Origin of the sequence: Streptomyces sp. XM4193 (genome assembly GCF_023072595.1) — a bacterium.
GTDB lineage: Bacteria > Actinomycetota > Actinomycetes > Streptomycetales > Streptomycetaceae > Streptomyces.
The window spans coordinates 56,844-283,587 of the sequence record NZ_JALLGK010000008.1 but is presented as its reverse complement, the minus strand read 5'-3'; the positions used below and the strand labels follow the sequence as shown (position 1 = coordinate 283,587).

Here is a 226,744-nt window from a genome sequence, read left to right as displayed (position 1 = left end):
GGCCTGCCACAGAGCATCGTACGACCAGATCGAATTCCTTGTTCCGGCCTGTGGAAAACCCTCCTGGACGGACGGGCCGGGTGCCTGTGGACAACCGGATGTCGCTCCGTCGCCGCAAGGGTGCAGAGCCGGTGCGGAGGCAGACTCCGGTGCGTGAGGTTCTGCTCCGGAGCGCCGACGGCGGCGCATTTGTGTCATGACTCGGTCGCTGTCCACAGGTGGTTGTTGTTCCGCTCGGGACGTCTGCCGGAGACTCGCGGCAGGCGGTACGGCCCGTACGGCTCGGTGTTCACGCATCGGCTCCGGGCCTCGACGGCCGCCCCGGAGCCGCCCGACGACCACGGCCGGCCGGGACCACACGCGTACGACAAGGAGTCCGCTTTGCCCGCACCGAGGACGCAGTCTCTGCACCAGACCTCCCAGCCGCTCACCGCACTCACCCCGCTCGCCCCGCGGCGGTCCGCCGGCCGCAGCCTGATCCGGGCGGGAGCGGCTCTTGCCGCGGCGGGCGCACTCGTCGCGGTCGGCGCCACGGCCCACGCGGCCCAGCTGCCCGGTGTCGACGGCGGAGCGGCCGCTCCCACCTTCCTGGAGGCCGACGAGCTGCCGCCCGCCTCGACCGGCTGGACCGCGGGCGAGGTCGGTGCGGGCACCGGCGATCCGCGCTTCTGCCTGCCCGAGGAGCTGCCTCAGGACGGCTCGCACCACCGCGAGTTCCGCACCGAACTGGAGACCTCGGCCCACCAGTTGGTCCTGCGCGCCGAGGACGCCGAGGCCGCGGAGGAGCTCGCCGACCGGCTGAACGCGGCCGTCGAGAAGTGCGCCTCCGGCTTCGAGCAGGAGAACCCGGACGCCACCGCCGAGTACAAGGACTTCGGGGCCGTCCCGGTCCGGGGAGGCGGCTGGGTGCACGGTGTGACCACGGACGTGCCGAACTCCGCCAAGGACGTCCACCTCATCGGCGTCGGGCTCAACGGCGACCGGGTCACGGTCGTCGGCTGGGGCGAGTACGGTTCCTTCGACGACGCACCGTCGAAGGCGTTCCACAGCACGCTGGAGACGGCCATGGTCAACCTCGACTGACGCGCGCGGGCCCGTACGGCCCCGGCCCGCGGTCCGTCGCGGACCATCGGCCGGGGCTCCGCCGCCCGTCGACGGCGGCCCGACCGTTCCGACAACGGCGTCCGACAGCGGCGCTCGTTCCCGGCGGCGGTCACAGCGCCGGACCCCGGTGATTCCGGTGGTCGGGGCGGGTACGGGGCGGATGCAGCCACCTCGCGAACGGGCCGTCGCCGGACGCGTCGTATGCTCGCGGCCATGTCAGCAGACCAGCCCGGCCGTGGTTCCGCGCGCGCCCAGCAGCCGCCCTCGCGGGAGCGCGACGACGCCTGTCCCGGCGTGTTGCGACTGCACACCGCTGCCGACGGCGAGCTGGCCAGGATCAGGATCGTCGGCGGGCGGCTGGACGCCGGTCAGGCGGAGGTGCTGGCCATGGTCGCGGAGGCGATGGGTGACGGCCGCCTCGATCTGACCTCTCGTGGCAATGTCCAGCTTCGCGGTCTCGGCCTCAGTGCGGGGCGGGAGTTGGGGCGCTGGCTGGAGTCCTGTGGGCTGATGCCCTCGCGGCGCCACGAGCGGGTCCGGAACGTGGTGGCCTCCCCGTTCGCGGGGCTGGACGGCGCGGGGGCGGGTTCGCTCGACGACGCCCTTGTCGAGCTCGATGAACTGCTGTGCAACAGCGAAGAAGCGGTGTCGCTCTCGGGGCGCTTCCTCATCGCGCTGGACGACGGCCGCGGCGATGTGGCCAGCCTCGACCCTGATGTGTGCCTCCTCCCGGCCGGAGGCGGGCAGGAGGAGGCGGACGAAGCGGTGTTGAGCTTCGGCGCCGAGGCGACCGTACGACTGCGGCGGGCGGACGGTCCGCGTGCGGCGCTGTGCGCAGTCGAGATGTTCGTCGCCGCCGCCCGCGCTTCCCGACCGGCCGGCGCGTGGCGCGTGCGCGAGCTGCCTCCTCGACTCACTCCCGATTCGGACGGGTTGAGTGCGGCGCTCGCCGAGCTGGGCATCGTCTCGACGCCCGTTCCGCCGTCGCAGGCCGCCCTGCCGTCTCAGGCCGTTCCGCCCTTCCTGACACCGCCGCCCGGCTTCCTTCTCCACCCCGACGGCGGCCGTTCGCTGCACGTCCTCGCCCCGCTGGGCAGGCTCTCCGTGGCCCAGTGGCGACTGCTGGCCCGCAGCGCCTCGGCTGCGTCCTCCGGCGGGCGGCTGCGCATCACACCCTGGCGCGGTGTCGTACTGCCGGGCGTCGAGGATCCGCGCACAGCAGAGGAGTTGAAGCAGGCGGGCCTCGTCACGGAACCCGGCTCCCCGTGGCACGGCGTGACCGCCTGTACCGGACGCCCCGGCTGTGCCTCCTCCCTCGCCGACGTACGCGCGGACGCCGCCGCGGTGCTCGCCACGTACACCGCCGCACCCGACCCGGACGGTCCCGCGCCGGCCGGCAGAGACGCCGCCCCCGCGCCGGCTGACAAGCCGGACGGTTCCGTTCCGGCCGGCAGAGACGCCGCCCCCCGCCCCGTACACGCGCCTGCTCCCGTCGATGTCCCCGGCGCCACGGCGCTGCCGGTGCACTGGTCCGGTTGTGCGCGCAGATGCGGCCACCCGGCGGGGAGTTGGGTCGACGTCCTGGCCGAGGAGTCGGGCGGGTACCGGATCGCGGTGCGCGGCAGCGACGATCCGCCCCCGGCCGCTCCGGCAGCCCTGGGCGCCCCGGCCGCCCCGGGCGCCGTCGAGACCGAGGAGCTCGCCCTGCACCTCGCGGAAGCCCGCGCCCCCGCACGCGTTCCCGCCCGCACCACCGCCCCTGTCGGCGCCCCGCCGACTCCGCACGGCCACGGGGCGCCCGAGCCGATACCCGCCCCGCAGCCCGTACGCACCACGTCAGGCACGAAATGAGCGACTCCACAGTGTTCGAGTACGAGAAGGACGGCGCGGCGATCTACCGCGAGTCCTTCGCCACCATCCGTGCCGAGGCGGATCTCGCCGGGCTTCCCGCCGATGTGGCGCAGGTCGCGGTGCGGATGATCCACGCCTGCGGCATGACCGACCTGGTGCGGGACCTCGTCCACACGCCGCGAGTCGTCGCCGACGCGCGTGCCGCGCTCCGCGCCGGTGCGCCGATCTTCTGCGATGTCGCGATGATCGCCAGCGGTGTCACCCGCAAGCGGCTGCCGGCCGACAACGAGGTGGTCTGCACGCTGGCCGACCCCCGGGTGCCCGAACTCGCCGCACGGCACGCGACCACCCGCAGCGCCGCGGCCCTCGACCTGTGGGGCGACCGCCTGGCCGGTTCGGTCGTCGCCGTCGGCAACGCGCCGACCGCGCTCTTCCGCCTGCTGGAGCTGATCGACGCAGGTCGACTGCCGCGTCCGGCGGCGGTGATCGGCGTCCCGGTCGGCTTCGTCGGAGCCGCCGAGTCCAAGGACGCCCTCGCCGAGTACTCCGGCGCCCAGGGGCCGCTGGAACACCTGGTGGTACGTGGACGACGCGGCGGCAGCGCCATCGCCGTCGCCGCCCTGAACGCGATCGCGAGCGAGACGGAATGACCGACATGAACGCCTCCCGCACCCCTGCCCCGTCGAACTCGCCGACCCCCGACGCCGCCACAGCCGCCCCCGACGCCGCAGCACCCGCCCTCGCTGCCGCATCCGCCGCGGCCCCCAACTCCGCCACCGCCCCCGGCTCCGCCACCGCACCCGCCACCGCACCCGACCCGCGTGCGGTCGACGGGTCGGGCCGCGGCCGGCTGTACGGCGTCGGGCTCGGTCCCGGCGATCCCTCGCTGATGACCCTGCGCGCGGTGGAGGTCATCGCCGCGGCGGACGTCGTCGCGTACCACAGTGCCCGGCACGGGCGTTCGATCGCGCGTTCCATCGCGGCCCGGCACCTCACCGAGAACCACATCGAGGAGCCGCTGGTCTACCCGGTCACCACCGGCACCACCGATCACCCGGGCGGCTACCGGGGCGCGATGGAGGAGTTCTACGCCGAGTCCGCCGCCCGGCTCGCGGCGCATCTGGACGCGGGCCGCACGGTGGCGGTGCTGGCCGAGGGCGACCCGCTCTTCTACGGCTCCTACATGCACATGCACAAGCGCCTGGCGGACCGCTATCCGACCGAGGTGATCCCGGGGGTCACCTCCGTCAGCGCCGCGGCCGCGCGGCTCGGTACGCCGCTCGCGGAGGGCGAGGAGGTCCTCACGATCCTCCCCGGCACCCTCCCGGAGGAGGAGCTGGCCGCGCGCCTGGCCGCCACCGACGCCGCGGTGGTGATGAAGCTCGGCCGCACCTTCCCCGCGGTGCGCAGGGCGTTCGACGCCGCCGGGCGGCTGCCGGAGGCGCGGTACGTCGAGCGGGCGACGATGGCGGGCGAGCGCACCGGGCCGCTGGTGGAGGCGGACGAGTCGACGGTTCCGTACTTCTCCGTCGCCGTGCTGCCCTCGCGCGTCTCCAACCCGCCGCCCGCGCCGTCGCACGGGGAGGTGGTGGTCGTCGGCCTGGGGCCGGCCGGGCCGAACTGGCTCACGCCGCAGGCGCGCGGCGAGCTCGCCGCAGCACAGGAACTGGTCGGCTACACCACCTATCTGGACCGCACACCGCGCCGCCCCGGCCAGGGACGGCACGCCTCCGACAACAAGGTGGAGGCCGAACGCGCCGAGTACGCCCTGGAGTTGGCACGTCGCGGCCGACGTGTCGCGGTGGTCTCCTCGGGCGATCCGGGGGTCTTCGCGATGGCCACCGCCGTGCTGGAGGCCGCCTCGGCGGAGCCGTACACCGATGTACCGGTGCGGGTCGTGCCCGGGGTCACCGCCGCGCACGCCGCCGCCTCCAGAGTCGGCGCACCGCTCGGCCACGACTACGCGACGATCTCGCTCTCCGACCGCCTCAAGCCCTGGGAGGTCATCGCCGAACGGCTGCGTGCCGCCGCCGGGGCGGACCTGGCGCTGGCGCTGTACAACCCCGGTTCGCGCAGCCGCACCTGGCAGGTGGCCAAGGCGCGTGAGCTGCTGCTGGAGCACCGTGCCCCCGACACCCCGGTGGTGCTCGCCCGCGATGTGGGCGGGCCCGGGGAGCGCGTACGGACCGTACCGCTGGCCGAACTCGACCCGCAGGACGTCGACATGCGCACGATCCTGCTCGTCGGCAGCTCGCGCACCCGGGCCGTACGGCGCGGCGACCGGGACGCCCCCGCCGTCTGGACCCCGCGCAACTACCCGGCCTGACCGGCCCGTTCACGCCCGCGGCCGGGCCGGGCCGGCCCGGCTCGGGAGCTTCGAACCGGTTCGAAGCTCCCGGCTCGGGGGGCGGTTCGGGCTCACCGCACGAACCCGTCACCCGTACGCCGACGCTGTGCGTTCTCGCGCTGCGGGAAGCATCGCCGTACGCGTCGTGGGCGCGTGAACCGCGGCGTCCCGCGGGCTGCTTCGGCCGACCCGGCGTCAAGGCTCAAGGTCCCTCGACGGCACGCGAACGCCCCTGTAGGCGCCGCCACGGCCGGTGAGCCGGAGCCGTCCACAGACGACGAACCCCGACACCGTCCACCTGCGCCGCCGGGCAGCGGTCGACCCCATGCCGCGCGCCGCCGCCACTGAACTCCCCGCCCGGCGAACGGACTTCGGCCTCCGAGGCTGTGCGCCGCCCGCCACGCACCACCCACACGCCGCCCATCGCGCACCAACCGCCCACCGCGCACCAACCGCACACCGCACCAACCGCCCACCGCCCTCGCGGTGTTCACCGGGAGAGGAGCAGCCGCAGCGCTTCCTGGACGTCGGAGGCGGCTGGTACGCCGTCGGGGCTCGGCGGCCGGCTCAACAGCACGACGGGGATGCCGCGTTCGCGTGCGGCGAGGAGTTTGGGGGCGGTGGCGGAGCCGCCGCTGTTCTTGGTGACGAGCACGTCGATGTGGTGGTCGGCGAGCAGGGCCCTTTCGCCCTCCAGGGTGAACGGGCCTCGGGAGAGCCGGAGTTGGTGGTGCGGTGGGCAGTCGGCCGGGTCGGGGGCGTCGACGGAGCGGATGAGGTACCAGAGCAGGGGTGCGCGGTCGCGGAAGGGGCGCAGTTCGCCGCGTCCGGTGGTGAGGAAGGCCCGGCGGCCCAGCTCCGGCAGCAGAGCGGCGGCTTCGTCGAGCGACCCGACCTCGTGCCAGCGGTCGCCGGGCTCCGGGCGCCAGGGCGGGCGGCGTACGGCGAGCAGCGGGACGCCGGTGTCCGCGGCGGCCCGCGCCGCGTTGCGGCTCATCGTGGCGGCGAAGGGGTGGGTGGCGTCGACGAGGGCGTCCACCCGGTGGGCCCGGAGCCAGGCCGCCAGGCCGGCCGCTCCGCCGAAACCGCCGATCCGTACGCCGCCGTTCGGCAGCCGGGGGCGGGCCACCCGTCCGGCGAGCGAACTGGTGACTTTCAACTCCGGTCGCTGTGCGAGGAGTTCGGCGGCGAGATGACGGGCGTCGGCGGTGCCGCCCAGAATCAGCACATGCTTCACAGCGCCGCGCAGCCTTCCGCGGGGCGGTCGCGGTCCGGCGAGTAGAGGTGGCTGTCGGGGAACGACTCGGCGGCGAGCGTCCGTCCGACGATGATGACCGCGGTGCGCAACAGCCCTGCCTCCTGCGTGAGTTCGGCGATGTCGGCCAGGGTTCCGCGCAGTACGACCTCGTCGGGACGGCTCGCCATGGCGACGACCGCGGCGGGGCACCGGGGTCCGTAGTGCGGCAGCAGCTCCTCGACGACCGCCTCCACGTGCCGGGTGGCCAGATGGAGCACGAGCAGTGCGCCGCTGCGCCCCAGGGTGGCGAGGTCCTCGCCCGGCGGCATGGCGGTGGCGCGCCGGGCGATACGCGTCAGGATCACGGTCTGCCCGACCTCCGGAACGGTCAGCTCCCGCTTCAGCGCCGCGGCCGCGGCGGCGAACGCCGGTACGCCGGGGACCACTTCGTAGGGCACGCCGGCCTCGTCCAGTCTCCGCATCTGCTCGGCGACCGCGCTGAAGACCGAAGGGTCGCCGGAGTGCAGCCGGGCGACGTCGTGTCCGGCCTCGTGGGCGGCGGTCAACTCCTGTGTGATGCGGTCCAGATCGAGGTTGGCGGTGTCCACCAGCCGCGCGTCGTCCGGGCATTCGGCCAGCAGCTCCCTCGGCACCAGACTGCCGGCGTACAGGCAGACCCGGCATGAGGCGAGTGTGCGGGCGCCGCGCACGGTGATGAGGTCGGCGGCGCCGGGGCCCGCCCCGATGAAGTACACGGTCATGGTCGGTCTTCCACTTCCTCTGCTGCCGTTGCGTCGTGCTCGTCGGTCCCGCCGCTCTCGCCGCTCACACCGCGCCCGGTCAACGGGCCCGGCGCGCCCCGCACTTCGCCCTCCACCGCCGCACCGCGCCGCGCGCCCGGTCCGGCCTCCGGCCCGGTGCCGGGGCCGTCGTCGGGGTCGTCGTCGCCCCTGACCGCGGCCCACTGGGTGACGGGCATCGCCTGCCGCCAGCCCGTGAAGCCGCCGACCGGCCGGGCGTGGCTGACCGCGAGGCGGATCAGTTCGCCGCCGTGTCGTGCGTACCACCGGGCCAGCAGCGCCTCGGACTCCAGGGTGACCGCGTTGGCGACCAGTCGGCCGCCGGGCGGCAGCGCCCGCCAGCAGGTCTCCAGCAGGCCGGGTGTGGTCACTCCGCCGCCGACGAACACCGCGTCCGGAGTGGGGAGTTGGTCGAGTGCCTCGGGCGCCCGGCCGGTGAGCACGTGCAGTTCGGGGACGCCGAGCCGGTGCGCGTTGCGCACGATGCGCTCGCAGCGGGTGGCGTCGCGCTCGACCGTGTGCGCGGTGCAGCTGGGGTGGGTGCGCAGCCACTCGATCGCGATCGATCCGGAGCCGCCGCCGACGTCCCACAGCCGCTCGCCCGGAGCGGGAGCGAGTGCGGTGAGGGTGGCGGCGCGGACATGGCGTTTGGTGAGCTGGCCGTCGCTCTCGTACGCCTCGTCCGGCAGCCCCGGCACCGCGCCCAGCCGCAGCGCGCCCTCGGCCCGTGCGCAGTGGACGGCGACGAGGTTGAGACGGTCGCCGGGCTCGGCGTCCCACCGGTCGGCGGTGCCTCGGAGCAGGCGTTCGCGGGCGCCGCCGAGCTGTTCGAGCACCCACATGCTGCTCGGTCCGAACCCGCGCTCGCGCAGCAGCCGGGCCAGGCGTGCGGGGGTCTGCGCGTCGGAGCTGAGGACGAGCAGCCGGCGCCCGTCGTGGAGCCGGGCCGCGACGCGTTCCAGCGGGCGGCCGACGACCGAGACCACGTCGGTCTCCTGCGAGGGCCAGCCGAGCCGGGCGCAGGCGTAGGACATCGAGGACGGATGCGGCAGCACGCGCAGCCGCTCGTAGCCCAGCTCCTCGCCCAGAGTGCGGCCGATGCCGTAGAACATCGGGTCGCCGCTGGCCAGCACCGCCACCCGTCGCCCCGCCAGCGCCGCCATCCTCGGCACCACGGCCCTGCGCAGCGGCGAGGGCCAGGCCTCCAGCGTGGCCGAACACTCCCGCGGCGGCACCAGCGCGAGCTGGCGGGCGCCGCCGAGGATGACGTCGGCGGCGCGCAGCGCGTCACGGGAGGCTTCGGAGAGCCCTTCCCAGCCGTCGGCGCCGATGCCGACGACTGTCACCGGGTGGGGATTCTCGCTGCTCAATGCCGGTACCTCGACGTTCTGGGACTGGTGCCACTGTAGGCGGGCGGCTGCCTCGATTCTCCATCGGACCGCGATACCGCGCAGGTCACGGGTCCGGACGCTGCTCGTGCACGTGTCGTCCGGTGTCCGCCCAGCCGACCGGACGCCGGTGCGTGCCCGAGCGCCGGTCGAACCCCTAGGCTCGACCTCCGTGGACCAACTCAACCGTGTCACCGAGCTGTTGGACGAGACGCTGGGGCAGGAACTGCGGGGCGTCCATCTGCACGGCTCCGCCACCACCTCCGGCCTCCGACCCGCCAGCGATCTGGACGTGCTCGCCGTCGTCGGCACCTCCCTCTCGCCGGGTCAACGGCGCACGCTCACCGCGGAGTTGCTGCGGCTGTCCGGGATCTCGGAGCGGCTGCGGCCGGTCGAGCTCCTGGTGCTCGCGGCCCCCGACCTCACCCCCTGGAGCCACCCGCCCACCGCCGACTACCTCTACGGCGAGTGGTTGCGCGCCGAGTACGAGGCCGGCGTCGTGCCCGCCCGGGAGCCGATGCCCGACCTTGCGCTCCTGATCACCATGGCCCGCGCCGACGGCCGTACGCTCCTCGGGGCGCCGCCCGCCGAACTGCTGCCGCGGGTCCCGCACGCCGACGTGGTCCGCGCGAGCGTCGCCGGCGTCCCGGCCCTGCTCGCGGAGGTCGAGGACGACACCCGCAACGTCCTGCTCACGCTCGCCCGGGTGTGGGCGACCGTCGACACCGGCGGCATCCTCGCCAAGGACGCGGCCGCCGACTGGGCGCTGCCCCGGCTGCCCGCCGAGCTGCGTCCCGCGCTGGCCCACGCACGCGACCTCTACCGCTCCACCACCTACGCCGACGAGCGCTGGACGCCCGAACTGCGCGCACTCGTACGGCCGTTGGCGGACCACCTGGCATCCCGCACCGACACCGCGACCGGCTGACCGGGCCGTACGCGCGCACCTGCCGGCCCGCGCACGGTGCGGGAGTCGCGCGCGCCGGGCCCGCGCACGCACCGGGCCCGCGCACGTGTCGTACGAGGGCCGGGCCCGCGCACGGTGCGGGGTGCGTGCGTGGTGCACAGGTGTGTACGGGAGTCGCGCGCCCCGGCCGGCTCGCGGCCCGTCGCCGGTCAGGCGGTTCGCGGCAGGGTGAGCCACTCCTCCCAGGAGATGTCCCGGCCGAGGAAGCGGGGTCGCTCGAAGGGCCACTGTTCGGCGATCCACCGCGGCACCAGTGCGTCCAGCGCCTGCTCCTGCGCGCTGCCGACGAGCTCGTCCACCACCCACCAGGCGATCTCGGCGTCGGCACCGGTGCGCTCGGGCGGGTCGATGTACACGCAGCCGTGGAGCGCCGACTCGTGCGCGTCCAACAGCGCGTAGTTGAACGACTGGTGGGCGGCGATCTCCCGCTCGTGGCGCAGCAGGTCCACGCGGTCGTCCTCGAGGCTCAGCGACTCGGCCGGCCAGCCCCAGGCGGGACCGAAGATCTCCCAGAGCCGCTCGCGGGAGCCCATCACTGCGGGGTGGTCGATCGCGGTGTCCGCCTCGCGGATCGGCCGCAGATGCAGATCGGTCCCGGGAACGGGCACATGGACGGGGTGGACGAAGTCCGCGGGCAGCCAGCTCATGGCCGTCGAGGCTACTCCGCTCGGCCCCCGGAACCCGCCCGCCGCACCCCGACCGCCCGCCGCACCCCGCCCACCCGGCTCCGCACCCCGCCCGCCCGGCGCACCCCGACCGCCCGGCTCCGCAGCTGGTCGTGGCCGGTTCGGACGCGCGCTACAGCGGGGGTTCGAGGTCGGCCCAGGGGCTCGCGTCCTCCAGCGTCGTGGCCAGCGCGAGCAGGGTCGTCTCGCTGCCCCAGGGGCCGACGAACTGGACACCCAGGGGCAGCCCCTCCGCGGTGCGGTGCAGCGGTACGGACATCGCCGGGCGTCCGGTGATGTTGGCGAGCTGCGTGTACGGGGTGGCGGCCAGGTTCTCGACGATCACGTCCCGCCAGAGCTTCGTGCGGGCCAGCTTGCCCGCGAGCCCCAGCGCCAGCAGCGCCCTGCTGCCCGTCTGCATCCAGGAGGGGGTGTCCAACTCGCCGACCCGCACCGGCGGGCGGGCCAGCGAGGGGGTGAGCAGCAGGTCGTAGCGCTGGTGGAAGTCGGCGAGCGCCCGGGTGTGGGTGTTCCAGCGCTGGTGGCTGCCGAAGGAGTGGTGCGCGCGGGTGGCCCGGCCCGCGGCGGCGAGCAGCCGGGTGTCCAGCTCGAAGGCGCTGCTCTTCGCGCCGGTCTCCCGTCGGCGGTGGTCGAGGGTGAAGGCGACCTGGCCGTACCACATGTCCAGGAAGTCCTCGGCGAGTTGGCGTCCGTCGACGCCGGTCTCGGCCTCCTCCACCTCGTGCCCCAGCCCGCTGAGCAAGCGCGCCGCCGACTCGACCGCCGCGACTGCCTCGGGGTGCACCTCGGTGCCGATCGGCGACTGCGTGCTGAAGCCGATCCGCAGCCGCCCCGGTGCACGCAACGCACCCTGGGCGTACGGCAGTTCGGGGCGTGCGGCTTCGAACGGTCCGCCCGGGTCCGGCAGTTCGGTCAGCACGTCGAGCATGCGCGCCGAGTCCCGTACGGTTCGCGAGATCACGCCGTCGGTCGCGGCGCCGTGCAGGTACTCGGCCTGGAGCGGTCCGCAGGGGACCAGGCCGCGCCCCGGCTTGAGCGCGAACAGTCCGCAGCACGCCGCGGGTATCCGCAGCGAGCCGCCGCCGTCGTTTCCGCCGGCCACCGGCACGATCCCGGCCGCGACCGCCGCCGCCGACCCGCCCGAGGACCCGCCCGAAGTGCGCGCGGTGTCCCAGGGGTTGCGGGTGGGCCCGTACGCGCGGGGCTCGGTGACGCCCTTGATGCCGAACTCCGGGGTGTTGGTCTTGCCGAACACCACCAGGCCGGAGGAGAGCCAGCGCCGCACCGGCTCGCTGCTGCGCCCGGCCGGCGGGCCGTCCCGCAGGGCGGCGCAACCGCTGCCGGTCGGCTCGCCCTCGTAGTCCTGCAACAGGTCCTTGATCAGGAAGGGCACCCCGGCGAACGGCCCGTTCAGCTCTGTCCCCGCTCGGGCGCGGGCGGTCTCGTACATCGGGCGCACCACCGCGTTGACCCGGCCGTTGACGGCCTCGGTGCGGGCGATGGCGGTCTCCAGCAGCTCGCCGGCTGCGACCTCGCCGCCGGCCACCAGCTCGGCGAGGCCGGTCGCATCGTGACGGCGGTACTCGGCGTACTCCACGGGGTTCTCCTCGGACCGGAACGGAACAGCCGCACCCCGCCCCGGCCGACGGCGGCGTACGGCGCGCGCGTACGAGCCGCGACGCGTACGAACACGTCGCGTACGAACACGTCGCGTACAGCGCGCACGAACGGCGGGCGCGGGCGGACCGCGGCGCGCACCGGCCCGTGCCGGACGTGCGTACGGGGGTGCGGGCGGGTTACCGGAGCGTACGTGCGGTTCGGCGCGTGTGTCAGCCCCGCGGCCGTGCGGACGCGGTCCGACGATCGGGCCGTTCGCCACCCGATACCGGACGGCGGATGTCAGGTATCTGCGCTTCCCTAGCCGTATGGAGAGAACGAACTGGGCGGGCTTCGCCGCTGCCGAGCGCGACTTCGCAGCCGCCGTGGAGCGGCGGTTCACCGCGTACACCCACCATGTGCTGGCCACCCTGCGACGCGACGGGTCGCCCCGGCTCACCGGCATCGAGGCGACTTTTCGGGACGGCGAGCTGTGGCTCGGGATGATGCCGGGTTCGCGCAAGGCGCTGGACCTGCGGCGGGACGGCCGGTGCTCCCTGATGGCCAACCCGGGCCCGGACACCGCAGCGATGCTCGCCGACGGTGACGCACGGATCGCCGGCCGGGCGGTGGAGACGACCGACGAGGCGGCCGTGCGGCGCTACCTCCGGGGCCAGGAGCCCGCTCCCGAGGTCTTCCACCTGTTCCGCGTGGAGCCGACCGAGGTGGTCACCACCGGGGTGGACGGCGACCGGCTGGTGCTGCGCAGCTGGACGCCGGCCCGGGGACTGGTCACGATCCGCCGCGGCAACGGCGAGGAACCCGTCGAGGTCGAGCACTGACCGCGCCTGCGACCCACGGGCCCGCCGCGGCCCGTCGGGCCGAGCGCTGACCGGGCCTGCGGACTGGCGCCCCGCGGCCCCGGCCGCGGGGCGTCGGGCCGAAACGGGGTCGGGGGCGGTGGCCGCCGGCCCGTAGGGGGTGCCCGGGGGGCGCATCAACCGATCGGTTGATGGCCGTGCGAGCGCGTTGGGCGATGTGGCGCAGCCTGGCTCCGAACGAGGATTTCGGTCATGTCCATCATCGAAGTCAGCGGTCTGAGCAAGGCGTACGGGCCCAAACGTGCCGTCCAGGACGTCTCCTTCGAGGTGCGCGAGGGGGAGATCTTCGGCGTGCTCGGCCCCAACGGAGCCGGCAAGACGACCACCGTCGAGTGCGTCATCGGGCTGCGCACTCCCGACACCGGGCGCATCCGTGTCGCGGGATTCGATCCCGTCACTCAACGCCCCGCGCTCACCCGGGTGTTGGGCGCTCAGCTCCAGGAGGGGGAGCTGCCGCCGAAGATCACCGTGCGGGAGGTGCTGGAGCTCTACACCGCCTTCTACCCCGGCCCCGCGCCCTGGCGTCCGCTGGCCGAACGGCTGGGCCTGGACAAGAAGTTGGACGGACGGTTCCAGAAGCTCTCCGGCGGCCAGAAGCAGCGGCTGCTGATCGCGCTCGCGCTGATCGGCAATCCGCGCGTGGTGGTGCTGGACGAGCTGACCACCGGGCTCGACCCGCGGGCCCGCCGCGAGACCTGGCAGCTCATCGAGGAACTGCGCGACGCCGGCGTCACCGTCCTGCTGGTCACCCACTTCATGGCCGAGGCCCAGCGGCTCTGCGACCGGCTGGCGGTCATCGACGCCGGCCGGGTGGTCGCACTGGACACCCCCGAAGGACTGGTCGGCCGGGCGTCCGCGACGGCCGAGATCAGCTTTCTGCCCTCCGCGCCGCTGGAGGTCGCCGAGCTCGAAGCACTGCCCGAAGTCGCCTCCGTACAGCGGAAGTCGAACGGCAGGCTGATCGTCGGTGGCACCGACGAGACCGTCAACGCGGTCATCGGCCTGCTGGTCGGACGCGGTCTGCGGGCCCACCAACTCCGGGTCACCGAAGCGACGTTGGACGACGCGTATCTCGATCTGACCGGCGGGACCGCCGAGTTCGGGCCGCATGCGGGGGAGACCACCGGCGCGCAGCAGACCGGGCGGGACGCGCTCGCACCACGACCGGCGGTCGCCGGCACGCACGAGAAGAGGTCCTGAGATGCCCACTGCCGTGACCACCGAGAACGTTGGCGTCGCGCCCTCCGCGGTGCCGCGCACCAGATCGCTGCTCGCCGTGCTGCGCGCCGAAGGGCGACTCTTCCTGCGCGAACCGGGCTCGGCCTTCTGGGTCCTGCTCTTCCCGGCCGCGCTGCTCACGATCATCGGGCTGATCCCCTCGATGCGGGAGGTGTCCGAGGATCTCGGCGGCCGCCGCGTCGTCGACATCTATCTGCCCGTCGTGATCCTGCTGGCGATGATCACCGCCGGAGTGCAGGTGATGGCGCCGCTGCTCGCCGGCTACCGCGAACGGGGAGTGCTGCGGCGGATGTCCACCACCCCGGTGAGTCCGGGAGTGCTGCTCGCCGCGCAGATGGTGATCAACGGCGTCGCGATGCTCGTCGCCGCGGTGCTCGCGACAGTTGTCGGCGGCGTCGGTTTCGACGTGCCCATGCCGCAGAATCCGGTCGGCCACGTCCTCGTCCTGCTGCTCTCGCTGGCCTGCTCGCTCTCGCTCGGCGCCGCCCTCTCGGCGCTGGCGCGCACCACACGTGCCGCGACCACGCTCGGTTTGCTGGTCTACTTCCCGGCGATGTTCACGGTGGGCGTGTGGCTGCCGGTGCAGGCGATGCCCGACATCTTCCAGAGCATCGTCGAGTTCACGCCGTTCGGTGCCGCGTCCCAGGCATTCGACCAGGCGTCCCTCGGCGACTGGCCGAGTACGGGTCATCTGCTGGTGATCACGGTGTGGACCGTGCTCACCACCGCGGTCGCGGTCCGTTTCTTCCGCTGGGAGTGACGGGCCCGCACAACGACGGACGGCAGGACGACGGGCCGGCAGCAACGCGGAACGAGGACCGACGGACACGGCGGAACGGAAACGGCGGAGGTGCGGAGCGTGCGGCGTGGCCAGGTGGCGACGGACGGCCGGGCGAACGGGGTGGCTCGGCGCGAGTGGCGGGCTGCCGCGTCCTCCGGCGAGACTCCTCCCATGCCGGACACGATCCCCGCGGACTCCCCGACCGGCCCCGGGGAGTCCGTCGTCGCCCTCGACGGACAGCTCGCCCTGCGCCACCAGGTCACCGCCGAGATCAACTGGAACCGCTTCCTGCGCTGGGGCCCGCCGGGCCTGCTGGCGCTCGGCACGCTGATGTCGCTGGTCACCGTCGAACTGCTCGAGACGACCGGCGAACGGGTACTCGCCGGCGCGCTGCTCGCGCTGGCCGTGGTGCTCCAGGTGGTCTGGGACCGCCGGTGGCAGCGCCACCGGCGCGAAGCGGGGGCGCAGGGGGACCGGGAGGACGGCTGTCCACGGGGGTACAGCCGTCCTCCCGGACAACCGTCGGTGCCGCACGGCTCGGCGGCGTACTACGTGGTGCGGTCGGCGCTCGCGTTCGTGCTGACCTGGCTGAATCCGTTCTGGGCGCTCTTCGCCGTCAGCGGCTACTTCGACGCCACCCCACTGCTCGCCCGCGCCCGTGCACAGAAGCTCGGCCTGCTCGCCACGGCGGTCACGCTGGCCGGCTCGCAGTCCAGCGGCCTGCCGCCGCGCGACCTCCAGCACTGGGTCGTCTTTCTCGGCCTCTTCGCGCTGAACGGGCTGCTGGTGCTCGTCTTCTGGGGCATCGCGATGCGCGAGGGCGAACGCGACGAGTCCCGGGTCGCCGCCATCGCCGAGCTGGAACGTGCCAACGCCCGTCTCGCCCGGGCACTGCGCGAGAACGCCAATCTGCACGCCCAACTCCTCCTCCAGGCAAGGGAGGCGGGTGTCGCCGACGAACGCGGTCGGCTCGCCGCGGAGATCCACGACACCCTCGCCCAGGGGCTGACCGGCATCATCACCCAGCTCCAGGCGACCGCGGACGCACCCGACCCCGCCACCGCGGAGACCCACCGGCTGCGTGCCCTCGCGCTGGCCCGCGACAGCCTCGGCGAGGCCCGACGCTCCGTCCACGGGCTCGGCCCGGCTGCTCTGGAGCATGCTGAACTGCCCTGCGCGGTACGGGAGTTGGTGGACGAGTGGGCACGCGGCCAGGCGGTGCCGGCGGAGTTCACCGTGACCGGTGAGGTCGAGCCGCTGCACGAGGAGGTCGCCGCGACCCTGCTGCGCATCGCCCAGGAGGCGCTGGCCAACATCGCACGTCATGCCCGTGCCCGCCGGGTCGGCGTCACCCTGTCCTACATGGACGACGAGGTCACCCTCGATGTGCGCGACGACGGCTGCGGCTTCGACCCGTCCCGCCCACACCACGCGTCCGGGGAGTCCGGGGAGTCCGGGGTGTCCGACGCGACCCCGGGCCGCTCCGTTCCGGATGGCGATCCGTCGCGTTCTCTGCCGGCAGCGGCCCAACGCCCGCACACCCGCAGTGGGTTCGGGCTGGGCGGGATGGCGGCGCGTGCCGAGCGAGTGGCCGGGACGTTCGAGATCGAGTCCGAACCGGGACAGGGTACGGCCCTGTCCGTCCGAGTACCGTTGGTGCGCCATGTCTGAGCAGATCCCGCCCGCGTCCGACCCCGTGCCGGACCCGGCGCACACGGCACCGGTCCCGCCCCCGACCGGCGACGCGGCCGGGCACACGTCCGGCGACGCGGCCGGGTCGGGCCGTCCGGCCGACGTGACCGGCGACACGGCCGGGTCGGATCGTCCGGTGACGCTGCTGATCGTCGACGACCATCCGGTCGTGCGGGACGGACTGCGCGGAATGTTCGCGGCCGATCCCGACTTCAGCGTCCTCGGTGAGGCCGCCGACGGAATCGCGGCCGTGGAGCTGGCCGCCGCCCTCGATCCGGACGTCGTGTTGATGGACCTGCGGATGCCCGGCGGCAGCGGCATCGACGCCATCACCGAGCTGGTGCGCCGCGGGCTGCGCTGCCGGGTGCTGGTGCTGACCACCTACGACACGGACTCCGACACCCTGCCCGCGATCGAGGCCGGCGCCACCGGCTACCTCCTCAAGGACGCCCCGCGCGACGAACTGTTCGCCGCGGTCCGGGCCGCGTTCAAGGGCCGTACGGTGCTCTCGCCCGCCGTCGCCTCCCGGCTGATCTCCCGCGTACGCGCGCCCCGCACCGCTACGGACGCACAACCGCCGCTGAGCGAACGCGAGTTGGAGGTGCTGCGGCTGGTGGCGAAGGGAAGCTCGAACCGCGACTCCGCGCGGACGCTGTTCATCAGCGAGGCGACGGTGAAGACCCATCTCACCCACATCTACACCAAGTTGGGCGTCAGCGACCGGGCCGCCGCGGTCGCCGTCGCCTACGACCGCGGCATCCTCGGCTGACCCGTCCGCTCCGGCCCGCCCCCGGGCCCCGGCCCGCTCCCGGACGCCTCGTGCACCCGGGCCGGCCGCCGCTATCCCGCGTCGGAGGGACGGAACGCGACCATCCACCCGTTCGCGTAGACGTCCGGCACCTCTTGGCTCGGCCAGCCGCGCGCCACCCGAGGGGGCGTGTCGCCCCGGTACACCACCACGTCGGGCACCCGCGGGCTGCGGGACTCCAGCACCTGGCAACCGGCCGTGTGCGCGAGCGGGATCGCCCGGGTGGTCGCCTTGAGGGTGCAGGGCGGGCGCACGTCGTTGGCCCGGAGCACCTCCGCGACGCGCACCCAGTCGCCCCGGGCGCCGATCTGGACGTTCGCATGGGTGCGCGCCAGCGGCAGTTGCACCGCGAGATGCGCCACCAGTACGAGTGCCAGCCCCACCAGCGGCCACCGGGTCCTCGCACCTCGCGCGGCGTCCCAGGCGGCGAGCATGCCCACGGCGGCGGGGATCAGCAGCAGCGCGTAGGTCGGCAGCAGGAAGCGCGGTGCGGCGTAGTCGAGCAGGAAGAAGTACGGGGCGGCGGAGGCCAGTGCGACCGCGACGGCCATCCAGTACGGGCCCCGCGCCTGCCCCGCGCGCCGGAGCGCGAGCATGCCCAGCACCGTGAACACCGGGAGCAGCAACCAGAGTTCGAGGGCGGTGGCGTCGAGCGAGTCGTTGCCGCACGGGCGGCACAGCAGCGGGCCGTCGAGCGCGGTGGCGTGCTCGATCAGCGACACCACGGGCCGCATTCCGCCCTGTACGTCGCTGGCGTCCGAGAGCCGCTCGAAGACGCCGCCGAAGCGCACATACGCCTCCACCACCCAGGGCAGCGCGCCGATCGCCACCCCGGCGACCGTCCCCAGCACGGCGGAACGCCGCCGCCACGCCGGCACCAGCACCGCGCCGACCAGCAGCGGACCGGCGATCCACACCGCGTCGTTGGGGCGCATCACAGTGGCGAGCGCCAGACCCACCGCGATGCCCGTGGCGGACGGGCGGCGGCCCAGGAAGTAGCCGACTGCGGCCAGCGAGCCCATCGCGGTGTAGTGGTTGGGCATGGCGGAACCGGTGTAGAAGAGCGAGATCCACAACGTTCCGTAGGCAGCGGCCGCCAGCGGCACGGCCCGTTGCCGTCGCACCACCCGCAACCACGGCCGGAAGCCCAGATAGAGCGCGGCCGAGGCCAGCAGCGTCAACCAGATCCGCAGCAGCAGCACCGAGTCCGTCCACATCGCGACGGGTGCCAGCAGCATCGGCACTCCGCGCGTGCGCGGTGAACTGAACGGCGTCGCCGGGTCGAAGTGCGGGAAACGGCTCGCGTAGACCAGTTCGTCCCAGCCGAGCGGCAGCGTCAACGGCACCAGGAACGCGGCGAGCACGGCGACCGCGGCCGAGACCGCCAGCAGCGCACGGTGCGCGCGCGGCTGTGGCCTGCGCGGACCGGCGGCGGTGTACCGGCGCGCACCGAGCCGCGGCGCCGCGGGGGCGTGCGCGTGCGTCGGCGCTGCGTGCGGGGCGTGTACGGGTGCGGCGTGGGCGGGGGCAGCGCTTTCGATCGGGAGCGGGTCGTCGAGCGCGGCCGTGGCACCCGTCGTCGACCGATCGCCGTACGGGCCAACCGCGTTGTCCGCGGACCCGCCGACCGATGCGTGGGCCGTTGCGTCGGCGGACGCATCGGCGGACGCATCGGCGGACGCGGCCGGGGAGATGTCCGTGGGCACGCCGGCGGACGCGTCCGCGGCCGACGGGCCGGCCGCGGACTCGCCCGCGGTCGGTGGACCCGCGGCCGAACCGGGTGCGGCGGGAGCCCCCGTCTGCTGCTGTCCGCGGGCGGCGGCGGTCGACGGATTCGGCGCGGCGCTCACGCGGAGACCTCCGAGGTGCGGGGCATGGCGGAATGACCAATCGGGTATTCGAGACAAGTCATGCCAAATACTCACACCGAGCCGGAGGCGCAGCCGGGTTGGCGCGGCCCGCGCGCCCGCGCTCATCGGCCGGTACCGCCCGTCCGGGCGTCCGTCGACCGTCTCGGACCCGAACGGCCCGCGCGCGTCACGGTCCGCCCGCCTCCGTGCGCTCCTGCGCGCCACGGAGCGCGCGGGCGAGCGCGCACCGCGACGGAGCCCGCAACCCGTACCGCCTCACCCCGGAGGCGTACGCCGGTGGTTCACCCCGCCGCCGGGCTGCCCGCCCGACCGTCGCGAGGGCTGCCCGCTCCCGTCGTCGCGGGACGCCCCGCCCGGCCGTTGCGCACCCGGTCGTCGCTCACCCGGCCACTGCCCGCCAGACCGTTGCGCGCCAGACCGTCGCGCGCCCGGGCTGTCGCGCGCCCGGGCTGTCGCGCGCCCGGGCTGTCGCGCGCCCGGCCTGTCGCAGCCGGCTGTCAGTCGGCGTCGAAGGTGGCCTCGCCGCCCAGATACGTGGCGCGTACGCCGATGTCGCCGATCGCCGCGGTCGGCACCGCGCACGGGTCGTCCTCCAGCACCACCCAGTCCGCGCACATTCCCGGCGCCAGCGAGCCCACGCGGTCCTCCCAGCCGCACAGATACGCCCCGGTGCGGGTGTGTGCGCGGAGCGCCGCCGGCACGCTCATCGCCTCGGCCGGACCGATCACCAGGCCGCTCGAAGCGGCGCGTTCCACCATCGCCTGCACCGCCCGCAGCGGCGCGCCCTCGGTCACAGGTCGGTCGGAGCTCGCGGCCACCACCACGCCGTGGTCGAGGAACCCCTGGCCCCGGTACAGCCACGGTGCGCGTTCCTCGCCCATCAGCGCGGCGTAGTCGTCGCCGAAGTGCCAGAGGAAGCCGGGTTGCACCACCGCCGCAACCTCCAACTCCGCGAACCGGGCGAGCTGTTCGGGCCGCACGAGCCCCGCGTGCTCGATCCGGTGCCGCTGCCGTGCCCCGGCCGTCGGCCGCTTCCGTCGGGCCGCTGCCAGCCCGTCCAGCGCCACGTCCACCGCGCGGTCGCCGATCGCGTGGATCGCCAACTGCCAGCCCGCGCAGTGGCCCCGGACGATCGTCTCCACCAACTCCGCCTCGTCGGCGAAGAGTTCACCGCTGTGGTCCAGCCCGACGTACGGGCGGGTCAGTGCGGCCGTGCGCGGCATCATCCCGCCGTCGGTGAAGATCTTCAGCGCGCCCAGCCCCAGCCGGTCGCCGCCGAAGCCCGTCGTCAGTCCCAGGTCGATCCCCGCGTCCGGCCCGTCCTCCCGGTGCCCGCCCACCCCGTGCAGCGCGGCCGCCGCCACCATCAGCTGCATCCGAAGCGGCAACTCTCCGCGTTCCAGCAGCAGTTGGTAGGCCGCTGCCTCGATCGGGCTGTGCGTCACCAGCCCGCCGCCGATACCGGCCTCCGCCGCCGTCGTCACTCCCTGGGACGCGCATTCGAGCGCGGCCTCGCGCACCGCACCGGCCAACTCGTCCGTCGAGTAAGGCATTCGCAGCTTGCGCACCGCGGCGGCCCCCGCCTCCACCAGCACGCCCTCCCGGTGCGGCACACCGTCCGGGAGCATCCGCAGCACCGCCGAGCTGACCACGCACGAGTGCCCCGAATCGTGTGTGAGGATCACCGGCCGCCCCTGCGCCACGGTGTCCAACTCGGCGGCCGTCACATGTCGTCCCAGTGGGCGCTGGTCGTAGCCGGCCACGTCGACCCAGCCGCCGGGCGGGCTCTCCCGCACCGCCCGCGCCACCCCCGCCAGTACCCCGTCGACCGATTCGCACGGAGCCACACTCGCCGTACGTGCCTTCAGTCCAGTCCACGCCAGATGGACGTGCGGGTCGACGAAACCCGGCAGCACCGTCGCCCCGCCCACGTCCACCACCCGGCGCGCGGGCAGCCCCGCGATCGCCTCGTCGAGGCCCGCCACCCGGCCCTGCCACACACCCAACTCACGCGCGAGGGGCCGATGTTCGTCCATCGTGCGGATCCGCGCGTTCACCAGCTTCAGGTCCAGCACGAAACCCGACTTCGACCTCGCCATACGACTCTCCTCGCCCGTGAACCGTCCCCGAGGCCCTACCCAGCCGCTCCCCGATCACCTCGCACCCGCCCGGGTGCCTTCGGCCGCGCGCCCGGTGGCGGGCCGGCGCCCGCGTCCTCGTGCGGCGATGACTTCTCGGCGTGCCGGCCGTCTGCCTCTTCGCACCACAGGCCCGTCATCGGAGGTAGGTCATGCCCCTGTTCGTCACTGTCGGTTACGGCGATCGCGCCGGGTACGAGCGCACCGACGAGAGCGTGCGGGACCGTGCGCACGCGCATGACGAGAGCCTGCGGGCGGGCGGCGCCGTGATGGGCGTCGCGGAGGCTCCCGTACAGGTCCGCAACCCCGAAGGAGCCGGTGTGAGCACCGCGAACGGGCCGTATCTGCGGTCCGAACTCCCCGTCGCGGGCTTCGCGTTGATCGAGGCGGCCGATCTGGAGGAGGCGGTGCGGCTCGTCTCCGGCACGCCGTGCGCGGTGGCTCACGGCGTGGTCGAGGTGTGGCCCCTGCGGAGCTGAGCACCTCGACCCCCGTACCGAGCCCCGACCATCGCGACCCTGCCCGCGAGACCCCGAGCCCCGAGCCCCGAGCCCCGAGCCCCGAGCCCCGAGCCCGTGACACCACCGGCCCCCGCCGATCGGACCGGGGCGAGGGCCGGGGCAGGGCCGGCGCCAGGGCCGGAGTCGGGGTGCGGGGTCAGGAGCCGATGCCCCAGTCGGTCACCAGCTGTCCGGTGGAGCAGATCCGGTCGAGGAAGTACGTGCCCGCCGTGCCGCAGTTCTCGGCGGGCCTGACCGGGGTGCCGTGGCCCATCCCGGCGACGCGGTAGTCGCGTACGACGGTGGCGCCGGAGGCGTCGGTGTAGTCGTTCCGCACGGTGTCGCCGGGGAGTTCGGCGGTGGCGTCCGGTTCCTGGTCGGTGGCGTGGGCGTTGGTCCACTGCTTGACCGACTCGGACGCGTTGGCCGCGGCGACGGTGTAGTCGGCGCTTCCGTGCCAGATCGAGACGGTCGGGTAGCGGCCGTCGTGTCCCGGGTGGGCGGCGCGCACGAGGTCGCCCCACTGCTCGGGTGTCTTGGTCGCGCCGGGGTTCATGCAGGTGAACGCCGTCGGCATGGAGGTCGCGCAGCCGTACGGGATGCCGGCGACGATGCCGCCGCCCGCGAAGCGGTCGGGGTGCGCGGCGAGCAGCGAGGCGGTCATGGCACCGCCCGCGGAGAGCCCGGTGACATGGACGCGGGTGGCGTCGCCGCCGTACGCCTCCAGGGTGTGGTCGACCATCCGCAGGATCGACGCCGTCTCGCCGCTGTCGCGCGAAGTGTCGCCCGGTTCGAACCAGTTGAAGCAGCGGGTGGCGTTGTTGGCGGACTGCTGCTGGGGTGCGACGACGGCGAACTTGTGGGTGTCGGCGGCCTGTTGCCAACCCGCGCCGTCGAAGTAGTCGGCGGCGCCCTGGCCGCAGCCGTGCAGCACGACCACGACCGGGCTCCCGGCGGGCAGCCCGTCGGGGGCGTAGCGGTACATGGACAGTGCGCCGGGATTGCTGCCGAAGTCGGCGACGGGTTCCAGCTGCGCGGCGCGCGGCTGCAACTGCCGCGATTCGGAAGGAAGTTGGCCGGAGTGTCCGGGTTGGCCGGGCTGCCCGGGTTGGGCGAGTACGACGGTCGGCGCCGCGGCGGCTGCCAGCGCGGCGACGAGGGTGGTCAGCAGGCGCAGGGATGTGTGCATGGCCGGTCTCCTCTGCGGTTCTCGGCGGAAGGGGGTGGTGGCACCGTAGGGCCGGCGGAGGCCGCGGCGAATGTGGCGGCAGCCCATCCGCGGGGTGCCCACGCTGTGCGGGACCGACATTGTCGGCGCCGGACGGTGGGCGGACGCTGCCAGTTGTCAGCCAACGTCTGCCTGCTGAGGAGCGGCCCGCCATGCGCAGAACCCTCGTACCCACCGTCGCGGCAGTCGCGTTGGCGTCGGCGCTGGCCGTGTCCTGTGCGAGTCCCGGCGACAGCGCCGCGGCGGACTCCGAGGAGGTGAAGGTCGCGCTGGTCACCTCCACCAGCGGCCCGCTCGCCAGCTACGGCAAGCAGTACCTCCAGGGCTTCGAGGCCGGACTCGACCACGCCACCGGCGGGACGGGCGAGGTCGACGGCCGGAGGATCACCGTGCTGAAGGACGACGACGGCGGCGATCCGGCCAAGGGCGTCAGCCTGGCGAAGAAGCGCATCGGCCAGGACGTGCGGATCATCGCCGGTTCGGTCGTCTCGGGCGTGGGCACGCAGATCGCGCCGGTCGCCGAGCAGAACAGGACGCTCTTCCTCTCCGGCCCCGCCGCGACCGACGAGCTGACCGGCGTCAACAAGTACACCTTCCGCACCGGCCGGCAGACCCACCAGGACGTGGTGACGGCCAAGGCCATCCTGGACGCGGAAGCCGACGGGAAGAGCGGGAGCGGCGGGAAGGGCGGCGGAACGAAGCAGAAGGTCGTCGTCCTCGCACAGGACAACGCCTTCGGTCAGGCGAACGTCGCCGCGGTGCGGCAGGTCCTCGGTGCGGACGGCGGTGCGCGGGTCACCCCCGTACTGGCCTCGCCGAGCGCCACCGACCTCACTCCGACCGCGTCCCGGGTGAAGTCCGCCGAGCCCGACATGGTCTTCGTCGCCTGGGCGGGCGACACCGCTCAGTCGATGTGGAACACCCTCGACCAGCAAGGGGTGTTGGACTCCTCGACGGTCGTCACCGGACTCGACATCAGGGCCAGCTACCCGGTCTTCGGCAAGGCCCGCGAGAAGCTGACGCTGCTCGCCCACTACGTGCCCGGCGCGACCGAGAACGACGAGGCCGAGGCGATGCGCGCCTACTTCGAGAAGAAGAAGTGGCAGGAGGACCTGTTCTCGCCGGACGGGTTCAACGCGGCGCAGATGGTCGTGCAGGCGGTGCGCGAGGGCGGTGAGGACCTGGACACCGACGCGATGGTGGAGGCGCTGGAGGGGTTCCGCTTCGCCGGGGTCAAGGGAGAGAACACCGTGCGGGCCTCGGACCACGCGCTGCTCCAGCCCATGTTCCAGGCCGAGTTCGACGGCAGCGGCAAGCCGGCCGTCGTCACCGCCTTCGAGCCGAAGCAGGTCGCTCCGGCCGCCCGGAAGATCGGCTGAGCGGCGATGACGGACACCACAGCCGCCCCGCCGGTGCTCAGACTCGACCGGCTCAGCTGGTCGGTCGGCGCCGTGCACATCGTGCAGGAGATCGAACTCTCCCTGGAAGAAGGCGAGTTCCTGGCGCTCATCGGTCCGAACGGGGCCGGGAAGACCTCACTGTTCAACCTCATCTCCGGCGTCACCCGCCCCACCGCAGGCCGGGTGGAGCTGGACGGTGCGGCGGTCCACACGCTGCCGCCGCACCGCCGCGCCCGCCGGGGCATCGGCCGCACCTTCCAGTCCTCCTCGGTCTTCCCGACGATGACGGTCGCCGAGCACGTCGAACTCGCCGCGCGCGCCGCCGGGGTACGACGCGTCACCGCCGCCGACACGGCGCGGGTGCTGGAGCGCGTACGGCTGGGCCACCGTGCCGCGGCCGAGGCGGCCGGCCTCTCGCACGGCGACAAGCGCAAGCTCGAACTCGCCATGCTCCTCGCCCCCACGGTGGCCGGCGACGGGCCGCGGCTGATGCTGCTGGACGAGCCGATGGCCGGGGTCGCCAGCGAGGAGACCGCCGAACTCACCGACGTCATGAGGGCGTTGCACCGGGAGGAAGGCCGCACCGTGCTGATGGTCGAGCACCACATGGACATCGTTCTGGGCCTCGCGGACCGCGTCGCCGTCATGCACCACGGCACGCTGCTCGCTGTCGGCACACCCGCCGCGGTGATGGCCGACCGCGCCGTGCAGGAGGCGTACGTGGGGGAGGAGCTGTGAGCCCCCGCGACCGTACGGGCCCCCGCGACCGTACGGGCCCCCGTGCGGGTACGGACTCCCGCGACCGTACGGGCCCCCGTGCGGGTACGGGCCCCCGCGACCGTACGGACTCCGCGTCCGGTGCGGTGCTCTCCGTGCGGGACCTGCACGTGGAGATCGGCGGCTCCCACATCCTCCAGGGCGTCACCTTCGACACCGACCCCGGCGGCGTCACCGCGCTGCTCGGCCGCAACGGCGTCGGCAAGACGACGACCGTGCGCGCCGTGCTCGGGCTGCTGCCCGAAGGCGGTCGGATCACCGGCGGCACCGTGACCCTCGACGGCGTCGACGTCACCGCCGAGCCCACCCACCGCACCGTGCGGCGCGGTATCGGCTACGCGCCCGAGGACCGGGGAGTCTTCACCCGGCTCACCGTCGCCGAGAACCTCGCCCTGGCCAAACGCCCGGGCGGCGCCCTCCACTACGAGCTGATCCACGACCTCTTTCCCGAACTCCTGGCCCGTCGCGGGCAGTTGGCGGGGACGCTCTCGGGCGGTCAGCAGCAGATGGTCGCCATCGCCCGAACACTGCTGAACGACAACCGACTTGTGGTCGCCGACGAGCCGACCAAGGGCCTCGCACCGCGCGTCGTCACCGAGGTCGCCGAGGTGCTGGAGCGCGCCGCCGCGCGCGTACCGCTGCTGCTCGTCGAACAGAACCTCGCCGTCGTGCGTCGGCTGGCCACCCGGGCGGCCGTGCTGGACGCGGGCCGGGTGGTCCACAGCGGCGACGCGGCCTCGCTGCTCGCCGACCGCGAGCTGACCACCGGACTCCTCGGCGTCGGCAGCCGGGCGGCGAGCGGCGACGTGACGAAGAACAGCCGGGCGGCGAACAGCACCCCCGCGAGCGGCGACCCGGCGAACAGCCGAGCGGCCGGCGGACGGGACCGCGCGCCGCACGACGACGACGTTCCGGGAGGGGCCCACTGATGGACACGCTCGTACTCCTCACGCTCACCGGTCTGGGCCTCGGTGCGCTCTACTTCCTCATCGCCTCCGGACTCGCCCTGATCTTCGGGCTGATGGACGTCCTCAACTTCGCCCACGGTGCGTTCCTCACCGTCTCGGCCTACGCCGCCTGGCAGGTGCTGGACTCCGTCGGCGGGATGCCCGGGCTGCTGCTCGCACTGCTTGTCGGCACCTCAACGGGCCTGCTGCTGGCGGTGGTTGTGGAGTTCGTGCTGATCCGCCGGCTGTACGGCCGGCCGCGCGACCAGATTCTGGTCACCGTCGGCCTCTCACTGGCCGTTCCCGCGCTGGTGCAGAGCCTCTGGAGCGCCGACGCCCGCAGCTTCCCGGTGCCGGACGCGCTCGACGGCACCGTCGCCCTCGCAGGCGCGCAAGTCCCGGTCAACCGGCTGGTGTTGATCGCCGCCGCCGTCCTCGTGCTGGTCGGGGTGCAGCTCTTCCTCACCCGCACCCGGTACGGGCTGATCGTCCGGGCCGGCGTGGAGGACCGCGCCATGGTCACCGCGCTGGGCGTCGACGTGACCCGCGCCTTCACTCTGGTGTTCGCGCTCGGTGGCGCGCTCGCGGGGCTGGCGGGCGTGCTGGGCGGGCTCTACTTCGGTTCCGTCTCGCCGCACCAGGGCACCTCGCTGCTGATCTTCGCCTTCGTCGTGGTCATCATCGGCGGACTGCACTCCATGCCCGGCGTCGCACTCTCCGCGCTCACTGTCGGGCTCACCCAGCAGTACGCCAACTACTACGTCGGCGGATACGGGGATCTCGCGGTCATCGTCCTGCTGGCGCTGGTGGTGCTCGCACGTCCCACCGGCAGCGGCACCAGCCCTGTCGACCGCATCCGCCGCCGGCTCGAATCGCTCCGTGCGGCACCTGCCGAATCCGTCCGGCCCACGGGAGGCACGCCGTGACCCTCACCCACCTCCCCGCGCCGGACGCGACCCCGGCGCCCCGGACGCCCGACTCCCCACGTTCCGCGGCGCGTTGGCGCCCGTACGCGGTGCCCGCGGTGGTCCTGGTCGTGCTGGCGCTGCTGCCGTACTCCGCCCTGGAGATCCCGGTCCTCTTCGACGGCCGGCTCAACTCGCCCGGCTCGCTCCAACTCATCGCGCTCTGCCTGGTGTTCGCCGGACTGGCACTCGGCTACGACCTGATGTTCGGCCGTACCGGGCTGCTCTCCTTCGGGCACGCCCTCTACATCGCCGGCGGCGCGTACGGCACCCAGCTCGCCATGACCGAGCTCGGCCTCGGGCTGCTGCCCGCCGCGCTGCTCACCCTGGTGCTCGGCACCCTCGCCGCCGTGGTCCTCGGCGCGATCTCCCTCCGTACGCTGGCGCTCGGCGGAATCGGCTTCGCCATGGTCACGCTCGCCTTCGCGCAGGCGGGCGCCATCTGGATCGAGCGCAACCCCGGCGGCCTCACCGGCGGCGAGGAGGGCCTGCCGCTGCACACCGCCGGAGTGCCGGAGGCGTTCGTCGGCGTCGCCAACACCGTCAACGTCTACTGGCTGGCGCTGGCCTACCTCGCCCTGGTCGCCGCCGTCGTGTGGAGCGCGACCGCGAGCCCGGTCGGCAGGGTGTGGCAGGCACTGCGCGACAACGAGCAGCGCATCGCCGTGCTGGGCCGCGACCCCTTCCGCCACAAGCTCGGCGCGTTCGTCCTGGCCTCCGCGCTCGCGCTGCTCGGCGGCATCGTGCACCTGCTGGTCACCGCGGGCGCGACCCCGCACTCCAGCACACCCGAGTTCACGCTGACACTGCTGGTCATGGTGGTGCTCGGCGGAGCCGGCACCCGCTGGGGCCCGATCGTCGGCGGAGTGCTCTTCACCTACCTCGACCAGCGTCTGGCGAGCTGGGGCATCGGCAGCGAGCCCATGCTGATCCTGGGCACGCTCTTCATCCTCGCGGTATACGTGGCACCCGGCGGACTCACCTCGATCCGCCTCCACCGCACCCGACGGTCCGCCGCACGGGCCGACAGCCGGAGTCAGGAGCACCGATGACGCAACGACCCACGGAGATCCGCGTCCCGGTCGCAGGCGGTGAACTCGCCTGCCACCACTGGCAGTTGTCCGGGAGCGAGGGGATTCCGGTCATCGCCCTGCACGGCATCACCGCCAACGGCCGCGCCTGGGACGCCTTCGCCCACTCCGGACGTGCGGGCTCCGAGGCGAGTCTCTCGCCGGCAGGACCCGTCGCCGACCTCTTCGCGCCCGATCTGCGCGGGCGCGCCGACAGCGCGCAGCTGCCCGGGCCGTACGGGCTCTCCGCCCATGTGGACGACGTGCTGGCGCTGCTCGACCACCTCGACCGGCCGCGGGCCGTGCTCGTCGGCCACTCCATGGGCGCCTTCGTCGCCGCGCTCGCCGCCGCCCGCCACCCCGACCGCTTCCCCCGCGTCGTGCTCGTGGACGGCGGCGTGGGCTTTCCGCCGCCGCCCGGCGCGGACATCGACGCCCAGCTCGACGCGGTGCTCGGCCCCGCGGTCCGCCGTCTGACCATGACCTTTCCCGACCCGGAAAGCTACCGCGACTTCTTCCGCGCCCATCCCGCCCTCGCGGAGCACTGGGGCCCGGACATCGCCGCCTACGTCGACCACGACCTGGTGGCCGACGGCGGTGCCTTCCGCAGCAGCTGCGTCCCCGACGCGGTGCGCGCCGACGGCGCCGATGTCCTGTGCCACGACGAAACCCTCGCCGCCGCACGTCAACCGCAGGTGGACGGCGTGCTGTTGTGGGCCGAACGCGGGCTGCTCGACGACGACCGGGCGCTCTACGAGGCCGACCGCCTCGCCGGGGCCGGCCTCGACAACGCCCGGCTGCCGCAGCGCCGCATCGACGACACCAACCACTACACCGTCCTCTTCGCCCCGCACGCCCTCGCCCACCTCGTCACCGCCACCCACCACGCCCTGGACCTGCTGCGCGACTGACCGGACCCGCGCCTCTCCGCCCCGCTGGGTCCTGCGCCCTGCGGTCGCGATCCGGTGATCCGCCGAAAGCCGCCGTCTCCGCAGCGATGAGTTCTTCTCCCGCGGCAGGTCTGAAGCACCGGGACGTCACCCTCCGGGACGTCACATCCGGAGTCGGCCGCCGAGGTCGGGCTCCGCCGACAGCAGGGAGAACGGGCCATGGGCAGGATCGCGGTGCACGAGTTCGTCAGTCTCGACGGCAGCTTCGAGGACCCGAGCTTCACGGCGGCGTACGGGTTCACCGACGGCATGGCGCAGGCACTCGGCGCGCTGACCGGTGGCAGCGATGCCATCCTGCTGGGACGGCGCACGTACGAGATGTTCGCGCCCGCCTGGTCGACGCGCACCGCGGCGGACGACCCGAGGGCGCCGTTCTTCAACGACACTCCGAAGCACGTCGTCTCCGCCACCCGCACCGCGGCCGACGAGTGGCAGAACTCCTCGGTGCTCGGCCCCTACGACGCCGACGCCGTCCGTGCGCTCAAGGCGCGCAGTACGGGCATCTACGTCAGTGAGCCCCTTCCAACCTGACGGGTGGTCGAGCTGCGGGCCCGGCGGCGGACATGAAGAAAGCTCCTGGTAGACGGGTTCACGACCAAGATCACCGCATCCGCCAGGAGCTCGTGTGCTTGTCTACCCGTCTGCCATCGATCTGTCCAGCCGTACCCTGCGTTGTCTCTCCGGTCTGCTGGCAGGTCACCGACGCCGGATCGGTTCTCGTTGGCGCCGCCTGAGCTGCGGCCGACAGGCTCTACTCGTACTCGCTCACCTACGCTGCGGCGACACCTACAACCGCCTCGCCGCCGGCTTCCAGGTCGGAATCGCGACGGTCTACCGCTACATACGCGAGGCCGTCGACCTCCTGGCCACCCTTGCCCCGACACTGGAGCAGGCCATGCACACCATCCGCAGGAAGGTGTACGTGATCCTCGACGGCACACTTCTGCCGATCGACCGTGTTGCGGCCGACCGCCCGTACTACTCGGGAAAGAAGAAGCATCATGGGATGAACGTGCAGGTCCTCGCCGACCTGGCCGGACGACTGCTCTGGGTCTCGGACGCCCTGCCCGGCGCCGTCCACGATCTGACCGCGGCCCGCACCCACGGCATCCCCGCCGACGGCATCAAGTGCTGGGCGGACAAGGCATACCAGGGCGCCGGACCCGCCGTCCGCGTCCCGATCCGGGGCAAGCACCTGCGCGGCTGGCGCCGCCGCCACAACCGCGATCACGCAAAGATCCGAAGCCTCGGCGAACGCGCCATCGCCACCCTCAAGTGCTGGCGAGTACTCCGCAAACTGCGCTGCAGCACCACGAGGATCACTACCGTCGTCCGCGCCATCGTCACTCTCGAACTCACCAGCTGATCAAGATGGAGAGGGCTCAATGTGCGGAAGAGTTCGGCGCCGTTAACGAGCGCGGGACGGTGGTCGAAGCGACACCGATCCCATTTGTGCCCGCGTCGTGTCCAGCTATTTGCGAGCCGGGCGCGGGCTGGATTCGGCCGGGCTCGCGGCTCAACCCGGACTCCCCTCCGGCGTGCTCAGCTGTGCTCAGCGAGGAGCAGTACCGCCCGGGGACTTTGCGCCCAGGAGCGTGAGCAGCCCGGGAAATCTCTTGTCGATGTCCGCGCGTCGTAGTCGGACGCCCTTGCGGTTGCCGTAGTCGATCTCGTCAATGAGACCTGCCTCGCGCAGGACCCGGAAGTGGTGGGTCTGGGTCTGCTTCGAGATCGGAAGATCGAACGAGTTGCAGCCCCGCTCGCTGTCGCTGCGGTCGGCGGCCAACTCCGTCATCACCGAACGACGGTGCTCGTCTGCGAGGGCGCGAAACACCGTCCCCAGATCGAGCGCATCGGCCTCCGGGCCGACCAGGTTCCTCCCGGCCACGCGGCACCTCCTTCAGGTACGACTTGAATCGTACCTGAAGAATGTGCTCCACTGAGGTACGAACTCTTTCGTACCTTGGTTCCGGTTGCGCTGCCCGTCCCGCCGCGCTCTGAGAGCCGGCCCCGGCACTCGCCGGGGAGCTGGTCATCCTCGACACTCCGAGAGGTCATCGTCATGAAGAAGCCCGAGGTGCTGATAGTCGGTGCCGGAATCGCAGGGCCCGCGCTCGCATACTGGCTCTCCCGGAACGGCTACCGGCCAACGGTCGTCGAACATGCCCGGCAGCTGCGCTCCGGTGGCAGCGCGGTCGTCGTGAAGGGGCCCGCGACCCCGGTCGCCGACCGCATGGGCATCCTCCCGCAGCTGCGCGGGCTCGCCACCCGCAATCGGTCACTGACCCTGCTCGACCCCGGCGGCAGGCGGATCCTGCATCTCCCGCTCACCTCGGACAAGGCTCCGACGGTCGAGGTGACCCGAGCCGACCTGTCCGAGGTGCTCCACCGGTCGGCTCAGACCGAGGCCGAGTTCTTGTTCGACGACACGGTCACCGCTCTCGACCAGGACGAAGGCGGGGTGGACGTCACCTTCCGGCGGTCCGCGCCACGGCGCTTCGACTTGGTAGTCGGTGCCGACGGGATGCACTCCACCGTACGGCGCCTGGTATTCGGACCCGAGCGGCAGTTCGCGAGCGACCTGGGCCTGTACGGCGCGACCGTGCCGCTGAAACCCGACGCCGTCGAGGACCCGAGTGAGATGACGATGCTGACTGTGCCGAACCGGATGCTGGTCGTCCATCCCTCGCGGACCACTCCGCTTGCGATCTTCACCTTCCGGGCCGCACGGCTGGCGCCCCACGACCGCAAGAACATTGCCCTTCACAAGCAGACCGTGGCCGACGCCTACGCCGGCGTGGGGTGGCGGGCACCGGAACTCGTGTCGGCGTTTCTCGACCACCCGGCCCCGTTCTTCGACCCCCTGACCACCCTCCGGATGCCCTCGTGGTCCCGCGGACGGGTCGTCCTGCTCGGGGACGCGGCGGCGGCGACAGCCCTGCTGGGTGACGGGTCCAGCATGGCGATGGCGGGCGCGTACGCCCTCGCGGAAGAGCTCGCCGCCCAACCCGGTGACCACGCCCGCGCCTTCGCCGCCTACGAGTCCCGTCTCCGCCGCGAGGTAGGCCCACGGCAGCGACGCGTCGGTCCGCTCTCCAGGCTCATGGTGCCCCGCACCCGGCCGGGCCTCGCAGCGCGCAATACGGTGGGCCGCGCGGTCAGCCGCACGCACCGGAGCGCCACTCGCGAAGCCGCGAACCGGTAGACCGAGCCCGCACCGACCGCTCACCGGCCGATGCGCAGCTCCCCTGTAGCTCCCAACCGGGTCGGCGCCGCCATGCGAGCAAGCCATGGCCGCCCTGAAGGGCTGGCGCCCCCGGCGGAGACTCCGCTGTAGCACCAACCGAGTCACCGCCATCGTGAAGACGATCCCCGCCCTTCGTCACGCCTCAACCTGAGGTTGGAAAAGGCTCAGTGGCAGCGGCACCCTGGTCCGCGCACTGCTCGCGGACGGACTCGTGGACGAACTGCACCTGCTGGTCTACCCCGTCGTCCTCGGCACCGGCGCCAGGCTCTTCCCGGAGGGCGCGCCGCGCGTCCCGCTGACCCTCCTCGACCAGGAACGGTTCGACAACGGCGTGCTCCACCTCACCTACGGTCAGGTCTGACTGCCCGGACCGCACCGGCGGGTGCACGAAGCCAACCGGCGGGTGGAGCGAACCCAACCGACGGGTGCTCGCCGCCGACCGGCGCGGGGAAGTTCCGAACCGGCCGCCGCGAGTGCCCCGTTCGAGCCTCTGGGAAACCAGGGCGCCCCGGTTGCGGCGGCATATACGAAAGTTGACGGGTGGCGGAAACATTTCCGGGCATGCCGGTGAAAGTCACAGCTCAGGCCGCCTGTGCGCGGCATAGACCAGTGGCGCTGTTTTAACGGTTCTTTACACGGCGCCGGGCGCATGGCTCACTTGTGGCGTGCTCATGGCGGGAAGGGCCTGACGGGAGGTGTTCCGGCAGGTCGGCCCCGGCGTGCGCCGAGAACCGGCCTCGTCCGCCAACCCCTCGGACGTGGCCACCGGCTTGCCCGGACCGCCTTCGCGCCCCGGGTGTCCAGGTGCGGGAACGCATCCGCGGTGAGCCGGATCGACAGAGCCACCGCCGCCCGTCCGCACCCGTACCGCCCGCACGGCCGGGGCCGGCGCGTCCACAGAACGCACCGTCGAAGGGACCTCTCCATGCTTGCCGGAACCAGGAACCGCTGGGCCGTCAGATCGTTCATCATCCTTCTCGCGGCCATGCTGAGCTTCGGCGTGCCGCAGATCGTCGCCCCCTCCGAGGCGCAGGCGTACGGCTGGTCGCGCACGCTGAAGGAAGGGTCGAGCGGTGCGGACGTCCGCGAGCTCCAGATCAGGGTCGCCGGATGGGCCGCGGACAGCGCCTCGCGCACCCACGTCGCCGTCGACGGCCAGTTCGGACCCGGCACCAAGGCGGCGGTGACCCGCTTCCAGCGCGCCTACGGCCTCTCCGCCGACGGCGTCGCAGGACCGAACACGCACAAGGCCCTCAACGCTCTTGAGGCTTCCGACGGTTCGACCAAGAACTTCAACTTCTCGGAGTTCTACTCCAAGGACGGCTCGCAGTTCAACGGAGGAAAGGTCGGCGCCTCCACGGTCAAGGAGAACGTGCGCCGGATGATGTACAAGCTGGAGGCCATCCGCAAGAAGGCCGGTGACCGCGCCATCACCGTCAACAGCGGATTCCGCAGCATCAAGCACAACTCCAACGTCGGCGGTGCCTCCAACAGCCAGCACATGTACGGAATCGCGGCGGACATCGTCGTCAGCGGCCGTACGGTGAGCCAGACGATCTCCTACGCGCAGACCTCCGGATTCTCCGGAATCATTCGCTACAGCACCTTCACCCACGTGGACAACCGAGCCGAGTACTCCTACGGTTCGAGCGGCTACTACTGGGCCGTCTGATCCCGGTCGCGTTCCGGGTTCGGACGGGTTCTGAACCCGTCCGCGTTCCGAATTCGGAGGCGCGCCACATTCTTTGAGCTCTCTGCCCGGGCGGCGAAGGAACACCTCGCCGACCCGGGCAGAAGTGCGTCACGGGGTGGTGGGACGCGGGGTCAGGGCGGTCCGAGCGAGGCCAGATGAGCCCGAACGCGCGCGCACAACGCCCGCACCCGGACGTCGAGTTCGTCCCCCTCGTGCTCGGGCTCCTGCTCGGGCTCGTGCTCGGTCTCTTCGGTCCCGGTGTTACCGGATGGGGGCGCTCCGCGCGCGGTTTCCGCTACCGCCCGCACGGCTCGGGAAGGATCGGACGAGGCTTCGCCGCCGTGGGGCGCAGGGTGCGGCTCCGAGGTGCTCACGAGTCGACATCTCCCAGGTGGACGCGGGCGGCGTGGCGCCCGAGGAGGACAACGCAGTCCGTCTCCAGTGAACGGTCGCCGACGGCACGGGCGTGCTCTGCCGCCTGTGCGAGGCGCCTGCATGCCCCGCAGCCGTCGACGGTCGGCAGGGCGCTCATGATGCGGCGCCCCGGCGGATCACGGTCGCCAACTCCACCGCCGTGCGGGGATGCACCGCGCCGAGGGCGACAAGTCGGCCGGGCCCCTCGTCGGGTGTGTCCCAGACGTGTGGATCCAGCCGAAGCCCGGGCAGGCAGATTCCCGCGTCGGCAAGCGCGCTCGCCAAAAGGTGGGCGGCTTCCGTCGCGTCGGGGGCTGCTCCGGCAGCAATCATTTTTTACCTTCCCGCAGTTGATGACCTATTGCATTCCGTAGTGGAGTGGTTACAGCATTGCGTTTGCGGGGGCGCCGGGAAAGGTCAGAGCTGTGCCCGGCCCATTCCGGGCACAGGGGGAGTGGTGCGCAGAAAATGGAAGTGAATCCGATCGACGAGAATGACGGTGACACGCCAAGGGCGATACTGGCGCGCCGACTTCGGACAGCCCGAGCGCGCGCGAACCTGACAGTGAGGGCGCTCGCCGAGGAAATCGACTATCCGTACGGCTATCTCTCCCGGGTCGAGAACGGCAGGCAGTTGCCCTCCGACGCACTCGCGGAGGCACTCGACGGACGTTTCGGTACGGACGGGCTGTTCGGCGAACTCCTCGCGATGAGCCGCAACCACCTCATCGCGGACTACAGCCGCGCCGTGGTGGAGAGGGAACCTGAGGCGCACCGTATTCAGGTCTTCACCAGCAGCATCGTTCCGGGCCTGCTTCAGACGAAGGCGCACGCCGACGCGCTGTTCCTGGCCAGCGTGCCGGGTATCACGCGGGAGGAGGTGGCGGAACGAGTCGTCGTGCGTCTCCATCGTCAGCAGATCTTCGCCCGCGAGTCGCCGCCGTACTACTGGGCAGTGATGGACGAGGTTGCGCTGCGTCGTCAGGTGGGAGGGCGGGAATGCATGAGGGAGCAGTTGCGTCACCTCGTGCAGGAGAGTCGCAGACCCCGAACCACCTTGCAGGTGGTGCCGTTCGAGCAGGGCGCTCACTCGATGTTGGGAGGCAGTCTGACATTGCACACCCTGGGAAACGGCGAGACGATTGCCGTGATCGAGAGCTTCGCGACCGGCACGCCCGTTGAAGAGCCGAGTCGAGTGCTCCTTCTGCAACAGCGTTACGACATGGCACGGTCCAAAGCGCTCTGCGAGACCGAATCCCTGGCACTGATCCAGCGATACCTGAAGGAGTACGAGGATGAGGAAGAGCCCTGATCTGCCCGATACCGAGTGGCGCAAGTCGTCGTACAGCGGGTCGGAGAACGGCGATTGCGTTGAGGTGGCCCAAGGCTCGTCCGCTGTGTCGGTGCGCGATTCGAAGAACCCCCGGGGCGGTGCCGTCGTGTTTTGCGCTACCCCGTGGGCGGCCTTTCTCGAAGGTCTGAAGGTGGACGACCTCGCTGCCTGACCTGGCGAGCAGAACGTACCGATGCAAGGGGAGTCTGTGCCCGGGGTTGTTCGGGCGCAGACTCCCGCCGAGTCGAACGGCGTTCAACGGTGGGGCGAGGAGGGGGATTTGGTGACGGGAGCGCCTGAATGCCCGGCGTGCGCAAGGTCGTTGACGGTGCTGTCGGTGGTCCGTACGCGTCAGTCCTGGGGCGGCGGCGAGCCTCGGCCGAGGCCGGAGCTGTGGTGGAGTTGCGCGCACTGCCGATGGGTGGGCTACCAGCGCAACCGGGGCGAGTCGCTGAACGCGATGCGACGGCTGGAAGGCGCCGAGGGCGACTGCCCGTTCTGCGGCTGGGACCAGTGCTGTGTGGTCAGCGAGCCCTGGTGGTCGGCGAACACGGGGGTGATGGGCGGCCGGCCGGGCTGGCTCTCCTGGGAGGTCTGCCTGGAGTGCGGCACCGGTAACCAGCGCCGCGCCGACTCCCGCCCGCAGTAGGCGGCCCCGAAACGTACCCGGCCCCGGAACGTAGGCGGCCCGGAACGTGGGCAGCCCGGGTCCGCGGGCCGGAACGCGGGCGGCCCGGCGGGGTGCCGGGCGCAGCCACCCGGTGCGCCGGTACGGTGCGGTCCCTACGACGGTCGTACTCGGCCGGACGTCGTATTCGGCCGGACCCGGAGGGAGCGCCATGAACGCAACACCAGTCGACGATCTCGCGACGGTCCTGGGGGCTGTCGGCGATGTGCTCACGCAGGTGCGGGAGGACCAGTGGCACGCGCCGACTCCCAGTCGGGAGTGGGACGTTCGCGAAGTCGTCAACCACATGGTGCTGGGCGATCTGCGCACCGCCGAGGTGCTCTGCGGCGGTCCGGGACTCGCCGTCGGCGCCTTCGACCCGACGGAGGAGGACGCCCTCGGCGACGAGGAGGTGGCGTCGTACCGCAGCGCCGGTGTGAAGCTGCTCGCCGCGCTGCGGCAGCCGGGTGTGCTGGAGCAGAGCTTCGAGCTGCCGATCGGCACCGTACCGGGCTTCGTGATCGTCCATGTGCGGACCGTGGAGGCGTTGGTGCACGGCTGGGACGTGGCGCGTGCGATCGGTCGGCGGCTGGAGGTGCCGGAGCAACTGGCCGAGGCCGAGCTGCTGTTCAGCAGTGAGGCGATGGCGGGCGCGGCGCGCGAGTCGATGCCGTTCGCCTCGCCCGAGCCGGTCGCCGACGACGCCCCGGCGCTGGACCGCCTCGCGGCCTTCCTCGGCAGGCCGGTCGCCCCGGAGGGCCTGTCGTCTCTCTGAGCCGGCGGGCGCCTCCGGTGCCGCCCGCTCTCCGGGACCGCAGGTCTTCCTGCGGGCGGCCCCGTTCTCCGAGGCGGGGCGGCGGAGGCCGCTGCCGGTTCAGCGGGGGCGGGTGGGGTGGTCCAGGTCGCCGAGCCACCGGATCAGGGTCTCGTTGACCTCTTCCGGACGCTCCTGCTGGATCCAGTGGCCGCAGCCGTCGAGCAGACGGGACGCGGGGTGCAGGCCGGGCAGCGTGTGCGCGTGGGCCTCGATCGCCGGCCCCATCCAGGTGGTCGAGGAGTCCAGTGAGCCGCCGAGGAAGAGCGAGGGCTGGGACAGGACCGCGCCGTTGAGGTCGGCGAGGTCTTCCCAGTCGCGGTCCATGTTGCGGTAGCGGGCGAGCGCGCCGCCGAAGCCGGTGCGTTCGAACTCGCCCGCGTAGTAGTCGAGTTCGGCCTCGGTCAGCCAGCTCGGCAGCCGGTCGTGCGGGAGGCGTTCGCGGATGGTGCCGCCCTCGCGGACGAAGAGCGGGTGCGGGCCGTCCGGCGGCGGCATGGTCTCGGCGGACAGGGCCGCGTAGATCCCGGCGAGCCAGCCGCGCACATCGGGCTCGATCTCGGACTCGGCGCGGCCGGGCTGCTGGAAGTAGGAGACGTAGAACTCGTCGCTGCCGGGGCCGCCGTCCTCGCGCATCCTGGCGAAGACGTCGCCGGGGCGCGGTCCGCCGGGCGGCGAGTAGGGAACGCTGAGCAGCCCCACGGCGCGGAAGACCTCCGGGTGCAGCAGCGCGGAGTGCGCCGCGATCGGCGAACCCCAGTCGTGGCCGACCACCACGGCGCTCTCCTCGCCGAGTGCCCGCACGACGGCGACGTTGTCCTCCGCCAGCGACCGCAGTCCGTACGCGGCGATGTCCGTCGGCCGGGAGGAACGCCCGTAGCCCCGTACGTCGACGGCCGCGGCGCGGTAGCCGGCGGCGGCGAGTGCGGGCAGCTGACGGCGCCAGGAGTACCAGGACTCCGGGAAGCCGTGCAGCAGCAACACCAGTGGCCCGGCGCCGAGTTCGGCGACATGGGCGCGGCCTGCGGGGGTGGGCACCATCCGGTGGGTGACGTCCGAGGGCTGTACGGCGGCGGTCGGGGGCATCGCGGTTCCTCCGGTTCGGGGCGGTTTCTGCGTCGTCCGGATCTGCGTCGTCCGGTCGAATCCGGGCCTGTCGGGGCCGGCCGGGTCGTTCCGGGGCGATCGGGTCGCGCGGCGGGCGGTGGTGGGCGGGTCCGGGTCAGTCGCCGGGCAGGATGCGGACGTGACCGGCCGGAAGCTTCGGCCACCAGTGGAACCAGCGGCGGTAGACCAGGGGTTCGCGGTCGGCGAGGAAGTCGCGCAGGCGGCGCGACTCGGCGGCAAGGCCCTCCCAGTCGGCGTCGCTCAACGGGTGGAAGGCGGTCACCTCGACGCCCTGCTCGGTGGGGCGCCAGACGCCTGCCGCCCTGCCGTCGACGAGGACCGTGGGCAACTGGTCGCCGTTGACGCGGGTGATCACCCTCCGGTACTCGTCCGGTACGAAGCGGCTGCGGTCGGCGTGGGCCAGCAGCACGTTGTCCCACATGCCCAACAGCCTTGGTGGAGCAGGCAGTTCGCCGTCCGGGAGTTCGCCGTCCGGTACGTCGAAGAGTTCTTCGCCGCCGGGGCCCCGACGGGTCGTCAGCGCGTCTTCGAGCCCGGTGAGCACGCGGCGCACCTGCCGCCGCGGGACCGTCAGGAACTGTGCGGCGTCCGCCACCGACGCGGGGCCGAAGGCCCGGAGATAGCGCAACAGCAGTGTGCCGAGTGCCTCGTCGCCCGCTGCCCCGTCGTACGGATCGGGGCGTGCTGTGGCGGCGACGTAGGAGACGCTGCCCGCCGTGCGGAAGTACCAGGGCTCGGCGGAGTCGGTGGTGCGCAGCAGCGGAGCGACCAGCCGGGCTGCCCAAAGCGCGCCGCGCACGGCCTCGTTCGCCCGCTCGGCGTCGGCGGTGTCCGACGTGTCCGCCCTTCCGCCGGCCCCCGCGGTTCCGTCCGCAGTGCCGGAGAGAGGGCCGGCGGGGGTGTTGGCCGGGGTGTCGGTGAGGGTTTCGGCGAAGTGGGTCGAGAGCCAGGTCTGCAGTTCGGCGACGGTGCGCGGCCGGGCGAGGTGGTCGAGCAACTGCGGCAGGAGCGCGTCGAGTTGTTCGGTCGTGACGCCGGAGGACCGGAAGCGTTCATGCCTGAGCCGAGCCCGCAGGGTGCCCTGCATCGCCTGGAGGAACACCGGGTGGTCCGCGTGGTGCACGACGTGCAGCGTCATCCGCATCAGGGTCGCCCGCACCAGCGTGCCGCTCGCGAACAGTTTGTCCACGGCGGCCGGTTGGAGATCGGCGAGCCGGTTCCACAGCGCGAGGTACACGGACGCGGGCGCCTGGCCTTGGAGGCCGGCCAACTGTGCCACGGCGTCCTCGGGTGCCGACTCGACGCGTTCCAGCAGGAGTTGGCGGGCGAGCGTGGCCCGGTTGAGTTCGGCGGCGGTGAGCGCGCCGCCTTCCGTGGTGTTCGCCATTCCGGCCCTCTCCTGGTGGTGACCGTCCGCAGTGCCGGCCGTTCGCCACCCGAGCCAACCACAACCGGACGTCCCCGTGCGGGGCTTGCGCCTCGGACGCGGCCGTACACCCGCAAGCCGTGCGCGAGCCGTGCGCAAGACACCCGCAAGCCGTGCGTGCCCGCGGGTGCTCGGCTGCGTCCGTACGTCCGTGCGCAAGCCGTGCGCGAGGCACCCGGCCCGGGAGGCTCAGGCCGTGATGCGGGCGACGGTGCCGATCTCCTGCGCGGTCCACAGCGCGCCGTCCGCGCCCACCGCGATGCCGTGCGGCTCGCTGGAGGGCGTCGGGAGCGCGTACGGGGTGGTGCCGCCGTTGGCGCGGAAGTGGGTGACGCGGTTGGCGCCCCACTCGGTGAACCAGCATTCGCCGGGCGCGGTCGAGACGATCGCGTGGGGTTTGGCGGCGTCGTCGATCAGCGGAAACTCCTCGACCCGTCCGTCGGTCGCGATCCGTGCGACCTGACTGGCCGTCAACTCGACGCACCACAGCGCCTCGCCGTCGCAGGCGATGCCGACCGGACCGGCGTCGGCGGTCGGCAGCGGGTGGAGCGCCACCTCACCGGTGTCGGGGGCGAGTCGGCCGACCGCGTTCGCCCTGTTGAGGGTGAACCACAGGGCTCCGTCCGGGCCTTCGCAGATCATCGCGGGGAACCCGCCCGCGACGGGCAGCGCGTACTCGGTGACGGTGCCGTCCGCGGGATCGAGCCGGCCGACGCGGTCGGCGTTGGTCATCGTGAACCAGAGGCCGCCGTCGGCGGCGGAGGTGATGCCGTACGGGCCGCAGTCCGGGGTCGGAAGCGGGTGTGAGACGGCCTCGCCGTCGGTGGTGATCCGGCCGATGCGGTGATCGCCGGCCCTGGTGAACCACAGTGCGCCGTCCGGCCCCGGGGTGATGACCATGGGCAGGCAGTCGGGGGCGCCGTCCAGCGCGTGGACAGTGGTTCGCGGCGGACCCTCCCCGTCGGTCGAGAACCGGGCGATTCTCCCGGCGTGCACGAGTGTGATCCACAGTGCGCCGTCGGGCCCCGCGGTGAGCCCGTAGGGGCCGGCACCCGGGTCGGTCACGGGGAACTCCTCGACGGTGCGGGCGTCGGAGCTGTACACGGTGGGAACCTCCAGTCGCCGAGGAGGTGGTCTGCCTCGTCGGTCTCGTGCACGTGACCATGCCCAGCCGCCGACCGGATCGCAACAGGGTTTGCGCGGAGCGAAACACCGGTCGGAACGGACGCGGATGTGGCCGACGCCCGCCGTCACGCCCCTGGGCCCGCCGTCGCAGGCCCGGGGCTTCGTCCGTCGGCTCCGCCCGCGGTGCGCGGGCGTCGGGGTGTGTAGGTCGGCGCGGGCGCGTCGGCGGCCGGAGGCGGATCGGCCCGTGCGGTCCGACACCGCGGCGCGTGATCCCTGGTGCGGGTGCGGGTGCGGGTGCGGGTGCGGTGCGCGGGCGTCGGGGCGCGTAAGTCAGGCGCGGGCGCGTCGGGGCGCGGTGGTGCCGGCGGCCAGGTGCCGGCACCACCGCGCCCTGTGTCGTACGTACGCGCCGGCCCGTGCGTTCAGTCGTCGGCCTGCGACTCGCGTCGGCCCCGAACGTCGGACGGCCCGCCGGTCGCGTCGTCCGACTCGGGGTCGGTGCGACGGCGCGGGCGGGCCGTTCGGCGGGCAGCCCGGGCGGTGAACCCGGACTGCGAGGGTTTCAGGCGTTGTGTCGCTTCTGAGTCTTTCGACTGCGACGCAGTGAGATCAGCAGGAAGTAGCCGACCCAGACGGCAACGAGGACGCCGAACAAGGCGTTGGAAACCCAGTCTTCAGCCATAAACGGACAAACACCCACCAGGGCCGGGGACATGTGCGACGACCCTGGGGTCGCGGTTGGCCGACTCTACCCACGCCCCGGCTCCGCTCTCGACCGTGGCGGGCGCAGCGTTATCGCCTCGTCACCTGGTGTGGACCCGCTGCGACGGGCGGGCACCCCAACGTCACTCCGCGACGGCGCTTTGGTGCGCTTCGAGGGTTCTGGGCGAACATGTGCAGTTGTCGGAAATGAGCGGAATGTTGGTCTCGTTGTGCTGTCGCGACGCCCCGTTCGGTGCCGCGACCTGCGCGACTGTCCGAAACTCGTCCCCGCCGCGGGTCGGTGCGGCCCGTCCGGGCTCCGCCGGTTCCGTCGCGCACCCGCAATCGGCTTCGCTCCGCCGGGAGTTGGGCGGGGGTCGGTCGAGCGGTGGTCGCTTCCGCCTTCCCTGTGCAACTCGCGCACGCACCTTGACCCTCCGCGATCACCGCCTTAGGTTCAGACCAATCCCCCCGCTTCTCGCAGCCGGGCGTGCCGTAGCCCGGCGGAACGGAGTCTCATGCGCTCCAGCCTCCCCCCACGCCGTCCCGACGCCGTCGCGGACGCAGGGTCCACCGCCGCCCGGCCGCACCGCCGCTCGCGACGCCTCGGTGCGCTGCTCGGTGCCGCCGCGCTGCTGGCGGCCGGCACCTCGGCAGGGCTCGCTGCCGCAGCCGGTGCGGACACTCCCGCGACCGGCAAGCCCGCCGGGCCCGCCCCCGCCGCGGCGGAGGAGGGCACCGCGTTCGCCGAGCACGGCCGCCTGGAGGTCTGCGGCACCAAGCTCTGCGGCGAGGACGGCCAGCCCGTCCAACTGCGCGGCATGAGCACGCACGGCACGCAGTGGTACTCCCAGTGCGTCACCGACGGTTCGCTCGACGCGCTGGCCGACGACTGGGGCGCCGACGTCCTGCGCGTTTCCACCTACGTCCAGGAGGGCGGCTACGAGACCGACCCCGAGGGCTTCACCGACCTGGCCAGCCGCATCATCGACCAGGCCACCGAGCGCGGCATGTACGTGGTCGTCGACTGGCACCAGCTGACCCCGGGCGACCCGAACCACAACACCGAGCGCGCCAAGAAGTTCTTCACCGACATCACCGCGCGCCACGGCGACCAGAACAACCTGATCTACGAGATCGCCAACGAGCCCAACGGCGTCGGCTGGTCGGGCATCCGCTCCTACGCCGAAGAGGTCATCCCGACGGTCCGCGCCGGCGACCCGGACGGCGTCGTGCTGGTCGGCACCCGGGCCTGGTCCTCGCTCGGCCTGTCCGAGGGAGCGGACGAGCAGGAGATCATCAACGATCCGGTCAACGCCGAGAACATCATGTACACCTTCCACTTCTACGCCGCCTCCCACGGCGACTCCTACCTCTCCGCGCTCGACCGCGCCTCCGACCAACTCCCCATCTTCGTGACGGAGTTCGGCACCCAGGACCACGCCGGTGAGGACGCCAACGACTTCGACATGTCCCAGCGCTACCTCGACCTGATGCAGCAGAAGAACATCAGCTGGATCAACTGGAACTTCTCCGACGACCACCGCTCGGGCGCCGTCTTCAAGGAGGGCACCTGCAACGCGGGCGGCCCGTGGGCCGGTCCCGAGGTTCTGAAGGAAGCGGGCGTCTGGATCCGCGACCGGATGAGCTGACCCGGCGGCACCCCGCAGTCGGGACCGTACGGGTACGGGTCGTGCGAGCCCGTACCGGTCCGGCCGTTCGTGCCTGTGCGAGCCGGCCGGCCGGGCCTCTCAGGTCCCGATCAGCGGTGGTGTGTCCGGCGGCCCGTTCGCCAGCAGTTCGGCGAGACGGTCCGGCAGATCGCGGGGGACGAGCAGCGCGTGGACGGCGCGCAGCTCGTCCCCCGTCCACCAGCGGTGCTCGTGGATGCTCAGCCGCTCCTGCGCGCTGAAGCCCCCGGTGTCGATCTCGCAGCGCTCCGTACGCGCCAGGAAGTGCCGTTCGACGAACCGGTGCGGTACGCCGTTCCAGGGCAACACCGGTTCTCTGCGCCAGAGTTCGGGCCCGAGCTCCACATCCGTCAGCCCGGTCTCCTCGCGCAGCTCGCGGAGCGCCGCCTCCTCGTAGCTCTCGCCCGGCTCCACCCCGCCGCCCGGCGGGAACCAGAGCACCTTCCCGGAGCCCTCGGAGACGCTCCGGAAGAGGAGCACCCGGTCCCGGTCGTCCAGCAGCACCACCCGCGCGGTGGGACGCTCCACCGGCTCCGGGGCCGGCTCGGGCCGCTCGCCGCCGTGCCGGGCTGCGGCACCCGGGTCCGTCGGCTCCGGGTCCGTCGGGTCCGTTGCCGCATCCGGGTCCGGTCGGTCCGCGTCGGTTCTGCTCGCGGGCGGGCCGGACGGTGTCGTCGAACCGTCCTGTGCACGAGGTGCGTTCATCGGGCCACCCTAGAGAACACCGCGGGCGCCTCAGTCAGGTCCGGCTCAGCCTGACCGGTCCACCCCGCCCGCTCACGGCTGCCGTTCGCCGTCCGGCGGAGGCGGCCCGGACGTCATGACGTCGAAGACCTCGCCGTCGGCGTCCCGGGCGGTGACGGTGTAGCTGTCGACGCCTTCCCCCAGGCCGGTGTCCACGTGGTAGACGCCCCAACCGGGCCTGCCGGGCAGGGAGTAGAGCTCCGCCGGGAACTCCTCGCCGCCGATGTCCACCGTGATGGTCAGCGGTCCTTCGTGGCGCCAGGCGCCCCACATTCGGCCGGTGGAGCCCGCCGACGAGCCGCTCATGCTGTCGGGGCGGATGTTGTCGCCGATCGCGGGGCTGCGGCGCGCGTCGAGTCGCCCGGCGAACTCCTCCTCGTCGATCTGCCCCGGCTCCAGCAGGTAGTTCTGGGCGCCGGTGGAGAGCAGCGCGAGGCGTCCGCCGCCGGGCACCGGGTACGCCTCGTCGGGCTGAACCACCGTTGGCGCGACGGGAGTCGGAGGCTTCGCGTCACCGCTGTCGGGACGGTCGGTGTCGGCGCCCCGCTCGTCCCGACCGCTGTCGTCACCGTCACCGTCGTCGGCGGTGGAGGTGGCGGACGGCGGCGGCGCCGGTTCGGAGGTGAGCAGCCGCGGGCCCGCGGTGAGGGCCATGGCGATCGTGGCGACGGCGAACACGGCACCGCACGCCGCTGCCCGGCGCCGTGCCCGCCGCGACCTTCCGCGCCGCAGGACCGCCTCCACCGGAGGAGTTCCCGCACGTACGCCGTCCGCCTCACTGCGCAACGCCGCACCGAGCGCGTCGAGTTCGGACCTGTCGGCCCGGTCTTCCTCTTCCATGACGTGCTCCTCCGCTCCGTCCCGTCGCCCCCGCGCGGTGCCGTGCCCGTGCGCGTCCCGCCGCCTTTGGGTGTCCCGTCGTCCCCGCGCGTCGCCGGGTCCCCGCGCGTCGCCGGGGCCGTGCGCGCCATCGTGCTTCCGCGCCGTCACGGCTGTCCCGCCGCCGTCATGGCCGGCAGCTCCCGCCGCAGTCGGGCGAGCGCCTTGGCGGTCTGGCTCCGCACGGTGCCGACGTGTGTGCCCAGCAGCGCCGCCACCTCGCTCTCACTGCGGTCCTCCAGATAGCGCAGCACCACCGTTGCCCGCTGGCGCGGCGGCAGTTGCCGCAGAGCCGCCAACACCACGCCGCGCTCGGCGAGTTGATCGGTGGTGTCCGGGCCCGCGGTGTCCGGCAGGAAGTGGGTGAGCCATTCGCGCAGCCGGATCCGGCGCAGCCTGTCGATGTTCGTGTTGATCATGATGCGCCAGACATAGGCGTCCGGGTCCTGGGACTCCCGCACCCGCGACCACCGGGTGTACGCCTTGACCAGCGCCGTCTGCACCAGGTCCTCCGCGTCCTGGTGGTGCCCGGTGAGCAGGTACGCGGTGCGCACCATTCGCGGCCAGCGGCTGGTGACGAACGACCGGAAGTCGTCCTCCGTGTCTGTCTTCACCCTTGCGCAACTCCACACCTCGGACGTCCGGTCCGTACGTTCGGCACTTCGCGGGCGCTGCCGGGCGCCCGTGCGGCGGGGAGTCGGGCACGCCCCTGTTCCGTGCCCGACTCCCCTGATCCGACTGCTACTTCACGCCACCCCTGGGCGAGTAGGAGTGCCGGGAGAACACTTTGCCGTCCGCGTCCTTGGCGACCACCTCGAAGCTCTTCAGGCCCTCGATGCCGGAGGTGTCCAGGTGGAAGGTGCCCCAGCCGGGGTTGCCGGGCAGCTGCACGAGCTGTGCCGTGTAGCCGATTCCCTCCTCGATGTACACCGTGATCTCCATCGGTGCCTCGGCCAACCGCCAGGCGCCCGCGATGAGTTGGACCTCGCCCTGCTCGCTGCCGACGTGCAGGCTGGTGCTGTCGGGGCGGATGTCGTCGCCGATCTGCTGCTTCGCTCTCTCGACGCTCTCCTCGAACTGCCCGGGAGAGGAGAGGACATAGTTCTGCCGGCCCTCCGGGAGCAGTCCGAGCTGCCAGTCGTCGGCGATGTCCAGCGCCTCGTACGGCTCCAGCTCGATCACCTCCAGTCCGCCGCGCACCGAGGCCGCTCCGTCGACCTGTGTACCGCCGGCCTCGGTTCCGGCGCGTTCGGTCGAGTGGCCGTGGGGGTGGGCGGCGCCGGCGGGGGTGGCGGCGGCGGGGGCGGCGGCGCCGAAGAGCAGTGCGGCGACGGCCGCCGCGGCTGCCGCTCCTCGGACGGCGCGCCGACGGGTGTGGACGGGACGGTGCTCGGTCATCTGCGGACTCCCTGAAGAGGGTGGTGGCCATTGGGTCACCCTTCAGACGTCGCCAACTCCCGCTGTCTATGCCCGCGTTCGCAAAATTCTCCCGCCGGAACCGTTCAGCGGGGTCCGAAGTCCGGTCGTGCACCGGGAGGTTCGCCGGATCACGGCTCGATGTCGGCCGGTCGGCCGCTCTGGCGGGCGGGATGAGGGCGGCTGTACGGTATGGCTTGTTACGTCTGTCCGTGGACAGACAAAAACGGAGGGCGGTGTTCCGCCGTCCGCGTCACACAACTCCATGCGTACATGGCCAGGGGAAGCCGGTGGGAATCCGGCGCTGACCTGCAACCGTGAGCAGCGCAACACCGCTGCGAGTCGGGCTACCTGCCGTGCGACGTGCACTGCTTCCCACTGTCAGGTCTACAGCGTGGAGTCCGGCCCTCCCGGCCGCTACGGACCCCTGCCGCTCCGCCCCGTGCTCTCGCCACGGGACGCGCGCCGGGGTCTTCCGGTGCGACAGGGGGATTCGGCACTCGGTGTGGACCCCGAGTGTCCCGAAGGGGCCCCGATGACCACTGTCAGACCCAGGGCCGCGGTGGCCGCTGTCGCCGCCGCGGCGACCTCGCTGCTGCTCGCCGGATCGGTTCTCACCGCCCCCGCCGCGGCGGCCGGCCCCGCCGAACACACGGACGCCGCGGTCGCGGCGGCACGCTGGCAGGCCGGTGAACTGGTCGACGGCGGGATCCCGGGACTCGGCGCGGGCCCGGACTGGGGCCTGACCATCGACACCCTGATCGCGCTGGAGGCGACCGGCGCCGACCGGGCGGCAGCCGAGCGCGTCACCGAGCAACTCAAGCTGCACGTGCGGGACTACAACAGCAACGACGCCTGGGGCGAGCCCGGTCAGCGCATCGCCGGCGCGACCGCCAAGCTGCTCTACGCGGCCGTCGTCACCGAGTCCGACCCGAGCGCGTTCGGCGAGTACGACCTCCGGCAGGAGACGCTGGACCTGATCGCCGGCCCCGAGGCCGGCCCGGAGCACGGACGGGTCAAGGACCGGGTCGACCCGCCGTCCACCGACAACAGCAACACCTTCGCCCAGGCGCTCGCCGTCCTCGGCCTCGCCCGCAGCGGCGAAGTCCCGCAGAGCACCGTCGACTTCCTCGTCGACCAGCAGTGCTCGGCCGGCGGGTTCCGGCTCTACCCCTACGCCTTCGGCGGCTCCGAGGTCACCGGCGACTGCGACAGCCAGGGCGCGGAGGCCGTGCTCGACCCGGACTCCACCGGCATCGCCGTCCAGGCACTGCTGGCAGCCGCGGACGAGGGCGCGGACGGCGCCGACGCCGCAGCCCGCCAGGGGGTGCGCTGGCTGCTCGAACAGCAGCGCGCGGACGGCTCGTTCGGCGGATCGGGGCCCACGACCGGCTCCAACACCAACAGCACCGGGCTGGCCGGGCAGGCGCTCGCCGCCGGCGGCGAGCAGGACGCCGCGGACCGTGCCGCCGACTGGGTGCTGGAACACCAACTCGCCGCCGACACCGCGGGCAAGGCGGCCGACGACATCGGGGCCGTCGCCTACAACACCGAGTCCCTGGAGTCGGCCCGGACGGACGGGATCGCCGAGTTCCAGCGCGACCAGTGGCGACGTGCCACCCCGCAGGCGCTGCTGGTCACCACGGGCCTCTCGCTCGCCGAGATCGGCACCACCGACCCGGACCCCGGCCCCGGCAACAGCGGCGGCGGCAACGGCGGTACGAGCGGCGGCGGTACGGACAGCGGCGGCGCGGACGGTGGTTCCGAGGGCGGCAGCACCGCGGGCGGCGGCGACACGGCCGCGGGCGGAGCCTCCGCCGGCCCCGGCGGCGACGACGGTACGGGCGGTACGGGCGGCGTCGCCCCGGACGCCGACTCCGGTGCGGTGAACGGCAGTTCGGGCACCAACGCCGGCACCAACACCGTCGGCGGCCACGACCCGGCGGCGAACCCGACGGACGGGAACGGCGCCCTCGCGAAGTCGGGCACCGGCACGCTCCCGTACGCGGCAGCCGCGGTGGTGCTCCTCCTCCTGGGAACGGTGCTCCACCGCGTCACCCGGCAGACCAGGTCCACCGCGAAGGGCGGCCGCGCATGAACCTCCACTCCTCCTCTCCCGACCGCAGGCCGGGCGTCCGCGCCCGCCGCGGGTGGCGCCACGGGCTCCGGTCGCTGCTGCCGGCCTTCGCGCTGGTCGTCGGATCGGCCGGCTTCGGACTGGTCAGCGCGCCCGCCGCGGTGGCGGTCGACCCTGACCGGGGCAGTGCGGGCTTCTGCCCCGACAGCGACGGAGTCACCGTCGTGATCGACTTCCAGGAGCTCGGCGGCACCACGATCGTGCGGTGCGCACCCGGTGACCAGGCGACCGGCCTCACCGCGCTGAAGAACGCCGGCATCCAGATCACCGGCACCAACCGCTGGGGCGAATCGTTCATCTGCCGCATCGAGGGCAAGCCGGGCCCGGACAGCGAGCCGTGCATCGACACCCCGCCCGCCAGCGCCTACTGGTCGTACTGGCACTCGCCGAACGCGGGCAACTGGACCTACAGCCAGTGGGGCGTCACCAACCGCAAGCCGCCGCCCGGCAGCTTCGAGGGCTGGTCCTTCTCCAAGGACAAGACGGCCGACACCAACCCGCCGCCCGGCGTCTCCCCGACCCGTCCGGCCGGCAACGGCTCCGGCGGCTCCGGCGGTTCCGGCGGTTCGGGCGGCAACTCCGCCGGCGGCTCCGGTGGTTCGGGCAGCACCGGCGGCGCGGGGACCGGCGGTACGTCCGGCGGCGGCGACAACGGGTCCCCGTCCGACGGCGGGAAGGCGAACTCCGACGACGGCACCACCGGCACCGCCGGCGCCGCGGAGAAGGACAAGGACGGCAAGGACGACGGCGCCGACAAGGACACCGACGAGGACCGGGACGCCGGGAAGAGCGGCCCGGGCGACGAGCCCACGGCCTCCGACACCCCGCTGGGCGGGGCCGACAAGCAGCCGACCGAAGACGCCGCCTGGACCGGCGAGGGGGACGACGGGCTGCAACCCACCGCTGCCGAGCGGGAGTTGCCCATGGGAACCGCGGCCGGTCTGGGCGCGGTCGCGCTGCTGGCGACCGCCGCCGGCTTCGGCGCCTGGCGCAGGCGCAGGGCTAGCGCGGACACCGGCACACCGGCGTGAGCCGGGCTCCGCACGGCGCGGACCCGCGCCCCGGCCGGGACCGCGCTGTCCGGCCCCGCCTCCTGGGCCCACAGCTGCCGCGCGCCGTGCACCCCGGTGCCTGGTGGCTGTGGGCGCTCGGCCTGGCCACCGCGGCCAGCCGCACCACCAACCCGGTGCTGCTGGCGATGATCCTCGCGGTCGCCGGCTTTGTCGTCGTCCAGCGCCGCACGGACGCACCGTGGGCGCTGGCGTTCCGGATGTACCTGATGCTCGGCGCGTTCATCGTGGTCATGCGGGTGGGCTTCCGGATCGTCTTCGGCGGCGGCCAGGGCGACACCGTGCTCTTCACCCTGCCGCAGATCCCGCTGCCCGAATGGGCGGCGGGGATACGGCTGTTCGGGCCGGTCGCCGCCGAGCAGCTGCTCGGCGGCTTCTACGACGGGCTGCGCCTGGCCACCATGGTCATCTGCATCGGCGCCGCCAACGCGCTGGCCAACCCCAAGCGGATGCTCAAGGCGCTGCCCGGCGCGCTGTACGAGGTCGGCACCTCGGTCGTGGTGGCGCTGACGGTCGCGCCCCAGCTCATCGAGAGCGTCGCCCGGGTGCGTCGGGCCCGACGGCTGCGCGGCGGGCGGCAGAAGGGCATGCGGGCGCTGCGCGGCATCGTCATCCCGGTGCTGGAGGACGCACTGAACCGTTCGCTGGCACTGGCCGCCGCGATGGCCTCGCACGGGTACGGGCGCACCGGACGAGTGCCCGCCCGCACCCGGCTGCTGACGGGCTTCCTGGTGCTGGTCGGACTGCTGGGCGTGTGCGCCGGGCTGTACGGGGTGATGGACTCCTCCACCCCGGTCTACATGGGCGGGCCGCTCCTGGTCGCCGGGCTCGCGGTCGCCGTCGTCGGCTTTCTGCTCGGCGGTCGCCGGGTGCGTCGCAGCCGTTACCGGCCGGACGGCTGGCGAGCGGGTGAACTCCTGGTGGTGGGCGCGGGGTTGGGGACGGGTGCGTTGATGTACCTGACCACCCGCGTCGACCCGGCGAACCTCTATCCCTCGCTGTCCCCGCTCAGCTGGCCCGAGGTCTCCCTGCTGCCGGCCGTCGCCGTCCTGCTCGGCGTCCTCCCGGCCTGGCTCGCACCGCCGCCCCCGCCCACACACCCCACCGGGCCGCCGGCAACCGAAGTCGGACGGTCGACGGCCGGCGCCGGTGCGAACACCGCGCATCGGTACGGGAGTTCACCTCCGCGAGCCGCCGCGGACGGGCCCGCCGACGAGGCCGCGCCCACGAAGGAGAACGTGCAGTGATCCGCTTCGAAGAAGTCACGCTCGTCTATCCGGACGCCGAGCGGCCGACTCTGGAATCGGTCGAACTCGACATACCCGAAGGGGAGTTGTGCCTGATCGCCGGGCCCACCGGGGTCGGCAAGTCCACGCTGCTCGGTGCGGTCAACGGGCTCGTGCCCCGCTTCACCGGCGGTCACCTCCGCGGCCGGGTCAGCGTCGCCGGGCAGAGCACACAGGACGAGCCGCCCCAGGAGTTCGCGCATCTGGTCGGAGTCGTCGGACAGGACCCGCTCGCCGGCTTCGTCACCGACACGGTCGAGGAGGAACTCGCCTACGGAATGGAGCAGTTGGGCGTCAGCGCGGAGGTGATGCGCAAACGTGTCGAGGAGACCCTGGACCTGCTCGGCATCGCTGAACTGCGGCACCGGGCGCTGCGTACGCTCTCCGGCGGGCAGCAGCAGCGGGTGGCCATCGGTTCGGTGCTCACCGCCCACCCCGCCGTACTGGTCCTCGACGAGCCGACTTCCGCGCTCGACCCCACGGCGGCCGAGGACGTGCTGGCCGCGATCATCCGCCTCGTCCACGACCTCGGTACCACGGTGCTCGTGGCCGAGCACCGGATGGAGCGGGTCATGCAGTACGCCGACCGACTGCTGTACCTGCCCGGCGACGGCCGGGTGCTCGACGGCGAACCCGCCTCCCTGATGGCGGAGTTGGGCGGCGGCGTGCACCGCGACATCGCCCCGCCCGTGGTGCGCCTGGGGCGCCTGGCCGGGTGGCAGCCGCTGCCGCTGTCGGTCCGCGACGCCCGCCGGTCGGCCGCCGAGCTGCGTCAGCGACTCGCCGCCCCGCCCGCCGGCCCACCCGCCGCCCTGCCCGCCGGCCCGTCCGCCGCGGGGCGGGGGCGGTCCGCGAGGCCCGAACACAGCGCCGCGGCAACGGTGTTGGAGGCAGCCGCGGTGGTCGTCTCCTACGGTCCCGTCATCGCCGTGCGGGAGGTGGACCTGCGCCTTCAGCCCGGTGAGGTGGTCGCGCTGATGGGCCGGAACGGCTCCGGCAAGTCCTCCCTGCTCTGGGCGCTCCAGGGCTCCGGCCCCCGGCGGTCGGGCAGCGTACGGGTGGCCGGCGAGGACCCGGCCGAGGTCTCCGCCGCCCGGGCGCGCGAACTGGTCGGCCTCGTGCCGCAGACCGCCGCCGACCTGCTCTATCTGGAGAGCGTCGACGCCGAGTGCGCACAGGGCGACCTGGAGTCCGGTGCGCCCGGCGGCAGTTGCCGGGAGCTGCTGGACTCCCTGGCCCCGGGGATTCCCGGCGAACGTCATCCGCGCGACCTCTCCGAGGGGCAGCGGCTCGCGCTCGTCCTCGCGGTGCAGCTCGTCGCCGCCCCCGGAGTCGTACTGCTCGACGAGCCGACCAGAGGGCTCGACTACCGGGCCAAGCAGCGCTTCACCGAGGTAGTGCGCGGCCTGGCCGCCGAGGGGCGGGCGGTGGTGGTCGCCACCCACGACGTGGAGTTCGTGGCAGGGGCGGCCGACCGGGTGGTGGTGATGGCCGAGGGCGAAGTCGTCGCGGACGGCCCGACCGCCGAAGTCGTCGTCTCCTCACCGGCGTTCGCGCCTCAGGTGGCGAAGGTCCTGAGCCCGGGGGAGTGGCTCACGGTCGAACAGGTCGCCCGGGCGCTGAACACCTCGGAGGTGCCCGCGTGAAAGACCGTCCGGGCGAGCGCCCGTCCGCCGTACGCCCGTCCGTCGAGCGCCCGTCTCCCGAGCGCCTGTCCGCCGAGCGCCCGTCCGGTGCGCTGGCCGAAGCGTCGCGGCGTCGCGGCGAGGGCACCGCACCACCCCGGGCGCGGGCGCCGGAACCCGGCCCGCGCTTCCCTCGCGGCCACCGGGTCTCCGCCATCAGGATCAGCCTCCGCACCGCCGCGGTGCTGACGCTCGCGAGCGTCGCCGGCCTGGCCATGTTCTTCTGGCCGCTCTTCGCGCCCCCGCAGCCGGAGGCGATGGCGCACTCGGCCGACGCGCCGCTGATCTTCATCGTCGCCATGCCGGTGATCCTCGCCGTCGTGCTCGCCGAGCTGTCCTCGGGCGGCATCGACACCAAGGCGCTGGCACTGCTGGGCGTCCTGTGCGCGATCAACGCCGGACTGAGGCCGCTCGGCGCGGGAACCGCGGGCATCGAGACCGTGTTCTTTCTGCTCGTGCTCGCCGGACGGGTCTTCGGGCCCGGATTCGGCTTCGCGCTCGGCTCGTTGTCGCTCTTCGCCTCGGCACTGCTGACCGCGGGCGTCGGCCCCTGGCTGCCGTTCCAGATGATCGCCTCCGCCTGGATCGGACTCGGCGCCGGGCTGCTGCCGCGCCGGGTGACCGGACGCGCAGAGATCGCGATGCTCGCCGCGTACGGGGTGGTGGCCGCGTACCTCTTCGGCTTCATCATGAACATGTGGTTCTGGCCGTTCACGGCCGGAATCGACACCCAGCTGTCCTTCGACCCGGACGCCTCGGTGCCGCAGAACCTCCACACCTTTCTGATCTTCACCCTCGCCACCTCCACCTTCGGGTGGGACACCGGGCGGGCGCTGACGAACCTCGCGGCCATCCTGCTCGTCGGCCCGGCCGTGCTCGCCGCGCTGCGCCGCGCCGCCCGCCGGGCCGCCTTCGACGCGCCGGTCAGCTTCGGTCCCGCCGTCGCACCGACGGCAGCACCGGGGTTCGCCGGCACTCCCGCAGCAGCCGCGGCGCCAACTCCCGCAACACCCGGGCCCGTTCGCCGGATCGGACACCTCCGCCGGCTCGGACGCCTCCGGCTCCGGGCACCGTCCGAAGCCCCTCGGCCCGCCACCGAACAGCGTGCCCCCGCCGAACTGCACACCCGCACCGAACTGCACACCCCCGCCGAACAGCCACCGCGGGAGCAGCCGGCGTCCGCCGATCGGGCCGACCCGTCGCCGCTTCCGCCGCTCGCATCCGAGAAGGAGACCGGCTGATGACGCAGCCATCGACCACCGCCCCGCGCCGTCCGTGCGCCCGACTCACCGCCCGGGCCACGGCGTTGGTGCTCGTCGGCGCATTCGTGCTCGGCGGCACGGGCTCGGCAACCGCCCACGCCGCAACGGCCGCCCACGCCGCAACGGCCGCCCGAGCCGGGCTCTCCGTACCCGCCGGAACGGCCGCACCTGCCGGGTCCGTCGGCGTTCCGGCGGCGGCGCGGTTGGAGTCACCGGCCACCGCGGCGGCCACCTGGGCGGCCTCCCGACTCACCGACGGCAGCCACGCCTCCGGCGATCACGGGCTCACCGCCGACCTGGTGCTCGCGTTCGCGTCCACGTCCACCGGCGGGCGCACGGTCGCCGCCGCCGGGGACTGGCTGGAGGAGGGCGCCGAGGAGTACATCAGCCGCGGGGTGAGCGGCGACGTGAACGCGGGCGCGACGGCGAAACTCGCACTGGTGGCGGGGGTCGACCGCGCGAACCGCGACGCGGAGGACTTCGGCGGCGTCGATCTCCTCGCCACGCTCCGCGCCCGGCTCCAGGACGACGGCCGGTTCACCGACGACACCGTCTCGGGGGACAGGTCCAACCAGTTCACCCAGTCTCTGGCGGTGCTGGCCCTGGTCCGCGCCGGCGAGGCACCCGTACGGGCCGTCGACTTCCTGGCCGACACCCGCTGCGCGGACGGCGGTTACCCGCTCTCGCTCGGCTCCGACCCCGACCGGTGCACCGCGGACGTCGACAGCACCGGCATGGCCGTCCAGGCATTGCTCGCCGCCGGGCGCACCGCCGACGCGACCCCTGCCCTGGATTGGCTGGAGTCCCGCCAGCACGACAGCGGCGGCTTCGACTACGCCGGTACGGGCGCGACGGCCGCCAACTCCAACAGCACCGCCCTCGCCGTCCAGGCGCTCTCCGCCGGCGGCCGAACCGCCGCCGCGGACATCGGAGTCGGCTGGCTGCACGGCGTACAGCTCGGCTGCGACGCACCCGAGGACGAACGCGGTGCGGTCGGCTACCTCGAACCCGTCGTCGACGGTGCCGCGCTGCGCGCCACCGCACAGGTCGTGCCCGCCCTCGCGGGCAGAGCGCTCGGCGACATCGACAACGCGGACACCGTGCCCGAACTCGCCGAGATCACCTGCCTGCCCGCCGCTGCCGCCCCCTCCGTGCCGACGGCGCCCCGCAACGGTCCCACGGACCGCTGAGCGGGCTCGGCGACGGGCGGCCGGACAATCGCCGCGGGCCGGCGGCAACCGCGTCGGCGGACCGGTGGCCCGTCGAAGGGCGACGCCGGGTCCGGGGTGAGGGCGGAGGTCAGCCCGGTTTGGCGACGGTGAGCAGGACGACCGAGTCCTCCAGCGCCTCCAGACCGTGCCGTTCGCGCGGGACGACCAGCAGGTCGCGTGCGACCCCGTCCCAGGCGGCCGACTCGCCGCGCAGCCGTACGCGACCCCGCAGCACCAGCAGCGTCGCCTCGCCCGGACTCTCGTGCTCGGTCAGTTCGCGGCCCTCCAGCAGGGCGATCAGCGTCTGCCGCAGTACGTGCTCGTGGCCGCCGTAGACCGTCTTCGCGCTGCGCCCGGAGGCGGCCCCGCCCGCGTCCGCGAGCAGTTCCCTGCCCTGTGCCTCCAGCGAGAACTTCTCCATCCCCCGAGTGTGCGAGCGCCCGGCCCGCGGCGCGAGTCGGAGCCGTACCCCGCGCCGGGCCGGCCGCCCGACGCCGGCCACGGCCCGACCCGCGGCGCCGGTTGTCAGTGGGGCGTGGCAGAGTCGGCGACATGCTGGAGATCACGGTGGAAACCGAGCGCGGGGAGCGGCTGGAGCACGTCTCCGCCGAGGAGTTGGGCCGGCTGGTCCGGCGGATCGGCGCGCGTGCGGACCGGTTTCTGGTGCTCGGCCGCACACCGGAGCAGGCCGGGGTGTTCGCCCAGCTCTGGCACGAGTCCGGAGGCGCATACACGCTGGAGCACCGCGAGGGCACGGCCGACCGCCACTTCCGTACCTCGGTGGACCGCCCGGAGCCGGTGGTCGCCGCCCTGGAGGGCTGGGCGCGCCGCTCACCGGGATGGGACACCGGCCTGGAGTGGACGCCCCTCGAAGCGGACGCCACCGAGGCCCGCAGACCCGAGAGCCCCGACGCGGTTCCCGCATCCCCCGACGATCCCGCAGCGCTCGACGACCCCGATGAACCGGACGACCCCGACGATCTCGACGCGCTCGCCGCTTTCGACGATCTCGACGCCGAGGAGCGCGAGGAGTTGGAGGAGCGCATCCGTGAGGCGCTGGTGGCGGGCTACACAGACCTCGACGACCTGCTGGACCTCGTAGAGGAGCATCTGGAGGAGGAGCTCGACGACTCGCTGCCGGACGGCGCGGCGCAAGCGCTGGTCGAGCGCAGATGGCGGGAGCGGCTCGCCGAGCAGGCCGGTTGGCGGGGCGAGACGGACCCCGAGCGGCTCACGCGTGCCTTCGTCGCCCTGGAGGCTGCGGGCATCACCGCCCGGGAGCACTTCACCTGCTGCCGCACCTGCGGGAACGCCGAGATAGGCGCCGAACGCGCCCCAGGCAGCCGTGGGTTCGTCTACTTCCACACCCAGTCCACCGAGCGCGCGGCGGGCGGTGGCGGGCTGACGCTCCACTACGGCGGCTTCGACGGCTCGGAGAGCACCACCGTCGCCGTCGGCCGGGAGATCGTCGCCGCGGCGGAGTCGGTCGGCCTCACCAGCGACTGGGACGGCAGCCCGGACCGGGCCATCCTGCTCTCGCCCCTGGAGTGGCGTCGTCGACTGGAGGCGTGAGCCCGAGGCGGGAGCGGCCCGGCTGCCCCTCCCCGTCCCGAGCGAGCCCTGTGACCCGTTCTACAGCGGGCGACGCCTCGGGTGCGGAATAGGGATGCCGCACCCGGTGGTTGGCCCGGTGTAGTCGCGCGCCCGGGGAGTGCCTGTGCCGCGCGCCAGGGCGCACCAGCGGAAAGGAAGGCCAGATGGCCGGCACCGACGACAGGAACAGCAGCGATGCCCCTCGCGGAGCCGAGGAGCGCGGAGCGGGCGGGGAGCCCGTCACGGGCGGGCCCGCCCAGGGCGAGGACCGGGTGCGGGGCACCGCACACGGCAGCGCTCCGGTGCCGCTCTCCGTGCTGGACCTGGCCACGGTGGGCGCCGGCAGCACCGCGGGCGAGGCGCTGCGCACCTCGGTCGACCTCGCCAGGCTCGCCGAGCGGCGCGGCTTCACCCGCTACTGGGTCGCCGAGCACCACTCGATGCCGGGTATCGCGAGCAGTTCACCCGCCGTGATCCTGGGGCACCTCGCCGCGCACACCACCAGGATCCGTCTGGGGTCCGGCGGGGTCATGCTGCCCAACCACGCGCCGCTGGTGATCGCCGAGCAGTTCGGGACCCTGGAGGCGTACGCGCCGGGCCGGATCGACCTCGGGCTCGGGCGGGCACCGGGCACCGACGGAGCGACCGCCGCCGCGCTGCGCCGTACCGATCGGCTGCGCGAGGGCGCGGAGGACTTCCCGCAGCAGCTCGCGGAGTTGACGCGCTTCCTCGACGACGACTTCCCCTCCGGCCACCGCTACCACCGCATCCACGCCGTTCCGGGGCCGGTGCAGGGCACCTCGCCCGGTGGGGTGCAGTCCTCCGACCGGCCGCAGATCTGGCTGCTGGGGTCCAGCGGCTTCAGTGCGCAGCTCGCCGGTTCGCTGGGGCTGCCGTTCTCCTTCGCGCACCACTTCTCCGCGCAGAACACCGTCCCGGCGCTCGATCTCTACCGCGAGTCCTTCCGGCCGTCGGCGATCCTCGACCGGCCGTACGCGAAGATCGGTGTCGCGACCCTCGCGGCCGAGGACGAGCGGGAGGCCAGGCGCCAGGTGATGACCGGCATGCTCTCCATGATCCGGCTCCGCCGGGGCAACCCGGGTCTGGTGCCGACCCCCGAGGAGGCCGAGTCCCACCCCTACACCGATGGTGAACTCGCATACGCCGAAGCCTGGTTGGGCAATGTCGTGCACGGCACGCCGGACCGCGTCCGGGAGGGGCTGGACGAGCTGGTCAAGCGCACCGGCGCCGACGAGCTGATGCTCACGGTCAACGCCCACAGCGCCTATGCCCGGCTGCGTTCCTACGACTTGATCGCCGACGCCTACGGCCTGCCCAGGCTCCCCACCGCCCCCTGACCGGAGCGGCGCCGGAGCGGCGCCGGGGCCGAGGACGGTCCGGGGCCGTTCGGGGCGGGCCGTGGCTACGCTGACGGCGTGACGGGGGAGAGCGGCGAGCGGGAGACCGAGCGGGCGGTCTGGCGGGCGGCGGTGGCGCTGCTGCCCGAGGCCGAGGTGGCGGCGGTCGAGGAGTGGGCAGACATCGGCGAGCAGGAGGCGGCCATCGAGGCCGCGATCCGCGGGCTGTGCGCGCACGGCGTGGCGATCGGCGGGGAGCTGCGGGCCGGCCTGTCGGTGGTCGCCGAACTCTGGGGCTGCCGACAGGCGTTGGCGGACCGGCTCGACCGGTGCGCGGGGGCGGCCGACGACGTTTCGACTCTTCGGGTGTTGCCGCCGAGTGCGGTCGAACCGCTGCCGATCGAGGAGAGCGTCGTACAACGGGCTGCTGCGGGCGGGGAGTTGGCGCCGGAGGCGGGTACGGCCGTGGTGCCGTGGATCGTGTGCGAGGAACGCGGCTGGGCGCTCGACCGGTTGCACGTCCGCGAGCCGTGGGGCGAGCTCTCCTTCCACGCCACCGGGTACCTGCTCCGCCGGCCCGCGGAGCCCGAACAGGCGCTGTTCCGCGGCCCGTTGGACGCCTGGAACGCGCTGCTCGCGCTGCGACAACGTTGAGCCGCCCGCCCGTCTGCCCCGCTAACCACCTGCCTGCCTGCCTGGCCACCTGCCCGCTCGCCCCGTGACTCCTGATGCGCCGCCCCGTGACTCCTGATGCGCTCGTACGCGCCCGCCCGCGGACGGGCGGTCCGTTCACCGCTTCCGGGCAGACCCGCCGCCACCTCCGCCGCCGTCCGGGCCGTCCCGGTCGTCGGTCCCCTCGGTCCCGCCCGCCCCGCTGTCGTGTCCGCCGCCGTGCCGGTCTTCGTCGTGGCGGAAGGGCGGTTCCGGTTCGGCGCGTGCGGCACGGCGGATGTGGTCGGCGAGGGCGTCGACCGTGGCCGAGACGGACGTCGAGGCCCCCGTCGCGGTGTCCGCGTCGGCGGGCGGCGCGGAGATCCCGCGCGCGAGCAGATGGGTGCGACGTGCCCACGGCTCGCGCAACTCGCAGATGTCCAGGGGCAGATCGGACCCGACGGTGCGTCGTGGCACGACGGCCAGGCCCACCTCCGCCAGTACGAGTGAGACCACCGCGCCCAGCCCCGCGACCGTGGTGCGGTAGCGGGGCGCCACCGCGTGCGGCTCCAGATGGGCCTCGATCCAGCGGCGCAGTGACGAATCGGGGTTGAGGCCCACCAGGGGATGCTCGGCGACCTCGTCGTGGGTGAGCGCCGAGCGCCCGGCCAGAGGCCCGCCGCGGCGGCCGATGACCACCAGCGAGTCGTCCCCCAGGACCTCCAGAGAAGCAGCGCCCTCCCGCACCTCGTCGTCCAGCACGATCCCGAGGTCGACCCCGCCCTCGGCGAGGCGGCGCATCGTGTGCGGCGTACGGCTCTCCGAGGCGGTGACATCCACGTCCGGATGCTCCCGGAGGAAGGAGGCCAGTGCCCGGGGGACGAGCCGGTGCATCGCCGAACCCCCGGCCAGCAGGGTCAGCGGAGCCGTCGACGGCCGTACGTAGCCGGCCACCGCGCTCTCCAACTCCGCCGTGCGATCCAGCACTTCGCGTGCGTAGCGGGCCAGGGTCGAACCGGCGGGTGTGGGACGTACGCCCCGCCTGCCGCGCACCAGCAGCTCGACCCCGGCGTGCCGCTCCAGCGCGCGCATCCGGGCGCTGGCCGACGGCAGGCTCAACCGCATCCGCCGCGCGCCCGCGGTGATGGAGCCCTCGGTGACGGTGTGCAGGAACAGCCGCAGATCGTCCAGGTCGTACCGCATCGGTCAGCCTCTCCCCGGTCCGCGCCGCCGGCGCTCTCCCGGCCGCCGTCCTCGGGGCCGTACCCGGCGCTGTCGCCGACCCTCGTGGCCGGTCAGCCTCTGCTCCAGCCTAAGGCTGAGTTCGGGGATTGCGCATTGTGCGGCTCCGCTCCCCAGAGCGATCCTCGGAGAGTGGATGTCACGGTTGCGGTCCTGCTCGCGGGCCTTCTTTCCGGTGCGCTGAACGCGGTTGGCGGCGGCGGCACCTTTGTCGCGCTGCCCGCGCTGGTCGCCTTCGGGGTGCCGCCGGTGGAGGCGAACATCGTCTCGCGGATCGCCCTGACGCCGGGAGCCTGTGCCTCCGCCTTTGTCAGCCGCCGCGAAGCCGGGCTTGGCACGGCGGTCTCGACCCGGTCCCTGACCGTCACGAGTGTGCTCGGCGGGGCGGTCGGTGCGCTGTTGCTGCTGACCCTCCCCTCGGCGTCCTTCGACGCGGCCGTGCCGTGGCTGCTGGCGTTCGCCACACTGCTGCTCGCGCTCGGCAACCGGTTGCCCCGGATGCTCCGCGCGCTCGTCGGTCGGCCCGTCCGCATGAACCAACCCGCCCTGCTCGCGGCGCAGTTCGTCCTCGGTGTCTACGGCGGATACTTCGGCGGAGCCGTAGGCATCCTGATGCTGTCGCTGTGGAGCGTGGGGCTGGGGATCGACGCAGCCACCAGCAATCCGGCACGCATCGTGCAGCTCGCTGCGATGTACCTGAGCGCGTCGGCGCTCTTCCTGCTCGCCTTCGGTGTCCGGGGCAGTCCGACGCTGCTGCTCGCACTGCTGGTGGGCGCCGTCGTCGGCGGATACGGGGGCGCGCACCTCGCCCGCCGCCTCTCGGCCGTGTTCCTGCGCCGCACCGTGCTGCTGATCGCCGCGACCACCACCGTCCTGTACTTCCTCGGCCGCTGACCCGCTGACCCGCTGACCCGCTGACCCGCTGACCCGCTGACCCGCTGACCCGCTGACCCGCGCCGCCGGGTTCCGTCGGCCGACACGGCCCGACGGGTCCGTCCGAGTCCGCTCGGCGAACCGGGCGGCGGCCACCATCGCGAAGGAGAAGGCACATGGAAACCACTCCGCCGACCACTGCCCGAGCGCTGCTCTCCTTCGCCCTGCGTGCCTGGATGCTGGTCGCGCTCTTCTGGCTCGCGGGCGCCGAACTTCCCGCCGTGTGCTGCTCGTTCGCCGCCCTCTGGCTCACTCTCTCCGCCTTCCGCGAACCGCGCGCCTGACCGGCGAACCCACGTGCGGCACGCCGTGCGCACCGGCCCTGTGAAGGTGCGTGCCGGCGGCCTTCGGCGCCGCGAAAAGCAGTCGCGGCTTGCCCGGGCGGTCGCTAGCCTCCGCCGGGCGGCTGCGAGGGCGTGGCCGCGGGAGGAGCGGACCGTGAAGACGAAGGATGTACGACCCGAGCGACTGCGTCTGATGCTCGACCAGTTCGACCGGGCCAGGGAGATGGCCGAGCTGCGGCTCACCGGACTCGGCGACGACGAGTACCTGTGGGAGCCGGCGCCCGACTGCTGGTCCGTCCGTCCGCGTGGCCTGGCACGCACCCCGTGTGCGTTCGGCCCGGGCGAGTGGCTGCTGGACCGGGAGGTGCCGGACATACCGGGGAGCGAGTACCAGGAGGTCGCCCGGCAGGCCGAGAGCGGGATGAGCGTCGAGAAGATCGCGCAGGACTGGAGCGTGAGCGTCGAACGCGTCCGCGAGGTACTGCGCCACACCGGTCCGGTGGAACCCGATGTCGCGCCGTTGACCACCATCGCCTGGCGGTTGGGGCATCTGCACGTGCAGTTCGAGGGCAGCTGGGAGTGGACCTTCGGCGAGCGGCGCCGCGACCCCAGGCTGATGGTGGACTTCACCCCCGACGCCTTTCTGGCCGTCACGCGCTTCTGGGCGTCCGTCGATCGCTGGCGGGCCGCGGCCGAGAACGTCACCGACGAGCAGTTGGACACCGTCGGCTTCTCCCGCTATCCGTACTCCTCCGACGCCGACGAGCGCTATGTCGATGCCCTGTGGGGCGTCAACCTCGAACTCATCCACCACATGGCCGAGATCGCACTTCTCCGCGACCTCTGGCGCACCCGCCGGTAGCCCCGGCCCGTCGCCCCACCCCGGCCCGTCGCCCCACCCCCGCGCGTCCGACGCACTGCGCGTCGGACGCACCGTGCGTCGGACGCACCGCGCGGAGAGAGCACGGGAGTGCGGAGACGTACGGCCGGTGCGTACGTCGGCGGCTCCGTGCCGTCCGGGGTCCGTGCAGTCCGGGGGTCCGTGCCGTCCGCCTGTGCCTCGCGGGTCGTCAGCTCTCGCCCCACTGCTGCCGCAGACCGGGGGTGTCCAGGTCCTCCTGCACGACATCGGCGGCGAACAGGGTGGCGGCGAAGTCCGGTGGGTTCTCCGGGGGATGCTCGGTGGCGTCGATGATCCGTGTGCTGCGCTCGTAGGGGCGGCCGACGACGCCGCGCACTTCGATGACGACCTCCGCCCACACCCCGCGCCCGTCCTCGCGCAGCTCGAAGCTGCGCAGCGTGCCGAGGTCACCGGCGCGCAGTGCGAACCGGATCTGACCCTGCGCGACCTTCTGGAAAACGGCCAGATAGTAGGCGTACCGCTCGGTCAGCGACATGCAGTTTCCTCCGCGCTCTTCCCCGTTGACGCCCTCGCACCGATGGGCCCGGAGACGGCGAGGATGCGACGGATTGAACCCGGCACATCGGACGGTGTCCAGAGGGCCTGCGCCCGGCAATGGCACCGCGTGCCGCGTCACCTGCACCGATCATGCATCGGATTCGCAGCTTGCCTCGGACAGCCCGACGACCCGTACGGCCCCAGTGCCGCCGGAGCCGCCGAAACGCAGCCGGTGATACGGCCGACCGGGCGCCCGTCAAACACTCCAGGGCCCAACAAGCCCTGGAAACAGGGTAGTTGACCCTAGACCGGGAGCCCGCGACGGCTCCGCTCCGCGGTGTAGAAGCGGTGGTGGACCTCTTCCGGGTCGGGGTCGGGGGTGAGCAGCTCCAGGTCCTCCGTCGAGGATCCCGGCACGGATATGCCGAGCGCCGCGAGCTCCGAGGCCAGGCTGAGGTAGGTCTCGTCGTCGTCATAGGCGATCTCGTCGAGGCACGCCTCGACGAAGCTCCGCCCGGCAAGCGTGCGGTACGAACCCTCCGAGTCGACCATGACGATCGGCGTGGGCGCTCCCGGCGACTGGTCGGGGTGGTGCCAGTAGCCGATGCAACCGCTGTTGTCGTCGACGGCGACGACGCTGACGTACGGGGCCATCTGCTCGAACGCGGCGCAGTTGGCCATGATGTCGGCGTTGGCGCGGTCCTGCTCGGTCAGATAGCTGACGTCCGTCAGCGGGTGCTGCGCGTCCGGCTCCAGGAGCGTGATGCCGTACTCCTCCAGCGGATGCCGCCCGCTCTGCTGCCGCGCCGTGCCGAGGGCCCGCAGATCGCTCGGCACCTCCCGACCGCCCAGCCGCTCGCGGGCGAATCGCTGCCACCACTCCTCGGTCACGACCACTCCTCCACGGCGCCCCCGGCGGCGGAACATCCGCCGCCACTCGTTGTTGCTCCAGGCTAGGACCCGGCACTGACAGCCGGCCGCGCTCCGGCCCGCCGCCTCGGCGCGCTCGGTCCCCGGGGTGGGAACGGCGGGCCGGCTGGGAGAGGATCGGCGGCATGGCAGACGGTGAAGCGATGGACGCGGGACGACGGTTGAGGATCGCCGTGCTCGGCGCCGGCAGCGTGGGGTGCCAACTCGGCGGCCGGCTCGCGCCGCACGCCGAGGTGACGCTGATCGGACGGGCCGCCGCGATGGCCGTGCTCGACGAGCGGGGGCTGCGGCTGACCGGTGGCGGGCAGCCGGAGACACTGGTGGAGCCGGGCGGCGTACGCACCGCGACCGGCCCCGAGGCGGTCGCGGGCGCCGACTTCGTCCTGGTGACGGTGAAGTCGGCCGGCACGGAGGCGGTGGCGCGCGAGCTGGCGCCGCATCTGGACGACGGCACGGTCGTCGTCAGCTTCCAGAACGGGCTGCGGAACGCGGAGACGCTGCGGTCGGTTCTGGGTGCCGAGCGGACGGTCGTGGCGGGGATGGTCCCGTACAACATCGTGCAGACCGAGCCCGGCACGTACCACCAGGGCTCGGGCGGGGAGTTGTTGCTCGACGCCGGGCCCGACGCGGCGCCGCTGGCGGCGCTGCTGCGCCGGGCCGGGCTGCCGGCGCAGCAGCACCCCGACATGCGCGGGGTGCAGTACGCCAAGCTGCTGATGAACCTCAACAACGCGCTCAACGCGCTCTCCGGCCTGCCGCTGCGCGAGCAGCTCGGACAGCGGGACCACCGCCGCTGCCTGGCCGTCCTCCAGCGAGAGGCCCTGGCCGCCTACCGGGCCGCCGGCATCCGCCCGGCCCGACTCGGGCTCGTCGCACCGCGGTTGACGCCCACCCTGCTCGGGCTGCCGGACGGAGTGTTCCGGCGGGTCGCCGCCTCCGCGCTCGCCATCGACGAGCAGGCCCGCAGCTCCATGTGGGAGGACCTCCAGCGCGGCCGGACGACCGAGATCGACAGCCTTCAGGGAGAGATCGTCACGCTCGCGGCCCGCCACGGGCAGCGAGCCACCGCCAATGAACGCCTCATCGCCCTGGTCCGCGAGGCCGAGAGCGGCGACGGCCGCACCCGAACGGGGGCCGAACTGCTCGCCGAACTCACGCGCTGAGCAGTCGGTTTGAGCGGTCGGTTCGGGCGGTCGGTTCGGGCGGTCGGTTCGGGCAGGCGGGCCGGGCCCGTGCAGCCGTCGGGCCGGGTACGGCGGTGCCGCGGTCCGGGGCGCGGAGCCGCCGGTTCGAGCGCCGGACGTGGAGCACCGAGGGTGCCGTGGCGGGCGTCAACTGCGGTGTGCGGGCGCCTCGTTCACCGGAGGTGCTGCGCCAGCAGTGAGCGGAAGCTGCGCGGCGGACGGCCGGTGAGCCGCTGGACGGTGTCGGTCACCCGGTCCTCGGCTCCCGCCGCGATGGCCTGATCCAGACGGGCGAGCACCTCGGCGTACTCCCTCGGCATCGTGGCCGCGAGCCGTTCGGCCAGCTGCGCCTCGGACAGTCTCCGGTGGGTCACCCGCGAGCCGGTCGACTCCGTGAACAGCGCCGCGAGATCGTCGTGGCTGAGCGCTTCGGGCCCGGTGATGACGAACTCGTCGGCCGGGCCGACCTCTGTGCACAGGGTGTGGACGGCGACCGCGGCGATGTCGTCCGCGTCGACGAACCCCACCCGGCCGTCGCCGGTCGCCGTGCGGATGACGCCCTCCTCGCGGATGCTCACCGCGTGCGGGTGCGGCGGGTGGAGGAAGTTCTGCATGAACCACGACGGCCGCAGCGCCGCCCACTCCTCGAAGAACTCCGGCAGGGCCAGGTGGATCCGGCCCAGCGCGGGGCCGCCCGAGGCGATCGCCGAGGAGCTGAGGAGCACCGCGCGACGTACCCCGCTCGCGCGCGCCCGGTGCAGGAACGGCCGGACGACGGCGGCCGGTTCGGGGTCGCCGGTGGGGGCGACGAGGTAGATCCGGTCGACGCCGTCGAGGGCGGCCGGGTGGGTGTCGGGGTCGTACCAGTCGAAGGCCGCGCTCTCGGCGCCCGCGACAGTCGTCCCCCGGCGGGTGGCGGCGCGCACCGGCGCTCCCGCCGCCACCAGCCCTGCGACCACGCGCGAACCGGTGGTGCCCGAGGCGCCGGTGACCAGCACGGTGCCGGTGCCGGACGGGTCGGCGGCGGTCGCGGACGGGCCGGTCGCGAACGGCTCGGTCGCGGACGGCTCGGTCGCGTACGGGCCGGTGGCGGACGGGTCGGCCCGGTGCGGTGCGGAGGGGTCGGGAGTGGACGGTGTGGGCATGTGCGGGCCCTTCTCGTAGAATCCGGACTGTAGGTCCGCTTTGAAGATACGGACCGATGGTCCGCTTTGCAAGAGGGGGAGCCCGTGCCCGAGCCCAGGTCCCGCAGGGACGCCGTGCGCAACCGGGAGGCCGTGTTCGCCGCCGCCGACGCCCTGTTCGCGGAGGGCGGCCGCCCCGAGGACGTCACCATGGCCGGTATCGCGGCGGCGGCGGGCGTCGGCAAGGGGACTCTCTTCCGCGCCTTCGGCGATCGGGCGGGACTGCTCAGGGCGCTCTACGGGGCGCGACTCGAGCCGCTCCGGGAGGCCGTCGAGGCCGGCCCGCCGCCGCTCGGCCCCGGAACGCCGCCCCGCGAGCGGGTTCGCGCCCTGCTGGACGCGGCGCTCTGCTTCAAGGTCGACAATCGCCATCTCGCCCTGGCGCTGGAGGAGTCCGGCGGGGTGAGCCCGTATGCGGCGGACCACTACCGGAGTTGGCACGGCCTGCTGAGGTCCGTGCTCGAACAGCTCCCGGGGTGGGCCGGGAGCGGCCACGCCTCGTTCACCGCGCACGCCCTGCTCGCCGCGGTCCGGGCCGACCTCGTCGAGTTCCTGGTCGGCGAGGACGGCGCAACGCGCGAGGAGCTCCGCGCCCAACTGGACGCCCACGTCTCCCGGTTGCTGGACGGAGCAGCGGACGCCGGGCCCGTGCGCGGTTGAACGACGCGTCGCCGTTCCGCCGTTCTTGCGGCGGCCGGCCCCGGCGGTCGCGACGGCGGACGCCGCGTCCGATCGGCTGTGCGTCACGGTCACCGGCCAACTCCCGGCCGTCCGCGTGGAGTTGGCGCGACAGTCGGACAAGGGGCCGCGGAGCCCGGCCGGTTGGGCGAACAGCGGCCGGATCGCACTCCCGCCCCGGGCTTGCTCTTCGGGTCAATCTAGAAAATACTTCTAGATCGGGGATGGGGAGGTGCTCGGTGCCGGCCTCGGCGTTGCGTGGGGGGCGTCGAGGCCGCAGGCGCACGTGACTCCGGCCGGGGAGACCGGAGCACGGCGAGGTCGAGGTGCGAGGCCCGGGGCGCGGGGGCGCCCGGGCGGGCGGTGGGGGCCGCCGAGCGCCGCGGACCTCGGGCCGGCCGAACACGCCGCCCCGGCCCGCGCCTCGGGGGGACAGGTGCGGGCCGGGGCGCAGCTTTGACGCCGTCCGTCATGGACACCATCCCGCCGGCCTCGGGCCGACCCGACGCTGCTGGAGCGACGCAACCCGCCCCGTCCCGACGCGCCTGCGCTGTCTGCCGAGGCTCCCGCACCGCCCGCGTCGCACAGGGCCAACGCCGACACACGCCCAACGCCCGCGCTCGACGCTGACACCCGGCCCGCACCCGCTCGGCGCCGACGTCCCCCACGACGCGTCGTGCGGCTGTCCACGGCCCGTTCGGGGGTGGACAGCCGCACGGCGTACGTCAGTTGGAGCGCAGGACGGTCGGCAGCCGGTCCAGTGCGGTGGGCAGCTCGGCGGCGGGCAGGCCGCCGCCCTGGGCGACCTCCGGGCTGCCGCCGCCGCGTCCGGAGAGCAGCGCCTTGACGAGGGTGGCGGCCGAGGTGCCGGCGTCCTTGGCGGCGCGGTTGACCGCGACGACGATGACGCCCTTGCCCTCCGCCTCCGCGCCGATCGCGGCGACCGCGGGGGTACGGGCGTCGAGCCGGTCGCGCACCGCGAGGGCGAGTTCGCGGGCGGTGCCGCCGTCGCCCTCCAGGGTACCGGTGACGACGAGGGTGCCGTCGATGTCCCTTGCCGCACCGGCCAGTTCGGCCGCCCGGCCGACGGCCTCCTTGCGGCGCAGCTCCGCCGACTGCCGGTCGGCGGCCTTCAGCCGGTCCAGCAGCGCGGCGACACGGTCGGGCAACTGGTCCTTGGGGGCCTGGAGCTGCTCGGCGATACGGGCGACCAGATCGCGTTCGCGGGCGAGGTAGCCGAAGCCCTCGACGCCGACCGCCGCCTCCACACGGCGCATTCCGGCGCCGACCGAGGATTCACCGGTGAGCGCGACGACGCCGACCTGGGAGGAGTGCTCGACGTGGGTGCCGCCGCACAGCTCGCGCGACCAGGGGCCGCCGATCTCCACGACACGCACCTTCTCGCCGTAGGTCTCGCCGAAGAGGGCGAGCGCGCCGATCTCCTTGGCCTCGGCCAGGGTCATCCAGCTCGCCGAGACCGGCAGGTCGTGGCGGAGCGCGCGGTTGGCGGCCTCCTCGACCTCGGAGCGCACCGTGGTGCCGAGCGCGCCGCGCCAGGGGAAGTCCAGCCGCAGATAGCCCGGCCGGTTGTAGGAGCCGGCCTGGAGGGCGGCCGGGCCGAGGATCTGCCGGAGCGCGGCGTGCAGCACATGGGTGCCGGAGTGCGCCTGCCGGGCGCCGAGCCGCCATTCGGCGTCGACGGCCGCCCGTACGGTGTCGCCGTTGGCCAGCTCGCCCGCGGTGACCCGGACCTGGTGCACCACCAGTCCGGGCAACGGCCGCTGCACGTCGAGGACTTCGGCCTCGGCGGAGCTGCCGGTCAGCCGTCCCGCGTCGCTCTCCTGGCCGCCGGACTCGGCGTAGAAGGGGGTGCGGTCCAGGACGACGGTGACGATGTCGCCGGTCGCCGCGACCGGCAGCGGGCCGGCCGGGCCCAGCAGGGCCAGGACCCGGGACTCGGTCTCCAGGGTCGTCCACGCCTGCCAGTCGGTGGGCCCGTTGGCGTCCAGCACCGAGCGCAGTTCGGTGGTGTCGGCGGAGCCGGTCTTGCGGGCGCGGGCGTCGGCGCGGGCGCGCTCGCGCTGCTCGTTCATCAGCGTGGTGAAGCCCTCGCGGTCGACGTCCACGCCCTGCTCGGCGGCCATCTCCAGGGTGAGGTCGATGGGGAAGCCGTAGGTGTCGTGCAGTTGGAAGACCTTGGCGCCGGGCAGGGTCCGCACGCCCTCGGCGCGGGCCTCGGCGACGGCGGTGTCCAGAACGACCGTGCCCTGCTTGAGGGTCGTGCGGAACGCGTCCTCCTCGCCGTACGCCTGCTGGGAGATCCGGTCGAAGTCGGCGACCAGCTCCGGGTAGCTGGGCGACATGCAGTCCCGGGCCACCGTCAGCAGCTCGGGCAGCGCCGGGTCCTGGTGGCCGAGCAGCCGCACGGCCCGCACCGCCCGGCGCAGGATGCGGCGCAGCACGTAGCCGCGGCCCTCGTTGCCGGGAGCGGTGCCGTCGGCCAGCAGCATCAGCGCGGTGCGGACGTGGTCGGCGACGACGCGCAGCCGTACGTCGTCCTCCTGGGCGGCGCCGTAGCGGGTGCCGGTGAGCTCGGCGGCGCGGTCCAGGATCGGGCGCGTCTCGTCGATCTCGTAGAGGTTGTCGACGCCCTGGAGGAGGGTGGCCATCCGCTCCAGGCCCATGCCGGTGTCGATGTTGCGGCGCGGCAGTTCGCCGAGGATCGGGTAGCCCGACTTGCCGGGGCCGTCGCCGCGCTCGTACTGCATGAAGACCAGGTTCCAGAACTCCATGTACCGGTCCTCGTCCACCTCCGGGCCGCCCGCGCGGCCGAGGGCGGGGCCCCGGTCGTAGTACAGCTCGGAGCAGGGGCCGCACGGTCCGGGCACGCCCATGGACCAGAAGTTGTCCTCGTCGCCGCGGGCCACGATGCGGTCGTTCGGCAGACCGGCCACGCGGCGCCAGATCTCGCGGCTCTCGTCGTCCGTGTGGTGGACGGTGACCCAGATGCGGTCCGGGTCGAGGCCGTAGCCGCTCTCGGCGGTGGACAGCTCCCAGGCGTAGGCGATCGCCTCTTCCTTGAAGTAGTCCCCGAAGGAGAAGTTGCCGTTCATCTGGAAGAAGGAGCCGTGCCGGGTGGTGACGCCGACCTCCTCGATGTCCAGCGTCCGCACGCACTTCTGCACGCTCGTCGCCCGGTTCCACGGCGCGACGTCCTCGCCGGTGAGGTACGGCTTGAACGGCACCATCCCCGCGTTGACGAAGAGCAGCGTCGGGTCGGGGGTCGGCAGCGGGGCGCTGGGCACGACGGTGTGCCCGCGCTCGGCGAAGTAGTCGAGGTAGCGGCTGCGGATGTCGGCGGTGCGCACGGAAGTCTCCGATGGATGCGGGGAGTTGGCGGGCGGTACGTCTGTGGTCGGCGGTCAGCCGGCGGCCGGGAGCGGCAGCGGGGTCAGGGCCGCGTACTCGAGGGGTGCGGACGGGTCGACCGCGAGGTCCAGCGGCGCGGGCTGCGCGCCGGAGCGCACCAGCAGATCGCCGACGGCGGCGATCATCGCGCCGTTGTCCGTGCAGAGCCCCAGCGGCGGGACGCGCAGCTCGATGCCGGCGCTCGCGCAGCGCGCCTGCGCCAGCGAACGCACCCGGGAGTTGGCCGCCACGCCGCCGACGACCACCAGGGTCCGTACGTCGTGCTCGCGGCAGGCGGCCACCGCCTTGCGGGTCAGCACATCGGCCACGGCCTCCTGGAGCGAGGCGGCGCCGTCGGCCACCGGGAGCTCCAGACCGGCGGCCCGGTGCTTCTCCGCCCAGCGGGCCGCGGCGGTCTTCAGCCCGGAGAAGGAGAACGCGAAACGGTTCTCCCGGTCGCGCGGCGCGGTCAGCGGGCGCGGGAACGCCACCGCCTTCGGGTCGCCCGACTGCGCGGCCCGGTCGATGGCCGGCCCGCCCGGGTAGGACAGCCCGAAGACGCGGGCCACCTTGTCGAAGCACTCACCCGCGGCGTCGTCCATGGTGTCCCCGAGGTGCAGGATCGGATCGCGCACCAGATCGCGCACCAGCAGCAGCGAGGTGTGGCCGCCGGAGACGATCAGCACCATGCACGGCTCGGGCAGCGGACCGTGCTCCAGGGTGTCGGCGGCGACGTGCCCGGCGAGGTGGTGCACGCCGTACAGCGGGACGTCGAGCGCGTAGGCGTAACCCTTCGCGGCGGCGACTCCCACCTGGAGCGCCCCGGCGAGACCGGGCCCGGAGGTGACGGCGACGGCGCCGATGTCGCCGAAGGACAGGCCCGCCTCGGCGAGCGCCTTGTCGACCACGGACTGCATGGAGTGCACATGCGCGCGGGCGGCGATCTCCGGTACGACGCCGCCGAACCGCGCGTGCTCGGCCATGCTGGACGCGACCGCGTGGCCCAGCAGCTTCCCGTCGCGCACGAGGCCGGCGCCGGTCTCGTCGCAGGACGACTCGATGCCGAGTACGACGGGTGAGCCGCGCATGGGGGCCTCCAGGTGTTGCGTCTGCTTGGGCTTCGAGTGTAGAGGCGTGCACGCACCCGCGGCGGGGCGTGCCTCCGAGGCGGCCCGCCCGGGGACCGGAGTGCGGGTGCGGGCGCGGGTGCGCGCGGGGCCGGGGCGTGGGCGTCGGTTCGGGCGCGGGCGCGGGGCGGACGGGCGCGGGGTCAGGGCGCCGCGGGGGCCGCGGCGTCGTGCCCGGTGTCCGTACGGCCGACCGCTGCCGCGTATCCGGCGACCGAGCGGCCGTACTCGGGCAGATGGTGGGCGAGCGCGCCGAGTGCGAGCGCGGCTGCCTCCCGTTCCCGGCCGAGGTCGATCAGGGTCAGGGCGAGGAAGGCGTCGAGGGCGTCGTCGAGCCGGTCGGGGTGCGAGCGCCGCTCCGCGGTGAGCAGGTCCAGAGCGGGCGCGGGGCGGCCGAGCGACCGCAGCGTGCTCGCGAGTTGGATCACCGCCTGACGGCGACGGTCCTCGGCCGGGCCGGCGGCGAGCGCGCGTTCGTAGAGCGCGACGGCGTCCTCGCCGCGGTCGGTCGCGTCCAGGGCGGAGGCGCGCTCGAAGAGGGCCACCGGGTGGCCGTCGGGCAGCTCGGCCGTCAACGCGTCGACCGCCGCGCGGAATTCGGCGGGGGAGTGGTCGTCGAAGCTCTCCCAGAGGGCGGCGCACCGGCGTTCCCACTCCGGTGTGGTGGCGGGGCTCATACCGGCAGTCTGGCGGGAGCCGACGCCGGTGCGCACCTGCTTTTCGGGCCCGCTGCGGGCGCCTGATCCGAGCGCTCGCCCCCGTCTGCCGTCTGCCGTCCGGTGCCGTCGTCAGCGGGACAGGGCGTCGAGTTCGTCGCCCATCAGGGCCAGGAAGCGAGCGACAGTGCGCAGTTCGTCGTCGCTGAGCCCGCGCATGGCGGCTTCGGTGCTGCGGGCGAGCGGGCGGAAGGAGGAGCGGGCGAGTTCGCGCCCCCGGCCCGCGTAGTGGATGTGGACGACCCGCCGGTCGCGGGCGTCGCGGACGCGCTGGATGTGGCCCGCCTTCTCCAGCCGGTCCAGGCAGGCGGTGACGGCGCCGGAGGTCAGTTGGAGACGTTCGCGCAGTCGACCGGGGGTCACGGCGGTGCCGGGGTCGGCGTCCAGGATCTCGATCAGCGCCTGCACATCGGTGAGATGGAGGCCGTGTTCGTGGGCGAAGTGCTGGGCGAGGCGGTTGAACTCGGCGTTCATCCGGCGCAGCAGGACGGCGTACGTCTGGAGGTCGGGGGCGGGGCCGCCGTCACCTTTCCAGGGGTCCGCGGGCTCTTCGTGTTGTTCCGGCACGGCCCCACGATATATAAACTCAATGATTGAGATGTTCAATTCTTGAGTGACTGGCTCGTACAGTGGCCGGCCGACGTCTGGGGAGCACATGCAGTCCCGCACCACCCGCCGCCTGAGGTGGCTTCTTCCCTGCGTCCTGCTGGTCGTCTGGCTCGCGGTGGGCGGCGGGCTCGGCCCGTTCGCCGGCAAGCTCGGCGAGGTCTCCACCAACGACCAGTCGAACTTCCTGCCGCAGAGCGCCGAGTCCACCAGGGTCCTCCAGGAACAGCGCGAACTGCGGCAACCGGGCAGCGACGACGCCACACCGGCGATCGTGGTCTGGGTCGCGGACGACGACGGCGAGATCACCGACGGCCAACGCGCCGCCGCCGCACGGGCGTTGAGCGGTCTCGGCGAGGCGCGGTGGAGCGCCGGGCCCGCCTCGCCGCCGATCGTCTCCGAGGACGGCTCCGCCCTCCAGGCCGTGGTGCAGGTGCGCGCCGACCTCCCGGAGAGCGAGGAGGAGACGCAGCCGGAACCGGTGGAACTGATCGAGCAGGCGGCGCAGAAGGTGCCGGGGACCGAGGTGTACGTGGCCGGCCCGGCCGCCACGGCCGCGGACCTCTCGGAGGCGTTCGCCGGGATCGACGGACTGCTGCTGTCGGTCGCGCTCGGTGTGGTGCTGCTGATCCTGCTGCTGGTCTACCGCAGCGTGCTGCTCCCGTTCGTGGTGATCATGGGATCGGTCTTCGCGCTGGCGCTGGCCTGTGCGGTGGTCTACCTGCTGGCCGACCGGGACGTGCTGCGGGTCGACGGACAGGTGCAGGGCATCCTGTTCATCCTGGTCATCGGAGCGGCGACGGACTACGCGCTGCTGCTGACCGCCCGTTTCCGGGAGGAGCTGGCGGCGCCGGACACGGACCGGTTCGGCGCGATGCGCGCGGCGCTGCGGCGCTCGGCCGGCGCGATCACCGCCTCGGCCGCGACCGTCGCGCTCGGCCTGCTGGCGCTGCTGCTCAGCGACCTCACCAACAACCGCGCGCTCGGACCGGTCGGTGCCATCGGCATCGTCTGCTCGGTGCTGAGCGTGCTGACCTTCCTGCCCGCCGCGCTCGTACTGCTCGGCCGGGCCGCCTACTGGCCCGCCCGCCCCCGCCCCGCCGGGGAGCCGTACGCCGCCTCCGCTCCTGCCGCGGGCACGGGCGAGGGTGCTGGTGCGGGCGCCGAAGCAGGTACGGGCGAGGGTGCTGGTGCTGAAGCAGGTGCGGGCGCCGGCGCTGAAGCGGGTGCGGCGAGCGGTGGTGCGCATGTGGCGCGCGACCGCAGCGGACGACTGTGGGGACGGGTGGCGGCGCTGGTCGACCGCTCGCCGCGCAGGGTGTGGGTGCTCTCGCTCGCCGGTCTGCTGGCCGCCGCCGCGTTCTCGCCCATGCTCAACTCCCAGGGCGTACCGCTGAAGGAGCTCTTCGTCGGAGAGGCGAAGTCGGTCACGGCGCAGGAGCGGCTGAGCGAGCACTTCCCCGGCGGCGCCGGGAACCCGGCGGTGATCATCGCCGACGCCGAACACGCGCAGAACGCGGTACGGGCCGCCGACGGCGTCGAGGGCGTCGCCTCCGTGCGCCCGGCGGGCGACCGCGGGCCGCAGGGCGCGGACCGCGTGCGGATCGACGCCACCCTCGCGGACGCCGCCGACAGCGACGCCGCCCGCGAGACCGTGCAGCGGCTCCGCGACACCTTCGACGAACAGGCCCCCGAGGCGAACGCGCTGGTCGGCGGATACACCGCGCAGCAGTACGACACCCAGCAGACCGCCGCCGCCGACCGCGCGCTGATCGCCCCGGTGGTGCTGCTGATCATCCTGGTCATCCTGATCGGGCTGCTCCGCTCGCTGCTGATGCCGCTGCTGCTGGTCGCCACGGTGGCGCTGAACTTCCTCGCCACCATCGGTGTCGCCGCGCTGGTCTTCGACAACCTGCTCGGCTTCTCCGGAACCGACGCCTCGGTGCCGCTCTACGGGTTCGTCTTCCTGGTCGCGCTCGGCGTGGACTACAACATCTTCCTGATGACCCGCGTCCGGGAGGAGACGCTGCGGCACGGCACCCGCCTCGGCGTACTGCGCGGGCTGACCGCCACCGGCGGTGTGATCACCTCCGCGGGCGTGGTGCTGGCGGCGACGTTCGCGGCGCTCGGGGTGATCCCGCTGGCGTTCCTGGTGCAGATCGCGTTCATCGTCGCCTTCGGTGTGCTGCTGGACACCCTGGTCGTACGGTCGCTGCTGGTGCCCGCGCTGGTACGGGAGTTGGGCCCGCGCGCCTGGTGGCCCGGCCGCCCGGACCCGGCCGCCCCGGCAGCCGACGCGCCCGGCGCGCGGGACGGTGCACGCCCCGGCGCGTGAGGCCGGCGGGGGCGGCGGCATCATGCCGGGCGCCGCCCCCGGCAGGCGTACGCACCCGAGGTCGGGAGGCCCGCCCCGCCGCCGGTTTCAGCGTGCCACCGGGTACGGGATGAAGGTGGTGCGGTGTTCGTCGATCTCCAGGCGGCGGCCGAGCGGTGGGACGGCTCGCTGGGGGCAGCCGAGGCGTTCGCAGACGGTGCAGCCCATGCCGATCGGCATGGCCGCGTCCCGGTCCTCGAGGTCCAGGCCCTTGCTGTAGATCAGTCGATGGGCGTGGCGCAGTTCGCAGCCGAGGCCGATGGCGAAGGTCTTGCCCGGTTCGCCCCAGCCGCCGCGGTACCGGGTGACGGTGCGCGCGGTCCACAAGTAGCGCTGTCCGTCGGGCATTTCGGCCACCTGGACGTTGACCCGGTCGGGGGCGGCGAACGCCTCGTAGACGTTCCACAGCGGGCAGGTGCCGCCGGTGCGCGAGAAGTGGAAGCCGGTGGCGCTCTGCCGTTTGGACATGTTGCCGGCCCGGTCGACGCGGATGAAGGAGAACGGGACGCCACGGGCGCGCGGGCGCTGGAGGGTGCTGAGCCGGTGGCAGACCGTCTCGTAGCCGATGGCGAAGTAGTCGCTCAACTGCTCGATGTCGTACCGCATTTCCTCCGCCGCCCGGTGGAACGCGCCGTAGGGCAGCACCACCGCCGCCGCGAAGTAGTTGGCGACTCCGATGCGGATGAGGGACCACCCCGGGCTGCCCTCCTCGGCGTCCTCGGAGGCGTGGCGGCTGAACTCCTCGCCGAACTCCAGGAGTCCGAGCTGGGTGGCCATCCGGAACTTCTGCTGGCCGGGCTTGAGCCGCGGCGAGAGGTGGAGCACGCGGGCCTCGGCGTCGTAGCGGTGCAGCTGCTCGTTCTCGTCGTGCAGCACGCGTACGCCGTGCCGGTCGGCGAGGTGGGTGGAGAGCGCGTTGCGCACATCGCGGCGCCGCACGCCGACGCGGGTGGCCAACTCCTCGGCGGCGACGTCGAGTTCGTGCAGGTAGTTCTGCCGGCGGTAGAAGAACTCGCGGACCTCCTCGTGCGGGGTGCGGGCCGCGTCGACACCGGCGAGGGTGCCGTCGCGGTCGTCGCCGGCGAGCCTGCCGACCTGCTCGGTCAGGGCCTGGTTGCGGCGGGTGAGGTCGAGCAGCACCTCGGCGGCGGCGGGCAGCCGGGAGGCGAGGTCGGCGAGGTCGGCGGGGGAGACCCTGCCGCCGGTGACCTCGTCGGCGAGTGACTCGCGAAGGTCGGCGACCAGTCGCGTGGTGTCCCGTTCGGAGAAGAATCCGGGGTCGACACCGAATGCCTCTGTGAGCCTCATCAGCACCGGAACGGTCAGTGGTCTGGTGTCGTGTTCCATCTGGTTCAGGTAGCTGGGGGAGATACCCAGCGTCCTCGCCAGAGCGGCCTGGTTGAGTTTGCGCTCTTCGCGGAGTCGTCGCAGTCGAGCGCCCGCCCAGGTCTTCGCCATCGGTCTCCCACCTCCCCTTCGTGGAGCTGCGCCGCAGCTCAGAGACTTGCTTTGATCGATCATCGGGTATCTGCAAGGAGGGTTCGAAACCCTCTCGATGCTGTGGCCAGCTTGTTTGCTCAATCTTCGCAGAGTTGGCAAACGGCTCTGGATACTTCACAGAAATTTACCCCCTGGAAACCCTCGACAGGGGCTGGCACTCAGTGCCACATTCGTACTTGCGGCCGACCGGAGCACACGCACCGGCCCGGCATTAGCGGGGACCGACCCCGCCCTGACGTCGGCAATCCCGGACCTCAGGGTCGGTGCTACTGCACCGGTTGATCGTGTACCGGAAGTACGGCTTCCGGTCGGCCGCGAAGCAGCACGAGCACCAGGAAGTACCAGCAGCACAGCAGGACGCTGGGGCCGCCCCGCGCAGGGGCGGTTGCCGAACAATCATGGGAGCGGGCATGACTGCAGGACAGAGCGAAGCGGCCAAGGCGCTGGCAGAGCGCTGGGCGACCGAGGAGCGTTGGAACGGCATCGAGCGCAGCTACAGCGCCGAAGAGGTCGTTCGGCTCTCCGGCAGCGTCCGCGAGGAGCACACCCTGGCCCGCCGCGGTGCCGAGCGTCTGTGGCGTCAGCTGCACGAGCGCGACTACGTCCACGCCCTGGGCGCCCTGACCGGCGGCCAGGCCGTGCAGCAGGTGCGGGCCGGCCTCCAGGCCATCTACCTCTCCGGCTGGCAGGTCGCCGCCGACGCCAACCAGGCCGGCGCCACCTACCCCGACCAGAGCCTCTACCCGGTGAACTCCGTTCCCCAGGTGGTCCGTCGGATCAACAACGCGCTGCTGCGCGCCGACCAGATCGCGGTCGCCGAGGGCGGCACGGACACCACCGACTGGCTCGCCCCGATCGTCGCCGACGCCGAGGCCGGCTTCGGTGGCCCGCTGAACGCCTTCGAGCTCACCAAGGCCATGATCGCCTCCGGTGCGGCCGGCATCCACTACGAGGACCAGCTCGCCTCGGAGAAGAAGTGCGGCCACCTCGGTGGCAAGGTGCTCGTCCCGACCGGTCAGCACATCCGCACCCTGAACGCGGCCCGTCTGGCCGCCGACATCGCGGACGTCCCGACCCTGGTCATCGCCCGTACCGACGCCCTGGCCGCGAACCTGCTGACCAGCGACGTGGACGAGCGCGACCAGGAGTTCGTGACCGGCGAGCGCACCGCCGAGGGCTTCTACCGCGTCCGGCCCGGCATGGGCCCGGTCATCGCCCGCGGTCTGGCCTACGCCCCGTACTCCGACCTCATCTGGGTCGAGACCGGTACGCCGGACCTGGAGCAGGCCCGTGAGTTCGCCGAGGCGATCCACGCCCAGTACCCGGGCAAGATGCTCGCGTACAACTGCTCGCCCTCCTTCAACTGGAAGGCGTCGCTGGACGACGACCAGATCGCCAAGTTCCAGCGCGAGCTGGGCGCGATGGGCTACCGCTTCCAGTTCATCACGCTGGCCGGTTTCCACTCGCTGAACTACGGCATGTTCGACCTGGCCCGCGGCTACGCCGACGAGGGCATGACCGCCTACGTCGACCTCCAGGAGCGCGAGTTCGCCGCGCAGAAGGACGGCTTCACCGCCGTCAAGCACCAGCGCGAGGTCGGCACCGGCTACTTCGACGGGATCAGCACCGCGCTGAACCCGCAGGGCGAGACCCTGGCCCTCAAGGGCTCCACCGAGGAAGAGCAGTTCCACTAAGCCTCATCGGCTGCTGCTCCGCCTCACCGAAGGCGGCGGGGTGGGCCCGGCGGCGCGCGCTGTGTGGTGTGGCGCGCGCTCGGGGCCCCCTCGCGCTCCTCGGCCGGCCCCCGGTTCCGTCCTTCCTCCGGGGGCCGGCCGACAACCCGGACAGGTGCCGCCGCGCCTTTCGCAATTCGCGCGCGTCCGCCGCGGCGGCACCGAAGTCGCCGGCGGGCCGCGGGAGTCGGCGCTCCCCGCGAGCGTCCACCCCGCGGCCCGCCACGACACCGGACAGCACCACCGCACGACCTGTACCACCGCGCCACCGCACCATCTGCGACACCGCACCATCTGCGACACCGCACCACCCCGCTCCCGATACCCCGGGAGAAACGGAACCCGCCGACTCAGGGCGAGTACCGACCCGTTCGGGCGGGTCTCCACCGTCACGGAGACCCACCGAAGGCAGTCCCTCCCCGCAACCCCCGGAGGACTGGAAAGCCGCCAACGAAGAGGGCGAGCCACACGTTCCAGCCAGACCGGCGATCGCGGACCCACCACCCGTCGAGGGGGTGGTCCACGAGCAACCAAAGGAGTGACCACCCATGGCCAGTACCGCACTGATGGACCGGACCCGAGAGATCTCCGTGGTCGGTGAGCCGGGCGACCGGTTCGACGAAATCCTCACCCCGGGCGCTCTGGACTTCATCTTCCGCCTGGACGCCGCCTTCGCGCAGCGCCGCGTCGAGCTGCTGGCCGAACGCCGCCGCCGCGCCGAGGAGTTGACCGGCGGCGCTGCCCTCGGCTTCCGTCCGGAGACTGCCGAGATCCGTGAGGCCCCGGACTGGCGGGTCGCTCCGATCGCGCCGGGTCTGGAGGACCGCCGGGTGGAGATCACCGGGCCGCCGACCCGCCGTATGGCGGTCAACGCGCTCAACTCCGGGGCCCGCGTCTGGCTCGCGGACTTCGAGGACGCCACCTCGCCGACCTGGCAGAACGTCATCGACGGTCAGCTCAACCTGCTGGACGCCATCGAGCGGCGCATCGACTTCACCGCCGACAACGGCAAGCGGTACGAGCTGTCGCGGAACCCGGCGACCATCGTCGTCCGCCCGCGCGGCTGGCACCTGAGCGAGAAGCACCTCACCATCGACGGCCGTCCGGTCTCCGCCTCGCTGGTCGACTTCGGGCTGTACTTCTACCACTGCGCCCAGCGCCAGATCGACCGCGGCAGCGGCCCGTACTTCTACCTGCCGAAGCTGGAGAACCACCTCGAAGCCCGCCTGTGGAACGACGTGTTCATCGTCGCCCAGGACCTGCTCGGCATCCCGCGGGGCACGGTCCGCGCCACCGTGCTGATCGAGACGATCACCGCCGCCTTCGAGATGGAGGAGATCCTCTACGAGCTGCGCGAGCACGCCGCCGGTCTGAACGCCGGTCGCTGGGACTACCTCTTCAGCCTCATCAAGAACTTCGCCCACCGCCCGGCGTACGTGCTGCCCGACCGCGCCAAGGTCACCATGACCTCGCCGATGATGCGCGCCTACACCGAACTGTTGGTGCGCACCTGCCACAAGCGCGGAGCGCACGCCATCGGCGGGATGGCCGCGCAGGTGCCCAGCCACGACCCGGACGCCAACGAGGCCGCGTTCGCCAAGGTCAGGCTGGACAAGGAGCGCGAGGCCGAGGACGGCTTCGACGGTTCCTGGGTCGCCCACCCCGGTCTGGTCCCGGTCTGCCGCAAGGTCTTCGACGAGGTCCTCGGCAACCGTCCCAACCAGCTGGACCGGATGCGCTCGGACGTGCACGTCTCCGCCGAGGAACTGGTCGCCGTCCACCGCAACGCCGGCCCGCCCAGCGAGGAGGGCGTGCGCACCAACATCGCCGTCGCGCTGCGGTACTTCGACGCCTGGCTGCGCGGCAGCGGCGCCGTCGCGCTGTACGGGCTGATGGAGGACGCGGCGACCGCCGAGATCGCGCGCTGCCAGATCTGGCAGTGGCTGCGGCACGGACTGGTCGGCGAGGAGATCGTGCGCAAGCACCTGCACGAGGAGGTGCTCGCCCTCGGCAAGGAGGACCCGCGTTCGCTCGGTGCGGAGGCGGCGGCGATCTTCGAGCGCACCGCCCTCGGTGAGCAGCTGCCGGCGTTCTTCACCACCGACGCCTACGCCCGCCACCTGGTGCGCAGGTCGAACCTGGTGACCGTCTGAGCGACAGATGTCCGCCGCCCCCTGCGCACACCGCGTGTGCGGCGCGGGAGCGCAGTGGGGCGGCGGGACCACGAGAACCGCGGCCGGTGGCCCGCCCACCGGCCCGGCCCGGGCTGAGGGGCCTGGAGGAGAAGGCGCGGTGTGCGACGAACAGCGGTCGCGCACCGCGCCTTCTGTGTGTCGTGTGTCGTGTGTCGCCCCGCGGGACCGCCGCGAACGGAGCGCGGCGAACGGCCCGCCGCGACACGGGAGTTGGTCGGCCCGGGCGGAAGGAACCCGTCGGGCCGACCGGTCTGCCCGGTCAGTCGCTGAGGTTCACCGGACGGTAGGGCTTGTACTCGCTGCCCGCGTCGAGTCCGTACTTCAGCGTGCGGTGGTCGGTGCCGTGGCCGCCGCGCTGCTCGAAGGCGGTGTACGCGCTCTTGGAGCCGTCCGTCCACCCCTCGAAGATCACGACGTGCCGGGTGGTGTTGGAGCCGTCGGCGTCGATCAGCAGATCGCCGGGCTTGAGGTTGGCGAGCTTGATCGGGGTGGTGAGATCGCGGTTGCCCGCCAGCTCCACCGTGTTCGGGCCCGACTTCCACAGGCCGAGCGTCATCGAGACGTAGCCGGAGCAGTCCTGGCGGTACCCGTCCTTCCAGACGGACGTCTGGCTGTAGGGCACCTGGGCCCCGTTGTTGGCCGTGAGCCAGACCTTCGCGCGGCGCAGCATCTCGGCCCGGGTGACCGGCGCGGCCTGCGTCGAGACCTCGTCCGCGCTCTGGGTGACGGCCGGTGGGGCGGTCGTCGAGGCGAAGGACGGAGCGACCGTGAGACCGGTCAGGGCCACACCACCGGCGACGGCGGCGACCAGGGAGATGCGGGCCTTGCGATTCATTCGGGAGAGCAGCGACATGGCGCCTCCAAGAAGTGGGGGGGACGAGTGCCTGTCCGACGGGGGCGGCCGTTCGCACCGGCGGCGCGGTGCCGACTCCCGTACTCCCGCTCATGGTTGCCCAGGCTCCGATGGCTGGCCGATGCCTCGAACCGAACCTTCACCGGGCCGACATCTCGCGTCCCCACCTCCCTCGGACGCTCTCATTCCGCGCACGGGGCGGGCGCATGCGGGCCGCCCCGCGGCGTCCGCCCGTCAATCCGCCCGTCAATCCGCCCGCACCGCAGGGGTGTCGGGGCGGCGGGATCAGGCGGCGGACGCCTTCGCCGGCGCCGACTCGCCCTCCTCGTCGAGCCCTTCGGCGCTCGCCGTCGCCAACTCGTCCAGTGAGAGGCCGAGCACCTGCACGACGGCGGCGATGGTGAAGAACGCCGGGGTGGGGGCGCGTCCGGTCTCGATCTTCCGCAGCGTCTCGGCGGAGACGCCGGCCGCGGCGGCGACCTCCACCATGCTGCGCTCGCCGCGCGCCTCGCGGAGCAGCGCGCCGAACTGCTCGCCGCGTGCGCGCTCCCAGGGGGTCAAGGGGGTTCGTACCATGCACGTGATACTAATACCGGTATAAGTATTGGTTCAAGGTGGGCGACAGGAGATGTGCGCGATGGTCGAGTTGAAGAACGCCGAAGCTCTGGAAGCGATGCGTGAGGCGGGTCGGGTGGTGGCCCACGCGCTCGACGCGGCCCGGGAGGCGGCGGCGGTCGGGGTCGCGCTGCGCGAGCTGGACGAGGTCGCCCGCGCGGTGATCGACGCGGCCGGCGCCACCTCGCCCTTCCTGGGGTACCGGCCCTCCTTCGCGGCCACGCCCTTCCCCGCGGTGCTCTGCGCCTCGGTCAACGACGCGGTGGTGCACGGCATCCCCGGCGACTACCGGCTGCGCGACGGCGATCTGCTGAGCCTGGACTGCGGGGCCACCCTGGACGGTTGGACCGGCGACGCGGCGATCAGCTGCATCGTCGGCACTCCGCGGCCCGGTGACCGGGAGCTCATCGACACCGCGCAGCGGGCCCTGGACGCGGCCATCGCCGCCGCCGTCCCCGGCAATCGCATCGGGGACATCTCGCACGCCATCGACACCGTCGCCAGGGAGGCCCGCTGCGGCATGCCGGCCGACTTCGGCGGCCACGGCATCGGGCGGCAGATGCACGAGGACCCGCCCGTGCCCGGTCGCGGACGCCCCGGACGCGGCTACCCGCTGCGGCCCGGACTCACGATCGCCATCGAGCCGATGATGATGGCCGGCGGTCGCGACTCCTACTACGAGGACACCGACGGCTGGACGCTGCGCACCACCGACGGCAGCCGCGCCGCGCACATCGAGCACACCGTGGCGGTCACCGAGGACGGACCGCGCATTCTCACCCTGCCCTGAGGTCGGCCGGCGCCTCTGGTGCGTTCGCACCAGCGGGTCGCAGATGCCATGTGGGTAGCCCCAAAAGCATTGTGGATGCGTTGATAATCGCTCTATCGTGCGGCGTATGCAGACCTACACCATCGGCCAGGCGGCGCGGTTGCTCGGCGTCAGCCCGGACACCGCTCGACGCTGGGCGGACGCGGAGCGGGTGCGCACCCACCGCGACGAGTCCGGGCGACGGCTGATCGACGGACGGGACCTGGCGGCGTTCTCCGTGGAGCTGGCCCAGCAGCTCCCCGGACAGGCCGAGGAGGGCGAGGAGCCGCACACCTCCGTGCGGAACTCCTTCTCCGGCATCGTCACCGCCGTCAAACTCGGCGACATCGCCGCCCAGGTGGAGATCCAGGCGGGCCCGCACCGCCTGGTCTCGCTCCTCACCCGCGAAGCCGTGGAGGAGCTCGGTCTGGAGGTCGGCATGCGGGCCACCGCCCGGGTGAAGTCCACCAGCGTGCACGTCGACCGCACCTGAGCACCCGCCGTTCCCGCGCGTGCCGTTCCGGGCCGTCAGCCGCGCGCACCGCCGACGGCCCGTCGGCTCCGGGCCGTCGGGTCGGGCTCGTCTGCTCAGGGCCCGTCGGTCGAAGTGCCGTACGTCGTCCGGCAGTCGGGCCGCGGCCGTGCCCGCGCGCACCCCGAGTCACCAGTTCCGCAGCAGCGTCGCCGTCCCGGCGCGGCCCCTACGCCGAGGAGACCTCGACATGATCCGTACCGTTGCATCCCTCCGACGCACCGGCGTCGCCGCACTGCTGGCCGCCGCGCTGATCGTCCCGCTCGCCGCCTGCGGCGGTGACGGCGGTGACGGCACCGACCGGGGCGACGGCGGTGACGGCGGGAAGGACGTCGAGCTGACCGTGCTCGCCGCCGCCTCGCTCCAGGACGTCTTCCGGACCGCGGGCAAGCGCTACGAGAAGGAGAATCCCGGCACCCGTCTGAAGTTCTCCTTCGCCGGCTCGCAGGAGCTGGCCGCGCAGGTCAACCAGGGCGCCCCGGCCGACGTACTGGTCACCGCCGACACCAAGACCATGGACGATCTGGACGGCGAGACCGGCAAGCCCACCGTCATCGCCGCGAACCGGCTGGTCATCGCCGTCGGCAAGGGCAACCCGGAGAAGGTCGGCGGGCTGTCGGACCTGGACGACAGCGAACTGAAGGTCGTGCTCGCCGCCCCCGAGGTGCCCGTCGGCCGCTACTCCCGCGAGGTGCTGAAGCGGCAGGGCGTCGAGGTGCGTCCGGTCTCGCAGGAGGCGAACGTGCGCGCGGTGCTCAGCAAGGTCGCGCTCGGCGAGGCCGACGCCGGCATCGTCTACGCCACCGACGCCGCGACCGCCACCGACCGCACCGAGGCCGTCGAGATCCCGGACCGCCAGAACGCCGTTGCCTCCTACCCCGCCGCCACGCTGAACGGCACCCGCGACAAGGACGCATCCGACGCGTTCGTGAAATGGCTCGTTTCGCCCGACGCACGGAAGATCCTGACCGATGCGGGCTTCCAGAAGCCGTGACGACCGAGCGCTGACGCCCGGCGGAGGGCGCCGCCCGGGTGGTTCGTCGGCAGCGACCTCCGGACGCTGACCGCCGGACGGTGACCTCCGGACGGTGGCTGCCGTGACGGCCGAGCGGTGGGGGAGGTGCTCTCACCGCGCCGCCACCGTGCCACCGCACCGCGCCGCCGCTCCGGGCGGGCCGCTCCGCGGGAGCCGGCCGTCGGTTGGCGGCGCAACGCACCAGCAGCGAGGGCAGACGATGAGCAGCAGACCCGCGGGCACCCGTACGACAGGCCGACGCCTCGCCGACTCCCTTGCGGCGACGGCCCGTTGGCGCCCGCGCCGCACCCGCCCGGACCGTACGGGAGGCGGGGCGCCCGCGGGTCGTACGCCTGCGGGTCGTACGGGAGGCGGGGCGCCGCCGGTGGCCCTGATGGTGCCGGCGCTGCTGGCGGTCGGCTTTCTGCTGCTGCCGCTCGTCGGGATTCTGGCGCGCACCTCCTGGCGGGAACTCCCGGGTCACCTCACCTCGCCGGCGGCGACCGAGGCGCTCCGGCTCTCGCTCGTGGTCTCGCTCTGGTCGCTGGCCCTCGCACTGGTGCTGGGCACACCGCTGGCCTGGCTGCTGGCCCGGGTGCCTTTCCCCGGCAAGGCGGTGGTGCGTTCGCTGGTGCTGCTGCCCATGGTGCTGCCGCCGACGGTCGGGGGCGTGGCGCTGCTGCTCGCCTTCGGGCGGCGAGGGCTGCTGGGTCCGTGGCTGGAGGACACGTTCGGGGTGACTCTCCCCTTCCACACGGCGGGGGCGGTGCTGGCGGCGACCTTCGTGGCGATGCCGTTCCTGGTGATCAGCCTGGAGGGCACCCTCGCCGGCCTCCGCCCCAGTTACGAGGAGACCGCCGCCTCGCTCGGCGCCTCGCCCCTGCGGGTCTTCTGCACGGTGACGCTGCCGATGGTCGCACCCGGACTGGCCGCCGGGGCGGCGCTGACCTGGGCGCGGGCGCTCGGCGAGTTCGGCGCGACGATCACCTTCGCGGGCAATCTGCCGGGCGAGACGCAGACCCTTCCGCTCCAGGTCTATCTGCTGCTCCAGGACTCGCCGGAAGCGGCGACGAGCGTCTCCCTGCTGCTGCTCGCGATCGCGATGGCCACCCTGGTCGCCCTGCGCGGGCGCTGGACGGGCGGCGCGGCGAGCGGCCCGGGGCACGGTGCGCGGGACGGTACGGCGGGGGGTACGACCGGCGGTTCGGCGGAGGACGAGCCGCGCGGCACGGCGGAGGACGGGCCCGACGGCGGGGCGCGTCCGTCCGCGGCGCAGCCCGCCGCGCCGATGCCCGTTGCGCCGACTCCCGCCGCGCAGTTGCGTCAACTCTCGAACCTGAGCGCGGAGTTGACCGGATACACCCGCTTCGTGCTGACCGCGGAACCCGGTACCACCCTGGCCGTCGTCGGCCCCAACGGCGCGGGGAAGACGACCCTGCTGCGCGCCCTGCTCGGTCTCACCCCGCGTGCCCACGCCGTCCTCAGGCTCGGCGACCGGGACGTCACCGACCTGCCGCCGCACCGGCGCGACGTCGCGTGGGTGCCGCAGGACGGCGCGCTCTTCCCGCATCTGAGCGCTCTGGCCAACACCGCGTACGGGCTGCGCGCGCACGGCCACTCCCGGTCCGCCGCCCGCGCGGAGGCGCAGAGCTGGCTCGACCGGCTCGGCGTCGGCCACCTCGCACACCGCAGACCGGCCGGGCTCTCCGGCGGCCAGGCCGGACGGGTCGCGCTGGCGCGGGCGCTGGCGTCCAGGCCGCGGCTGCTGCTGCTCGACGAACCTCTCGCCGCGCTCGACCAGACCACCCGTGCCCATGTGCGGAACACCCTGCGCTCCCATCTCGCCGACTTCGGCGGTGTGTGCCTGATCGTCACCCACGATCCGGTGGAAGCGGTGACGCTGGCCGGACGCGTGCTCGTGCTGGAGGACGGACGGGCGGTGCAGGACGCCCCGCCGTCGGAGGTGACCCGCCACCCGCGTTCGCCGTGGGTGGCGCGGATGCTCGGGCGCAACGCCTGGCCGGGCACCGCCACCCGCGACGGGCTCCAACTGCCCGCAGCGTCTGGCGGGTTCACGATCGTCGCGGCGGAGCCGCTGCCCCGACCGGGTGTCGACGCGCTCGCCGTGGTGGCCCCGGAGGCGGTGGCACTGCACCGCGACCGCCCGGACGGCAGTCCGCGCAACGTCTGGCGCGGCCGGGTCCGCGAACTCACCGGTGTGGGCAGCCGGTTGAGGGTTCTCCTCGTGCTGGAGCCGACACACGGCCCGGAGTGGGACGCCGCCGAGGACGCCGGGAACGTCGGTGCGGGTACGGGCGCGGTCGAGTTGGTCGCCGAGGTCACTCCGGCCGCTGCCGCGGACCTCGGGCTGGCCGACGGCGTGCTGGTCTGGGCCTCGGTGAAGGCGACCGAGGTGACCCTCGTGAGGCTCTGACGGACTGCTGAACGGTCCCTGCACAGACGGGAGTTCATGCAGTCGGCACCCGAACGGGGCGTACGTAGCGCTGACTTGGTACCTCCGGCTCACGAACTGCGGTCCGCGGCAGCGGAGTCGGGACCATTCGCACGGGGCACGGGCCCTCGTCGCGCCCGGCCGGCGGGCCGAGCGCGCGTCCGGCCGGCGGGACGAAGGCGGTGGGAGCCTCGGTGCCGGCCGCCCGGGCACGAAGGTGGAAGTCGGCCCGGTCGGTGCCCCGGGACAGTTGGATTCCCGCGTCATGCGGGCGGCGTCGTCGGCGTCGGCGGCGGCGTCGGCGCGGGTGTCGAAGACGGTCGATCGTCGGTGGGCGGGGGACGAACAGGTACAACGGGAGGGCGCCGGACTCCGCACCCGAAGTGCAGCCCCGTCCCCGAACCCGTGCAACGCCACCACCAACCCGGCGGCACCGTCCCGGCGTCACGAACCCGGCAGTGCCGCCCTCCAGCGCCGTCAACTCAGCAGCACCGCCCCCGAGATGAAGGAGACGACCCGTGGGAAGTCCCGCGTTCGACCCCCGCACACTGCTCGCCGAAAGCCGCCTCGGCGTTCTGGCCACCATCAAGGCGGACGGCCGTCCGCAGTTGTCGCCCGTGATGCCGTACTACGACCCCGCCGCGAACACGCTGTACGTCTCCCTGACCGACGGGCGGGCGAAGACGGCGAACCTGCGCCGCGACCCCCGTGTGACCCTGGAGGTCACGGCCCCGGACGGCCGGTCGTGGGCGACCGCCGAGGGCGTCGCCACGCTCACCGGCCCGGGCGAGGCCCCGGACGGCCCGGAGGTCGAGGCGCTCGTCGAGTACTACCGGCGTGCCTCCGGCGAGCATCCGGACTGGGCGGAGTACCGGGCGGCGATGGTCGCCGAGCGCCGCGTACTGATGTCGGCGACCGTCGACCACGTATACGGCCGGCGCATCAACTGACTTACGAGACCGGGCTGTTGACGGCCCGCGGCGGGGTTGCGAACGCCCCGCCGCGGACCGTCCGCGACCGTCCGCGTATCGACCGACCAACGGGTCGGCGGCCCAAGGGACGGATCAGTGGACGGCCTTGAGTCCGACCACACCGCCGATGATCAGCGTGAGGAAGAGCACCTTCGCCGCGGAGATCGACTCCTGCCCGGTCGCCATCGCGTAGACGACCGTCAGCACCGCGCCGATGCCCACCCACACCGCGTACGAGGTGCCCACCGGCAGATCGCGCATCGCGTACGCGAGTCCGCCCATGCTCGCGGTCAGCGCGGTGAAGAAGAGGACCGAGGGGCCGAGCCTGCTCAGCCCCTCCGACCTGCCGAGGGCGGTCGCCCACACGGCTTCCAGAACGCCCGAGACAACCAGAACGAGCCACGACATCACAGCCTCCAACGGGCCGTCTTGTCGCACACCGGGTACGGCGCCCCTCGTCCGGAAGCCACCGTCGCGGGGCTCCCCACCACGCTCTCACACACCCGTCGGGCACGGACACGTACCCGACGGGTGGTGCGTGCGCGGCGGGATCAGGCGGCGTACTTGCCGGTGGAACGGGCCGTCGACCGGAAGCTGAAGTGGTACTGGGTGCCGGTCGCGACGTTGGAGGCCAGCACGGTCCACTCGCCGGCCTTGGCGAGCTTGCGGCCGCGGCAGCCGCCCTTGTAGAGGCAGACGGCGACGTAGCGGTTGGTGTTGGGCTTGATCTGGATGTCGTTGCAGGCGCTGGTGGTCTTGTACCAGCCACTCATCGGGTGGAAGGGGCTGTTGTTGGCGTCCTTGAAGTACCCCTTCGCGTTCCCGAGGCAGCTCGCCGCGCTCACCCCGTCCGCCTTCGGCGCGGACGTCTGCGCCGCACCGGCTCCCGGCGCGAGCGCCAGCCCGCCCCCCAGTACGGCCAGTGCGGCGACGACCGCGAACTGCCTGCGCATGCTCATGCTCATGAGATCCCCTTCGGGTGAACCCGTGGGACGGCCACTCCCCGGGCCGTCCGTCTGCCGACCATCCTGCGGTGGACGGCCGCGATCCCGCGCACTTCCCGCCGAATCTGGGACGGATCGGGACCGCGGCCCTTCCGACCTGCGGAGACGCGTACGGCAGGGGTGCGCTTCTGGGACGGCGGCGGACGTCGCGCCGACAGCGGACCGGCGTGTTCGGGCGGGGGGTGGCCACCAGCGTGACGGGGCGACCGTCAGCCGCGGTTGTAGACCTGCCCGTCGGGGAAGCCGGTCCAGCGGTTGAGGTCGCTGCCGTTGTGCACATAGGACTCGCTTGCCCTGTCCGTGCAGTTGGTGGCCGCCTGGTCGCCCTTCTCGATCACCTTGAGCGGTCCGACGACCAGCCGTTTGCCGCCTTCGCTCATCTGCGTGAGGTTTCCGGCGCGCACGCATCGGCGGTCGCCGGTGTTGTCGGTCGTGATCACGGCGCGCTGGCCCTTGGACGCGGGCAGGATCTCGATGATGTGGGGATACGGACCGAAGTGCGTGAACCGTGTCCAGGTGCCGACGAAGCTCGCCGGTACGCCACCGCCGGGATTCGACGGCTTGTCCGCCCCTCCGCCCGCACCGCCACCGTTGCCCGAGCCCGCCGAGCCACCGGATCCACCGCCTCCGCCGGCGGCCGAACTCCCGTCGCCCGTACCGCCGTTGCCGGCGTCGGGGCTGTCGCCGTCCCTGCCGTCGGATCCGTCCTTGCCGTCCTTCGCGTCCTTGTCCTTCGCGTCGTCCTTGTCGTCGTCCTTGTCCTTGTCGCCCTTGTCCTTGTCCTTGTCGTCCTCGGATTCCTCGGCGCCGCCGTTCTTCCCGGAGTCGGAGGGGTCCGAGGGGTCGGAGGGGGCGGCGGCCCGGCCGTCCCGTCCGGTGTCGCCGTCCCGGAAGTGACCGAAGTACGCGGCGGTGCCTCCGACGGCGAGAACGAGGGCGACAGCGGTGGCGATCAGCGCCCCGCGTCGTCGTGAGGAGCCTCGGGGCTCGTCCGGCCCGTCCGTCGCCCCGGCTCCCGCGCCGCCACCGCCACTGCTTCCGTCGCCCTCACCGCCGCTTCCGACGGGTCTGCCTCCGGCTTTCACCCCATCGGGCTGCCCGTCCTCGTCCTCGGTGTTCACGCTTCCGCTGCCGGGGCTGGTCCGGGGCGGTGCCGACTCTCTCCTCCCGGGCGCGGATGGGTGCGTCGATCGCCAGCAACTCCGTGGCGCGCCGCGCGAGTTGGCCGACCAGTTCGGGCGGCAGCCACAACTGGCCGTCCTCGCCCCACTCCTGTTCCGCGCACTGGGCCAACAGGGCGGCGACCGTGGGACGTTGGTCGGGGTCCTTGGCGGTGCAACGGGTGATCAGGTCGCGCAACGCCTCGTCGTCGACGCCGTCCAGATCCGGCGGTTGCTCGACGATGCGGTACATGACGGCGTGCTGGTTGGTGGCGCCCCTGCCGAAGGGCAGTGTGGCGGTACCGGCGTACGCGAGGACGCAGCCGAGGACGAAGACGTCGGCGGGCGGCCCGACGGATTCGCCCAGGACCTGCTCGGGGGCCATGAAGCCCGGTGAACCGATGACCATGCCGGTGCTGGTGAGCATGGATTCCGCCGAGGGCTGGACGGCGCGGGCGATGCCGAAGTCGATGACGCGGGGGCCCTCGACGGTCAGCATCACGTTGGACGGCTTGAGGTCGCGGTGGACGATCCCGGCGTCGTGGATGCCGCGAAGCGCCTTGAGGAGTCCTTCGGCGAGCGCGTGGACGGATTCGGTGGGTAGGGCGCCGTGTTCGCGGATCACCGTTTCGAGCGAGGGCCCCGGAACGTAGGTGGTGGCGATCCAGGGCAGGTCGGCGTCGGCGTCGGAACCGAGCACGGCGGCGGTGTGTTCGCCGCCGACCCGCTGCGCCGCGCGGATCTCGCGGCGGAAGCGGTCGCGGAACTCCCCGACGGCCGTGTGCTCCTCGTGCACGACCTTGACCGCCGCCAACCGCCCGTCGTCGGAACGGGCCAGGTAGACGCGTCCCATGCCGCCGGCGCCGATGCGTCCGAGCAGGGTGTACGGGCCGACGGTGTTCGGATCGTGTGCCGCCAGCGCCTGCACACCCCGGTTCGCACGAGCCATCGACATACCGCTGATCCCCTGTTTCCTCGTCGTGCGCCCGGTCACGGCGCCGGTCGTGAGGTGCCTCAGAATAGGTGTGGCGGCCGACGGTCCCGTAGATGTCCTGTACGGGGCCTGCAACAGTTCGACAGATGGAACTCCCTTGCGACAGACACGAGTTGACTCCGACGGACGGCCGAATCTGATCGCCGTACCGCCCGGCCGGGTCTCGCTCGCCGACCGGCGGACGCAGCGCACCTGGAGCGTGGACCTGGCCCCGTACGCGCTCGCGGTCCACCCCCTCACCCAGGACGACTACGCACGGCTCACCGGCGAACGTCCGAGCGCCTCGACCGGCGACCGGCTGCCGGTCGAGAGTGTCTCCTGGTGGGACGCGGTGCGCTGCTGCAACGCCCTGTCGGAGGAGCAACGGCTCACCCCCGCCTACCGGTTGGACCCGGAGGCCGAGCACGCCGACTGGGACGCGGACGCCGACGGATACCGGCTGCCCACCGAAGCCGAGTGGGAGCACGCCTGCCGTGCCGGCACGGACGCCGCCCGCTACGGCGAACTGGACGAGATCGCCTGGTACCGCGGCAACTCCGACGAACGCCCGCACGAAGTCGGCGGTCGGCGGCCCAACGCCTTCGGTCTCCACGACATGCTCGGCAACGTCTGGGAGTGGTGCTGGGACCTCTACGACCCGGAGGTCTACGGCACCTACCGCGTGCTGCGCGGCGGCGGCTGGTTCGACGAGCACTGGAGCTGCCGCGCCTCGGTGCGCCGACGCAGCCACCCGACGCTCCGGCTGGAGGACGTCGGCTTCCGCCCGGCCCGCAACCTGCCCGTCTGACCCGCCCCGCCCGCGCGTACGCCCGCCCCGCACCGCGGGCCCCACCCCGCCCGCACGCGTACGCCTGCCCACCCCCGGCACCGCCCGCCGCCCGGTGCGCGTGCCCGGGTGGTTCCGTCGCCGCGCGGGTCGTCCGCGGCGTGGTTACCGTGGACGAGCGCCCGCCGGGCGGCCGGGTGGACGGCGGAAGCCCGGTCCGCGGGCGGCACACGGGCGTCCGCGGCAGGCAGACGCTGTACAGGCGTACGGCGGCGGTGTGTCGCGAAACCGACGTTTCGCCGACAGAGCGGTACGGGCAGGCAGACCTCTGTGCCGTACGTCGACGCGTACGCCGTACGTCGACCGCGTGCCGCACGCCTGACCGCCCCCCGCTGCGAGGAGCCGGACATGGACGCCGCGTTGTCAGGAACAGCAGGGCCCACCGGTGCGGACACGGTGCTGTCCGAACCCGAGGCCGAGCAGTACATCAACGGAATCTGCTTCAAGACCGGCCCGCCGACCCGGGTGGGCGTCGAGCTGGAGTGGCTCGTGCGCGACCGTGGGGACCCGTCGTCGACGGTGGCCTCCGAACGCGTCGATCCGGTGCTGGCACCGCTGTACGCCGCGGACGGGCTCCCCGGCGGCAGCAGACTCACCAGGGAGCCCGGCGGGCAGCTGGAGCTGAGCAGCGCACCCGGCGAGTCGCTGGGCGACTGCCTGAACCGCACCGCCGCCGACCTCGAACTGCTCCGCGCGGCCCTGGCCCGAGGCGGAGCCGTCCTGCACGGCCGGGGCCTCGACCCGTACCGCACCCCGCCGAGGGTGCTGGACAGCCCCCGCTACCGCGCCATGGAGGCGCACTTCGACCGCGGCGGCCCGTGGGGGCGGGTGATGATGCGGGCCACCGCCGCCCTCCAGATCAGTCTGGACGCGGGCGACGACTCCGAGGGTCCGACCGGCTACCGGCAGCGCTGGCTGCTCGCCCACCGTCTCGGCCCGGTACTGGTCGCCGCCTTCGCCAACTCGCCGGTGTGGCGCGGCCGTCCGACCGGGTGGGCATCGACGCGGCAGAGCATCTGGGCGCGGATGGACCCACCCCGCACCCGCCCCGCGCACCACCTCCCGACCGACCGGGCCCCCGCCGACCGTTCCCCGTCCGGCCGTTCCCCCGCGGGCCACGTTCCCCGCTCCTCCGCCTGTCCGCGCGAACAGTGGACCCGCTACGCGCTGGACGCCTCCCTGCTCTGCCTGCTCGGTCGGCCGGAGGACGGCGGCGGCGCGGACTGGGCGGCGCCGCCGCGACTCACCTTCCGCGACTGGCTGCGCGGACGGGGCGGGATCAGGCCGCCCACCCGCGCGGACCTCGACTACCACCTCGGCACCCTCTTCCCGCCGGTGCGGCCGCGCGGGTGGATGGAGCTGCGGATGATCGACGCCCAGTACGGCGACGGCTGGATCGCCGCGGCCGCGGTCACGGCCACCCTGCTGGACGACCCGTACGCGGCCGGTGCCGCCCACCGCGCGCTGGAGGGGCTCGACTCCTCCGACCTGTGGCTGCGTGCCGCCCGGCTCGGCCCCGCCGACCCGGAGTTGGGGCCTGCCGTACGCGCCTGCGTCGCCGCCGCCGAGCTGGCGCTGGCCCGCAGCGAGCCCGGCGGTACGGCGCACCGGGCGGTGGCCGAGTTCGCCGAGCGCTACTCCGAGCGCGGCCGATGCCCTGCCGACGACTGCCTGGACCGGCTGACGGGAGCCCGCCGATGACGACCCACGACGCACCGGACACCCCCGCCGCGGCCCCCGAAACAGCCGCCCCCTCCGCAGGCCGCACGACCACGGACCGCACCGCCGCGTCCCGCGTCGCGGGCCCGGGGGCCGTTCCCGCCGAGACCGCGCCGCCGGTGGGGGACGCCGAGCGCACCCGTTCCGCCGTACGGTCGGCGCTCGTCCGCGCCCGCGACCGCACCCGGCAGCTCACCGACTGCTTGGACGACGAGCAACTCATCGCGCAGCACTCGCCGTTGATGTCTCCGCTGGTATGGGACCTCGCGCACATCGGCAACCAGGAGGAGATCTGGCTCGTCCGTGCGGCCGGCGACCGGCCCGCGCTGCGCCCCGAACTCGACGCGGTCTACGACGCGTTCCGCACCCCTCGGGCGGACCGTCCCGCACTGGAGATGCTCTCACCGGACGAGGCCCGTGCCTTCTTGGACGAGGTGCGACGGCTCTCGTTCGAGATCCTGGCGGACCTTCCGCTCGACGACGAGGACACGCTGTCCGCGCACGGCTTTCTGCACGCGATGGTCGCCCAGCACGAGCAGCAGCACGACGAGACCATGCTCGCCACCCATCAACTGCGGCGCGGCGAACCGGTGTTGCACGCCCCGCCTCCTCCGGACGAGGGCAGCGACGAGCCGCTGCCGCCCGAAGTCCTCGTCCCCGGTGGGCCGTTCACCATGGGCACCGACACCGACCCCTGGGCGCTGGACAACGAACGCCCGGCGCACCTCGTCGAGTTGGGGCCCTACTGGCTGGACACCGCACCGGTGACCTGCGGTGCGTACCAGGAGTTCGTCGACGCGGGCGGCTACGACGATCCGCGCTGGTGGCAGCCGGAGGGCTGGGCGTACGTGCACCGGGCCGGGCTGCGGGGCCCGCTCTTCTGGCGCGTCGAGGAGGGACGCACGCTGCGCCGCAGCTTCGGCCGGCTGGAGCCGGTGGAGCCGGCCGAGCCCGTGCTCCACGTCTGCTGGTACGAGGCGGACGCGTACGCCCGATGGGCCGGCCGCAGGCTGCCGACGGAGGCGGAGTGGGAGAAGGCCGCTCGCCACGACCCCGCCGCGGGCCGTTCGCGCCGCCACCCCTGGGGCGACGAACCGCCGCAGGTGCGGCACGCCAACCTCGGCCAGCGACATCTGCGTCCCGCCCCGGCGGGCGCCTATCCGGCGGGCGCGGCGCCCACCGGAGCACGGCAGCTGCTCGGCGACATGTGGGAGTGGACCTCCTCGGACTTCACCGCCTACCCGGGCTTCAGGGCCCACCCCTACGCCGAGTACTCCGAGGTCTTCTTCCCCGCCGCCGACCCCGTCCCGGGCGGCAGCGGCGGCGTCGGCCGCTACAAGGTGCTGCGCGGCGGCTCCTTCGGTACGGACGAGGTGGCCTGCCGCGCCACCTTCCGCAACTGGGACCTGCCGATCCGCCGCCAGATCTTCGCCGGCTTCCGCACCGCACGCGACGCCGAGCCCGCCCCCCGCCGCGACCCCGACCCCCGCCACGACCCCGAGTCCCGCCGCGACCCCGAGTCCCGTTTCCGTCCCGACCCCCGTTTCCGTCCCGAGTCCCGCGGCGACAGCGCGGCCGACGAGCGGACCGTGAGCTGATGTGCCGTCATCTCGCGTATCTGGGACGCGAGTTGACGCCGGCCGAGCTGATCCACTCCCCGAACGGCCTGTACGAACAGTCCTGGGCGCCGCGGCAGCAGAGGTACGGCACGGTGAACGCCGACGGTTTCGGCCTCGGCTGGTACCCGCCCGCGCCCCCGCCCGGAGCGCCCGCGTCCACCTGGACCGACGCCGCGCCGGACGGGCGCCCGCCTGCCGCCCCGCCGCCCGCCCGCTACCGCCGTGCGGTACCGATCTGGGCCGACCAGAACCTCCCGGACCTGGCCCGCGCGGTGCGTTCGGGCTGTGTACTGGCCGCGGTGCGGGACGCCACGCCCGGCACCAGCCAGGACGAGTCCGCCGCCGCCCCGTACCGGTGCGGGCCCTGGCTCTTCAGCCACAACGGCGCGGTGCCGCGCTGGGAGCAGCTGCCGGACGAGCTCCGACTCCCGCTCTCCGCCGAGGAGTTGCTCGGATTGGAGGCGCGGTGCGACAGCGCGCTGCTCTGGCTGCTGATCCACCGCCGACTGCGGGCGGGGGAGCCGGCCGCCGAGGTGCTGGCCGAGCTGGTGCCCCGTATCGCCGCGCTGCGGCCCGGGGTACGTCTCAACGTCCTGCTCACCGACGGCGTGCGGCTCACGGCCGTGCGCCACGGCGACACCCTCTGGTGCCGTTCCGACGAGGACGGGGTGGTGCTCGCCTCGGAACCGGACGCGAGCTCGGGCTGGCGGGAGGTGCCCGACCACACGCTGGTCTCGGTCGCCCCCGACGAGCCGGTGGAGTTCCGCCCCCTCGCCCCCGCCGCCGTGCCGCCCGCCCAGGTGGCTGCCACCGAGAGGACCGCCACGCCATGACCGCCTCGAACGCCGCGCAGCCGCGCTTCTCGCTCAGCCACCGACTTCCCCCGGGCCACCTCGCGGACGCGCTCCGTGCGGACGCGCTCAAGGGCCTGACCGCCGTCCCGAAGACGCTGCCGCCCAAGTGGTTCTACGACGCGCGGGGCAGCGAGCTCTTCGAGCGGATCACCGAGCTGCCGGAGTACTACCCGACCAGGGCCGAACAGCGCCTGCTCCAGCGGTGCGCCGTAGAGATCGCCCAACTGGCCCCGCACACAGCCACGTTGGTGGAGCTGGGCTCGGGTTCCTCGCGCAAGACGCGGCTGCTGCTGGACGCGCTGCCGGCGCACGGCGCACTTGAGAGGTACGCGCCGATGGACGTCAGTCCGGACGCGCTGGCCGAGGCCGGGCGGGCGCTGTGCCGGGACTACCCCTCACTGGAGGTCTCCGCCGTCGTCACCGACTACGAGGCCGATCTGACGCCGCCGGGCAGCGGCCCGTACCTGGTCGCCTTCCTCGGCGGCACCCTGGGCAACCTCGACACCGCCGAACGCCGCGTCTTCTGCGCCTCGTTGCGCCGGCTGCTGACCCCCGGACGCGACGCCCTCCTGCTCGGCGTCGACCTCGTCAAGGACCCGGACGTTCTGGTGCGGGCCTACGACGACAGCCGGGGTGTGACGGCCGAGTTCAACAAGAACGTGCTGCACGTCCTCAACCGGGAGCTCGGCGCGGACTTCGCCCCGGACGCCTTCGACCACCGTGCGCGGTGGAACGCGGAGCGGTCCCGGGTGGAGATGTGGCTGCGTTCGCGCGTCGCGCAGCGGGTCGTGCTGACCGATCCGCCGCTGCGTGCGGAGTTCGAGCGCGGCGAGGAGATGCGCACCGAGATCTCGGTGAAGTTCAGCCGGGAGGGGCTGACCGGCGAACTGGCCGCGGCCGGCTTCGAGGTGCGGCAGTGGTGGCAGGGCGACGGCTTCGGTCTGCTGCTCGCCGAGCCGTTCTGACAACCCCTGTCGGAAGCCCGCCCCGCCCGACCGCCAGACCGTCAGACCGCCGACCGCCAGACCGTCAGACCGCCAACCGTCCCCACCGGCGGCCCGCAGCCGGCTCCGACCGTCCGCCGTCACCTGTCCGAGGGACGCGCGCGCCCGATCCGCCCGCCCGATCCGCCCGCCCTGTCCGCCCGTTCCGAGCACCCGCCCCGAGCGTGCTGAGGACGGGTCGGACGGTCCCGGACGGCCCTGCGGTCGAACGGGTTCGCCACCTGACCGGCCGACGGTCCGCACCCCCGTCGGCGGGTCGCTCGAATGGCCGACCCCAAAGGGACATATATCTCATATCCGACCACGCTTGACTTATCGAGGTACACGCGGGACGGGGAGCCGGGCGTACGGGTCGCAAGCCGATCCGACGCCCCGCTCGTAGGAGGTGCCACATGCCGCAGGTGCAGGTCCATGTCTCAATCCCGCTGCCGATCGACGAGGTCTTCTACTTCCTCGCCGACGGCAGGAATCTGCCACGCTGGCACAGCGGCGTGACGGAGATCAGCCCCGACGGGCCCGAGGAGCCGGACGAGTCCGCGCTGGCCGAACGCCGTGCGTACAAGTACCGCTTTCCCGGTCGCCACCGCAGCTTCCGGTTGGAGTGCTGCGCCTACGAACACAACGTCAGCGTCGGCTACCTGGGCCAGCGGATGTGGACGCCGCTGGGCAGTCAGATGCCGCGCTTCGACTTCCGGGTCTGGCCGCAGGGGTCGGGGTGCCGGGTGGGTGTGCAGGTCACCTCGTGGCTGGCCGGCGGGATGGTGATGCTGTGGCCGGTCGTCTCGCTGGGGTGGCGTCGCGATCTGCCCGAGGACGTGCAGCGGCTGTACCAGGTGCTCACCGGCACCGAGGAGGGTGCGGACATCGGTTTCGAGACAGGGCCCGTCGCCGTGGCGGCGCGGCCACGACGACGGGCTGTTCGGAGCCTCCGGGCGCCCGCGATGCACGGTTGAGCTGCGTGTGCGTCGCTGTGGCCCCCGGAGGCACTGTCCTCCGAACCTGTCCGAGGCGGACTACTCCGAGCCGCTGACCCGCACGTAGTCGACCACCAGCTCCTGCGGGAGCGGCGTCGAGTCGTCGGGGTCACCCGGCCACAGGCCACCGACGGCGAGGTTCAGGATCATGAAGAACCCCTGGTTGTACACCCACTCCTTGCCGTTCAGATCGGCCGGGGTGCGGGTCTGGAAGACGTTCCCGTCGACCGACCACTCGATCTTGTCGGGCGCCCAGTCGATGGCGAAGGTGTGGAAGTCGTCGGCGAACTGCTGGCCGTCGGGCAGGGTGTAGCTGGAACCGATGCCCTCGCCGCCCGAGTAGCCGGGCCCGTGCAGGGTGCCGTGGACGGTGGACGGCTCGAATCCGACGTTCTCCATGATGTCGATCTCGCCGCAGTACGGCCAGTCGATCTCGCTGAAGCGGTCGCCGAGCATCCAGAACGCCGGCCACATGCCCTGGCCGCGCGGGACCTTGATGCGCGCCTCGACCTTGCCGTACTGGGCGGAGAACTTGCCCGAGGTGTTCAGGCGGGCCGAGGTGTAGTCACAAGTGCCGTACCAGCACTGGTAGTTGCCCGGGTTCTCCTTGCGCGCGGTGATGACGAGGTTGCCGTTGCCGTCGAGCGCGGCGTTGTCGGTGCCGCCGGTGTAGTACTGGCGCTCCTGGTTGTGGACGTTGTCGCCGGTCTCCAGCTGCCACTTGGAGCCGTCCACCGCCGAGCCGGCGGCGCCGTCGAACTGGTCCTCGAAGAGCACCTCCATCGGCTTGGCGTCGGCCTTCGGCTCGGTCTCGCCCGCGGCCGGGCCCGCGGAGCCGAGCAGCGACCAGCACAGCGCGGCGGCGATGCCGCCGGTGACCAGCGCCGTGGAGCGCTTCCTTCGTTTGCGTGGGGTGAGCGAAACGGGCATGTCGGTGACCTCGTGTGTGGTGGGGGGAACGCGGGGGAGAGCCGTCTCGCGTACGGCTCGCGCGATCCATGAAGGTACGGACCTTTGCCGGCCCTGTGAGTTAACTGCTTTGAGGAGAGCACGTCAATAACCTGCGCACGGGCTTGTTCGGGGCGGGATTTCGGCTCCGTCGGCCGCCGTCGACTCCAAGGCTTGAACGCGGGCGACGCAAAGGCCGGTTGACCTGCGCACGCGGAACGCCCGCCTCCGCTCGGCGGCGGTGACGGGCGTTCCGCGGGTCCGGCTCGACCGGTCGGTTCAGAGAGCCATGGCGTCCAGGTTCAACGGCTTGACCCTGCCCTCGATCAGCGCGGCGAGACCGTTGACGGCCGCGGTCGACGGGTCCTCGGCGATGCGCACCGGCATGTGCGTCGCCTGGCGCAGCCGCTCGTCGAGCCCCGGCAGCAGCGCGCTGCCGCCGGCCAGCATCACACCGCGGTCGGCGAGGTCGGCCACGAGGTCGGGCGGGCAGCGGTGCAGCACGCTGCGGATCGCGTCCACTAGCGAGGTCAGCGGAGTGGCCATCACCTCGCGCACCTCGGCCGGGTCGATCTGCACCTTCCGTCCGAGGCCCGTCGCCACGTCCCTTCCGTGCACGACCGTTCCCAGCGGCGAGTTCAGGCCACCGGTCGCCACGTCGAGCCGCAGCGCACGGACCGACTGACTGGGCAGCACCAGCTCGTGGTGGTTCCGCAGATGCTGGATGATCGCCTGCTCGATGGTCTCCCCGCCGACCGGCACCTTCGCGGCGGCGACGATCGAACCCATCGACAGCACCGCCACCTGGGTGGCCGCCGCGCCGCACAGCACGATCAGGGTCGCCTCCGGCTCCTCCACCGGGAGCCCGCACCCGATGCCCGCCGCGATGAGCGTGTCCACCAGCAGCACGCGTCTGGCACCCACCCCGGTCAGCGTCTCGATCGCGGCGCGCTGGGCCAGCGGGTCGGCCTCGTGCGGTACGCAGACCGCGGTGCGCAGCCGGGGGTTGAGCCGCCAGGACCGCACGGTCTTCTCGCCGACCATCGCCCGCAGCATGCGCTGCGCCATCACGATGTCCACGACCGTGCCGTGGCTGATCGGGCGCACGACCCGGATGTGCGCGGGGGTGCGGCCGGACATCCGCTCGGCCGGCGTACCGACGGCGATCAGCGCGCCGGACATCACGTTCACGGCGACGATGGACGGCTCGTCCACGACGAGCCCCGCACCCTTGAGGTGGATCCTCGTCCTGGACGCGCCGAGGTCGACAGCGACGGTGCAGCGGCGCAGTTGGTCTGGGCTGAGATACACGGCGGTCTCCCCGCGGACGACGTCGATCGGTAGGTCTCATCGTCCGGCGGCCCCGCCCCGCCTGCCCGCTCAGCTGGGCCGGACGGGGGGCCCGCGGACGCCGGTCGGCGTGGCGCGGAGCAGGGGCGGGACGGGGGGCGGGGAGGGAGAGCGGGACGGGTCGGTGCGGGGCGGGACGAGGTGCGGCGGGTCAGCGCTCCAGGGCGGGTGCGGGTACCGGCGGTGCTCCCGCGAACTGGGTCGCGTACAGCTCCCCGTACCGGCCGTCCAGCGCCAACAGCTCCTCGTGGGTGCCGCGTTCGACGATCCGACCCTGCTCCAGGACCAGGATCTGGTGCGCCTCGCGCACGGTGGACAGCCGGTGTGCGATGACCACCGCCGTGCGTCCCTCCAGCGCCTCGGTCAGCGCCTCCTGCACCGCGGCCTCGGAGGTCGAGTCCAGATGTGCGGTCGCCTCGTCGAGGATCACCACGCGCGGCTGTGCCAGCAGCAGCCGGGCGATGGTCAGACGCTGGCGCTCGCCGCCCGACAGCCGGTAGCCGCGTTCGCCGACGACCGTGTCCAGACCGTCCGGCAGTGAGGCGATCAGCCCGTCCAGCCGTGCGCGGCGCAGCGCGTCCCACAGCGCCCGGTCGTCCTCCTCGGGTGCGGCGAGCAGCAGGTTCGCCCGGATCGTGTCGTGGAAGAGGTGGCCGTCCTGCGTCACCACTCCGACGGTGCGGCGCATCGACTCCGCGGTCAGCTCGCGCACATCGCGCCCGCCGACCCGTACGGCGCCGCTGTCCGTGTCGTAGAGGCGGGCCGCGAGTTGGGCGATGGTCGACTTCCCCGCGCCCGAGGAACCGACCAGCGCCACCAACTCACCCGGTTCCGCGCGGAAGTCGATGTCGAAGAGCACCTGCTCGCCGCCCCTGCTGTCCAGCGTCGCGACCTCCTCCAGGGAGGCGAGCGAGACCTGGTCCGCGGACGGGTAGGCGAAGCCGACCGCGTCGAACTCGACCGAGACCGGGCCCTCCCGCACCGGCTCGGCGTGCTCGTGCTCCTCGATCAGCGGCTTGAGGTCCAGCACCTCGAAGACCCGCTGGAAGCTGACGAAGGCGCTCATCACCTCCACCCGTGCGCCGGCCAGTTCGGTCAGCGGGGCGTACAGCCTGGTCAGCAGCATCGCCAGCGAGACCACCGTGCCCGCGGCGAGCGTGCCGTTCAGGGCGAACCAGCCGCCGAGCCCGTACACCAGCGCCAGCGCCAGGGCGGACATCAGCGTCAGCGCGGTCACGAAGTACATCTGGAGCATCGCGCGGCGCACCCCGATGTCCCGTACCCGTCCGGCGCGCGCGGCGAACTCGCGGGACTCCTCGCGGGGGCGGCCGAAGAGCTTCACCAGGGTGGCGCCGGGGGCGCTGAAGCGCTCGGTCATCTGGGTGCTCATGGTCGAGTTGTGATCGGCGGCCTCGCGGCTGAGCTGTGCCAGGCGGGCGCCCATGCGTCGTGCCGGCACCACGAAGGCGGGCAGCAGCACCAGCGACAACAGGGTGATCTGCCACGAGAGTTGAAGCATCACGACCAGGGTCAGCAGCACCGTGACGATGTTGCCGACCACACCGGAGAGGGTGTCGCTGAAGGCGCGCTGCGCGCCGATCACGTCGTTGTTCAGCCGGCTCACCAGAGCCCCGGTGCGGGTCCGGGTGAAGAAGGCGATCGGCATGCGCTGCACATGGTCGTAGACGGCCGTCCGCAGATCGAGGATCAGCCCCTCGCCGATGCGCGCCGACAGCCACCGCGTCAGCAGCCCGAACCCCGCCTCGGCCACCGCGATCAGCGCGATCAGCGAGGCGACGAGCACCACCACCCGCTGCTCCTCGGAGCCGGTGATCGCGTTGACGACGCGTCCGGCCAGCAGCGGGGTGGCGACCGCGAGCATCGCGGTGATCGTGCTGAAGACCAGGAAGAGCCCGATCTGCCGTCGATGCGGCGCGGCGAACCGCCCGATGCGCCGCAACGCGGCGCGGGAGAACGGGCGTTGGTCCTCCAGCGCGTGGTTCGCGTTGTAGAGCGAGCTCCACGCGGACATCTCCATCGACATGACTGCCACCTTCGGTCGTCGTTGATGCCACGACGATAGAAGTTGAAGGAAGCTTTAAGTCAAGCCGTTTTCGGGTCGGTGCTGCGTGCGGGCCGGTGCGGGTGTGCGGGGCGGTGCGGGCGTGGTGCGGTGCCGTGGGCCGGTGCGGGCGGGTGCCGGGTGCCGGGTGCCGGGTGCCGGGTACGGGGTGCGGCCCGGGCGCCCGCCCGCGGGGCTCAGCGGTCGGCGTACACCACCCAGGTCTGGCCGGTGGCGAACGGCATCCGGCTGCCGTCGGCCAGCCGGTACACCGTGCCGGACTGCGGCGTCGCCCGCTTCCAGCGCGTCTCGTACGCCCGGCCGTTGCGCAGCACCGTGGCGGTGCCCTCGCCGACGGTCTCGATGTACGGGGTGATCGCGCCGGTGGAGTCGCCGAAGTCCGAATCGCGCATCGTCACCCGCTGGATCACCACCGTCCGTCCGCCCAGCCGTGCACCCGAGGCGCTCATCGCCGGTTCACCGTCGAAGGAGGCGAGCCAGCGCCGCTGCTTCGAGGACCACTCGAAGGAGGTCTTCGCCGCGTCGTAGCTGACGCTCGCCTGCCGGGCCGGTCGTCCGCCCGCGGGAGCCGGACCGAAGCGCAGTCCGATGTCCCGGCTCAGACTCGCCCGCGGCGCGAGGGCCAGCACCTTCTCGGACTCCATGAACAGGTTGTGCGGCGAGGGACGGTCCTGGTCGCGGAAGTAGGCGTCCCGGTTCTTCTCCTGCGGTACGGGGTACAGCGGCGCCCGCTCGATGTGCGGCTGCAGCTTCTTCTGCACGCCGGAGTACGCCAGCGCGGGCCGTCCGAACTGCCGCAGCAGCTCCAGATCCGACTCCCGGGCGCTGCGCACCGGCCCGGCCACCGGGGCCTGCTCGCTCGCGTAGACGGCCATCAGCCGGCTCATCCCGGCCTCGACCTTCTCCACGTAGACCATGTCGGCCCGTTCCAGGCCGACATGGGGCCGGGCGCGGGCGGAGTTGTCGACCTTGAGCGCGAGCACCGGCGCCGGAAGGGCGGACTCGCCGGTGTAGGGGGAGGGGGACCGCAGCGCGGCCGTGTCGGCCGACCCGTCCGCCGAGGAGCTTCCGGCGAGGGCGAGCGAGCCGACGAGGGCCAGTGCGAGCGCGAGCACCGCGGAGCGCGGGCGGGGACGCGGGGAGGTCGCGGCGCCGGCCCTCGCGGTGCGTGCCGTGGGCGCGGGAGAGCGGTGCCGGTTGCCGAACCCGGTGGGAGGAGCTGCCATGCCGGTTGCCTTCCGAGACGGTACGCGGGCGCGTACGGGGCTACCGAGGCAGACGTACCGCGCGGGGCCGCCCGTGTTGCACCGGCACCGCCGTCCGCGCCGTGGGCGTCACCCGATCCGGGCGGTGCGCGTCGGACACCGGTCGGGCGGCGCGACAAGCGCCGCCGGACCCGCCCGCGACGGAGCGGACGGTCCGGGCGCGTGCGGTTTCGGGCGCGTGCGGTCCCGGGAGTCGGCAGGTTCTAGCCCCGCCGCGGGCAGCCCTGTTGCACTCCAGCAGAGGTCAAGAAGCCGTGTCTCTTTGAGGCCGAGACTGCCTGAGTAGAGTTGCAATGTAAGCCGCAGGCGTCACGCATCAAGCTCGTCCGACACGATTCTCACGTGCGACGGCAACAGGTCGGCGCCTACAAGAGTCAATCCGTGTTGGATTCGGATAGCTCGCAGCGACTTCGATTTGGCCAACGGGCTGACATCCACTTGGGAGTACGCACTGTCGAGGACGACAGTGCGTAGACGACGAAGGCCAGCGATCCAGTCCAACGTGTCGCCGCGCTCAGGACTTAGCCGCAAGTGCGTCAGCAATTTAGCATCGCCTGCTCTATTAAAATCGTCCATCGAAAAGGTACCGGCGGCCTGAACGTGCGATCTGCCACCTAGTTGCCCCAGTGCGTGCAATTCTTCTGCGTTAGATACGGGAAAATACAGATCGTCTCCGTTCAAGTGGGAGATGACCGCTTCTGCATACCGCCTGGTGTCGAAGCGACTCCAGGCGTGAACTAGTTCGGTCTTTACGCGCATGTCGAAGAGGTGGCGGTACTGAGAAAGCACAGAAATTGCGGCGTCAGTCCCGATACGAACTGCGCAGACAACGGTATAAAACGCTTCATCATCAGAAAGACCCTGAGGGCCTGGCAGCAGTTCCAGAACAAACGGCCCGACCTCAGACAGCGCGCGTGCCTGTTCTCTCGACCGAGGAGGGATCAGTGCCGCAGCTCGCTGCTGCACTGCACTTCGAATCGCCGGGTCCAATTCTGTAGCGTGTTCGAGGCAGGCTGCGGCCAGCAAATGTAGCCGCTGGGCGTCTCCCGCGCGTTGATCGCCGAAATCGATCAGAGTTTCTAGAAAATCTGCTCGCTCTTTAGGGCGCGCATGGGCCACCGACATACGAATAACGTCTTCCCACTGATCCAGGTGGGCGTTCTTGGCGAGAAGGCCGAAGTCGATTCCTTCTACGGCTGCACGGGCTCCTAGATAATCCTGGAAGGAGCGGTGCACGAAATCCACAGTCTCCGTACTGGGCTCTCGAATCACACCGCTCCGAACCAGCAGGTGGCGATAGACACGCTCCGCGTTTGCTTGATCTGCGACCTGCGGCATTCCTGGCAAGGCCAGAGCAACCAACTCGACAGCGTTGACTCGACTCATCTCTGAACGACCATTTCGGATCATCCAGTAGGCAAGTTTCTGCAACAACTGGATTTGATGCGCCTCGCCGATGCGAATCACTCCAGGTTTCTGAATTCCACGTTCCCGATCACGTCGAGACAACAGCATGGAAAGTGCTGCATCGTACAATTCCTTGCGTCCGTCTGGAAGATATCCTCGTCGGTCACGGTGGAGAGCGCAGATCAGGCCGCACATGAGCGGGTTCGTGGCAAGCCTGCCCAGGTCCTGCTTGCCCCATACCGCCTTCAGCAATGACCGAGTATAGGTGTCGCTGGCGCCAGCGGCCTCGTGCCATCGATTAATAAAGGAAGCCACGTCATCGCGACTCATCGGAACCAAATCGAGCTCAGTGAATCCATCAGCGGAGAGCCACTCCCCTCGCACCGCCGACGGACGGGATGTAACTAGCCATCGATTGTTTGGAAAAGCTGCAATGAGGTCCTGCAGCCAATCACGTGCTCCGTTGCGTTCGTCCTCGGGAACCTCGTCGATACCATCGACCAGTAGCAACCCACGCTCACTAGAGAGCACCCTGTCAGCCCAACCTGTCGGCTCGCTACCAGAAAGAGGGCAGCGGATCGCCGAGAGAAATTCAGCCGGAGTTGGTAGCCCTTTACCTTCTCGAGTCAAGGTGCGCAGCGGGAGAACGAAGGGAACTAAGCCGTGCAGGTAGAGAGAGCTCTCTTGCATTTTCTTCTTTGCCGCCGACACTGCAAGCCATTGAACCAACGTCGTCTTTCCCGATCCCGCCACTCCTCGAAGGAGGACCCGATCGTTCGACGCGAGCGCCTGCTCTGCCGGAAGATGGAGAGGAACGGCGCTTGTCGAGTCGGCAGTCGCATTCAGGCTCAGATATGCAACGTCGAGCGGCCAGCGGTCAGGCGAGTCGCTAAGATCCAAGCCGAAAATAGTTAATTCTCGATACTTCTTAGCAACATATCGCGTATAACGCTGCTCGAAAGGCGCGTCGGCTGGCGAAGGTGTACGTGCAATCAACTGGTCAATTTTACGAGTGAGTTCATCCAACTGCTGACTCTGCTCAACCAGTGTGCGAGCGATGAATGTGGATCGCTGAGTAAAGAAGTGCAAGATATGGAGACAGCAAGTCTCCAGGATGCTGGCGTGCAGCAGGACCGCATCGGCCGACAATCCATTCGTAGCAGCGTCACTCTTTCCTTTCAGGTGAGCCGCGAGACTACGATACCCCAGGCGAACGATCTGCACATCATCCATGTCCAGATCTCCCACTCGGCGCAGTGAGTGGCTAACAGCATTCACGACAGCACGAAATTCGTATTCGTGTAATCGATCGTGCGCACCCATGGAACTCACAGCCCGCCCCACAAGCTCCTCAGCCAACTTGCGCAGGTCCTTATCGGTAAGCGTGCGTTTCTCTCCCTTGAAGGAGACGAGATGTTCCATACGCACAGGCTTGTCGACCAGTCCGGCACCCCGCCCTCCAGGAAGAAAGAGCTTTTTAATCAAGGGCATGACAGCGCTCGATGCAATGCGGGCACCAATATTTGCGGGTTCCACCGAGCGTTGTCCTCACCGTGGGTAGCTTCATCTGCCTACCCGGTTAGCATAGGCGTCGGCTCCTACCTCAAGGTGAGTTTCCCGGCCATCGCGCTCTCACATCTCAACCTCTCTCGCCAGGGTGTCACCTCTCCTGGAGTCGGTGGGCAGACAGTCCCCAGGTCAGCGACCGGGGAGGCTGTGGGCGGTCTAGGTCGTGTCTTCAATTGATCTTGGGTGGTGGATCATGGTCGGGTGATACGTCGCCATGAACTGTCCGATGCTGAGGGGGAGTTCGTCCGGCCGCTGCTGCCCGCCTCGTTGCGGGGCCGCAAGCGCCTGGACGACCGCACCGTACTCAACGGGATCGTGTGGAAGTTCCGTACCGGGACCGCTTGGCGGGATGTGCCCGAGCGATACGGCCCGTGGGCCACGCTGCACACCCGCTTCCGCCGGTGGGCCCTGGACGGCACCTTCGAGCGGATGCTCCGGGCCGCCCAGGCGCAGGCGGACGCCGCCGGGGACATCGACTGGCTCGTGTCGGTCGACTCCACCGTCGTCCGCGCCCACCAGCACGCCGCCGGGGCCCGAAAAGGGGGCTCCGCAAGCCCGCCCTCGGACGTTCCCGGGACGGACTGACCAGCAAGATCCATCTGGCCTGCGATGCCCTGGGGCGTCCGCTCGCCTTCACCGTCTCCGGCGGGAACCCCAACGACTGCACCCCGTTCACCGCCGTGATGGAGGCGATCCGTGTGCCCCGGCTCGGGGCGGGACGGCCACGGGTCCGACCCGCTCACGTGCTGGGCGACAAGGGCTACAGCTCCAGGGCCATCCGGGCCTGGCTCAGACAGCGGGGCATCGGTCACACCACCCCGGAGCGGGCCGACCAGATCCGCAACCGGTTCCGGCGCGGCAGCCTCGGCGGACGCCCGCCAGCCTTCGACAGGCAGCTCTACAAGCAGCGCAACGTGGTCGAACCTGCTTCAACCGCTTGAAGCAGTGGCGCGGTATCGCCACCCGCTACGACAAGACCGCCGAGTCCTACCAAGCAGCCGTCACCCTCGCCTCGCTCCTGATGTGGGCGCGACATTTGAAGACAACTTCTAACGGCCCAGGAGTTCGCGGGCGAGCTGCTCCGCCCGGGAGCGGGCCGTCGCGCCGAGGCCGACGCGGGTACGGCGGTCCAGCAGGTCGGACACGTCCAGCGCGCCCTCGCGGCGCACCGCGTACCGCAGCTCCGCGCCGATCGTCTCCACGTCGTCCGCGACCGGCCGCAGCAGCTCCGGCTCGCCCTCGGCCTCCGCCAGTACGTCGACGGCCTCCACGCCGTACCGGCCCACCAGCCGCGGGGGCGCGGCGACCCGTGCGAGCGTCGGTCGGTCGGCCGCTCCGACCAGCGGCAGTCGGCGGGTGCGACAGGGCCCGGCCGCGAGGGGGCGGCCCGCCCGCTCCGCCCGGGCGAGGGCCGCGTCCAGGGCGTCCTCGGCCATCCGCCGGTAGGTGGTCAGCTTGCCGCCCACCACGGACACCAGCCCGTCCCGGCCGGTGATCACGGCGTGCTTGCGCGAGACATCGGCGGTACGGCCCGAACCGCTGTCCAGCAGGGGGCGCAGCCCCGCGAAGGTGCCCAGCAGGTCCTCGCGGCCGAGCGGTTGGTGCAGGGCGGTGTTGAGGGTGGCCAGCAGGAAGTCGATCTCGCCGTCGGTGGCGTGCGGTACGTCCGGGATCTCGCCGGGCGCCTCCTCGTCGGTGAGCCCGACGTACACCCGGCGCTCGGGCGCGGGCAGCGCGAAGACGAAGCGGTTCGTCTCGCCCGGCACCGGGACCGTGAGTCCGGCGGTCAGCGGGCCGAACACCTCCTGGGAGAAGACCAGATGGGCGCCCCGGCTCGGCCGCAGTCCGATCTCGGGGGCGACCTTTCCGGCCCAGACACCGGCCGCGTTGATCACCGTGCGCGCGTTCAACTGCGCAGTCCCGCCGGTGAGTTCGTCGCGCAGCACCGCGCCGCCGCCGGTGACGTCGGTGGCGGCGCAGCGGGTCAGCACCCGGGCGCCGTACGCTGCCGCGGTACGTGCGAGGGCGACCACCAGCCGTACGTCGTCGGAGAGTTGGCCGTCCCAGAACGCCAGCCCGCCGCGCAGACCCGACCGCGCGACCCCGGGGGCGTACTCCAGCACCCGCTCGGCCGGCAGCCGTCGCGAGCGCGGCAGGCTGGTGGCGGAGGTGCGGGCGGCGATCCGCAGCGCGTCACCGGCGAGGAAGCCGGCCCGCACCAGCGCCGCGTTCGGCCGGCTGACACCGGGCAGCAGCGGCATCACCTGCGGAAGCGCGCGGACCAGGTGCGGGGCGGTGTGCTCGATCAGCACACCGCGCTCGACCGCGCTCTCGTGGGCGATTCCCACGCTGCCGGAGGCCAGATAGCGCAGCCCGCCGTGCACCAGCTTGGAGCTCCAGCGGCTGGTGCCGAAGGCGAGGTCGTGCTTCTCGGCGAGGACGACCGACAGTCCGCGCGAGGCGGCGTCCAGAGCGATGCCGGCACCCGTCACGCCGCCTCCGACGACCAGCAGGTCGACCGGTTCGGTGGTGGGCAGTTCGGACCATTCCCGGCTGCGGCGCGCGGAGTTGAGGTCGGCGGAGTGCGGACGGGCGGTGGTCACGACTCGTTGCTCCCTTGCGTCGGGGCGGCGGGCGGGACTGCGGGCGGGGTCTCGGTCGGGGGTCCGGTGAGAGTTGTGGCCGGGTCGGTGGTGCCGGCGGTGGTGGGCGGGGTCGCGGGGGAGAGGTAGCGGTCCAGCATCAGCGTCAACTCGGCGTCGAGCCGGTCCAGTTCGGCTCCGGTGCCGTCCGGGGCGTCGACCAGCGCGGGAGCGGTGAGAGTGAAGGACCAGGTGGCCAGGAGTACCGAGCGGGCGAGCAGTCCCGGGTCGCCGGTGCGCACCGAACCGTCGTCCATCCCGGCCCTCAGCCCGCCCTCCAGGAGCTCCAGCTGCTCGTTGGTGCTGGTTCCGCGGCGGCGCAGGAGGTACGGGAGGAGGAAGTCCGGATCCAGGTCGACGATCTTGCGCAGGATCGGGTGCGTCCTGATCCGCCGTGCCATCTCGACGACGGTGGCGACCAGGAGGCTCCTGGCGCCGTTCGCGGGCTCCGGCGGCTGTGCCTCGACCCGGGTCGTGACGTCCTGGCTCAGCGCGGCCCACTCGCGGGTGATCAGTGCGCCGACCACCTCGCGCACGCCGCCCCAGCGGCGGTACAGCGTGGCCCGCGAGACGCCCGCGTACCGGGCGATGTCGGCCATGGTCATCCGCTGCATGCCGATCGCGAGCAGCAGCTCGTACGCCGCGTCGAGGATCTGCTCCTCGGGGATGGCGTTGGCCGGCTTGGGGTGGGTGGGCGAAGTGTCCGCCCCGTTGCTTCGCTGCGACATCACATGTAGAAGTGTATCAGCGACGTTCCCGGGTGCCGGGCCTCCGGCCCCCGGCCGCGGGGTTGGCGCAGGTGCCCCGGGGCCGCGTCCGTGAAGCCGCGGAGCACCCGTTCCACCCGTACGTCCGTTCCACCCGTACGTCCGTACCGCCATCGCACCGAGCAGGCCGCGTGCCCGCCGAGCAGGAAACCAGGGACCGCCAGATGACTGAGTCAGACCTCCCCGTCGTGGACTTCCACCCGTACCGCTGGGGCGACCCGGCACACCCCGCGGAGCTGTCCGACGCGGTGCACGAGGCGCTGGCCGCCTTCGGCGTGCAGGCGCCCGCACGCGAGCCGGTCGAACCGGCCGACGCGCGGCTGCCGGAGATCGTGCTCACCGACGGCGCGCGGGCCGCGCTGGAGGTGGCCGTAGGTGCCCAGTACGTGCGGTACGACGGTGAGGCGCGGGTCGGCCACACCCGCGGCTGGTCCACCCCCGACCTGCTGCGGCTGCGTTCCGGCGACGCCTCCGACGCCCCGGACGCGGTCGCGCTGCCCGGCAGCCACGAGGAGGTCGTCGCTCTGCTCGCCGCGTGCGCCGAGCACCACGTCGCCGTCGTCCCGTACTCCGGCGGCACCTCCGTTGTCGGCGGGCTCGCCCCCGCGCGCGACGGCTTCCACGGCGTACTCGCCCTGGACATGGGCCGGTTGGACGCGGTGGTGGCCGTCGACGAGATCTCCCGCACCGCCACGTTCCAGGCGGGCATGCGCGGCGTGACGGCCGAAAAGGCCCTGCGTGAACGGAATCTGACGCTGGGTCACTTCCCGCAGTCCTACGAGGGCGCGAGCATCGGCGGCTACGCGGCGGCCCGTTCGGCCGGCCAGTCCTCCGCCGGCTACGGACGCTTCGACGAGATGGTGGTCGGCCTCACGCTGGCCACCCCGCGCGGAACCGTCGAGCTGGGCACCGCCCCCAAGTCCGCCGCCGGACCCGACCTCCGGCAGCTGGTGCTCGGCTCCGAGGGGGCGCTCGGCGTCATCACCTCGGTGACGGTGCGGGTGCGTCCCGCGCCCGCGGTCCGCGTCTTCGAGACCTGGCGGTTTGAGACCTTCGAGGCCGGCGCCGAGGCGCTGCGCCGACTCGTCCAGGACGGCCCGGTGCCCACCGTGCTGCGCCTGTCCGACGAGGCGGAGACCTCCATCAACCTCGCCGACCCCTCCGCGCTCAACGGCGGTGGTCCCGGCGGCTGCCTGGCCGTCACCGGGTACGAGGGCGCGGCGGCGGAGGTCGAGTCCCGCCGAGCCGGCGCCACCGCCGTGCTGCGCGCCGCGGGCGGCGTGCCGGAGGGCACCGAGGGCGGCGAGGCGTGGCGCACCGGACGTTTCCGTGCTCCCTACTACCGCGACCCGCTGCTGGAGGCCGGGGTCCTGATCGAGACGCTGGAGACCGTCACCTTCTGGTCGAACCTGCACGCGCTGCGCGCCGCCGTCACCCAGGCGCTGACCACGGCGCTCACCGACCAGGGCACTCCGCCGCTGGTGCTCTGCCACATCTCGCACGTCTACGAGACGGGCGCCTCGCTCTACTTCACCGTCGCCTGCGCCCAGGCGGAGGACCCGGTCGGGCAGTGGCGCACCGCCAAGACCGCCGCCAACGACGCGATCCGCGCGTCCGGCGCGGCGATCACCCACCACCACGGCGTGGGCACCGACCACCGGGACAGCTACCGCCAGGAGATCGGCCCGCTGGCGGTGGAGACGCTGCGCGCGGCCAAGCAGGCGCTGGACCCGACCGGCATCCTCAACCCCGGTGTGCTGATCGCCCCGGAGCACCCGGAGGCCGGCGCATGAGCCCGGCCGACACCGGCCCCGACGGTCCGGGCAGTGGTACGCGCGCGGGCAGCGGTACGGGCCCGGGAGCGGGCAGCGGTGCGGGCGCGGACGGAGCCGCCGGTGCCGCGCGCACGTTCACCGCGCTCGTCAACCCGATCTCCGGCGGCGGCACCGCCTGGCAGTACTGGCAGCCCGTCGCCGGGCGTCTGAGCGCCGCCGGTGCCACCGTCCACTCGGTGCGCACCACCGGCCGCGAGGACGCGGTGGAGCGTGCCGAACGGGCCGCGGCGCAGGGGCACATCGTCGTCGCGGTCGGCGGGGACGGCCTGGTGCGCGACGCGGCCGAGGGCGTGGTCGCCTCGGGCGGCGTGCTGGCCATCGCCCCGGCCGGACGCGGAAACGACCTGGCCAAGGCGCTCGGGGTGCCCCGGGAGGCGGCGGCGCTCGCCGAGCTGCTGCTGCGCAGCGCGCCCACGGCGCTGGACGTGGCCGAGGTCAACGGCGTGATCGCGCCCGGCAACGTCTACGTCGGCATCGACTCGATGGCCACCCGCATCATCAACGACAACCGCTGGATGCCGGGGCTGCTGCTCTATCGGCTCGCTCCGGTGCGCGCCATCATGAAGTGGCGTGCGGTGCGCTACGAGCTGGTGGTCGACGGCGAGACCCGTCGCCTCACCGGGCACACCGTGATCGTCGCCAACTCCGGTGCGTACGGCCACGGTCTGCGGATCGTCCCCTCCGCCGTGCCGGACGACGGGGAACTGGACCTGCTGACGGTCGGCGACGGCCCCCGGCGCCAGGTGGTTCGGTTCATGAACAAGGTCAAGGACGGCACCCACGTCGACCGGCCCGAGGTGACCGTGGAGCGGGTGCGGACCGTCACCATCGACGCCGACCGCCCGGTCCCGGTCTGTGTGGACGGGGACGAGGTCACCACCCTTCCGGCCGAGGTCACCATCCGTCCCGGAGCGCTCAACTGCCTGGTGCCCGAGGGGAGTTGACGGCGAGCCGGCGCAGACACGGCGGCGGTGGGAGCAGCCCCGCCGCCGTACCTGTGGCCAGCACCCGTACGGGATCGGGGGCCCACCGGCGTGTGCCGGGTACGGAGCGGGCCGGAGTATGGCAGGGCACCACACGCCGGGTGCCGGCGTCGGTCCGCCGGCGTCCCGGTCTCCGACGTCGTCCCGGACCCCGACCACGGGAGGCCCGCCATGCCGCAGCCCCGCTCGACCGACCACCGGCCCGGACCGAGCCCCGGGCAGAGTCCCGGGCAGACGCCGCGCGTCCACCGGACGCGCGGCGGGCTCCGGGGTGTTCTCGCGGCCCCGAACAGCCTTGGTGCGTACGGCGGTTGGGGCCCGGACCCGGACGGACGGGGCGGGGCGCGGCGCGCGCCGGCCGGTCCCGTACCGGCGTCGATCCGCGCCTCAAGTGCCCTGTGGCTGCTGGCTGTTGCCGCCGGTGTCTTCGAAACGCTGCTGGGCGCCGGTCAGTTGGCGGCGGACGCGGACTCGTCCGGCGTCGAGCTGGCGCTCGGTCTGCTCGTTCGCGGCGCGGTCTACGGTGCGGTGGTGTGGCTCGTCCTGCGGCTGCGCGCGGGCAGCAACCGGGCGCGGCTGCTGCTGGCGTTCGGGCTCGGCGTCTTCGGCACGCTCTCCCTGGTGGCCGGGCCGCTGGGACACCTTCTGGACGGCGGCGGTGTCGGCGACGCGCTGGCCTCGGCCGGAGCCGTCGACCTGCTCTTCGGGGCGAGCCGCACGCTGCATCTGCTCGCGGTGCTGGCAGCCGTCCCGCTGATGTTCCGCCCTGCCGCCAACTCCTGGATAAGCGCACGCAGTTGACCGCACGACCCCCGCTGCACGCCGTGCGCAGCCGGTGCACGCCGCCCGCAGACCGCCGCGCGCACGGTCGCGCGAGCCGGGCCCGGGGCGGTGTCCTGTGCGCAGCCACCGGGCGCGGCGGCTGCGCACAGGACACGCACGGGACACCGGGGCGGGGTCAGCGCTCCTCGTAGACCACCCAGGTCTGGCCCGGGTCGAACGGCATCGGCTCGCCGTTCGGCAGGGTGTACGTGGTGCCGTCCTTCTCGTTGTCGCGCTTCCAGGTCGTCTCGAACGCCTCGCCGTCGCGCAGCACCGTGGCCTCGCCCTCGCCGACGGTCTCGATGAACGGTGTCGTGTTGGTCGGGTCCTGGAAGTCGGACGGCGGCATGTCCACCTTCTGGACCACCACCGTCTTGCCGCCGAGCTGCTCGCCGTCGGTGCTCATGGCCGGCTCGCCGTCGAAGGAGGCGAGCCAGCGCTCCTCCTCCGCCGACCACTTGACGCCGATCTCGGCGGTCCCGTAGTTGACCGTGCGCTCCTCGGTCGGTGCGCCGCCCTCGGGCTTGTCGCCGAAGCGCAGTCCGATGTCCGCGCTCAGGCTCGCCTCGCCGGCCTCGTCCAGGATGGCCTGCGGGTCGACGTAGAGGTTGTGCGGCGCCGGGCGGTCGTCGGCACGGCGGAAGGCGCTGGGGAAGTTGTCGTTGGAGAGGTTGAAGATCGGCGACTTGTCGAGGATCTCGTCGACGCCCTTCTGCGCGCCGGAGTAGGCCAGGGCCGGGCGGTCGAAGGTCTGGAGCTGCTCCGCGTTGTACTCGCGGGCGCTGCGCACCGGTCCGATGGTGTCGGGGAGCTGGCTGGAGTAGATGCCGATCAGCCGGCTCATCCCGCCTTCGACCTTCTCCACGTACACCATGTCCGCGTCCTCGACGTTGGTGTGCGGGCGGGCGCCCGAGGCGTTGTCGATCTTCACCGCGAGCACGGGGGCGGGCTCGGCCGGCAGGCCGGTGAACGGGGAGGTCTGCTCGGCGGGCGTGGTGGTGTCCTCGCCCGCGTAGGAGGTGGCGGCGGTGCCGGCGAGCAGTGCGCCGGTGGCGGCCAGGGCCAGGACCAGCCGCCTGCGGGAGACGCGGCCGCCGGTCCGGCGGGGCTCGGCGGAGGTGGGGGGAGTGGTGCGCGACATGGCAAGCCTTCCGGTGTGGGGATGCGGGCGGCAGAGGGACACCCCACAGCGGTTCGCGGCAATCGTCAAGACCATCGCACCGCTTGGTCGGTAGCTGCACTGACCAGCGACAACGGGTCGGCCGGTTGGGCGGGGCGGGCCGATTGGGGAGGTTCGGGTCGTCATCGCGTCCACCCGGCCCAATTCCTTCCATGTACGGCATGTCCGCTGCGAAAGGGAGGAACATTGGCCCCGCGCTCAGCCCTCACGCGCCCACGGGCCGTCAAAACGGAGGTACGGATGCGTCGTTCGTTCGCCCGAAGCTGTTCGTCGGTCGCGGTGGCGGCCCTGGTCGCCACGGTCGCCGCCGCGGCGCCCCCGCCGCCCGGACCGCCCCCGGAGCCGGCCGTCACGCCGGGGCAGACCGCGACACCCGTACCGCCGAAGGAGTCCGTCGCGACGGGCCACGGCGGCGCCGTCGCCAGCGTCGACCGGGACGCCTCCGCCGCCGGTCTCGAAGTGCTGCGCCGGGGCGGCAACGCGACCGACGCGGCCGTCGCGACCGCCGCCGCCCTCGGGGTCACCGAGCCGTACTCCTCCGGGATCGGCGGCGGTGGCTACTTCGTCCACTACGACGCCCGGTCCGGTCAGGTGCGGACGGTCGACGGCCGGGAGACCGCGCCGCTGGCCGCCGACCGCGAGCTGTTCCTGGAGGACGGCGAGCCGCTGCCGTTCGACGAGGCCGTCAACAGCGGACTGAGCGTCGGCACCCCCGGTACGCCCGCCACCTGGGACGCGGCGCTGCGCGCCTGGGGCAGCAGGCCGCTGGCCGAACTGCTCGCCCCCGCCGAGAAACTCGCCCGCGAGGGCTTCACCGTCGACGACAACTTCCGGGAGCAGACCGCCTCCAACGAGGAACGGTTCGCCGACTTCCCCGACACCGCGGACCTCTTCCTGCCGGACGGCGAACTCCCCGTCGTCGGCAGCACCCTGAAGAACCCCGACCTCGCGGACACCTACCGGCGCATGGCGGCCAAGGGCGTACGGGACTTCTACCGCGGCCCGGTGGCCCGGGACATCGTGCGCACCGTGAACGCGCCGCGCGTGGACCCCGACGCCGAGCGGACCGTACGGCCGGGCGAGCTGTCGCTGCGCGACCTGCGGCGGTACGCGACCAAACAGCAGCGCGCCAGCCACACCCGCTACCGCGGTCTGGACGTCCACTCGATGGCGCCCTCCTCCTCCGGCGGCACCACGGTCGGCGAGGCGCTCAACATCCTGGAGTCGACCGGCGAGCTGTCGGACCTGGACGAGACGACCCACCGCCACCGCTCGATCGAGGCGTCCCGGATCGCCTTCGCCGACCGCGGCCGATGGGTGGGCGACCCGGCCCAGGAGCGGGTGCCCACCCGCCAGTTGCTCTCCCAGCGCTTCGCCGACTCCCGCGCCTGTCTCGTCGACGACGACGCCGCGCTGACCAGCCCGCTGGCGCCCGGCAACCCGTACGCTCCCCAGGACTGCGACCGCGGTACGGGCACGCCGGTGCCCTCCGGGCGCGAGGGCGTCAGCACGACGCATCTGACCACCTCGGACCGGTGGGGCAACGTGGTCGCCTACACCCTGACCATCGAGTCCACCGGCGGCAGTGCGATGACCGTCCCCGGACGCGGCTTTCTGCTCAACAACGAGCTGACGGACTTCAACTTCGAGCCGGTCAACCCCGAGGTGCACGACCCCAACCTCCCCGGCTCCGGCAAACGTCCGCGGTCCTCCATGGCGCCGACGATCGTGCTGGAGCGGGGCAGCCCGGTGCTCGCCGTCGGCAGCCCGGGCGGCGCGACCATCATCACCACCGTGCTCCAGCTGCTGACCGGGGTCCTCGACCGCGGCCAGTCGCTCCCCGAGGCGATCGACGCCCCGCGTGCGAGCCAGCGGGACACCCCGCGCACCGACCTCGAACCGGAGCTGTGGGAGAGCCCGGTGCGCGTCGAACTGGAGGCGCTGGGACACGAGTTCAGCCGCAGCGCCTCGATCGGCCGGGCCACCGGCATCCAGCGGCTGCCCGGCGGCAAGTGGCTGGCGGCGGCGGAGAAGACACGCGGCGGCGGCGGTTCGGCGATGGTGGTCCACCCCGACCGCCGCTGACCGCGACCGGCCGCTGACCCCGACCGGCCGCCGACAGCGACCGGCCGCCGACAGCGTCCGGGCCGGGCGGGGCAGGAGCGTACGACGGCGTCCTGCCCCGCCCGTAAACGCGGCCGACCGGATCCGGCCACCGCCGGCGGCGCGGCGGCACCGCCGACCCCGGGCTCCGCGCCGGCGGGGCGGCTACCAGCTCGACTTGCGCACGCCGGGCAGCTTGCCGGCGTGCGCAAGCTCGCGCATCGTGATGCGCGAGAGCCCGAACGCCCGCAGATGCCCGCGTGGACGGCCGTCCACGCTGTCCCGGTTGCGCACCCGGGCCGCACAGGCGTCGCGCGGCTGGCGGCGCAACTCCCGCTGGGCAGCGGCCCTTTCGCCCTCCCCGGACGCCGGGTCGCGGATGATCCGCTTCAGCTCGGACCTGCGGGCGGCGTACCGCTCGACGACGGCTTTGCGCTGCTCGTTCTTCGCGATCTTGCTGCGCTTGGCCATCAGACCCTCCCGCCGCGTGCGCGGATTCGGGCGACCGCCCGCTCGATGCCGATGGTGTCGACCGTCCTGATGCCCTTGGTGCTGAGCGTCAGCCGCACGTGCCGGCCCTCGGAGGGCAGCCAGTAGCGCTTGCGCTGGATGTTGGGGTCGAAGCGGCGTGAGCTGCGCCGGTGCGAGTGCGAGATCTGTTTGCCGAACGTCGGTGCGCGGCCGGTGAGTTGGCAGTGGGCGGACATCGGGCCACCTCTCTTCCTTAATGAAAACGATTGTCGTTTGTGTATAGTACCCCCATGCCACGCAACGACCTCCGTCCGGTCATCCGCCTGCGGTCCACCGCGGGAACCGGCTACACGTACGTGACCCGCAAGAACCGCCGCACCAGTCCCGATCGGCTGGAGCTGCGCAAATACGACCCGGTGGCCCGCCGGCACGTCCTCTTCCGCGAGCAGCGCTGAGCAGCCGCCCGGCCGCACCCCGCCGCGGGGCCGCCTCACCCCATGGCCGCCTCACCCTGTGGCCGCATCGGCCAGAGACCGCATCGACCCGAGACCGCACCCCCGCCGCGCGCGAAGCACGCGGCCGGGGGCCGAGACCAGGAATGAGTCCGCTTGTGAAACCCGACATCCACCCGCCGTACCGGCACGTCGTCTTCCGGGACCGGTCCGCCGGCTTCGCGATCCTCACGCGTTCGACGGCCACCAGCGAGCGCACCGTCGAGTGGGAGGACGGCCGCACCTACCCCGTCATCGACGTGGAGGTCTCCTCGGCGAGCCACCCCTTCTACACCGGGCGGGCCAAGGTCATGGACACCGCCGGACGCGTCGAGCGCTTCCAGCGCCGCTACGCCCGCCGCGAGGGCGGCCGATGACGCCGCCGGACCCGACCGCGCACGGCCGGCGGCCCGGCCCCTCCGACCGCGGCGGAGCGCTGCCGGTCGTCGTGGTCGGAGGGCTGCACCGGGACGCCCGCAGCGCCGCCGTGGAGCGGCTGCTCACCGCGGTGCCCGGCAGCGTCGCGCTGCACCACGACCTCTCGGACGCCACCGCGGGCTCGGTGCGCCGCACCGTCCGCGAGCGGGGCGGGCTGCTGGACACCGGTCACGTCCCGCTCTCCAACGACTGTGCCTGCTGCGCGCTCCGCGAGGACCTGGTGCCCGAGCTGCTTCGGCTCGCCGGGGTCGGGGTCTGCCGGCTGGCGATCGTCGAGCTGTGGGACTCGGTCGAGCCCAAGGCGATGGCCGAGGTCGTCGCCGCGCACGCCGGAGACGAACTGCGCCTGGCGGGAGTCGTCGTGGCCGTGGACCCGGCCCTGGTGCTCCCCACTCTCGCCAACGGCGACGATCTCGCCGAGGCCGGGCTCGCCGCCGCACCCTCCGACCAGCGCACCGTCGCCGACACCTTCGCCAGGCAGCTGGAGTACCCGAACGTGCTGGCGCTCGTCGAGGGCGAGGAGGTGCCGGACGAGACCGACCGGGCGCTGCTCGCCCAACTCCACCCCACCGCGCGTCGACTGCCGGTGGCCCACCCCGACTTCCCCTCCGCCGCCACCGCGGGCTTCGGTGTCGCCGAAGCCGCCGAACGGCAGCACCCCGCCTGCGCGTTGCTGCCCCAGGACGGATCCGCCGACGGGGTCGGCACCCTGGTCTGGCGCAGTCGCCGCCCCTTCCACCCGGGACGGTTGTACGCGGCGCTGGAGGAGCTGTGCTGCGCCGCCGCCCGCAGCCGTGGCCGGTTCTGGCTCGCCGACCGTCCCGACACCCTGTTGCACTGGGACTGCGCCGGCGGCGCGCTGTGCGTCGAGAGCGTCGGCCCCTGGCTCGCCTCGCTTCCGGACGCCGCCTGGGATCTGGCCCCGCCGGTGCGTCGTGCCGCCGCGGCCCTGGACTGGGACCCCGAACACGGCGACCGCGTACAGCATCTGGTCTTCGTCTCGCCGGACCTGGACCGGGAGAACCTCGCGGCGCTGCTGGAGTCCTGTCTGCTCACCGAAGCCGAGTACGCGGCCGGCCGGGTCGGCTGGAAGCAGCTGTCGACCGCTTTCGACGACCTGCTCGACCAGGCCGCATAGCCCCCGTCCGCGCCCCCACCCGCGCTCGCACCCGCGCTCGCACCCGCGCTCGCACCCGCGCTCGCACCCGCGCTCGCACCCGCACTCGCGTCCGGAACGCCCCACCGTCCCCGCCTGCCGGTGCATCCGCCCGCCCGTCCGTCCCGTACCGCCCGTCCCGTCCCGTACAGCCCGTCCCGTCCCGTACAGATCGAGGAACGCCCGTGCCCACGCGCTCCGTTGCCCGCCGCCCCGCCAAGTCGCGTCCCAACCCCCTGGACGCGGCCGGCATCACGTACATCGACTACAAGGACACCGATCTGCTGCGGAGGTTCGTCTCCGATCGGGGGAAGATCCGTGCCCGCCGCGTGACCGGGGTGACGCGGCGCCAGCAGCGACAGCTGGCGCGGGCGATCAAGAACGCTCGCGAGATGGCGCTGCTGCCGTACGTGTCCCGCTGAACCCACCCTGCCCGTGCGCGATTTGCGCACCTGCCGCCCCGCGGCGCCACGCCCGGACGAGACCCGTCCGCAGTGCGCGGCGCCGCGGGGTGAACCTGTTGGCCGCCTCGCGCGTCTAAGCAAGTGTCAGTAGTGGGCGGGGTGCTGATGGTTACCCGGAGTTCGTCATCGGACGACACAGGGGTTGGTTCGGCTTCCATGCCTCTGACCGGGGGTGATGGCGTCACGACAGGCTGTCGTGCACGTGCATTGGCAAATGCATTGGCACGTGAACGCAGCTATCATCCCCGGAAGTTGGGTCCTGAACTACCTGGGAGTGTCCGATGCACCACGCACACAACGGCATGGCGTCCAAGGATCTCCACGGGGTCGTGTGGCAGAAGAGTCGGCACAGCAACTCCCAGGGCACCTGTGTGGAGTTCGCCAAGCTGCCTGGAGGGGACGTCGCCATGCGCAACTCCCGTTTCCCCGACGGCCCCGCGCTCGTCTACACGCCGGCGGAGGTCGAGGCGCTGCTGCTGGGCGTCAAGGACGGGGAGTTCGACCATCTGATCGTCGACTGAGCCCGTACGGGCGGGCGTCGGCGCCCGTTGGGCGGTGTGCACGGATCGCCGTCGCGCCGAGCGCCCGCGACCCGCCTCCGGCTCAACGCCTGCACCCGGCTCGACGCCCGTGTCCGGCCCAACGCCCGTGTCCCGCAGGCCCGGTCGGGCAGGCGCGTCGGGCTCGTCATCCACGCGTCGCGCCCGCGCGGCACGTACATCCTGTCCGTCACGCGCGCGCGAACCGCCCTGCGCGCAGGCCGCACCGGCCGCAGGGCGCGCGGGGGGTGAGGTGTGGCGCCGGCCCCCGCGGCTCAGCCCCCGTTCCGTGCGCCACACCTGCTGTGCGGTCCGCCGCCTCAGGCGGACATCCCGGAGCTTCCCGCTCCGGGCAGTCGGAAGAGCGCCCACACGACCTTGCCCGAGGGGTTGCCCTCGACCGTCTCCCAGCCCCAGCTGTCGCTGAACGCCTCGACCAGGAAGAGGCCGCGGCCCGACTCCGCGTCGTCGTCGGCGTAGTCGGCGAGCCGCTCGGTCCCGTACGCGCTGCCGTCCTCGGTGATCGGCGCGTGCAGGCTCGGGTCGCGGACCGCGCACACCAACCGCGAGGCCCAGCGCATGAGATGCAGTCGCACCAGGGGCTCGTCGGACGGGGCGGAACGGGTGCGGCACCTGCTGGGAACCGCGTGCCGCAGCGCGTTGGTCACCAGCTCGGAGGCGACGAGGGTGACGTCGTCGCAGTACCGCGGGAGCTGCCAGCTCGCCAGTGTCGTCTGGGCGAACTCCCGCGCGGTGCCGACCGCTTCGTAGTGCGAGGACAGGATGCAGGTGGCGGAACCGGAGAGCGGGTCGTGGCTGGATGACGAATGCCCTCGCCATAAGGGCTCGAGCACGGTCTGTCCTTTGGTCGCCATGACGTTGGTCCCCCTGGCTGGACGGCGGCGCAGATCCTCGCGGATCCGATGACGGCGCACTCCCGATCGCTCGGGAGCCCAATTGGTCGCGCACACGGTGCACTTGGGCTGACTCCATGGTTGCCAATGCAGTCGGCGGATGCAAGGGCAGATGCACGTGCACGCGTAACTTTCGATCGTGTGTAATCGTGCGGGCACTCAACGAAGCGCAAAGATGGCAGACTGCAAGCTGAATCTGGGCGGGCGTCTTATCTGTATAGGAGCAAATCCGGTGACAGGTGGAGTGATCGGATCAACTGGGGCAAGTGGAGTGAACGCCCCGAGCGGGACAGGCGGTTCGATGGTCCGCCGCATCCTGCTCGGCTCCCAGTTGCGCCGTCTCAGGGAGGCGCGGGGGGTGACCCGGGAGGCGGCGGGCTACGCGATCCGCGCCTCCGAATCCAAGATCAGCCGGATGGAGCTGGGACGGGTGAGTTTCAAGGCGCGGGACGTGGCGGACCTGCTCACGCTCTACGGGGTGGTGGAGGACGTGGAGCGCGAGCCCCTGCTCAACCTCGCGCGCGAGTCCAGCATCGCCGGCTGGTGGCACAGCTACAGCGACGTACTGCCCTCCTGGTTCCAGACGTACGTGGGCCTGGAGGGCGCCGCCTGCGCCATCGACACCTATGAAGTCCAGTTCGTGCACGGCCTGTTGCAGACCGAGGCCTACGCCCACGCCGTCGTCTCCAGCGGCCACCGCGAGCAGGTGGCCGAGAGCGAGGTCGAGCGCCGGGTGGCGCTGCGGATGGCCCGCCAGAAGCTCCTCCACCAGGAGAACCCGGCCCAGCTGCGCTGTGTGCTGGACGAGGCCACCCTGCGCAGACCCTTCGGCAGCCACGCCATCCTGGACGCCCAGCTCGCCCACCTCGCGGAGCTGTCCGAGCTGCCCAACATCACGCTTCAGATCACCTCCTTCGAGCTCGGCGGACACCCCGCGGAGAGCGGCGCGTTCACCGTCCTGAGCTTCCCCGAGCCGGAGATCCCCGACGTCGTCTACCTGGAGCAGCTCACCGGCTCGCTCTACCTCGACAAGCCCGACGAGGTCGGTCAGTACGCGGGCGTCATGCGTCGCCTCACCGACAACTGCCTCTCGCCGGAGGAAACCCGCGTCTACCTCCACAAGCTGCGTCAACTCACCTGACCCGTGGCTACGATGACGCACCATCGACTGCTGACCACGTGACTCTTCGAAGGACCGGCATGCCCTACTTCACGGATCTGGCCTCGCAGTACATAGACGGCGAATGGCGTCAGGGGAGCGGCTCCTGGGACATCATCGACTTCAACCCGTACAACGGTGACAAGCTCTGCTCGATCACCGTCGCCACCGTCGAGGAGATCGACGAGGCGTACCGGGCGGCCGAACGCCGGCAGGCCGTCTGGGCCGAGACCAGTCCGTACACCCGCAGGCTCGTCTTCGAGCGTGCGCTGCGCGTCATCGAGGACCGCGAGCAGGAGATCGCCGACGCGATCGTCGCCGAGCTCGGCGGAACCCGGCTGAAGGCGGACTTCGAGCTGCAGTTGGCCAAGGAGTTCCTGCGGCAGGCGGTGCACCTGGCGCTGAGCCCCGAGGGCCGCATCATGCCCTCGCCCGTGGACGGCAAGGAGAACCGCGTCTACCGCGAGCCCGTCGGTGTCATCGGCGTCATCTCGCCCTTCAACTTCCCCTTCCTGCTCTCCCTCAAGACCGTCGCCCCCGCGCTCGCCCTGGGCAACGCCGTGGTCCTCAAGCCGCACCAGAACACCCCGATCTGCGGCGGCACGCTGGTCGCCAGGGTCCTGGAGGAGGCCGGACTGCCGGGCGGCCTGCTGAACGTGATCGTGACCGACATCGCCGAGGTCGGGGACGCCTTCATCGCGCACCCGGTGCCCAAGGTCATCTCCTTCACCGGCTCCGACCGGGTCGGCCGGCACGTCGCGACGGTCGCCGCGAGCCACTTCAAGCAGACCGTGCTCGAACTCGGCGGCAACAGCGCCCTGGTCGTGCTGGACGACGCGGACGTCGACTACGCGGTCGACGCGGCGGTCTTCAGCCGGTACGTCCACCAGGGCCAGGTCTGCATGGCCGCGAACCGCATCGTCGTGGACCGTTCGCTGGCCGAGGAGTTCACCGAGAAGTTCGTCGCCAAGGTGCGCGGTCTCAAGGTCGGCGACCCCGGCGACCCGGACACCCTGATCGGTCCGCTGATCAACTCCGGCCAGGCCGAGCGGGTCGCCGCGGCCGTGCAGCAGGGCGTCGACGAAGGCGCGACCGCGCTGCTTCGCGGCGAGTCCGACGGCAACCTCGTCTGGCCGAGCGTGCTCACCGACATCCCCGAGGACTCCGCGCTGCGCCGCGAGGAGATATTCGGGCCGGTGGCGCTGATCATCGCGGTCGACGGCGAGGAGGACGCCCTGCGGGTGACCAACGACACGCCCTACGGACTCGGCGGCGCCGTCCACACCGCGAGCGTCGAGCGCGGCGTCGCGTTCGCCCGCCGGGTGCGCAGCGGGATGATGCACGTCAACGACTCGACCGTGGCGGACGAGCCGATCGTCCCGTTCGGCGGGGAGAAGCACTCCGGCCTCGGCCGCCTCAACGGCGACCAGTTCGTGGAGGCGTTCACCACGACCAAGTGGATCGCGATCCAGCACGGCCGCAGCGGCTTCCCGTTCTGACGCCGCCGCGCTGCCCCGGCCCCCGCGCGGCGTTCGCCCGGCGCACCGCCCGCTGCGGGTGCTGAGCCCCGCCCGCGACGGAGCGGTTTCCCGACCCCGGACCCTTGCGGACAGAAGTCGACCGCAAGGGTCCGTAGCGTGCTGATCAGTGGTGAGGGCCGGACCGGCCCCCGACGCCTGTCGCCACGACGCCCACGCGAAAGGTCGATCCCATGAGCGCCATCCCCACCAAGCCAGAGGCCCGCGGAGACGAAGCCGGCGCGCTGCTCGGCTACCTCGACGCACAGCGGCAGTCGGTCCGACGATCCGTCCACGGACTCACCGACGAGCAGGCCCGCAGCACGCCGAGCGCGAGCGCACTCTCCCTCGCCGGCATCCTCAAGCACGTCAGCCAGGGCGAGGCGGACTGGCTGCGGCTGATGAGCGGCAAGGAGACCGTCGACTACAGCGACCCGGAGGTCCTCGCCCAGCAGGAGAAGTCCTTCACCGCCGAGGGCGAGGAGGAGAGCCTGGAGGCGCTCCTGGCCGCGTACGAGGAGATCGCGGCCGAGACGGAGCGCACCGTCCGCGAACTCCCGTCCCTGGACGAGACGTTCGAGGTGCCGCCGGCGCCCTGGGACGCGGGCGGCACCCGCAGTTGGCGCTGGGCGCTGCTGCACCTGATCGAGGAGGTCGCACGGCACAGCGGCCACGCCGACCTCGTGCGGGAGACCCTGGACGGCCGGACCGCAGTGGACCTCATGATCGCCAACGGCGACTTCACCCTCCCCGAGGAGTGGCGCTGAGCGGTCGGCGGCGCTGAGCGGTCCGACCGGCGCGCGCCTGCCGCACCGAGGTGTGCGGCAGGTGTCCCGGCACCCCGGTGATCGTCCCGACTAGGGTGTGTGCCTGTCGCCGTTGCGCCTCGCGGCGAGCCGCACAAGTTGCAGGGAGTGGCCCGGGAATGTCCGCGATCCGTCTGCTGGTGCTCGGCGCCGTGCGCCAACACGGCCGGGCACACGGCTACATGGTCCGCAACGACCTGGAGTTCTGGGGCGCCCACGAGTGGTCGAACGCAAAGCCCGGATCGATCTACCACGCGCTCAAACAGCTGGCCAAACAGGAGCTGTTGACCGCCCACACCACCTCGCCGAGCCCCGACGGCGGACCGCCCCGCACCGAGTACGAGCTGACCGGGGCCGGCGAGGAGGAGTTCCTGCGGCTGCTGCGGCACGCGCTCACCGCGATCGACGAGAAGCCGGACGTGCTCACCTCGGCCGTCGGCTTCATCGTCGACCTGCCGCGCGCCGAGGCGATCGAGCTGTTGCGCGCCCGGGTGGCCGCACTGCGCGCCTGGCGCGCGGAGGTCGACGCACACTGGAGCCCCGGCGGGCCGACCGCCCCGGAGATGGGCCACATCGGCGAGATCATGGACCTGTGGGTGCACACCTCCGACAGCGCCGCCGCATGGACCGAAGGGCTCATCGCCCGACTCGAGGAAGGCAGATACGTGATGGCCGGTGAGGGAGAGCGCGAGGCGGACGTCCTGCCCGAGGGCACGGCGAACCCGTACGCCGACGGGCACAGCCACCGCATCGAGGTGACCGCCGAACCGGCCGGCGCGGGCAGGGTGCGGGTGACGTGGCGCGGGGCCGAGATCGCCGACAGCGCACGGCCGCTGCTGCTCACCGAGACCGGCTACCCGGACCGCTACTACCTGCCGCCCGAGGACGTACGCACCGCGGAGCTGGTGGAGACCGAGCGGCGCACCCACTGCCCGTTCAAGGGCGACGCCCGCTACTGGGCGCCGCGCGAGACGCCGGGCGACGAGATCGCCTGGAGCTACCCCAGTCCCAAACCGCTGGTGGCGGCGGTCCGCGACCACCTCTGCTTCTGCGAAGGCGACGACGTACGGATCGAGATCCTCCCGAACTGAGCCGTCCCGCACGGCACTTCGAACCCGTCCGGGGCGGCACGCTCTCGGGTCCGGACCCGGGTCCGGACCCGAGCGGCCGCGCACCGGCCGTGCGGTGCGCGGCGCTCACACCTGCGCGTAGCCGCCGTCGGCGAAGAACTCGGCGCCGTTGACGTAGCTCGCCGCATCCGAGGCGAGGAACACGGTCACCGCGGCGATCTCCTCCGGCTCGGCGAGCCGGCCCAGCGGGACGTCGCCCTCGGCCTGTTTCAGCACCTCGGCCGGGAGCAGCTCCAACAGGCCCGGAGTGCGGGTGCCGCCCGGCGACACCACGTTGACGCGGAAGCCGTGCGCACGCGAACTCAGGGCCCAACCGCGGGCGAGGCTGCGCACCGCGGCCTTCGACGCCGCGTAGACCTCCAGTCCCGCATCGGGCCGCGTCGCGGCGGTCGAGCCCGTGAGGACCACCGACGCACCGGCGTTCAGGTGCGGCAGCGCCTGCTGGAACGTGAAGATCGTGCCCTTGACGTTGGTGGCGAACAGGGAGTCGACCAGCTCCTCCGTCACCTCGCCCAGCGGTGCCGCGGTGCCGATGCCGGCGTTGGCGACCAGCACGTCGATACGGCCGGCCCGCTCGCGCACCGTCCGATAGAGCGCGTCGAGCTCCGAGGGCACCGCGACGTCGCACACCAACCCGGTGACTCCGTCGCCGAGTTCGGCGACCGCGGTCTCCAGCGCCGCCTCGCGGCGGCCGGTGATGAACACCTGCGCGCCTTCGTCGCGAAACGCGCGTGCGGTGGCGAAACCGATGCCGGTACTGCCTCCGGTGATCACCGCGACCTTGTCTGCCAAGACGGCCATGCCGTCCTCCTCAAGAATTGTGGACCGTTGAGTCAATAACTCTCCGGGATATGGACTGATCGGTCAAGAATAAGGGTTGGGGGCTGCGCGGCCGGAGTCGGGCAGGAGGCGGCCCGGGCGGGAGGAGCAGGACGAGCGCCGTGAGCGAGCCGCGCTCCCGGAGGCCGGAGCGCTCCTGGCGGACGGGCTCGGCGCGGGCGGCTGGACACGGGCGCGGCTGGCCCGGGGCGGGTTGGGCTCGGCGCGGCCCGGTCTCGGCGCGGTTGGGCTCGGAGCGGCCCGGGCTCGGGGCGACCGGGCTCGGGGCGATCGGGGAGAGTGCGCGGGGGAGTGGCCGCGCTACCGGGTGGGGGCGGGCAGGATGCGCGCCAGGGTCGACCGGGCCGCCGAGGCCAGGGTGTCGACGTCCGTGCCGGTGCGCCCCAGGGCGAGAAGACCGAGCTGGGCCACGAGCACGGTGCGGGCGGTCTCGGCGGGGTCCGCCCCGGGGTCGAGGTCGCCTTCGCGCTGGGCGCGCTCCAGTGCTTCGGTGAGGAGGTCCGTGATCGCCTGGTGGCTGCGGCGGGCCTCGGCGGCCACTTCCGGGCCGGCGGAGGCGAGTTCGGCGTTGCTGTTGGCGAGCAGGCACCCACGGCGCGCAGCCGCCCCGGTGGGATCGGCGGCCGGGCCGAGCACGAACTCGTGCACCGCGTCGATCTTCCGTGTCGCCGACTCCAGGCGCTCGCGCAGGCTCAGCAGGTTCGCGTCGTCGTACTCGCGCAGCACCCGCAGGAACAGCTGCCGCTTGTCCCCGAAGGCGCCGTAGAGGCTGCCCCTGCCAAGTCCGCTGACGCGCAGCAGGTCCTCCAGCGACGTCGCCGCGTAGCCCTTGTCCCAGAACTCGTCGCGGACGGCGAGCAGGACGCGGTCTTCGTCGAACTTCCGGGGTCGGGCCATGCCCTTCAGCGTATTGGCTCCGGGCGGCCCCGCTAGCCGCTGGTGAGCGAAAGCTTCGCCGCGAAGCCGAGGAACGCCGTGCCGGCCGCCGCCGAGGCGCCCGCCTGGAGACGCCGCCGGCTGCGGAAGGCCGCCGCCAGCCGCGTACCGCCGAAGATCAGCAGCGACAGATAGGCGAAGCTGAACAGCTGCGCCCACAGCCCGAGCACCACGAACGTGAGCGCCGGGTACGGGTAGGCCGGATCGACGAACTGGACGAAGAAGGAGACGAAGAAGAGGATCGCCTTCGGGTTCAGCAGGCTGGCCAACAGCGCCCGGCGGAACGGGAGTTCACGTGCCGGCCCGCGGCCGCTCGTACCTGCCGCGGCCGGTCCGGTGCTTTGCCCGGTGCCCTCTTCGGTGCCCGCGGCGGCGGACTCCGGCGCCTCCGCGCGGCGCCGCCACAGCTGCCACGCGCCCCGCAGCAGCCCAATCGCCAGCCAGCTCAGATAGCCGGCGCCGAGGTACTTCACCACCGAGAACGCCAACGGGCTCGCCTGCAGCAGCGAGGCCACGCCGCCCGCCGAGAGCGCCATCAGCACCGCATCCCCGCAGAAGACCCCGCAGGCCGCCTGGTACCCCGGACGCACCCCGCGGCGGGCCGCGACCGAGACGACGTAGAGCGAGTTCGGCCCGGGGAGCAGCACGATGAGGGCGAGACCCACGAGGTAGGTGGGAAGGTCGGTGATACCCAGCATGGGTCGTAGCCTGGCACGCGGCGGGTAAGGACCAAAACGGCGTTTTGCCATCCGGACAGCCGAGGGGCGGACGGGCGTCGGGCGGGGTGAGCGCCGGGCGGGGTGAGCGCCGGGCTTGCACCTCACGCGACGTGAGGACGGACAGTGGTGCCGTTCCACTCACCAAGGAGGCGCACATGGGCCATTCCGTCGGCCGGGTCGCGAGTCTCGCCGGGGTCACGGTGCGCACGCTGCACCACTACGACGAACTCGGCCTGCTCACGCCCGGCGAACGCACCCCTGCCGGACACCGCCGGTACAGCGACGCGGACCTCGACCGGTTGCAGCGCGTCCTCTTCTACCGGGAGCTCGGCTTCCCGCTCGAAGAGATCGCACTGCTCCTCGACGATCCGACGACCGACCCGCTCGAACATCTGCGGCGTCAGCACCGCGCGCTCACCGGGCGGATCGAGCAGCTGCGGAAGATGGCCGCCGCCGTTCAACGCACCCTGGAGGCACAGACGATGGGCGTCAACCTGACCCCCGAGGAGAAGTTCGAGGTCTTCGGCGACCACGATCCGGACCTCTACGAGGCCGAGGCCGAGGAACGCTGGGGCGGCACCGAGGCGTACCGGCAGTCGCGGCGCTGCGCCGCCTCGTACACCAAGGAGGACTGGCAGCGGATCATGGCCGAGCACGACGGCCTGTGCCGCCGCCTCGCCGCGCTGCGGGAGTCCGGCGAACCCGCCGACTCCGTACGGGCGATGGATCTGGCGGAGGAGCACCGGGCCTGGATCGGCCACCACTACGAGTGCGGCTACGAGATGCACCGCGGGCTGGCCGACATGTACGTCGCCGACGAGCGGTTCACCGCGACGTACGACGCCTTCGGGCCGGGCCTCGCGACGTATCTGCGGGAAGCGGTGCACGCGAACGCCGACCGCCGCTCCTGAGCCGGACGGCGACGCGGGGGCGACGCGGGCGACGCGGGTACGGACCGCCGGTGCCACCCGCGCGCGGGCAGTACGGGCCGGGCTCGTACGCGTCCGGCCGCCTCGCCCGGGCGTCCGGCGCCGGGCGGGTGGGTCAGACCCTGGCGTGCTTGCGGCGGCCGCGCTCGGGCAGGGCCGCCCGGCGCTCCTTCGCCTGCCGGATACGGCGTTCGGCGACGATCACGGTGACGACCAGCGCGAAGCCGAAAGCCATCAGGGTAAAGGTCGCGGGGGCGCCGTCACCCGGCGCGTACATGTTCCGGTCGTCGTCCTGCCAGGGCCACAGCGCGCGCATCGAACCGGCCATCAGACCGGTCATGACGACGATCGCGATGTGGTGGTGGTGCTCCAGCACCCACTTCAGCACCTTCACGAAGAGCCCGAGCCCGAGCGCGCAGCCGAGTGCGAACGAGCCGAGCAGCGCCAGGTCGCGGTCGTTGGCCGCGTCGATGACCGGCTGGTAGAGGCCCATGGTCAGGAGCAGGAAGGAGCCGGAGAGTCCGGGCAGCACCAGGGCGCAGATCGCGATGGAGCCGCCGAAGAACACGGTCAGCGGGTTCGCCGTCACCTCCGCCGGGGTCAGCCCCGTCAGGAAGAAGGCGCCCAGCCCCATCGCCGCTGCCACCAGGTAGTTCAGCGGCTTCCAGCGCTGACCGGAGTGCGTGTACGGGATGTACAGCGACGCCAGCACCAGCCCGAAGAAGAGCGCGAACGCGTACTGCTGGTGGTTCTCCACCAGCGGGGCGACCAGCTTGGCGCCGAGTGCCAGTGCGCACACCATGCCGATCATCATCGGCAGCACCATCGGCCAGTCCGCCCGGCGCAGCTCCTCCTTGGCCCGTGCACCGCCCCTGCCCCGCGGCAGATCGGAGATCGCGAGCCGCACGGCGCTGGTGATGTGACCGGCGGCGTTGATGAGCGTCTCGTAGGCACCGATGATCAACGCGACCGTTCCGCCGCTGACCCCCGGTACGACCTCGACGACGCCGATCAGGCCGCCCCTGAACACATTGAACGCGCGTGTCCCGAGGGAGTTGCTGTTGCTCGGCGCCATGATCTCCTGTTTCCGTACGGGCTCCACAGGCGGTTGAACGGGCTACATCCTATGCTGCGCCTCGTGGGCACCCAGCAGGGGAGAGGCACCTCTCGCCACCTGGTGAAACAGTGGACAGTTGGGAAGGTCCGAAGCCGACGGGTCTCGCGTGACGGAGGAGTGGCAGGACGTGGTCGGGGACAAACGCGGGAAGCGTCCGGGGTCCGGGGGCGCGACCCCCGCGACGAGCCGCAGGCCGGCTGCCGGGCCGGACGCCGCCGGGCGTCCGGAGTCCGAGCGGGAGCACGCGCGCGGAGCGGACGCGTCGCCCGACGCCCCGTCGGCGGAGGACGCCGAGAGCGCGGAGCGGGCCGCCGAGGCCGAGGAGGCCGCGGTCGAGGAGGCCATCGCGGAGGAGGTCGCCGCCGAATCCGACGCCCAACCTGCCGCCGCGGAACCGGCCGACGAGCCGGACGCCGAACCGGAGGACGAGCCTGGTGCCGCCGAGCCGGACGGCGCCGTGGGACTGCCGGCCGGCGTCCCCCGGCGGGCTCTCGCCGAGGACTTCGACGAGGAGTGGCCGGAGGGCCCGGTCGACGACGCGGACTCCCTCTACGACTACGACGACTACGAGGACGGCCACAGCACCTTCACCCCGCCCTTCGGGGTGCCGATGCCGCCGCTTCCGCAGGACGAACACCCCACGTCCGAGTTCGCCGTGCCCAAGGGCCTGCTGGCGCGGGAACCGGAACCGGTGGACGAGCACCCGACGTCGGAGTTCGCCGTACCGGAGGGCTTCCGGCTGCCCGAGCGCGAACAGCCGGGCAGCGCCTTCCAGTTCACTCCCGCCGGGGGTGTGCCGACGACCGCGGGCCGTGGGCCGATGGCGAGGCGGGCGGCGCCCTGGCAGGACCGTATGCGCACGATGGTCCGGATGCCGCTGGCCGAGCGGCCCGCGCCCGAGCCCTCGCCCCGCGGCGAGGACGAGACCGGCCCGGCCGCGCCTCGTGTGCTCGACCTCACGCTCCGCATCGGGGAGCTGCTGCTGGCGGGCGGTGAGGGCGCGGAGGACGTGGAGACCTCCATGTTCGCCGTGGCGCACGCCTACGGGCTCGACCGCTGCGAACCCACCGTCACCTTCACGCTTCTCTCGGTCACCTACCAGCCCTCGCTGGTCGACGACCCGGTGAGCCTGAGCCGTACGGTGCGCCGGCGCGGCACCGACTACACCCGGCTGGCCGCCGTGTTCCGGCTGGTGGACGACATCACCTCCTCCGAGGTCACGCTGGAGGAGGCGTACCGGACGCTGGCGGAGATCCGCCGCAACCGGCACCCGTTCAGCAAGAACGAGCTGACCATGGCCACCGGGCTGCTCGCCGGCGCCGCCGCCACCCTGGTCGGCGGCGGTCCGCTGGTGTTCGTACTGGCCGCGCTCGGCGCGATGGCCGGCGACCGCCTCGCCTGGCTGTGCTCAAGCCGTGGGCTGCCCGAGTTCTACCAGTTCGTGGCCGCGGCGATGCCGCCCGCCGCCATCGGCGTCATGGTCACCATGGGCCTCCACGAGGTCTTCGACGGCGTGCGTGCCTCCGCGGTGATCACCGGTGGGCTCTTCGCCCTGATTCCCGGAAGGGCGCTGGTCGCGGCCGTGCACGACGGCCTGACGGGTTACTACATCACCGCCGCCGCCCGACTACTGGAGGTCATGTACCTGATCGTCGGCATCGTCTGCGGCGTGCTGCTGGTGCTCTACCTCGGCGAGCAGTTCGGGCCGGGATTCGATCCCGACACCGTCTACTCCATCGAGCGCCCCGTCACCCAGCTGTTCGCCGCGATGCTGCTGGCGTTCGCCTTCTGCGTGCTGCTCCAGCAGGAGCTGCGCACGGTGCTGTGGGCCACCCTGAACGGCGGTGTCGCCTGGCTGATCTTCGCGACCCTCGCGCACACGGTGGAGATCGACCCGGTACCGGCGACGGTCGCCGCCGCCGGACTGGTCGGACTCTTCGGGCAGCTGCTCTCCCGGTACCAGTTCGCCTCCGCGATGCCGTACATCACCGCGGCGATCGGCCCGCTGCTGCCCGGTAGCGCCACCTACTTCGGGCTGCTCGGCATCGCCCAGGGCAACACGGACAAGGGCTTCCAGTACCTCGCCACGGCGGCTGCGCTGGCGCTCGCCATCGCCATCGGCGTCAACCTGGGCGGCGAGCTGGCCCGGCTCTTCATCAAGACGCCCGGTCTGGAGACACCGCTGCCCGGCCGTCGCGCCGCCAAGCGCACCCGCGGCTTCTGACGCAGCCCCGGCCCGTACGACACCCGGCTCCGACGCGCGTCTTTTGTCTGCGGCATGGGCGTCACCCGGAGCCGGTGGCTGTGTCCGTGCAGACGAGAAGGGCGCGTCCCGAGGGACGCGCCCTTCTCGTCTGCTGTCTTCGGGGCTCAGTGGCCGCCGTTGGCCTCCAGGCGCTTCACGCTCGCCTCGACCTCGGCCTCGGCCTCGGTGCGGCCCACCCAGTTGGCGCCCTCGACGGACTTGCCGGGCTCCAGGTCCTTGTACACCTCGAAGAAGTGCTGGATCTCCAGCCGGTCGAACTCCGAAACGTGGTGGATGTCCCGCAGGTGCTCCATGCGCGGGTCGGACGCCGGTACGCAGAGCAGCTTGTCGTCGCCGCCCGCCTCGTCGGTCATCCGGAACATGCCGATCGCCCGGCACTTGATGATGCAGCCGGGGAAGGTCGGCTCGTCCAGCAGCACAAGGGCGTCCAGCGGGTCGCCGTCCTCGCCGAGGGTGCCGTCCACGAAACCGTAGTCGGCCGGGTACACGGTCGAAGTGAAGAGGTGGCGGTCCAGTCGAATGCGACCGGTCTCGTGGTCCACCTCGTACTTGTTCCGCGATCCCTTCGGGATCTCGATGGTGACGTCGAACTCCACTGGGAGGCTCCTCCGTGATCAACACACATGTCTGGTGATTAAGTGTCCCTCACGCTGGTGTCTGCTCGCGAAAGGGGCTGGTCCTAGGTGCGGGGTACGCCCATGAACCGGTGGGTCCGTTCACTGGACGCGGTGGACACGGGGGTGCGTGCCGTCCGCCGACGTTGGTACGCGACCCCGCTTCCGCGGCGTCGTGACTGGCAGGCGGTGGCCGGTTCCGCTGTTGTCGGCCTGACCGTCGCGGTGACCGCGGTGGCCTCCACCGGCCCCTGGGACTCGGGTCAGCGTACGGCTGAACGCGGCTGGGCAGCCGACCGGGAGCCCGACAGTGGCCAGGGCCACACCGGCGACGGGCACTCGGACGACAGTCGCCCCGGCCGCCCGGACGACGGCGCCGCGCCGCGGCCCGGCGCCCCGCCCGTGCTCGGCGCGCTCGGCAGCGAGGGCAGCCCGCCCAGCGGCAAGGGCCTGGGCAAGGCGTTCAAGAAGCTGCTGAAGGACCCCGCGCTCGGCAACCGCACGACGTTCTCGGTCGGGGACGCGCTCACCGGCAAGGAGCTGTACGCCGGCGGCGGCGACGACGCGGTGGTGCCCGCTTCGACGATCAAGATCGCCACCGGGGCCGCCGTACTGACCGCGCTCGGCCCGGAGCACCGCATCCCCACCCGGACGGTGTGGGACGCGAAGAAGAAGCGCGTCGTCCTCGTCGGCGGCGGAGACCCCACGCTCACCGAGAAGCAGTTCGCCTCCCTCGCGACCGCCACCGCCCGCAGCCTGAAGAAGCGTGGCCTGAAACCGACCGCGCTCGGCTACGACACCTCCCGCTACTCCGGGCCGGACCGCCACCCCATCGGGGTCAACGACAACATCGCCCCGCTCACCCCGCTGATGGTCAACTCCGGTCGTACGGACGACTCCGTCAAGGGCCCCGCGCCCCGCGCGCTGGACCCGTCCGCCGACGCCGCCGAGCGGTTCGCCGGACTGCTGCGCGACCGCGGCGTGGCCACCGAACGCACGGTCTCGGCCAAGGTCGCTAAGGGCTGGACCGAGGCGATCGACGGCCGGGAGAAGGACCACCCCGGAAACGACGGGGACGGCGGCGACGACGGCCGGCCGGGCACCGAACTGGGCGTCCACCGCTCCGCGCCGATGTCCTCGCTGGTCGAACGGATGCTGCTGAACAGCGACAACGACATCGCCGAGGCGCTCGCCCGTCAGACCGCGCTGGCCACCGGCCGCACCGCCGACTTCGGCGGGGCGGAGAAGGCCGTGCGAAGCCAGTTGAAGAAGCTCGACCTGCCGATGAAGGGCACCCGCTTCGCCGACGGCAGCGGCCTCAGCCGCGCCGACCGGGTCTCCGCCACCTTCCTCACCGCGCTGCTCGCCCGTGCCGCCGAGCCCGACCGCGCCGCGCTCCGGCCGCTGTTGACCGGTCTGCCGGTGGCCGGTTTCAACGGCACGCTGGGCGGTCGCTACGGCACCCCCGAAACCGAGCGGGGCGCGGGTCTGGTGCGCGCCAAGACCGGCACCCTGACCGGGGTCAACTCCCTTGCGGGCACGGTCGTCGACGCCGAGGGCCGGCTGCTGACGTTCGCGCTCGTCACCACCGGAGCCAAGGACTCCCGGGCCGCCCAGAACGCCCTCGACGCGCTGGCCGGCAGACTCGCGGACTGCGGCTGCCGCTGACCCGCCCCGCACGAGCCCGCCCCCGCACGTGCCCGCCCCGCACGAGCCCGCCCCGCACGAGCCCGCCCCGCCCGCGCACGAGCCCGCCCCGCGCGGCACGGGCCGGACCCGCGCCCGGGGCCTCCCCCGTGCCGCTCGCACCGCTGTGCCGTACGCAGCGGAAGCCGTACCGTGAAGCCATGACGAGCATGGGGCGTTCAGACGGTACGGACCGTGGCGGCTTCGAGAGCAGTTCCTCCCGGGGGAGGGGCGCGGGCAAGGGCGCGGACCTCGTCGACTGGGACCTCGCGGTGGCGACCGCGACGCGTCTGGTGAAGTCCGGCCCCGAGGTGGACCGGACCGAGGCGCGTGCCGTCGTGGCCGAGCTCCGTCGGCACGCCGAGGCATCCGAGGCCCATGTGCGCGGCTTCACCGGGCTGGTGCCGGTCGGTGCCGCCGGGGACACCCCGGTGCTGGTGGTCGACCGGGCGGGCTGGATCAAGGCCAACGTGGCCGGCTTCCGCGAGCTGCTGACCCCGATGCTGGAGAAGATGCGGGCCAAGCGGACCGCGGTGCCGGGCGGGGCGCTGATCGGCTCGCTCGGCGGGAAGATCACCGGCGTGGAGGTGGGGATGCTGCTCTCCTTCATGGCCTCCCGGGTGCTCGGCCAGTACGAGACCTTCGCGCCCTCCTCGCGCGATCTGCCGGGTTCGGGCGGCGGCCGGTTGCTGCTCGTCGCGCCGAACATCGTCCACGTGGAACGCGAACTCGACGTGGACCCGCACGACTTCAGGCTCTGGGTGAGCCTGCACGAGGAGACGCACCGCACCCAGTTCACCGCCGTGCCGTGGCTGAAGGACCATCTCGAGGGCGAGATCCAGTCGTTCCTCGGCGAGACGGACGTGGACCCCTCGATGCTGCTGGAGCGGCTGCGCGAGGTCGCCCAGAGCGTCACCGGCGCGCGGCCGGACTCCGAGCGCGGCGACAGTGGCGCGAACTCCACGGGTGGCGAGAGCGGCCGGGGCATCGCCGAGCTGCTGCAGACACCCGCCCAGCGCGAGATCCTCGACCGGCTGACCGCGGTGATGTCGCTCCTGGAGGGGCACGCGGACTACGTGATGGACGGCGTCGGGCCCGAGGTGGTGCCCTCGGTGGCGGAGATCAGGGAGAAGTTCCAGAAGCGGCGCCAGGCGGGCGCGGGCCGGCTCGACCAGGCGCTGCGCAAACTCCTCGGTCTGGACGCCAAGTTGCGGCAGTACAGGGAGGGCGAGCGGTTCGTGCGGGCCGTGGTGCGGGAAGTCGGCATGGACGGTTTCAACAAGGTGTGGACCTCGCCCAACACCCTGCCGACCAAGGCGGAGATCGCCGATCCGCACGAGTGGGTCGCCAGAGTGCACCGTACGGCTGATTCCTGAGCCGGTACGCCTCGGGAATCACCCTTCCGAGGGACCCTGGCCCGTGCAGGGCGCATGCGATGCTCTGAGCAGCCTTCGACCTCTGTCACCATCAACGCACTCAGTGTGACGGAGTGGTCGGGTCCTGCCGCGACGCCCGCGTCGCGCCGAGCCGACATCGCACACAGCCGAGAGCCCGGCGGGCAGCCCTGGCCGCCTCCGCGGGAGCGCCGTTGCTCAGCCGAGCAGCCGGCCGGGTCCCTCGACCCAGCAACTCTGAGGAAGTGGAACGGACATGGGTCCTCACCCCGCGGTCGCCGCGATACGTCTGGCGGTCCGCCGCGCACTGCGTGAAGTCCTCGCCGACGCCGGCAGCGAGCCCGGCACCGGCCTCGGCGGCCCGAGCACCGGGCACGTCGGCAACGCCGCCCTGAACGAGCCCGGCACCCGCCGCCCGGGCCAGCGGCGCGCCGTCCCCGACCGGCCGCCCCTCGTGCTCGCCGCCTGCTCCGGCGGCGCGGACTCGATGGCGCTCGCCTCCGCGCTCGCCTTCGAGGCGTCCCGCAGCGGAGTGCGCGCGGGCGGCGTGACCGTCGACCACGGCCTGCAGGAGGGCTCCGCCGGCCGCGCCGAGGAAGTGAGCGCCAGGCTGCGGGAGTTGGGGCTCGATCCGGTGGAGTGCGTACGGGTGCGCGTCGGGGGCGACGGCGGGCCCGAGGCAGCCGCCCGCACCGCCCGCTACGCCGCGCTCGACGAGGTGGCCGGCCGGCTCGGCGCCAGCGCCGTGCTGCTCGGCCACACCCGAGACGACCAGGCGGAGACCGTGCTCCTCGGGCTCGCCCGCGGCTCCGGCACCCGCTCGTTGTCCGGGATGGCGGCCTGCACCGGCTCGATCGTCGCGGTGCCGGGGTCCGGTGCCGCCGGCCCGGCCGCGGCCCACGCCCCCGCGGCCGAGGCGCTGCGCCGCTACCGCAGGCCCTTCCTCGGCATCGACCGCCAGACGACGCGCACGTCCTGCATGGAGCAGGCCCTGCCGGTCTGGGACGACCCGCACAACTCCGACCCCGCGTACACCCGTTCGCGGGTTCGGCACGAGGCGCTGCCGGTGCTGGAGAAGGCGCTCGGCAAGGGCGTCGTGGAGGCGCTCGCCCGTACCGCGCAGCTCGCCCGCGACGACGCCGACGCCCTGGACGCCTGGGCCGCCGAGGCGGAGCGCTCCGCGCGGGTGCCGGAGCAGGGCGGCCCGCCGGCCGGCGCGCGGCCCCGGATCGGCCTGGACATCGGCCGCCTCGCGGTGCTGCCGCCCGCGGTGCGACGGCGGGTGCTGCGCCGCGCCGCCGTCGAAGCGGGCGCTCCCGCCGGGTCGTTGTACGCCCGGCACATCGAGGAGGCCGACCGGCTGATCACCGCCTGGCGCGGGCAGCGGGCCATCAACCTGCCCGGGCGGGTGGAGGCCGGACGGACGGGTGGCACACTGTTCCTTCGGCAGAGCGACGTGTGAGCGCGCACCGGCGATCGAGCGAGAGCAGCTGCAGAGCGTGAATGAGAAGGACATGGGTGCCGACCTCAAGTCGGTCCTGATCACCAAGGAAGAGATCGACGCGAAGCTGGCCGAGCTGGCCGCGGAGATCGACGCGGAGTACGCGGGCCGGGACCTGCTGATCGTCGGTGTCCTCAAGGGCGCGGTGATGGTCATGGCCGACCTCGCCAGGGCCCTCTCCGGCAACGTCACCATGGACTGGATGGCGGTGTCCTCGTACGGCGCCGGGACCCAGTCCTCCGGTGTGGTGCGGATCCTCAAGGACCTGGACACCGACATCCAGGGCCGGGACGTGCTGATCGTCGAGGACATCATCGACTCGGGTCTGACCCTGTCCTGGCTGCTGTCCAACCTCGGTTCGCGGGAGCCGGCGTCGCTGAACGTCTGCACCCTGCTGCGCAAGCCGGACGCCGCGAAGGTCGACATCGAGGTCAAGTGGGTCGGCTTCGACATCCCGAACGAGTTCGTCGTCGGGTACGGCCTGGACTACGCCGAGAAGTACCGCAACCTGCCGTTCGTCGGCACTCTCGCGCCGCACGTCTACGGGGGCTGACCGGTATTCGGGCACCGGCCACCCCTGCCGCGCGCCGGCGTCGGCCCGGGAACACCGGGCCGATCCCCGCCGTTGGAGCAGGGGGAGGCCGGTTCACCGTGCCCGGCGACGCCGGGTGACAATGCTGGGGTACCGTCCGAGGGTCGGTTTTTCAACTCACTATGGCAGGAGGGACGGGGCGTACACGCCTCGTGTGGATGGACGTGAAGCGATACTTCCGTGGGCCAGTCATGTGGATCGTGCTGGCCGTCCTTGCCGTGGTCGTGTTGATGCAGGTCGTCAGCTCTTCCGAGGGTGCCAAGACGGTCGACACGGGTCAGGTCGTTCAGGCGATCAACGAGAACAAGGTGAAGTCCGCCAAGCTCACCACCGGTGACGAGCAGATCATCGAGGTGCAGCTCAAGGACGGCACCAAGGTCGAGGACAGCGAGCAGATCAAGGCGAGCTACATCGACCAGCAGGGCGTCGAGCTCGCCCAGACCCTGCAGACCAAGTACCAGGACAAGCAGCTCGCGGACGGCTACACGGTCTCCCCGAAGAAGCAGAACCCGTTCGTCGGGATGCTGCTCTCGCTGCTTCCGTTCCTGCTGATCATCATCGTCTTCCTGTTTCTGATGAACCAGATGCAGGGCGGCGGTTCCCGGGTGATGAACTTCGGCAAGTCCAAGGCCAAGCTCATCACCAAGGACACCCCCAAGACGACCTTCGCCGACGTGGCGGGTTCGGACGAGGCGGTCGAGGAGCTCCACGAGATCAAGGAGTTCCTCCAGGAGCCGGCGAAGTTCCAGGCGGTTGGCGCCAAGATCCCCAAGGGCGTGCTGCTCTACGGCCCGCCCGGCACCGGAAAGACGCTGCTGGCAAGGGCTGTCGCCGGTGAGGCGGGCGTGCCGTTCTACTCCATCTCCGGCTCGGACTTCGTCGAGATGTTCGTGGGTGTCGGCGCCAGCCGCGTCCGTGACCTCTTCGAGCAGGCCAAGGCGAACGCGCCGGCCATCGTCTTCGTCGACGAGATCGACGCCGTCGGCCGGCACCGCGGCGCCGGCATGGGCGGCGGCCACGACGAGCGCGAGCAGACGCTGAACCAGCTGCTCGTCGAGATGGACGGCTTCGACGTCAAGGGCGGCGTCATCCTGATCGCCGCGACCAACCGCCCCGACATCCTGGACCCGGCGCTGCTGCGTCCCGGCCGTTTCGACCGTCAGATCGCGGTCGACCGCCCGGACATGCAGGGCCGTCTGGAGATCCTGAAGGTCCACCAGAAGGGCAAGCCGGTCACGCAGGACGTCGACCTCGGCGCCGTCGCGCGGCGCACCCCCGGCTTCACCGGTGCGGACCTCAACAACGTGCTGAACGAGGCGGCGCTGCTGGCCGCCCGCGGGAACGCCAAGCTCATCGACAACAAGTTCCTGGACGAGGCGATCGACCGGGTCGTGGCCGGACCGCAGAAGCGGACCCGGATCATGAGCGAGAAGGAGAAGAAGATCACCGCGTACCACGAGGGCGGACACGCCCTGGTCGCGGCGGCCTCTCCCAACTCCGACCCGGTGCACAAGATCACCATCCTGTCCCGCGGCCGGGCCCTGGGCTACACCATGGTGCTGCCCGAGGAGGACAAGTACTCCACCACGCGGAACGAGATGCTCGACCGCCTGGCGTACATGCTCGGTGGCCGCGCCGCCGAGGAGCTCGTCTTCCACGACCCGACCACGGGTGCGGCGGACGACATCGACAAGGCGACCTCGACCGCCCGCGCGATGGTCACGCAGTACGGCATGACCGAGCGGCTGGGCGCGATCAAGTTCGGCACCGACCAGTCCGAGCCCTTCCTGGGCAAGGAGATGTCCCACCAGCGCGACTACTCGGAAGAGGTCGCGGGGCTGGTGGACGAAGAGGTCAAGAAGCTGATCGAGACCGCGCACAACGAGGCCTGGGAGATCCTGGTCGAGAACCGCGACGTCCTGGACAACCTCGTGCTGGAGCTCCTGGAGAGGGAGACGCTCAACAAGGAGGAGCTGGAAGTGGTCTTCCGCTCCGTCGTGAAGCGTCCGGCCCGCCCCGCGTGGACCGGCTCCGCCCGCCGTACGCCCTCGACCAGGCCGCCGGTCTCCTCGCCGAAGGAGATCTCGCTGGCCAACGGCACGCCTTCGCTGGAGAAGGCGCCCGCCGACACGGGTGCGCACGGCGGTGGCACCACCGGTTCGACGCCGGCGGGCTCCGAGGTCCGTCCGCCGGAGAGCGACTTCTCCACCCCGCCGCGCCCGTACGACGAGCCGCGCGAGGAGCGCTGAGGCTGCCCGTGTCCGGCTGACCGGCCCGCCCGCTCGAAAGGTGGGCCGGATCGGCCGCGCCGCGGTCGGCAGCAGCGGACGAGTCGCAGGTCACAACTGTCCGGCAGAGCATCGCCGCGCCCCTCAGGTCTACGCTGAGGGGCGCGGCTTTTGCGTGGCGAACAAGCCACGATCACGCCAGGTACGAGGAACGAGGCCCCCATGACCGACCCCGTGACGCTCGACGGTGAATCCACGATCGGCGAGTTCGACGAGAAGCGTGCCGCCGACGCGATCCGCGAGCTGTTGATCGCGGTCGGGGAGGACCCGGACCGCGAGGGGCTGCGCGAGACGCCCGCCCGGGTGGCCCGCGCGTACCAGGAGATATTCGCCGGGCTGCGGCAGCGGCCCGAGGACGTGCTGACCACCACCTTCGACCTCGGTCACGACGAGATGGTGCTGGTCAAGGACATCGAGGTGATGAGCTCCTGCGAGCACCACCTGGTGCCTTTCGTCGGGACGGCCCACATCGGGTACATCCCGTCCGCCAGCGGCAAGATCACCGGTCTGTCCAAGCTGGCCCGGCTGGTGGACGTCTTCGCGCGGCGCCCGCAGGTGCAGGAGCGGCTGACCACGCAGATCGCCGACTCGCTGATGCGGATCCTGGAGCCGCGCGGAGTGATCGTCGTCATCGAGTGCGAGCACATGTGCATGACGATGCGCGGGGTGCGCAAGCCCGGCGCCAAGACGCTGACCTCCGCGGTGCGTGGGCAGCTGAGGGACGCGGCGACGCGCTCGGAGGCGATGAGCCTCATCATGGCGCGCTGAGCGTCGGGAGGTCGCGGCAGCCGCGGCGGCTCCGTGCGAGGGGCGGTCGTCCGGCCGCCTAGGGTGGGCGCATGAGTGTTGAACGGCGACCACGGCGTGAAGTGAGCGGGCTGCCCTCGTGGGGGCGGTGCGCGGTGATGGGTGTCGTCAACGTGACGCCCGACTCCTTCTCGGACGGTGGTCGCTTCTTCGACACCGCGGCGGCGGTCAAGCACGGTATGGACCTGGTCGGCCGGGGCGCGGACCTGGTGGATGTCGGCGGTGAGTCGACCCGTCCCGGCGCGAGCAGGGTGGACGAGGACGAGGAGCTGCGGCGGGTGCTTCCCGTGGTCCGCGGGCTGGTCGGGGAGGGCGTCGTCGTCAGCGTGGACACCATGCGCGCCGTGGTCGCGGAGCGGGCCGTGGCGGCCGGTGCCCGGCTGGTCAACGACGTCAGCGGCGGCTGGGCGGACGAGCGCATGATCCCGGTGGTGGCCGACGCCGGTGTGCCGTACGTGGTGATGCACTGGCGCGGGCAGTCCGCCGGGATGAACTCCCGTGCGGTGTACGGCGATGTGGTCGCCGAGGTGCTGCAGGAGCTGCGGATCGCGCTGGACCGCGCGGCCGAGGGCGGAATCGCGCTCGATCGGGTGGTGGTCGATCCCGGCCTCGGCTTCGCCAAGGAGGCCGAGCACGATCTCGCCCTGGTCGGCGCGCTCGACCGGTTGGGGCGCGAACTCGATCTGCCGCTGCTGGTCGCCGCCTCCCGGAAACGCTTCCTTGGTCGGGTGCTGGCCGGCCGTCCGGACGCGGCGCCGCCCCCCGCCAGGGAGCGCGACGCCGCCACCGCGGCGGTGACCGCGCTGGCGGCCGGCGACGGAGCCTGGGCGGTGCGGGTGCACGAAGTGCGGGCGAGCGCGGACGCGGTACGGGTGGCCCACGAGGTCCGCCGGGCGACAGCAGAGGGAGCCCAGTGAGCAGCGGGCCGGGTACGGACATCGAGGCGGTCGAGGCCGCCAACACCGGACTCTACGAAGCCTTGGAGCGCGGAGATCTGGAGGCGCTGGAGGAGCGCTGGCTGGATCCGGCGCTGGACGAGGCGCAGGGAGGCGAGCACACCGCGGACGCGGACGTCAGCGTGGTGCACCCGGGGTGGCCGGTGCTGACCGGCCGGGGCGAGGTCCTGCGGTCGTACGCGTTGATCATGGCCAGCACCGAGTACATCCAGTTCTTCCTCACGGATGTCGAGATCTCGGTCCTCGGCGACACCGCGCTGGTGACCTGCACCGAGAACATCCTCAGCGGCGGGCCGGCCGAGGAGGACGGTTCGGTGGGGCCGCTCGTCGGCGGGCTGGTGGTGGCGACGAACGTCTTCAGGCGTGCCGGGGACGGCACTTGGAAGCTGTGGGCGCACCACGGTTCTCCGGTGCTCGTCGACCAGGACGACCCGGACGAGTCGGACGAGGAGTCGGAGGACGGCGAGGACACCGCGGGCGGCACGGCCTTCGGCCCGGCCTGAACGGTCGAGTGCGTGAGCCGGGCAACCGTGGAATTCGGCACTCCCCGTCAGTCTTGACGCGATGTGGTCACTCGTCGGAGTGTGTGGCGGGGAATGGATGAGTGGCCCCAACTGCTGCTGGGTAAGCGGGTTTCGCTGATGGTGTCGGTGCGCCGCCGCACCCGGGTGTACGGGCGGTGGTCACCCCCGAGAGCGGGCGTGTTCAGGGCGCGTGGGTAGATTCGGGCGCGCGGTTCGCGCGCAGGCGCCCGCAACGATCCACAACTGACGACAGGGAGTGATGCGCGATGGACCGAGTCGCGGTGCGCGGCCTGAGAGCCACGGGGCATCACGGCGTCTTCGCCCACGAGCGCGAGGAGGGCCAGGTGTTCGTCGTGGACGTGGAGCTGGGTGTGGACACCCGGGCCGCGGCGGCCGACGACGATCTGGCGCTCACCGTCCACTACGGGGAGGTGGCCGAGGAGGTCGTCGCCGTGGTGACGGGCGAGCCCGTCGACCTCATCGAGACCCTGGCGCAGCGGATCGCCGACCAGTGCCTGACGCATCGGGCGGTGCAGGAGGTCGAGGTCGTCGTGCACAAGCCCGACGCCCCGATCACTGTGCCTTTCGACGATGTGACCCTCACGATCAAGCGGAGCCGATGATGACGCCGAACAGTGACCCGACCGTGCAGCCGGTGCCCGCTTCGGTGGTCCGCCAGGTGGACGCCGCCGACAGCACCCTGCACAACCCCAAGTACGCCGTGATCTCCATCGGCAGCAACCTCGGCAACCGCCTGGAGACCCTGCAGGGCGCGGTCGACGCGCTGGAGGACACCCCCGGCCTGCGGGTGAAGGCGGTGTCGCCGGTCTACGAGACCGAGCCGTGGGGTGTCGAACCGGACACCCAGCCCTCGTACTTCAACGCGGTGGTGCTGATCAGGACCACGCTGCCGCCCGCCTCGCTGCTGGAGCGGGGCCAGGCCATCGAGGAGGCCTTCGAGCGGGTGCGCGACGAGCGCTGGGGCCCGCGCACCATCGATGTGGACATCGTCTCGTACCAGGACGTCGTCCAGTCCGACCCGGGCCTGGAGCTTCCGCACCCGCGCGCGCACGAGCGGGCCTTCGTGCTGATCCCGTGGCACGATGTGGACCCGTCCGGGACGGTGCCGGGGCGCGGCTCGATCGTCGAGCTGCTCGCCGAGATCGACGAGGACGGCCAGGGCGAGGTCGTGGTGCGCGAGGACCTGGAACTCGTGCTGCCCGACTAGTCGTTGGCAGTGGGGCGCGGCAGGGCGAAAGGGCGGTCTGCCGGAAGGGCGCGCGCGGCAGGGGCTTCGCGCGGCCCGGTGGGCGCCGGCAGGGACAGGACACTGAGGGCATCGTGAAGCAGCTGCGTATCGGGACACTCGCGGGCATCTTCGCCGTCAGCGCAGTGCTGTGCTGGTCCGGGTCCCGGCTGTGGGACCAGCTGGGCACCCTGCCCGCGGTTCCGCTGCTGGCGCCGGTGGTGCTGACGCTGATCGCCGCGGTGCTGCTGGCGACGGCCGTCTCGCTGCGGTCGCGGCTGCGGGCGCAGCGCGAGCGCCGCCCGGTGAGCAAGCCGGTGGAGCCGATGATGGCGGCGCGCGCGGTGGTGTTCGGGCAGGCGAGCGCGCTGGTGGCGGCGCTGATCGGCGGCGTCTACGGCGGTGTGGGGCTCTTCGTGGTCACTTCGCACCTGGCGGATGTGCCGGCCCGGCGGGACCAGGCGCTGTACGCCGCGCTGTCGGTGGTTGCCGCGGTCGCGCTGATGGCGGTGGCGGTGTGGCTGGAGCGGATCTGCCGGCTTCCGGAGGACGAGGAGTCCGGCCCGGAGGGCGCGGCGGCGTAACGCACACCGAGTGCGCGTACGGCCGCGGCGGCACCGCCCGGGGCGCTCTTGGCTTCAGCGGGCGGCGGTCCGGTCGGACTCCAGGGCGAGCAGATGGCGCTTGCGGGGGAGCCCGCCGCCGTAACCGGTGAGGTTGCCGTTGCCGGCGATGACGCGGTGGCAGGGGACGATGATGCTGATCGGGTTTCTGCCGTTGGCCATGCCGACCGCACGGGAGGCCGAGGGCCGGCCGATCCGGGCCGCCAGCTCGCCGTAGGACTCGGTGCGGCCGTACGGGATGTCCCGCAGCGCCGTCCACACGGTGCGTCGGAACTCGGTGCCCTCCATCGTCAACGGCACGGTGAACTCGGTGCGTTCGCCCGCGAAGTACTCGGCGAGCTGCTGCGCCACCGGGTCGAATCCGTCCGGATCCGGCGCGCCGAAGGTCTCCCGGGCCGGCAGGTGGCGCTGGTCCTCCATGTAGAGGCCGCAGAGCACACCGTCCGTGGCGACCAGGGTCAGCGGCCCGATCGGGCTCTCCACGACGGTGTGCGTACGACGTGCGGGGCCGCCGGGCCCGGCGGTTGCGGCGGGTGCGGCTGTGGTGCTCATACGTCGAGTATGGCGCGCGCGCAGGACCGTGCTGGCGGAAATGCGACACCGAGGAGGCCCGCTCCGTACTCGTCCGCCGTCCCCGCTCCGTGCCCGCCCGCCGTACCCGCCCGCCGGCGCCGCCCGCGGGGCCGCGTACGCCCCGGGGCCGTCGATGCCGGACACCGGCGGCCCCGGAGGACGGCTGCGCTCAGATGTCGGTGACCGTCTCCAACTCGACGGCGGAGCGCGGGATCTCGCGCTCCTCCGCGTCGATGGAGCGCCGCAGCGCCTCGTGGAGCTTGGCCGGGGTGAGCACGCCGACGAAGCGCTCGCCCTCCTCGACCGCCACCCAGCCGGCGTCGTACTGGAGCATGGTGCTGAACGCCTGCTTCAGCGGTGCGCCGAGCGGCAGCCAGGCGTCCATCCGGCGGGCCCGGTCGCGCACCGTGCCCTCACCCGTCCCGTTGACGGAGTCGGCGGAGACCCAGCCGTGCAGTGCGCCGCGGTCGTCGAGCACCACGGCCCAGCGGGCCTGGTCGGTGGACATCTTCTCGGCGGCGCGGGCGGGCGTGTCGTCCAGGCGCACCAGCGGCGGCTGCTCCAGATCGTCGAGCTCGATGGGGGTGACCGAGAGCCGCTTGAGGCCGCGGTCGGCGCCGACGAAGTCCGCGACGTACGGGGTGGCGGGTGCGCCGAGCACCTTGGCCGGCGGGTCGAACTGCTCGATCCGGCCGGAGCCGTAGACCGCGATGCGGTCGCCCAGACGCACCGCTTCCTCTATGTCGTGCGTGACGAAGAGGACGGTCTTGCGCACCTCGGCCTGGAGCCGGAGGAACTCGTTCTGGAGGTGCTCGCGCACCACCGGGTCGACCGCGCCGAACGGCTCGTCCATCAGCAGTACGGGCGGATCGGCGGCCAACGCCCGTGCCACGCCGACGCGTTGGCGCTGCCCGCCGGAGAGCTGGTCGGGGTAGCGGTCGCCGTGCACCGAGGGGTCGAGCCCGACGAGCTCCAGCAACTCGGCCGCGCGCGACCGGCCCTTGGCCTTCTGCCAGCCGAGCAGCCGGGGGACGGTGGCGGTGTTCTCCAGAATGGTCTTGTGCGGGAAGAGTCCGACCTGCTGGATCACGTAGCCGATGCGGCGGCGCAGCACGACGGGGTCGACGGTCGCGATGTCCTCGCCGTCGAGCAGAATCGTGCCCTCGGTCGGCTCGATCAGGCGGTTGACCATCTTCATGGTCGTGGTCTTGCCACAGCCCGACGGACCGACAAGAGTGACCAGCTCACCTTCGGCGACGTCGAAGGAGAGGTTGTCCACGGCGACCGTGCCATCGGCGTAACGCTTGGTCACCTGGTCGAACTTGATGAAGTTCTCGTTGCGGTGCTCTGTGGGCTGCGACATGGTCCCGATTCTGTCAGCGTCAGCGGTTAGGGTCGCGAACGTGATGTCAAAAGGTTGTCTCGCCGCCAACGAGTGGATCTGTGGCGAGTACGTCCGCTCCCGCCAGGAGGAGTTGACGGACGCGACGCTTCAGCACATCGGAATCACCGTTGCCTCCGTGGGGATCGGGCTGCTCATCGCCCTGCCGCTGGCGTTCCTCGCCCGGCGGTACCGGCTCGCCGCCTCCCCGCTGCTCGCGCTGACCACGATCCTCTACACCGTGCCCTCGCTCGCGATGCTGGCGCTGTTGGTGCCGATGCTGGGCATCTCGGTCTCGGTGGTGGTCACGGCGCTGGTGCTGTACTCGCTGACCATCCTCCTTCGCAACATCCTTGCCGGTCTCGAAGCCGTGCCGGAGGAGGTGCGCGAGTCCGCGCGGGGCATGGGGTACGGGCCGCTGCGGATGCTGCTGACGGTCGAACTCCCGCTCTCGCTGCCGGCGTTGATGGCCGGCGTGCGGATCGCCACGGTCTCCACCGTGGCGATGACGACCGTGGGCGGCATCATCGACTTCGGCGGTCTGGGGAACCTGCTCTTCTCCGGCCTCGACAGCGTCTTCAAGGCACAGGTGCTGACCGCCTCGGTCATCTGCGTGGTGCTCGCCGTCGTCGCGGACCTGTTGCTGCTGGGACTCCAGTGGCTGCTCACCCCGTGGGCCAGATCGCGTTCCCGCAAGCCGGTCCGCACCGGTGCCGACGACGTTCCGCGTGATCCGGCCGAGGCCGAGGCGCCGACCGGTGCCACCCCGCTCGCCGGAAAGGCGGTCTGACCGTGGGAGTCGTCGCCGACACCTGGAGCTGGCTCACCACCGGCGAGAACTGGAGCGGTACGGGCGGGGTGTGGGACCGGCTCGGCGAGCACCTCTTCCTCACCCTCGTCTGCATGGTGATCGCCTGCGCCGTCGCGCTGCCGATCGCGCTGTGGCTGGGGCACATCGGTCGTGGCGGGGCGCTCGCGATCAACATCTCCAATGTGGGCCGTGCGGTGCCCACCCTCGCCGTGCTGGTGCTGCTGACGATCAGCCCGCTCGGCCGCTCCGAGCTGTGGCCCACGGTGATCGCACTCGTCCTCTTCGCGATTCCGCCGCTGCTGACCAACGCCTACGTCGGGATGCGCGAGGCGGACCGCGACGTGGTGGAGGCCGCGCGCGGAATGGGCATGTCCGGCGGCCAGTTGCTGACCCGGGTGGAGCTGCCGCTGGCGTATCCGCTGATCATGACCGGTGTGCGGACGGCGACCGTGCAGGTCGTCGCCACCGCCACCCTGGCCGCGATCGCGGGCGGCGGCGGGCTGGGCCGAATCATCACCGAGGGCTTCAACACCTACCGCACACCGCAGGTGGTGGCCGGCGCGGTGCTGGTCGCGGTGCTGGCGCTGCTGGTCGAGGGCGCCCTGGTGCTGCTCAGCCGCCGGCTCGACCCGATGCGGCGGCGTACGGCCGGCGGTCCCGCGAGCGGCGCTGCCGACGCGGACGCGGCGGCGGGCAGGGGAGTGCCGGTGTCCGCCACTTCCTGACCGACCCCGCCGCGGGCGAAGCCCGTCGGCCGGCGCTTCGGTCGGCGGCGGCAGAGTCCGCGAGCCGCGTACGCCGGCCCGGGCCGGCGCCCGTACCCGTACTCGCCGCCCACGATCGCGCACCGGAGTCGCCCATGCGCCCGGAGCCCCCACCGCCCCGTGCGGTTCGTCCCCAAGGAGCAGCAGTGTTCGAGCAGTTCACGCGCGGTGGCGGGCGCCGAGCCGCGCCGGCCGCGGTCGTCGCCCTCGCCGTGGTGCTCGGCGGGTGTGCGGGCCAGAGCCTGGAGGAGTCGGGAGGCGGCGGCGAGGGCAGTCTGGTGGTCGGCTCCGCCGGCTTCTCGGAGTCGGAGATCATGGCGCAGCTCTACGCCCAGCTGCTCTCGGACGCCGGCTACAGCACCCGGGTACAGCGCCTGGCCAACCGCGAGCTCTACGAACCCGCCCTGGAGAAGGGCGAGATCGACGTCGTGCCGGAGTACGCGGCGACCCTCGCCGAGTTCCTCAACGCCAAGGTCAACGGCGCGGAGGCGGCCGAGAAGAAGCCCGTCGCCTCCGCCGATCCGGACGCCACCGTCAAGGCGCTGGCGAAGCTGGCCGAGCCGCGCGGCATCAGCGTGCTCGCCGCCGGCGACGCGGTGAACCAGAACGCGTTCGCGGTCACCGAGGACTTCGCGAAGAAGCACGGTCTGAAGACGCTCACCGACGTCGGCGAGAAGGGCCTGAGGATCAAGCTGGCCGCGGGCGACGAATGTGCTGAACGGCCGTTCTGCCAGCCGGGGTTGGAGAGCCGCTACGACATCGACGTGACACGGCTCGACCCCAAGGGCGTGGGCACCGTGCAGGCCAAGCAGTCGGTGCAGAACGGCAACAACGACATGGTGCTGACCACCACCACCGACGCCTCCATGGAGGAGTTCGACCTGGTGCTGCTGGAGGACGACAAAGACCTGCAGAACGCCGACAACGTACTGCCGGTGGTCAACACCAAGGACGCCGGCGACCGTCGGATCACCGACGCGCTGGACAAACTGACCCGGGTGCTGACGACCGAGGACCTCATCGAGTTGAACCGCAAGGTCGACTCCGAGCGGCAGAAGCCCGACGACGTGGCCGAGGAGTACCTCAAGTCCAAGGGCCTGATCGGGTAGTTCGGCGCACGCGGGTGGGTCGGCGTACGTGGTGGATCGGCGTGCGTGCGGGATCGGCGCACGTGGTGGGTCGGCGTGAGCGGTGGGTCGGGGTACGCGCCGGAGGTTCGGCGCGGGCTCGGGTGAACCGGCGGCCCGGCGGGTCGTGTTGAGCGGCGCGCGGTGCCGACTGCCGCTGTGCGGCGACCCGTTGCCGCGCGGGCGGTGTCCCGGCGTGCGTGCGGCGTCGCGCGGGCGGCGTGCGGCGCGGTTGTGGGGGCGTTGGGCGGACTCGGTGCGTGTGCGGTGCATACGACGTGCGCGTGCACCGTAACCACCGGAAAACAGTTTTCCTGGCGCTCTCCCAACGCATCGCCACGCACGGTAAGTTTCGGGCCATGCCCCGAGGACGTCACCGCCAAGAGCTGCCGCTGCACCGGCTGCTCGTCCCTGCGGGCGTCGCGGCGTTCGCCCTGCTGTGCGCGGTCGGCGCGCTGTTCGTCGGCGACGCCGCCGTGCTGCGGGTGCTCACCGCGGCAGCCGCCGTCGCCGCGGTCGTCGGTGCGGTGCTGCTGCGGAGCTGGGACAGCGCCGCCGGCCGCCGGGCCGCCGAGGCGCACGCGGAGCGGGCCAACACCGCGCTGCTCGCCGACGAGCGGGCGGCCGAGTCGGCGACCGAACTGCGCAAGTCCCGGGAGCTGCGCACCAAGTTGGAGAAGCGCCTGCGCACCAAGCGCGCCCAACTGGCCGCACTGCGCACCGAACACGCTGCCCTGCTGAGGCGGTACGCGAACGCGGAGACCCAGCGGGCCAGCGCACTGGAAGGCCGCCGGCAGCTCGCCATCGCGGCGGCGGAGCCGGTGAAGGCGCTGACGACGGGTGCCGCCGACCACCGCGCCGCCTCCGGCGCCCCGAGCCGGCTGACCTATCTCCAGGCGGACCAGGCACTGGCGAACCTGCGCAGATCGGGCGCGCGGCAGCAGCAGACGGCGGAGGCCGACCGCGGCGAGGCGGAGCAGCCGGCCGCAGCGCGGCAGGCACCGGGGGACGAGCCCTCGGCAGCAGGCACCGCCGCGCCTCGGCACGCCCGGCGGGACACGGAACCCGGCCACCGCGCCGAGCCGACCGCGCGCCGCACCGCCGGGCAGGACGGACCGGGCGGACCGGGCGGACAGCCCGGACAGCCCGGACAGGCCGATCGAGCAGGGCAGGGCGGGCAGAAGTACGACGCGAGGCGGCATCGGTTGCCGGTGCGGGAGCCGGGCCGGGAGGGGCGCCGACAGATCGGCGGCGCCGCGCCGGGACGCCCCGTCGGCGGCTTCGACTTCTTCGGCAGCGGCCAGGGCGCGTCCTCGTCCGACGAGGCGCACCGGGCCCCCGACTCCCGTACTCCGCCGCCGACTTCGGCCTCCGCGCCGCCACCGGCCGGGCAGCCGTCGGCGCCGTCCGCGCAGTCGGAGCAGAGCCGGGAGCGGCGGGAGGGCGGGCCCGGAAACGGGCGGGCCGCACCGCCGCCGGAGTCCGAATCGCGGGATCTGTGGCAGCAGGTCGCCGGCAAGGTCATCGACGTCGCCGACTAGACAGCGAGACGGGAAGACGGCGAGACAGCCAGACCGTGCGGGCGTGGGCGGCGTTCCCGCGGCACCCGCCGAGCCACAACTCCCGGTCGGCGCCCGCTACTTGTCGATGTCGCCGACCACGAAGAAGAACGACCCCAGAATCGCCACCATGTCGGCCACCAGCGTCCCCGGCAGCAGTCCGGTCAGCGCCTGGATGTTGTTGTACGAGGCCGAACGCAGCTTCAGGCGGTACGGGGTCTTCTCGCCCTTGGACACCAGGTAGTAGCCGTTGAGCCCGAGCGGGTTCTCCGTCCAGGCGTACGTCTCGCCCTCGGGCGCCTTCAGCACCTTGGGCAGCCGCTGGTTGATGGGCCCGGGGGGCAGCTCCGCGAGCCTGTCCAGGCAGGCGTCGGCGAGGTCGAGCGCGTTGTGGGTCTGGGCGAGCAGCACCTCGAAGCGGGCGCAGCAGTCGCCGGCCGTACGGGTGTGGACCTTCAGGGTGTCGGCCAGCTCGCCGTAGGCCAGGTACGGCTCGTCCCGGCGCAGGTCGAAGTCGACCCCGGAGGCGCGCGCGATGGGGCCGCTGACCCCGTACGCGTGCACGGTCTCGGGGGAGAGCACGCCGACGTCCTCGGTGCGGGCGCGGAAGATCTCGTTGCCGAGCACCAGGTCGTCGAAGACGTCCATGCGGGAGCGCAGCGCGGCCACCGTCGATCTGGCGCGCTGTGTCCAGCCCGCCGGAAGGTCCTCCTTCAGCCCGCCGACGCGGTTGAACATGTAGTGCATCCGGCCGCCGGAGAGCTCCTCCATCACGTGCTGGAGGTCCTCGCGCTCGCGGAACGCGTAGAACATCGGCGTGATGCCGCCCAGCTCCAGCGGATAGGAGCCGAGGAACATCAGATGGTTGAGGACCCGGTTGAGCTCGGCGAGGAGCGTGCGCGTCCACACCGCGCGCTCGGGCACCTCCATGCCGAGCATCCGCTCGACGGCGAGGACGACCCCGAGTTCGTTGGAGAAGGCGGAGAGCCAGTCGTGCCGGTTGGCGAGCACGATGATCTGCCGGTAGTCGCGCGCCTCGAACAGCTTCTCGGCGCCGCGGTGCATATAGCCGACGACCGGTTCGGCGGAGCTGATGCGTTCGCCGTCCACCACGAGCCGCAGCCGCAGCACACCGTGTGTGGAGGGGTGCTGCGGTCCGATGTTGAGCACCATGTCCGTGCTCTCGGCCGCGCCTCCGATGCCGACAGTCGTCTCCGTCATGGGGCCAGTCTGTCAGCTCGCCCCCGGGCGCTCGCCGGAGCCCGGCGCCGTCGGCTCTCACCCGTTCGCCCGGTGGGCACGCGCGGTCGGGAGCTGCGCCTACTCTTGGGCCATGGAGCCCGGACACAGCGCAGATGTCGGCCCGTCGTCGCCGCGGACGGAGCGAGGGCCCGAACACGATCCGGTGCCCGCCGCCGCGGAGCACGATCCGGTGCCTGCCGACGTCGCCGAGCACGATCCGGCGCCTGCCGCCGCCGAACCGGCTCCCACCGGTGCGGAGGTGCACGGTGCGGACGGCTCCCCGGACGGGAGCGGCTACGCGTGGCGGGGAGTGGAGCGGGCGCTGCTGCGGATGAGACGCGCGGTGCTGCTGATGGTCCTGCCGCCTCTCCTCGTGCCGGCGGCCGTGCTGCTGGGCTGGCTCGCCGGGCCGTACTGGGCGCTGCTGGTGCTGCTGCCGCTGGTTCCGGCGGCCTTCGGCTGGTTCGCGCTCGCCCGCAACTGGCGCTCCTGGCGGTACGCGGAGCGTGCCGACGATCTGCTGATCAGCCGCGGGGTGATGTGGCGCGAGCTGACCGTGGTCCCGTACGGCCGGATGCAGTTGGTCGAGGTCACCTCCGGTCCGCTGGAGCGCAGATACGGGCTGGCGAGGCTCCAGTTGCACACTGCCGCCGCCGCGACCGACGCGCAGATCCCCGGGCTCGTGCCCGCGGAGGCGGAACGGCTGCGGGACCGGTTGACCGAGCTCGGCGAAGCCCGTTCGGCCGGGCTGTGACGCGGTGACGGTCCCGATGAGCGGCGAGCACGAGCAGCGCGGCGAACGCGAGCAGCGCGACCCCGGCGAACGTCCCGGCGCCGCCGAACGTCCCGGCGCCGCCGACCGGTTCGGCGAGGACCGGCGGGGGCCGGGGCGGTCGCGATGGCTGCCGCGCCGTCCCGAGGGCACCCGGCTGCACCCCATCACGCCGTGGCGGCGGACCTGGGCGCCGATCGCGGCGCTCGCCGTCTTCGCCGTGCAGGACCTCAACCGCGCCCGGGAGTGGATCACCCAACTCACCCTGGGCTGGGTGCTGCTGGCGATGGTGGTGCTGCTGCCGTTCGCCGCCGCGTACGGCTTCCTGTCCTGGTGGGTGACGAGCTACCAGGTCACCGACACCGAACTGCGCATCCGCAGCGGACTGTTCTTCCGGCGGGTTGCGCACATCAGGCTGGACCGCATCCAGGCGGTCGACGTGACCAGACCGCTCCTGGCGAGGGTCGCCGGCGTCGCCAAGCTCAAGCTCGACGTCGTCGGCACCGAGGCCAAGGACGAGCTGGCGTTCCTCGGCGAGGCCGACGCCGTCGCGCTCCGTGCCGAACTGCTCGCCCGTGCCGCCGGTATCGCTCCCGAGGTCGCGCCGCGTGCCGGCGAGGCGCCGGAGCGGCTGCTGGTGCGGGTGCCGACCCGGATGCTGACGGTGGCGCTGCTGCTCGTCGGCACCGGCTGGAGCTTCGTCGCCGCGACGCTGCTGGTGCCGTGGGGCATGTGGTGGTTCACCGGCAGCCCGGGTGCCGCGATCGCGACCGGGGTGCCGATGCTCGGCGGCGCCTGGGTCTCGACCCTGGGCCGCTATCTCACCGAGTACGACTGGAAGGTCGCCGAGTCCCCGGACGGGCTGCGGATCGACCACGGGCTGCTGGACCGGGAGCACGCCACCGTGCCACCGGGCCGGGTCCAGGCCGTACGGGTGCTGCAACCCAGGCTGTGGCGGTCGCGCGACTGGCTGCGGATGGAGTTGAGCGTGGCCGGTTCGGACGGCGGCAAGTCGGTCCTGCTGCCGGTCGCCGACCGGGCCGTGGCCGAGGAGGTGCTGGCCAGAGTGCTGCCCGGCGTACGGCTCTCGGAGGCGGTGGCCGGGGTGCAGCCGGTGCCCGGTCGGGCACGCTGGGCCGTTCCGCTGTGGTGGCGCGGCTACGGGCTCGGGGTGACGGGCGCGGTGCTGGTCACCCGGCGCGGCCTGCTGCGCCGCGAGTGGACCCTGGTGCCGCACGCGAAGGTGCAGAGCGTACGCCTGCGGCAGGGGCCGTGGGCCCGTCGGCTGCGTCTGGCCGACGTGTACGCCGACCACGGGGCGAACGGTTCGACGAAGGCCGGGCTGCGGGACGTCACGGAGGCGCACGCCCTGGTCTCCGCGCAGGCGGAGCGCTCCCGCACCGGCCGCCGCACCGCCGGCCCGGAGCGCTGGCTGACCTGAACCCGCCCGGGCCGTGGCACCGGGCTCGGCACGTCACCACATCCGTGCATCAGCACGTCAGCGCGCCGACGCTTCGGTGGCGGGGAGGCTCAGGGGGTTGTCGATGCCGACGGGGTGGGCGAGCCACAGATGTCCGCCCAGGCCCGCCGGGTCGAGCAGTTCGGCCGCTTCGCCGGAGGCGCTCAGCGCCCGCAGATAGCCGGCCGGGTCGGTGCGCGCCAGATCCATCGGCGGTCGTCGGCCCGCGAGTCCGAGCGCCCGCAGCGCCTCCCGCTGCCGCAGCAACCGCCCGCCGCCACCGGTCGTGGCGTACGTCCCCTCCGCGGCGTCGTCCGCGGCGTCCGGTGCGCAGGCGCAGGAGTCCATGGCGACATGAGCGGTCAGATCGCAGCTTCCGTCGGGTACCGGGCGCACCTCGCGACCGTCCCGGTAGCCGGTGAGCGTGCCGAAGAGCGGACGGTCCGCCCGGGTGTGCCCGTAGTCGACGGCCACCGCGAGACCTGCCGCCAGACTGGCGACGGCGGTGCGCCACGCCTCGTCGCGGGGACGGCCGATCTCGGCGCGCAGCCCGGGCTCGGGCGCTTCCCCGGTCGGCCACCAGCGCCTCAGCCACCGGGCGTCGTCGCCGGCGACCGGTGCGCCCAACTCCTCGCGTCCGTCGGCGGGATCGACGTGCACCCGGCGCCACACGCCCTCCCCGTCGGTCTCGACGACCTCGCACGGCACGTTGTCCAGCCACTCGTTGGCGAACAGCAGCCCGGTCGACCCGCTCGGCGGGTGCGCGGACCAGGCGATACGGGGGTCGAGCCCCGGCGGTCGGGGAGCGCGCTCCACCGCGTGGGGGCGCAGCCGGCGGCCCAGCGCCTCCGGCACCGCCGCCAACACGCCGGTCAGCAGCTCGCCGCGACCGGCTCCGACGTCGACCACGGCCAGCTCCGGCGGTTCGCCGAGCGCCGCGTCGACCCGGCGCAGCAGCTCCGCGACCGCCTGCGCGTACCGCGGCGAGGCGTGCACGGAGGTGCGGAAGTGGGACGAGGGCGCCTCCCGCACGAAGAAGCCGTCCGGTCCGTACAGCGCCCGCTCGGTGGCCTCGCGCCAGCCGAGGAGGCGGGGTGCGCTGTTGTCGTCGGTCACGGGCTGACCCTAGGCCCTCCCGCTCGGCCCCTCGGCCCCCTCTCCCGGACCGGCGCCGCCCGGAGCCCGCCGCCCGCCGCCCGCCGCCCGCTGGGTGCCGTACGGCGTGGGGCACTCCCGCAACCGACCCCCCGGGCGGCGCCGGCGGACGGCTCGGGACCGGGGGCGCGGGGACGGACTGCGAACGCGTCGCCGGGTTGTCCGTTCACGGTCTTGTGCCGCATCCACCCTGGGGAGTAGGCGGAGTCACCACGGATCGACCCCTCGACGGACCCGGGGGCCCGGAACGGACGCCTACGCTGGGTGACGTGAACCGGGTCTATGAGTTGCTGCGCAGGCACCCCACATGGGTGGACGGCTCGTGGGCTCTGGCCATCCTCGTGATCTGCGTGCCCTGGGTCGCCAACCCGCCGGCCGGCGTCATCGGCCCCGCCACCTGGCAGCGGGCCGCCGCCGCCGTGATCGCCTGCGCGCTCGCGCTGGTGGTGGCGCTGCGCCGTCGCCACCCGGAGCGGATGCTGCTGCTGGCGACGGTCGCCGGGCTCGCCCAACTCGCCACCGACGCCTTCGTGCTGCCCGCCGACTTCGCCCTGCTGGTGATCGTCTACACGGTCGCCGCGCGCACCGTCAGATGGGCCTCGCGGTACGCACTGGTCTGCGCGCTGCTCGCTCCGCTGCTGGCGGTGATCCGCTGGCCCTCGGACGGGAGCAGCCTGCTCAGCACCTTCGCGGAGGCCGCGTTCTACACCGTGTGCTTCGGCTTCGCCTGGCTGCTCGGCGACTCGTTGCGCACCCGCCGCGCCTACTACGCGGAACTGGAGGAGCGCGCGGCCCGGTTGGAGCGCGAGCGGGCCGCCCAGTCGCAGGCGACCATAGCCGCCGAGCGCGCCCGTATCGCCCGCGAGCTGCACGATGTGGTGGCGCACAACGTCTCGGTCATGGTCGTCCAGGCCGACGGCGCCGCGTACGTGCTGGACACCGCGCCGGACCAGTCCCGGCAGGCGCTGGAGACCATCTCCACCACCGGCCGCCAGGCGCTCACCGAGATGCGCAGACTGCTCGGGGTGCTGCGCAGCGAGGACGCGCCGGCGAGCGAGTACGTGCCGCAGCCGAGCGTCGAGCAGCTCAGCGATCTGGTGGAGCAGGTGCGCGGCACGGGGATGATGGTCGACTTCACCGTCGAGGGCACGCCGAGGCCGCTGCCCAGCGGGGTCGAGCTGACCGCGTACCGGATCGTCCAGGAGGCGCTCACCAACACCCGCAAGCACGGCGGGCCGCACGTCGGCGCGACCGTGAAGCTGACCTACGGCGAGGGCGCGCTGACGCTGCTCGCCGAGGACGACGGCCGCGGTTCGCCGGAGGAGCTGTACGAGGGCGGCGGGGCCGACGGGATGGGGCACGGCCTGATCGGCATGCGCGAGAGGATCGGCATGGTCGGCGGCAGACTCGAGGCGGGCCCGCGTGCGGGCGGCGGCTTCCGGGTCTGTGCCGAGCTGCCGTTCCGGGGTGCCGCCTGACCCGCTCCCGCGCGACTTCGGCACCGGTACGGGGGAATCCGCGACCGGAACCGGTGCGGGCCGGAACCGCAGCACGCGCGGTGCACGTTGACGAACCGACAGAGACGGTCACCGCCGACGGCGGCCGGCCCAACGCAGACCCGGGAGAACGCCACATGACCGTCCGCATCATGCTCGTCGACGATCAGGTGCTGCTGCGCACCGGCTTCCGCATGGTGCTCGCCGCCCAGCCGGACATGGACGTGGTGGCGGAGGCGGCAGACGGGGCCGAGGCGCTGGAGCGGCTGCGCACCACCACCGTCGACGTCGTGCTGATGGACATCCGGATGCCGAACGTCGACGGGGTCGAGGCCACCCGCCGCATCTGCGAGGAGGGCCAGGGCGGCCCCGGCGATCCCAAGGTCCTGATCCTGACCACCTTCGACCTCGACGAGTACGCCTTTGCCGCGCTCAAGGCCGGAGCCAGCGGCTTCCTGCTCAAGGACGTGCCGCCCGGCGAACTGCTCGCCGCGATCCGCTCGGTGCACAGCGGCGACGCGGTGGTGGCGCCCTCGACGACGAAGCGGCTGATCGACCAGTTCTCGCCGATGCTTCCGTCCTCCGGCCCCGAGCCCACGTCCAAGGAGATCCAGCGGCTGACCGAGCGGGAGCGCGAGGTGCTGGTGCTGATCTCCCAGGGCCTGTCGAACGGCGAGATCGCCGCGAAGCTGGTGCTCTCGGAGGCGACCGTCAAGACGCACGTCGGCCGGATCCTCACCAAGCTGGAGGTGCGCGACCGGGTGCAGGCCGTGGTGCTGGCGTACGAGAGCGGCCTGGTGCGCGCCGGCGGCGCCGGCTGAGCGGTGCGCGCGCCCGTGCCCGAGGCGGGTGAAGCGGGCCGGTCCCCTCCGGGACGTGCCGGGCTCCGGAGCGTGCAGGGGCGCGCGGGCTTCGGTGCGTGCGGGGGCGGCGGGCCGGTTCCTGCGGCGGAGCGCCGGTGCGGGAGGCAGCTCCGGAGGCGGCTGCGGAACAGGCTCGGGAAGCGGTGCGGACGGCGGGTGCGGGCTGTGCCGGGAGCGGGCCGCGACCCCGGAAACGGGTCCGACTCCCACGACGTAGCATGGCTGCGAACGTCCGGTACCGACACATCAGCGCGGACTGGAACGGAAGGCGCAGCGCATCGTGAACGAAGAAGCACATCCGCAGGACCGCCCCGCCAGGCTCCGCGTCGGAGTCGTCGGCGCCGGCCGGGTGGGTGCGGCGCTGGCCGCGGCGCTCGCCCGTGCCGGGCACCGTCCGGTCGCCGCCTCCGGAGTCTCCGAGGCGTCCCGCGCCCGCGCCGCCGAACTCCTGCCGGGCGTACCGCTGGTGGAGCCCGCCGAGGTGCTCGCCCGCGCCGAGCTCGTACTGCTGACCGTGCCCGACGACGCGCTCCCCGACCTGGTCCGCGGCCTCGCGGAGACCGGCGCGGTGCGTCCCGGGCAGCTGGTCGCGCACACCTCCGGACGGTACGGCGTCGCCGTCCTCGATCCCGTACTGCGGGCCGGCGGGCTGCCGTTGGCGCTGCATCCGGTGATGACGTTCACCGGCACCTCCGTCGATGTGCAGCGGTTGGGCGGCTGCGCGTTCGGCGTCACCGCTCCGGAGGAGCTGCGGCTGGCCGCGCAGGCGCTGGTGATCGAGATGGGCGGCGAGCCGGAGTGGGTGCCAGAGGAGGTGCGCCCGCTCTACCACGCGGCACTGTCACTCGGCGCGAACTATCTGGTCACCCTGGTCGCCCAGGCCAAGGAGTTGCTGCGCGCCGCCGGGGTCCAGTCGCCCGACCTGATGCTGGCCCCGCTGCTCGGTGCCGCGCTGGACAACTCGCTGCGTTCCGGCGACGCCGCGCTCACCGGCCCGGTCGCCCGCGGCGACGCCGGTACGGTCGCGGCGCACGTCGCCGAACTGCGGCAGCACGCGCCCGGCATGGTCGCCGGTTACCTCGCGATGGCCCGTACGACCGCCGACCGGGCCCTGGCACAGGGGCTGTTGAAGCCGGAGCTGGCCGAAGACCTGCTGGGTGTCCTGGCAGACGAGGAGTCCGCACGATGACCGATCCCGCCGCCGGAGCGCCCGCCGCCGAGACCGAACCCGCGTCCGCCGCGTCCGCCGCCGTGCCCGCCGGGGCTTCGAGCCACGGAGCCGTCGGCGGGGCGGTGCTGCTGAAGGGGTTCGCCGAGCTCCGCGAGCAGCCCCGGCCCGCCGGCCGCCTCGCCGCGGTGATGACGATGGGCGCGCTGCACGAGGGCCACGCCGCGCTGATCCGAGCCGCCCGCGAACACGTCGGCGCCCGGGGGCGTGTCGTGGTCACCGTCTTCGTCAACCCGCTCCAGTTCGGGGCCGGCGAGGACCTGGACCGCTACCCGCGCACCCTGGACGCCGACCTCGCCGTCGCCGCGGACGCCGGTGCGGACCTGGTGGTGGCACCGGCCGCCGAGGAGGTCTACCCGGGCGGCGAACCACAGGTGCGGGTCGGCGCCGGACCGATGGGCGACCGGCTGGAAGGCGCCTCGCGACCGGGCCACTTCGACGGCGTGCTCACCGTCGTCGCCAAGCTGCTCCACCTGACCGCACCCGACATCGCGCTGTACGGGGAGAAGGACGCCCAGCAGCTGGCGCTGATCACGCGGATGGTGCGCGACCTCAACTTCCCGGTGCAGGTGCTGGGCGTACCCACCGTGCGAGAGCCGGACGGCCTCGCGCTCTCCAGCCGCAACCGCTACCTCTCGGAGGAGGAGCGCCGGCACGCCGCGGCGCTCTCCCGCGCCCTGTTCGCCGCCCGTGGCGAGTCGGCCCCCGACGCCGTACTGGCCCGTGCCCAGCGGGAGTTGGCCGGTGCACCGGGGCTGGAAATCGACTACGTCGCGCTTGTCGATCCCGCCACCTTCGCCGACGCCGCCGCCGATCACCGCGGCGAGGCCGTGCTCGCGGTCGCCGCCCGGGTGGGCGCCACTCGCCTGATCGACAACGTCCGACTCACCTTCGGCGGTCCGGCATGACCGGCGGCGCCATACCCCCCGCAACCGACTCCGCCGCCGTACGCGCCGACTCCGCCGTACGCGCCGACTCCGCCGCCGTACGCGCCGACTCCGCCGCCGTACGCGCCGGCTCCGCCGTACGGCTCGACGCGCCCGAGCCCAGCTGGGCGATCGACGCCGAGGTCGCCCTGGTCGGCTCCGGCGTCGCCGGTCTCACCGCCGCCCTGCGCTGCGCCGCGGCCGGGCTGCGCACCGTCATCGTCACCAAGGCGCTGCTGGACGACGGTTCCACCCGCTGGGCGCAGGGCGGGATCGCCGCCGCGCTCGGCGAGGGCGACACCCCGCAGCAGCACCTGGACGACACCCTGGTCGCCGGCGCGGGCCTCTGCGACGAGGCCGCCGTCCACACCCTGGTGACGGAAGGGCCGGACGCGGTGCGCCGGTTGATCGCCTCCGGCGCCGTCTTCGACCCGGACGAGGACGGCGCCGGGATCGCGCTCACCCGCGAGGGCGGCCACCACCGCCGCCGCATCGCGCACGCCGGCGGGGACGCGACCGGGGCCGAGATCTCCCGGGCCCTGGTCGAGGCGGTACGGACCGTGCAGCGCGAGGGCACTGCCGCCGGCGGCACCATCGAGACCATCGAACACGCCCTGGTGCTCGACCTGTTGAAGGACGCCGAGGGCAACACCGCCGGCGTCTCGCTGCACGTCATGGGCGAGGGCCGGCACGACGGGGTCGGCGCGGTGCACGCCCCCGCGGTCGTGCTCGCCACCGGCGGCATGGGACAGATCTTCTCCGCCACCACCAACCCGGCCGTCTCCACCGGGGACGGCGTCGCCCTCGCGCTGCGGGCCGGCGCGCAGATCAGCGACCTGGAGTTCGTCCAGTTCCACCCGACGGTGCTCTACCTCGGGCCGGACGCCGAGGGCCAGCAGCCGCTGATCTCCGAGGCGGTGCGCGGCGAGGGCGCCAAGCTGGTCGACGCGGACGGCGAACGCTTCATGGTCGGCCGGCACGAACTGGCCGAACTGGCCCCGCGCGACATCGTCGCCAAGGGCATCATGCGCCGCTGCCAGGAGCAGGGCGCCGAGCACATGTACCTCGACGGCAGGCACTTCGGCGCCCGGATGTGGCAGGAGCGCTTCCCCACCATCCTGGCCGCCTGCCGTGCCCACGGATTCGACCCGGTCACCGAGCCGATCCCCGTCGCGCCCGCCGCGCACTACGCCTCGGGCGGCGTCCGCACCGACTTGGACGGACGCACCACCGTGCCGGGCCTCTACGCCTGCGGCGAGGTCGCCTGCACCGGTGTGCACGGCGCCAACCGGCTCGCCTCCAACTCGCTGCTGGAGGGCCTGGTCTTCGCCGAACGCATCGCCGCCGACCTCACCGCCGACTTCCGTGCCGGACGGCTGCGCGCCGGTGCGCCGGTCACCGACCGGGCGGTGGTGCCGCTGCCCGCGGCCGAGCTGCGCACCGCCATCCAGCGCACCATGACCGAGGGCGCCGGCGTACTGCGCTCCGCCGCCAGCCTCGCCGCCGCCGCCCGCCGCCTCGCCGCCCTCCACCCGCCGGCCGCCGACCCGCCGGCCGCCGCGGCTGACTCGCCCGGGCCCGCTGGTTCGCCTGTGCCGTCCGCGTCGGGTGTCTCGGCTGCGTCCGGTGGCTCAGTCGTGTCCGATGGTTCGCCCGTGCCGCCTGCGTCCGATGGATCGGCCGGGTTCCGGAGCGCCGACGGCGCCGGGCGCGGGCCCGCCGAACCGGGGACGCAGACCTGGGAGACGGCGAACCTGCTGCTCGTCGCCGAGGTACTCGTGCGTGCGGCCACCGAGCGCGAGGAGACCCGCGGTTGCCACTGGCGGGAGGATTTCCCGGATCGTGACGACCGGCAGTGGCGCCGCCATCTCGTCGCTACCCTCGAGCACAGGGCGGACCGAACCGGCTCCGCGCACCCGGTGCTGCGCGCCACCGGGTCGACCGCCTTCCCGCCGGTGCGCGCCACGCATCCGCCCGCCGCCGAGCAGACCGCCGTCGAACCGCACTGCACCGAGCAGACCGCCGTCGAACCGCACTGCACCGAGCAGACCGCCGTCGAACCGCACGCCACCGACACCCGTTCCGCCCCGGGCCGTCCCACCGACGCCCGAGCCGCCGACCACGCAGCCGCCCAGGAGTAGCAGTGACCCCCAACGACCAGCCCGCCCGCGCCGCCGCCGGCGATCCGTCCCCGGACCGACTGCCCCTGCTCGACGCGGAGTCGGACCGGCAGTCCGGCTGCGGCGAGGGCTGCGGCTGCGCGGACGGCGAGGCCGACCAGGAGAGCGGGCTCGACCCGGCGCTCGCGGAGGTGCTGTACGCGGACGGACTCGACCCGCTGCTGGTGGAGGACATCGCGCTGGTCGCCCTCGCGGAGGACCAGGACGAGCACGGCACCGGTGACGTCACCACGCTCGCCACCATCGCCGAGGACGCGGTGTCCGTCGGCGACTTCACGGCCCGTCAGGCCGGTACGGTCGCCGGTCTGCACATCGCCGAGGCGGTGCTGTCGGTCGCCGCCACCGCTGATCTGGAGGTCGAGCGGCACGTGGCCGACGGCGACCGGGTGGAGGCGGGACAGCGGCTGCTGACCGTCACCACCCGTACCCGCGACCTGCTCGTCGGCGAGCGTCCCGCGCTCAACCTGCTGTGCCGCCTGTCCGGGGTCGCCACCGCCACCCGCGCCTGGGTGGACGCGCTGGAAGGCACGGGGGCGACCGTGCGGGACACCCGCAAGACCACCCCCGGACTGCGCGCCCTGGAGAAGTTCGCGGTCCGCTGCGGCGGCGGCGAGAACCACCGGATGTCGCTCTCCGACGCCGCGCTGATCAAGGACAACCACGTCGTCGCGGCCGGCGGGGTGACCGCCGCCTTCAAGGCCGTACGGAGCGCGTACCCCGATCTGCCCGTCGAGGTCGAGGTGGACCGGCTGGACCAGATCGAGCCGGTGCTCGCCGAGGGCGCCGACCTGATCCTGCTCGACAACTTCACCCCCGCCCTCACCGCCGAGGCCGTCGCCCTGGTCGCCGGGCGCGCGCGGCTGGAGTCCTCGGGCGGTCTCACGCTCGCCAACGCCGAGGAGTACGGCCGCACCGGTGTCGACCACATCGCGGTCGGGGCGCTGACCCACTCCGCCCCGATCCTGGACATCGGCCTGGACCTGCGCGAGTCCGCCGATGGGGGGAACTGACCATGTTGCTGACCATCGACGTCGGTAACACCCACACGGTTCTCGGCCTCTTCGACGGCGAGGAGATCGTCGAGCACTGGCGCATCTCCACCGATCCGCGCCGCACGGCCGACGAACTCGCCGTACTGCTCCAGGGCCTGATGGGCATGCACCCGCTGCTCGGCGTGGAGCTCGGCGAGGGCATCGAGGGAATCGCGATCTGCTCCACCGTCCCCTCGGTGCTGCACGAGCTGCGCGAGGTCACCCGCCGGTACTACGGCGACATTCCGGCCGTGCTGGTCGAGCCCGGGGTCAAGACCGGTGTGCCGGTCTTGATGGACAACCCCAAGGAGGTCGGCGCCGACCGCATCGTCAACGCGGTGGCGGCCACCGAGCTCTACGGCGGGCCGAGCATCGTGGTCGACTTCGGCACCGCCACCACCTTCGACGCGATCTCCGCCCGCGGCGAGTACACCGGCGGTGTGATCGCGCCCGGCATCGAGATCTCCGTCGAGGCCCTCGGAGTGCGCGGCGCCCAGCTGCGCAAGATCGAACTTGCCAAGCCCCGCGGTGTCATCGGCAAGAACACCGTCGAGGCCATGCAGTCCGGCATCCTCTACGGCTTCGCCGGCCAGGTGGACGGAGTGGTCCGCCGGATGGCCGCGGAGCTGGTCGGTCCGGACGGCGACGTCGACGACGTCACCGTGATCGCCACCGGCGGGCTCAGCCCGATGGTGCTGGGGGAGGCGGAGCTGATCGACGAGCACGAGCCGTGGCTGACCCTGATCGGGCTCCGTCTGGTCTACGAGCGCAACCTCGGCCGCCTCTGACCGTTTCCGTGCCCGCCCCCCGTCCGCCGCCGACCGCCCGGACGGGCCCCGCCCACCGAGCCCGACCCGGGCCGCGGCCCCGCCCACCGAGCCCGACCCGGGCCGCGGCCCCGTCCACCGAGGCCCGCCCGTCGACGTCCACCGAGGCCCCGCCGACCGACCGCCGACCGCGGGCCCGGCGGGGTCCTGCGGGCCCGCGGACACCCGTACGGGCGGTCCGGCCGCCCGGATCCGCTTCCGGCCGGCCGGCCCGCACCGGCGCACCGGCCGGCCCGTGCCGAGCGGGCAACGAGCGCGTGGTTCGAGCCATTTCGTCCGATTAGCGCCTATCGTCGGGTTATGCCCATTCCACATGGCTCCCGAGGCGGTATGGCCTTCAGCGCGGACGAGCTGCGCGTGCTGCGACGTGCCCTGGAAGCAGTGGTGCGGCCCGCGCTCGTACCGGAACGCGAGGTCCGCGCCTGCCGCCGTCTCGCCCGGGCGGTGGACCAGGCGGACGGCGAGGCCGCCCGGCGGCGCGCCTTCCTCGTCGCCGACCTGCGCCGCTACCGCGCCGCGCTGCCCGGCTCCGCCCGCGGCTATCTGGAGAGCCTGGACGAGGCGCTGAGCGCCGGTTGCCCGACCGGCTCCGAGGATCTGGCCAGCCTGCGCCGGATCGCCTTCGGCGCGGCCGGCAGCACCGCGGACCGGCAGCGGGCCCGTCGGCTCCTCGACCGGCTCTCCGCCGCTCCTCCCGCCGCCCTGCCCGCGCGCCGCGAGGGGAGCGCCCGTCACCTCCTCGTCGTGCCGAGCGGCCTCGCCGGAGGTGTGCCCGTGCCGTCCCCGCCGTACCCCTGCCGGAACGGACGGGGCGCCGAGGGCGCCGCCGTACCGGGTTCCCGCCCGGCCGCCGACGGGCCCGGCCCGGCGGTCCGAGCCGCGTCCGGCCGCACCCCGGCACCCGGCCGCGCCGGGTGCCCAGCCGAAACCGACCACATCGCCGATCTCCGCGACGACACAGACAAGGACGGTGGGGAACACATGGCTGCCAAGGAAAGCGACGACCGCGAGCGCACCCCGCGCCCCGCGCCCGCCCCGGGCCCCAAGTCCCCCGGGCCCTCCGGCCCGCGGCCGACGAGGCCCGTACCGACGCCCGGCGAGGTCTTTCCGCCCCGTCGCCGGCCCAAGCCCCCGCCCGGCGACCGGTCCGTCCCGCCCGAGGAGCACCTCCGGACGGACGCCCTGTCCGCCTGAGCCCTCCGCGGTGCGGACGGGGGTCGGACCGCCCGGCCGCCCGACCGCACACCCGTACGCCGTGCGCCGCCGCGCGGGCCCGCTCTCCAGGGGCCCGCGCGGCGGCGTTCCGGCGCTGGCCTACTCTGGTGCCCGGACCCCCGTGCGCCGTGCGCGGCCGGTCCGGCGACAGCACGTACCGCAGCAGGAGGCCGGGAGCAATGGACTACATCGCCGCACTGACCCCCTCCGTGGTGATGGCCATCGCCTTCATCGCGCTGATCGTGACGATCGTCAAGACGCAGGGCGGGCCGAACAAGTCCAAGGAGGACGCCGCCGTCGACGCCGCTTTCGCGCGCGCCGAGGCGAGCCGCCGCGAGAGCGCCGCCGACGGCGGCCCCGCGGCCTGAGCCGCCCCTTTCCCGTTCGCCGCACGGACGGCCTCCACGGCCGTGCCGCGTGTTTCCCGCACCCATATCCTTCAGCTGTGCCGCGACCATTGGGTGACCTCGAAGACGCCGTGATGACGCGGGTGTGGGAGTGGAACCGCCCGGTAACCGTCCGAGAAGTCCTGGAGGATCTCCAGCAGGGACGGCAGATCGCCTACACCACCGTGATGACCGTCATGGACAACCTTCACCAGAAGGGATGGCTCAGACGGGAGCAGGAGGGGCGTGCCTATCGATATGAGGCCGTCTCCACCCGCGCCGCTTATGCGGCCGCACTGATGAACGAGGCGTGGTCGGAGAGTGACAACCCGGCCGCCGCACTGGTCGCCTTCTTCGGCATGATGTCGCCGCAACAGACCGAAGCCCTGCGTGATGCCCTGCGCGTCGTGCAACTCAATGGCGAACGTCTGACCGAACCGGGTGAGCGATAGCGTTCCCTCATGCCAGAAGCCATAACCGCGCTCCATGTCCGCAGGGCCCGTACGACCGACGTGCGCGCCGTACGCCGCCTCATCGACGTCTACGCCGGCGATCGCATCCTGATGGACAAAGCGACGGTGACGCTTTACGAGGACATCCAGGAGTTCTGGGTCGCGGAGCGGGACAGCGACGGTGAAGTGGTCGGTTGCGGCGCGCTCCATGTGATGTGGGAGGACCTCGCAGAGGTGCGCACCCTGGCCGTGGATCCGGCACTCAAAGGAACAGGCGTGGGGCACCGGCTTCTGGGGAAGCTGGTCGAGACGGCGCGCGGGCTCGGAGTCAGCCGTATTTTCTGTCTGACGTTCGAGGTCTCCTTCTTCGCGAAGCACGGTTTCACCGAGATCGGTGAGGCTCCGGTGGACGGCGACGTGTACAGCGAGCTGCTGCGATCGTACGACGAAGGGGTTGCCGAGTTCCTCGGCCTGGAGCGGGTGAAGCCCAACACCCTGGGCAACAGCAGGATGCTTCTGCACCTTTGATACGGGCATTGCCACTCCCCGGATCACCGGCGACTATGTCCGAAAGGTCCACTCGCTGCCCAGCCCCGGATCGGGTCAAGCCCTCCCGAGGGTTTGAATTTCCACGAGAAAAGGGGTTTGCTGTCGTCGTCAATATCGGTAATCGGTTATGTCGGCCTGTCATCCAGAACGGGGCGGCGACGCAGCGAATGGGAGTAAGCCGGTGGCACAGAAGGTTCAGGTTCTTCTCGTTGACGACATCGACGGTGGCGAAGCCGATGAGACGGTGACGTTCGCACTGGACGGCAAGTCCTATGAGATCGACCTCAACGCCGACAACGCGAGCAAGCTGCGGGACGCACTCGAAGACTTCGTGAAGGCGGGCCGTCGTACCGGCCGCTCGTCCGGGGGCCGCGGTAAGTCCGGCCGTACCGCTGCCGCTTCCGCGGGCGGCGATACCCCGAAGATTCGCGCATGGGCCAAGGAGAACGGCTACGACGTCAATGAGCGCGGCCGTATTCCCACGAACATCCAGGAGGCCTACCGGAAGGCCAACGGCTGACTTCGGTACGCCTCCGGGCCGGTGGCGGTGGCATTGTGCCACCGAAGCACTACCGGTCTTCTTGCAGGAAAATCCGCCACCTCCGCCGGGGCGGGGCTCACGCTTATCCGACTCCGGGAAGCCGATTCGACACTGTTCGCAGTGGACGGGGCGAATCGGCCGGCTTCCCGGGGGCCGGATTTCCCTCGCGCCGACCGGTACGGGACGCATCCGCGTGCCGCCCGGCGGGACTTCGCCGGATCCGGAGCACTTGATGTCCGATATGTGAATATTGACGACTCCTCGGGGCTCCGGGGTCGCATTCCCGGTCGTTCACCGAGGGTTTCCGCTCTCTCCGGTTCTGTGACTGACCGTGATGCTGGATCTTCCGGACCGGTGAAGACCTTGTTCGCCAGAAGCGGAGGCCCTTCGGGCCCGTCCTGTGTGCACATCCCGGGCGCCGCGGGGAAAGCTCCTCGTGAGGGCGGTGCCGGGGCAGTGGTGCGGCGGCGCGAACGGCCGGTGCGGAGGCCGACGTTCGCGCTCGGCGTACTCAAAGGAGTCTGATCCGCCTGGCCTGCGGGAACATCGTCTCGCACCATCGGGTTGGAACTGTTGTCGTCCGTTCGGGACAGCGGTTCAGAACCGGTGGACGTCGCCTCGTGCGAGGAGGGTCCGAAAGCCCTCCGGCGGAGACGGCGGTATCCGGACGGGTGTCGGCAGTTGGAATGAGCGGTCCCCGCTTGCGGGACTAAGCTGCGGAAGGACAGAGAGGGGAGCGTCCCCTAGCTGACTGACCGCTCTGAGGAGCGATTAACGATGTTCGAGAGGTTCACCGACCGCGCGCGGCGGGTTGTCGTCCTGGCTCAGGAAGAAGCCCGGATGCTCAACCACAACTACATCGGCACCGAGCACATCCTCCTGGGCCTGATCCACGAGGGTGAGGGTGTCGCCGCTAAGGCCCTGGAGAGCCTCGGGATCTCGCTTGAGGCTGTCCGCCAGCAGGTGGAGGAGATCATCGGCCAGGGCCAGCAGGCCCCGTCCGGCCACATCCCCTTCACGCCCCGTGCCAAGAAGGTCCTGGAGCTCTCGCTCCGCGAGGCCCTTCAGCTCGGCCACAACTACATCGGCACCGAGCACATCCTGCTCGGCCTGATCCGCGAGGGCGAGGGCGTCGCCGCCCAGGTCCTGGTGAAGCTGGGCGCCGATCTGAACAGGGTGCGGCAGCAGGTCATCCAGCTGCTCTCCGGGTACTCGGGCGGCAAGGAGACAGCCGCCGCCGGTGGTCCCGCAGAGGGCACGCCCTCCACCTCCCTCGTGCTCGACCAGTTCGGCCGCAACCTCACCCAGGCCGCCCGTGAATCCAAGCTCGACCCGGTCATCGGGCGCGAGAAGGAGATCGAGCGGGTCATGCAGGTGCTGTCGCGCCGCACGAAGAACAACCCGGTGCTCATCGGCGAGCCCGGCGTCGGCAAGACGGCGGTCGTCGAGGGCCTGGCCCAGTCCATCGTCAAGGGCGAGGTGCCCGAGACCCTCAAGGACAAGCACCTCTACACCCTCGACCTCGGCGCGCTGGTGGCCGGTTCCCGCTACCGCGGTGACTTCGAGGAGCGCCTGAAGAAGGTGCTCAAGGAGATCCGCACCCGCGGCGACATCATCCTGTTCATCGACGAGCTCCACACCCTGGTCGGTGCCGGCGCCGCCGAGGGCGCGATCGACGCCGCCAGCATCCTCAAGCCGATGCTGGCCCGCGGTGAGCTCCAGACCATCGGTGCCACCACGCTCGACGAGTACCGCAAGTACCTGGAGAAGGACGCGGCGCTGGAGCGTCGTTTCCAGCCCATCCAGGTCGCCGAGCCCTCGCTCTCGCACACCATCGAGATCCTCAAGGGCCTGCGCGACCGGTACGAGGCGCACCACCGGGTCTCCATCACCGACTCCGCCCTCGTCGGCGCCGCGACGCTGGCCGACCGGTACATCTCGGACCGCTTCCTGCCGGACAAGGCGATCGACCTGATCGACGAGGCCGGCTCCCGGATGCGCATCCGCCGGATGACCGCGCCGCCGGACCTGCGCGAGTTCGACGAGAAGATCGCGAACGTGCGTCGCGAGAAGGAGTCCGCGATCGACGCGCAGGACTTCGAGAAGGCCGCGTCCCTGCGCGACACCGAGAAGCAGCTCCTCGGCCAGAAGGCCACCCGGGAGAAGGAGTGGAAGGCCGGCGACATGGACGTCGTCGCCGAGGTGGACGAGGAGCTGATCGCCGAGGTCCTCGCCGCTTCCACCGGCATCCCGGTCTTCAAGCTGACCGAGGAGGAGTCCTCCCGGCTGCTGCGCATGGAGGACGAGCTGCACAAGCGCGTCATCGGCCAGGAGGACGCCATCAAGGCGCTCTCCCAGGCGATCCGGCGTACGCGTGCCGGTCTCAAGGACCCGAAGCGGCCCGGCGGTTCGTTCATCTTCGCCGGCCCGTCCGGTGTGGGTAAGACGGAGCTGTCCAAGACGCTCGCCGAGTTCCTCTTCGGCGACGAGGACGCGCTGATCTCGCTCGACATGTCCGAGTTCAGCGAGAAGCACACCGTCTCTCGGCTGTTCGGTTCGCCTCCCGGCTACGTCGGATACGAGGAGGGCGGCCAGCTGACCGAGAAGGTCCGCCGCAAGCCGTTCTCCGTCGTGCTCTTCGACGAGGTCGAGAAGGCCCACCCGGACATCTTCAACTCGCTGCTGCAGATCCTGGAGGACGGTCGGCTGACCGACTCCCAGGGCCGGGTCGTGGACTTCAAGAACACCGTCATCATCATGACGACGAACCTCGGCACCCGGGACATCTCCAAGGGCTTCAACCTCGGCTTCGCCGCACAGAGCGACGTCAAGGCCGGCTACGACCGGATGAAGGCCAAGGTCAACGAAGAGCTGAAGCAGCACTTCCGGCCGGAGTTCCTCAACCGTGTCGACGACACCGTCGTCTTCCACCAGCTGACGCAGGCCGACATCATCCAGATCGTCGACCTGATGATCGCGCAGGTGGATGAGCGGCTGAAGGACCGCGACATGGGCCTGGAGCTCAGCGGCGAGGCCAAGGAGCTGCTCGCCAAGCGCGGGTACGACCCGGTCATGGGCGCCCGTCCGCTGCGCCGCACGATCCAGCGCGAGATCGAGGACACGCTCTCGGAGAAGATCCTCTTCGGCGAGCTGCGTCCCGGCCACATCGTGGTCGTGGAGGTCGAGGGCGAGGGCGAGCAGGCCAAGTTCACCTTCCGCGGTGAGGAGAAGGCGGCCCTGCCGGACGTTCCGCCCATCGAGGCGGCCGGTGGCGGTCCCAACCTGACCAAGGACAGCTGAGCCGACACGGAGCACGGCAGGCCGGCCCGGACGCGTACCGCGTGTCCGGGCCGGCCTTCGTCGTGCGCGCGGGCGGTGCTCGGAGGCCGGCGGGTGGCCGGCCGGCGTGCGCGGTCGGCGCGGGGGCCGGCCCCGGGGTGGCGCGCGGGCGGGTCGGGCGGGTCGGGCGATGAGTTTCCGGCGGGTGCGGGGTCTGACTGTGTGGGCGCCGCGAGAGGCGCCCGTGAGACCTCAGGAGGCGGCCATGCTGTACATGATCCAGCTGCTCGACGACACCGAGACCTGGGAGGCGGAGATGTCCCGGCTCAGCGGTGACGACATGGGGCGGATGTTCGCCCACATGGAATCGGTCAACGAGGAGTTGAAGGCGAACGGTGAATGGGTGGAGGCCCGGGGCCTCGGCGGCCCGAGCGCCGTGCTCAGCGTCTCCGCGACGCCCGGCGGCGAGCCCCGGGTGACCAAGGGGCCGCAGCGGGCCGGCGGCATGATCCTCTCCGGCTACTGGATCGTCGACCTGGCGAGCCGGGAGCGTGCGGTGGAGCTGGCCGCCCGTATCTCGGCCTGCCCGGGGCCCGGTGGCGAGCCGTACAACACTCCGGTGGAGCTCCACCGGCTTCCGGAGGAGCCGGAGCAGTAGACCCGGAGCGACCGACCGTGCGCACGGCCGGGGCGGCGGTGTTCAGGGACGCTGCGGGGCGGGGAGGTCCGGCGGGGCGCTGCCGTGCGGGGTGGCGGGGAGTCGGAGGGTGGCGAGCGCGCCCGGTGTGAGGTTGCGGAAGACGAGGCGGGCGCCGAGCACCCGGGCCTGGCCGGCGGCGATGGTCAGGCCGAGGCCGTGCCCCTGTCCGGCCCGGTCGCTGGTGCCGGTGCGGAACCGGCTCGGCCCCTCCGCCAGCAGCTCCTCGGGGAAGCCCGGCCCGTGGTCGCGCACCCGCAGGACGCGTTCGGCCACCTCGATCCGCAGCGGCGGCGATCCGTGCCGGACGGCGTTGGCGATCAGATTGCCCAGGATGCGTTCCAGCCGCCGCGGGTCGGTGGTGACGTGCGCGTCCTGTTCGACGCGCACCTCGGCGTCCGGTGCCAGCACCCGCACCCGCCGTGTCACGAACTCGCCGAGGGCGATCTCCTGGAGCTCCGCGCGCTCCGCCGCGCCGTCGAGCCGTGCCACCTCCAGCACGTCCTCCACCAGGGTCCGCAGCACCTCGGCCCGGTCGCGCACCAACTCGGCGGGGCGGCCCTCGGGCAGCAGTTGCGCCGCGGTGAGCAGCCCGGTCACGGGGGTGCGCAGCTCGTGCGCGATATCGGCGGTCACCCGTCGTTCCGCCTCCAGCCGTGCCTGGAGCGCGTCGGCCATCTCGTCCACGGCGCGGGCGAGTTCGGCGATCTCGTCGCGCGGCCGTTCGCCGATGTACTCCCGTACGCGGGCGTCGGAGTCGCCCTCGGTGACGCGTACGGCGGCGGTTGCCGCCCGGCGCAGACGGCGGGAGAGGCGACTGCCGATGAGCACGCCGAGCGCGGTGGAACCCGCGACGACGGAGAGCGAGCCGAGGATCAGCGTTCTGGACAGGTCGTCCAGGACCGAGTAGCGGTCGGTGAAGCGGGAGTGCAGCGAGAGTATGCCGCCGTCGGGCAGCGGGGTGGCGGCCCAGACGTCGGGCACCTCGGAGTTGCCGTTGCTGACGTAGGTGGCGCGTTCGCCCCGCAGGACCGCGCGGCGCAGCGGGCCGGGCAGATCGGGGTCGTTGAGGGCGGAGCCGAGCGCGACGCGTTCGGTGGACTCGTAGATGCGCAGGGCGGACTGGAGCCGCTCGTCCTGCACGTCCCGGCTGCTGCTGAGCATGGAGACCTGGGTGGCGTTGTAGATGATCAGGCTCAGCAGCAGCGCGACGAGCGCGCTCACCGCCGCGATCGCCGTACTGACCTTCCAGCGCAGCCCCACCCGGAGCGCGGTGCGGGAGGGCCGCAGTCTCACCCGCACCGGCTCAGCCCTTCAGTTTGTAGCCGAAGCCACGGACGGTCTCGATGCGCTGCTGGCCGATCTTGGCGCGCAGCCGCTGTACGTGGACGTCCACCACGCGGGTGTCGCCGCCCCAGCCGTAGTCCCAGACGCGTTCGAGGAGTTGGTCGCGGGAGAGCACGGTGCCGGGCGCGGTGGAGAACTCCAGCAGCAGTCGCATCTCGGTCGGGGTGAGCGGTACGGGGCTGCCGTCCCGGCGCACCTCCATGCCCTCCGTGTCGACCTCGAGATCGCCGAAGCTGAGCACGCTCTCGCCGCTTCCCGCCTCGGCCGGGGCGCCCGGGCCCGGGTCCGGTTCCTGCCGGGAGTGCTGGAAGCGGCGCAGCACCGCGCGGATGCGGGCGACGAGCACGGCGCCGTCGAACGGTTTGGTGACGTAGTCGTCGGCGCCGGCCTCCAGCCCGAGGACCACGTCGATGGAGTCGGCCCTGGCCGAGAGCATGATGACCGGCACCGTCGAGTCGTCCCTGATGCGCCGGCACAGGCTCACGCCGTCCAGCCCGGGGACCATCACGTCCAGCAGCGCCACGTCGGGACGGTCGGCGCGGAACGCGTCGAGGCCGGCGAGCCCGTCCGGGACCGCCGTGACGCGGAACCCGTCGCGCTCCAGCGTCAGTTGCAGCGCCTCCCGGATGACGTCGTCGTCCTCCACGAACAGCACATGTGTGTCGGCCACCGCGTGCTCAGCCCTCCCCGTCGTCCCGGCCCTCGTCGGTCGGCTTCGGATAGTCCTTGTAGACGCGGTCCATCTCGGCGAACTTGCCACCGCGCCACATGTACGTCACCACATCCTGACCGGTGGGGCAGCACATGGCGTCCCCGTCCAGGTAGATCTGCTGGTCGACGCGGAGGGCGCTCTTGTCGACCTGGGCGTAGACCGCGACCTCCTCCTCGGCGAAGACGTTCACATAGCGCCCGTCCCGGGTCTCGCGGTAGACGTAGCTGCCGAGCCCCTTGCCGTCGGCGCAGCTGGTGACGTTCACGATCACGTCGGAGGCGCCCGCGCCGGTGAGCCGACCGTAGGCCACGTCGACCGGCCACTGCCCCGAGCACGGCACCAGGCTCTCCTTGACCTCGGCGCCGACCCTGGGGTCCTGCCGTACGAGCGTGATCACGTCCAACTGCCGCCGGGCGCCGGGCGGCGACACCTCGGGCGCCGAGAAGCTGGTGCTCGGAGCCACCGGGCTGGGGCTGTGGGACTTGTCCGGCTTGCCTCCGGGGCTCTTGGAGCCCGAAGGGGAGGGCGGTGTCTCGCTCGGTGTGACGGTGGCGGCCGGCAGCGGGGAGGCACGGCCCTCGGGGCCGGCGTCCGCGGCGGCGGGCTGCTCGACCCGTACGCCTTCGCCCGTCGCGCCGCAGCCGGCCACCGCGACGACCAGCAGCGCGGCGAAACCGGCGGAGGCGCCGCCGAGGACGCCCGCGCGCAGAGGGCTCAGGCGGCGCACACGGTCGGTGGTGCGACGGGCCGCGCGCACGCGGACGGCAGGCAGGCGAGATCGGTCGGCCGGCTCATCGGCTCCTCGTGTGTGTCCTGCTGCCACTGCTGCTCCCTGCTCAACAGCTCCGAGCGCAGCCGGGCGAGTGCCCGGTGCAGCGTGCTCTTCACCGTACCCACCGACATTCCGAGAGCCGAAGCGGTCTCCTCGGTGCTCAACTGCTCCCAGTGACGAAGGACGACCACGCTGCGCTGCTTGGGCGGCAGTGCCCACAGCAGCTCCAGCAGCAGCTCGCGGTCGGCGCACTGCTCGATGCCGTCCTCGACGCCGATCACCTCGGGCAGCACGTCCGTCGGCACTTCCTCCAGTTTCCTCGAACGCCACCACTCCGTACGCGTGTTGATCATCACTCGGCGCAGATAGGCGTCGGCCAGCGACTTGTCGGCGATCCTGTCCCACTTGTCGCAGGTGCGGGCGAGTGCGGTCTGGAGCAGGTCCTGTGCGTCCAGGGGGTCGGAGACCAGACGGCGTGCGCTGCGCAGCAGTGCGTCCTGCCGCGTCCGTACGTACTCCTCGAAGTCGAGCACCTGTGCCGTCGCCGTCATCTTCGCCTCCCCTGTCACGTCCCCCTGCCCGGATGCGGGCGGTACGGACAGGACAGTAGGGAGGCGGTGTTGCGGGGCTTTGCTCGACAGCGCACGGACGGCGCACGGGCACCCATCGGTTGTGTAACAGCGGGACGACAACTGATGTTGTGTCCCGCTTCACACCCTTTGCTCGGTCGTCTCTGGTCGGTCGTTCCCCCCCGGGGCCCGCGCCCGGCCGGCTCACCGGCCCCGGCGGGGCGCGGTGTCCGGTGCCTCAGCGGGCTGCGCTGTGCGGCCGACTGCGCGGCAGCCGGTAGACGCCGCCCGCCAGCGGCTCCACCAGTCCGTCCGCGACCAGCCCGTCCAGCGCCCGTGCGCGCTGGGCCGGTTCGTGCCAGACCTCGTCCAGGCGCTCCCTCGGCACCGGCGCCGAGGTCTCCCGGAGCACCGCGAGCAGCCGTCCGCGCACCTGGCGATCGGTGCCGGCGTACGTCTGGGTGCGCCGCGGCGGCCCTTCGTACGGCGGTGAACCGGCGATCTTCCAGGCGCACTCGGCGGCGACGGGGCAGGCGTGGCAGTCGGGTTTGCGGGCCGTGCAGACCAGCGCGCCCAACTCCATCGTCGCCGCCGCCCAGCGGGCCGCGGTCGCCTCCTCCTCGGGCAGCACCGCACGGGCGAGCTTGCGTTCGGCGGCGGTGGTGGCGTTCGGCGGGAACTCCTGGCCGCGGAAGAGCCGGGCGAAGACCCTGCGCACGTTGGTGTCCAGCACCGGATGGCGCTGGCCGTACGCGAAGGACGCCACCGCCGACGCCGTGTACTCGCCGACACCCGGCAGCGCCAGCAACTGGGCGTGCCCGGTGGGCACATCGCCGCCGTGGCGTTCCGCTATGGCCGCTGCGGCGCCGTGCAGCCGCAGTGCGCGGCGCGGATAGCCCAGCCGGCCCCAGGCGCGTACGGCCTCCCCGGGTTCCTCGGCGGCGAGGTCCGCGGGGCGCGGCCAGCGGGCCATCCACTGTTCGTAGACGGGCAACACCCGTGAGACGGGCGTCTGTTGAAGCATGAACTCGCTGACCATCACGCCCCAGGCTCCGGCCTCGGGGCGTCGCCAGGGCAGCTCCCTGGCATGTTCGGTGAACCATTCGTTGACGGGAGCGTGCAGCCGCAGGGCGGCGCGGTGGTCGTCGGTCGCGTGGCATTCAGAGGTAGCAGTCATGGCCTTCCGATCCTGGCACGGAGCGCAGCAGTGGTGAAAACTCCGCGCCGCAGCCGGACAACGCCCGCTCCGGGGTGTCGCAACCGGACGAACCGGACGCCCGCAGAGCTCGTAGGACAACGAGACAAGGCGAAAGTTCGAAAAGGTTCACAACTTGCTCGCTTCGGCGGCGGGTACGGCCCTGTCCGAGGGCTGATGTCTCGTAAGGTTTCCGCGTGGGATCTATGCGCAATCCGGTCGGGCCGCTTCCCTCCTCCATCTACTGGCGTCGGAGGGCGGTGGCACTCGCGCTTGTCGCGATGCTGGTCATGCTCGTCGTGTGGGCGCTCAGCATGGGCGGTGGCGGCGGCAATCAGGCGGGCAAGGCGGGCCAGGACGATCGTGGTGAGGGCGCGGCGAGCTCCATCACGCCCGGGCCCACCAGCTCCGAGTCCGTACCCGACAACCGCCCCGGCGGCCGGGACGAGGAGGACGAGGAGGGTTCCGGCGGCGCCGACGACGACAACGAGGGCGGCACGGGCGGCTCCGGTTCCGGGGGGTCCGAGGAGTCGGAGGGATCGGACTCGGACGCCGGCTCGGGCGGTTCCGGCGGTTCGGGCGGCGGCGGGGACGTCGACGGGCTGGATGCCTGCCGCTCCGGCCAGGCGAAGGTCAGCCTGGTCGCCGCGCGGAACGAGTACGCGCCCGGCGAGCGACCCAAGCTGCGCCTGACGGTGGAGAACACCAGCGGCACCCCCTGCAAGGTGGACGTCAACGGCGACCGTGCGGTCTTCACCATCGTCGACAGCGACGACAGCACGATCTGGTCCTCCGAGCACTGCGCGGCCGACGGCAGCGACGAACTGCGGGTCGCCGCACGGGAGAAGACGACCCACACGCTCACCTGGAAGCGCGACCGCAGCGCCGCCTCCTGCGCCACGCCGTCGGGCGGAGCGCCGAAGGCCGGGACCTACCTGGTCGAGGTCGAGATCCCCGGCCTCGGCACCGCGCAGACCTCCTTCGTCCTCGCCAAGGACTGAGCCGGGGCGGCCGGCGACCGAGCCGGCAGCACCGCAGCGCGAAGGCCGTCACCACAGCGAAAAGGCCGTGAACCCCACCCGGGTTCACGGCCTTCGCGCTGTTTCCGTCGCCTCTCGGCCCTCGTCGCCCGCCGGCGTCAGACGTAGCGCTCCAGGATGGAGGACTCGGCGAGCCGCGACAGCCCCTCCCGGACCGAACGGGCCCGGGCCTCGCCGACGCCGTCCACGGCCTGGAGGTCGTCCACGCTCGCCGCGAGCAGCTTCTGGAGTCCGCCGAAGTGGTCGACCAGCCGCTCGATCACGGTGTTGGGCAGCCGCGGCACCTTCGCCAGCAGCCGGAAACCGCGCGGCGACACCGCGGAGTCCAGCGTCTCCGGCGCGCCGCTGTAGCCCAGGGACCGTGCCACGGTGGGGAGTTCGAGCAGCTCGGTGTGGCTGAGCCGGTCCAGCTCGCCGAGCGCGCCGCCGACCGTCCTGGTCCGCTTGCCGCTCGGCTCCGGCACGTAGTCGCGGGCGACGAGCTGGCGCTCCGGCTCGACGCCGGCAATCAGCTCGTCCAGCTGAAGCGCCAGCAGCCGCCCGTCGGTGCCGAGCTCCACGACGTACTCGGCGATCTCGGTGGCGATGCGGCGCACCATCTCCAGACGCTGGGAGACGGCCGCCACGTCCCGGACCGTCACCAGGTCCTCGATCTCCAGCGCGGAGAGCGTGCCCGCCACCTCGTCCAGCCGGAGTTTGTAGCGCTCCAGAGTGGCGAGCGCCTGGTTGGCGCGGGAGAGGATGGCCGCCGAGTCCTCCAGCACGCGCCGCTGACCGTCGACGTAGAGCGCGATCAGATGCATCGACTGGCTGACCGAGACGACCGGGAAACCGGTCTGGATCGACACCCGCTGTGCGGTGCGGTGCCGGGTGCCGGTCTCCTCGGTGGGGATGGAGGCGTCCGGCACGAGCTGCACGCCCGCCCGCACGATCTTGGTGACGTCCCGGTCGATGATCAACGAGCCGTCGAGCTTGCACAGCTCCCGCAGCCGCGTCGCGCTGAACTCGACGTCCAGTACGAAGCCGCCCGAACAGAGCGCTTCCACGGTCTTGTCGAAACCGAGCACGATGAGGCCGCCGGTGTTGCCACGCAGGACCCGCTCCAGCCCGTCCCGCAGTGCGGTTCCGGGGGCGACGGCGCTGAGTGAAGCCCGCAGCAGGCCGTCCGCGGTTCCTGCCCGTTCATTGGCTGCCACGGCGCTCCTTCGGTCGTGAGTGCGGGTGCCCCTCGACGTACGTTCGGCGTACTGGTGGACGGGCGTGACCGCGCCAAAGTCTACCGGCGTCCGTACGCGCCCGACGGTCCACTCCGCGCCGACGGGAACGACTCACCCGCCCGACGGCCCGAGTACGCCTCCGCTTCACCCGCGACTCACCTGCGACGGCGCGCTCCGACGCCCCGCTCGCCCGCCTCAGTGGGCGCCCGGCACCGGCTCCTCCCGCTCGGCGCGCCCGGGCCGCTCCTCGCGCCCGCCGGCGCTCCGCCGCCCGCCGCCGGACAGCCGCGGCAGGGTGCGCAGCGCCTCACCCACGTCGGCGACCTCCTTGACCCGCATCCCGGCCGGCACCCGCCCGGGGTCGGAGGGCACGAGAGCGTGGGTGAAGCCGAGCCGCGCCGCCTCCGCGAGCCGCCGCTGCACCCCGGTCACCCGCCGGACCTCGCCGGCGAGCCCGACCTCGCCTATCGCGACCAGGTTCTTCGGCAGCGGGGTGTCGCTCGCGGCGCTCGCCAGCGCCAGCGCCACCGCGAGATCCGCGGCCGGCTCGGTGAGCTTCACCCCGCCCACGGTGGCGCTGTAGATGTCCCGCTTGCCCAGCGCGCTGATCCGGCCGCGCTGCTCCAGCACGGCCAGCATCATCGACACCCGGGAGGTCTCCAGGCCGGAGGTCGTGCGGCGGGGCGAGGGGATCTGGGAGTCGACGGTGAGCGCCTGCACCTCGGCCACCAGCGGCCGGCGACCCTCCAGCGTCACGGTCAGACAGGTGCCGGGGACGGGCTCGTCCCTGCGGGTCAGAAAGAGCCCGGAGGGGTCGGCCAGCCCGACGATGCCCTCGTCGTGCAGCTCGAAGCAGCCGACCTCGTCGGTGGTGCCGTATCTGTTCTTCACGCCGCGCACGAGCCGGAGCCGGGCGTGCCGGTCGCCCTCGAAGTGCAGCACCACGTCGACCAGATGCTCCAGCAACCGGGGCCCGGCGATCGTGCCGTCCTTGGTGACGTGGCCGACGAGCAGCGTCGCCATCCCGCGCTCCTTGGAGGCCCGGATGAGGGCACCGGCCACCTCCCGGACCTGGGAGACACCGCCGGGCGCGCCGTCAATCTCGGACGAGGCGACGGTCTGCACCGAGTCCATCACCAGCAGGGAGGGCTGTACGGCGTCGAGATGGCCGAGCACGGCCGACAGATCCGTCTCGGCGGCGAGGAAGAGGTTGTCGTCCAGCGCGCCGATCCGGTCCGCGCGCATCCGCACCTGGCTCGCCGACTCCTCGCCGGTGACGTACAGCGTGCGGTGCGCGGGCGCCGCCGCCTTGGCCGCGACATCCAGCAGCAGCGTCGACTTGCCCACTCCGGGCTCGCCGGCCAGCAGCACCACCGCGCCGGGGACCAGACCGCCGCCCAGCACCCGGTCGAGCTCGTCCACCCCGGTGCTGCGGGCCTCGGCCTGCCGGGCGTCGACCTGGCCGATGGGCAGCGCGGGCGTGGAGACCCGCCCGGCGGCGGTGGTGCGCACGCCGGGGGCGGCACCGACCTCCTCGACGGTGCCCCAGGCCTGGCACTCCGGGCAGCGGCCCAGCCATTTGGCCGTGCTCCAGCCACATTCGGTGCAGCGGTACGAGGGGCGGTCCTTGGCGGACGACTTGCGGGCAGCCATGTCGATCACCGTAGCCGTGCCCACCGACAGCGCGGACTCCTCCGGTGCGCCGGGGCCGGGCCCACGAGTGGGGCGCGCGGCCGGGCGAGGTGTCGGGGCGGAGGGTTTCGGCTGGTCGGAGCTGTCCCCTTTCGAGTGAGATCGTCACTCATTAGGGTTAAACCTTCGCCACCGATCCCGGTCCGCCCCCTCGCGCCGCCTAGCGTCGCGGGGTGATGAGCAGCAGGCGCGAACACCCCACGAACTCCACCGGCGCACGCCAAGCGCGCCGTGGCTCGCGGCACCCCGGGAACGGGCCGGCCCCCGCGGCCCTCTCCGGCGCCGCTGCCGCCGTCCAGGACGTCCACGGCGCGGGCGACGACCCGTACCTCGACGGACTGTTCACCTACTGCCTGTCGATCATGTGCGAGCACGACGAGGCCGTCTCCGCGCTCGGTCTCGCGCTCTCCGTCGCCGAACGGCAGCGGGAGCGCGACCGTGCGCCGCAGGACCCCGCGCACCAGCGGCCCTGGCTGTACGCCCTCGCCCGCTGGGCCTGTCTGCGGCGCCTGGCCACCCTGCGCGAGGCCGCCCGCCCCCGGGAGCCCATCAAGCTCGACGGTCCGCTCGCCACCCGGCGCCGCCAGGAGCTCGCCGCTCTCGGCTGGCCCGAGGCGGCGGGTACTACGCCGGAGCAGCGCGAGGCCCTGGAGCTCGCGGTGCGCCACCAACTCCCGGTCGACGAGGTCGCGTTGGTGCTCTCCATGGAGTCCGCCGCGACCCGGATGCTGCTGTCCGGCGCGGCCTGCGAGGTGGAGCGGACCCGCGCCGCGCTGTCCGTCGTGAACAGCGGCGGCTGCGGAACGGTCAGCAGGCTGGGCGGCGACACCGAGGTGGTGCTCAGCGCCGCGCTCCGCCGCGAACTGGTGCGGCACGTCGACGAGTGCGGCGAGTGCCGGCTCGCCGCCGAGAAGCACATGGCGGGCGAGCCGTGGCCCGGTACGGCGCCGGGCCGCTCCCGGCAGCTGGCGGTGCTGAAGGCGTCCCGTCCGGTGGTGCACGCGGCGCTGGTGGCCGCGCTCCGGGCGCGCGCGCAGCCCGCGCCGCGGTTCGACCGGCACGGCTTCCCGGCGGAGGCGAAGGAGCGCACCGCGCGGATGGGCAAGCTGCGCGCCCGGGCGGTGACGACGACGGTGGCCGCCGCGGTGGTGGCGGCGCCCGTGCTGGCGCTGTGGGCGGCGTACCGCGGCGCGCCGCTGGTCGGCGAGGGCCGGGACGGCAGCTCGGTGGCGACCAGCGACGCCGACGACCCGGCGGCGGAGGAGAGCTACCCGTACGAGAACGCGGGCAACGCCGACCGTGCGCCCGGCGACCGCAAGAGCCCCAACGGCCGTACCGGGGACGACCGGGACGGCGAGGAGGACGACGGCAAGCCGGGCGGGAGCACCAAGCTGCCCGGCGGCTCGGACGACCCCGACAGCTCCCCGGACGAGGGCTCGGAGAGCCCCGACGAGAGCCCCAGCGAATCGCCGGGCCGGCTCTCCGTCCAGGCCAGGCCCGCGGGCGACGTCACGCTGATCACGCTGACCAACACCGGCGGTTCCAAGCTCGACTGGTCCGCGGCCACCGACGCCAGATGGCTGCGGGTCAGCAAGCTCTCGGGCCAGCTGTCGCCGGGCGAGTCGTACACGGTGCGGGTCGACGTGCGCCGCTGGGAGCCGGAGGGTCCGTGGACGGCGCGGGTGCACTTCGCCCCCTCGGGCACCGTCATCACCATCCAGGGCCAGGGCCGCGAGCCCGCCCCCGAACCGTCCGAGCCGGAGCCCTCCGAGCCCGCCCCGGACCCCGAACCCTCCGAACCGGTCCCCTCCGCCTGAGCCCGCTCGGCGCCGCCCGTGCCGCGCGACGCGCCCGTGCCGCGTCGCAGAGCCGCGTCGTGAACGCGGACGGCGGCGAACGGGGTGCTGGCGTACGGCAGTTGCCCGCGGGGCGCTGTGAACCGGGCGCGCAGGTGCGGGAGTTGGCCGACCTGGGCGCGAACCGGACCGGCTCGTACGCCGGTTGCCACCGATCGGTGGCAACCGGCCGCGCCGGCACCGAAGTTGGCCGCTGTGGGCGTGAACCGGACCGGCCCGACGTGGGCGCGAACCGAACCGGCCCGGCCTGCGCCGGTGGGCGCGGGTCGGGCCGGGGTTGCCGCGGTGGTCAGTCGGTTCGGCTCGGGGCCGGGTCGGCGGGGTGCGCGGCCACCAGCGGGAGGGCGGCGGCCAGTCGCTGCTCGCAGAGCTCGGTGAGCCTGTCGTAGCCGTCCTTGCCCATCAGCTCGATCAGCTCGGGGCGGTAGGAGACGTAGACCGGGTCGCCGGCGCCGTGCGCGCTGGTCGCGCCGGTGCACCACCAGTGCAGGTCGTGTCCGCCCGAGCCCCAGCCGCGGCGGTCGTACTCGCCGATGGAGACGTACAACTTCTGCTCGCCGTCAGGGAGTTCGACCCATTCGAAGGTGCGCCGGACCGGGAGCTGCCAGCAGACGTCCGGTTTGGTCTCCAGCGGTTCGCGGCCGGCCTGGAGCGCCTGGAGGTGCAGGGCGCATCCCGCGCCGCCGGGGAAGCCGGCGCGGTTGTTGAAGATGCAGGCGCCCTCCCAGCGGCGGGTCTTGCGCTCGCCCTCGTCGTCGGTCTCGACCCAGCCGGTCTCGTTGCCCTCGGCGTGGAACTGCCACTGTTCGGGGGTGAGTCGCGCGGCGTGCGCGGCCACCCGGCGTTCGTCGTCCTCGTCGGAGAAGTGCGCGCCCAGTGTGCAGCAGCCGTCCGCGGCACGGCCGGCCTGGATGCCCTGGCAGCCCTGGCCGAAGATGCACGACCAGCGGGACGTCAGCCACGTGAGGTCGCAGCGGAAGACCTGCTCGTCGTCGGCGGGATCGGGGAACTCCACCCACGCCCGTGCGTGGTCGAGGTCCACTTCCTCGCCGCGGCGCCGCTGTTTCTTACCACCGAGGTTGCGGATTTCTCCCGGCTTCGAGTGTTTCGTCTTGCCCACGTGCCCCAGAGTACGGGGGACGGCCCCCGCGACGCGCCGACCGCGTTAGCGTGCTGTCCCATGAGACTTGGTGTCCTCGACGTGGGTTCCAACACCGTTCACCTTTTGGTGGTGGACGCGCACCCCGGCGCACGCCCCCTGCCCGCCTACTCCCACAAGGCGGAGCTGCGCCTGGCCGAACTCCTCGACGAGGGCGGTGCGATCAGTCCCGAGGGCGTCGACCGGCTGGCGAACACGGTCAAGGAAGCGCTGGAGGTCGCCGAGGACAAGGGGGTCGAGGACGTACTGCCGTTCGCCACCTCCGCCGTCCGCGAGGCCAGCAACGCCGACCGTGTGCTGGAGCGGGTCGCCGCCGACACCGGGGTGCAGCTGCGGGTGCTCTCCGGGCCGGACGAGGCGCGGCTGACGTTCCTGGCGGCGCGCCGCTGGTTCGGCTGGTCCGCCGGCCGGCTGCTGGTGCTCGACATCGGCGGCGGTTCGCTGGAGATCGCGTACGGCCTGGACGAGGAGCCGGACGCGGCCGTGTCGCTGCCGCTGGGCGCGGGGCGGCTGACCGGCGGCTGGCTGCCGGGCGACCCGCCCGACCAGGACGACGTGCGCGCCCTGCGGCGGCACGTGCGGGCCGAGATCGCGCGGGTGGTCGGGGAGTTCAGCCGTCTGGGGGCGCCGGACCACGTGGTGGCGACGTCCAAGACCTTCAAACAGCTCGCCCGGCTCGGCGGCGCGGCCCGCTCCGCCGAGGGCCTGTACGTCCAGCGGGATCTGGACCGCAAGACGCTGGAGGAGTGGGTGCCGCGGCTGGCCGGAATGACGGCCGCCGAGCGGGCGGAGCTGCCGGGCGTCTCCGAGGGCCGGGCGCGGCAGTTGCTGGCCGGCGCGCTGGTGGCCGAGGGCGCGATGGACCTGTTCGGCGTCGAGATGCTGGAGGTGTGCCCGTGGGCGCTGCGCGAGGGCGTGATCCTGCGCCGACTGGACCGGCTGCGCAACGGCTGACCGCGACCGGCCGCCCGGCGGTGCGCACAGCCGGTGACCGGGCGCGTCGGCGTCTCGGGTGCCGGGCCGGGACGCCGGCGGTGGGCCCGTCCGGAGGTACGCCCGTCCGTCGGCACGAGCCCGTGGCGTTCCGGCGCGGGGCGCGGCGGCGCGCGACCCAGGTACGGACCGGGGCCCGCTTCGCCGTAGGCTGAGCGGGTGGCAGAGGACTTCACAGGTGCGGCACGGGCCCCGGAGCCGAAGGTCGCCCTGTCCACGGCGTCGGTGTACCCCGAGTCGACCTCGGCGGCCTTCGAGATCGCCGCGCGTCTGGGGTACGACGGGGTCGAGGTCATGGTGTGGACCGATCCGGTCAGCCAGGACGTCGACGCGCTCCGGCGGCTCTCCGACCAGCACGGCGTGCCCGTGCTCGCGGTGCACGCGCCCTGCCTCCTGATCACCCAGCGGGTCTGGTCGACCGACCCGTGGACGAAGCTCAAGCGCGCCCGCAGCGCGGCCGAGACGCTCGGCGCCTCGACGGTGGTGGTCCACCCGCCGTTCCGCTGGCAGCGTTCCTACGCGCGGGAGTTCGTGGCCGGGATCTGGCGCATGGCGGGGGAGACGGACGTCAGGTTCGCGGTGGAGAACATGTACCCGTGGCGCTACCGGGACCGCGAGCTCCAGGCGTACGCGCCCGACTGGGACCCGACCACCGACGACTACCGCCACTTCACCCTGGACCTGTCGCACACCGCGACCTCGCGCAGCGACACCCTCGCGATGGTGGAGGCCATGGGCGACCGGCTCGGCCACCTCCACATCGCCGACGGCAACGGCTCGGCGAAGGACGAGCACCTGGTGCCGGGCCGCGGGAAGCAGCCCTGCGCCGAGGTGCTCGCCAGGCTGGCCGCGGGCGGCTTCGACGGCCACGTCGTGGTCGAGGTCAACACCCGCAGGGCGATGACCTCCGCCGAGCGCGAGGCCGACCTCGCCGAGGCGCTCGCCTTCACCCGGCTCCACCTCTCCTCGCCCGGGCTGGACTCGTGAGCGACCGCACGGGCGCGGAGGGCCCGCGCCGCCGGGGACGTCCGCGCGCCGAGGACTCGGTGGGGGCGGACCGCAGGTCGCGCATCCTGCGCTCGGCGCGCACCGAGTTCGCCGACCGCGGCTACGACAAGGCCTCGGTACGGGCGATCGCCCGCGGCGCGGAGGTCGACCCGGCGCTGGTCCACCACTATTTCGGCACCAAGGAACGGGTCTTCGAGGCCGCGGTGGAGACCGCGCTGGCGCCCTTGCGCCAACGGCTCGGCCGGCTGCGCGCCGTACCGCCGGAGGAGCTGGGCGAGCAGGTCACCGGCTTCTTCCTGGGTGTCTGGGAGAACCCGGACACCCGCGAGCCACTGATCGCACTGGTGCGTTCCGCGGTGAACAACGACACCGCGGCCCGGATCTTCCGCGGGGTGGTCACCAGGCTGCTGCTGCCGCGGATCGCCGGGGCGGTCGACCGGGCCGAGCGCGAGCTGCGGGTCGAGCTGGCGGTCGCGCAGCTGGTCGGCACGGCGCTGTTGCGCTACGTCATACGGATCGAGCCGCTGGCGGACGCGGACCCGCGGGAGCTGGTGCGCCGGCTGGCGCCGGTCGTCCAGCACCACCTGCTGGGGCCGGAGGCGGACGCGGCGGGCTCCGACGCCGCTGACGGGTCCGGAGCAGGAACCGACCGGTTCTGACGCCCGACGACCGACTGTCGGCCCACTTCCGGTCGCTCGTCGACCGGTTGTCGACCGGACGTCGACCAGGTGTCTCATGATGTGGGTGCCGTGTCCGGATCATGGATCTTCGGGCGTACGCTCGTAGGTCTCCGACGCGACTGCCGTCGCGGCGACGACCGGGCCGACAGGCGCGTCGGAAGCCGCGCGCAGCAACGCGCACAACGCCGTCCAGGGAGTGGAGCACCATGCCCGAGCTGAGGTCCAACACCGTCACCCGCGGCCGCAACATGGCGGGCGCCCGAGCCCTGCTCCGCGCCGCCGGCGTAGCGCGGGAGGACTTCGGCAAGCCGATCATCGCCGTGGCCAACAGCTTCACGGAGTTCGTGCCGGGCCACACACACCTCCAGCCGGTCGGCCGGATCGTCTCCGAGGCGATCAAGGAAGCCGGCGGCATCCCGCGGGAGTTCAACACGATCGCGGTCGACGACGGCATCGCGATGGGCCACGGCGGGATGCTCTACTCGCTGCCCTCCCGCGACCTGATCGCGGACTCCGTCGAGTACATGACCGAGGCGCACTGCGCGGACGCGCTGATCTGCATCTCCAACTGCGACAAGATCACCCCCGGCATGCTGAACGCCGCGCTACGGCTCAACATCCCGACCGTCTTCGTCTCCGGCGGCCCGATGGAGGCCGGCAAGACCACGCTGGTCGACGGCACCGTCCGCTCCAATCTGGACCTGGTGCATGCCATGTCCGAGGCGGTCAGCGACGCCACCTCCGACGAGGACCTCCAGCGCATCGAGGAGGCCGCCTGCCCGACCTGCGGCTCCTGTTCGGGAATGTTCACCGCCAACTCCATGAACTGCCTCGTCGAGGTGCTCGGCCTCGGACTGCCCGGCAACGGCTCGGTGCTCGCCACCCACACCGCCCGCAAGGAGCTGTACGAGGCCGCGGGCCGCACCGTCGTCGACATCGCGCTGCGCCACTACGAGCAGGACGACCACTCCGTCCTCCCGCGCAGCATCGCCACCCGCGCCGCGTTCGAGAACGCCATGGCGCTGGACGTCGCGATGGGCGGCTCCACCAACACCGTGCTCCACCTGCTGGCCGCCGCGCAGGAGGCCGAGCTCGACTTCGTGATGGACGACATCGACGCCGTCTCGCGCCGGGTGCCCTGCGTGTGCAAGGTCGCGCCCAACGGGGCGTACCACATGGAGGACGTGCACCGCGCGGGCGGAATCCCGGCGATCCTGGGCGAGTTGCACCGCGGCGGCTATCTGCACGAGGACGTCCACGCCGTGCACGCGGCCTCGCTCCCGGACTGGCTCAAGCAGTGGGACATCCGCGGCGGTTCGCCCGCGCCGGAGGCGGTGGAGATGTTCTACGCGGCGCCCGGCTGCGTGCGTTCGGCCACCGCCTTCTCGCAGAGCGAGCGCTGGGACACCCTGGACACCGACGCCGAGAACGGCTGCATCCGCGACGCCGAGCACGCCTACTCCGCCGACGGCGGCCTCGCCGTGCTCAGCGGCAACCTGGCCGTCGACGGCTGCGTGGTGAAGACCGCCGGCGTCGACGAGTCGATCTGGACCTTCGAGGGCCCGGCAGTGGTCGTGGAGTCCCAGGAGGACGCGGTCGACGCGATCCTGAAGAAGCGCGTCAAGGAGGGCGACGTCGTGGTCGTCCGCTACGAGGGCCCCAAGGGCGGCCCGGGGATGCAGGAGATGCTCTACCCCACGGCGTTCCTCAAGGGCCGCGGGCTGGGCGCGAAGTGCGCGCTGATCACCGACGGACGCTTCTCCGGCGGCACCTCCGGACTCTCGATCGGGCACGTCTCCCCGGAGGCGGCGGCCGGCGGCGTGATCGCGCTGGTCCGCGACGGCGACCCGATCGCCATCGACATCCCGAACCGCACCATCGAACTCAAGGTCCCGGACGCCGAACTCGCCGCCCGGCGCGAGGAGTTGGGCGGCCGGTACGCGCCCGTCGCACGCGAGCGCAAGGTCTCGCAGGCGCTGCGGGCGTACGCCGCGATGGCCCTGTCCGCGGACAAGGGCGCGGTCCGCGACGTCAGCAAGCTCGGCTGAGCCGAGAAGGCCGCCCCCGGAGGCGGAAGGCCGCCCCTAGGCAGCCGAGGCCGGGCGCGCGCGGGCCGTGCGCCGGAGGCGCGGGTACGCGTCCCGCCGGGTCCGTCCGCCGGCGGCGGCGCAGCCTGCGGGTATCGGTGACGGCTCCGCTGTCCGGGCCCGCCGGTCGCGCACGGTTTTGACCCGTGCCGGTGTCACCCGGCGCCGCAGGGGCGCGGGCCCGGAGCGGGGGCTCGGAACGTCGGCCCGGAACGCCGGTGCCGCCGGGTGTCAGCCGCAGCCGCAGGAGCGCCGGCGGATCAGGGTGGACGGCAGCTGCCGCAGCCGGTCCCGGCGGCTGCCGTTGGTGCGCACCCCGTCGTCGAGCAGCAGGTCGACGGCTGCCCGCGCCATGGCCGGGCGGTCGGAGGCGACGGTGGTGAGCGGCGGATCGGTGAGCGCCGCCTCCTTCACATCGTCGAAGCCCGCGACCAGCAGCTCGCCGGGCACGTCGATCCGCAGCTCGCGCGCGGCGCGCAGCACTCCGATCGCCTGGTCGTCGGTGGCGCAGACGATGGCCGGCGGCCGGTCCGTCCGCTCCAGCAGGTCGAGCGCCACCCGGTAGGCGTCGTAGCGGTTGTACGGGGCCTGGAAGAGTCGGCCCTCGGTCTCGCGGCCGTAGGCGCTCATCGCGCGCCGCCAGCCCTCGACGTGGTCGGTGACCGGGTCGCCGATGGTGGGGGTGGACTCCACGCCGCCGAGGCAGGCGACGTACGCGGCGCCGTGGTCCAGCAGGTGCTCGGTGGCGCGCTGGGCGCCCGCGACGTCGTCGGTGACGACCGCGACGTCGTCGATCGCGTCCGGCCTGCGGTGCAGCAGCACCACACGGGCGTCCCAGGCGTCGATCTCGACGGCGGCCCGCTCGCTCAGTCCCTGGCTGACCAGGATGAGCCCGGCGACCCGCATGCCGAGAAAGGCCCGGAGGTAGTGCACCTCGCGCTCGTCGAGGTAGTCGGAGTTGCCGACCAGGACCATCTTTCCGCGCTCGGCGGCGGCCTGTTCGACGGCGTGCGCCATCTCGCCGAAGAAGGGCTGGCGGGCGTCGGGGAGGATCATGCCGATCAGGTCCGTGCGCCGGGAGGCCATCGCCTGGGCCACACGGTCGGGCCGGTAGCCGAGCTCGTTGATCGCGGCGAGGACGCGCTCCTTGGTCGCCGGGGCGACCGGGCGGGGCCCGTCGTTGATCACATAGCTCACCACCGCGGTGGAGGTACCCGCCAGCCTTGCCACGTCGTCTCGCGTCACCTTCGCCACGCCGGGCAGTCTACGCGGGGTGACCTTTCACGGCTGCCCCGCGTCGGGCCCGGGAACGCCCGCCGACAGGCGCATCGGACCGGATTCGGGCAGGCCGGGTGCGGCACTCGGACCGCGTCCGGGCGGGGCCGGTCCGGCGACCCGTGTGCCGTACACGCGGGCGCGGGGGTGCGACGCACCCGGGGAGCCGCGTCCCGGCGTGCGGAAGGCGGCCGTCGAGGACGGGCCCCGGGCGCGTACGGTCGCGGGCGCTCTCGGCCGGCCCGGCACCGAGCGGGTACGGGCGGCCCGGGCACGGTCGGGCGCGCGGGTGGGCCCGGTCGCACGCGGGAGCGGACCCGCCCGTCGGGAACGGGCCCGCGCTCAGCGGCGGGCCCGCGCGGTCAGGAGCGGGTGCTGTGCGAGCGGGATGAGGTGCCCTCCACGGCCTCCTGCGCCAGCTGCTCGGCGGCCTCGGTCACCGCCTTGGCCTCGGCCTCGGCCCTGCGCTGCTCGGCCGTCTTCTCCGGCTTCTCCGGCGAGACGAAGCGGTAGCCCACGTTGCGCACGGTGCCGATCAGCGACTCGTGCTCGGGGCCGAGCTTGGCGCGCAGCCGTCGTACGTGCACGTCCACGGTGCGGGTGCCGCCGAAGTAGTCGTAGCCCCAGACCTCCTGGAGCAGCTGGGCGCGGGTGAAGACCCGGCCCGGGTGCTGCGCCAGGAACTTGATCAGCTCGAACTCCTTGAAGGTCAGGTCAAGCACACGGCCCTTGAGCTTGGCGCTGTACGTCGCCTCGTCGATGCAGAGGTCACCGTTGCGGATCTCGGTGGGGGCGTCGTCGTCGACGACCTGCCGGCGGCCGGTGGCCAGCCGCAGCCGGGCCTCCAGCTCGGCCGGTCCCGCGGTGTCCAGGACGACGTCGTCCACGCCCCAGTCGGCGGTCACCGCGGCCATTCCGCCCTCGGTGACGACCAGGACCAGCGGGCTGCCGGGGCCGGTGGAACGCAGCAGCCGGCACAGCGCCCTCGCCTGCGGCAGATCGCGGCGGCCGTCGATCAGAACGACGTCGGCGCCCGGGGTGTTCACGAGCGCGGAGCCCTCGGCGGGGGCGACCCGGACGTTGTGGAGCAGCAGTCCGAGGGAGGGCAGCACCTCGGTGGAGGGTTGGAGCGCGTTGGTCAGGAGGAGTAGCGAGCTCATCGTGAGTTCCTTCCTCAGTCCCTTTCGAGGACGTGACGCCTCTCGGCGAGGCGTGGCGTGTGCTTCGGCGTGACGCGTCGTTGCGACCGTGCCGTGAAAGCGCGAAAGGACTCGGAGGCGTCGTCGCCCGAGTCCTTCTGCGCAGCACGATAGCTCACCAAGGCGCTTTCGACACGAGCGAGAAACCTCACGATTGCTTGCGCATAATTCGCCGACCACCGTGTGACCAGGAGGTTTCCCGGTCATCGCGGAGAGCGGGCGCACGGGTGCGCGGTCCGCCATACGGACAGGCGATGATGGGAGCGGCACATCACACCGCTGGGGAGACACAGATGCCCGTGAAGGGGACCATCCGCTACTGGGCGGCGGCGCGAGCCGCGGCCGGGGTGGCGGAGGAGACCTATGAGGCCGCGACGCTCGCCGAGGCGCTGGCCGACGCCAGGGAGCGGCACGCCGAACGTCCGGACTTCGCCCGGGTGTTGGTGCGCTGCTCCTACCTCGTCGACGAACGGCCGGTCGGCACCCGGGACCCGGAGTCGGTGAGGCTGAGCGACGGCGGCACGGTCGAGGTCCTCCCGCCCTTCGCCGGAGGCGCACGATGAACCTGCCGGGAAGCAACGCCGCCGCGGGCAGCCACGACGCAACGGGCACGGGACACGCGACGGGCACGGGACACGCAACGGGCACAGGACACGCAACTGGCGCGAGCACGGGCCGCGCGGCAACGGGTACGGGGCCGGGCCGGGCGCCCGGCACAGGAGGGGACGACGTGCCGAGCACGGGCAACGCACCGCGTACGGACGGGACTTCGGACGGCGCACCGGGCGGCCGTCGGGGCCGGCGCCGCAAGAAGGGCGGACCGCCGAACCGAGGGGTGCCGGGCCATCCCGAGCACCGCACCGGCGACCCGATCATCCCGCCGGGCGGCCAGAGCGCCGCGCTCACCGCGGCCCTCGCCCTCGCCCTCGCCGCGGCCGCGGCGATCGGCCGGCCCGCTGTGGCGGTGGTGGTGGTCCTCCTCCAAGCGGTCACCGCGGCCGGCTGGTACCGGCTGAACGGCATGTGGCCGGCCCGGCAGGGCATCGCGCTCGGCTTCCTCGCCGGACTGAGCGCGGTCGTCGCGCTGTTCCTCTCCAGCGACCGCAACGCCGCGACGGCGGTGGCGGGCGTGCTGGGCATCTGGGTCCTGCTGGTGCTCCTGCTTCAGCTGCGCAACCACGGAGCACCGGACGAGCGTCTCTACGGGCTGACGGTCGCGGTCGGCGCCACGGTGCTGACCGTCCTCGCTGCCGCACATCTGGCCGCCCAGGCGGTCAGCTCGGACGCGGTGGTCGTCGGTGGTGTCGCGGTGGCCGTCGCGGTGTGCGTACGTGCGCTGCCGTTGCCGGGGTTGCTGACCCTCGCGGCGGCGCTGGTCGTCGCCGCCGGCGCGGGGGCCGCCGCGGGCACCTGGACGGACCTGGGCGCCGGCGCGGGCGCGCTGCTCGGCCTCGGGGCCGGCGGCGGGGCGCTGATCGGCCTGCGTGCGGCGAGTTACGACTGGCCGTCGCGGTTCGTGCACCTGACCGCGGGGGTCGCTCTGCCACTGGCGCTGGCGGGTCCCGTCGTCTACCTGCTCGGACGGGTCGTCGGCTGACACCCGGGGGAGGAACGCGGTCGGCGAACGCCGGCCGATGTCGATGATCACGGCCCGCTGTGGCTGGGGGATGGGAAGACGGCAATGCGAGCGCTGCGGATCACACTGATCGTGCTGCTGGTGTTCGGCGGGCTGTTCGTCGGCGCGGACCGGATCTCCGTCGGCCTCGTCGAGGACCGGCTCGCGGAGAAGCTGAAGGCCTCGCAGGGGGCGTCGGAGGCACAGGTGAGCATCAACGGCTTCCCGTTCCTCACCCAGGTCGCCACCAAGGAGCTGGACGACGTGGAGGCCAAGCTCACCGGGGTGACCACCAGTGACGGCGAGAAGGCCCTGCGGGTCAGCGAGTTCGAGCTCCAGGCCCGGAACATCGAGGTCGGCGCGGACTTCTCCAGCGGCGTCGCCCGCACCGCCGAGGGCACCGCGTACCTGACGTACGAGGACCTCTCCGCCGCCGCGGAGGAGGGCGTCACCGTGGGCTGGGGCGGCGCGGCCGAGGAGGAGGGCGAGGCCAAGGTGAAGGTGACCGGCAGCATCGAACTGCCGCTGGTGGGCCGTGAGGTGGAGCGCTCCACGACCAGCACCGTCAGCGTGGAGAACGGTGACACCGTGCGCCTGCACGCGGACGCCATCCCCGGCTCCGATCTGCCCGGCATCGAGGACATCGTGCGCAAGAAGATCGACTACACCAGGAAGATCGACGGACTGCCCGCCGGCGTCAAGCTGAACGGAGTGCGGGCCACCAAGCAGGGTGTGGAGATCACCTTCTCCGGCGAGAAGGTCAACGTCACCGAGTAGCACGTCGGTTGCCCCACCACCCCCGGCCGGGACGCCCGGTCCGGTCCGCGCCCGGCGGGCGGTGGTGCAGGAGGTGCCGCATGCGCTCGACGCACGGAAACACGTCCGGACCCCGGCCGGTCGTGCCGGGGCCCGGACGGTCAGCCGGTCAGTCGGTCAGCACTTGTCGAGCCACTTGTGCGAGCGCAGAGTGTAAGTGCCCGCCAGGTTGCCCTGCTTGCCCTTCTTGGTGCAGCCGATGCGATTCCCCTTGTGGTCGGCGGCCTTGTAGTAGGCGACGTCCATCCGCCTGCCGTTGTTGTAGATGGACCTCACGTTGGTGGTCGCGGACCAGCTGCACACCTCGGAACCCGAGCGCCAGTCCTTGTCGTTGCCGGCCCAGTTGCACATCTTTCCGGTGCCGTTGGAGCCGGTGTAGAAGCAGACGTCGCCCGTGGGGCAGTTGCTGTAGGACGGTGCGGGTGCGGCCTGGGCGGTGCCCGGGGCCATCATGACGGCGGCACCGGCGGCCGTGGCGGCGGCCATCGCGAGCCCGGTGCGGAGTCGGCGGGCGCGTTCCTGCATACGTGCCATGGTGTTCTCCTTCGCCGGTTCCCCCGGCCCGGGGCGCCGCCCTTCGAGCGGCGCTGCCCGGAACCATGCGCCGTGCCACGCCGGTGCGGTACCTCGGAAGTCCGAGGGGGGCTTCGGTCGACGCCCGTGCGCCGCTGTCCGTGAGACGGTGTCCAACATCTGGAATTGTCCGGTCACGGGCCGGGCGGAAGCCCCCGAACGCCCGGGTCGGGGGCTTGCGGGACGCTTCGGAAACCGCCTCGCGTCCCATATTCCAGGCGGTCGTGTCTCGACATGCGGAACGTCGGTGACACATGGCGCGGCCATCCTTACGATCGAGGCATGAAGCGACAGGCGGACCTCACGAAGCGACGGGCAGTTGATCTGTGCCGTATCGCCGCCATGCTCTGTCGCCCCACCGTCTGACGGCCCCGCCGCCGTCAGCGGGGAGTTCGGCTGCCGGACGCTCCGCGCGCACCGGATCCCGGTGCGCCGCCCCGAAACCCATCGACTTCCGCGCCGCACAGCGCCGTGCGTTCCGTGGGCGCCGCCGAACACGAGCGGTGATCCGACGTACGCACACCATTTACCGCACCCCGCTCCGGAGGAGATCCCATGAGCCGCAGTGACGTCCTGGTGGACGCCGACTGGGTCGAGGCCCGCATCGACGACCCGAAGGTGGTGCTCGTCGAGGTCGACGAGGACACCTCGGCCTACGAGAAGAACCACATCAGGAACGCCGTCCGCATCGACTGGCGCGAAGACCTCCAGGACCCGGTCCGCCGCGACTTCGTGGACCAGGAGGGCTTCGAGAAGCTGCTCTCCGCCAAGGGCATCGGCAACGACGACACGGTCGTCCTGTACGGCGGCAACAACAACTGGTTCGCCTCGTACGCCTACTGGTACTTCAAGCTCTACGGCCACGAGGACGTCAAGCTCCTCGACGGCGGTCGCAAGAAGTGGGAGCTGGACTCCCGCGACCTGGTGACCGAGGTGCCGGAGCGTGCGGCCACCCAGTACAGCGCCAAGCCGCAGAACCTCGCCATCCGCGCCTTCCGCGACGACGTCGTCGCCGCGATCGGCGAGCAGAACCTGGTCGACGTGCGGTCGCCCGACGAGTTCAGCGGCAAGCTGCTCGCCCCGGCCCACCTGCCGCAGGAGCAGTCGCAGCGTCCCGGCCACGTGCCGACCGCGCGCAACATCCCCTGGTCGAAGTCGGCCAACGACGACGGCACCTTCAAGAGCGACGAGCAGCTCAAGGAGCTGTACGAGTCCGAGGGCGTCGACCTGGGCAAGGACACCATCGCCTACTGCCGCATCGGCGAGCGCTCGGCCCACTCCTGGTTCGTCCTGCACGAGCTGCTGGGCCAGGAGAACGTCAAGAACTACGACGGCTCCTGGACCGAGTACGGCTCCCTCGTCGGCGTGCCGATCGAGCTCGGCGCCAACGACTGAGTGCGTCAACCCGCCCTGGCCTCAGGGTAGTTGAGACCTGACGGTTCGAAAGGAAACATCCCCATGTGCGGAGCACAGGCAGGCGGCCCCGACGCCTCCACCATCAAGCCCGGCGAGACCACGATCCAGGGCAGCGTGACCAGGGGCGGCGAGCCCGTCACCGGTTACGTACGCCTCCTGGACTCGACCGGCGAGTTCACCGCCGAGGTCCCGACCTCCGCGACCGGCCAGTTCCGCTTCTACGCGGCCGAGGGCACCTGGACGCTGCGTGCCCTGGTCCCCGGCGGTACGGCCGACCGCAAGGTCGTCGCCGAGACCGGTGGGCTGACGGAGGTCGCCATCGCCGTGTGACGCACGCGCGGTGAGGCTGCACGGAGAAGGGCCGTGCCCCCGGGTTGGACGCCAGGGGGGTGCGGCCCTTCTCGCGCGCCCGCGTGCGCGCCCCGGGGCTCTGCCCGCGTACGCGCCGCGTCTCTGCCCGCGTACGCCCCGGGGCTCTGCCCGCGTACGCGCCCCGCGCGCGGAAGGTGCGTCGGTGCGTACGCGGGGCGCGTGCTGCTCAGTACACGAGGGCCTGGGTGCCCGGCTCCATGATCTCGCTGACGAACACCTGGGCGCCGGCGATCCGCACGCCCTCCAGCAGGTCCTTCTCCTCGATGTCCCGGCGGGCCGCGCACTGGGTGCACAGGGTGATCCGTCCGCCGGCGAGCACGGCGTTGATCAGGTCGGGCAGCGGTGCGGCGTGCGGGAGTTCGAACTCCGCCGCCCCGCCGGGCAGGGCGAACCAGGCCGACTCGCCGGTCAGCCAGAGCGAGACCTCCACCCCGCTCGCGGCGGCCACCGCCGCCACCGTGAACGCCTGTGAACAGCGTTCCGGCGCGTCCGTTCCGGCCGTCACCTTGATCACGAGTCTCTGGTTCTGCGCGCTCTCCGTCATGGGCAACCACCGTAGTGCGCCGCCCTGCGACGGTGCGGGCCACCGTGCCGGACCTCTCAGCGCCGCCGCGGGGTGCGCCGACTAGAATCGACGTGCCCGTCCGTCCCGTGGCGTCCCCGATCGCCCGGGGCGCGCCAACCTCGCAAGGAGCGCAGCCGTGCTAGAGGCATTCTTCATTTTCCTGATGGTCCTGGTCGCCGTCGGCACCCTCGCCTTCACCGCCCTGACCGTCAAGAAGCTCTACCAGGGCCAGCGCTGACCGGGAGCACTCCCGGAACCCGGCAGCACCAGCGCGACCGCACCACCCGTACAGACAGCCGTCCCCGCACAGACAGAGCGCCTGATTCTCCATGATCGAGATTCCGTCCGACCTGCACCCCGACCTCGTACCCCTCGTCTTCCTGCTCGGCGACTGGACCGGTGCGGGGGTTGCCGACTTCCCCGGTGAGGAGAAGTGCAACTTCGGGCAGGAGGTCACCTTCAGCCACGACGGCCGCCCCTTCCTGGAGTACGTCTCGCACAGCTGGGTGCTCGACGAGAAGGGCGAGAAGGTCCGCCCGCTGGAGTCGGAGTCCGGCTTCTGGCACGTGCGCGAGAACCGTCAGATCGAGATCGTGATGGTCCGCGACCGCGGCGTCGTCGAGGTCTGGTACGGGCAGCTCGCCGAGGGCAAGCCGCAGATCGACCTCGCCACGGACGCCGTCGCGCGGCTCGCCTCCGCCGGTGAGTACAGCGGCGGCAAGCGGCTCTACGGCTATGTGAAGAGCGACCTGATGTGGGTCGGCGAGAAGGCCACCCCCGAGGTGCCGATGCGCCCGTACATGTCCGCGCACCTGAAGAAGACGGTCGACCCCTCGACCTGGGCCAAGGACATCGCGGACCTGCCGGACGACGGCATCGCCTTCTTCAAGTAGGCCCCTCGCCCCGAGCAGGCACCTGTGGCCGGGAGGCGGGCCGGCCGGTCCGGTGGAGGCGCGCCGACCGCGCGCCTTCATCTCTGCGCGGCCGAACGCGCCGTCAACCCGCGTGCGGGCGCCGGGAGTTGGGCGGCTCCCGGAATTGCAGTGGAGGCTTAAGGGCCGTCTCAGAGGATTCTCATCCGCGCCGGGGAGAGTCCGGTGCATGAGCGAATTCCAGGGTGAGCAGCAGGGTCAGAGCCACAACCGTCCGGGTGTACCGCCGCGTCCCGCCGGGGCGCCGTTCGCCGACACGGCCGAGCAGCCGACGGTGGGCGCGCAGCCGCAGCCGGGTGTGCATCCCGAGCCGGGTGTGCATCCCGAGCCGGGTGTGCAGCAGGTGCCGGGGGCCGAGGGCCGTCGGCGACGGGTGCGTCGTCCGGTGGCGCTGGTCGCCGCCGCGGCGCTGGTCGCGGCGGTCGTGGGTGGCGGCGCGGGCGCGCTGGTGGGTCAGCAGTGGGGCGGTGAGCGGGGCGATTCCGCCACCGGCGCGGCCCAGGCGCGCAACGCCTCCACCGAGGGCACGGTGGCGGGCGCGGCCAAGCGACTCGGGCCCAGCGCGGTGGAGATCAAGGCGGGCAGCTCGACCGGTTCCGGTGTGGTGATCTCCGAGGACGGCGAGATCCTGACCAACAACCACGTCGTCGACGGGACCGACGAGATCCAGGTGCGCTTCAGCGACGGCGAGAAGGCGACCGCCGAGGTGGTGGGCACGGACGCCGATCTGGACACCGCGCTGCTGAAGGTCGAGGGCGTCAGCGGGCTGAAGCCGGCGCAGCTCGGCGACTCCGACGCGGTGGGCGTCGGCGACCAGGTGGTGGCGATCGGTTCGCCCAACGGTCTCACCGGCTCGGTGACCAGCGGCATCGTCTCCGCTCTCGAACGCGAGGTGACCACTCCGAAGAGCGGCGGCGGTGAGCAGCGCCCGCCGCAGGAGCAGGGCCAGGGCCAGGGCGGGCCGGACTGGCCGTTCGGTCTCGGCCCGGGCCAGGACGGTCAGGGCGGCCAGGGCCAGGGCGGTCGGGGCGACGGGGACACCACCACGTACAAGGCGATCCAGACCGACGCCTCGATCAACCCGGGCAACTCCGGTGGTGCGCTCGCCGACCTCGGCGGTGCGGTGATCGGTATCAACACGGCGATCTACGACAACAGTTCGGCCTCCGGCAAGCCCGGCAGCGTCGGCCTGGGCTTCGCCATCCCGATCAACGACATCAAGAAGATCCTCCCCGAGCTGCGCGAGGGCAAGGGCGCCGAGGACCGGGGCAACGACAGCGGCGGCCAGGACGGCAGCGGCCTCGACCGCTTCGACCGGATCGGGCTGTGAACCCTCACCGCGCCGCCGCCTTCCGCTCGCGGTGGCAGACTCGACGACCATGACAGTCCTGATCGTCGACGACGAGCCCGCCGTACGGGACGCGCTGCGCCGCAGCCTCGGCTTCGAGGGGTACCGGACGCAGACGGCCGTCGACGGGCTCGACGCCCTGGACGTCCTCGACAGCGCCGCCGAGCCGCCCGAACTGATCGTGCTGGACGTCCAGATGCCCCGGATGGACGGGCTGACCGTCGCCCGCCGGCTGCGGGCGCGCGGCGAACGCGTACCGATCCTGATGCTCACCGCGCGCGACACCGTCGGGGACCGGGTCAGCGGCCTGGACGCGGGCGCCGACGACTACCTCGTCAAGCCCTTCGAGCTGGACGAACTGCTCGCCCGGGTACGCGCCCTGCTGCGGCGGGGCGCGTACGCGAGCGGTGAGCCCGAGCACGATCAGGGCCCGGCCGCGCCGCCCGAGCCGGTGCTCGCCTTCGAGGATCTGCGGATGAACCTGGCCACCCGGGAGGTCCACCGGGGCGAGCGGCCGGTGCAGCTGACCCGGACCGAGCACACCCTGCTCGAACTGCTCCTCGGCCACCCGCGGCAGGTGCTCACCCGTGAGCAGATCCTGCACGACGTGTGGGGCTTCGACTACGAGCCCAGCTCCAACTCCCTGGACGTGTACGTGATGTACCTGCGCCGCAAGACCGAGGCGGGCGGTGAACCGCGGCTGGTGCACACCGTGCGCGGCGTCGGCTACGTGCTGCGTGAGCCGCCCGGGCACCTGCGGTGAGGGGCCGACTCGCCGGGATGCCGCTGCGTTCGCGGCTGGCGCTGCTCACCGCGGTGGTGGTGGCCTGTGCGGTGGCGGCCTGTGCTCTCTCGGCCTGGCTGCTGGTGCGCGGCCAGCTCTACGGCTCGCTGGACGACGCGCTCCGCGACAACCGGGTGCCGCCCGCCCTGGTGGTCGAGCAGGTCAAGGCGGGCGGTTGTACGGCGGTGTCCTCCGAGGAGCGCGCCGCGGTGCCGAACCCCTTCGACTCCACCGTGCAGATCGTCGACCGCAACGGCACCGACTGCATCGTCTTCGGCCAGGACCGGGTGGCGGTCTCCGCGGACGATGTCGCGGTCGCCCGCGGTGAGTTGGCCGAGTCGCTGCACAACGCCACCGGCGAGGACGGGGTCGAGCACCGGGTGCTCACCCTCCCGCTGGAGGGCACGGACGCGGCCATGACGGTGGCCCGCCCGCTCACCGAGGTCGAGGAGTCGCTGGACCGGCTCGCGCTGGTGCTCGGACTGGTCGCCGCGGCCGGGGTGCTGGGCGCCGCAGCCTGCGGAGTGGCGCTCGCCGCCGCCGGGCTGCGGCCGGTCGACCGGCTGGCGCAGACCGTCGAGCACGTGGCGCGCACCGAGGACCTGGCGGTGCGCATCCCGGTCGAGGGCGACGACGAGATCGCCCGGCTCTCCCGCTCGTTCAACTCCCTGACCGCGGCGCTGGCTTCGTCCCGCGAGCTTCAGCAGCAGCTGATCGCCGACGCGGGCCACGAGCTGCGCACCCCGCTGACCTCGATGCGGATGAACATCGATCTGCTGGTCCGCAGCGAGCAGTCCGGCCGCCGGTTGCCGGACGGCGAACGCGCGGAGCTGCTCGGCTCGGTGAAGGCGCAGATGGCCGAACTCTCGCTGCTCATCAAGGACTTGCAGGAGCTGAGCCGCCCCGAGGCGATGCCGGCGCAGGGCGCGCTGGAGGTCATCGCGCTGCACGAGGCGGCCGAACGCGCCGTGGAGCGCGCCCGGTTGCGCGGCACCGGCATCACGATGACCAGCGAGCTGGCCCCCTGGTACACACGCGCCGAACCCGCCACGCTGGAACGTGCGGTGGTCAACCTGCTGGACAACGCGGTGAAGTTCAGCCCGGCCGGCGGTGCGGTCGAGGTGTCGCTGGCCGGCGGCACGCTGGAGGTGCGCGACCACGGGCCGGGCGTCCCGGCCGAGGAACTCCCGTACGTCTTCGACCGGTTCTGGCGTTCGCCGTCCGCGCGCGGCCTGCCCGGCTCGGGCCTCGGCCTGTCGATCGTGGCGCGGGCGGCCCGGCGGGCGGGCGGCACGGTGGAGCTTCGCGGGGCCGACGGCGGCGGCACCAGAGCGCTGCTCAGCCTGCCCGGCGCCCCCGCCCCACCGCCGGAGGAGGCACCGGGCGCCACGCCGGGAAGCTGAACCGGCCGCGCGCCCGCCCGACGTCGTACGGCGGCGCGGTCCCGCACCGGCGTACGGCGGCGCGGGGCCGCACACCACGGCGTACCGCTCAGGGGCAGCAGCCGTCGCCGGTGAGGTGGCGGGCGGGTCCGGGGCCCTGCTCGGCCGCGACGTCGTGCGGGTTGGCGAGCGCGCAGGCGGAGAGCGAGAGGCAACCGCAGCCGATGCAGTCCGTCAGATCGTCCCGCAGCTCCTCCAACTCCCGGATGCGGGCGTTCAGGTCATCGCGCCAGCACTCGGAGAGGCGCTGCCAGTCCGACGGGGTGGGGGTGCGGTTCTCCGGCAGCAGCTCCAGCGCGCCGCGGATCTTCTCCAGCGTGATGCCCACCCGCTGGGAGGCGCGGATGAAGGCGACCCGGCGCAGGGTGTCGCGGTGGTAGCGGCGCTGGTTGCCGGAGGTGCGGGTGCTGTGGATCAGGCCGTTCTTCTCGTAGAAGCGCAGAGCGGAGGTGGCGACCCCACTGCGTTCGGCGACCTGGCCGACCGTGAGTTCGCGGGTTTTCCAGGAGACAGGGGTCATGCCTTCCAGCGTAGCTTGACTTCAACTTAACTTGAAGTACGAGGCTCGTGGTCGACGGCACAACGGTGCAGGGCACGCCCGCGCCGGCACCTCGACGACCTCAGGAGACAGCCATGACGGACGACAGATTGCGCCTCGCGGTGATCATCGGCAGCGTGCGGGAGGGGAGGTTCGGGGCCACCGTCTCGCACTGGTTCGCGGGCGAGGCCGAGCGGCACGGACGCTTCGAGGTCGACGTGGTCGACCTCGCCGAGTACGCACTGCCCCTGGTGATGCCCGGCCCGGGCGGCGCACTGGACCCGCAGTCCGGCCGGAACCGCAGGGCGCTCGCCGAACATCTCGGCGCCGCCGACGCGTTCGTGATCGTCACGCCCGAGTACAACCACAGCTTCCCGGCCGCGCTGAAGAACACCGTCGACTGGTTCCGGGAGGAGTGGCGGGCCAAGCCCGTCGGCCTGGTCTCCTACGGCGGTCAGAGCGGCGGCATCCGCGCCGCCGAGCAACTGCGCCAGATCTTCCCGGAGATGCACGCGACCACGGTCCGGGCCGGCCTCAGCTTCCACAACGCCTGGGAGGCCTTCGGCGAGGACGGCGAGCCCGAGGACCTGGAGGGCAGTGCCGCTGCCGCAAAGGGCGTGCTCGCGCAACTCGACTGGTGGGGCTCGGCGCTGCGCGACGCCCGCGCCTCCCGCCCCTACCCGGCCTGACGCCCGGCGCCCGCAACCGCCCGCGCCCGCGCGCCCGTACGCACCCGGGCCGCCCGTGTCCGTACGCACCCGGGCCGCCCGTGCCCGCCGGCGCCAGGCGCGCACCCCGCCGTACGCGCCCGTACGCACAGAGGTCCGGCTCTCCACGGGGGAGGGCCGGACCTCTGCGCGGGTACCGGTCGGCTGCCGGCGAAGGGCGGTTACTCCACCACGGTGATGCGGTCCGCGGCGGGTGCGGCCAGCGGCTCCGCCTCGGAGGAGTTCTCCGTCAGGTACGTCTCCAGAGTGTCCCGGTCGACGGATCCGACGTGGTGGTTGGCGCCCTCGGCGAGGGTCGGGAAGCCGTCGCCGCCGGAGGCCAGGAACGAGTTGGCGGCGACCCGGTAGGTGCGGTCCGCCTCCAGCGCCTCGCCGTTGATCTTCACGGTGTCGGCGACGATCCGGTCCTCGCCGGACTTGGTCAGGTCCAGGGTGTACGTCACGCCGTCCGAGACCTGGAGGATCTTCGGCACGTCCGCGTTGTCCCCGCTGACCTGCTCGCGCAGCACCTTCAGCAGCTGCTCACCGGTGAGGTCCATCAGGTCCACGGTGTTGGCGAACGGCTGCACCTCGAAGGCCTCGCCGTACGTCACCACTCCGTCGCCCTCGTCGCCGGACGCCTTGTGCACCAGGTCGGTGCGGATGCCGCCCGGGTTCATCAGGGCCAGCTCCGCGGTGTCGTCCTCGGTCTTGGCGTACGCCAGTTGCGAGTCGGCGATGAGGTCGCCCAGCGGCGACTCGGGCGCGGTGCGGTCCTGGGTGATGTCCTCGGAGATGTGCCCGATCGGACGGTTGGCGATGGGCGCGGCCAGCTTGTCCCAGCTCTTGATGAGCCGGCTCAGGTCCTTGGCCTTGTTCTGCTCGCGGTCGACGACCTTGTTCACGCCCTGGACCGAAGTGCGCACGATGTCGCGGGTCTTGCGGTCGTACTCCATGTTCAGCTCGGTGAAGAGCCGGCCGTTGGAGGCCGCGGAGGTGACCATCCGGTCGTTGCCCTTCGGGTCGGGCACCGAGCAGACGTACGCCTCGTGGGTGTGGCCGGTGACCAGCGCGTCCACGCCGGCGTCGGTCTTCTTCGCGATGTCGACGATCGGCCCGCTGAGCCCGTCGCCGGAGTCGCAGTCGTGGTTGTACGCGGGCGAGGAGGGGAAGCCGCCCTCGTGCACCAGCGCGACGACCGCCTTGACGCCCTTGCGGCGCAGCTCCTTGGTGTACTTGCTGAGCGTCTCCGCCTCGTCGAGGAACTCCAGTCCCTTGATGCCGTCCGGCGCGACGATGCCCGCGGTGCCCTTGAGCGTCACACCGATGAAGCCGACCTTCGCGCCCTTCATCTTGCGGACGGTGTACGGGCGCAGCAGCGGCTTCTTGGTCTTCTCGTCGACCACGTTGGCGGCCAGGAAGGGGAAGTCGGCGCCGGCGAACTCGCTGCCGTCGTTGTAGCAGCCGTCCTCCTCGTGGCAGCCGCCGTTCTGCTTGCGCTTGAGCTCCTCGGCGCCCTCGTCGAACTCGTGGTTGCCCACTCCGGCGACGTCCAGCTTGAGCTTGTTGAGCGCCTCGATGGTCGGCTCGTCGTGGAAGATGCCCGACAGCATGGGGCTGGCGCCGACCATGTCGCCCGCCGCCACCGTCACCGAACGGTCCTGGCCCTTGCGGGCCTTGCGCAGCGCGGTCGCCAGGTACTCCACCCCGCCGGCGTCGATCTGCTCGGTGGTGCCGTCCTCGTGCTCGTGCGTCACCTGCCCGCCGGAGCCCTCCGGCGGTTCGAGCGCGCCGTGGAAGTCGTTGATGGCGAGCATCTGGAGGTCGACGGTGCGGCCGTGGCCCGGCTTGCCGTCGGCGGCCTCGTCGGAGCCGGCGTACGCGGGCAGGGCGGCGGCGCCCAGCGCGGCCACCGTCACGATGCCGGTCGCCGCGACGCCGATCCTGACTCTCCGCCGGCGGTCGGTAGGAGTGGGCATGTCGTCTTTACCCCTTGTGGGAGTGGGAGTTGGGCAGCCCGGACCGTGGTCGGGCGGACCGAGCCTACGGTCAACGCGCGTAGCGCGTCAGGGGGCTCGCGGTAACCACTGGGTATCGGGACGGTGCGCCGTAGGCTCGTCTCCATGAGTGACGTTGTGGTGGTGGACCAGGTGTCCGAGAGCATCGTCGACGAGGCGCTGGCCCTCATCGACGAGGCCGCGCGAGTCGACGGCCAGCCCGCCGTCTCCGAGCAGGGCAGGCTCCAACTGCGGGGCGGGCCGCGGGAGGGCGTCTCGCACCTTCTGCTGCGTTCGGGCGGACGACTCGTCGGGTACGGCCAGCTCGAGGACGCGGACCCGGTGGAGGCCCCCGTCGGCGAGTTCGTCGTCCATCCCGAGCACCGCGGACAGGGCTTCGGCAGAGCGCTGGGCAAGGCGCTGCTGGTGAGTTCCGGACGCCGGCTGCGCATCTGGGCGCACGGCGGCCACGCCGCCGCCCGCCATCTGACGCAGACGCTCGGCCTCACTCTCTTCCGCGAACTGCGGCAGCTGCGCATGCCGTTGGACTCCGCCGCGCTCGCCGAGCCGTCCTACCCCGAGGACGTCACCGTCCGCACCTTCGTGCCCGGCAAGGACGACGCCGCCTGGCTCGCCGCCAACGCCGCCGCCTTCGCCCACCACCCGGAGCAGGGCTCGCTGGGCCGGCGCGATCTGGACGCCCGCAAGGAGGAGCCCTGGTTCGACCCCGCCGGGTTCTTCCTCGCCGAGCGCCGGGGGGAGATCGTCGGCTTCCACTGGACCAAGGAGCACGCGGCCGAGGGACTCGGCGAGGTCTACGTGGTCGGCGTGGTGCCGGGCGCACAGGGCGGCGGCCTCGGCCGGGCGCTGACCCTGAGCGGGCTGCGGCACCTCGCCGCGCGCGGACTGCCGACCGCCATGCTGTACGTCGACGCGGACAACGCGGCGGCGGTCAGGGTGTACGAGCGGCTCGGCTTCCGCACCCACGAGGTGGACCTGATGTACCGCACCGAGGGCTGACCCCGCCCCGCCCGGGCTCGTACGGCGGCCGGAGGCGCGTGCGCCCGCCCCGGCGCGCACTCCCGGCGGGGAGCACCGTGCCGCGCGCCCGGGCCGGCCGCGTCCGCGTACCCCGGCCGCCCTGCCCCGCGTGCGCCAGAGTTGTCCCCCGGGGGACAACTTCACCCAGCGCGCTGCTCGATGGCATCGGTCACGGCCAGGGCCGCTTCGATCCTTCGCGCCCGCGCCCGCGTACCCCGGCCGCCCGAGCGGCCCCGCGCGCATCCCCTGACGGCCATGTCGACGTAACCACCGATTCAGACTCGGTTGCGACCATCACGGAATGCAGCCGTCCGACGCCTCCCGCGCCGAGCTCTCCTCCGTTCCCGCGGGGGAGGCCGGTTCGCGGCGTGCGCGGAAGAATGGCGGGATGAGCCAGCAGCCCGCACAGCCCTCAGCGCCGGACCCGTCCGAGAAGCAGGCCGAGAGCGGTCGGACCCGTACGGGGGCCGCCTCGTCCGCCCGGCCGGGCGGCGGTCGGCCCGTCGAGGCGCCCGGAAGCGACCGCAGGGGCCAGCCCTCCGTCGGCTCGATCGCCGCGGCCCGGCCGAGGACGGTGGCCGCCGAGGCCGAGCTGGTCACCGGCCTGGACGCGGGGCTGGACGCCGACCCCGACAGCTACACCGGCGAGGACGACGGCCGGCTCCCGGCGGGCCGCTTCCTGGACCGCGAACGCAGCTGGCTCGCCTTCAACGAGCGGGTGCTGGAGCTGGCCGAGGACCCCGACACACCACTGCTCGAACGAGCGAACTTCCTGGCCATCTTCGCCAGCAACCTCGACGAGTTCTTCATGGTGCGCGTCGCCGGGCTCAAGCGCAGGATCGCCACCGGCGTCGCCACCAGGTCCGCCTCCGGGCTCCAGCCGCGCGAGGTGCTGGAGCTGATCTGGACCCGCTCCCGCGAACTGATGGCCCGGCACGCCGCCTGCTACCAACAGGACGTCGCCCCCGCGCTCGGCGAGCAGGGCATCCACCTGATCCGCTGGGACGACCTCACGGAGAAGGAGCAGGCCCGCCTGTTCACCCTCTTCCGCCAGCGCATCTTCCCCGTGCTCACCCCGCTGGCGGTCGACCCGGCGCACCCCTTCCCGTACATCTCCGGGCTCTCGCTGAACCTCGCCGTGGTCGTCCGCAATCCGCTCAGCGGCCACCAGCACTTCGCCCGGGTCAAGGTGCCGCCGCTGCTCTCCCGCTTCCTGGAGGCGTCCCCGCAGCGGTACGTGCCGCTGGAGGACGTGATCGCGGCGCATCTGGAGGAGCTCTTCCCCGGCATGGAGATGCTGGCGCACCACATGTTCCGGGTCACCCGCAACGAGGACCTCGAAGTCGAGGAGGACGACGCGGAGAACCTGCTCCAGGCGCTGGAGAAGGAGCTGATGCGCCGCCGCTTCGGGCCGCCGGTGCGCCTGGAGGTCGAGGAGACCATCGACCCGTACGTACTCGACCTGCTGGTGCGGGAGCTCAAGATCTCCGACGCGGAGGTCTACCCGCTGCCCGGTCCGCTGGACCTGACCGGGCTCTCCGGCATCGTCCGGGCCATGGAGCTGCCGGAGCTCAAGTACCCGCGGTTCATCGGCGGCACCCACCGCGATCTGGCCGAGGTCGAGTCCGCCTCCGCGCCCGACATCTTCGCGGCGCTGCGGGAGCGCGACGTGCTCCTCCACCACCCCTACGACTCCTTCTCCACCTCCGTTCAGACCTTCCTGGAGCAGGCGGCGGCCGACCCCGACGTGCTCGCCATCAAGCAGACCCTCTACCGCACCTCCGGCGACTCCCCGATCGTCGACGCCCTGATAGACGCCGCCGAGTCCGGCAAGCAGGTTCTCGTACTGGTGGAGATCAAGGCGCGCTTCGACGAGCAGGCCAACATCAAGTGGGCCCGCAAGCTGGAGGAGTCGGGCTGCCACGTGGTGTACGGGATCGTCGGGCTGAAGACGCACTGCAAGCTCTCCCTGGTGGTCCGCCAGGAGGGCGAGGGGCTGCGCCGCTACGCCCACGTCGGCACCGGCAACTACCACCCCAAGACCGCCCGGCTCTACGAGGACCTGGGGCTGCTCACCGCCGACCAGCAGGTGGGCGCCGACCTCTCCGACCTGTTCAACCGGCTCTCCGGCTACAGCCGCCGGGAGACCTACCGCAGGCTGCTCGTCGCGCCGACCTCGCTGCGCGACGGGCTGGTGACCCGTATCCACAAGGAGATCACCCACCACCAGGCCGGCCACCCGGCGTACATCCGCCTCAAGGTCAACTCGATCGTCGACGAGACCGTGGTCGACGCGCTCTACCGTGCCTCGCAGGCGGGTGTGCCGATCGACATCTGGGTGCGCGGCATCTGCGCGGTGCGGCCCCAACTCCCGGGCCTGAGCGAGAACATCAGGGTGCGCAGCATTCTCGGCCGCTTCCTGGAGCACTCCCGGGTGTTCGCCTTCGGCGGGGGCGGCGATCCGGAGATCTGGATCGGCAGCGCCGATCTGATGCACCGCAATCTCGACCGCAGGATCGAAGCGCTGGTCCGGGTAACCGACCCCGGGCACCGCGCGGCGATCGACCGGCTGCTGGAAACCGGCGCCGCCGACTCCACCGCCTCCTGGCACCTGGGCCCGGACGGCGACTGGACCAGGCACGCCCACGACGCCGAGGGCCGACCGCTTCAGAACGTCCAGGAAATGCTCATCGACGCCCGGAGGCGCCGACGTGGTCCCACGACATGACCTGACGGACCAGCGGCGGGCGGCGCACGCCTCCGGCGCCACCGGGCAGCGCCCGGCAGGTCCCCCGGCCGCCCCACCGCTCCAGCGGGCGGGCGCCGAACCCGCCGCGGACGGCCGACCGACCCGGGAGGCCCAGCCGACCCGGGAGGTGCTCGCCGGGTATCTGCACGAGCGCGCGGGCGAGTTGCTGCGCGGTCTGCGTGCCCACGACGAGGCGGCAGGCAGCGCCGAGACCGCGGCGGAGGCCGCCGAGGCGGTACGGCTGCTGCGCCGCTCCGCGCGCAGGATCTGCGGCACCCTCCAGACCTTCCGGCCGCTGCTGGACACCGGCTGGTCCGACCGCGTCGGCGCCGAACTGCGTTGGCTCGCGGACGTGTTGGCCAAGGAACACGAGTACGCCGCCCGGCTGGACCGGCTGCTCACGGCCCTGCACCGGCTCTCCGCGCCGGCCGCCGGACCCGACGGCGAGAGCGCGGGCCCGGCCGAGGCGCGTACGGGCCGCCCGGGCGTCGGCGCCGCGAAGGCCGGCGCGCTGCTGGAGCGCCAACTCACCCTCGCCCGTACCCGCGCGCACTCGGCCGCGCTGCGGGCACTGGGCTCCGGCCGCTTCCACGCGGTCGCCGACGAGATCGCCGTGCTCGCCTCGGAGGCCCCGCTGGACGAGCGGTCCGCCGACCGGCCCGCCGCGCTGACCCTGCGCCCGCTCGCCGAACTCGCCCACCGCCGTTTCGCCGAGGCCGTGGACGCGCTGCCGCACGGCCCGGAGGCCCTCGCGCACACCCTCACCGGAACCGAGGGCCGGCACGACTCCGGCTGGCACCACGTACGGCACCTCGCGCGCCAGACCCGTTACGCGCTGGAGGTGCTGGACGGCCCCCGGCAGCCGACCCCCGGCCCGGGCACGGACGGGGCCGCGGCTCCTCTGCACACCGCGCTCGCACTCGTCGGCCGGCACCTCACCCGGCACCGCGACGCGGCCGAGGCCGCCGCCGCCGCGTCGGCCGCGGGACGCACCCCGCGGATCGCCCCGGCCACCGCGTACGCGCTCGGTGTGCTCCACGCCGACCAGCGGCACGAGGTGGAAGCGGCCAGACTGGCCTTCTGCCGCACCTGGCCGCCCACCGGCGACCGTTAGTCGCGCAGCCGCCGGCGGCATCCGTGGCGTCCGGTGGTGCGGCGGTCAGGCGGCGCGGTTCGGCAGCCGTACGGGTCGAAGGGCGGTGCCGCTGCCGGGCCCGGTCGGGCCGCCGGGGCGAGACCGCCGAAGCGAGAGAGGGAGGTGCAGCCCATGCCGGAACGGGCCGAGATCTCACCGACGACTTCCGCGGGTTCGACGCCGGCTGCCGGAACGGCGTCCTCCGCCGGGCCGGACGCTTCCGCCGGGCCTGCCTCCTCCGCGGGACCGGCGTCCTCCGCGGGACCGGCGTCTTCCGCCGGAACGGCGTCTTCCAACGGGTCTGCGTCTGCCGCGGGGCCGGCTTCCTGCGCGGGGCCGGTGGTCGAGCGTGCCGCGGGGCTGGTGCGTGCCGCAGGCTGTGTGCTGTGGCGTCGCGCCGCGGGCGGGGGAGTGGAGATCGCCCTGGTCCACCGGTCCAGATGGGACGACTGGTCGCACCCCAAGGGCAAGCTCGAACACGGCGAGCGACCGCGGGACGCGGCCGTCCGCGAGGTGCGCGAGGAGACCGGCATGGCCTGCGTCCCGGGCGCCGCTCTCACCACCGTCCGTTATCCGGCGGACGGCGGACGCAAGCAGGTCGACTACTGGGCGGCCGAGGCCCGTTCCGGCCGCTTCGAACCCAACGACGAGGTGGACGCGGTGAGTTGGCTCGCCCCGGACGCGGCCCGCGCACTGCTCACCCGCGCCCGCGACGTGGACGTGCTCGCCGAGGCCCTCACGACGATCCCCGGCCCTCACTGACCCGCCCCGCCCGGCTCCGCCCGGCTTTCCACCTCGGGCACCGCCCGCCCGGCGTCCCGCTCCGGGTGAACCGCCGCCCCGGTCAGTCGCCGGGAGCGCCCCCGGTCAGTCGCCGGGAGTGCGCGGGGACAGTGCGTCCCAGCGGACGGTGGCCTCGCCCTGGCGCCATCTGCTCGGACGGTCCGTGATCGGCCAGGTCCCGGCCAGCTCACCGACCGCGCGCAGCCAGCGCTGACGGGCGCCGAGCGCGCCGTACGGGGCGGCGGCGAGCCAGGCGCGGTCGAAGTCCCGCAGGAAGGCGTGGACCGGTTCGCCGGGCACATTGCGGTGGATGAGCGCCTTGGGGAGGCGTTCGGCCAAATCGGAGGGGCGGTCCAGTTCGGCGAGACGCGCGGCGAAGGTCACGGTGCGCGGTCCGGAGCGGTCCAGCGCGACCCAGACGTGCCGGCGGCCGATCTCGTCGCAGGTGCCCTCGACCAGCAGGCCGCCGGGGGCGAGGCGGTCGCATAGCCGCCGCCACACCGGCCCGACCTGCTCCTCGTCGTACTGTCGCAGCACGTTCGCCGCTCTGATGAGGGCGGGTGCGCCGGCGACCGGCACCTCGAAGCCGCCGCGCACGAAGTCCAGGCCCGGGCCCGCGTACGGCTGCGCGGCGGCGACGCGCGCGGGGTCGATCTCCACGCCGACCACCCGTACGTCCGCGCGCACCCGCCGGAGCCGGTCGCGCAGCTCGACGGCGGTCCAGGGGGCGGCGCCGTAACCGAGGTCGACGGCCACCGGTGGCGCGGCGGCGCGCAGCAGGGCCGGACCGTGCACGGCGGCGATCCAGCGGTCCATCCGCCGCAGCCGGTTGGGGTTGGTGGTGCCGCGGGTCGCCGTCCCCTCGGGACGTCCCGCCCGTGCGTCCCGCCGTACCGTCACCCGGCCAGCGTACGGCGCGGCCGTCGGCCCGGGCGCACCCGCGGGGCCGGGGAGAGCGGCGCTGCGCGGCCACCGGCCCGGACTCCTGCGGGGCCTCTCTGCCTGACCGGTCCGGGTTACGATTCGATAACACGGTGGCTGTATCGGGAAGATTGCCGGCGTGTGGCGTGTTGGTCGGGCTGGAGAAAGGGGAGGTGCCGGGCTTGAGCTCGTACGCAGCGCGGATCGGCCGTCGTTTCGGTCTGCCCAGCAGGGTGCGCCGGATAGCGATGCTCAGTGTCCACACCTCGCCGCTGGACCAGCCGGGCACCGGCGACGCCGGCGGGATGAACGTCTACATCGTCGAGCTCGCGCGGCAGCTGGCCGCAGTCGGCACCGAGGTGGAGATCTTCACCCGGGCCACCACCGGTGCGCTCCCGCCCGCGGTGGAGCTCGCGCCCGGAGTGCTCGTGCGCCATGTGGACGCCGGCCCGTACGAGGGGCTGGCCAAGGAGGAGCTGCCCGCCCAGCTCTGTGCCTTCACCCACGGCGTGATGCAGGCATGGGCCGGCAACCGACCCGGCCACTACGACCTGGTGCACTCGCACTACTGGCTCTCCGGCCACGTCGGCTGGCTGGCCGCGCAGCGCTGGGGCGTCCCACTGGTGCACGCCATGCACACGATGGCGAAGGTGAAGAACGCCGCGCTCGCCGCCGGGGACCGTCCGGAGCCCGCGGCGCGGGTCATCGGCGAGACGCAGATCGTCGACGCCGCCGACCGTCTGATCGCCAACACGGCCGAGGAAGCGGCCCAGTTGGTCCACCACTACGACGCCGACCCGGGGCTCACCGCCGTCGTCCACCCGGGCGTGAACCTCGACCGCTTCCGTCCCGCCGACGGCACGGCCGCCGCCCGAGCCCGCCTGGGCCTTCCGCAGGACGCCCTGATCCCGCTGTTCGCCGGCCGCATCCAGCCGTTGAAGGCCCCCGACGTGCTGCTGCACGCGGTGCGCATCCTGCTCGACGAGCGTCCCGCGCTCCGCGAGCGCCTGGTGGTGCCCGTGGTCGGCGGCCCGTCCGGTTCGGGACTGGCGAAGCCCGAGGAGCTGCACAAGCTCGCCGCCCGGCTCGGCATCTGCGATGTGGTGCGCTTCCGGCCCCCGGTGGGCCAGGAGGAGTTGGCCGACTGGTACCGCGCGGCGAGCGTGCTGGTGATGCCCTCCTACAACGAGTCGTTCGGTCTGGTCGCGATAGAGGCCCAGGCGGCCGGCACCCCGGTGATCGCCGCGGAGGTCGGCGGGCTGCCGGTCGCGGTGCGGCACGGCGAGAGCGGCTTCCTGATATCCGGCCACGAACCGGCCGACTACGCGCGGGCGCTCCGGCGCTTCGACGACCACCCCGAGCTGGCCGCCCGCATGGGCGTCGCAGCCGCACTGCACGCCCGGGGGTTCGGCTGGGACACCGCGGCGCGCCGCACCCTCGACGTGTACGCCGACGTCATCGCCGAGCGGGGCGGTCACCTACGATCGGTACATGTCTGAGGTATCCGAGCAGACCCCACTTGCCAAGGCGTCCGCCGTCATCGAGCAGACGCTGAACGACTCCGAGCTGGACTGGGAGACCCCGTCGCCCGGGAACTACGTCGCGAAGCTGCCCGGCACCCGCAAGCTCTCCACCACCTGCTCCCTGATCGTGGGCCGGCACTCCCTGTCGGTGAACGCCTTCGTGATCCGTCGCCCCGACGAGAACCACGCGGCCGTGCACCGCTGGCTCCTGGAGCGCAACACCCGGCTGTACGGGGTGAGTTACGCCATCGACAAGCTCGGCGACATCTACCTCGTCGGACGGCTGCCGCTGCCGGCCGTCACCGCCGAGGAGATCGACCGCATCCTGGGCACGGTGCTGGAGAACGCCGACGCACCCTTCAACACACTCCTCGAACTCGGCTTCGCCTCGGCGATCCGCAAGGAGTACGAGTGGCGGATCTCGCGCGGTGAGTCCACCCGCAACCTGGACGCCTTCTCCCATCTGACGCAGCCGGAGAGCTGACCGACCGAGCACCTCCGACCGGGCGTGTCCGGCCGAGCACTCCCGACCGGGCCGCGGCGTTGAGCGCCGTGCCCGCGCCGGAGTCACGGGGTCAGCGGAAGTCGGCCTCCGCGTACTCCGCCGCGGCTCCGCTCGCGGTCGCCTCGCGCAGCTCCACCCGGCGGATCTTGCCGCTGACCGTCTTCGGCAGCGGTGCGAACTCCAGCCGCCGCACCCGCTTGTAGGGCGCGAGTCGCTCCCGGGAGTGCGCGAAGATCGCTCTCGCCGCCTCGGGGCCCGGCTGCCAGCCCTCGGCGAGCACCACGTACGCCTTGGGCACCGACAGCCGCAGCGGGTCGGGCGCGGGCACCACCGCTGCCTCGGCCACCGCCTCGTGCTCCAGCAGGGCGCTCTCCAGCTCGAACGGAGAGATCTTGTAGTCGGAGGACTTGAAGACGTCGTCCGCTCTTCCGACGTAGGTCAGATAGCCCTCGGCGTCGCGGGAGGCGATGTCGCCCGTGTGGTAGTAGCCGTCGTGCATCGACTCCTCGGTGCGCGCCGGGTCGCCGTGGTAGCCGGTCATCAGCCCGAGCGGGCGCTGGGCGAGGTCGAGGCAGATCTCGCCCTCCTCCACGCCGGCCTTGCCGCTGACCGGGTCGACCAGCTCGACGGAGTACCCGGGCACCGGCCGCCCCATCGAGCCGCTCTTCAGCGGCTGTTCGGGGCAGTTGGCGATCTGGAGCGTGGTCTCGGTCTGGCCGAAGCCGTCCCGGACGGTCACTCCCCAGGCGTCCCGGACGGTCTCGATGACCTCCGGGTTCAGCGGCTCACCCGCCGCGATCGCCTCGCGAGGCGGTTTGCGCAGCCGGCCGAGGTCGGACTGGATCAGCATGCGCCAGACTGTCGGTGGCGCGCAGAAGGTGGTGACACCGCAGCGGTCCATCTGCGCCATCAGGGCGGCGGGCACGAAGCGGTGGTAGTTGTACACGAAGATCGTCGCCTCCGCGTTCCACGGGGCGAAGAAGCTGGACCAGGCGTGCTTCGCCCAGCCCGGCGAGGAGATGTTCAGATGGGTGTCGCCGGGCTGGAGACCCAGGCCGTACATCGTGCTCAGATGCCCGATCGGGTACGAGACGTGGGTGTGCTCGACGAGCTTGGGGCGCGCGGTGGTGCCGGAGGTGAAGTAGAGCAGCAGGGTGTCGTCGGCCAGGGTCGGGCCGTCCGGGGCGAAGTCGGTGGGCGCCGCGTAGGAGTTGGCGTAGTTGACCCAGCCCGGCCGGGCGCCGCCGACCACGATGCGCTGGTAACTGCCCTGCACCTCGTCGAACTTGACGGTGTCCGCCGCGCGCACCACCACGTGCCGCACCTCGCCGCGCTGCACCCGGTCGCTGAGGTCGGGGGCGCCGAGCAGCGGTGTGCAGGGGATCAGCACGGCTCGCAGCTTGATCGCGGCGAGCATCGTCTCCCAGAGCTCCAGCTGGTTCCCCAGCATGACGAGCACGCGGTCGCCCGGCCCCACTCCCCGGCCGCGCAACCAGTTCGCGACCTGGTCGGACCGGGCGGACATCGCCGCGAAGCTGATCCGGGTCTCGGCGCCGTCCTCCTCGACGAGGTGCAGGGCCGTGCGCGCGTTTCCCTCGGCGATCCGGTCGAACCAGTCCAGTGCCCAGTTGAAGTGCGAGGGACGGGGCCAGACGAACTCCTCGGCGGCCCTCGCGCAGTCCTCGCGGTGCCGGAGCAGGAAGTCCCGCGCCTCGCGGAACTCCGCCGTCACACCGCTGTTGACACTGCTGCTGACAGTCATGGCCACACCCTCACATCGTCGTGAGCAAGCCTGATGACACCACACCCCATCACAGTGAGTGGCCGACCGGAACCCCTCGTACGAAGGGCCGGGAGAGGACGCAGGCTGACGTCCGGAAACGGATTTCCGTTCGGGGTGTTGCGGTCGCCGAGCACCTCTGCCGGCGGTCCGCGGCTGTGGACACCACGGCCTACGGCGCCCGGTGGCGCACTGTGGACGGCGGGCTCCGGACGGCGTAACAGCGCTCGGTCCCGGGCGTACGGCGACCGGTGGGCTCCGGAAGGCGGCTGTGCAGCACGTACCGCGGGTCTGTGGACAAAACGGCCGCCACGGCGGCGGAGATCGGGCGCGTGTGGCCAAGGATTGACCACAGCGTGTGGATGGTTGGGGAGGCTTGTGGAGAGGGGGCGGGGCCTGTGGTCAGTTTTTGACCACAGGCCCCGATCAGCCGTTCACCGGTTCCGGTTCGCGGTTGCCGACGTCGGTTCGCCTCAGGCCAGCAGCCGCTTCCAGTCGGTGCTGCTGAGCGACTCCCGGCCGCTGAGGGTGTGCTTCGCACCGGCGCGGCGCATCGTCTCCACCGCCGCGGCGACGTCCTTGTTGTCGCCGGGGGCGACCTTCGGAGTGATCAACGGCCAGATGTCGGAGCCGAGGTAGCCCGTCTCGTCGGTCGTGGAGTGGTACGCCGCGGAGCAGGTGTGCTGCTCGATGCTGTGCGTCTCGGTCAGCCGTACGACCGCACGCTTGGTCGCCGCGTCGAAGACGCCGGTGGTCCCGACGTCGTTGAACCCCTTGGCGCGCAGCAGGTGCTGGGCCGCGCGCACCTGGGCGTTGACGGCGTCCGGGCGCAGCAGCGGCCAGACGTCGGGGGCGGTCACCCTTGCCACACCGATCGCACCCGCGACGGCGTCGCGCAGTTCCTGGAGCCGGCCGTAGAGGACGGTGCCGGGGCACTCGGTGGAGTTGAAGTCGCGGTGGCCCATGATGTCGCTGACCGGGCGGCTGTAGCGCACCGCGATCCAGGCGACCAGGTCGACCAGCGAGTCCCACAGGGCCTGCGGCACGTCGACGTCGACGTAGATGCCCTCGTTCTCGATGCCGATCACATCGCTGTTGTGGCCGCCGACGTTGGCGCCCACCACGTGCTTGTTGCCGGCCCGCACCGAATCGAGGCTGTGGTGACGGCCTTCCAGGATGTGGCCGCCGCGGCTGTTGGTGAACTGCTGGCCGCTGTCGCCCCAACCCTGGCCGTCCATGTGGAAGTTCTGGATGTCGCGGCAGATCTTCTTCGCGTGCTCCAGCGAGTAGTCCTCGCTGTTGCCGGGCTCCGCGGTGTGGTGGACGACGATGTGGAGCGGTGTGCGGTCCAGGATGTCGATCTGGCCGTTCGGCGGGCGTGCGCCCCACTCGGCGGTGCTGTGGATGCGGGGCTCGGGTGCCGCCTTGGCGCCTGCCGCCTTCTTCGCCGGTGCGGGCGCCTTGTCGGACTGGCCGGCCGAGGCGAGGTGCGGGATGCCGAGGCCGACACCGGCGGCGGCGGTGGCGCCGATGCCGCCGCGGATCAGGGCTCTGCGGTTGAAGCCTGAGCTCATGGAGGTCTCCCTGAGAAGTGGGGGGAAGTTCCGGGGACGGGGGTCCGGGACCGGGACGGTTCCGGAGGTCGGGATGCGGGCCGGGCGCGGTGCGCGGCGTCAACCACCCGTGTGGGGCGGGCGGTCGGCCACCGGTCGCAGGTCCGGCGGACTCGGAGTCAGGGCGTGCAGGGGAGCGGTACGCCGCGGTCGCCGAGGTAGGGAACGGGGTCCTCGCCGAAGCCGAACCCGCCGTCGAGGTGCACCTCGAAGTGCAGATGCGGTCCGGTGGACTGGCCCTCCGAGCCCATGGAGGCGATGTGCTGTCCCGCCTGCACCTGGTCGCCGACCTGCACGAAGCGCTCGTACATGTGCCCGTACTCGGTGACCGAACCGTCGGGGTGCAGGATGCGGATCCACTGGCCGTAGCCGGACGCCTCGCCGGAGTGGGTGACCTCTCCGGGGCCCGCTGCGTGCAGCGGGGTGCCGAGCTCGTTGGCGATGTCGACACCGTCGTGGCCGCTGTGGTGGCCCTGGCTGATGACACCGGCCGCGGGGCAGGCGGCCTCGAAGGCAGCGGGTTCGGCGGCCGAGGCGGGGCCCGCGGCCGTCAGGGTGAGTGCCGCACAACCGGCTGCCACTCCGGCGGCCACAACTCGGCGTCGGACACTGTTGCCTCGGAGCACTGTGGGGAAGTGCATTCGGCTCTCCCAATTCTTCGGCGTTGTGTCACCTTCGCGCGGTGTTTCGTTGCGCTTTCGCCGTGTGGGGGCGCGCCGATTCTGCCGACGCCGGCGGGGTGCGTACGAGCCGCGCACCAGCCAGCGAAGCAGCGAGCCATGTACGCGACAACCCTGCAAGGACAAATGTCCCTGATTTCTTGGCTCCCTGAAACAAAGCGGCCCGGCTATTAGCCGCGTAGCAGACCGAATCGGGCCGGATTTCCGTTGGTTGAACCACTGGTGGAGGTAAAGCCCGGCGCGTGGTGGCCTCTTGGAGCGAATGGGCGGCGAAAAGCGCCGGCGCGAGAAGAATTGAGGGGAATGCGCGCGAACTCCGAGGATGTGCGGGTCGCGTGCGGCGGAGTGCGCGGGGCGTGCGCGGCGGGGCTCATGGCCGGTGTGCGCGGTCGGGCGGGGGTGTGCGGGGGCGTGCTGTGGTCGCGGCGAGCGGGCATGGGGTGCGCGCATCCGCGTGGCCCGGTCCGGGTCCGCTCGCCCGGAGGTCTGCGCACCTCCCCTGTGCGCACCTCCGGGCGGCGGCCGGGCGCCCCGGGCAGGTGGAAGGACGTCCGGTTCCCCCCGCCGGGCGTCCGGTGATCCACCTGCTCCTCTCGCCTGCGAGGCGGGGGCAACCCATGGAGAACGACCGTTCTCCATGTAGTACCGTACCGTCGGCAACTCCGGTTCTCAAGAAGGGGATCGGGGAGCCACCGGGACGGGGGAGAGCCGATCGTGAGCAGTGCACCCACCGACTCCGGCACCGCGTTGCGCATCCTCGACGCCGCGGACGGCCTCTTCTACGCCCACGGCATCCAGGCCGTCGGAATGGACCGGATCAGAGACACCGCCGAGGTGTCGCTGAAACGCCTGTACCAGTGCTATCCCTCCAAGGCCGCGCTGGTGGAGGCGTATCTGCGCAGACGCGATCGCGACGCCCGCGCCTCGCTCGCCGAATTCGTGGACGAACTGCCGGACGCCGACGAGAAGGTGCTCGGCATCTACGTCTGGCTGCGCGGCGTGCTCGCCCAACCGGGCTTCCGCGGCTGCGCGTTCAACAACGCCTTCGGCGAACTCGGCCCGGGCAGCGAGGTCGTGGCCACCGTAGTCCTCCAGCACAAGCGCAGGCTGCGGGAGTTCATCGCCTCGCTGGTGGGGAACGCCGGGGTGTGCGACGTCGAGACCGTCACCTCGCAACTGGTCGTGCTCCTCGACGGGGCGATCACCGTCGGCTCCGTCCAGAGCAACCCGGGGGCGGCGGACGACGCCCGGGCCACGGCCGCCGCGGTGCTCGCCGGTGCGGAACGCACCCCCGCCTCCCGGACCCCCGACGGCCGTAATGCTCCCGACGGCCGTAACGCCCCTGCGTCGTAACGCCCCGCGCCCTCCCACGCCCGACTCCCGTGTGCGGGACCGGGGTTCAGCCCGCGGACGTGGTCCGCTCCACCGGAATCCACAGCTCGGACTCCGCGGTCTCGCCGTCCTCCGACTCCTCGACGCGCACCAGCGAGGGCCCCTGTCTGCTCTCGTACGGGTTCGACGGGAACCACTGGGTGTAGACGTCGCGCCACATGTTCTGGAGCGTGGCCGGGAACTCGCCCCCGCACTCGAAGACCGCCCACGTCCCGGCGGGTATGTCCAGGGCCGTCATGTCCTCCGGCGGCGGCGCGGAGCTGACCGCGCAGTGGTGGTAGTCCAGCCCGGTGCCCTCGTGGCGCTGCTCGTCCTCGAAGTTGACCGTCGCCGCGACGGCGCCGGTGGGTTCGCCGTCGGAAAGGGCCTCGATCCGGTCCAGGGTCTCGCGGCCGAGCCCCTGGAGGAACGCGACGATCTGCGGGTTCAGTCCCTCGTGCACCTGCCTGACCCGGGCCGACCGGCCCACCAGCCGGAACGCGTCCTTCTCCACGATGCGGTACCGCATGCTGCTGCTCCCTTCGATGATCAGTCGGAAGGACATCCGTGGCTGGGACTGCAGCGCCGCGCCGGTACGCCTCGCCTCGCCGGGGCCCACCCCGTGGACGGCGCGGAACGCCCGGGCGAACGCCTCGCCCGATCCGTAGCCGTACCGCACGGCGACGTCCAGCAACGTCCGTTCGCCCGCGAGCACTTCGGCCCCCGCGACGGTCAGACGGCGGCGCCGCACGTACTCCGAGAGCGGCAGCCCGGCGAGCGCCGAGAACATCCGGCGGAAGTGGTACTCCGAGGTCATCGCGATGCGCGAGAGTTCACGCACGTCCAGAGGCTGGTCGAGCCGCTGCTCGATGTGGTCCAGGGCCTCGTTCAGTCGCTCCAGCATCCCTGCCCGCCCTTCCTTTCGAGACCACGCTAGGGAGCAGCGTGCCCGCGCCACCCGACAGACCGTGCCCGCCGCGATCGGGTCCCACCGCCCCCGGGAACGCGATCGCGCCCCGCCCCGACATCAGGCGCCGAACTCACGCGCCGAGACACGCGATCGCGCCCCGCACCGAACTCGCGCACCGAACTCGCGCGCCGGGCCCGACAGCGGGCCCCGGGGACGACGACGGCCTCCTCCGGGGCGTCTGCCGCGCCCGGAGGAGGCCGTCGAAGGCCGTCGAACGGCCCGTGTGCGGCTGTCAGTTGATGTCGCTCGGCGCCGGGCCGGTGCGCTCGTCCCGGTTGAGGGCGGCGATGAGCGCCATCTCGTCGGGGGAGAGCTGGAAGTCGAAGATCTCGAAGTTCTCCCGCATCCGGCTCGGGGTGGTCGACTTCGGGAAGACGATGTCCCCGCGCTGGACGTGCCAGCGCAGTGTGACCTGGGCGGAGGTGCGTCCGTGCTCCTCGGCGATGCCGGTGATCGCCGGATCGTCGAGCGAGCGTCCCTGCGCGATGGGCGACCAGGCCTCGGTGGCGATGCCGTGCTTCTTGTTGAACTCGCGGACCGTGTGCTGGGTGAGGTACGGGTTCACCTCGATCTGGTTGACGGCCGGGACGGTGTCGCTGCTGTCCATCAGTCGTTCCAGATGGGCGGGTTCGAAGTTGGACACGCCGATCGCGCGGACCCGACCGCTGCGGTGCATGGCCTCCATCGCCCGCCAGGTCTCGGTGTAGGTGACCGGCGAGTCGGCCATCGGCCAGTGGATGAGGAAGAGGTCCAGATGGCCGATGTCCAGGTCGGCGAGGGTCCGGTCGAAGGCGCGCATGGCGTCGTCGTAGGCGTGGGCGTCGTTGGCGAGCTTGCTGGTGACGAAGACGTCCTCGCGCGGCAGCCCGCTGGCACGCACGGCCTCGCCGACGCCCCGCTCGTTGCCGTAGAGCTGAGCGGTGTCGATGTGCCGGTAGCCGATCCGCAGCGCTTCCCCCACGACGTCCCCGGTCGTGGCCGGGTCGATCTGGTAGGTGCCGAAGCCGAGTTGGGGGATCTCGACGCCGTTGTTGAGGGTGATGTTCGGTGGGGGAGTCGCTGCTTCGGTCACGTCGGGCTTCCTTCTGGTGAGAGCGCCAGCGGGTCGGTGCCGGAGTGGGGCGCGGGCCCGCCGGTGGTCCGCCGGTACGGGTGCCCGTGCCCGATGTCCGCTCCCCGCAGCGTATGGCGCCTGCCTCGGCGGCGTCCAACACCGCCGGAGCCCTGTCTCACCCAGTGCGCCCGGGCGACGGCCGACCGCCCCGGCCTGCGAGGATCGCCGCATGCGACGCGGCGACACCGGTACGGGTGAACAGGAAGAGCGGTATGTTGACGGCGGCCCGCGACAGGCGGAGGCGCGGGCGGGGGCGCGATGAACGGCCTGCTCACCGGCTTCGCGACGATCGGCTCGATCGTCGCGCTCGGGTGGCTGCTGGCTCACATCCGGATGATGGACGAGAGCGCGCAACACCTCCTGTCCCGCCTGGCGTTCTACGTCGCCAGCCCCGCCCTGCTGGTCACGGTGCTGGCCGACACCGACATCTCCGACGTCCTCTCCGCGCCGCTGCTGGCCTCCATCGGGAGCGTGCTGGTGGTCGGGGTGGCGCAGATCCTGCTGGCCCGTCTGGTGTGGAAGCGGAACGCGGCCGAGACGACGATCGGCGCGTTCTCCGCCGCGTACGTGAACGCGGGCAACCTCGGGCTGCCGATCGCCGGTTACGTGCTCGGCGACGCCGCGCTCATCGCGCCGATGCTCCTCATCCAGCTGCTGCTGATGCAGCCGCTGGGCCTGACGGTGCTGGACATCGCCACCAGCGAGGGGCCGCACTCCTGGCGGACGATCGTGCGCCGGCCGCTGACCAACCCGCTGCTGATCGGTTCGGCGATCGGTGTGCTGCTCTCGGTACTGGATCTGAGTCTCCCGGCCCCGGTCCAGGACCCGCTCACGCTGGTGGCGGGGATGGCGATCCCGGCGATGCTGATCGCGTACGGGATATCGCTGCGGCTGGGCCCGCTGCCCGGACGCGGTACCCACGCGCCCGAGGTGGCGGTCATCGTGCTGCTGAAGGTGGTGATGCAGCCGCTCGTCGCCTTCCTGCTGGCACGCTACGCGCTCGATCTCGACCAGGCCGGCGTGCTGGCGGTGACGGTGATCGCGGCGCTGCCGACCGCGCAGAACATCTTCGTGCACGCCAGCCGCTACGGCACCGGGGTGCTGTTGGCGCGGGACTCCATCTTCGTCTCGACGATCCTGTCCGTGCCTGCGCTGCTGGTGATCGCCGCTGTGCTTGTCTGAGTGGCGCGCCGGGCTCCGCCCGTGCCGTCGGCCCCCCCCCGGTGCCCCGTCGCCACTCCCGTGTTTTCTGCACCAATGGTTGACGTGTACACGTCGCTGCCCGCACCGTCGTAGTGGTCAACGCGCGTAAACCGTCCGCAGGTTGCGCCGTCGGCCCCGAGTGGAAAACGGAGGAGACATGTCACGACGCACCGTGCGCACCCCCTCGCTGAGGAAGCGAGTGGTCATCCCGGTCCTCGGCGGTCTGGCCGCCACCGCGCTGGTCGCCACCGGAAACCTGGCCGGCGCCGCCCCCGCCGAAACCGGTTCCGAACGCGGGACCCTGGCCGCCGCCTTCACCGACGCGGCGGAGAAGTACGACGTGCCGCGCGATCTGCTGGTCGCGGTCGGCTACGGCGAGACCCGGCTCAACGACCACGACGGCAAGCCCAGCCACGCCAACGGCTACGGCGTCATGCACCTGGTCGGCAACCCCGGCCACACCACGCTGAACGAGGCCGCAGACCTCACCGGCGAACCGCTCGCCGACCTCCGGGGCGAGAGCGAGGCGAACATCCTCGGCGCCGCCGCCGTGCTGCGCGACTACGCGGACGCCCAGGGCCTGGAGGCCGAGGAGCGCGACGGCGTCCACAACTGGTACACCTCCGTGGCCCGTTACGGCGGCGCCAAGGACGACTCGACGGCCCGCCTCTACGCTGACACCGTCTACGAGCTGCTCTCCGACGGCATCAGCGCGAAGGTCCAGGGCGGCGAGAAGGTCACCGTCACCCCGCGCGAGGTCAGCCCCGAGCGCGGTGAACTGGCCGACGTGCGTCCGCACGGCGCGGGCGCCGCGAGCGAGGACTACCCGCCCGCCGCCTGGGTCCCGGCCAACGCCGGCAACTACACCAAGGGCCGTACGGCCGCGATCTCCACGGTCGTCGTCCACGTCACCCAGGGCTCGTACGCCGGCACCATCAGCTGGTTCCAGAACCCCGAGGCCCAGGTCAGCGCGCACTACGTGATCCGCTCCCAGGACGGGGAGGTCACCCAGATGGTGCGCGACGCCGACACCGGCTGGCACGCGAGGGGCGGCAACCCGTACTCGATCGGCCTGGAGCACGAGGGCTTCGTCGACGACCCCGCGTGGTTCACCGACGCCATGTACCGGTCCTCGGCCGCGCTGACCAAGCACCTCGCGGACAAGCACGGCATCCCCAAGAACCGCGAGCACATCGTCGGCCACCACGAGGTGCCCGGCAACGACCACACCGACCCCGGCCCCAACTGGGACTGGGACTTCTACATGAGCCTGGTCAACTCGTGACCCCGCTCCTCCCGGCGGACGCACGGTCCCGCCGCACCTTCGGGCCGCACCCCCACGCACGCCCGAATCCGCAACGGGGCTGAACCCGGCCGAGCCCCGCAGGTTGCCCCCGCCGACACACGGGCGGGGGCAACTCGCGCACCGGCGGCGGGAATCGGCCGCCGGGGCCGGCGGTGCTGCCAGCACCGCCGGGACTGCCAGCACCGCCGGGCTGCGGGGCGGTGTCAGTCGCGGGGCAGGCCGAAGCTCAGGCCCGAGGGCTGGACCTCCACCGCGCGCACGCTCCACCGCTCCTCGCCGTCCTCGTCGAGGGGGTACTGGCAGCGGTGCTCGGTCTGGACGTTGAGCTCGACGAGCTCCGCGTCCGGGATCTCGCTGCACTGCACCCGGTCGACGCCGCGCCGGTTCTGCTGCTTGAAGAACTCGCCGCCCACGCCCCTGGCGGTCAGCAGCCCCATCAGCGGCTTCGCCTGGTACGTGAAGACGAAGCTGCCGGGCTCGTACCGGTCGCTGATGGTGACCTCCCAGGGCACCTTGAGGCCCTCGTAGGTCACCGTGCAGGTGGTGGTGGCGCCGGCCTTCATGGTGACGTCCCCGCCCGCGCAGGAGCCCGCCGTCCTGCCCTCGACACCGGCCATGGCCAGCGTCTTCTCGCGCAGGTCGTGCACGACTCGCTCGGTCTCCGAGGCGTCCCGGGGCGGTTCGGGGCTGATCTTCGGACGGTCCTCCAGCAGTTCCTCCACCGGAGCGTCGATCTTGACCGGCAGCTCCTCGCTCTCGCCGCCGTCCGTCTGCGCCTCGTCGCCCTCGTCCACTCCGCCGGAGCCGGAAGCGGCGTTTCCACCGGGCTCGGTGCCGTCGCCGGACCCGCTTCCTCCGCAGCCGACCGCCAGCACGGCGACAGCCACGGCGCCGACGAGTGTTCGAGTGATTCGCATGTGCGGGATCTTAATGGAACCGTAAAATCTCCGACCTCCTCGTCGAGGTCGGGCCGGAGGTCTCAACTCCCGTCCGTGTGCGCCCCGCCGGCACCGCCTCCGGTCGCCCTCCCGGGCCCCTCCCGGACGAAGTGGTCGAACTCGTCGTTGTGCACGCCGAGGACGAAGGCCCGCCACTTGGCCCTCGTCGTCGTCACGATCCGCTCGGGCTCGTCGCTCTGCCGGATGTGGATCAACCCGCCCTCGCCCGCGGCGACTTCGAAGCACTCCTGCGAGGGATCGTCGGAGGCGCGGATCCACTCCAGCGCTCCCGGGTCGGGGGGTGTCGTCATGGGGCCCAGGCTACGGACGCACCACCGGCGCCCGCAGCCCGTCCGGGTTCGCACCGGGTCCGTGTACGGCGCGCACGGGCCCCGCGGTGCACCCCGCGGGGCACCGGGGGCCGGCCGGGGCCCGTCGTCAGAGCTTGCGGACGAGCGTCACGCCGTCGCGCACGGGCAGCATCGCGCAGCTGACCCGCTCGTCCGCCGCGATGGTGTCGTTGACGGCGCGGATCGCCCGCACGGACTCGCTCTGCTCGCTCTCGTCCACCACGAGCCCGCCCTGGAGCACGTTGTCCAGCGCGATCAGCCCGCCGGGCCGGAGCCTGGTGACCAACTCCTCGTAGTACACCGGGTATCCGACCTTGTCGGCGTCGATGAACGCGAAGTCCACCGTCTCCTCGGCCGGCAGCGCGCGCAGGGTGTCGGCGGCCGGTGCGATCCGCAGGTCGATGCGCTCGTCGACGCCGGCCCGCTCCCAGTAGCGGCGGGCGATCGAGGTCCACTCCTCGCTGACGTCGCAGGCGATCAGGCGACCGCCCGGCGCCAGGCCGCGGGCGATCGCGATGGACGAGTACCCGGTGAACGTGCCGACCTCGACGGCGAGTTGGGCGCCGGTGAGCTGGGTGAGCATGGTCAGCAGCGCGGCCTCGTCCTGGGAGACCTGCATCTGGGCGCTGTCCGGCAGCGCCCTCCTGGTCTCCTCGGCGAGCTCCCGCAGCAGCTCGTCGGCCGGGCTGCTGTGGTCGTTCAGGTAGTCGTCGAGGGCCGGGTTCACGATCTGCACGGCGTTGTGCTCCGTTCGGCGCGGGGGTCACCGGGTGCGACGGCGGGCCGGACGAAACCCCGTGGCCCAAACACCGCCGAACCCAACAGAAGTGACAGAGGGTCAGCTATACGGCCATACCGTAGACGATGGTGAAGACGGTGCCGAGCGAGCCGATGATGAACACACCCGCCAGACCGGCGACGATCAGGCCCTTGCCCTGCTCGGCGCTGAAGGTGTCGCGCAGGGCAGTGGCGCCGATGCGCTGCTTGGCCGCTCCCCAGATCGCTATGCCCAGACAGATGAGGATGGCGATCGCCATCACCACCTCGATCATCACGCGCGCCTCGGTGCCGAGCGACCCGAACGGACCCCAGTCGGGGGCGATTCCGCCGATGATGGTGTTGATGTCGCCCTCGTCAGCCGCCAGAAACATGTGAACTCACCGCCCCAGAAAGATGTGTTGGGTGTCCGTCAGATCCGGACGGCCGATGGTGGCCGACCGTGTCCGAGGCCCTCTCATATGAGTAACCCTTCTTGAATTCTGCCACGAGATGGGATGGTTGGGGGGTGCGGAAGATGTGGGTGGCGACCGGAGTCGGCTTCACGATGGTGCTCGGGTTCATGGCGCTGCTCGTGGTGGGCACGTACAGCGCCGCCACCCAACTGGGCGGGGGCGGCGGGAAGTCGGTCGCCCTGGCGAAGAACTCCGTGCCCGCTCAGTACTCTGCGCTCGTCCAGAAGTGGGGAAACCTCTGCGACGCCATCAACCCGGCGCTGCTGGCGGCCCAGTTGTACCAGGAGAGCGGCTGGAACCCGCGTGCCCAGTCGCCCGCCGAGGCGCAGGGCATAGCCCAGTTCATCCCGGGCACCTGGGCGGCGCACGGGATGGACGCCAACAACGACGGCAAGGCCGATGTCTGGGACCCGGAGGACGCGATCCCCTCCGCGGCCTCCTACGACTGCAAGATCGCCGGATACGTCGAGGACGTGCCGGGCGACAACACGGACAACATGCTCGCCGCCTACAACGCCGGCTCCTACGCGGTCATCAAGTACGGCGGCATACCGCCCTACAAGGAGACGCAGAACTACGTGAAGGTCATCCGCGAGGGCGAGAAGAGCTTCGCGGCGCCGACCTCGCGGGTCGACCCCTCCAAGAAGGCCGCGGGCGCGATCGACTACGCACAGGGGAAGTTGGGTACTCCGTACCTGTGGGGTGGCGAAGGCGGACCGGGCGACAACGGCCGCTTCGACTGCTCGGGGCTGACCAGGGCCGCGTACGCGGACGTCGGTGTCGAGATCCCCCGCGTCGCCAACGACCAGTGGAACACCGGGCCGCACCCCGCCCGCGACGAACTGCTCCCGGGAGACCTGGTCTTCTTCAGCCACGACCTGAAGGACAGCCGGCAGATTTATCACGTGGGCATCTACGTCGGCGGCGGCTATATGATCGACGCACCGTACACAGGAGCGGTCATCCGCTTCGATCCGATCGACACACCGGACTACTTCGGCGCCACCCGGCCAACTGCCGGTTGACGCGGGACAGTCCCGCTGCATGAGGGCAGCCGGCCGTGTGAGGACGTCACCCGGCCGGACTGGACAGCAGTGTCGGCCGGACAATGTACGTGTCACCCTTCAGTAACATCCGGGTGATCTTCCGGCGGAGGCGGAACGTCGGACGAGGCCGTCCCGTTGCCAGTACGTGGCGCGGGACCACCGCCACGCTCAATCACGGGGGTCGGACGCGCGTACCGGCTGTACGCGTAACAAGGTGTGAAGGGCACGGGTCGTCACATGGCTGGTTGGGAAGACCCCGACGTCGACCTGCTGTACCGCGTCAACGGCTGGTCGGAGCAGACCCCGGAGTGGGTCAGTTCCGTACTGGGCTTCATGAGCGAGTACGGCGTTATTTTCGGTCTCATGGCCCTCGGCCTGTGGACCTGGTGGACCGCACGACAGCGGCCGGGATCCGTCACGGCGGTCGCCGGCCTGCTCTGGGCGCCGCTCGGCGCCGTCGCCGCGTACGCGGCCAACTACCCGATCCGCGAGCTGGTCGAGAGACCGCGCCCGCTGGTCGACCATCCCGATCTGAACGTGCTGGTCGAGGGCAAGGGCGGGTGGTCCTTCGTCAGCGACCACTCGGCGCTCACGATGGCGCTGGCGGTCGGCATCTTCATGGTCAACCGCCGCTGGGGCGCGGTGGCGATACTGCTCGCCCTCTTCCAGGGCTTCGGCCGGATCTACGCCGGCGTCCACTACCCGACCGACGTCGTCGGCGGTGTGGCGCTCGGTACGGCGGTGGTGCTGCTGCTGGCGCCGCTCGCGATGATGCTGCTCACCCCGCTCACCCGGGCCGTCGCCGCCTCGCCGCGCGGCGGCTGGCTGATCACCTGCCCGCGTGCGGAGGCCGCCCGCGCCCGCAACGCCGAGCGCAACGGCGAGGACCGCGGCCAGGGCGGCGGCCGGCCGCACGGCGACGAGTCGTCGCCGGCGGGCTCCGCGGACCGTCCGGCCGGCGGAGGCCGGTCCGGTCGCGGTCGGCGCGGCGTGCGTGCGCGCGGCCGGGGCGGCGAAGGCACGGCGGGCGGATCGGCGCCGGAGAAGCACCGCGACGCAGTCGTCTGACGGAGGTCCGGCCCGCCCGGCCGTCCGACGGAAACCGGCTCGGGCCCGCGGCCCGAGGCCCGTACCCGCGGCGCACTCGCGCGGCTGCCCGCGCCGGGCCCGCACCGACCGCGTCTGTGGCGGGCAGCGCACCGCACCCGCGGCGCGCTGCCCGCCACAGCTGTCTCCCGCCCGGCTCGGCGGCACCCGGACCCGCTGCGCCCGGCTCCGCGGCACCCGGACCCGTCCTGCCCGGGGCCTGCGGCGCAGGCGCGGGTGCGTGATCCGGCT

The 226,744-nt window shown here is 72.6% G+C and carries 201 protein-coding genes, 6 pseudogenes and 2 riboswitches; of the genes and pseudogenes, 130 read left to right on the top strand and 77 right to left on the bottom strand.

What is annotated here, in order from left to right:
* The first annotated feature begins 381 nt into the window (after positions 1–381).
* The 4 genes from MTQ01_RS20860 to cobJ all read left to right on the top strand — a co-directional run bounded on the left by MTQ01_RS20860 (position 382) and on the right by cobJ (position 5,281).
* The gene (locus tag MTQ01_RS20860) at positions 382–1,083 is read left to right on the top strand and encodes a hypothetical protein (RefSeq protein ID WP_247492250.1); all 702 of its coding nucleotides are present in this window, start codon (positions 382–384) and stop codon (positions 1,081–1,083) included.
* 234 nt (positions 1,084–1,317) lie between these two features.
* On the top strand, positions 1,318–2,955 hold the full coding sequence (locus MTQ01_RS20855; protein ID WP_247492249.1) for a hypothetical protein: 1,638 nt from the start codon (positions 1,318–1,320) through the stop codon (positions 2,953–2,955).
* A gap of 11 nt (positions 2,956–2,966) precedes the next feature.
* Positions 2,967–3,605, top strand: a complete 639-nt coding sequence (locus MTQ01_RS20850; RefSeq protein WP_247492287.1) for a precorrin-8X methylmutase — start codon at positions 2,967–2,969, stop codon at positions 3,603–3,605.
* Positions 3,606–3,844: 239 nt separating this feature from the next.
* Complete coding sequence (gene cobJ, locus MTQ01_RS20845; protein ID WP_247492286.1) at positions 3,845–5,281, top strand: precorrin-3B C(17)-methyltransferase; 1,437 nt, start codon at positions 3,845–3,847, stop codon at positions 5,279–5,281.
* A 511-nt stretch (positions 5,282–5,792) separates the two neighbouring features.
* Here the strand turns inward: cobJ and MTQ01_RS20840 are convergent.
* Genes MTQ01_RS20840 through cbiE form a run of 3 tightly spaced genes read right to left on the bottom strand, consistent with a single transcriptional unit; the run spans position 5,793 to position 8,709 of the window.
* Positions 5,793–6,539: a cobalt-precorrin-6A reductase gene (locus tag MTQ01_RS20840; RefSeq protein WP_247492248.1), complete on the bottom strand. Its 747-nt coding sequence runs from the start codon at positions 6,537–6,539 to the stop codon at positions 5,793–5,795.
* Complete coding sequence (cobM, locus tag MTQ01_RS20835) at positions 6,536–7,300, bottom strand: precorrin-4 C(11)-methyltransferase (RefSeq protein ID WP_247492247.1); 765 nt, start codon at positions 7,298–7,300, stop codon at positions 6,536–6,538. Before cobM ends, MTQ01_RS20840 begins: the two co-directional genes overlap by 4 nt.
* Entirely contained in the window at positions 7,297–8,709 is a 1,413-nt protein-coding gene (cbiE, locus tag MTQ01_RS20830) for a precorrin-6y C5,15-methyltransferase (decarboxylating) subunit CbiE (protein WP_247492246.1), read from the bottom strand. Before cbiE ends, cobM begins: the two co-directional genes overlap by 4 nt.
* Before the next feature lie 190 nt (positions 8,710–8,899).
* Between cbiE and MTQ01_RS20825 the strand changes: the two genes are divergently transcribed.
* A complete protein-coding gene (locus MTQ01_RS20825) occupies positions 8,900–9,655 on the top strand; it encodes an aminoglycoside adenylyltransferase domain-containing protein (RefSeq protein ID WP_247492245.1) in 756 nt (251 codons plus the stop codon).
* Between the two features lie 188 nt (positions 9,656–9,843).
* On the opposite strand, the gene MTQ01_RS20820 is transcribed toward MTQ01_RS20825, so the two are convergent.
* Positions 9,844–10,341 (bottom strand): N-acetyltransferase, encoded by a 498-nt coding sequence (locus MTQ01_RS20820; protein WP_247492244.1) that lies wholly within the window; start codon positions 10,339–10,341, stop codon positions 9,844–9,846.
* A 151-nt stretch (positions 10,342–10,492) separates the two neighbouring features.
* A complete protein-coding gene (locus MTQ01_RS20815; RefSeq protein WP_247492243.1) occupies positions 10,493–11,977 on the bottom strand; it encodes an amidase in 1,485 nt (494 codons plus the stop codon).
* A 328-nt stretch (positions 11,978–12,305) separates the two neighbouring features.
* Between MTQ01_RS20815 and MTQ01_RS20810 the strand changes: the two genes are divergently transcribed.
* From MTQ01_RS20810 to MTQ01_RS20790, 5 genes are all read left to right on the top strand, one after another.
* Positions 12,306–12,818 carry a pyridoxamine 5'-phosphate oxidase family protein gene (locus MTQ01_RS20810; RefSeq protein WP_247492242.1) on the top strand — a complete coding sequence of 171 codons (513 nt, stop codon included), beginning with the start codon at positions 12,306–12,308 and terminating at the stop codon, positions 12,816–12,818.
* Between the two features lie 231 nt (positions 12,819–13,049).
* Complete coding sequence (locus MTQ01_RS20805; RefSeq protein ID WP_247492241.1) at positions 13,050–14,057, top strand: ABC transporter ATP-binding protein; 1,008 nt, start codon at positions 13,050–13,052, stop codon at positions 14,055–14,057.
* A gap of 1 nt (position 14,058) precedes the next feature.
* Entirely contained in the window at positions 14,059–14,856 is a 798-nt protein-coding gene (locus MTQ01_RS20800) for an ABC transporter permease (RefSeq protein WP_247492239.1), read from the top strand.
* A gap of 192 nt (positions 14,857–15,048) precedes the next feature.
* Positions 15,049–16,548, top strand: coding sequence for a sensor histidine kinase (locus tag MTQ01_RS20795; RefSeq protein ID WP_247492238.1), 1,500 nt, complete (start codon positions 15,049–15,051; stop codon positions 16,546–16,548).
* Positions 16,541–17,338: a response regulator transcription factor gene (locus tag MTQ01_RS20790; RefSeq protein WP_282613923.1), complete on the top strand. Its 798-nt coding sequence runs from the start codon at positions 16,541–16,543 to the stop codon at positions 17,336–17,338. The genes MTQ01_RS20795 and MTQ01_RS20790 overlap by 8 nt, the downstream gene beginning before the upstream one ends.
* A gap of 71 nt (positions 17,339–17,409) precedes the next feature.
* Here MTQ01_RS20790 and MTQ01_RS20785 read toward each other — a convergent pair whose 3' ends face one another.
* Together MTQ01_RS20785 and MTQ01_RS20780 are read right to left on the bottom strand one after the other, a co-directional pair.
* Positions 17,410–19,227, bottom strand: coding sequence for a hypothetical protein (locus MTQ01_RS20785; RefSeq protein WP_247492237.1), 1,818 nt, complete (start codon positions 19,225–19,227; stop codon positions 17,410–17,412).
* Positions 19,228–19,745: 518 nt separating this feature from the next.
* Positions 19,746–21,323 carry an amidohydrolase gene (locus tag MTQ01_RS20780; RefSeq protein ID WP_374207817.1) on the bottom strand — a complete coding sequence of 526 codons (1,578 nt, stop codon included), beginning with the start codon at positions 21,321–21,323 and terminating at the stop codon, positions 19,746–19,748.
* Between the two features lie 215 nt (positions 21,324–21,538).
* On the opposite strand from MTQ01_RS20780, the gene MTQ01_RS20775 reads away from it, so the two are divergent.
* Positions 21,539–21,865, top strand: coding sequence for a YciI family protein (locus tag MTQ01_RS20775; protein WP_247492235.1), 327 nt, complete (start codon positions 21,539–21,541; stop codon positions 21,863–21,865).
* Positions 21,866–22,043: 178 nt separating this feature from the next.
* Here MTQ01_RS20775 and MTQ01_RS20770 read toward each other — a convergent pair whose 3' ends face one another.
* Positions 22,044–23,075 carry a PHB depolymerase family esterase gene (locus MTQ01_RS20770; protein ID WP_247492234.1) on the bottom strand — a complete coding sequence of 344 codons (1,032 nt, stop codon included), beginning with the start codon at positions 23,073–23,075 and terminating at the stop codon, positions 22,044–22,046.
* 191 nt (positions 23,076–23,266) lie between these two features.
* On the opposite strand from MTQ01_RS20770, the gene MTQ01_RS20765 reads away from it, so the two are divergent.
* From MTQ01_RS20765 to MTQ01_RS20725, 8 genes are all read left to right on the top strand, one after another.
* Complete coding sequence (locus MTQ01_RS20765; RefSeq protein WP_247492233.1) at positions 23,267–24,493, top strand: substrate-binding domain-containing protein; 1,227 nt, start codon at positions 23,267–23,269, stop codon at positions 24,491–24,493.
* Positions 24,494–24,499: 6 nt separating this feature from the next.
* A complete protein-coding gene (locus MTQ01_RS20760; RefSeq protein ID WP_247492232.1) occupies positions 24,500–25,252 on the top strand; it encodes an ABC transporter ATP-binding protein in 753 nt (250 codons plus the stop codon).
* Positions 25,253–25,377: 125 nt separating this feature from the next.
* A complete protein-coding gene (locus tag MTQ01_RS20750; RefSeq protein WP_374207816.1) occupies positions 25,378–26,220 on the top strand; it encodes an ABC transporter ATP-binding protein in 843 nt (280 codons plus the stop codon).
* Positions 26,220–27,164, top strand: coding sequence for a branched-chain amino acid ABC transporter permease (locus MTQ01_RS20745; protein WP_247492230.1), 945 nt, complete (start codon positions 26,220–26,222; stop codon positions 27,162–27,164). Before MTQ01_RS20750 ends, MTQ01_RS20745 begins: the two co-directional genes overlap by 1 nt.
* On the top strand, positions 27,161–28,255 hold the full coding sequence (locus MTQ01_RS20740) for a branched-chain amino acid ABC transporter permease (protein ID WP_247492229.1): 1,095 nt from the start codon (positions 27,161–27,163) through the stop codon (positions 28,253–28,255). The genes MTQ01_RS20745 and MTQ01_RS20740 overlap by 4 nt, the downstream gene beginning before the upstream one ends.
* Positions 28,252–29,184: an alpha/beta fold hydrolase gene (locus MTQ01_RS20735; protein WP_247492227.1), complete on the top strand. Its 933-nt coding sequence runs from the start codon at positions 28,252–28,254 to the stop codon at positions 29,182–29,184. The genes MTQ01_RS20740 and MTQ01_RS20735 overlap by 4 nt, the downstream gene beginning before the upstream one ends.
* A gap of 198 nt (positions 29,185–29,382) precedes the next feature.
* Positions 29,383–29,754 (top strand): dihydrofolate reductase family protein, encoded by a 372-nt coding sequence (locus MTQ01_RS20730; protein ID WP_247492226.1) that lies wholly within the window; start codon positions 29,383–29,385, stop codon positions 29,752–29,754.
* 94 nt (positions 29,755–29,848) lie between these two features.
* Positions 29,849–30,589 carry a transposase family protein gene (locus tag MTQ01_RS20725; protein ID WP_247492225.1) on the top strand — a complete coding sequence of 247 codons (741 nt, stop codon included), beginning with the start codon at positions 29,849–29,851 and terminating at the stop codon, positions 30,587–30,589.
* A 186-nt stretch (positions 30,590–30,775) separates the two neighbouring features.
* On the opposite strand, the gene MTQ01_RS20720 is transcribed toward MTQ01_RS20725, so the two are convergent.
* The gene (locus MTQ01_RS20720) at positions 30,776–31,111 is read right to left on the bottom strand and encodes a winged helix-turn-helix domain-containing protein (protein WP_247492224.1); all 336 of its coding nucleotides are present in this window, start codon (positions 31,109–31,111) and stop codon (positions 30,776–30,778) included.
* Positions 31,112–31,285: 174 nt separating this feature from the next.
* On the opposite strand from MTQ01_RS20720, the gene MTQ01_RS20715 reads away from it, so the two are divergent.
* The 3 genes and pseudogenes from MTQ01_RS20715 (at position 31,286) to MTQ01_RS20700 (ending at position 34,142) form a co-directional block, all read left to right on the top strand.
* Positions 31,286–32,428, top strand: a complete 1,143-nt coding sequence (locus MTQ01_RS20715) for an FAD-dependent monooxygenase (protein WP_247492223.1) — start codon at positions 31,286–31,288, stop codon at positions 32,426–32,428.
* Positions 32,429–32,648: 220 nt separating this feature from the next.
* Positions 32,649–32,831 (top strand): annotated as a pseudogene (locus MTQ01_RS20705) (dihydrofolate reductase family protein); the annotation flags it as partial.
* Positions 32,832–33,395: 564 nt separating this feature from the next.
* A complete protein-coding gene (locus MTQ01_RS20700; RefSeq protein WP_247492221.1) occupies positions 33,396–34,142 on the top strand; it encodes a D-Ala-D-Ala carboxypeptidase family metallohydrolase in 747 nt (248 codons plus the stop codon).
* Positions 34,143–34,691: 549 nt separating this feature from the next.
* On the opposite strand, the gene MTQ01_RS20695 is transcribed toward MTQ01_RS20700, so the two are convergent.
* Positions 34,692–34,910, bottom strand: coding sequence for a hypothetical protein (locus tag MTQ01_RS20695; RefSeq protein WP_247492220.1), 219 nt, complete (start codon positions 34,908–34,910; stop codon positions 34,692–34,694).
* Positions 34,911–35,045: 135 nt separating this feature from the next.
* On the opposite strand from MTQ01_RS20695, the gene MTQ01_RS20690 reads away from it, so the two are divergent.
* The 4 genes from MTQ01_RS20690 (at position 35,046) to MTQ01_RS20675 (ending at position 37,351) form a co-directional block, all read left to right on the top strand.
* Positions 35,046–35,888 (top strand): helix-turn-helix transcriptional regulator, encoded by an 843-nt coding sequence (locus MTQ01_RS20690; protein ID WP_247492219.1) that lies wholly within the window; start codon positions 35,046–35,048, stop codon positions 35,886–35,888.
* A complete protein-coding gene (locus MTQ01_RS20685; RefSeq protein ID WP_247492218.1) occupies positions 35,872–36,081 on the top strand; it encodes a DUF397 domain-containing protein in 210 nt (69 codons plus the stop codon). The genes MTQ01_RS20690 and MTQ01_RS20685 overlap by 17 nt, the downstream gene beginning before the upstream one ends.
* Positions 36,082–36,246: 165 nt before the next feature.
* Positions 36,247–36,558, top strand: coding sequence for a hypothetical protein (locus MTQ01_RS20680; protein WP_247492217.1), 312 nt, complete (start codon positions 36,247–36,249; stop codon positions 36,556–36,558).
* Between the two features lie 190 nt (positions 36,559–36,748).
* Entirely contained in the window at positions 36,749–37,351 is a 603-nt protein-coding gene (locus MTQ01_RS20675; protein WP_247492216.1) for a TIGR03086 family metal-binding protein, read from the top strand.
* 99 nt (positions 37,352–37,450) lie between these two features.
* On the opposite strand, the gene MTQ01_RS20670 is transcribed toward MTQ01_RS20675, so the two are convergent.
* From MTQ01_RS20670 to MTQ01_RS20660, 3 genes are all read right to left on the bottom strand, one after another.
* Positions 37,451–38,476, bottom strand: a complete 1,026-nt coding sequence (locus tag MTQ01_RS20670; protein ID WP_247492215.1) for an alpha/beta fold hydrolase — start codon at positions 38,474–38,476, stop codon at positions 37,451–37,453.
* A 136-nt stretch (positions 38,477–38,612) separates the two neighbouring features.
* Entirely contained in the window at positions 38,613–39,905 is a 1,293-nt protein-coding gene (locus MTQ01_RS20665; protein ID WP_247492214.1) for a winged helix DNA-binding domain-containing protein, read from the bottom strand.
* A 228-nt stretch (positions 39,906–40,133) separates the two neighbouring features.
* A complete protein-coding gene (locus tag MTQ01_RS20660; protein ID WP_247492213.1) occupies positions 40,134–41,048 on the bottom strand; it encodes a virginiamycin B lyase in 915 nt (304 codons plus the stop codon).
* Between the two features lie 1,244 nt (positions 41,049–42,292).
* On the opposite strand from MTQ01_RS20660, the gene MTQ01_RS20655 reads away from it, so the two are divergent.
* Entirely contained in the window at positions 42,293–43,426 is a 1,134-nt protein-coding gene (locus MTQ01_RS20655) for a glycoside hydrolase family 5 protein (protein WP_247492212.1), read from the top strand.
* Between the two features lie 99 nt (positions 43,427–43,525).
* Here the strand turns inward: MTQ01_RS20655 and MTQ01_RS20650 are convergent, their stop codons facing one another.
* The 4 genes from MTQ01_RS20650 to MTQ01_RS20635 form a co-directional block, all read right to left on the bottom strand.
* Positions 43,526–44,170, bottom strand: coding sequence for an NUDIX hydrolase (locus MTQ01_RS20650; protein WP_247492211.1), 645 nt, complete (start codon positions 44,168–44,170; stop codon positions 43,526–43,528).
* A gap of 72 nt (positions 44,171–44,242) precedes the next feature.
* Positions 44,243–45,049 carry a hypothetical protein gene (locus MTQ01_RS20645; RefSeq protein WP_247492210.1) on the bottom strand — a complete coding sequence of 269 codons (807 nt, stop codon included), beginning with the start codon at positions 45,047–45,049 and terminating at the stop codon, positions 44,243–44,245.
* Positions 45,050–45,195: 146 nt separating this feature from the next.
* Positions 45,196–45,702: a SigE family RNA polymerase sigma factor gene (locus MTQ01_RS20640; protein ID WP_247492208.1), complete on the bottom strand. Its 507-nt coding sequence runs from the start codon at positions 45,700–45,702 to the stop codon at positions 45,196–45,198.
* A 127-nt stretch (positions 45,703–45,829) separates the two neighbouring features.
* Positions 45,830–46,486 carry a hypothetical protein gene (locus MTQ01_RS20635; RefSeq protein ID WP_247492207.1) on the bottom strand — a complete coding sequence of 219 codons (657 nt, stop codon included), beginning with the start codon at positions 46,484–46,486 and terminating at the stop codon, positions 45,830–45,832.
* Positions 46,487–46,761: 275 nt separating this feature from the next.
* Positions 46,762–46,878, top strand: a riboswitch (cobalamin riboswitch).
* Positions 46,879–47,039: 161 nt separating this feature from the next.
* Here MTQ01_RS20635 and MTQ01_RS20630 point away from each other — a divergent pair.
* The 6 genes from MTQ01_RS20630 (at position 47,040) to MTQ01_RS20605 (ending at position 55,134) form a co-directional block, all read left to right on the top strand.
* Positions 47,040–48,602, top strand: coding sequence for a prenyltransferase/squalene oxidase repeat-containing protein (locus MTQ01_RS20630; RefSeq protein ID WP_247492205.1), 1,563 nt, complete (start codon positions 47,040–47,042; stop codon positions 48,600–48,602).
* On the top strand, positions 48,599–49,672 hold the full coding sequence (locus MTQ01_RS20625) for a hypothetical protein (protein WP_247492203.1): 1,074 nt from the start codon (positions 48,599–48,601) through the stop codon (positions 49,670–49,672). The genes MTQ01_RS20630 and MTQ01_RS20625 overlap by 4 nt, the downstream gene beginning before the upstream one ends.
* Before the next feature lie 86 nt (positions 49,673–49,758).
* Positions 49,759–50,958, top strand: coding sequence for a CbiQ family ECF transporter T component (locus MTQ01_RS20620; RefSeq protein WP_247492202.1), 1,200 nt, complete (start codon positions 49,759–49,761; stop codon positions 50,956–50,958).
* Positions 50,955–52,643, top strand: a complete 1,689-nt coding sequence (locus tag MTQ01_RS20615) for an ABC transporter ATP-binding protein (RefSeq protein WP_247492201.1) — start codon at positions 50,955–50,957, stop codon at positions 52,641–52,643. The genes MTQ01_RS20620 and MTQ01_RS20615 overlap by 4 nt, the downstream gene beginning before the upstream one ends.
* Positions 52,640–53,923: an ECF transporter S component gene (locus MTQ01_RS20610; RefSeq protein WP_247492200.1), complete on the top strand. Its 1,284-nt coding sequence runs from the start codon at positions 52,640–52,642 to the stop codon at positions 53,921–53,923. The genes MTQ01_RS20615 and MTQ01_RS20610 overlap by 4 nt, the downstream gene beginning before the upstream one ends.
* Positions 53,923–55,134: a prenyltransferase/squalene oxidase repeat-containing protein gene (locus MTQ01_RS20605; RefSeq protein ID WP_247492199.1), complete on the top strand. Its 1,212-nt coding sequence runs from the start codon at positions 53,923–53,925 to the stop codon at positions 55,132–55,134. The genes MTQ01_RS20610 and MTQ01_RS20605 overlap by 1 nt, the downstream gene beginning before the upstream one ends.
* A 109-nt stretch (positions 55,135–55,243) precedes the next feature.
* Here MTQ01_RS20605 and MTQ01_RS20600 read toward each other — a convergent pair whose 3' ends face one another.
* Complete coding sequence (locus tag MTQ01_RS20600) at positions 55,244–55,576, bottom strand: cupin domain-containing protein (protein ID WP_247492198.1); 333 nt, start codon at positions 55,574–55,576, stop codon at positions 55,244–55,246.
* A gap of 131 nt (positions 55,577–55,707) precedes the next feature.
* On the opposite strand from MTQ01_RS20600, the gene MTQ01_RS20595 reads away from it, so the two are divergent.
* The 3 genes from MTQ01_RS20595 (at position 55,708) to MTQ01_RS20585 (ending at position 58,760) form a co-directional block, all read left to right on the top strand.
* Positions 55,708–56,727 (top strand): hypothetical protein, encoded by a 1,020-nt coding sequence (locus tag MTQ01_RS20595; protein WP_247492197.1) that lies wholly within the window; start codon positions 55,708–55,710, stop codon positions 56,725–56,727.
* 185 nt (positions 56,728–56,912) lie between these two features.
* Positions 56,913–58,106 (top strand): LLM class flavin-dependent oxidoreductase, encoded by a 1,194-nt coding sequence (locus MTQ01_RS20590; protein WP_247492196.1) that lies wholly within the window; start codon positions 56,913–56,915, stop codon positions 58,104–58,106.
* Between the two features lie 78 nt (positions 58,107–58,184).
* Positions 58,185–58,760 (top strand): hypothetical protein, encoded by a 576-nt coding sequence (locus MTQ01_RS20585; RefSeq protein ID WP_247492195.1) that lies wholly within the window; start codon positions 58,185–58,187, stop codon positions 58,758–58,760.
* A 135-nt stretch (positions 58,761–58,895) separates the two neighbouring features.
* Here MTQ01_RS20585 and MTQ01_RS20580 read toward each other — a convergent pair whose 3' ends face one another.
* Positions 58,896–59,960 (bottom strand): LysR family transcriptional regulator, encoded by a 1,065-nt coding sequence (locus MTQ01_RS20580; protein ID WP_247492194.1) that lies wholly within the window; start codon positions 59,958–59,960, stop codon positions 58,896–58,898.
* A gap of 171 nt (positions 59,961–60,131) precedes the next feature.
* On the opposite strand from MTQ01_RS20580, the gene MTQ01_RS20575 reads away from it, so the two are divergent.
* From MTQ01_RS20575 to MTQ01_RS20565, 3 genes are all read left to right on the top strand, one after another.
* Complete coding sequence (locus MTQ01_RS20575) at positions 60,132–60,893, top strand: sulfite exporter TauE/SafE family protein (RefSeq protein WP_247492193.1); 762 nt, start codon at positions 60,132–60,134, stop codon at positions 60,891–60,893.
* Between the two features lie 155 nt (positions 60,894–61,048).
* The gene (locus MTQ01_RS20570; RefSeq protein ID WP_247492191.1) at positions 61,049–61,216 is read left to right on the top strand and encodes a hypothetical protein; all 168 of its coding nucleotides are present in this window, start codon (positions 61,049–61,051) and stop codon (positions 61,214–61,216) included.
* 193 nt (positions 61,217–61,409) lie between these two features.
* On the top strand, positions 61,410–62,078 hold the full coding sequence (locus tag MTQ01_RS20565) for a DinB family protein (RefSeq protein WP_282613956.1): 669 nt from the start codon (positions 61,410–61,412) through the stop codon (positions 62,076–62,078).
* A gap of 208 nt (positions 62,079–62,286) precedes the next feature.
* Here MTQ01_RS20565 and MTQ01_RS20560 read toward each other — a convergent pair whose 3' ends face one another.
* Complete coding sequence (locus MTQ01_RS20560; protein ID WP_247492188.1) at positions 62,287–62,613, bottom strand: hypothetical protein; 327 nt, start codon at positions 62,611–62,613, stop codon at positions 62,287–62,289.
* A gap of 305 nt (positions 62,614–62,918) precedes the next feature.
* Positions 62,919–63,506, bottom strand: coding sequence for a hypothetical protein (locus tag MTQ01_RS20555; RefSeq protein ID WP_247492186.1), 588 nt, complete (start codon positions 63,504–63,506; stop codon positions 62,919–62,921).
* Between the two features lie 164 nt (positions 63,507–63,670).
* Here MTQ01_RS20555 and MTQ01_RS20550 point away from each other — a divergent pair, with 164 nt between their 5' ends.
* Positions 63,671–64,708 carry a 2-dehydropantoate 2-reductase gene (locus tag MTQ01_RS20550; protein ID WP_247492184.1) on the top strand — a complete coding sequence of 346 codons (1,038 nt, stop codon included), beginning with the start codon at positions 63,671–63,673 and terminating at the stop codon, positions 64,706–64,708.
* Between the two features lie 194 nt (positions 64,709–64,902).
* On the opposite strand, the gene MTQ01_RS20545 is transcribed toward MTQ01_RS20550, so the two are convergent.
* Positions 64,903–65,874: an NAD(P)H-binding protein gene (locus MTQ01_RS20545; RefSeq protein ID WP_247492183.1), complete on the bottom strand. Its 972-nt coding sequence runs from the start codon at positions 65,872–65,874 to the stop codon at positions 64,903–64,905.
* Positions 65,875–65,958: 84 nt separating this feature from the next.
* Here MTQ01_RS20545 and MTQ01_RS20540 point away from each other — a divergent pair, with 84 nt between their 5' ends.
* Positions 65,959–66,573, top strand: a complete 615-nt coding sequence (locus MTQ01_RS20540; protein WP_247492182.1) for a TetR/AcrR family transcriptional regulator — start codon at positions 65,959–65,961, stop codon at positions 66,571–66,573.
* Between the two features lie 743 nt (positions 66,574–67,316).
* Here the strand turns inward: MTQ01_RS20540 and alaS are convergent.
* The 4 genes from alaS to MTQ01_RS20520 all read right to left on the bottom strand — a co-directional run bounded on the left by alaS (position 67,317) and on the right by MTQ01_RS20520 (position 72,409).
* Entirely contained in the window at positions 67,317–69,959 is a 2,643-nt protein-coding gene (gene alaS / locus MTQ01_RS20535; protein WP_247492180.1) for an alanine--tRNA ligase, read from the bottom strand.
* A 54-nt stretch (positions 69,960–70,013) separates the two neighbouring features.
* Positions 70,014–71,087, bottom strand: a complete 1,074-nt coding sequence (gene tsaD / locus MTQ01_RS20530) for a tRNA (adenosine(37)-N6)-threonylcarbamoyltransferase complex transferase subunit TsaD (protein WP_247492178.1) — start codon at positions 71,085–71,087, stop codon at positions 70,014–70,016.
* A gap of 182 nt (positions 71,088–71,269) precedes the next feature.
* Positions 71,270–71,803: a tetratricopeptide repeat protein gene (locus tag MTQ01_RS20525; protein ID WP_247492176.1), complete on the bottom strand. Its 534-nt coding sequence runs from the start codon at positions 71,801–71,803 to the stop codon at positions 71,270–71,272.
* A gap of 111 nt (positions 71,804–71,914) precedes the next feature.
* Entirely contained in the window at positions 71,915–72,409 is a 495-nt protein-coding gene (locus MTQ01_RS20520) for a MarR family winged helix-turn-helix transcriptional regulator (RefSeq protein WP_247492175.1), read from the bottom strand.
* Positions 72,410–72,497: 88 nt separating this feature from the next.
* On the opposite strand from MTQ01_RS20520, the gene MTQ01_RS20515 reads away from it, so the two are divergent.
* Complete coding sequence (locus MTQ01_RS20515; protein WP_247492174.1) at positions 72,498–74,783, top strand: MMPL family transporter; 2,286 nt, start codon at positions 72,498–72,500, stop codon at positions 74,781–74,783.
* Between the two features lie 87 nt (positions 74,784–74,870).
* On the opposite strand, the gene MTQ01_RS20510 is transcribed toward MTQ01_RS20515, so the two are convergent.
* Entirely contained in the window at positions 74,871–76,280 is a 1,410-nt protein-coding gene (locus MTQ01_RS20510) for a short-chain fatty acyl-CoA regulator family protein (RefSeq protein ID WP_247492173.1), read from the bottom strand.
* Positions 76,281–76,732: 452 nt separating this feature from the next.
* Between MTQ01_RS20510 and aceA the strand changes: the two genes are divergently transcribed.
* A complete protein-coding gene (gene aceA / locus MTQ01_RS20505) occupies positions 76,733–78,016 on the top strand; it encodes an isocitrate lyase (RefSeq protein WP_247492172.1) in 1,284 nt (427 codons plus the stop codon).
* Between the two features lie 587 nt (positions 78,017–78,603).
* Positions 78,604–80,208, top strand: a complete 1,605-nt coding sequence (gene aceB / locus MTQ01_RS20500; RefSeq protein WP_247492171.1) for a malate synthase A — start codon at positions 78,604–78,606, stop codon at positions 80,206–80,208.
* 301 nt (positions 80,209–80,509) lie between these two features.
* Here the strand turns inward: aceB and MTQ01_RS20495 are convergent, their stop codons facing one another.
* A complete protein-coding gene (locus MTQ01_RS20495; protein WP_247492170.1) occupies positions 80,510–81,103 on the bottom strand; it encodes a hypothetical protein in 594 nt (197 codons plus the stop codon).
* 285 nt (positions 81,104–81,388) lie between these two features.
* Positions 81,389–81,679, bottom strand: a complete 291-nt coding sequence (locus tag MTQ01_RS20490; RefSeq protein ID WP_247492169.1) for a helix-turn-helix domain-containing protein — start codon at positions 81,677–81,679, stop codon at positions 81,389–81,391.
* Positions 81,680–81,740: 61 nt separating this feature from the next.
* Here MTQ01_RS20490 and map point away from each other — a divergent pair, with 61 nt between their 5' ends.
* The 5 genes from map to MTQ01_RS20465 all read left to right on the top strand — a co-directional run bounded on the left by map (position 81,741) and on the right by MTQ01_RS20465 (position 87,475).
* Positions 81,741–82,508, top strand: a complete 768-nt coding sequence (gene map / locus MTQ01_RS20485; protein ID WP_247492168.1) for a type I methionyl aminopeptidase — start codon at positions 81,741–81,743, stop codon at positions 82,506–82,508.
* A 106-nt stretch (positions 82,509–82,614) separates the two neighbouring features.
* Positions 82,615–83,019 (top strand): molybdopterin-binding protein, encoded by a 405-nt coding sequence (locus MTQ01_RS20480; protein WP_247492167.1) that lies wholly within the window; start codon positions 82,615–82,617, stop codon positions 83,017–83,019.
* 229 nt (positions 83,020–83,248) lie between these two features.
* Entirely contained in the window at positions 83,249–84,052 is an 804-nt protein-coding gene (gene modA, locus MTQ01_RS20475; protein ID WP_247492165.1) for a molybdate ABC transporter substrate-binding protein, read from the top strand.
* A gap of 415 nt (positions 84,053–84,467) precedes the next feature.
* Entirely contained in the window at positions 84,468–86,507 is a 2,040-nt protein-coding gene (locus MTQ01_RS20470) for an ABC transporter permease (RefSeq protein ID WP_247492284.1), read from the top strand.
* Positions 86,508–87,043: 536 nt separating this feature from the next.
* Positions 87,044–87,475, top strand: a complete 432-nt coding sequence (locus MTQ01_RS20465) for a PPOX class F420-dependent oxidoreductase (RefSeq protein ID WP_247492163.1) — start codon at positions 87,044–87,046, stop codon at positions 87,473–87,475.
* A 114-nt stretch (positions 87,476–87,589) separates the two neighbouring features.
* On the opposite strand, the gene MTQ01_RS20460 is transcribed toward MTQ01_RS20465, so the two are convergent.
* The 4 genes from MTQ01_RS20460 to MTQ01_RS25005 all read right to left on the bottom strand — a co-directional run bounded on the left by MTQ01_RS20460 (position 87,590) and on the right by MTQ01_RS25005 (position 90,615).
* Positions 87,590–87,904: a multidrug efflux SMR transporter gene (locus MTQ01_RS20460; RefSeq protein ID WP_247492161.1), complete on the bottom strand. Its 315-nt coding sequence runs from the start codon at positions 87,902–87,904 to the stop codon at positions 87,590–87,592.
* A gap of 10 nt (positions 87,905–87,914) precedes the next feature.
* Positions 87,915–87,982: riboswitch (guanidine-III (ykkC-III) riboswitch) on the bottom strand.
* A gap of 65 nt (positions 87,983–88,047) precedes the next feature.
* Positions 88,048–88,461, bottom strand: coding sequence for a hypothetical protein (locus MTQ01_RS20455; protein ID WP_247492160.1), 414 nt, complete (start codon positions 88,459–88,461; stop codon positions 88,048–88,050).
* A 248-nt stretch (positions 88,462–88,709) separates the two neighbouring features.
* Positions 88,710–89,621, bottom strand: coding sequence for a hypothetical protein (locus MTQ01_RS20450; protein ID WP_247492159.1), 912 nt, complete (start codon positions 89,619–89,621; stop codon positions 88,710–88,712).
* Positions 89,548–90,615 (bottom strand): serine/threonine-protein kinase, encoded by a 1,068-nt coding sequence (locus MTQ01_RS25005; RefSeq protein WP_282613921.1) that lies wholly within the window; start codon positions 90,613–90,615, stop codon positions 89,548–89,550. Before MTQ01_RS25005 ends, MTQ01_RS20450 begins: the two co-directional genes overlap by 74 nt.
* 136 nt (positions 90,616–90,751) lie before the next feature.
* Between MTQ01_RS25005 and MTQ01_RS20440 the strand changes: the two genes are divergently transcribed.
* The 6 genes from MTQ01_RS20440 to MTQ01_RS20415 all read left to right on the top strand — a co-directional run bounded on the left by MTQ01_RS20440 (position 90,752) and on the right by MTQ01_RS20415 (position 97,629).
* The gene (locus MTQ01_RS20440; protein WP_247492158.1) at positions 90,752–91,441 is read left to right on the top strand and encodes an SUMF1/EgtB/PvdO family nonheme iron enzyme; all 690 of its coding nucleotides are present in this window, start codon (positions 90,752–90,754) and stop codon (positions 91,439–91,441) included.
* Positions 91,442–91,828: 387 nt separating this feature from the next.
* Complete coding sequence (egtA, locus tag MTQ01_RS20435; RefSeq protein ID WP_247492157.1) at positions 91,829–93,181, top strand: ergothioneine biosynthesis glutamate--cysteine ligase EgtA; 1,353 nt, start codon at positions 91,829–91,831, stop codon at positions 93,179–93,181.
* On the top strand, positions 93,178–94,797 hold the full coding sequence (gene egtB, locus MTQ01_RS20430) for an ergothioneine biosynthesis protein EgtB (RefSeq protein WP_247492156.1): 1,620 nt from the start codon (positions 93,178–93,180) through the stop codon (positions 94,795–94,797). The genes egtA and egtB overlap by 4 nt, the downstream gene beginning before the upstream one ends.
* Positions 94,797–95,651, top strand: coding sequence for a class II glutamine amidotransferase (locus MTQ01_RS20425; RefSeq protein ID WP_247492155.1), 855 nt, complete (start codon positions 94,797–94,799; stop codon positions 95,649–95,651). The genes egtB and MTQ01_RS20425 overlap by 1 nt, the downstream gene beginning before the upstream one ends.
* Positions 95,648–96,637, top strand: coding sequence for an L-histidine N(alpha)-methyltransferase (egtD, locus tag MTQ01_RS20420; RefSeq protein WP_247492154.1), 990 nt, complete (start codon positions 95,648–95,650; stop codon positions 96,635–96,637). Before MTQ01_RS20425 ends, egtD begins: the two co-directional genes overlap by 4 nt.
* Positions 96,638–97,068: 431 nt before the next feature.
* The gene (locus tag MTQ01_RS20415) at positions 97,069–97,629 is read left to right on the top strand and encodes an SRPBCC family protein (RefSeq protein ID WP_247492153.1); all 561 of its coding nucleotides are present in this window, start codon (positions 97,069–97,071) and stop codon (positions 97,627–97,629) included.
* Between the two features lie 60 nt (positions 97,630–97,689).
* On the opposite strand, the gene MTQ01_RS20410 is transcribed toward MTQ01_RS20415, so the two are convergent.
* The 5 genes from MTQ01_RS20410 to MTQ01_RS20390 all read right to left on the bottom strand — a co-directional run bounded on the left by MTQ01_RS20410 (position 97,690) and on the right by MTQ01_RS20390 (position 106,239).
* Positions 97,690–98,580, bottom strand: a complete 891-nt coding sequence (locus MTQ01_RS20410; protein WP_247492151.1) for a family 16 glycosylhydrolase — start codon at positions 98,578–98,580, stop codon at positions 97,690–97,692.
* 297 nt (positions 98,581–98,877) lie between these two features.
* Positions 98,878–99,909: a rod shape-determining protein gene (locus tag MTQ01_RS20405; RefSeq protein ID WP_247492150.1), complete on the bottom strand. Its 1,032-nt coding sequence runs from the start codon at positions 99,907–99,909 to the stop codon at positions 98,878–98,880.
* Positions 99,910–100,099: 190 nt separating this feature from the next.
* A complete protein-coding gene (locus MTQ01_RS20400) occupies positions 100,100–101,992 on the bottom strand; it encodes an ABC transporter ATP-binding protein (RefSeq protein WP_247492147.1) in 1,893 nt (630 codons plus the stop codon).
* A 215-nt stretch (positions 101,993–102,207) separates the two neighbouring features.
* Positions 102,208–103,257: a DUF3048 domain-containing protein gene (locus MTQ01_RS20395; RefSeq protein ID WP_247492146.1), complete on the bottom strand. Its 1,050-nt coding sequence runs from the start codon at positions 103,255–103,257 to the stop codon at positions 102,208–102,210.
* A gap of 348 nt (positions 103,258–103,605) precedes the next feature.
* Entirely contained in the window at positions 103,606–106,239 is a 2,634-nt protein-coding gene (locus MTQ01_RS20390) for an NACHT domain-containing NTPase (protein WP_247492145.1), read from the bottom strand.
* A gap of 237 nt (positions 106,240–106,476) precedes the next feature.
* On the opposite strand from MTQ01_RS20390, the pseudogene MTQ01_RS20385 reads away from it, so the two are divergent.
* Positions 106,477–107,305: pseudogene (locus MTQ01_RS20385) on the top strand (IS5 family transposase); the annotation flags it as partial.
* 16 nt (positions 107,306–107,321) lie between these two features.
* On the opposite strand, the gene MTQ01_RS20380 reads toward MTQ01_RS20385, so the two are convergent.
* Together MTQ01_RS20380 and MTQ01_RS20375 are read right to left on the bottom strand one after the other, a co-directional pair.
* Positions 107,322–108,875, bottom strand: a complete 1,554-nt coding sequence (locus MTQ01_RS20380) for a glycerol-3-phosphate dehydrogenase/oxidase (protein WP_247492144.1) — start codon at positions 108,873–108,875, stop codon at positions 107,322–107,324.
* A complete protein-coding gene (locus MTQ01_RS20375) occupies positions 108,872–109,642 on the bottom strand; it encodes a TetR/AcrR family transcriptional regulator (protein ID WP_247492143.1) in 771 nt (256 codons plus the stop codon). The genes MTQ01_RS20380 and MTQ01_RS20375 overlap by 4 nt, the downstream gene beginning before the upstream one ends.
* A 203-nt stretch (positions 109,643–109,845) precedes the next feature.
* Here MTQ01_RS20375 and MTQ01_RS20370 point away from each other — a divergent pair, with 203 nt between their 5' ends.
* The 3 genes from MTQ01_RS20370 to MTQ01_RS20360 all read left to right on the top strand — a co-directional run bounded on the left by MTQ01_RS20370 (position 109,846) and on the right by MTQ01_RS20360 (position 113,300).
* Positions 109,846–111,474, top strand: a complete 1,629-nt coding sequence (locus tag MTQ01_RS20370) for an FAD-binding oxidoreductase (RefSeq protein WP_247492142.1) — start codon at positions 109,846–109,848, stop codon at positions 111,472–111,474.
* Positions 111,471–112,460, top strand: a complete 990-nt coding sequence (locus MTQ01_RS20365; protein ID WP_247492141.1) for a diacylglycerol kinase family protein — start codon at positions 111,471–111,473, stop codon at positions 112,458–112,460. Before MTQ01_RS20370 ends, MTQ01_RS20365 begins: the two co-directional genes overlap by 4 nt.
* 210 nt (positions 112,461–112,670) lie before the next feature.
* Entirely contained in the window at positions 112,671–113,300 is a 630-nt protein-coding gene (locus MTQ01_RS20360; RefSeq protein ID WP_247492140.1) for a hypothetical protein, read from the top strand.
* A 157-nt stretch (positions 113,301–113,457) separates the two neighbouring features.
* On the opposite strand, the gene MTQ01_RS20355 is transcribed toward MTQ01_RS20360, so the two are convergent.
* Positions 113,458–114,462, bottom strand: a complete 1,005-nt coding sequence (locus tag MTQ01_RS20355; RefSeq protein ID WP_247492139.1) for a DUF3048 domain-containing protein — start codon at positions 114,460–114,462, stop codon at positions 113,458–113,460.
* A 279-nt stretch (positions 114,463–114,741) separates the two neighbouring features.
* Here MTQ01_RS20355 and ggt point away from each other — a divergent pair, with 279 nt between their 5' ends.
* Positions 114,742–116,586 (top strand): gamma-glutamyltransferase, encoded by a 1,845-nt coding sequence (gene ggt, locus MTQ01_RS20350; protein ID WP_247492138.1) that lies wholly within the window; start codon positions 114,742–114,744, stop codon positions 116,584–116,586.
* A 183-nt stretch (positions 116,587–116,769) separates the two neighbouring features.
* On the opposite strand, the gene rpsN is transcribed toward ggt, so the two are convergent.
* Together rpsN and rpmB are read right to left on the bottom strand one after the other, a co-directional pair.
* A complete protein-coding gene (rpsN, locus tag MTQ01_RS20345; protein ID WP_247492137.1) occupies positions 116,770–117,075 on the bottom strand; it encodes a 30S ribosomal protein S14 in 306 nt (101 codons plus the stop codon).
* Entirely contained in the window at positions 117,075–117,311 is a 237-nt protein-coding gene (gene rpmB / locus MTQ01_RS20340; protein WP_211042230.1) for a 50S ribosomal protein L28, read from the bottom strand. Before rpmB ends, rpsN begins: the two co-directional genes overlap by 1 nt.
* A gap of 54 nt (positions 117,312–117,365) precedes the next feature.
* Here rpmB and rpmG point away from each other — a divergent pair, with 54 nt between their 5' ends.
* From rpmG to MTQ01_RS20315, 5 genes are all read left to right on the top strand, one after another.
* Positions 117,366–117,530, top strand: coding sequence for a 50S ribosomal protein L33 (rpmG, locus tag MTQ01_RS20335; RefSeq protein ID WP_211042231.1), 165 nt, complete (start codon positions 117,366–117,368; stop codon positions 117,528–117,530).
* 155 nt (positions 117,531–117,685) lie between these two features.
* Complete coding sequence (locus MTQ01_RS20330; protein WP_247492135.1) at positions 117,686–117,943, top strand: type B 50S ribosomal protein L31; 258 nt, start codon at positions 117,686–117,688, stop codon at positions 117,941–117,943.
* Complete coding sequence (locus MTQ01_RS20325) at positions 117,940–119,142, top strand: GTP-binding protein (protein ID WP_247492133.1); 1,203 nt, start codon at positions 117,940–117,942, stop codon at positions 119,140–119,142. Before MTQ01_RS20330 ends, MTQ01_RS20325 begins: the two co-directional genes overlap by 4 nt.
* A 203-nt stretch (positions 119,143–119,345) precedes the next feature.
* Entirely contained in the window at positions 119,346–119,582 is a 237-nt protein-coding gene (gene rpsR, locus MTQ01_RS20320; protein WP_247492131.1) for a 30S ribosomal protein S18, read from the top strand.
* Between the two features lie 323 nt (positions 119,583–119,905).
* Positions 119,906–120,145, top strand: coding sequence for a DUF397 domain-containing protein (locus MTQ01_RS20315; protein ID WP_247492130.1), 240 nt, complete (start codon positions 119,906–119,908; stop codon positions 120,143–120,145).
* A 338-nt stretch (positions 120,146–120,483) separates the two neighbouring features.
* Here MTQ01_RS20315 and MTQ01_RS20310 read toward each other — a convergent pair whose 3' ends face one another.
* Positions 120,484–121,038, bottom strand: coding sequence for an ATP-binding protein (locus MTQ01_RS20310; RefSeq protein WP_247492128.1), 555 nt, complete (start codon positions 121,036–121,038; stop codon positions 120,484–120,486).
* Positions 121,039–121,378: 340 nt separating this feature from the next.
* On the opposite strand from MTQ01_RS20310, the gene MTQ01_RS20305 reads away from it, so the two are divergent.
* The 5 genes and pseudogenes from MTQ01_RS20305 (at position 121,379) to MTQ01_RS20285 (ending at position 125,650) form a co-directional block, all read left to right on the top strand.
* On the top strand, positions 121,379–122,218 hold the full coding sequence (locus MTQ01_RS20305; protein ID WP_247492126.1) for a helix-turn-helix transcriptional regulator: 840 nt from the start codon (positions 121,379–121,381) through the stop codon (positions 122,216–122,218).
* Between the two features lie 59 nt (positions 122,219–122,277).
* Positions 122,278–123,735, top strand: coding sequence for an aldehyde dehydrogenase family protein (locus MTQ01_RS20300; RefSeq protein WP_247492125.1), 1,458 nt, complete (start codon positions 122,278–122,280; stop codon positions 123,733–123,735).
* Between the two features lie 212 nt (positions 123,736–123,947).
* On the top strand, positions 123,948–124,520 hold the full coding sequence (locus tag MTQ01_RS20295; protein WP_247492124.1) for a DinB family protein: 573 nt from the start codon (positions 123,948–123,950) through the stop codon (positions 124,518–124,520).
* Between the two features lie 158 nt (positions 124,521–124,678).
* Positions 124,679–125,305: pseudogene (locus tag MTQ01_RS20290) on the top strand (PadR family transcriptional regulator); the annotation flags it as partial.
* Positions 125,306–125,314: 9 nt separating this feature from the next.
* Positions 125,315–125,650, top strand: a complete 336-nt coding sequence (locus MTQ01_RS20285; RefSeq protein ID WP_247492282.1) for a DUF427 domain-containing protein — start codon at positions 125,315–125,317, stop codon at positions 125,648–125,650.
* A gap of 105 nt (positions 125,651–125,755) precedes the next feature.
* On the opposite strand, the gene MTQ01_RS20280 is transcribed toward MTQ01_RS20285, so the two are convergent.
* The 3 genes from MTQ01_RS20280 to leuE form a co-directional block, all read right to left on the bottom strand.
* The gene (locus tag MTQ01_RS20280; protein WP_247492123.1) at positions 125,756–126,490 is read right to left on the bottom strand and encodes an SDR family NAD(P)-dependent oxidoreductase; all 735 of its coding nucleotides are present in this window, start codon (positions 126,488–126,490) and stop codon (positions 125,756–125,758) included.
* A 339-nt stretch (positions 126,491–126,829) separates the two neighbouring features.
* A complete protein-coding gene (locus MTQ01_RS20275) occupies positions 126,830–127,426 on the bottom strand; it encodes a TetR/AcrR family transcriptional regulator (RefSeq protein WP_247492122.1) in 597 nt (198 codons plus the stop codon).
* 32 nt (positions 127,427–127,458) lie between these two features.
* Positions 127,459–128,163, bottom strand: coding sequence for a leucine efflux protein LeuE (gene leuE / locus MTQ01_RS20270; protein WP_247492121.1), 705 nt, complete (start codon positions 128,161–128,163; stop codon positions 127,459–127,461).
* Between the two features lie 176 nt (positions 128,164–128,339).
* On the opposite strand from leuE, the gene MTQ01_RS20265 reads away from it, so the two are divergent.
* The gene (locus MTQ01_RS20265; protein WP_247492120.1) at positions 128,340–129,095 is read left to right on the top strand and encodes a MerR family transcriptional regulator; all 756 of its coding nucleotides are present in this window, start codon (positions 128,340–128,342) and stop codon (positions 129,093–129,095) included.
* Positions 129,096–129,228: 133 nt separating this feature from the next.
* Here MTQ01_RS20265 and MTQ01_RS20260 read toward each other — a convergent pair whose 3' ends face one another.
* Positions 129,229–130,188, bottom strand: a complete 960-nt coding sequence (locus MTQ01_RS20260) for a DUF368 domain-containing protein (RefSeq protein WP_247492119.1) — start codon at positions 130,186–130,188, stop codon at positions 129,229–129,231.
* 505 nt (positions 130,189–130,693) lie between these two features.
* On the opposite strand from MTQ01_RS20260, the gene MTQ01_RS20255 reads away from it, so the two are divergent.
* A complete protein-coding gene (locus MTQ01_RS20255) occupies positions 130,694–132,454 on the top strand; it encodes a threonine/serine exporter family protein (protein WP_374207815.1) in 1,761 nt (586 codons plus the stop codon).
* Between the two features lie 146 nt (positions 132,455–132,600).
* Here MTQ01_RS20255 and MTQ01_RS20250 read toward each other — a convergent pair whose 3' ends face one another.
* A complete protein-coding gene (locus MTQ01_RS20250) occupies positions 132,601–133,092 on the bottom strand; it encodes an inorganic diphosphatase (RefSeq protein ID WP_211040328.1) in 492 nt (163 codons plus the stop codon).
* Between the two features lie 102 nt (positions 133,093–133,194).
* On the opposite strand from MTQ01_RS20250, the gene dacB reads away from it, so the two are divergent.
* From dacB to MTQ01_RS20195, 11 genes are all read left to right on the top strand, one after another.
* Entirely contained in the window at positions 133,195–134,778 is a 1,584-nt protein-coding gene (gene dacB, locus MTQ01_RS20245) for a D-alanyl-D-alanine carboxypeptidase/D-alanyl-D-alanine-endopeptidase (RefSeq protein WP_282613920.1), read from the top strand.
* A gap of 179 nt (positions 134,779–134,957) precedes the next feature.
* Positions 134,958–136,172 carry a zinc-dependent metalloprotease gene (locus MTQ01_RS20240; RefSeq protein ID WP_247492117.1) on the top strand — a complete coding sequence of 405 codons (1,215 nt, stop codon included), beginning with the start codon at positions 134,958–134,960 and terminating at the stop codon, positions 136,170–136,172.
* A 274-nt stretch (positions 136,173–136,446) separates the two neighbouring features.
* On the top strand, positions 136,447–137,652 hold the full coding sequence (gene tilS / locus MTQ01_RS20235; RefSeq protein WP_247492116.1) for a tRNA lysidine(34) synthetase TilS: 1,206 nt from the start codon (positions 136,447–136,449) through the stop codon (positions 137,650–137,652).
* A 52-nt stretch (positions 137,653–137,704) separates the two neighbouring features.
* On the top strand, positions 137,705–138,244 hold the full coding sequence (gene hpt, locus MTQ01_RS20230; RefSeq protein WP_247492281.1) for a hypoxanthine phosphoribosyltransferase: 540 nt from the start codon (positions 137,705–137,707) through the stop codon (positions 138,242–138,244).
* 197 nt (positions 138,245–138,441) lie between these two features.
* Positions 138,442–140,532, top strand: coding sequence for an ATP-dependent zinc metalloprotease FtsH (gene ftsH, locus MTQ01_RS20225; protein ID WP_247492115.1), 2,091 nt, complete (start codon positions 138,442–138,444; stop codon positions 140,530–140,532).
* A 201-nt stretch (positions 140,533–140,733) separates the two neighbouring features.
* Complete coding sequence (folE, locus tag MTQ01_RS20220; RefSeq protein ID WP_247492114.1) at positions 140,734–141,339, top strand: GTP cyclohydrolase I FolE; 606 nt, start codon at positions 140,734–140,736, stop codon at positions 141,337–141,339.
* Between the two features lie 71 nt (positions 141,340–141,410).
* Positions 141,411–142,295 (top strand): dihydropteroate synthase, encoded by an 885-nt coding sequence (gene folP, locus MTQ01_RS20215; RefSeq protein WP_247492113.1) that lies wholly within the window; start codon positions 141,411–141,413, stop codon positions 142,293–142,295.
* Entirely contained in the window at positions 142,292–142,837 is a 546-nt protein-coding gene (locus tag MTQ01_RS20210) for a nuclear transport factor 2 family protein (RefSeq protein ID WP_247492112.1), read from the top strand. The genes folP and MTQ01_RS20210 overlap by 4 nt, the downstream gene beginning before the upstream one ends.
* Positions 142,838–143,124: 287 nt before the next feature.
* Positions 143,125–143,481: a dihydroneopterin aldolase gene (folB, locus tag MTQ01_RS20205; RefSeq protein WP_247492111.1), complete on the top strand. Its 357-nt coding sequence runs from the start codon at positions 143,125–143,127 to the stop codon at positions 143,479–143,481.
* Entirely contained in the window at positions 143,481–144,086 is a 606-nt protein-coding gene (folK, locus tag MTQ01_RS20200; RefSeq protein WP_247492110.1) for a 2-amino-4-hydroxy-6-hydroxymethyldihydropteridine diphosphokinase, read from the top strand. Before folB ends, folK begins: the two co-directional genes overlap by 1 nt.
* Before the next feature lie 113 nt (positions 144,087–144,199).
* A complete protein-coding gene (locus tag MTQ01_RS20195) occupies positions 144,200–144,688 on the top strand; it encodes a DUF3180 domain-containing protein (RefSeq protein WP_247492109.1) in 489 nt (162 codons plus the stop codon).
* A 54-nt stretch (positions 144,689–144,742) separates the two neighbouring features.
* On the opposite strand, the gene MTQ01_RS20190 is transcribed toward MTQ01_RS20195, so the two are convergent.
* Positions 144,743–145,279, bottom strand: coding sequence for a methylated-DNA--[protein]-cysteine S-methyltransferase (locus MTQ01_RS20190; RefSeq protein WP_247492108.1), 537 nt, complete (start codon positions 145,277–145,279; stop codon positions 144,743–144,745).
* Between the two features lie 190 nt (positions 145,280–145,469).
* Positions 145,470–146,663: a betaine/proline/choline family ABC transporter ATP-binding protein gene (locus MTQ01_RS20185; protein ID WP_247492107.1), complete on the bottom strand. Its 1,194-nt coding sequence runs from the start codon at positions 146,661–146,663 to the stop codon at positions 145,470–145,472.
* Positions 146,664–146,706: 43 nt separating this feature from the next.
* On the opposite strand from MTQ01_RS20185, the gene MTQ01_RS20180 reads away from it, so the two are divergent.
* The 4 genes from MTQ01_RS20180 (at position 146,707) to MTQ01_RS20165 (ending at position 150,924) form a co-directional block, all read left to right on the top strand.
* Entirely contained in the window at positions 146,707–147,471 is a 765-nt protein-coding gene (locus MTQ01_RS20180) for an ABC transporter permease (protein ID WP_282613948.1), read from the top strand.
* Positions 147,472–147,473: 2 nt separating this feature from the next.
* Complete coding sequence (locus MTQ01_RS20175; protein WP_247492105.1) at positions 147,474–148,217, top strand: ABC transporter permease; 744 nt, start codon at positions 147,474–147,476, stop codon at positions 148,215–148,217.
* 185 nt (positions 148,218–148,402) lie between these two features.
* Complete coding sequence (locus tag MTQ01_RS20170; RefSeq protein ID WP_374207810.1) at positions 148,403–149,365, top strand: ABC transporter substrate-binding protein; 963 nt, start codon at positions 148,403–148,405, stop codon at positions 149,363–149,365.
* A gap of 377 nt (positions 149,366–149,742) precedes the next feature.
* Positions 149,743–150,924: a hypothetical protein gene (locus MTQ01_RS20165; protein ID WP_247492104.1), complete on the top strand. Its 1,182-nt coding sequence runs from the start codon at positions 149,743–149,745 to the stop codon at positions 150,922–150,924.
* Positions 150,925–151,020: 96 nt separating this feature from the next.
* On the opposite strand, the gene MTQ01_RS20160 is transcribed toward MTQ01_RS20165, so the two are convergent.
* Complete coding sequence (locus tag MTQ01_RS20160) at positions 151,021–152,163, bottom strand: NADH-quinone oxidoreductase subunit D (protein WP_247492103.1); 1,143 nt, start codon at positions 152,161–152,163, stop codon at positions 151,021–151,023.
* A 280-nt stretch (positions 152,164–152,443) separates the two neighbouring features.
* Between MTQ01_RS20160 and MTQ01_RS20155 the strand changes: the two genes are divergently transcribed.
* Both MTQ01_RS20155 and MTQ01_RS20150 read left to right on the top strand, forming a co-directional pair.
* The gene (locus MTQ01_RS20155; protein ID WP_374207814.1) at positions 152,444–152,938 is read left to right on the top strand and encodes a PH domain-containing protein; all 495 of its coding nucleotides are present in this window, start codon (positions 152,444–152,446) and stop codon (positions 152,936–152,938) included.
* A 16-nt stretch (positions 152,939–152,954) separates the two neighbouring features.
* A complete protein-coding gene (locus MTQ01_RS20150; RefSeq protein WP_247492102.1) occupies positions 152,955–154,397 on the top strand; it encodes a PH domain-containing protein in 1,443 nt (480 codons plus the stop codon).
* A 57-nt stretch (positions 154,398–154,454) separates the two neighbouring features.
* On the opposite strand, the gene MTQ01_RS20145 is transcribed toward MTQ01_RS20150, so the two are convergent.
* Positions 154,455–155,531 (bottom strand): SAM-dependent methyltransferase, encoded by a 1,077-nt coding sequence (locus MTQ01_RS20145; protein ID WP_247492101.1) that lies wholly within the window; start codon positions 155,529–155,531, stop codon positions 154,455–154,457.
* 308 nt (positions 155,532–155,839) lie between these two features.
* Here MTQ01_RS20145 and MTQ01_RS20140 point away from each other — a divergent pair, with 308 nt between their 5' ends.
* From MTQ01_RS20140 to MTQ01_RS20075, 14 genes and pseudogenes are all read left to right on the top strand, one after another.
* Positions 155,840–157,048 carry a sensor histidine kinase gene (locus tag MTQ01_RS20140; RefSeq protein ID WP_247492100.1) on the top strand — a complete coding sequence of 403 codons (1,209 nt, stop codon included), beginning with the start codon at positions 155,840–155,842 and terminating at the stop codon, positions 157,046–157,048.
* A gap of 155 nt (positions 157,049–157,203) precedes the next feature.
* Positions 157,204–157,887, top strand: coding sequence for a response regulator transcription factor (locus tag MTQ01_RS20135; protein ID WP_247492099.1), 684 nt, complete (start codon positions 157,204–157,206; stop codon positions 157,885–157,887).
* 322 nt (positions 157,888–158,209) lie between these two features.
* Positions 158,210–159,118, top strand: coding sequence for a Rossmann-like and DUF2520 domain-containing protein (locus MTQ01_RS20130; protein WP_247492098.1), 909 nt, complete (start codon positions 158,210–158,212; stop codon positions 159,116–159,118).
* 176 nt (positions 159,119–159,294) lie between these two features.
* Entirely contained in the window at positions 159,295–160,065 is a 771-nt protein-coding gene (gene panC / locus MTQ01_RS20125; RefSeq protein WP_374207813.1) for a pantoate--beta-alanine ligase, read from the top strand.
* Positions 160,062–161,921 (top strand): annotated as a pseudogene (locus MTQ01_RS20120) (L-aspartate oxidase); the annotation flags it as partial. The gene panC and the pseudogene MTQ01_RS20120, both read left to right, overlap by 4 nt.
* Before the next feature lie 305 nt (positions 161,922–162,226).
* Positions 162,227–163,273: a carboxylating nicotinate-nucleotide diphosphorylase gene (gene nadC, locus MTQ01_RS20115; protein WP_374207809.1), complete on the top strand. Its 1,047-nt coding sequence runs from the start codon at positions 162,227–162,229 to the stop codon at positions 163,271–163,273.
* A gap of 2 nt (positions 163,274–163,275) precedes the next feature.
* Positions 163,276–164,082 carry a type III pantothenate kinase gene (locus MTQ01_RS20110; RefSeq protein WP_247492095.1) on the top strand — a complete coding sequence of 269 codons (807 nt, stop codon included), beginning with the start codon at positions 163,276–163,278 and terminating at the stop codon, positions 164,080–164,082.
* Positions 164,083–164,421: 339 nt separating this feature from the next.
* Positions 164,422–165,315 carry a hypothetical protein gene (locus tag MTQ01_RS20105; protein ID WP_247492094.1) on the top strand — a complete coding sequence of 298 codons (894 nt, stop codon included), beginning with the start codon at positions 164,422–164,424 and terminating at the stop codon, positions 165,313–165,315.
* A gap of 200 nt (positions 165,316–165,515) precedes the next feature.
* Complete coding sequence (locus tag MTQ01_RS20100; RefSeq protein ID WP_247492093.1) at positions 165,516–165,704, top strand: hypothetical protein; 189 nt, start codon at positions 165,516–165,518, stop codon at positions 165,702–165,704.
* A 77-nt stretch (positions 165,705–165,781) separates the two neighbouring features.
* Entirely contained in the window at positions 165,782–166,174 is a 393-nt protein-coding gene (locus MTQ01_RS20095) for a BlaI/MecI/CopY family transcriptional regulator (RefSeq protein WP_247492092.1), read from the top strand.
* 9 nt (positions 166,175–166,183) lie between these two features.
* Positions 166,184–166,702 carry an amino-acid N-acetyltransferase gene (locus MTQ01_RS20090; RefSeq protein WP_247492091.1) on the top strand — a complete coding sequence of 173 codons (519 nt, stop codon included), beginning with the start codon at positions 166,184–166,186 and terminating at the stop codon, positions 166,700–166,702.
* 202 nt (positions 166,703–166,904) lie between these two features.
* Positions 166,905–167,243, top strand: a complete 339-nt coding sequence (locus tag MTQ01_RS20085; RefSeq protein WP_211040291.1) for an Lsr2 family protein — start codon at positions 166,905–166,907, stop codon at positions 167,241–167,243.
* A 798-nt stretch (positions 167,244–168,041) separates the two neighbouring features.
* Positions 168,042–170,564, top strand: coding sequence for an ATP-dependent Clp protease ATP-binding subunit (locus MTQ01_RS20080; RefSeq protein ID WP_247492090.1), 2,523 nt, complete (start codon positions 168,042–168,044; stop codon positions 170,562–170,564).
* Between the two features lie 244 nt (positions 170,565–170,808).
* On the top strand, positions 170,809–171,201 hold the full coding sequence (locus tag MTQ01_RS20075) for a YciI family protein (RefSeq protein WP_247492089.1): 393 nt from the start codon (positions 170,809–170,811) through the stop codon (positions 171,199–171,201).
* A gap of 42 nt (positions 171,202–171,243) precedes the next feature.
* On the opposite strand, the gene MTQ01_RS20070 is transcribed toward MTQ01_RS20075, so the two are convergent.
* The 5 genes from MTQ01_RS20070 to MTQ01_RS20050 form a co-directional block, all read right to left on the bottom strand.
* A complete protein-coding gene (locus MTQ01_RS20070; protein ID WP_247492087.1) occupies positions 171,244–172,536 on the bottom strand; it encodes a HAMP domain-containing sensor histidine kinase in 1,293 nt (430 codons plus the stop codon).
* 10 nt (positions 172,537–172,546) lie between these two features.
* Complete coding sequence (gene cseB / locus MTQ01_RS20065; protein WP_247492084.1) at positions 172,547–173,257, bottom strand: two-component system response regulator CseB; 711 nt, start codon at positions 173,255–173,257, stop codon at positions 172,547–172,549.
* 7 nt (positions 173,258–173,264) lie between these two features.
* The gene (locus tag MTQ01_RS20060; protein ID WP_247492083.1) at positions 173,265–174,026 is read right to left on the bottom strand and encodes an LppP/LprE family lipoprotein; all 762 of its coding nucleotides are present in this window, start codon (positions 174,024–174,026) and stop codon (positions 173,265–173,267) included.
* Positions 174,014–174,622 (bottom strand): SigE family RNA polymerase sigma factor, encoded by a 609-nt coding sequence (locus tag MTQ01_RS20055; RefSeq protein WP_247492081.1) that lies wholly within the window; start codon positions 174,620–174,622, stop codon positions 174,014–174,016. The genes MTQ01_RS20060 and MTQ01_RS20055 overlap by 13 nt, the downstream gene beginning before the upstream one ends.
* A 256-nt stretch (positions 174,623–174,878) precedes the next feature.
* Positions 174,879–175,817, bottom strand: coding sequence for an A/G-specific adenine glycosylase (locus tag MTQ01_RS20050; protein ID WP_247492080.1), 939 nt, complete (start codon positions 175,815–175,817; stop codon positions 174,879–174,881).
* Between the two features lie 224 nt (positions 175,818–176,041).
* Between MTQ01_RS20050 and MTQ01_RS20045 the strand changes: the two genes are divergently transcribed.
* Positions 176,042–176,836: a hypothetical protein gene (locus MTQ01_RS20045; protein WP_247492275.1), complete on the top strand. Its 795-nt coding sequence runs from the start codon at positions 176,042–176,044 to the stop codon at positions 176,834–176,836.
* A 137-nt stretch (positions 176,837–176,973) separates the two neighbouring features.
* Here the strand turns inward: MTQ01_RS20045 and disA are convergent, their stop codons facing one another.
* Both disA and radA read right to left on the bottom strand, forming a co-directional pair.
* On the bottom strand, positions 176,974–178,032 hold the full coding sequence (disA, locus tag MTQ01_RS20040) for a DNA integrity scanning diadenylate cyclase DisA (protein ID WP_247492273.1): 1,059 nt from the start codon (positions 178,030–178,032) through the stop codon (positions 176,974–176,976).
* A 255-nt stretch (positions 178,033–178,287) separates the two neighbouring features.
* The gene (gene radA / locus MTQ01_RS20035; protein ID WP_247492079.1) at positions 178,288–179,745 is read right to left on the bottom strand and encodes a DNA repair protein RadA; all 1,458 of its coding nucleotides are present in this window, start codon (positions 179,743–179,745) and stop codon (positions 178,288–178,290) included.
* 215 nt (positions 179,746–179,960) lie between these two features.
* Here radA and MTQ01_RS20030 point away from each other — a divergent pair, with 215 nt between their 5' ends.
* The gene (locus MTQ01_RS20030; protein ID WP_247492078.1) at positions 179,961–181,601 is read left to right on the top strand and encodes a sigma-70 family RNA polymerase sigma factor; all 1,641 of its coding nucleotides are present in this window, start codon (positions 179,961–179,963) and stop codon (positions 181,599–181,601) included.
* 328 nt (positions 181,602–181,929) lie between these two features.
* Here MTQ01_RS20030 and MTQ01_RS20025 read toward each other — a convergent pair whose 3' ends face one another.
* Complete coding sequence (locus MTQ01_RS20025; protein WP_374207808.1) at positions 181,930–182,760, bottom strand: hypothetical protein; 831 nt, start codon at positions 182,758–182,760, stop codon at positions 181,930–181,932.
* Positions 182,761–182,820: 60 nt separating this feature from the next.
* Here MTQ01_RS20025 and MTQ01_RS20020 point away from each other — a divergent pair, with 60 nt between their 5' ends.
* The 4 genes from MTQ01_RS20020 to ilvD all read left to right on the top strand — a co-directional run bounded on the left by MTQ01_RS20020 (position 182,821) and on the right by ilvD (position 187,528).
* Positions 182,821–183,753 carry a Ppx/GppA phosphatase family protein gene (locus MTQ01_RS20020; RefSeq protein WP_247492077.1) on the top strand — a complete coding sequence of 311 codons (933 nt, stop codon included), beginning with the start codon at positions 182,821–182,823 and terminating at the stop codon, positions 183,751–183,753.
* Positions 183,754–183,951: 198 nt separating this feature from the next.
* On the top strand, positions 183,952–184,779 hold the full coding sequence (locus tag MTQ01_RS20015) for a sugar phosphate isomerase/epimerase (protein ID WP_247492076.1): 828 nt from the start codon (positions 183,952–183,954) through the stop codon (positions 184,777–184,779).
* Positions 184,776–185,459, top strand: coding sequence for a TetR family transcriptional regulator (locus MTQ01_RS20010; RefSeq protein ID WP_247492075.1), 684 nt, complete (start codon positions 184,776–184,778; stop codon positions 185,457–185,459). The genes MTQ01_RS20015 and MTQ01_RS20010 overlap by 4 nt, the downstream gene beginning before the upstream one ends.
* A 227-nt stretch (positions 185,460–185,686) precedes the next feature.
* Positions 185,687–187,528, top strand: coding sequence for a dihydroxy-acid dehydratase (ilvD, locus tag MTQ01_RS20005; RefSeq protein ID WP_247492074.1), 1,842 nt, complete (start codon positions 185,687–185,689; stop codon positions 187,526–187,528).
* Between the two features lie 270 nt (positions 187,529–187,798).
* On the opposite strand, the gene MTQ01_RS20000 is transcribed toward ilvD, so the two are convergent.
* Positions 187,799–188,821, bottom strand: coding sequence for a LacI family DNA-binding transcriptional regulator (locus MTQ01_RS20000; protein WP_247492073.1), 1,023 nt, complete (start codon positions 188,819–188,821; stop codon positions 187,799–187,801).
* A 383-nt stretch (positions 188,822–189,204) separates the two neighbouring features.
* A complete protein-coding gene (locus tag MTQ01_RS19995; protein ID WP_247492072.1) occupies positions 189,205–190,002 on the bottom strand; it encodes a response regulator transcription factor in 798 nt (265 codons plus the stop codon).
* A gap of 332 nt (positions 190,003–190,334) precedes the next feature.
* Between MTQ01_RS19995 and MTQ01_RS19990 the strand changes: the two genes are divergently transcribed.
* The 3 genes from MTQ01_RS19990 (at position 190,335) to MTQ01_RS19980 (ending at position 192,433) form a co-directional block, all read left to right on the top strand.
* Positions 190,335–190,604 (top strand): MoaD/ThiS family protein, encoded by a 270-nt coding sequence (locus tag MTQ01_RS19990; RefSeq protein ID WP_247492070.1) that lies wholly within the window; start codon positions 190,335–190,337, stop codon positions 190,602–190,604.
* A gap of 167 nt (positions 190,605–190,771) precedes the next feature.
* Complete coding sequence (locus tag MTQ01_RS19985; RefSeq protein ID WP_374207807.1) at positions 190,772–191,638, top strand: hypothetical protein; 867 nt, start codon at positions 190,772–190,774, stop codon at positions 191,636–191,638.
* A gap of 84 nt (positions 191,639–191,722) precedes the next feature.
* Entirely contained in the window at positions 191,723–192,433 is a 711-nt protein-coding gene (locus MTQ01_RS19980) for a DUF2993 domain-containing protein (protein WP_247492069.1), read from the top strand.
* Positions 192,434–192,589: 156 nt separating this feature from the next.
* On the opposite strand, the gene MTQ01_RS19975 is transcribed toward MTQ01_RS19980, so the two are convergent.
* Complete coding sequence (locus MTQ01_RS19975; protein WP_247492068.1) at positions 192,590–193,006, bottom strand: peptidase inhibitor family I36 protein; 417 nt, start codon at positions 193,004–193,006, stop codon at positions 192,590–192,592.
* Positions 193,007–193,600: 594 nt separating this feature from the next.
* Between MTQ01_RS19975 and MTQ01_RS19970 the strand changes: the two genes are divergently transcribed.
* Positions 193,601–194,440: a sulfurtransferase gene (locus MTQ01_RS19970; protein WP_247492067.1), complete on the top strand. Its 840-nt coding sequence runs from the start codon at positions 193,601–193,603 to the stop codon at positions 194,438–194,440.
* Between the two features lie 63 nt (positions 194,441–194,503).
* Positions 194,504–194,791, top strand: coding sequence for a DUF1416 domain-containing protein (locus MTQ01_RS19965; protein WP_247492066.1), 288 nt, complete (start codon positions 194,504–194,506; stop codon positions 194,789–194,791).
* 208 nt (positions 194,792–194,999) lie between these two features.
* Here the strand turns inward: MTQ01_RS19965 and MTQ01_RS19960 are convergent, their stop codons facing one another.
* Positions 195,000–195,377, bottom strand: coding sequence for a DsrE family protein (locus MTQ01_RS19960; protein ID WP_247492065.1), 378 nt, complete (start codon positions 195,375–195,377; stop codon positions 195,000–195,002).
* Positions 195,378–195,727: 350 nt separating this feature from the next.
* On the opposite strand from MTQ01_RS19960, the gene MTQ01_RS19955 reads away from it, so the two are divergent.
* The 4 genes from MTQ01_RS19955 (at position 195,728) to MTQ01_RS19940 (ending at position 199,865) form a co-directional block, all read left to right on the top strand.
* Positions 195,728–196,291 (top strand): FABP family protein, encoded by a 564-nt coding sequence (locus MTQ01_RS19955; RefSeq protein ID WP_211040312.1) that lies wholly within the window; start codon positions 195,728–195,730, stop codon positions 196,289–196,291.
* Between the two features lie 208 nt (positions 196,292–196,499).
* Positions 196,500–197,660, top strand: a complete 1,161-nt coding sequence (locus MTQ01_RS19950) for a trypsin-like peptidase domain-containing protein (protein WP_247492064.1) — start codon at positions 196,500–196,502, stop codon at positions 197,658–197,660.
* A 49-nt stretch (positions 197,661–197,709) separates the two neighbouring features.
* Positions 197,710–198,441 (top strand): response regulator transcription factor, encoded by a 732-nt coding sequence (locus tag MTQ01_RS19945; protein ID WP_247492063.1) that lies wholly within the window; start codon positions 197,710–197,712, stop codon positions 198,439–198,441.
* A gap of 17 nt (positions 198,442–198,458) precedes the next feature.
* Positions 198,459–199,865, top strand: a complete 1,407-nt coding sequence (locus tag MTQ01_RS19940; RefSeq protein ID WP_247492062.1) for a cell wall metabolism sensor histidine kinase WalK — start codon at positions 198,459–198,461, stop codon at positions 199,863–199,865.
* Between the two features lie 88 nt (positions 199,866–199,953).
* Here the strand turns inward: MTQ01_RS19940 and soxR are convergent, their stop codons facing one another.
* A complete protein-coding gene (soxR, locus tag MTQ01_RS19935; RefSeq protein ID WP_247492061.1) occupies positions 199,954–200,424 on the bottom strand; it encodes a redox-sensitive transcriptional activator SoxR in 471 nt (156 codons plus the stop codon).
* Between the two features lie 113 nt (positions 200,425–200,537).
* Here soxR and MTQ01_RS19930 point away from each other — a divergent pair, with 113 nt between their 5' ends.
* Entirely contained in the window at positions 200,538–201,131 is a 594-nt protein-coding gene (locus MTQ01_RS19930; RefSeq protein WP_247492059.1) for an NADPH-dependent FMN reductase, read from the top strand.
* A gap of 200 nt (positions 201,132–201,331) precedes the next feature.
* Here MTQ01_RS19930 and MTQ01_RS19925 read toward each other — a convergent pair whose 3' ends face one another.
* Entirely contained in the window at positions 201,332–203,128 is a 1,797-nt protein-coding gene (locus tag MTQ01_RS19925) for a bifunctional UDP-sugar hydrolase/5'-nucleotidase (RefSeq protein ID WP_247492057.1), read from the bottom strand.
* Between the two features lie 144 nt (positions 203,129–203,272).
* Here MTQ01_RS19925 and mshD point away from each other — a divergent pair.
* From mshD to MTQ01_RS19905, 4 genes and pseudogenes are all read left to right on the top strand, one after another.
* A pseudogene (gene mshD, locus MTQ01_RS19920) lies at positions 203,273–204,139 on the top strand (mycothiol synthase); the annotation flags it as partial.
* Between the two features lie 436 nt (positions 204,140–204,575).
* Complete coding sequence (locus MTQ01_RS19915; RefSeq protein WP_247492055.1) at positions 204,576–206,915, top strand: RNA degradosome polyphosphate kinase; 2,340 nt, start codon at positions 204,576–204,578, stop codon at positions 206,913–206,915.
* Positions 206,899–208,050, top strand: coding sequence for a CHAD domain-containing protein (locus tag MTQ01_RS19910; RefSeq protein ID WP_374207806.1), 1,152 nt, complete (start codon positions 206,899–206,901; stop codon positions 208,048–208,050). Before MTQ01_RS19915 ends, MTQ01_RS19910 begins: the two co-directional genes overlap by 17 nt.
* A gap of 360 nt (positions 208,051–208,410) precedes the next feature.
* The gene (locus tag MTQ01_RS19905; protein ID WP_247492054.1) at positions 208,411–208,833 is read left to right on the top strand and encodes an NUDIX hydrolase; all 423 of its coding nucleotides are present in this window, start codon (positions 208,411–208,413) and stop codon (positions 208,831–208,833) included.
* Between the two features lie 105 nt (positions 208,834–208,938).
* On the opposite strand, the gene MTQ01_RS19900 is transcribed toward MTQ01_RS19905, so the two are convergent.
* Positions 208,939–209,670 carry a class I SAM-dependent methyltransferase gene (locus MTQ01_RS19900; protein WP_247492270.1) on the bottom strand — a complete coding sequence of 244 codons (732 nt, stop codon included), beginning with the start codon at positions 209,668–209,670 and terminating at the stop codon, positions 208,939–208,941.
* Between the two features lie 287 nt (positions 209,671–209,957).
* Here MTQ01_RS19900 and mshA point away from each other — a divergent pair, with 287 nt between their 5' ends.
* Positions 209,958–211,274: a D-inositol-3-phosphate glycosyltransferase gene (gene mshA, locus MTQ01_RS19895; RefSeq protein ID WP_247492053.1), complete on the top strand. Its 1,317-nt coding sequence runs from the start codon at positions 209,958–209,960 to the stop codon at positions 211,272–211,274.
* Positions 211,267–211,782: a YbjN domain-containing protein gene (locus MTQ01_RS19890; protein WP_247492052.1), complete on the top strand. Its 516-nt coding sequence runs from the start codon at positions 211,267–211,269 to the stop codon at positions 211,780–211,782. The genes mshA and MTQ01_RS19890 overlap by 8 nt, the downstream gene beginning before the upstream one ends.
* Positions 211,783–211,873: 91 nt before the next feature.
* On the opposite strand, the gene MTQ01_RS19885 is transcribed toward MTQ01_RS19890, so the two are convergent.
* The 3 genes from MTQ01_RS19885 to MTQ01_RS19875 form a co-directional block, all read right to left on the bottom strand.
* Positions 211,874–213,565, bottom strand: a complete 1,692-nt coding sequence (locus MTQ01_RS19885; RefSeq protein ID WP_247492051.1) for an AMP-binding protein — start codon at positions 213,563–213,565, stop codon at positions 211,874–211,876.
* A 491-nt stretch (positions 213,566–214,056) separates the two neighbouring features.
* Positions 214,057–215,157, bottom strand: coding sequence for an N-acetylmuramoyl-L-alanine amidase (locus MTQ01_RS19880; protein ID WP_247492050.1), 1,101 nt, complete (start codon positions 215,155–215,157; stop codon positions 214,057–214,059).
* Between the two features lie 158 nt (positions 215,158–215,315).
* On the bottom strand, positions 215,316–215,837 hold the full coding sequence (locus MTQ01_RS19875; RefSeq protein WP_247492049.1) for a M23 family metallopeptidase: 522 nt from the start codon (positions 215,835–215,837) through the stop codon (positions 215,316–215,318).
* Between the two features lie 753 nt (positions 215,838–216,590).
* Between MTQ01_RS19875 and MTQ01_RS19870 the strand changes: the two genes are divergently transcribed.
* Positions 216,591–217,229 (top strand): TetR/AcrR family transcriptional regulator, encoded by a 639-nt coding sequence (locus MTQ01_RS19870; protein WP_247492048.1) that lies wholly within the window; start codon positions 216,591–216,593, stop codon positions 217,227–217,229.
* Positions 217,230–217,275: 46 nt separating this feature from the next.
* On the opposite strand, the gene MTQ01_RS19865 is transcribed toward MTQ01_RS19870, so the two are convergent.
* Both MTQ01_RS19865 and MTQ01_RS19860 read right to left on the bottom strand, forming a co-directional pair.
* Positions 217,276–218,151: an AraC family transcriptional regulator gene (locus tag MTQ01_RS19865; RefSeq protein WP_247492047.1), complete on the bottom strand. Its 876-nt coding sequence runs from the start codon at positions 218,149–218,151 to the stop codon at positions 217,276–217,278.
* A gap of 298 nt (positions 218,152–218,449) precedes the next feature.
* A complete protein-coding gene (locus MTQ01_RS19860; protein WP_247492045.1) occupies positions 218,450–219,289 on the bottom strand; it encodes an aldo/keto reductase in 840 nt (279 codons plus the stop codon).
* Positions 219,290–219,589: 300 nt separating this feature from the next.
* Between MTQ01_RS19860 and MTQ01_RS19855 the strand changes: the two genes are divergently transcribed.
* Complete coding sequence (locus MTQ01_RS19855; protein WP_247492044.1) at positions 219,590–220,513, top strand: AEC family transporter; 924 nt, start codon at positions 219,590–219,592, stop codon at positions 220,511–220,513.
* A 178-nt stretch (positions 220,514–220,691) separates the two neighbouring features.
* A pseudogene (locus tag MTQ01_RS19850) lies at positions 220,692–221,810 on the top strand (N-acetylmuramoyl-L-alanine amidase); the annotation flags it as partial.
* A gap of 233 nt (positions 221,811–222,043) precedes the next feature.
* Here MTQ01_RS19850 and MTQ01_RS19845 read toward each other — a convergent pair.
* The 4 genes from MTQ01_RS19845 to MTQ01_RS19830 form a co-directional block, all read right to left on the bottom strand.
* Complete coding sequence (locus tag MTQ01_RS19845) at positions 222,044–222,757, bottom strand: hypothetical protein (RefSeq protein ID WP_247492043.1); 714 nt, start codon at positions 222,755–222,757, stop codon at positions 222,044–222,046.
* Positions 222,758–222,819: 62 nt separating this feature from the next.
* The gene (locus MTQ01_RS19840; RefSeq protein ID WP_247492042.1) at positions 222,820–223,089 is read right to left on the bottom strand and encodes a DUF397 domain-containing protein; all 270 of its coding nucleotides are present in this window, start codon (positions 223,087–223,089) and stop codon (positions 222,820–222,822) included.
* Positions 223,090–223,216: 127 nt separating this feature from the next.
* The gene (locus MTQ01_RS19835; RefSeq protein ID WP_247492041.1) at positions 223,217–223,864 is read right to left on the bottom strand and encodes a class I SAM-dependent methyltransferase; all 648 of its coding nucleotides are present in this window, start codon (positions 223,862–223,864) and stop codon (positions 223,217–223,219) included.
* Between the two features lie 106 nt (positions 223,865–223,970).
* A complete protein-coding gene (locus MTQ01_RS19830; protein ID WP_211040012.1) occupies positions 223,971–224,279 on the bottom strand; it encodes a hypothetical protein in 309 nt (102 codons plus the stop codon).
* A 143-nt stretch (positions 224,280–224,422) separates the two neighbouring features.
* Here MTQ01_RS19830 and MTQ01_RS19825 point away from each other — a divergent pair, with 143 nt between their 5' ends.
* Positions 224,423–225,385 carry a bifunctional lytic transglycosylase/C40 family peptidase gene (locus MTQ01_RS19825; RefSeq protein ID WP_247492269.1) on the top strand — a complete coding sequence of 321 codons (963 nt, stop codon included), beginning with the start codon at positions 224,423–224,425 and terminating at the stop codon, positions 225,383–225,385.
* Positions 225,386–225,643: 258 nt separating this feature from the next.
* Complete coding sequence (locus MTQ01_RS19820; protein ID WP_247492040.1) at positions 225,644–226,474, top strand: phosphatase PAP2 family protein; 831 nt, start codon at positions 225,644–225,646, stop codon at positions 226,472–226,474.
* The last annotated feature ends 270 nt before the right edge of the window (positions 226,475–226,744 follow it).

Excerpts from the sequence above, each read along its gene's own strand:
- hpt (WP_247492281.1), top strand. The coding sequence starts at position 137,705 with ATGGGTGCCGACCTCAAGTCGGTCCTGATCACCAAGGAAGAGATCGAC.
- MTQ01_RS20690 (WP_247492219.1), top strand. The coding sequence starts at position 35,046 with ATGGAAGTGAATCCGATCGACGAGAATGACGGTGACACGCCAAGGGCG.
- rpmB (WP_211042230.1), bottom strand. The coding sequence starts at position 117,311 with ATGTCCGCCCACTGCCAACTCACCGGCCGCGCACCGACGTTCGGCAAA.
- MTQ01_RS19980 (WP_247492069.1), top strand. The coding sequence starts at position 191,723 with ATGCGAGCGCTGCGGATCACACTGATCGTGCTGCTGGTGTTCGGCGGG.
- MTQ01_RS19950 (WP_247492064.1), top strand. The coding sequence starts at position 196,500 with ATGAGCGAATTCCAGGGTGAGCAGCAGGGTCAGAGCCACAACCGTCCG.
- MTQ01_RS19915 (WP_247492055.1), top strand. The coding sequence starts at position 204,576 with ATGAGCCAGCAGCCCGCACAGCCCTCAGCGCCGGACCCGTCCGAGAAG.
- MTQ01_RS20810 (WP_247492242.1), top strand. The coding sequence starts at position 12,306 with ATGGAGAGAACGAACTGGGCGGGCTTCGCCGCTGCCGAGCGCGACTTC.
- MTQ01_RS20570 (WP_247492191.1), top strand. The coding sequence starts at position 61,049 with ATGGAAACCACTCCGCCGACCACTGCCCGAGCGCTGCTCTCCTTCGCC.
- ftsH (WP_247492115.1), top strand. The coding sequence starts at position 138,442 with ATGGACGTGAAGCGATACTTCCGTGGGCCAGTCATGTGGATCGTGCTG.
- MTQ01_RS20180 (WP_282613948.1), top strand. The coding sequence starts at position 146,707 with ATGTCAAAAGGTTGTCTCGCCGCCAACGAGTGGATCTGTGGCGAGTAC.
- MTQ01_RS20030 (WP_247492078.1), top strand. The coding sequence starts at position 179,961 with ATGAGCAGCAGGCGCGAACACCCCACGAACTCCACCGGCGCACGCCAA.
- MTQ01_RS19875 (WP_247492049.1), bottom strand. The coding sequence starts at position 215,837 with ATGCACTTCCCCACAGTGCTCCGAGGCAACAGTGTCCGACGCCGAGTT.
- MTQ01_RS20695 (WP_247492220.1), bottom strand. The coding sequence starts at position 34,910 with ATGATTGCTGCCGGAGCAGCCCCCGACGCGACGGAAGCCGCCCACCTT.
- aceB (WP_247492171.1), top strand. The coding sequence starts at position 78,604 with ATGGCCAGTACCGCACTGATGGACCGGACCCGAGAGATCTCCGTGGTC.
- MTQ01_RS19825 (WP_247492269.1), top strand. The coding sequence starts at position 224,423 with ATGTGGGTGGCGACCGGAGTCGGCTTCACGATGGTGCTCGGGTTCATG.
- MTQ01_RS19955 (WP_211040312.1), top strand. The coding sequence starts at position 195,728 with ATGATCGAGATTCCGTCCGACCTGCACCCCGACCTCGTACCCCTCGTC.
- MTQ01_RS20455 (WP_247492160.1), bottom strand. The coding sequence starts at position 88,461 with ATGAGCATGAGCATGCGCAGGCAGTTCGCGGTCGTCGCCGCACTGGCC.
- MTQ01_RS20635 (WP_247492207.1), bottom strand. The coding sequence starts at position 46,486 with ATGACCGAGCACCGTCCCGTCCACACCCGTCGGCGCGCCGTCCGAGGA.
- MTQ01_RS20425 (WP_247492155.1), top strand. The coding sequence starts at position 94,797 with ATGTGCCGTCATCTCGCGTATCTGGGACGCGAGTTGACGCCGGCCGAG.
- MTQ01_RS20760 (WP_247492232.1), top strand. The coding sequence starts at position 24,500 with ATGACGGACACCACAGCCGCCCCGCCGGTGCTCAGACTCGACCGGCTC.
- MTQ01_RS19900 (WP_247492270.1), bottom strand. The coding sequence starts at position 209,670 with ATGGACCGCTGGATCGCCGCCGTGCACGGTCCGGCCCTGCTGCGCGCC.
- MTQ01_RS19885 (WP_247492051.1), bottom strand. The coding sequence starts at position 213,565 with ATGACTGTCAGCAGCAGTGTCAACAGCGGTGTGACGGCGGAGTTCCGC.
- MTQ01_RS20260 (WP_247492119.1), bottom strand. The coding sequence starts at position 130,188 with ATGGCGCCGAGCAACAGCAACTCCCTCGGGACACGCGCGTTCAATGTG.
- MTQ01_RS20770 (WP_247492234.1), bottom strand. The coding sequence starts at position 23,075 with ATGCACACATCCCTGCGCCTGCTGACCACCCTCGTCGCCGCGCTGGCA.
- MTQ01_RS20670 (WP_247492215.1), bottom strand. The coding sequence starts at position 38,476 with ATGCCCCCGACCGCCGCCGTACAGCCCTCGGACGTCACCCACCGGATG.
- ilvD (WP_247492074.1), top strand. The coding sequence starts at position 185,687 with ATGCCCGAGCTGAGGTCCAACACCGTCACCCGCGGCCGCAACATGGCG.
- MTQ01_RS20665 (WP_247492214.1), bottom strand. The coding sequence starts at position 39,905 with ATGGCGAACACCACGGAAGGCGGCGCGCTCACCGCCGCCGAACTCAAC.
- MTQ01_RS19820 (WP_247492040.1), top strand. The coding sequence starts at position 225,644 with ATGGCTGGTTGGGAAGACCCCGACGTCGACCTGCTGTACCGCGTCAAC.
- MTQ01_RS20275 (WP_247492122.1), bottom strand. The coding sequence starts at position 127,426 with ATGGCCCGACCCCGGAAGTTCGACGAAGACCGCGTCCTGCTCGCCGTC.
- MTQ01_RS20375 (WP_247492143.1), bottom strand. The coding sequence starts at position 109,642 with ATGTCGCAGCGAAGCAACGGGGCGGACACTTCGCCCACCCACCCCAAG.
- MTQ01_RS20305 (WP_247492126.1), top strand. The coding sequence starts at position 121,379 with ATGGTCCGCCGCATCCTGCTCGGCTCCCAGTTGCGCCGTCTCAGGGAG.
- ggt (WP_247492138.1), top strand. The coding sequence starts at position 114,742 with ATGCGTCGTTCGTTCGCCCGAAGCTGTTCGTCGGTCGCGGTGGCGGCC.
- MTQ01_RS20080 (WP_247492090.1), top strand. The coding sequence starts at position 168,042 with ATGTTCGAGAGGTTCACCGACCGCGCGCGGCGGGTTGTCGTCCTGGCT.
- MTQ01_RS20645 (WP_247492210.1), bottom strand. The coding sequence starts at position 45,049 with ATGGAAGAGGAAGACCGGGCCGACAGGTCCGAACTCGACGCGCTCGGT.
- MTQ01_RS20745 (WP_247492230.1), top strand. The coding sequence starts at position 26,220 with ATGGACACGCTCGTACTCCTCACGCTCACCGGTCTGGGCCTCGGTGCG.
- rpsN (WP_247492137.1), bottom strand. The coding sequence starts at position 117,075 with ATGGCCAAGCGCAGCAAGATCGCGAAGAACGAGCAGCGCAAAGCCGTC.
- MTQ01_RS20700 (WP_247492221.1), top strand. The coding sequence starts at position 33,396 with ATGCTTGCCGGAACCAGGAACCGCTGGGCCGTCAGATCGTTCATCATC.
- panC (WP_374207813.1), top strand. The coding sequence starts at position 159,295 with ATGGGCGCGCTGCACGAGGGCCACGCCGCGCTGATCCGAGCCGCCCGC.
- cobM (WP_247492247.1), bottom strand. The coding sequence starts at position 7,300 with ATGACCGTGTACTTCATCGGGGCGGGCCCCGGCGCCGCCGACCTCATC.
- MTQ01_RS20560 (WP_247492188.1), bottom strand. The coding sequence starts at position 62,613 with ATGTCGCTGACCGAGCGGTACGCCTACTATCTGGCCGTTTTCCAGAAG.
- MTQ01_RS20730 (WP_247492226.1), top strand. The coding sequence starts at position 29,383 with ATGGGCAGGATCGCGGTGCACGAGTTCGTCAGTCTCGACGGCAGCTTC.
- folK (WP_247492110.1), top strand. The coding sequence starts at position 143,481 with ATGACGCCGAACAGTGACCCGACCGTGCAGCCGGTGCCCGCTTCGGTG.
- MTQ01_RS19990 (WP_247492070.1), top strand. The coding sequence starts at position 190,335 with ATGCCCGTGAAGGGGACCATCCGCTACTGGGCGGCGGCGCGAGCCGCG.
- MTQ01_RS19890 (WP_247492052.1), top strand. The coding sequence starts at position 211,267 with ATGTCTGAGGTATCCGAGCAGACCCCACTTGCCAAGGCGTCCGCCGTC.
- MTQ01_RS20495 (WP_247492170.1), bottom strand. The coding sequence starts at position 81,103 with ATGTCGCTGCTCTCCCGAATGAATCGCAAGGCCCGCATCTCCCTGGTC.
- MTQ01_RS20625 (WP_247492203.1), top strand. The coding sequence starts at position 48,599 with ATGAACCTCCACTCCTCCTCTCCCGACCGCAGGCCGGGCGTCCGCGCC.
- folB (WP_247492111.1), top strand. The coding sequence starts at position 143,125 with ATGGACCGAGTCGCGGTGCGCGGCCTGAGAGCCACGGGGCATCACGGC.
- MTQ01_RS19880 (WP_247492050.1), bottom strand. The coding sequence starts at position 215,157 with ATGAGCTCAGGCTTCAACCGCAGAGCCCTGATCCGCGGCGGCATCGGC.
- tsaD (WP_247492178.1), bottom strand. The coding sequence starts at position 71,087 with ATGCGCGGCTCACCCGTCGTACTCGGCATCGAGTCGTCCTGCGACGAG.
- MTQ01_RS20525 (WP_247492176.1), bottom strand. The coding sequence starts at position 71,803 with ATGAGCCCCGCCACCACACCGGAGTGGGAACGCCGGTGCGCCGCCCTC.
- MTQ01_RS20300 (WP_247492125.1), top strand. The coding sequence starts at position 122,278 with ATGCCCTACTTCACGGATCTGGCCTCGCAGTACATAGACGGCGAATGG.
- MTQ01_RS20105 (WP_247492094.1), top strand. The coding sequence starts at position 164,422 with ATGCCCATTCCACATGGCTCCCGAGGCGGTATGGCCTTCAGCGCGGAC.
- MTQ01_RS20135 (WP_247492099.1), top strand. The coding sequence starts at position 157,204 with ATGACCGTCCGCATCATGCTCGTCGACGATCAGGTGCTGCTGCGCACC.
- MTQ01_RS19930 (WP_247492059.1), top strand. The coding sequence starts at position 200,538 with ATGACGGACGACAGATTGCGCCTCGCGGTGATCATCGGCAGCGTGCGG.
- MTQ01_RS20855 (WP_247492249.1), top strand. The coding sequence starts at position 1,318 with ATGTCAGCAGACCAGCCCGGCCGTGGTTCCGCGCGCGCCCAGCAGCCG.
- MTQ01_RS20820 (WP_247492244.1), bottom strand. The coding sequence starts at position 10,341 with ATGAGCTGGCTGCCCGCGGACTTCGTCCACCCCGTCCATGTGCCCGTT.
- MTQ01_RS19965 (WP_247492066.1), top strand. The coding sequence starts at position 194,504 with ATGTGCGGAGCACAGGCAGGCGGCCCCGACGCCTCCACCATCAAGCCC.
- MTQ01_RS20415 (WP_247492153.1), top strand. The coding sequence starts at position 97,069 with ATGCCGCAGGTGCAGGTCCATGTCTCAATCCCGCTGCCGATCGACGAG.
- MTQ01_RS20075 (WP_247492089.1), top strand. The coding sequence starts at position 170,809 with ATGCTGTACATGATCCAGCTGCTCGACGACACCGAGACCTGGGAGGCG.
- MTQ01_RS19975 (WP_247492068.1), bottom strand. The coding sequence starts at position 193,006 with ATGGCACGTATGCAGGAACGCGCCCGCCGACTCCGCACCGGGCTCGCG.
- MTQ01_RS20190 (WP_247492108.1), bottom strand. The coding sequence starts at position 145,279 with ATGAGCACCACAGCCGCACCCGCCGCAACCGCCGGGCCCGGCGGCCCC.
- MTQ01_RS20395 (WP_247492146.1), bottom strand. The coding sequence starts at position 103,257 with ATGGCAGCTCCTCCCACCGGGTTCGGCAACCGGCACCGCTCTCCCGCG.
- MTQ01_RS20565 (WP_282613956.1), top strand. The coding sequence starts at position 61,410 with ATGCTCGACCAGTTCGACCGGGCCAGGGAGATGGCCGAGCTGCGGCTC.
- MTQ01_RS20310 (WP_247492128.1), bottom strand. The coding sequence starts at position 121,038 with ATGGCGACCAAAGGACAGACCGTGCTCGAGCCCTTATGGCGAGGGCAT.
- MTQ01_RS20165 (WP_247492104.1), top strand. The coding sequence starts at position 149,743 with ATGCCCCGAGGACGTCACCGCCAAGAGCTGCCGCTGCACCGGCTGCTC.
- MTQ01_RS20265 (WP_247492120.1), top strand. The coding sequence starts at position 128,340 with ATGGGCCATTCCGTCGGCCGGGTCGCGAGTCTCGCCGGGGTCACGGTG.
- MTQ01_RS20090 (WP_247492091.1), top strand. The coding sequence starts at position 166,184 with ATGCCAGAAGCCATAACCGCGCTCCATGTCCGCAGGGCCCGTACGACC.
- rpmG (WP_211042231.1), top strand. The coding sequence starts at position 117,366 with ATGCCACGCAACGACCTCCGTCCGGTCATCCGCCTGCGGTCCACCGCG.
- MTQ01_RS20295 (WP_247492124.1), top strand. The coding sequence starts at position 123,948 with ATGAGCGCCATCCCCACCAAGCCAGAGGCCCGCGGAGACGAAGCCGGC.
- MTQ01_RS20280 (WP_247492123.1), bottom strand. The coding sequence starts at position 126,490 with ATGGCCGTCTTGGCAGACAAGGTCGCGGTGATCACCGGAGGCAGTACC.
- MTQ01_RS20655 (WP_247492212.1), top strand. The coding sequence starts at position 42,293 with ATGCGCTCCAGCCTCCCCCCACGCCGTCCCGACGCCGTCGCGGACGCA.
- MTQ01_RS20160 (WP_247492103.1), bottom strand. The coding sequence starts at position 152,163 with ATGACGGAGACGACTGTCGGCATCGGAGGCGCGGCCGAGAGCACGGAC.
- egtD (WP_247492154.1), top strand. The coding sequence starts at position 95,648 with ATGACCGCCTCGAACGCCGCGCAGCCGCGCTTCTCGCTCAGCCACCGA.
- MTQ01_RS20460 (WP_247492161.1), bottom strand. The coding sequence starts at position 87,904 with ATGTCGTGGCTCGTTCTGGTTGTCTCGGGCGTTCTGGAAGCCGTGTGG.
- MTQ01_RS19925 (WP_247492057.1), bottom strand. The coding sequence starts at position 203,128 with ATGCCCACTCCTACCGACCGCCGGCGGAGAGTCAGGATCGGCGTCGCG.
- dacB (WP_282613920.1), top strand. The coding sequence starts at position 133,195 with ATGAACCGGTGGGTCCGTTCACTGGACGCGGTGGACACGGGGGTGCGT.
- MTQ01_RS20240 (WP_247492117.1), top strand. The coding sequence starts at position 134,958 with ATGACGAGCATGGGGCGTTCAGACGGTACGGACCGTGGCGGCTTCGAG.
- MTQ01_RS20775 (WP_247492235.1), top strand. The coding sequence starts at position 21,539 with ATGCCCCTGTTCGTCACTGTCGGTTACGGCGATCGCGCCGGGTACGAG.
- MTQ01_RS20600 (WP_247492198.1), bottom strand. The coding sequence starts at position 55,576 with ATGGAGAAGTTCTCGCTGGAGGCACAGGGCAGGGAACTGCTCGCGGAC.
- MTQ01_RS20185 (WP_247492107.1), bottom strand. The coding sequence starts at position 146,663 with ATGTCGCAGCCCACAGAGCACCGCAACGAGAACTTCATCAAGTTCGAC.
- folE (WP_247492114.1), top strand. The coding sequence starts at position 140,734 with ATGACCGACCCCGTGACGCTCGACGGTGAATCCACGATCGGCGAGTTC.
- MTQ01_RS19995 (WP_247492072.1), bottom strand. The coding sequence starts at position 190,002 with ATGAGCTCGCTACTCCTCCTGACCAACGCGCTCCAACCCTCCACCGAG.
- egtB (WP_247492156.1), top strand. The coding sequence starts at position 93,178 with ATGACGACCCACGACGCACCGGACACCCCCGCCGCGGCCCCCGAAACA.
- MTQ01_RS19945 (WP_247492063.1), top strand. The coding sequence starts at position 197,710 with ATGACAGTCCTGATCGTCGACGACGAGCCCGCCGTACGGGACGCGCTG.
- MTQ01_RS20790 (WP_282613923.1), top strand. The coding sequence starts at position 16,541 with ATGTCTGAGCAGATCCCGCCCGCGTCCGACCCCGTGCCGGACCCGGCG.
- map (WP_247492168.1), top strand. The coding sequence starts at position 81,741 with ATGGTCGAGTTGAAGAACGCCGAAGCTCTGGAAGCGATGCGTGAGGCG.
- MTQ01_RS20045 (WP_247492275.1), top strand. The coding sequence starts at position 176,042 with ATGCGCAATCCGGTCGGGCCGCTTCCCTCCTCCATCTACTGGCGTCGG.
- MTQ01_RS19845 (WP_247492043.1), bottom strand. The coding sequence starts at position 222,757 with ATGCGAATCACTCGAACACTCGTCGGCGCCGTGGCTGTCGCCGTGCTG.
- MTQ01_RS20400 (WP_247492147.1), bottom strand. The coding sequence starts at position 101,992 with ATGTCGATGGAGATGTCCGCGTGGAGCTCGCTCTACAACGCGAACCAC.
- MTQ01_RS20715 (WP_247492223.1), top strand. The coding sequence starts at position 31,286 with ATGAAGAAGCCCGAGGTGCTGATAGTCGGTGCCGGAATCGCAGGGCCC.
- MTQ01_RS19855 (WP_247492044.1), top strand. The coding sequence starts at position 219,590 with ATGAACGGCCTGCTCACCGGCTTCGCGACGATCGGCTCGATCGTCGCG.
- MTQ01_RS20595 (WP_247492197.1), top strand. The coding sequence starts at position 55,708 with ATGCTGGAGATCACGGTGGAAACCGAGCGCGGGGAGCGGCTGGAGCAC.
- MTQ01_RS20515 (WP_247492174.1), top strand. The coding sequence starts at position 72,498 with ATGCAGTCCCGCACCACCCGCCGCCTGAGGTGGCTTCTTCCCTGCGTC.
- MTQ01_RS19940 (WP_247492062.1), top strand. The coding sequence starts at position 198,459 with ATGCCGCTGCGTTCGCGGCTGGCGCTGCTCACCGCGGTGGTGGTGGCC.
- MTQ01_RS20150 (WP_247492102.1), top strand. The coding sequence starts at position 152,955 with ATGAGCGGCGAGCACGAGCAGCGCGGCGAACGCGAGCAGCGCGACCCC.
- MTQ01_RS20315 (WP_247492130.1), top strand. The coding sequence starts at position 119,906 with ATGCACCACGCACACAACGGCATGGCGTCCAAGGATCTCCACGGGGTC.
- MTQ01_RS19960 (WP_247492065.1), bottom strand. The coding sequence starts at position 195,377 with ATGACGGAGAGCGCGCAGAACCAGAGACTCGTGATCAAGGTGACGGCC.
- MTQ01_RS20055 (WP_247492081.1), bottom strand. The coding sequence starts at position 174,622 with ATGACGGCGACGGCACAGGTGCTCGACTTCGAGGAGTACGTACGGACG.
- MTQ01_RS20050 (WP_247492080.1), bottom strand. The coding sequence starts at position 175,817 with ATGACTGCTACCTCTGAATGCCACGCGACCGACGACCACCGCGCCGCC.
- leuE (WP_247492121.1), bottom strand. The coding sequence starts at position 128,163 with ATGCTGGGTATCACCGACCTTCCCACCTACCTCGTGGGTCTCGCCCTC.
- MTQ01_RS20800 (WP_247492239.1), top strand. The coding sequence starts at position 14,059 with ATGCCCACTGCCGTGACCACCGAGAACGTTGGCGTCGCGCCCTCCGCG.
- MTQ01_RS20110 (WP_247492095.1), top strand. The coding sequence starts at position 163,276 with ATGTTGCTGACCATCGACGTCGGTAACACCCACACGGTTCTCGGCCTC.
- MTQ01_RS20605 (WP_247492199.1), top strand. The coding sequence starts at position 53,923 with ATGACGCAGCCATCGACCACCGCCCCGCGCCGTCCGTGCGCCCGACTC.
- MTQ01_RS20590 (WP_247492196.1), top strand. The coding sequence starts at position 56,913 with ATGGCCGGCACCGACGACAGGAACAGCAGCGATGCCCCTCGCGGAGCC.
- tilS (WP_247492116.1), top strand. The coding sequence starts at position 136,447 with ATGGGTCCTCACCCCGCGGTCGCCGCGATACGTCTGGCGGTCCGCCGC.
- soxR (WP_247492061.1), bottom strand. The coding sequence starts at position 200,424 with ATGACCCCTGTCTCCTGGAAAACCCGCGAACTCACGGTCGGCCAGGTC.
- MTQ01_RS20360 (WP_247492140.1), top strand. The coding sequence starts at position 112,671 with ATGCCGCAGCCCCGCTCGACCGACCACCGGCCCGGACCGAGCCCCGGG.
- MTQ01_RS20365 (WP_247492141.1), top strand. The coding sequence starts at position 111,471 with ATGAGCCCGGCCGACACCGGCCCCGACGGTCCGGGCAGTGGTACGCGC.
- MTQ01_RS20490 (WP_247492169.1), bottom strand. The coding sequence starts at position 81,679 with ATGGTACGAACCCCCTTGACCCCCTGGGAGCGCGCACGCGGCGAGCAG.
- MTQ01_RS20545 (WP_247492183.1), bottom strand. The coding sequence starts at position 65,874 with ATGCCCACACCGTCCACTCCCGACCCCTCCGCACCGCACCGGGCCGAC.
- MTQ01_RS20795 (WP_247492238.1), top strand. The coding sequence starts at position 15,049 with ATGCCGGACACGATCCCCGCGGACTCCCCGACCGGCCCCGGGGAGTCC.
- MTQ01_RS20685 (WP_247492218.1), top strand. The coding sequence starts at position 35,872 with ATGAGGAAGAGCCCTGATCTGCCCGATACCGAGTGGCGCAAGTCGTCG.
- MTQ01_RS19865 (WP_247492047.1), bottom strand. The coding sequence starts at position 218,151 with ATGCTGGAGCGACTGAACGAGGCCCTGGACCACATCGAGCAGCGGCTC.
- MTQ01_RS20325 (WP_247492133.1), top strand. The coding sequence starts at position 117,940 with ATGACGCCGCCGGACCCGACCGCGCACGGCCGGCGGCCCGGCCCCTCC.
- MTQ01_RS20020 (WP_247492077.1), top strand. The coding sequence starts at position 182,821 with ATGAGACTTGGTGTCCTCGACGTGGGTTCCAACACCGTTCACCTTTTG.
- MTQ01_RS20410 (WP_247492151.1), bottom strand. The coding sequence starts at position 98,580 with ATGCCCGTTTCGCTCACCCCACGCAAACGAAGGAAGCGCTCCACGGCG.
- MTQ01_RS20370 (WP_247492142.1), top strand. The coding sequence starts at position 109,846 with ATGACTGAGTCAGACCTCCCCGTCGTGGACTTCCACCCGTACCGCTGG.
- MTQ01_RS20355 (WP_247492139.1), bottom strand. The coding sequence starts at position 114,462 with ATGTCGCGCACCACTCCCCCCACCTCCGCCGAGCCCCGCCGGACCGGC.
- cobJ (WP_247492286.1), top strand. The coding sequence starts at position 3,845 with ATGACCCTGCGCGCGGTGGAGGTCATCGCCGCGGCGGACGTCGTCGCG.
- folP (WP_247492113.1), top strand. The coding sequence starts at position 141,411 with ATGAGTGTTGAACGGCGACCACGGCGTGAAGTGAGCGGGCTGCCCTCG.
- MTQ01_RS20805 (WP_247492241.1), top strand. The coding sequence starts at position 13,050 with ATGTCCATCATCGAAGTCAGCGGTCTGAGCAAGGCGTACGGGCCCAAA.
- aceA (WP_247492172.1), top strand. The coding sequence starts at position 76,733 with ATGACTGCAGGACAGAGCGAAGCGGCCAAGGCGCTGGCAGAGCGCTGG.
- MTQ01_RS25005 (WP_282613921.1), bottom strand. The coding sequence starts at position 90,615 with ATGTCGATGGCTCGTGCGAACCGGGGTGTGCAGGCGCTGGCGGCACAC.
- MTQ01_RS19840 (WP_247492042.1), bottom strand. The coding sequence starts at position 223,089 with ATGACGACACCCCCCGACCCGGGAGCGCTGGAGTGGATCCGCGCCTCC.
- MTQ01_RS20630 (WP_247492205.1), top strand. The coding sequence starts at position 47,040 with ATGACCACTGTCAGACCCAGGGCCGCGGTGGCCGCTGTCGCCGCCGCG.
- MTQ01_RS20510 (WP_247492173.1), bottom strand. The coding sequence starts at position 76,280 with ATGGCGAAGACCTGGGCGGGCGCTCGACTGCGACGACTCCGCGAAGAG.
- MTQ01_RS20100 (WP_247492093.1), top strand. The coding sequence starts at position 165,516 with ATGGACTACATCGCCGCACTGACCCCCTCCGTGGTGATGGCCATCGCC.
- MTQ01_RS20580 (WP_247492194.1), bottom strand. The coding sequence starts at position 59,960 with ATGCGGTACGACCTGGACGATCTGCGGCTGTTCCTGCACACCGTCACC.
- egtA (WP_247492157.1), top strand. The coding sequence starts at position 91,829 with ATGGACGCCGCGTTGTCAGGAACAGCAGGGCCCACCGGTGCGGACACG.
- MTQ01_RS20470 (WP_247492284.1), top strand. The coding sequence starts at position 84,468 with ATGGTGCCGGCGCTGCTGGCGGTCGGCTTTCTGCTGCTGCCGCTCGTC.
- MTQ01_RS20735 (WP_247492227.1), top strand. The coding sequence starts at position 28,252 with ATGACGCAACGACCCACGGAGATCCGCGTCCCGGTCGCAGGCGGTGAA.
- MTQ01_RS20675 (WP_247492216.1), top strand. The coding sequence starts at position 36,749 with ATGAACGCAACACCAGTCGACGATCTCGCGACGGTCCTGGGGGCTGTC.
- MTQ01_RS19970 (WP_247492067.1), top strand. The coding sequence starts at position 193,601 with ATGAGCCGCAGTGACGTCCTGGTGGACGCCGACTGGGTCGAGGCCCGC.
- MTQ01_RS20550 (WP_247492184.1), top strand. The coding sequence starts at position 63,671 with ATGGCAGACGGTGAAGCGATGGACGCGGGACGACGGTTGAGGATCGCC.
- MTQ01_RS20765 (WP_247492233.1), top strand. The coding sequence starts at position 23,267 with ATGCGCAGAACCCTCGTACCCACCGTCGCGGCAGTCGCGTTGGCGTCG.
- MTQ01_RS19830 (WP_211040012.1), bottom strand. The coding sequence starts at position 224,279 with ATGTTTCTGGCGGCTGACGAGGGCGACATCAACACCATCATCGGCGGA.
- modA (WP_247492165.1), top strand. The coding sequence starts at position 83,249 with ATGATCCGTACCGTTGCATCCCTCCGACGCACCGGCGTCGCCGCACTG.
- MTQ01_RS20480 (WP_247492167.1), top strand. The coding sequence starts at position 82,615 with ATGCAGACCTACACCATCGGCCAGGCGGCGCGGTTGCTCGGCGTCAGC.
- MTQ01_RS20650 (WP_247492211.1), bottom strand. The coding sequence starts at position 44,170 with ATGAACGCACCTCGTGCACAGGACGGTTCGACGACACCGTCCGGCCCG.
- radA (WP_247492079.1), bottom strand. The coding sequence starts at position 179,745 with ATGGCTGCCCGCAAGTCGTCCGCCAAGGACCGCCCCTCGTACCGCTGC.